Genomic DNA, 230,686 nt, shown 5'->3' on the forward strand with positions numbered 1-230,686 from the left:
GGTAGATTACAGGCGACTGGCTGCTTAAACTTGAAAGGTGTTTTGATCCCTGTCTCACAAACGGGGGTCAGTCCCATAAGTGGCTTAGGAGGCTTTTTTCAATAAAAAGGAATGAAGTTCATGGAAGGATGAAGCTAAATAATTTTAATTGTTGAGCACCGAACAAAACACTTTATCAGAAACGAGGCCGAGTATTTTGAATACATCTCATGTTGTGGTTAAAGTGAATCTCCGTTAACAGGGCGAACCTTCCTCTACAAATTTCAATATATCGCATGTTGTGGTTAAAGTCTCACGGACACTCTCAACCATCTCACGACTGTTAAATTTCAATACATCACATGTTGTGGTTAAAGGTGCACCTTCTGGCGGCTGATTACTGCCCGTCCATTATTTCAATACATCACATGTTGTGGTTAAAGCACAACACCCACATATAACAGTAATGCGCATAATATATTTCAATACATCACATGTTGTGGTTAAAGCTACTGCTACACAGGCGCTACGTATGCGCCGGTATCTATTTCAATACATCACATGTTGTGGTTAAAGATGTAGAACCGGACAAACCTTTAGTTCTTACATTTGAATTTCAATACATCACATGTTGTGGTTAAAGAGGTTGATAATCTCTCCACTGGCTACCATCTTACCTATTTCAATACATCACATGTTGTGGTTAAAGGCCCTCCGGCAGTCACTTCTTCCGCTGTCTGTGCCATTTCAATACATCACATGTTGTGGTTAAAGGATACAAATTCGAGGACCTAAGCACCAAATACCTGAATTTCAATACATCACATGTTGTGGTTAAAGTACCACGCGTTCAGTCGCCAGCCCTGTTGCATCTGATTTCAATACATCACATGTTGTGGTTAAAGGATTGTCCCAATAAATATCCTTATAGATCGCTAATTTCAATACATCACATGTTGTGGTTAAAGATTTGAAAGCTTCAATGGCGATAGTCGTTATTACTAATTTCAATACATCACATGTTGTGGTTAAAGATATTATGGGCCGCGCAGGGGGATGTGAATCTGTAATTTCAATACATCACATGTTGTGGTTAAAGTTGCGGCACCTGATTCACCGTTGCTGTTACATCCGACATTTCAATACATCACATGTTGTGGTTAAAGCAGCGCCCGAAAATCAAACCAGTTTTTCCATATTTAATTTCAATACATCACATGTTGTGGTTAAAGTTATTTTGGTCGGGTTTCACAACCGCCTGACCCTACATTTCAATACATCACATGTTGTGGTTAAAGTTGTAAACAGGGATCAGGAAGTACCGAAGCAGCTGTAATTTCAATACATCACATGTTGTGGTTAAAGAAACGGGCGGGCTGGGAGAAATGTCAACCCGCCGTAATTTCAATACATCACATGTTGTGGTTAAAGAAGCATGGTTAACAGCAATGAAAAAGGAAAGAGCGCATTTCAATACATCACATGTTGTGGTTAAAGGATAGCCCTCAAACTGTTCCGGCGTTAATTTGGCTTATTTCAATACATCACATGTTGTGGTTAAAGAACGGGGTCTGTGGGTAACGCAATACGTGATCCAGCAATTTCAATACATCACATGTTGTGGTTAAAGACGGAAGTGGTGGCTGCTACTGCTGAAAATCGCTAATTTCAATACATCACATGTTGTGGTTAAAGAGATTTCACCTCACTTAAATAGAATAAGAGCAATTAATTTCAATACATCACATGTTGTGGTTAAAGTATATCATAGCTTTTTTCTTGGTTTCTTCATCCCAAATTTCAATACATCACATGTTGTGGTTAAAGTAACCCATTCCAGACTGGATATGCACCATCCTACTCATTTCAATACATCACATGTTGTGGTTAAAGTGAGTACATAGACAATGACGCGGCTATGGATATTTTATTTCAATACATCACATGTTGTGGTTAAAGCGCGAAAGTAACGCTAAATAAATGCTAGATAACTGGATTTCAATACATCACATGTTGTGGTTAAAGCCAGGATTCTGGACACGTGCCCAGGAGGTATGAACAATTTCAATACATCACATGTTGTGGTTAAAGAAACCGACGTTCCGCAATCCTTGGCAACCTTCGTGAATTTCAATACATCACATGTTGTGGTTAAAGAGTTAATAGCCGCACCTACCACAGTCTCATAGTCCTATTTCAATACATCACATGTTGTGGTTAAAGGTGGGACAGACCACCTTACATTGTGCTTGCTGTAGAATTTCAATACATCACATGTTGTGGTTAAAGTAACATCAATCCATTCGCCGCCCAGGGTTTTACTGTGATTTCAATACATCACATGTTGTGGTTAAAGGACTGGAATTTTTTTTGGTCGATGTGGAAGAACTTCAATTTCAATACATCACATGTTGTGGTTAAAGGCTAGTAGAATCAAGCTTTTCAGTTTTAATAATGTGCTTATTTTACTACAGCCACAAGGGTTTCGCAATTTTTTCCCAACCGTAGACCCCTACCCTCTGATTGTAGAGAAAAACGTCTAAAACCCTTGCACCTCTAAGAAATTCCACGTCTCACTCTTTTAAGAGGTTGGGAAAAAATCACCTACAACGCTTAATGAAATACCTTAATTTATTAGGAACATCATTGGATGTACACCGTGGAATTCATTCTTGAAATAAAGTCAATGCATCGGGAAAAACACCCTTTTAACTTGCTATGAATATTCCCCACTCAACTTCAATGGATATTTTTTATGGAAATCCCCTCCACTGCTCTATATAATTCAGGTACAGTTCGTCACACGAGCTTAATCTAAAAATTAGGGGTGTACCACACCTATGTCACAACATATTTTACTAATTGAAGACGATCTATCCATTGCCGAAATGTTACTCAAAGCACTCAGCAAGGAAGGCTACAATTTAACTACCGCCTATGACGGGGAAGAAGGGCTTCTCGCCTTTGAACGTCATACCTATGATCTGGTACTGGTGGATTTGATGATGCCGAAGGTGGACGGTATGGAGGTGATCCGCCGGATCCGTACCCATAGCGCTGTCCCGATTCTGATTATGTCAGCCAAGGACAGCGACGTGGATAAAGCGCTTGGACTGGGCTTTGGGGCAGACGATTATGTTGCCAAACCTTTTTCAATGCTGGAAATGACAGCTCGTATTCAGTCCGCGATCCGCAGATCTACTACATATGCCCGTCAGCAACAACAGGAGGAACAGCCGCAAGCACAAGTTTTGACCTACGGCAGTCTGCGCATTGATTTTGATCATTTTACAGTCATACGCAATGAAAATGAAATTCAGCTAACAGCCAAAGAGTCCGATATTTTGAAGCTATTTGTAGCCAATCCGAACCGGGTATTTACAAAAGCACAATTATACGGATTTATTTGGAAAGACGATTATATGGGCGACGAGAACGTGATTAACGTCCATATTCGCCGTCTGCGTGAGAAAATCGAAGAAGATCCCTCTCATCCTGTCCACATTAAAACGCTATGGGGCATTGGCTACAAATGGGAGAATGGCTGATATGAACATCGAGAACATTTCTGAATGGATTGTCGGCCTCATCATGTCAGTCGTTATAGTATGGCTTTGGCGTGAGCGTATGGCCTATAAGCGCAAAATAAAGGATATCCGAACCCTACTAGAGCGGATTGTGACGGTGAATCATGCGGAAAAGCTGCTATATGTCACAGGTGACGTTGAACTGCAACGACTCATGACGGAAATTAATCGACTGCTGGACTTGAATCTCAGAGTGTCTGCAGATTACAACCGTAGCCAAATCGCCATGCGCAAAATGATTTCGAACATTTCCCACGATCTCAAGACCCCGCTTACGGTTGTGCTTGGATATGCCGAGATGCTGGATGGCGATCCGACTATTTTGCCAGAAGAACGAATAAAGCTGCTATCCAAAATTCATCAAAAGACAAGCGAAGCGATTGAGCTGATCGGGAGCTTTTTTAGCTTGGCGAAGCTGGAAGCTAACGATACAGACATTCCACTAACCCGACTGGAGGTGGGAGAACTGTGCAGACGCAGCATTTTGGAGTTTTATGATCTGCTGACCGCACAGGGGTTTACTGTGCACATCGAGATCCCGGAGCATCCTATTCATGCCTTGGGGAACGAAGGAGCGATTGGGCGGGTGCTGAACAATCTGATCTCGAATGCCATTCGCTATGGGGCAGATGGACGGACGCTGGGTCTGGCTCTATTGGAACAGCAGGATACAGTGTGTATAGAAGTATGGGATCGTGGCAAAGGCATACAGGAATCTGAGCAAGATAAAGTTTTTGAACGCATGTACACACTGGAGGACTCCCGCAATAAGGCGGTACAAGGCAGCGGACTGGGCCTTACGATTGCCAAACGTCTGGTTGAAACGATGAACGGAGAAATTCAATTGACTAGTAGACCTTATGAGCGGACAGTCTTCTCTTTTACATTGAAGAAAATCAACTATTAATCGAATTCAGCATTTTGCATAATTCGATTTGTGCTCAACTTAATAAATTTGTAAGAATCACGAAAGAAAAATGAACATTTCGCCCTTTATCCTTGAATTATCAGCAGTATACGAAGGGAGAACACCCATGACTTACGTAATACGTACACATCAGTTGACCAAGGCCCTGAAGGGCAATGAAATTGTATCGGGAGTCAGTATGAATGTGCGCAAGGGAGAAACCTATGGCTTTCTCGGCCCTAACGGGGCAGGCAAGACAACGATGATGAAAATGATTACGAATTTACTCAAGCCGACTTCGGGTGAAATTGAATTATTCGGTGAGAAATTAACGCCAAAATCGTATCATCTGCTCGGACGGATGGGTTCGATTATTGAATACCCGATTTTTTATGACAGGCTGACGGCACAGCAAAATCTCGAACTTCATTGTGAATACATGGGCTACTATAATAAGCAGGCTGTTCGGGATGCCCTAGAATTAGTGAATTTGCGAAATGCGGATGACAAGCCAGTAAAGGATTTTTCGCTGGGAATGAAGCAACGTCTTGGGATTGCCCGCGCTATTGCAACTAAGCCAGAGCTACTCATTTTGGATGAACCCATTAATGGTCTGGACCCCGTGGGTATCAAGGAAATCCGCCAACTATTCCACATGCTATGCAAGGAATATGGGATGACTCTGCTCGTGTCCAGTCATATTTTAGCGGAAATAGAGCAGATTGCGGATACGGTAGGCGTGATTAATCACGGACGACTGATTGAGGAAGTATCGATGGAGCAGGTGCGGGAAACCAATACGGAATATATCGAATTTACGACCAACGATTGTAAAAAAGCGACCTACGTCCTCTCCCATCATCTGAATCTGAATAATATAAGGGTACTAAATGAACAGAGTATACGTATTTACGATTCAAATGTACCGCAGAAACAAATTACGAAAACGCTCATTTTAAATGATATAGAGGTGGATTCCATTCATCAGAAAAGCAGCACGCTGGAAGACTACTTTTTGCGCCTGTTAAACGGAGGTGATCTCCATGCTTAAATTGATGCAGTTGGAGCTGAAAAAATTTCATCTCGCGGGTTATATCCGATCAGCACTGATTGCCAATGCATGCATTCTTGGGCTGCTCTGTATTATCGCGCTGGACAGTCAAAGTGAAGGAATACCCGAATTCACACAGTACACTCAACTCTTGGATCTAATAGACAATTTTGTGAGAGCAACATTTATTGTATTTTCCTCCGTTTTGCTATGCCGCTTTATCGTCGGAGAATTTAAATCCAAATCGATTACGATCTTGTTCATGTACCCGATTCACCGTCAAAAGCTGATGATCGCCAAGCTCTTGGTTGTGCTGCTGTTTACATTCTTGTCTATTATTATTTCGGAAATAATCATTACGGCTGCTATTCATCTGCTCAACCAGTTTGTCTTGATTGTACCGGATAACCTTACTCTTTCCATACTGGGACAACAATCAGCACGGACGCTGATCAATGCCGTTGCTACCAGCTTTATGGGATTGGTTCCGCTGTATATGGGGATGCGAAGATACTCTGTACCCACCACCATTGTGACCTCAATCCTGATTGTAGCATTGCTTTTCTCCAATAATAACGGTGCTCCACTTAGTTCCATAGCCCCCGTGCAAATTGGCTTCTCTCTACTAGGAATGCTTGTGGCTTATGCGGCGATTCGACGTATTGAGTATAAGGATATTACCTCGTAATATGTAATTTCGTAGAGCGCTTTCAAAAAAAAGATGAAAATCATTGTTAGATATACACACATTTTTCACTGGACTTCATTCTAAAACAGGTATATCCTATAGGAGAAATTAAAAACGGAATAAGGATCTTCGGGGTAGGGTGAGATTCCCAACCGGCGGTATGGCTCATGGAGCTAAGCCCGCGACTCTGTATCTGGCAACAGGATACGGACTGATTTGGTGAGATGCCAAAGCCGACGGTAAAGTCCGGATGGAAGAAGATCGAAATATCAACATGCCGCGAAGTGGATGAATACTGCGTTATTAGTTTTGCAGCAACTTCATTTAACTTGCATAAAGCGGCAAGTTTATTTGATCAACCCCCGTCTTGCATGGCCTTTCGCCATGGACGGGGGTTTTTGTGCCACCGGTCCTGTATTCGCAAGGAGCTAATTGAGTATGAGTCAATCTTCTACTGTACTAACATCCAAAGGTTTTGATCGTAGCTCCCACATGAAAAGCGGTTTTTGGCTGGTCGCAATTGGAGCAGCCTTGTGGGGCGCAGACCCGCTTTTTCGTATTATTTTGCTAAAGTCATTTACTTCAACACAAATTGTACTTATGGAGCATGTGCTGCTCTTCCTCGCTCTGACACCGATGCTGTGGAAGCATCGTGAGGAACTCAAAGCGGTACGGCTTCGTCAAGTTTTCGCTATTTTATTTGTCTCGTGGGGCGGCTCGGCTCTGGCCAGCGTGATTTTCACTATGGCACTCAGCAATGGCGATTTGAATGCTGTACTCTTACTCCAGAAGCTTCAACCCTTGGTCGCTATTGTTCTAGCCCGTATTATTTTAAAGGAAATGTTGCCGCGTCATTTTGGAGTATTAATTGTAGTCGCTCTGTTCGGGACGTATCTTCTGACCTTCGGTTGGTCACTCCCCTTCGGACATGTTCGTGATTTTGTTCAGTTTGGTAGTCTGCTTGCACTCGGTGCAGCAGTTCTGTGGGGCGGTTCGACAGTCATGGGAAGTTACTTGCTTCGTTCAATGAAATATGAAACAGTAACCTCCCTCCGCTTCATGGTGGCGCTCCCTCTGCTGATTGTCCTCACCTCTGTAGAGCATGCGCCATGGAATATGCCTGCCGGTACATGGGCGAGCGCAGCTGTGATTATCAATCTGCTATTGCAGGCATTGCTTCCGGGCCTTCTCAGCTTGCTGCTGTATTACAAAGGCTTAAGTACGACCAAAGCGTCTTATGCTACGATGGCAGAACTGAGCTTTCCCATGGTTGGTGTCGTGATTAACTGGATCGCATTTCAGCAAATTGTCACTGTAGCGCAATTGACTGGTTTTATGCTCATCTGGATTACGCTCTTTATGATTTCACGTCAGCAAAAAAATTAACAGTTTAACGTCCCTTTCATGACTCATCCAAGCCAAATCGTGAAGATGCTTTTGCATCTCCGATTTGGCTTTTTTATATATTCGTATTTATATAAAATACAGTTCTTTAGACCTATCTTTCAGAAAAAGTGTCTAAAACATGTAATTATTCTTCGTTTCTCAAAGATTACATCTATAAAATTAGTCGGTTTCTGTCGAATAAAAGAATGTAGTGATCATCAGACACAGAGGAGCAAGAGCTATGACTAAAACAAAACAAACAGTTCCGTGGTGGAACAAGTTTCTCAAACAGTTTTATTTAATGAGGACAAGATTAATAATATCTTTTTTGGCTGTGTTATTGATTCCGAGCGCACTTATCGGGTACTTTTCCTATCAGGGGGCTACAACACAACTCAGTCAGCAAATGGGCGGTTCCGTATACACGAATCTGTATTTGATCCGGAGCAATGTCAATCAGTATGTAGCACCTATTATGAAAGACCTGGACGTGCTTACCACTGAAATCAATTCTGATTCCATTGGTACCAACCAAGAGGCCCTTCAGAAGAAGTTGGATGTCATCGTCAAGGCTCATCCCGAGCTAGATGCCGCGCTTCTCGGTAATGCGAAAGGGCAATACATACGTTCGCCGAAAAAACAGGAGGCCGATTATGACCCCCGGGAGAGAAAATGGTACAAAAATGCGATGCTGGAAAAGGGCAAAGTATTCGTCGGTGTTCCAGTTGCCAGCGTCACGACAGGGAATTTAGTCGTTAATATATCGGGAACGCTGGAGGACGGTGAAGGAGCTGTTGCATTGGCTTTGAATCTGGACAAGATGGGTGAAAGTCTGCAGTCTGTTAAGATTGGTGAACGCGGAGGACTCATTATTGTTGATTCTGAATATAAAGTTGTATCTGGGACTGGAACAGCCTTTAACAAGACAGGCAAAAAACCGGCTGACGCCATAGAGGGACTTCCCGAAGTGGCGACAACCGTCGAAAACGATACTCCTTCCATGTCGCAAATTCAATTTATGAATCGAGATATGCTGGCCTTTACACTTAAGGACCCTCTCACCGGATGGAGCATTGTCGCACTGTCGGATCTGGAGGATTACAGTGATGCAGCCCAACCGATTCTGAAGCAAAGCCTGATTGTGATTGTCATTTCCATACTTGCCGCTGCGATCATCATTGTGCTTATGGTCCGCTCGTTCTTAATTCCGCTGCGCAAGCTGCAAGCAGGAACACGCATCGTCCGTGACGGAAATCTGACCGAACGTGTTAACCTATCCAGCAAGGATGAGTTCGGCGAACTGGCACAGAATTTTGACCAGATGACGCATTCCTTGCATACGATGGTTTCCGAGGTCAATCAAACGTCCTCCCGACTTGCTTCCTCTTCTCTGATGATCAAGGAAAGCACAGAGCAAACGACGGAGTCCGTACAACACGTAGCGGAAACGGTTATGGAATCCGCAGAAAATGCAGCCACCAGCGCCGAGGCATCCGAGCAAACCGCTAATGCCGTTGAAGAAATGGCCAAGGGTGTCAGCACCATTGCCGAATCAGCAAGCTCCATCGTGGATTCAGCAGGACAAACCGAGCATGATGTAGCTCAAGGCAGTCAAATGATCAGCCATGTGCGGACACAAATGGACCGTATTCTGGAAGCTGTAAGCCAAACGGCTAGCCTGATGGATGAGCTATCCCAGCTCTCAGACGATGCGAAGCAGATGAATACAGCTATTGCCGCCATTGCCAAGCAAACCAATTTGTTGTCTCTGAACGCGTCTATTGAAGCTTCCAGAGCTGGCGAAGCCGGGCGTGGATTTGCCGTAGTCGCTATAGAGGTACGCAAGCTGTCTGAGCAATCCAAGGAAAGCGCAGATTCCATCAGTCAGATCATTACTCAGATGCTCGATTTGATTCAACGCTCCACCGCTACCATGAACGGTAATGTTCGTAACCAGGTAGGTGAAGGATTACGTATTAGCCAAGATGCAGAAGGTGCATTTACGAATATTGAACGCTCTACATCTCATATTGTGGAACAAATCCAAAGTGTGTCCGCTGCGGCTGAACAAATCTCAGCCAGTACAGAGGAAGTTTCGGCTACTGTCACCCATTTGGCAAGTCTGTCTCGCAATTCGGCGGACAGTTCGCAGACAACCTCTGCTGCCGCTCAGGAGCAAATGGCGGCCATGGAGGAAATCGCATCTTCGTCTCAGGAGTTGTCCAACATGGCCCAGGATTTGCAACAGCTGGTTAAGCGATTTAAGATTTAAGTTACACATCGTATCGTTGCAATTTCATGCAAGTAAGAATGAGCGGCAGTACATCTAATGACTAACAAAAGCCTTCGTCCGTATGCTAGTTACGGGCGAAGGCTTTTTCCATGTGAGTACTTGGGGTGATTTCTCTTGTTTACTTATAGGGTCATCTGACCGGTTAACTGACGGCGTCTATCTCCTTCGGGGTCGTGCTCCATTTTAATATCCTGATGGAAAATAGCTGTAGTCCGCTCTTCCCTGTCGTACATCGGCCAAGCCTCCTCGGACAGCACAGGCTTCCCATCACGTGCAAAAGCAACCCATGCCTGCTGCATAGCTTGAGCGAGCTTCTGCATCGACGGTTGAATCTCTAATCCAAGCTTACCTAGCAGCTCCAGATTATCGAAAACAAACGCAATTTCGGCACCGTGAACCGCTTGTCCAAAGGTAGGATGTCCCGGCAATGTCCAATCAAAACGATACATCCATACAGGCGCATGCGCCGACTGCGCAACAGCAAGAGCCAATGCAGGACGCCAAAAAAATAGATCAGTCAACATTTGTGCCTGTCCCTCAATCGTAACAGGAAATGGTTCTATCAGGTCGCCGATGTCTGACATGCCCGTCATCATTTCCAATGCCTGACTCGCTGTTGACTTGTTCATTAGATGGGATTCTTTTCGGATGAAATAGGCCCCCTCATGCAAGTTCGTTCCAATCAAAACGGATACCTGCTTTGCTGAACCTTGCGCGATTGCAGACAGCGGTTCATCTGGCAAGGTCACACCGTCCACGACGGGTTGATAGATCATCGCCATCCCTGGTCCGATGACTTCATGCGTCTTCGCCATAGCTAGCATCAGCGCATCTGTCGGCAGCGTAAACAACCGTTCTGGATGCTGAGTGTCCACACCCAGCTGCTGCAGATACACAGCCGTCACTTGTTCGGCCTGTGAAGTTGGCAATACCTGCGACGCACCGCTCTGCAAAATCGCACGCTGGAACAGTCCCTCAGCGGATGGCATCGCCAATAAAGCGGCAATACTCATCGCGCCTGCCGATTCACCGAACACCGTTACTTCGTCCGGGTTACCGCCAAAGGCAGAGATGTGATCCCTAACCCATTCCAGCGCAGCGATCTGATCCAGCAGTCCCGCATTAGAGGTCAGGCCATCTCCCTTTGGAGTCAGATGCAAAAATCCTAACGGCCCCAATCGATAATTGATCGTAACAACCACAACATCGCCATTCTTCGCCATGCGTTCCCCGTCATATAAAGGTATAATCCCGGACCCCGTGACAAAGGCACCGCCATGAATCCACACCATCACCGGACGTCCCTTCTCAGGAGCCTTCGAAGCAGGTGTCCAAATGTTCAGGTATAAGCAATCCTCTGACTGCTCAGGCGGTTCCACCAGATTTCCAGTCATACTTTCAGCGGATGGCATAGGTTGCGGACAGATTGGCCCAAAACTCGTCGCAGCCCGTACACCCTCCCAAGACTCCAAAGGCTGGGGCGCATGAAAACGTAGTTTTCCAACAGGAGGCTGTGCATATGGGATACCTCTCCATACATGATATCCATTCCCCGTTTCCCCACGTAATTGACCTAAACGAGTATGTACCGTAATACTCTCCATCATGAAGCCTCCTTTATTTCGTATCTTCAACACAACGGTATAATATCAATCTTTACATATCTCTATTATACCCTTTGCACACGGCCAAACCAAAAAATACCGGAAGCACTTTTGCGCTCCGGCATTTTTATAAACAAGATAGGGAAATAGCGATTAATCCCGAACTTCTTCTTTGGGAATCAACTTGTAAATTTCTTCGCTTTCCATAGAGTCAATTAGTCGGTCTAGCCACTTGTAATAAGCGACGGCCTGCTTCATTTTCATACGATCTTGCTGAAGAATCGCCTTAAATTCCTCGTACTCTTCACCCTGATTCATCAATCTGTCCAGCTCATCAATGGCTTTGCGCAACACCAGTAAATTTGTTTCTACCGCTTTTCTCCATTTAATAGCGAAGAAATCAGTGAAGGTTTGATGCCAGTCATATTCGACTTCATACAAGTCTTTGCGTGAGCCCTTGCTCCAAACCTTATTTACCATTTTCAGATCCAGTAATGTTCGAACTCCTGTACTCATGCTCGTTTTGCTCATTTCCATTTCACGGCCCATCTCGTCCAGCGTCATCGGTTTATCCGCAAAGAAAAGCAAACCGTATAAATGCCCCGCAGACAAAGTGATCCCATACAGGTCCATGTTTTTACCTATAGCTTCTATAACACGTTTGCGAATTTTTTGCAGCGAAGCCTGCTGCTCATCACCTAACTGGTACAAGCTCATGCTTGCAACCTCCTAATTTTAGAGCATTTTGCACAACCTAGTATGAACGATTTACCCGTAAAAGATTAGCTTTGACGCAATGTATGAAATCTTTCAATAATAAATGAAATGTTTCAAAAACAAAGCTTCTGTCTATATTACAACAGCATGGATCGTTCAAAATCATAATTCGCAAAATTGCTAATGATAGTAAACTTTTAAAATTATGGATATACATAAATCTTTTTCTTATGGTTATATTTCATTGTCTATTTTAAAAAAAGCACTATCGGTTGTAAAGTTCCGAATGTTTGAGCATTCTATAGAACGAAGGAGCATATCAAAGGAAACTTTGTACAGTTTTTTCTGTACGTACTTTATGAACAGTTTTTTTGTTTGAAATGTAAGCAGTGCTTCTGTTACAATTAATTTTGTCATTAACCGTTCAGGATGTTCAGAATTATGATTTTTATACTCAATCCTTAATGCAACAAGGGGTTAATACCAAGCAAAGTATAGAAAGAAGAGGTGTATGTATGACGATTTTGGAAGTCAAAAATGTCAGCAAACTCTTTGGTCCTCACGCAGAGCAAGGTGTTCCGCTCCTGGAGCAAGGCTGGGGCAAGGAAAAGTTGGCCAAAGAAAAACAGATTACTGTTGGTGTCAATAAAGCCAACATGGAAATTAGGCAAGGTGAAATTTTCGTAATTATGGGGCTATCGGGCAGTGGCAAGTCCACTTTGGTGCGAATGCTAAATCGCTTGATTGAGCCTACCTCCGGTGAAATTCTGGTCCACGGCAAAGATCTCCGTAAGATGAACAAAGAACAACTTCGCGAAGTTCGTCGTAAAACCATAAGCATGGTTTTTCAAAAATTCGCCCTGTTCCCACATCGGACTGTATTAGAAAATGTAGAATATGGTCTTGAAATTCAAAAGGTAGAAAAAGCACAGCGTCAGGAAAAGGCGCAACAAGCGCTGGAACTGGTTGGTCTTAAAAACTGGGGCGATAAAATGCCCGATGAATTGAGTGGCGGTATGCAGCAGCGTGTCGGCCTGGCACGGGCGCTGGCTAATGACCCTGAAGTGCTCCTGATGGATGAAGCGTTCAGTGCATTGGACCCTCTCATTCGCCGTGACATGCAGGATGAGCTGTTGGAACTTCAAGATAAAATGAAGAAAACAATTGTGTTTATCACCCATGATCTGGATGAAGCGTTGCGGATTGGTGACCGGATTGCCTTGATGCGAGACGGTGCGGTCGTACAAATCGGTACACCGGAAGAAATTATGATCCAACCGGCTAACTCTTATGTAGCCCGCTTCGTCGAGGATGTGGATCTGTCCAAGGTATTGACGGCTGCTCATGTCATGCTTCGTCCAGAAACCATCACCATGGATCGTGGTCCGCGTGTGGCTCTGGAATTGATGCGGGAGCGTGGGATTTCCAATTTGTTCGTCATTGACCGTACTAAAAAGCTACTGGGTGTTATTAACGCCGAGGATGCTGTTCATGCACTGCGCAATAATTTGAAAATTGAAGATATTTTGATTACTGACGGACCGCAGGTTGCTGCCGAGACTGTCATTAATGATTTGTTTGAAATTACAAGCTCGTCCAAGGTGCCGCTGGCTGTGGTCGATGACAAGCAAAAGCTGCTGGGCGTTATCGTCCGTGGAGCATTGCTTGGCGCACTTGGTGGAGATGTTACCACTACAAAGGAGGTGAATGCCCATGATACCGAAACTGCCAATCGCTGAGTGGATTCAATCCATTGTCGACTGGATGGGTATTCATCTGGCTGGATTGTTTAATGTTATTTCTTCTATTATAGAAGCTGTAGTAGGCTTTTTCTCAGGCCTGTTCATGCTTCCGCACCCTCTGGTGTTCATCGTGATCATCGGGATTATCGCCTTTATGATCGGGCGGGTTCAGCTTACGCTGTTTACTGTCATCGGCTTCCTGCTGATTGATAATCTTGGCTATTGGAGTGAAACAATGAATACGCTCGGACTGGTCATCACGTCTGCGCTCGTATCCATTGTTATCGGGATTCCCATCGGGATCTGGTGTGCATACAGTAAATCCGCATCCCGCATTATCACGCCTTTACTTGATTTTATGCAGACGATGCCTGCGTTCGTGTACTTGCTCCCAGCGGTTACCTTTTTCAGCCTGGGTGTTGTACCTGGTGTTATCGCATCTGTTATCTTTGCTATCCCCCCAACCATTCGCATGACTAACTTGGGGATTATGCAAGTATCAGGTGAGCTGATCGAAGCCTCAGATGCTTTCGGTTCAACCTCTGCGCAAAAGCTGTTCAAAGTTCAGCTTCCACTGGCATTGCCTACCTTAATGGCTGGTATTAACCAGACGATTATGCTGTCACTATCCATGGTTGTTATTGCTTCCATGATCGGTGCAGAAGGCATCGGTGCTGTTGTATACCGTGCTGTGACACAGCTGCAAATCGGTAAAGGTTTTGAAGCCGGCTTAGCTGTTGTCGTTCTGGCTATTGTGCTTGACCGTTTTACGCAAAACCTGTTTAAACCTAGGCAAAAAGGCAAAAGCCGCGTATCCAGCAAGCAAAAAGTATGGATTACTTCTGCAGTTACAGCTGTCATTTTGATCGCTGGTGCTTCCCAATATTTTATTGGTACAGATCATTCCGCATCTGGCAAAGGTAACGCTGCTGCCAACCCGGTTGGCGAAGAAGTCGGTTACAAAATTATCGGTATTGATGCCGGGGCAGGCATTATGAAATCGACTGCCAAAGCAATTCAAGACTACAATTTGTCTGATTGGAAGCTGGTTGAAGGTTCCGGTGCAGCTATGACGGCCACACTGGACAAAGCCATTAAAGCGAAAAAACCGATCATTATTACAGGTTGGACTCCTCACTGGATGTTCAACAAGTATGATCTCAAATATTTGGAAGACCCTAAGAAGTCTTATGGTGAAGCCGAGGGGATTCATACGATTGCCCGTAAAGGCTTGCAACAGGATGCTCCTATCGCTTATGAGTTTCTAAAACGTTTCAAATGGACACCGGAAGATATGGGTGAAATGATGGTTGCCATTCAAGCCGGAACCAGTCCTGAACAAGCTGCCCAGGATTGGGCGGAGAAACATGCCGATAAGGTTCAGGAATGGACTAAAGGACTGCAACCTGTCAATGGCGACACGTTCAAGCTGAGTTATGTCGCTTGGGATTCCGAAATTGCCAGTACGAATTTGCTAAGTTATATTTTGGAGAACAAACTGGGTTACAAAGTAACCGCACTTCAAGTGGAAGCAGGTCCTATGTGGACGGGTGTCGCTAGTGGTGATGTAGATGCTTCACCGGCTGCATGGCTGCCGTTAACACATGCGGATTACTGGGCTAAATACAAGGATAAGCTCGACGATCTTGGGGCTAATATGAGCGGTGTTAAAACCGGATTGGTCGTTCCAGCTTACATGGATGTTAAATCGATTACTGATTTGCAGGATAACGGAGCCGAAGCGGCTCCGGCTTCCGCCACAACCGAGGACTTTGGCAAAGAGGTCGGTTACCGCATTGTCGGTACCGACCCTGGCGCCGGACTAATGAAGCTGACCGCTAAAGCTATTAATGACTATGGCTTATCCGACTGGAAGCTGCTTGAAAGCTCTGGAGCTGCTATGACCGCTACACTGGATAAAGCTATCAAAGCCAAGCAGCCTATCGTCGTAACAGGTTGGACTCCTCACTGGATGTTTAACAAATATGATTTGAAATACTTGAAAGATCCTAAAAAAGCGTACGGTGATAAGGAAGAAATTCATACAATCGCCCGCAAAGGTTTAAAGCAGGATGCTCCTGTGGCTTATGAATTTCTAAGCCGCTTTAAGTGGACTGCTGAAGATATGGGTGAAGTGATGATCGCGGTTCAGGACGGTATTGCCCCACAGCAGGCTGCCAAGAACTGGGCTGATAAACATCCTGACAAGGTACAGGCATGGATCAAGGGCCTACAGCCCGTCAACGGTGATCCTTTGAAGCTGAGCTACGCTGCTTGGGATTCTGAAATTGCCAGTACGAACGTATTGAAATATGTATTGGAACAAAAATTGGGCTATAAAGTAACAGCCCTGCAAGTGGAAATCGGCCCGATGTGGACTGGCGTGGCCAGCGGAAGTGTAGATGCTACTGCTGCCGCTTGGCTTCCATTGACGCATGCTGATTATTGGGCTCAATACAAGGATAAGGTGGATGACATCGGAACCAGCATGACTGGCGTTATGTCCGGGCTTGTCGTTCCATCCTATGTACCGATTGATTCTATCGAGGATCTTAAAGCGCAGCAATAATATTTTTTCCGCTTTTAAACCATACGAATAAGCAAAAGGCAGATCAGGGTTTACTCCTGATCTGCCTTTTTATGATATCCAGATTTAAAGTTGCTCTCAGCCTTTTAGCGTGAATCCTTCTTGAGCGGGCACATCGGCATGCTGCCCTGTCGTCTGGTGCTGTCTAAAGAATAACGGATAGATCACAAAGGACACCAGCAGACTCACACAACCAATGACGCCTAGAGCAATCATATCTTTGAAGATGTAGGTAATATCCAGTCCTTTGAGCGTGATGTTCCGTACAGCGTCCAGGTAATACGTCAGTGGCAATATTTCAGCAAGCCCCCGCAAGAAGCCGGGCATTGCCTCTAATGGCCACGTATAGCCTGACAGCATAAAGGAAGGAACAGCAATCAGCATCAGCGTTTGGGTCGCATCCACTCTGGTCTTGGAAAAGAGACTGAATAAGAAGCCTAATCCGCACAATGCAAAGTTAAAGACCAGCGATACCAAAACCAAAGGCAGTACCTGTCCCCTGAACGGAATATCAAAGCATAAAGCACTGATACTAAATACAGTCAGCACATTGAAAGCTCCCGCTGCATAATACGGTGCCAGTTTGGCAATAGCCAACCGCCAAGGGGTATTTCTCCATGCACCAAATCTTCCCCAAGTCCCTGCTTCCTTATCACGCGTGCAGGACAACGCGATACCAAGCAGCAAACACTGCTGGAGAGCCGCAGAGATAACCCCTAGTGGCATGAAAAGCTTATAATCATATACCGGGTTAAATAGCACTCTGGATCGGAACGGGATGGTAGTCAGCGTCGACGCAGCCTGATCGGCGTTCATTCCCTTTTGTTTCATGGAATTGACCGATACTCCAGCGCTCACGCTGCTAATGACCTGATTCGCAATCCGACTGGCACTATTGGAATACATCATATTACTGCCGTCAATCAGCGTGAGCACGGGTGGATTCTCCCCATGCTTAAGCCGAGTCGTAAAGTTGTCGGGAATGACGATTCCGACCTTAGCTTCCCCGGTCTCTACCTGACGGACAGCATCTTCCTGATTGGTCGCTTGCCGTGTAACGGCAAATGAGTCGGTCGAATCGAACGCCTGAATGATCTGGCGACTGAGCTGTGAATTATCTCCATCGTACACTGTGACAGGCATCTCGGTAATCCGCTGATGTGAATATAGGAAGCCGAATAGTATCGTATACACAATCGGCGTAATCAGCAGAATAGCCATAAAGCGGCGGTCCCGGAAGATGCTCAGCCATTCCTCGCGAAACACATCACGGATACGAAGTCTTTCCTGTGAATCCTGCATATTACTGCGCCCCTTTGCCTGTAAACAGGACCGTGGAGCCTGTTGGAACCGAAGCAGCAAGGTCCGGCAATGCTACTTTAACACCGAAGGAACGGACATCCTTGTCACCGGAGCTTTGGCTCGGTTTTTGAATGGCAAAGTCAGCAGCCGACTCTAACAGAATGACTTTACCCTTCAGCTCCTTACCGCCAGACAGCAATTTAATTTGGACGGTATCCCCTGCTTGAAGGCCATTCAGAGACGTTTCAGGTACATAGAATTTAGCCCAACGTTGTGTCGAAGTTTCAATGGTATAGACTGGGAATCCTGCGCTAGCCATTTCACCTAAGCTAAGCGACTTGGATTTTACGATTCCATCTTCGGCCGCATATAGCGTCGTGTAACTCAAATAGGTCTGAGCCTCTTGAAGCGCAGCTTCCGCTTGGGCTACCTGAGCATTGGCACCTGCAACCGCAGATTGAGCCTGCTCAACTGTGGATTGCGCCGCCTTCACAGCAGATTGCGCTTGTTCTACCGAAGCCTGAGCAGCTTTGACATCTTCCTGTTGCACAGCAACTTTGCCCGCTCCTGCCTGTGCTTCCTTCACCGCAGCCAAGGCTTGACGGTATTGAGCTTCAGCCGCCGTAATTTCCTCCTTGCGGCTTCCCTCCCGTGCCATATCCAATTTTTGCGACTCTGCATTATACTTGGCCACTGCCTGTTGATGTTCCAATGTCGCTTGATCCAAAGATGCCTGGGTTGCTGCTCCGGCTTCTTGAAGCTTTTTGGCACGCTCCAGATTTTTAACGGTCAGATCCAGCGTTTCCTTGGCTATCTTCACAGATACTTGCAATTGCTCAAGCTCCTGCGGTCTTGCCCCGCTCTTGAGCGCATCCAGTTTTGCCTTGGCGGCGTTCGCAGCCGCTTTGGCCTGTTCGATCTGGCTGGAGGATGCCTCAGCGGTCACACTGACCGATGTCGTACCTTGGCTCTTCTTGGCCTGAGCGGCGCTTACAGTAGCCTGTGCCTGGCCTACGCCTGCTTGAGCCTGCAACACACTGGCTTTTGCTTTGGATACATTACTCTTAGCTGCCAGCAACGCCGCCTGTGCCTGCTTCACCTTATCTTCCAACTCGCGACTTTCCAGATGGGCTAACACCTGCCCCTTTTTAACCTGATCGCCTTCTTTGACGAGCATCTGGTCAATCCGTCCTGCCATTTTAAAGCTGGCATTGAGGGTATCCGACTCCACATAAGCCGTAGGTATGGAAGAAGACTGATCCGCAGACAAGCTGCTTCCACCCCGTGGGAAAGCAGTCAAGGCATAAATTCCTACCGCGATTAAAATAATAAGTACGACGTAAATCGTATATTTTTTAGCTTTCATGTTTTCATCACTCCATCTGTCTATTAATGTTGCATGCCCAATGCATTACACACAAATACTTCAATACTTTCTCGAACCTCTTGCAGATTCATCGTTTCACCCCAAACCATGGAACGCATTGGAGCGAAAATGTAAATCCCAAATAAGCAATTGGCTGTTGTTTTGGCATCCAGCTTACTTGAAATTTTCCCATATAACTTACCGGAATCGATCTCCGCCTCCATAAAATCAAAATAGTCTGCCAGCACCTGCCTAATATTAAAATGCTGTTCCTGTGAGACCCATCCCTTGCTAACCAGTAAACGGCAGAAATCCGGCTCTCTCCCAATGAACTCAATATGTACTTGGATCAGCTTGTGAACCCTCAGTTCTACCTGATCCATAGGAACCTGAGCCATCGCTTCATGGATATCCTGCACAAATCGCTCCATCCCCATCTTCAAAATGTAAATGTACAATTCTTGCTTGTTTTTAAAATTGTAGTACAGGGTTCCTTTGGCTATGCCACAAACCTTAGCAATTTCTTCCATGTTTGTTTCGTTAAATCCTCGTTCGGAAAAAGCTTTAAGTGCGCCGTTAAAAATAATTTCCTTCGTTTGCTGTTTCATGCTTCCTCCTTTTTGAACTGACCGTCCAGTACAAAAATTATGTATTTATTATAAGCCCATCTTTAGTAACCCAGCAATAGGAAAAATGAAAATAATTCATTTTAGACATTTCGTCTAAACGCTTATTCTAAAAAATAAAAATGCAAAAACGGATCGAATAAGTGAGGGGGTCACTCATTCGATCCGCTATGTCATAAAATCGGATGATAAGGGGGCCATTCTACAGATTATCAACCGATTTTAAGGGAAGGCCGACTATTTTTTCACCGTTTGATTATATTGCGCAATTTTGCCTGTAATTTCTTGTGTAGCTTGATCCAATGCCTGTTTTGGCTGTTGCTGGCCACTCAGAACGGCCTCGATTGCACCCTCGACGATTTGGCGCGCTTCTGGGAATACGCCCATCACTGCGCCCTGTGTAGCGGTGGATTGTGCCGATGCGTGCAATTGGTCAACCGCCGTCTGGAATTGCGGATATTTTACCATATTGTCTTTGAGTACCTTCTCGTCATAGGCTGCTTTCGTGATCGGGAAGTACCCGGTATTTACACTCCATTGTGCCTGTACAGCTGGGGAAGCGACGAATTTAATGAACTCCCATGCTGCCTTCTGTTGGGCTTCAGGCTTGTTGTTCATAATGTACAAACTCGCGCCGCCTACAACCACGCCGCCTTCTTTAGCTTCATTGGCTCTTGGCAGGAATCCTGTGCCTACTTCAAATTTATCGCCAACCTGCTCCACAATATTACGCAGCGAAGCGGTGGAATCCAGCGTCATCGCAATTTGTCCTGCGGAAAAAGCCTTTGCCGTATCGTCTGAGTTACGTCCCAGATTGGATACAACCTTTTCATCGATCATTTTCTTCCACCACGTCAGCGTTTTTACACCGGCATCCGAATTCAGCATGGATTCCGTTGCCGCTTGGTCACGACCATTGCCATTATTCACATAATCCGCGTTCTGATTGGCAAACAGTTGCTCCATAAACCAGCCGTAGATGGCAATGGAAGCACCGGATTTACCATCCTTGCTCAAGGCTTTTGCAGCCTTTTCGAACTCATCATACGTTTTCGGAGGATTAGCTGGGTCAAGTCCTGCGGCTTTGAATGCATCCTTGTTATAGTATAGTATCGGGTTTGACGTATTGAACGGCATAGCGTTTAATTTACCATCAATCGTGTAGTAACGCGTAATATTTGGCTCTAACTGCGACAGATCGAACTTGTCTGCATCAATAAATTGTTGTACAGGTGTGATCATTTTGGAGTCGACCATGAATTTACTACCGATTTCGTATACTTGAATGATGTCCGGGCCGCTGTTGGAACCAAGTGATGCCTTCAGCTTGTTCAAGCTGTCATCATATTTGCCTTGATATACTGGCTCTACCTGAATGTCCTTATGACTGGCGTTAAAGTCAGCAGCGATCTGCTTGATTGCTTTTTCACCGTTACCGGACATCGAATGCCACCAAGTCAGCTTCACTGGAGAAGTCGCTGCTGCCCCATCACTACCATTACTCGGCTTCTCTGCAGCAGTATTATTGCTACAACCTGCTGCAACCACCATGGCAGTCAGAATAAGCAGGGTCAATGTACTTTTCAGACGAAAAAATCTCATAATCTCTCTTCTCTCCCTTTGATTAAATGATCTTGAATTGGCATTCTCTTGCGATATTCTTGTGTGTTGAAGCTCTGTATATGGGCTGCTTGCGCAGGTGTTGCTTTTCATTTGAAATATGTGATCAGCCTTTAAGCGCACCCGCTGCCATTCCACGTACCAACTGCTTTAGTCCAAAGATCAGCAAGAGCAGAGACGGTAAAATGACAAGTGCCGTACCCGCAAACACCAGATTCCATGAAGTCGATTCCTGAAATTCGAGCATGGATATTCCGATCTGTACCGTACGCATATTCTCACTATTGGTGATCAGTAAAGGCCAGAGATACGAATTGTACATATTCAGGAACGAATATACAGCCAGTGTTCCGAGCGCAGGGCGCGCTAACGGAAGCACATGGAACACAAAGTAACGGATATGTCCGCACCCATCCATACGAGCCGCCTCAAACAGTTCCTTGGGAAGCTGGAGAAAAAATTGTCTTAACAGGAATGTTCCGAATGCCGTCGCCAGAAAAGGAACCGTCAACCCTTGATACGTATCAAGCCAGTTCCAGCTTCGTACCGTCAGGTAGTTTGGAATAATGGTCACTTCCCAAGGGATCATCATCGTCGCTACAAACATGCTGAAGATGAAGTTTTTTCCCTTGAATTCCATTTTGGCAAAGGCGTAGGCCGCCAAGCTCGCTGTAATCAACTGCCCAATCATCGTCAGACCGGAAATGAGAAATGTATTTCCAATAAAGGCTGCAATCGGAACAATTTCAAACACTTCAGTGAAATTCGCCATATGAAAAGAATGTGGAAGAAAGCTTGGTGGATAAGCGCTTGCTTCCTCCGGCGACATGACTGCCATAAAAAACGTATATATAACCGGATACAAAATGAGAGCAGCTGCAATCGTAAGCAGCACATACAGCAATGTTGAATTCAGGTGTCGTTTCATTGGTAATGCACCTTTCTTTCCACCCATTTGAACTGAATCATCGTGAGCAGCAGAATGACGGCAAACAAGACAATGGCCTGCGCACTCCCCGTTCCAAACCGGAAATTAACGAAAGCTTCCTGATAGATGGAATACACGAATACATTCGTACTGTTCACCGGACCGCCTTTGGTCAAAATGTTAATTTGAGCAAAAGACTGGAAGGCTCCAATGATGGAGACTACTGTTACAAAAAAGATCGTCGGTGATAACAGTGGCAGGGAGATACGCCAGAACGTGACGAGCGGGCCAGCTCCGTCCATTTTGGCACTTTCATACATGTCATCTGGAATCCCTTGAAGTCCGCTCGATAAGATAATGTAATTGAAGCCAAGATTCATCCAGATGGTCATCATGGCTACTGAGAACAACGCCCAATCCGGGCTGGTCAGCCACGGAACCGGATTGATATGTAGCAGGGAAAGCACATAGTTGAACATCCCCAGTGTCGGATGAAAAAGAAATTTCCAAATGACCGCAGATGAACCGACCGACAACACCATCGGCAGCGAAAAGGCAAACTGGAAGATACGCATTCCCCGCAATTTACTGTGTGTAAGTGCAGCCAGTACCAGCGCCAATAAAATACCTACTGGTACTGTTAACAGTGCAAACAGGAGTGTGACCTTAATTCCTTGTAGAAACAGTCCCGAGCTGAAAAGTGTAGTAAAATTATCTAACCCCACATAAGCTGCAACGTTTCCTGCGGGATCTGTAGAATGCAAGCTGAGATATACGGACTTGATCATCGGGTAAAACATAAATACAGCAAACAAAATAAGCGATGGAGCCAAAAAGGTATACGCCAGCGCGTTTTCGCGCAATCTTTGAATTTTTAGCGAACCCGTGCGTATGCGGGCTTTAGACGAAATCTGTTGCTGACTCCTCGTCCCTAGTCCCATAGATTTGTTAAGCTCACCCAAAACGGAGCGCCCCTTTCTTTTCAAACCAACCTCAGTAAGTGTATCGTTTTGATGTAAAGGGAACGTCAAGTGGACTGGAGTAAAATGTTAATGTTTTTTCATTTTGTAAAAGCAACTCTCTATAGGTATAAGCACAAGGACATAGACTCCTACATATAATGCATCAATACAGGGTATGGAGGTTAGAGGCGAATGCCATACAACACCGTCAGTCCGCAAACGTTATATCAAGCTAGACCGGAATTACAGGCCGAACTCAAAAATATCCGCGATCATTTGCATTATCAATTAAGCCCCTACATGAATCACACGGTTAGGGTGCAAACGATGGATCATCAAGTATATGAAGGAACGATTGTACACATCGATGCGGATCATTTGTATCTGAGAGTCCCTCAGCAATATCACTCACCCTTCCCAGGCACCACCACGCCTGATCGCTCCTATGCCTACAACAATGTCATTCTGCCGTTGGTGTTATATAATTTATTGGTTATAACTCTGTTGAGCTGACGCTCGATCCACATCTCTCTAATTAAAAGACAAAAAAACCTCCAAATTCTGTAAGGGGCCTTCCTGGCACATTACGAAGTTGGAGGTTTTAGTTATTTGTTTTTCATAATCATTAGTTCTCACAAGAGATACCTGCTTCTTGCTCTAGCACAGCTATAAACCTTTCTATACAATCTCCACTCGGCAGGTGGGTGAACACCTCGTTCACACCCTGATTGATCAGCGTGATGTTCCCCCTAGAATCCGACAAACCCTTATCCAGCTTAGCCAGTGAAATATGGTGATAATTGATGAACTTGACCCAAGGAGTACCCATAGTGCAGGAATAAAAGATGATTCGTTGGGATGTCACTGCCAGCATTCCATGATGCGATATCTTCTGGGAGCTCTGTTGCAAATCATACGTACACCCCATACATGATCGGATGTGTTCGCCCGCTTCTAACGTCAGACTAATAGCTCTCAACTCTTTTTCATTTGTTTGCATCCCGTCTCATCTCCTGTTCGAAGTTCAGGAACGAGTCGCAGCTCCTTGACCTCAGACCAGCTTTTGCGGCTTGTCCCGCCGACCTCTTCATTTTTCGTCAGATTAAAACTCTCACGAACTGGACAATGACCTACCTCAACTGCACATTGAAACCAAGGATGGATATGTACAACTTAACATGGGTACAGGATGTTATCAACAAGCAAGCTATCACTCTTTTTCAGTATAACTCCGCAATCTGCGCATTGCTGAAGAAGCAATTATATCTAATTTTAAGTGATTGGAATGGATGAATTTCAGAAACGAGGAATGGTATACGCTTCTTCTTGGCAAGCTAATGTGAGAATACGTTAGAACGGAGAAGAAGCCTTATGAAATATAACCGTTTGCTGTGCGCTGGAATTGCTGTTTCTTTACTGTGTATCAGCTCTTGTCCCACTCCATCTACCAATGCACAAGCCCCATCATACGCCTCCCCCACTCCTACAAAGGGAAGGGCCTATTACGAAGAACGGGGCGATATTGTGTGGGAAGTTCCTACCCATCGTAAGCTTATCGCTCTCACATTCGATGACGGACCGGACGAAAGCAATACGCCTGCCATTTTGGATTTGCTTAAAGAGTACAATGCTAAAGCAACCTTTTTTGTCGTCGGCAGCCGTGTAGAAAAGCTTCCTGATATTGTGAAACGAGAACGAGCAGAAGGGCATGAAGTGGGCAATCATACCTTTTATCATTCATCTTTTCAGTATATTTCCCGTAACAAAGCTCTGTCAGAATTGGATCAAGGCCAAGCGAGCATCGTTCAAGCAACTGGTGCAGGAACCCATCTTTTTAGACCCCCCGGCGGCTCCTACACCGATTCGCTCGTCAAGCTTTCCAAGGAAAAGGGGTTGAAAATTATTTTATGGTCCTGGCATCAGGACACCCTGGATTGGCGAAAACCAGGTGTACACCGTATCGCTAATAGGGTGCTTCGCAACGCCCGTAATGGCGACATTGTCCTGATGCACGATTATGTACATCAAAGTACACAAACCGTCGAAGCCCTGAAAATCATTTTACCGGAGCTCAAGAAGAAAGGGTTTACCTTCGTCACGGTATCCGAATTGCTCTCTAATCGGGAAAAACCGGATGGGCTCATTGAAGTGAATAAGTAAAAGAGAGCAATAAAACTCCGTCAATTATTTGTTGACGGAGTTTTATACATGAGGATTTTGCGAAAACCCAATAAGGAACTGATAATTCTCCGAGCGATAATGTGTTGTTAACGAATGACACAGAGAATGTACGGTAAGGCTGGCTTGAACTTTAAAGAAGCCTATTACATCATATTGCTATTTTCATTTGCTAGCTGTACCTTTCAGTCCAACGTTTTGGAGGCTAGCCATTGCATCATCGTTATTTTCTTTCCGTTAATCACCTTCGATACTTCGTTGTTATAAACGTAAATCCAAGACCAGTGGCCATTGTATTCATACGGTGTTTGGTCGCTCTTTTTGTACAAACCAGAGGTATCTACTACGCTATCAAATAAAGACATATGAACATCCTTTGCTCCAGCATTCACTAAACGGTTATAGGTCGGAACCGTATAATCGTTCGGCGGAACCACGGTGTCGGTTTTGGCAGCCACAAACCAGATCGGCAGCTCCTTCATTTCGTTAATCTGTTCATCGGTTATAAGGCTGTCCTTCAAGGCTTCACAGGCCACCACAGCGGCTGCAAAATAGTCTTTATAATCACGGATCATCAGCATAGTCATGTAACCGCCGTTGGAGTCTCCGCCAATGTAAATTCGATTTGTATCAATGTCTTTGTTCTTGGCCACGTACTCCTTAATTAAGGACATCAATGCTTGCTCGTATTTGGAGGTGCCGTCTCCGAAGCCTGTAAAACCATCCATCCAGTAGGTTGGAGTCTGAGGTGCCAGCACATAAGCCCCTTCAAAATAGGATTGAATATCTTTAGATGCAAAATTCGCTGCATTATTTCCGGAAATCGGAATCGTCGGATCTGTACCTCCCTCACCCATACCATGCAGCCAGATCACCAAGGGGTTTTTCACTTTGTCTTTTGGCGGTGCATAGTCCGCATAGGTTAAAGTAATCCCGTCAAAAGTAGCTTTGCCGGTTGCAAATTGATCAACTAGCTTCCGTATCTGACCTGCGGAAGTATCAATTTTCAAGTCGGAAATCGTTCCGGATGTGGTTTTAATGGCTTTTTGCTGCGTGATTGTGTATTTGTTATCATTCCATGCGTTAAACCCGGAACCTGCCGCATCATAATGAATAGCTGAGCTTAGTGTTAAGGCTGGGCCGACTTCCATTTCTAATACAACGTAGCTCCCGGTTTTATTTACAGGGTTGCCACTTTTGTCCGATACATAGGCCTTGGTGACTTTCCGGTTGCCACTCTCAATAAAGGGATTTACCAGCCTATTGTCGCTTCTTCCCACATGCACCTTAAATGTATCCTTTGTTATCGCATCTTTAGGTACTGGCTTACCCAGGTTAACAATGATCTTCGTAATGGCTGCTCCCCAATCCTTAACCTCCGCAACCGTCCGGTACGAGGTGGACTGTACCTTTACATCCTTGGCCCATGCCCCGGAATTGAAAGCAAGGGTCGTACCGATAGCTAAAGTGAATAACATAGTTGTTTTAGCAGCCTTTTGAAACCGTTTAAACATGATGTCTTACCTCCCGGGTCCATTAATAAAACGCTTACATTATTTATTTTAATGATTTTTTTATTTGTATCCTGTCTTTTATTAGCCTATTTCAGGTCAATTACTGACTCCTTGCTCCAGAATACCTCTTGTTCTCTTTTCGATATTGATGCGGTGTTGCCTGATAAACCCTTTTAAATACCCTGGCAAAAGACTTCTCGTTCGGAAATCCATGCTCCAGCGCAATTTGTATGATGGAATGATCCGTATTCATGAGAACTCGAAAAGATCTCTCCAGACGGATGGCATTGATATATTGAAATAAGGTCATCCCTACATGCTTCACAAAAAAACGGGACAAATATTCGGGAGACAACCCAAAAACCTGAGCTATCGAATCCAAGGATAAACTTTGATCGTAATTCTTTTTGATATAATCGGTTATCAACGTCAGCCGCTCCAAATATTTATCGGAGTTAAAGCCGCGGATAGATTCATGATCCATTTTAAAATGCATTAATAACAGATACACCAGTTTATAAGATAGTGATGTTAAATGGATATGTGCTAAAGGGTCATTATGCTGGTTGAGATAAGCCGCAAATAAGGTGTTTAATAAGTCACGCAGCTCCGCAAAATGCTGTAATCTCTGCTCGTTAGTTTCAAAAATGGATATGCAGTCAAATGAAATCGGGTCACTGCCGTTAACATTTTCTCGAATAAATCCAGAAGGAATCAGGACGGTTATAGCCTCTCTTCCTTGTCCCTTAGCCACAGAAAAGGAATGAATAGCATTCGAATTAATGAGCACAATATCTCCTTCTTTGGAGCTATAACTCGCGCCATCAATATAGATATTATCGATTTTTCCTGAAAGCACATAGGATATTTCGATGCTGTCGTGCCAATGCCTAGGTATGTACGCTGGTTCATTGGAGGAATGAACTATAATTTTTAACGGAAAATGATTGTCTGCCTGGACCAGCTCATATTTGTATTCCAAGTTTGTCGCTCCTCTCAGATGTGAACTCATAAATAGAAGAAAATGGCTTCAGCAAAGTGCCGAAACCACTTGTATTTAACCTTCCTCTCTCTATAAACAAAAAAACCTAAGTATAACAAAATACATAAGATCCTTAGATCTTAACATTTTGTTCCTTAGGTTTTGCCTGCGTAACAGTAACAATCCTAGTGCTATTCATTTAATTAAGCTAAGTATATAGTGGGTTGAAAATCATGTCAACGCTTTCACTTAAGCGTAATGAAATGAAAAAACCTTATAGATCATGTACAAATCTATATATAACACTGCATTTTGGATCATTAAAAAAGGCTGATTATGAGAGTGTCCATAATCAGCCTTTTGTTTTACACTATGTGGTCAAACAGGGCGTCTAATCATAGAAGCCCTTGATGCATAAGGTTTTTTCAACCTATTACATCATGCCGCCCATCTTTGATTTACTCTCGCAGAGGAACGTCGTAAAACTTATCTTCTATTGTATAGCTTGTTTGGGCTTATCTTCAGAAAGTTTTATTCGTCTACATCCGCCCTCAGAACTGGCCTTGTGAATCTGGTGGAGTTAAAGGGAGTACTAGTTGTGTCTCATCTATTATTTTGAACAAGCATTGTATTGAAGAGCCAGCGAAAATTCCATCTGAAATACTGAGCTAGATGCCAATCTTCATAGCCATTTAATACACCTTCATTTAACCAGTAAGACTCTGGTTTTCCGCTCGTCACAGCTTCAGACACATAAGCGATCGTTTTTTCTAAAAAGCGAATGACATCTAGGATTTTATCTGGAGTGGACACATCTCCATGCCCGGGAATGACAGTATCTACCTTCAGATCTCTTTGAATGCGTCTAAGGATGCGTATCCAAGCGTAGGGATTACCGTATGGCATGACCGGAATCGTCTTGTTGGTTATTAAATCACCAGCAATCAAGGTTCGTTCTTCAGGCACGTAAATAACGGCATCGCTTAAAGAATGGCCGCCTCCGTAGGATAAAACTTCGACAGTGCGTTTTGCTCCTTTTATAACTAGTTTATCGTCAAAAGTTATCGTGGGTATCACCCTACGAAGGGAAGGGATAGCATCATACAAGGCTCTCTGCACGGAAAGATCATAGCCGATTTCGGTTAACATGTGCGGATTTTTTTCTTGTGAACGTACTTGATGTAGGCTATTTATTAACTTCTGAATGTTTTGTTGCATTAGATCAATATTCACTTTACCCATTTCAGATAGCAAATCTCTTGTCCAAACGGTAGATATAAAATCACTTTCCATGAATTCCTGATTGCCGTTGACATGATCTCCATGGAAATGAGTATTGATCACATATTTAATTGGTTTATTCGTTAATTGTTCTGCGGTTTGACGTAACAAAGCACCAGAATGCGGTAGGTTGGTTGTGTCCACAACAACGGTCAAATCCCCAATGTCAATAATTGCTGCATTCCCCAGCGAACCACTACCAGGTACCGAAATAGCACCCCAGATACCTTCCGCTGCTTGTTGAATCGTGAAATATTTGTTGTTCATTGTTTATGCCTCCATCAAATTTATGTTTCATGTATATCAATTAGCAACTTTAGCTTACAAGTTAGAGTCAACTAGAAATCAAGCACAAATTTTTGAAATGAAGTTAGAGGTGCAAATATCGACTTCGAGTTGACTTAAAGATGTATAATAGTTTTAAATTTTGGTTTAGAAAAAAGGAGTGACATAAAAAAACAATGCTTACTATAAGTCAAGTATCAGAAAGAACGGGGCTAACTCCTTATACGATTCGCTATTATGAAAAAATTGGAGTACTACAGGAACCAAATCGAAGAAATGGAAGGACACGCATTTATACCGAAAGTGAGGTTTCATATATACAATGTTTAATTAGATTAAAAAAATTGGGATTGTCGCTTGAGGAGATTACGGAATTTACTCATGACGGATGTATACTGGACAAAATTCAAAAAGGGCAAGAAGTTGCTAATTTTACTCCTGCCTTACACATACGGATAGAAATTCTGGAAAAACATCTGGTGGAACTGGAATCCAAGCGGCAGGAACTTGAGTGCATGATTTCCCTTGCTAACGAGAAGATAGCGCTGTACCAAAAACTTACGAAAGACGATATAGTAATGTAGAAGACCTGGTTCACCACCAGCATATACGATGGCAACAGAATTGATTGAACTAACGGGAAACGTTAGTTCAATGAAATAGCGATAGGCTAGGGCTTTATTTTCCCGTCCTAGGCTACCATTGTTTCTTTTGTTGTAGTTATCAACGAACATTAAAAAGTAGACTCATACCAGTTACCCAGTTGAGCCCTTTACATCTACTCTAAATTCAAACTGATTCCTCATGAAAAAGGTTCCGTTAATCTTAACCGACTCCGGTGTAATATTCTCCACTGCTCCACTGTAATCCACAATATCTATCAAACCCTCGTTCAACGGCTGAACCATATATACTCTTGCCTGGCTTAATGCAGCAGCAAATAGTTCTAAATCCGATTTTAACACTTTATATGTATGGTTCATGCTGATCACCTCAGAAATAGAAATTCGGGTAAATCGTGTGGTAATTCCTACACTGAAGAAAGCTCTGCCGACCATAAGGTTAGCAGAGCTTTTTAATGACGATTAAGAACCTCCAACCTGTACAAGAATCTGGATACCAGGTACGGTTATAAAAACCCAAAAGCTACTCACAACAATTAACAGTCCCATTTTTCTCAACATTACCTATCCACACCTTTTCAATTAGATTGGAGAACTCTGTTTTGATTTCAGGAGTCGCATAGACTTGGAAACGCATAAACAGGCCAATACAAATTATAAAGTAAGTTTAAAACCATCACTGTACCTTTCTCTGTTTAAATAATAGTAAGCCATTTCGTAACCAAACCATGCAATGTAGTCGGGTACTACTTGTTGGCTGTACATATCAGTAGATGTCGGGAGTTGAGTAACGGCATCAATGTCTTTTTTAAACCTTGAAAGTACATCATCAACATCCAAATTATATTGATTAGCAGCTATCATAACGTTTAACAGCTTCGAAAGTTTCTCACCTTCCATGGTATCTGCTGTTTCGGCTATGTATTCAACATATGAAAAAAGATGCTAATGAGAAAATAAGAATTCACTTTGCAGATATATTGAACTTCAATTTCACGAAAGATCATCTCCCTTTGCAAGAAATGTGATTTTTTCGTGATTTAATGAAGAAAGGCTCCCACTCGGGAGCCTTTTAAATAGCGGTATTACAGGGTTTTGATACCCTTTATTACATCATTCCACCCATGCCGCCCATTCCGCCCATGTCAGGCATTGCAGCCTTTTCTGGTTCTGGCTTGTCAGCGATAACCGCTTCGGTAGTCAGGAACATTGCTGCTACGGAAGCAGCGTTTTGCAATGCATAACGAGTTACTTTCGCAGGGTCCACGATACCAGCTTCGATCATGTTTACCCAGTCGCCAGTAGCTGCGTTAAAGCCTACGCCAACTTCTTCGCGTTTCAGACGCTCAACGATTACAGAGCCTTCTTCACCTGCGTTAGCAGCAATGGTGCGGATTGGAGCTTCCAGAGCGCGCAACACGATGTTCACGCCTGTTTGCTCGTCGCCTTGCAGTTCAACAGCTGCAACTGCTTTGTATACGTTCAGGAGCGCTACACCACCACCGGATACGATACCTTCTTCAACCGCAGCACGGGTTGCGTTCAAGGCATCTTCGATGCGCAGTTTGCGTTCTTTCAATTCTGTTTCAGTAGCCGCACCAACTTTGATGACTGCTACGCCGCCGGACAATTTAGCCAGACGCTCTTGCAGTTTCTCTTTGTCGAACTCGGAAGTAGTTTCTTCCAGTTGCGTGCGGATTTGGCTAACACGAGCGTCGATGTCGGCTTTGTTTCCAGCACCGTCAACCACAATCGTATTTTCTTTAGTGATACGCACTTGACGTGCTGTACCCAGTTGGTCTACGGAAGCGGTTTTCAAGTCCAGACCCAGTTCTTCTGTAATCACTTGACCGCCTGTAAGGGCAGCGATATCTTGCAGCATTGCTTTACGACGGTCACCAAAGCCTGGAGCTTTAACAGCTACAGCGTTGAATGTACCACGCAGTTTGTTAACAACGAGCATAGCCAGTGCTTCACCTTCGATGTCTTCAGCGATCAGAACGAGTGGCTTGCCTTGTTGTACAATTTTTTCAAGCAATGGCAGGATTTCTTGTGTGTTTGTGATTTTTTTGTCTGTGATCAGGATATACGGATTGTCCAGTACAGCTTCCATTTTGTCCGTATCTGTAATCATGTACGGGGAAATGTAGCCACGGTCAAATTGCATACCTTCAACCACTTCCAGCTCTGTTGCAAAACCGCGGGATTCTTCAACAGTGATTACACCGTCTTTGCCCACTTTTTCCATAGCTTCAGCGATCAGTTCGCCTACTTCGTCATCAGCAGCGGAAATACCAGCTACTTGAGCAATGGATTGTTTGCTTTCGATTGGTTTGGAGATGGCTTGCAGTTCAGCGACAGCCGCTTTAACCGCTTTGTCGATCCCTTTACGGATACCGATTGGGCTTGCGCCAGCAGTTACGTTTTTCAGGCCTTCTGTGATAAGGGCTTGAGCCAAAACAGTAGCAGTAGTCGTACCATCACCAGCTACATCGTTCGTTTTGGTTGCTACTTCTTTAACCAGTTGAGCGCCCATGTTTTCGAACGCGTCTTCCAGCTCGATTTCTTTTGCAATCGTTACACCGTCATTGGTGATGAGCGGGCTACCGAATTTTTTCTCCAGTACAACGTTACGGCCTTTCGGTCCGAGTGTTACTTTAACAGCATTAGCCAATGCGTCAACCCCGCGCAACATAGAGCGACGAGCGTCTTCACTGAATTTAATATCTTTAGCCATTTGTGATAAACCTCCCTATGGATTATGAATGATTTGTTTCAATTCCTATATTCAGGTCTTGTCCGGGTTCCGGTTAACCGATGATCGCGTGGATATCGCTTTCTTTCATAATCAAATATTCTTTACCTTCATATTTGATTTCCGTTCCAGCGTATTTAGAGAAAATGACACGGTCGCCTTCTTTTACTTCCAGAGGAATACGGGCACCGTCTTTCAATGCGCCTGCGCCAACCGCGATAATTTTGCCTTCTTGCGGCTTTTCCTTGGCAGAGTCAGGAAGTACGATCCCGAAGGAAGTCGTTGTCTCTTGCTCAATTGCTTCCACCAATACGCGTTCACCCAAAGGTTTGATCATGAAAAAATAGCCTCCTTATTAAGTGTTTTATCCTGTAATTTGGTTGTTATGTTGTATGTATTAGCACTCGACAGTCGTCAGTGCTAACAACCAACTTTATGATACTCAACTTGGGATTGAATTTCAAGTCCCTAATGTATTTTTTATGGGAATTTTTATGGACAGCCCTTCCCGATTATATCCATCTATCTGAAAAATAACCGTTAACTCAAGGCTAAAGGTTATTTTTAAGGCAGCTAAGCTGCTGCTGTTATGCTCTATAAATAGTCATGATATACAAAATGCCATTCATCATCTGCAAGACATGTAGCGCGGACCCGAATAAATTGTTTACTGAGCCATTCAGGTCCTGCCTTATTATTCTGAAGCTACACGCAATTGGGCCTCACGTTCCTCCTGTGCACGCAGCTGCCTGCGGTACACGACCGAAGACAAATACACGCTCACTTCATACAGCACCAGCAACGGAATCGCCACCAAAAAATCGGAAATAAAGTCCGGCGGGGTAATGACAACCGCAACGAACACAAGCAGAAAATAAGAAATCTTCCGCCACTTGCGAAGCCGCATTGGTGTTAAAACATGAATTCCCGTCAGAAACATGATAAGCAGGGGGAGCTCAAACAGCAGCGCTACAGGTAGTACAATATTAAACATAAAGGTGAAATATTGTGCGATCCCGTACGTTTCCTGTAATCCCATACTTTTGGTGACCGATGATGTAAACTGAATTGCCATCGGGAAAATAATGAAATAAGCAAAAGCTGTCCCAATGATGAACAAAAGCAGCACATAAGGCACATACCGCAAAGTCGCACTTCGTTCTTGTGGTCTTAAGCCCGGGCTGACAAACTTCCACAGTTGATAGCAAGCAAACGGTAGCGCCACCGCAATCCCGATGATCATGGCGATCTTCATGTAGATACCGATCCCGTCCCAAAAGGAAAACGCGTTTAACTGAAAAGCTTGCGCCGAACCGGAGCGAATAAGCCAGTCATAGACAGAACCCGCCGCGAACAGACCACCAACCAGTGCCAATACAAATACAATTAGCACATAGATAATTCTGCGGCGAAGCTCTCCCAGATGTTCCATTAGCGGCATTTCATGCTCTGATGGGGTCAAGTCCACTCCTCCTTTCTGAACGGAACGCAGCAGCGCCTCCTAAAAAATAAAGCCCTTCACTGAAGAAGAGGCTTTTGTTTATTGTACTAGATCAAGAATCGATCACTAAATCTATGACAAGCGTTTATCCTCAGGCTGAGGTTGAACTTCTGAAGACGTCGTTGGTGATGCTTTGACCACACTATCTTTGCTGTCTTTACGCTCAGTCCGTTCATCTTCTGATAAAATATCGCGTGCCCCGTTTTTAAACTCACGGAATGTACGCCCTACAGCTCGACCCAACTCAGGCAGCTTGTTCGGACCAAATAGCAGCAGCGCCAGAATAATTAACAAAATATAACCCGGTGCTCCAATATTGGGCATGTGTAGTAATCCTCCTTATGTTGACGGACAAAATAACAATCTTTGTCCGTATACGGCCTTATAAATTCTATAGGTATCATACCACACACGATGTGCTGCCTTCTATCGGAACTGGCCTGTCACCATAAGCAGCGCTTCTGGAAGTTGGTCCATTATCGCTGCCAAATTTTCATGCACACCTTTGGGCGTTCCTGGCAAATTGACGATCAGTGTACGTCCGCGTATTCCTACGATTCCACGGAATAGCATAGCCGCTGGATTTTTCTGCATCACGATCATTCTCATGGCTTCCGCCATGCCTGGCACTTCCCGTTCCACAACCCGCCTAGTCGCCTCCGGTGTCACATCACGGATCGCCAGCTCGGTTCCACCCGTAGTTAGTACCAGGTCCGCATGAAAATAATCGGTCATTTCGATTAAAGCTGCAATAATTTCATCCGGTTCATCGGGAACGATCCGGTATTCCACAATCTCTCCGCCCAGTTCTTCTTCGATGAGTTCCCGGATGACCTGTGCGCTTGTATCCTCACGCTCTCCCCTTGCCCCTTTATCACTGGCTGTTAGGATCGCCGTTTTCCACACCATAAGATCACCCTTCTCCTATCATGAAAGAATACTTTCTCTTCTGAAAATCAGAAACAGCCACGCTGCATCCTCCATCACATCACAGTACCCTCTCGGCGACAATGTTGTCTATGTCAAGGTTCCCGGTGGTCCTCCCTTTGAAAATCCCCATGCTTGCCACCTGTTTTAGATTGCAGCATGGTAGGGCCGATGATCATATCTTTTTGCAGCGCCTTGCACATATCATACACGGTTAACGCTGCGGCTGAAGCCGCTGTCAAAGCTTCCATTTCTACACCTGTCTTACCTTCGGTCTTCACTTCAACTTCAATATGAAGCACATCATGTCCATTATCGGAAAAAGTAATGTTCACGCCTGTCAGGGCCAGTGGATGACACATCGGTATCCAGTCTGACGTTTTTTTCGCGCCTTGAATCCCTGCGACCTGGGCCACAGCAAGAACATCACCCTTGCCGATTCTTCCTTCTTTTACAGCCGTCAATGTAGCCGGATTCATCGTAATCTGAGTCACGGCAACTGCTGTACGAATCGTAGACGTTTTACCCGAAATATCTACCATCCGAGCCCGTCCCTGTTCATTAAAATGAGTAAAGGAATCCACGACTCCCTCACAACTCCTTTCACATACCCAACTTTACTTCATTCATCATTTGTCAATAATCACAATCTAAGCGTCCATCCAGAGTAAACAGCACGTCCACTCGCAAATCCCTTGGCTCCATGGGCACCTGTGTCAGCAATTGTCCCGGCAACAGCAGCGAGACATAAAGCGGACCTGCATGGCTGTTGTTACGCTTCTCTGCCTCTACCTGTACGGTAAAGCGGTCATAATAGCCTCCGCCGTAGCCGATCCTGCCCCCACGACGATCAAAGGCCAAGCCGGGCACAACAACCCAGTCAATTCCCGTCCACATTTCAGGCGACCATTCCTTGCATGTCAAAGCAGGCTCAGGGATGTTCCAGATGCCGGGTACAATATCTCCGTACTGATCCATCTCCCTCAGCTCCATAGTCCGAGTTACCGGGTTCACTCTTGGGGCCAGGACACGATCTCCCTGTGACCAGCAATGCTCAATGAGGGGAGTCGTCGAAATCTCGCTGCCAAAAGAGAGATAACTAAATAAGGTTAGCTTATCTCCGTTTCTGTCTATTCTAAGCTGCTCCCATGCCTCGATTGCATGCCGACAGGCCACAGCCGATGCCTTCTGCCTTGTCAGCGGGTCCATGGAGTCACGCGCTTCCCGTTGCTGCAAACGCAGCGCGTTCTTCACATTACAGACATCCATCACATCCGCCCTCCCGCACAATCGTCGATAATCTTTAAAACGTTACTATTGTCCCATTTGTCAGTAAGTGCTGTACGTTGCAAGTTTTTTTCATTCTTTTTCACTTCTCGTTTAAGTTTATCATTGTTTATACAAATTGACTACACGCGGCTCAAGGGTTTACAGGGTGAAAGCAGTGCAATAGTGGGTAATTTCATGTAAACTGGAAGGAAGGTACCTGTGAAGAAAGCAGGTAGAACTGTGCAAAATGTAATGGAGGAACGATACGCTATGCTATTGCAAGTAACCGGAATTACTAAATCTTATGGAATTGAGCCCGTTCTGGACGGGATTAACCTTCAAATATTGGAACGTGAACGTATTGGACTCGTAGGTGTGAACGGTGCAGGCAAATCGACCCTGCTCAAAATTATTGCTGGTGAAATATCCTATGACAGTGGACAAATTTTCAAGGCGAAGGAGACCAGCATCGGTTATCTGGCGCAAAACAGCGGCTTGAATTCTGACCGTTCTATCTGGGGGGAAATGATGCTGGTGTTCACTCCCCTGATTGAAGCGGAACGGGAACTGCGGCAAATGGAACAGGACATCGCTGACCTGGCCAATGCTCAAAACGAAAAACGCTACGCAGATCTGCTGGAACGCTATGCACGACGCTCAGACTGGTTCAAGGATCACGGTGGTTATGAAATGGAGACCCGTATTCGCAGCGTGCTGCACGGTATGGGCTTTGGTTCATTTGCACCTGAGACGCCCGTAGCTACTCTGAGCGGAGGACAGAAAACTCGGCTTGCGCTAGCGCGCATCCTACTGCTCGCACCAGATGTCCTTATGCTCGATGAGCCTACCAACTATCTGGATATTCAAACACTGACCTGGTTGGAGGATTATTTGCGCGGCTACTCCGGTTCTCTGCTGGTGGTATCACATGACCGTTATTTCCTGGACCGACTGGTAACGACGATTATTGAAATTGAACGCCATCGTTCTACTCGATATACAGGCAACTACAGCCGCTACATGGAGCTGAAGGCTGCCGAGTACGAAACGAATCTGAAGCATTACGAAAAGCAGCAAGGAGAAATTGCCCGTTTAGAAGCATTCGTACAACGTAATATCGTGCGGGCTTCCACGACCAAACGCGCTCAAAGTCGGCGCAAGCAGCTAGATAAAATGGAGCGTATGGATCGGCCCATGGGAGATTTGAAAAAGGCTCATTTTTCCTTTGAAACAGCCCATATGTCAGGTAAGGAAGTACTGGAGGTACGTGACCTCTCTGTGGGGTATGAAGGTAAAAAGCCTTTATTCCAGCACGCATCGTTCGACTTAAAACGTGGAGATACCGTGGCACTGATTGGTCCGAACGGGATCGGAAAATCGACGTTGCTCAAATGTCTGACCGGATCACTTAAACCTGCTGCTGGCTCCATCCACTGGGGCACGAAAATCAAAATCGGCCTGTATGACCAGGAGCAGACGAACCTGAACCCAGCCAATACCGTACTGGAGGAGTTGTGGAGCGAGTACCCTCATATGGAAGAAGCACGTATTCGTACAGTGCTGGGTAATTTCCTGTTTAGCGGTGACGATGTATTAAAAAAGGTAGCTGCATTAAGCGGAGGGGAAAAAGCCCGTGTATCTCTGGCCAAGCTCATGCTGCGCGAAGCCAACGTGTTAATTCTAGATGAGCCTACCAACCATCTGGATCTGTTTAGCAAGGAAGTGCTGGAAGCGGCTTTGATGGACTATGACGGTACGCTGTTGTTCATTTCCCATGACCGTTATTTCCTGAACAAAATGGCGGAACGTGTCATCGAGCTTCATCCTGGGGGGATAGAACATTTCCTGGGGAATTATGATGACTATGTAGCCAAAAAGCAGGAGTTAGAGGAAATTGCGCAAGAAGCTCTGGAGGCAAATCAGGCCACACGCGGCAAAACATCGGCTACCTCTGCATCTGTGACAGACGAGACCACATCCAAATCACGCGCCGCCACCTATGCGGCAGACAAACAAGCCAAAAGCGAGGAACGTAGCCGTCAACGCAAGCTGGAGGCATTGGAAAACCAGATCAAAACGCTGGAAGAACAAATTTTAGGGCTGGAGGAACAAATGACCCTGCCTGAGATTTATCAGGATTACACAGCGCTTCAGAATATTCAGGCACAACTCGACACCCATAAACAGGAATTGACTGAAACCTATACCTCTTGGGAAGAGCTGTTAGAAGAATAAAAACTACTGCATAAAATCTTAGCCTTAAAAATTTCACATTTTCCTCTTCTATATTTTTGTACACAAGATTATCCACAGCTTATGTGTATGAATGAGATTGAAAAATGGCCTTTTGGGCCATTTTTTTATTGATAAAAAGCCATTTTCAAATGAAAACCAAATTTATCCACCCTTTTATCCACATTATCCACAGATTTCACAAGAACTAAAGGTGTTACATATCCCCCAACTTGTTATCTTCAAAAAGTCTTAGCCTGCTTGCTTTAGACTCGGTTATCCACATTCGAAGCGGTATATGTGGATAACTTTGTTCACAACTTGACAAATCACATCATTATTCGGGCAATATCAAAATTCCTGATTTTTTTGATGGATCATGAAAAATCGTGAACAATTGTGACGAATAATGCGAGTGAATGAGAGGCTGCCATTCATTTGCTCAAACTCCTGTATTTTATCCTCTTGAATTTATATTTTATGATAGTTATGGAGCGGAACAAAAAAGACACGACTCAACTGTGCCGTGTCTTGCTCATTCTTCTTCAATTAAGTTTGGACAGACCATTCTTCCAGAGACAGCCCTGGATCAGCCTTCATATCCAATGAGGTAAATTCCCCGCGCTTCCATTTGGCGTAGGCCGCAGCGCCGATCATCGCTGCATTATCTGTGCAATATTTCATCGATGGTACAAGCAGCTCGATTCCTTCGCGCTCACAGCGCTCCCGCAATGCTGTACGCAGTCCGCGATTAGCAGCCACACCGCCACAAAGCAGAAGCTGCTTCGCACCGTATTCACGCATGGCACGAATCGCCTTTTCCACCAGCACCTCGACGACCGACTCTTGAAAGCCTCTTGCGATCGCTCCCACATGAACGGTTTCTCCGCGCATTTTCGTCTGGTTAATTACATTCAGCACCGCAGATTTCAAACCGCTAAAGCTAAAATCATAAGAATCCGGCTCCAGCCATGCACGCGGCAAAGTAACCACTTCCTCCGATTCATGAGCCACACGATCCACATGCGGGCCACCGGGATACGGAAACCCAATCGCTCTCGCTACTTTGTCGTAGGCTTCCCCAACCGCATCATCTCTTGTACGACCAATGAGTTGAAAATGACCTTCGGACTCCATCAGCACCAGCTCTGTATGTCCTCCTGACACAACGAGAGCAATGCACGGATATACGATATCATGCTCCAGCTGATTGGCATAAATATGTCCCGCGATATGATGCGTCCCGATTAATGGCTTGCCGAACGCCAAGGCAGCACTCTTGGCAGCGACAATCCCAACCAACAATGCGCCAACCAGTCCTGGTCCTTGTGTCACGGCAACCGCCGAAATCTCACGAGGGGTAATTCCCGATGTTTGCATGGCCTCGTCCAGCATGTAGGTGATGCTCTCCACATGTTTGCGTGAAGCCACCTCTGGCACAACACCACCAAAGGCTTTGTGTGTTTCAATCTGACTGGAAATCAAATTTGAGAGCACCTCTGTACCATTTTTCACGACAGAAACAGCCGTCTCATCACAACTCGTTTCCACTGCCAGTATATAGCAAGGCTCGCCGGAGGCGGAGCCTGTACCTGCTTTTTCCTCTTGCGTCATTGCTTCTGCACGCTTCCTTCCTGTTCACCGGATGCCCCATGCGCGGGAAGATCCGCCCACATGATCACGGCATCCTCGTTATTATCCGAATAATAGCCTTTGCGCACACCTGCGGGCTTAAAGCCTTTTTTCTCATACAAGCCCTGAGCGATCCGGTTCGTTACCCGCACCTCCAGCGTCATACGTTCCATCCCTAAATAAGAGGCGGTCTGCATCAGCTCATCCAACAGCTTGTCCCCAAGCTTGCGTCCACGATAAGCCTCACGAATCGCAATATTCGTAATATGGGCCTCATCCATAATCGTCCACATGCCTGCGTAACCAATGGCTCGTCCGTCTAGTTCCATAATCATATATTTAGCGAAATGATTCATCGTCAGCTCATTGCGGAATGCTTCCTCCGTCCACGGCAGCGTGAACGCTTCATGCTCAATCTCCAGCACATCGGGAATATCATCCAGTTGCATCAAGCGAAACTCAAGTTTCTCTTCCCGCTGTATGTTCTTTGCCATGTTGTTCACCGCTCTCTTCAGCGCTGACGAAGCAGATTGGCTTCCGCCTCCGCCAGCTGGGTATAATTAGGAACCAGCGTATGTAGCTCGTCATGTTCTTGACGAAGCAGCTTATCCGCCCCAAGGCGGCCAACCCATCTTCCCTCCAGCTCATAAGGTATGATACGTAGCTCGCTCCAAGCACGCAGGCGCTCGGCTGTTTCGGCGTGAACCGCCGTTTCACCGACTAGCCAAATGACCGGAGGACGCTCTTCAGAGGGCAAAGCCTCCAGCCGTTGCGGACTCTCGACGTCGTCAACTGTATTCACGGCGAACAGCCCCGTGTAAACCTGACCACGGCGCGCATCCAGCACAGGCACAATCCAGTCTGCTGCCTGCGCTCCGGATGAACCGTTATTCACAGACTCATTTTTATCTTCTTGTCCCTTCATCTCGATACCACGATTCCAACCACCCCACGCCAAAGCGTGCAAAGTGGATATGGACGTCACCGGGATACCCCAGGCCCAAGCGAGTGTTTTGGCTGCGGTCACCGCAATCCGGATACCGGTATAAGACCCCGGTCCAACACCAACTGCAATACCATCTACATCATCTCGTGTCAGCCCTTCTTCATTCAGCAGTCGTTCCAGCTCGGTAATCACATGCACGGAGTGATTACGTTCGCCATAGACGTTGCTTTCTCCCAGCAATTCTCTTCCATTCATCAGAGCGGCCGCCATCACGGTCGTCGCTGTATCTAACGTCAAAAACCGCTCACGCGGCTTTACATTCACATCTGTATGCTCTCTTTGCATGGTTCAAACTCCATTCTCCCGCAAACTGCGGCACCATTGTTCATAAGGCTCGCCGTACCCGGTCAGGTGAATCAAGCGCTCCCCCACATCCGTTGTTTCTATATACAGGTGAAGCCGCTGCTCTGGCAATATATCCGGTATAATACTACCCCATTCCACCAGACATACTCCTGTCCCGTAAAAATATTCGTCCAGCCCGAGATCCTCCGCCTCGTCCTGGGAAATCCGGTACACATCCATATGATACAAAGGCAATCGGCCCTCGTACTCCTTAATGAGGGTAAAGGTTGGACTATTTACGATGCCCGGCACACCTAAATGGCCGGCAAAAGCCTTGGAAAAAGCAGTTTTGCCCGCTCCCAGATCTCCATCCAGCACAATCACCGTTCCGGGAACCGCTTTGGCTGCCAAAAAACCTGCCAATGACCCGGTCTGTGCCTCTGAGACAGAACGGAACGTAAACTGCTCCTGCGAAATTGTCATATATTTTAATCACCTTTCGTCCGAATCGGACCGTTCCAACTTGTTCTTTATTATATAGTTCACCTTATGTCGCCGCAAGGCATGAAGACATGCTATTGTAAGTTAGTGATACACACAGGGAGGGATTGAAACGATGGGGCAAACCGTTTTACTCATGATTGATGTTCAGCAGGCGATGTTCATGTATGATGAGAAGCTGTATCGTGAGCAGGAAGTTGTAGCGCATTTGCAGCAGCTTTTGGACAAAGCCAGAGCTGCAGGTACACCAGTGATTTTTGTACAGCATACCGATGAAGCGGATGAGGATTTCCGAGAAAACAGTGTAGGCTGGGCCATCGCCGACGTAGTGCGTCCTCTTCCTCATGAACGAATTGTCCGTAAATCATCCTGGGACAGCTTCTACCAAACCGAATTGGGCCATGTACTGAAGGAACTGGGGGCCGATCAACTCGTAATCGCGGGGATGCAGACCGAGTTTTGCCTCGACACGACTTGCCGAAGCGCCTATAGTCTGGGATATCAGAACAATGTGCTCGTGTTGGATGCGCATAGTACATTTGATAGCAAGGTGCTAAGCAGTGAACAAATTGTAGCTCATCATAATGGGATGCTTGGCAATCGTTTTGTGCGTTTACTTGCGACGGAAGATGTACATTTTTCGTAATTGTTGAAGTTTTATGTTCCAAGCCGATTGCTTTCAAGCAAGTCGGCTTCTTTTTTAGTTCATGCGAAAAACCGCCCTTTCAAGGACACCTTGAGAAGCAAGTTGGCACAATAGGACGAAGATCATGAATATTGAAAGGCAAAGCCGTCTTCAGAAAATTTTGGAGGCTTTTTTTTACCCAGCGATGAGTTAGAAGATATTGGTCGAAGAAAACTTTTTCACCTATGGATTGGAACTTTCTTTTTTAACAGAAAATTCAATTTATGATCATAATTTTCAGAAAAATTAAGAAATTAACAGAAAACGTTAGAATGGCCTATTTATTGTGGACTATATGGCCCTATAAACATCTGTACATAGATATGTGTAAATATTTGGACATTGAGCAAAATCTGCATTAGAACTATGATAAAAATGGTTTTAATTTCCAATGAGAGAAGGCGATCGAACCGTCACACTCACTGTCTCAGGCACCATGATATGCCCGCATGCAAATGTATCTTGCAGTCGCTACATCTCGTAGGTTAAGAGCGGAAATTACGAATTGAAGTGCAATCATGGATGTATTGTGTTTTGAACACAGCGAAAGGAATGTGAGTTTTTAATGAAAAAAGTAGCTTTAGTAAGCCCGTTGAGAACAGCGGTCGGCTCTTTTAACAAAACCCTTGCGCCTCTAAGCGCTTCCGAACTGGGGGCAACTGTGATGACAGCATGCCTTCAGCAAAGTAAATTAGAGCCTTCTTTGATTGATCAGATTTATTTGGGAAATGTTCTTCAGGCGGGCAATGGACAAAATCCTGCCAGACAGGCGGCATTAAAAGCCGGTATCCCTATTGATGTACCCGAAACAACGATAAACACGGTTTGCGGTTCAGGACTTCATGCCGTTGCTTTAGCTTACAATTCAATATTGGCTGAACAAGGCAACATCGTCTTGGCCGGAGGCATGGAGAGCATGTCGAACGCCCCTTACCTGCTAAGGAATGCAAGAAACGGCTACAAACTTGGCAACGGTGAGTTGGTAGACTCCCTAGTGGCCGACGGCCTTACGTGCCCGATCAACCATTACCATATGGGAATTACCGCAGAAAATGTTGCCGAGAAATATGGAATTTCAAGACTTGAACAGGACGAATTTGCTTATCAAAGCCAGCTAAAAGCCGTAGAAGCAAAAAACAAGAAGCTTTTTGAAGAGCAAATTGTTCCGGTCATGATCAAAACCAAAAAAGAAACTATTTCTTTCACAGAGGACGAACACATAAGAGGAAATACAACGCAAGAAAAACTTTCTCAATTAAAACCTGCGTTTAAGGAGAACGGGACGGTTACCGCCGGAAATGCTTCAGGAATCAATGATGGCGCGGCGGCCGTGCTTGTAGTTTCGGAAGACAAATGCAAGGAACATGCATTAAAGCCATTGGCATATATCAAGGGTTATTCACTTGTTGGCGTTGACCCTGCATATATGGGAATGGGGCCAGTGAAAGCCATTTCGACACTTCTTAAGCAGCAAGGTATATCCATCGATGCCATTGATCTTTTTGAAATTAATGAAGCGTTTGCCTCACAAGCATTAGCAGTAGTAAAAGAGCTAGGTGTCAGTCCGGAGAAGGTGAATGTCAATGGCGGCGCAATCGCGATCGGGCATCCTGTCGGTGCCAGCGGTGCTAGGATATTGACTACGTTGGTTCACGAAATGGTGCGAAGATCTTCACGCTACGGCATCGCCTCGTTATGCATCGGAACAGGAATGGGAATAGCGATGCTGGTTGAAAATGCGCTCATTTAAAGTGCGTGTTCAGGATGACTTTTAGAACTATCTCTTAAAAGGAAGGGAGATCGCTATGAATCAAAAAGATGTACTTTCACTCCAATCTATGCCTGCGGCTAGCGGTAGCTACGGGCGCCCACCATACCGCTTCATCAACCGGGAATTTTTTATCATTACCTATGAGACCGATCCTGCTGTGATTAGACAGGCGGTCCCAGAGCCTCTTGAGCCGGATGGAAGCAATACGGTCTCCTATGAATGGATCAAGATGCCCGATTCATCCGGTTTAGGATGCTATGAGGAAAGCGGTATTGTCATTCCGTGTACTTTTCAAGGAGAACCCTGCAATTTTGTCGCCCAAATGTATTTGGATAACGCGCCTGCTATTCTGGGGGGACGCGAAGTCTGGGGATTTCCGAAAAAATGGGCAAAGCCTCGCCTGAGCGTGGAGGAAACGGAGACGCTGACGGGTACATTGCATTATAATCACGTCCTGGTGGCCACGGGAACTATGCCTTTCAAATATAACATTCTTGATGAAAAAGAAACGGCTAAAGCCATCGCAAAAACGCAAGTTAATTTGAAATTAATTCCTGATGTTGACGGTACCCCCAAAATCGCTCAGTTAGTAGCGTATAATCTCGAGAACATTACTGTAAAAGGCGCCTGGTCAGGGCCTGCCAGATTAAGCTTGATCCCCCATGTCAACGCTCCTGTGGCAGATTTGCCGGTTAAAGCTTATATTGGCGGGAAACATTTTATTGCTGATTTAACTCTTCCATATGGAAGAGTCCTCTACGACTATCTCCAATAAAGTTTGCTTTCCTAAAAATATATATATATAAGGAGAAGGAACCATGAATAACAAAGTAATCTCCGCTGAAGAAGCCGTTCAGAAGGTCAAAAATGGAGACATGGTGATGGTCGGAGGTTTTCTGGCAGGAGGCTTTCCAGAGGACCTGGTTCGTGCGCTTGTCGACACCAATCCTGCCAGCAATCTTACGATTGTTTCCAATGACACAGGCACACCGGAATTATCTATCTATAAACTTGTAAAAAGCGGCAGAGTAAAGCGGATTTTTGCATCCTATATCGGCTCCAATCCGGAAACGGGAAGGCTCCTGATGACGAAAGAAGCGGAGGTCCAACTCTTCCCGCAAGGCACGCTCGCTGAAAAAATACGCGCAGGAGGAGCCGGTTTGGGCGGGGTTTTAACACCTGTAGGTGTAGGCACCGTTGTAGAGGAAGGAAAACAGAAAATCAAAATTGATGAAAAGGAATACTTGCTCGAACTGCCGCTCAAAGCCGATGTGGCATTAATTAGAGCCCATAAGGCTGATGAAGCGGGGAATCTTGTCATAAACGGCTCTTCACGTAACTTCAATATGGTTATGGCTACAGCGGCAGAGTATGTAGTTGCTCAGGTAGACGAATACGTAAAGACGGGTGAAATTGACCCCAATCATGTCAACGTTCCCGGAATATTTGTCGACGCAATTGTAAAGGTGGGTGAAAACGCATGAATAACAGAGAATTTATTGCTCGAAGAATAGCCCAGGAATTCAAAAATGGTGAAGTTGTCAACCTTGGTGTCGGATTGCCTACAATGGTAGTGGACTATATCCCCGAGGACATTCATATTATGCTGCAGGCGGAGAACGGAATTCTCGGTGTAGGCCCCAAAGCGGCTCAGGGAAAAGAAAGACTCGATTGTATCGATTCAGGCGGTAACTATGTAACAACTATGGAAGGAGCATGCTTTTTTGACAGTGCACTTTCATTTTCCATCATCCGCGGAGGGCATGTGGATATTACCGTGCTGGGCGCCCTGGAGGTCGATGAGAAAGGCAACCTTGCAAGCTGGATGATCCCAGGGAAAAAGGTGCCAGGCATGGGGGGAGCCATGGATTTGGTGGTCGGAGCCAAGAGAGTGATTGTAGCCATGGAGCATGTGAACAAAAATGGAGCTCCGAAAATACTGGAACAATGTAAACTGCCCCTGACCGCTGTAAATGTTGTAAAGACCATAGTAACCGAAAAGGCTGTCATCGATGTTATTCCGGGTCAAGGGCTGATGCTAAAAGAAATTGCTCCGGGTTTGTCGGTGGAAGATGTTCAATTAGCAACAGAGGCTAAACTGATGGTTTCACCACATTTGAGAGCCATAGCAGTATAAAGGTCATCATAGAAAGGAACCAGCTGCACCTTCAAATTAACTTGTCTGGCGTTTAACATGCTCTCTCGACTGCATTTATTATTACAAATAAGGTTCGCTAATTGCTCATTGAGCAATTGCGAGCCTTTTTTTGTTGGAGTGGGACCTTTCAAGCAGCATTCTGCGATGAAAGACTACAGCTGTCCAAGATCTTTCTACAGCTATACCCCATACTATGGAAAAAAATCTGTTTTGGTGCTCCTCTTCTATTGTTCTTCCAGACGATCCACACGGACGGTTTGGGTATTGGTGGGTCTGCTACCTATCTGTACAGTGGCCATACCGTTCGCTTCGTCTACATGCTCAATCCAGATCGGTTTACCATCCAATTGTACGGCAATGGTATCGGGCGAATCATAAATAGCTTTTGCTCGTTCCACATTCATGCTATTCTTCCCCTCCTGATTGTTGTTGTCTGCATTCATTCAGAAATATAGTTCACCTAGTCTTCATCTATAATCCGTTCAACATCTAATGAAGGGATGCTATGAGAAGGCGAAGTTGAAACTACAGCCTCCAAATCCACATGAGCCACAGCTATGGGAAAAGGCGGTTGGATTCCATGGGAAAGAGCAAACTCTGGCGGCAATGCATCCTGTTCGCCTCCGGCGGGTCCCCGAAAGGCGACATGATTTTGACCCACACGATGCCTGATTTGCCGAGGAAAGGATTTTCCGGACATAAATTGTGTACCTCCTTTTGAATCGGATATGCCTTACTATGCACCAAAATTGTTGTAACCATGCGCAAGCAGAAGTAATTCGCAGTCTTCATTTGCATCTCATACAATCACTTGTACGAAGCATACTAAGTGAAAAATCATATGCTCATATCCCGGGGTGACCGGAATCGAAGGTGCAAAATGCGGATTTAAGAAAAGGGGGACTGGCGGTATGCATACGGTCTGGAAAGGCGCAATCAGCTTCGGGCTGGTTCATGTGCCCGTTAAAATGTTTTCAGCGACTGAGGATAAGGACATTTCCATGCGTTATATTCACAAGGAGTGTGGAAGCCCACTTAGCTATGTACGAAAGTGTCCCGTTTGTGATAAAGAGGTTGAGTGGGAGGAAATTGGAAAAGGCTACGAATATGAAAAAGGAAAATTTGTCATGTTCGACAAGGAGGAACTGGAGCAAGTTAGCGGACAAGCGGATAAAAATATTGTCATTTTAGATTTTGTAGATTTGCAGGAAATTGATCCGATTTACTTTCAGAAAACCTATTATTTGTCCCCGGATCAAGCTGGCTCCAATGCGTATAAGCTGCTCATGAATGCGATGAAGGATACCGGGAAAATCGGGATTGCCCAAATCTCCATCCGCTCTAAAAGCAGCCTGGCGGCTATTCGGGTTTTGGATGAATGTTTGGCGGTGGAGACGATGTTTTACCCCGATGAAATTCGCCCCATTGCTCAAGTTCCTAACTTACCGGGGCAGGAGGAGGTTAAAGAGAAGGAGCTAACTATGGCAAAAATGCTGATCGAGCAGCTATCTACACCTTTTGATGCAGCGAAGTATACGGATCAGTACCGCGAGCGTCTGCTGGATCTCATTCAGCATAAAGTGGCTGGTGAAGAGGTGCGAATCGCCCCAACACAGCCTCAGACCAATGTAGTAGATTTAATGGCCGCCCTTCAGGCCAGCATCGAGGCAGTGCAACCTGTCGTTACCGATCCCGGCCCTGCTGCGAAAAAACGCCCTGCGCGTAAACCAGCAGCCCCAACAGCACAGCAGGCTGTTGCAGGCGAGAATATCTCTCCGACTCCAGTCAAAAAGAAAAGAAGCACTGCCAAACGTAAAGAAACTTAAGCTGAGTTCAGAAAAATCTAGCTAAGGGGTGGCGGTGAGACTGCTTTGATACGATAGTAGCTGACTGAACGCCCCCCGCTCATCTTGTTCCAGTTGGCGGTAGTTCCCCTGCTGTATGACCTCGCCTTGATCCAGTACAACAATTTGATCTGCATGTCTGATGGTTGACAGACGGTGAGCGATGACGATCAACGTCATTTGACCTTTCATCCGTTCCAGTGCTGCCTGAATTGCGGCTTCATGCTCACCATCCAGCGCACTTGTCGCTTCATCTAGTATAAGTACCGGAGGATGATGCAAGACAGCCCGTGCTAATACTAGCCGTTGACGTTCTCCTCCAGACAGACGAATCCCGCGATCTCCAATGACCGTGTCCAGCCCTTCGGGCAGTCTGGATACAAAGCTGTCTGCGGCTGCAAAATGTAACGCCTCCCATAGTTGCTGCTCACTAGCATCCTTATCTGCCAGCATCAAATTTTCGCGGACAGTCGCATGAAATAAAAATGGGTCTTGTGACACGTAACCAAACGACTGCCGCCACTGGGGCAACAATTCGTCGTCCAGAACAAGCCCGTCTATTGTAATCTGCCCCCCAGTTGGACGTAAAAAACCCATCAGGACATCGACCATTGTACTTTTACCTGCTCCCGATTTCCCTACAATGGCTGTCATTCCCCGGGCGGGTATGAACAAATTGATACGACGCAGCGCAGGCTCTGCTGCACCATCGTAGCGATAACCCAGATGACTGCATTCAATTCCATGACGAAGGGACAGGGGTTGCCGTACAGCTGCAGATGATAGATTGAATACCGATTGATCGGAGAAAGCTTTGCACTCCTGTTGCACCTTGGTGACACTTTCAAAGGCGGAGATCATAGACATGATGTATTCCAGACTCGCTTGAATAAGGGCAAATCGGGGCCATAAGCGGGAAAATATAAGAATCAACACAATCAGTTTTTCAGATGTAACATGCAACCACTGCAACGATATAAATATGACACAAGCGACAAAAACAGCTGCCGCTGTACGATGGAAAAACTGTGTGGACGCATTTTGCCGGACAAATTGGGTCGTATTATCCTCCATTCGTTGTGTCAGGGAGCGAAACCAATGGATATTCGCCGCTTCCAACAGATTGCTTTTAATATCTTTCATGCCGTTCATGTGATCCGTAATTCCAGCAAAATAAACCTGCGACAGCTCAGTCGTACGATCACCTAATTGTTTGGCATTTCGAATGGAGCGGCGGAACACGACAAACAGCCCCAATCCACTCAGAAATACCAGTCCGGTTAAAGAGGGGGATAACCAAAAAGCCAGCGCAATCTGGATCAGCGTAAACATGACGGCTGTAGTCAGTTGAAGAAGCAAATTCGTTCCCTGACTGACACGCGCCAGCTCAGTCGTCATCACATGGCTAAAATCAGATTTACGCTGACGCAAATAAAAAGCCCACTGCGCCTTCATAAAGGAAGTGTACACGTCTACTCGCAGAGAACGCATAAAACGCTGCTGAATCCGCGAATTCAGGATGGATTGGTAACGCTGAAGCAAAGCCTGCCCTGTAAGCAGCACTACAAAAACCATCAACATTCCCGGCAACAGCCAGCTTTTAGGAATGAACGGCAAAAAATGATCCAATCCATCAGACAGAAATGGCATCCCTGAATGACCGACAAATACGCCGATGGCCGCCAGCATAGGAACAAGCATATAAATGCCAAAACCCTCAAGCAGGCTAACAATAATCATACATCCAATATTGAGAAATAACGCACCGCCGTTCACGCTATACAGCTTTGTCATATATAATCGCAGGTGAACCATAATGCACACTCCTTATCGAGTCAGTGCTTTGAAAATCGCCGCTTCAGCCAAAGAAATGGACGTAAAGGGATATACAAAAAATGCAGCTGGCGAGGCAGTGGAAAAACGGCCGAATCCCCCGTAGAAGGAAATAAACGGCTGATGAGGTAACTTAGTCTGTGTCTTGGCTCTTTTAAGGAAAGCAAGTAAGTGCGGCTGACCGGCTGATGGGCAGCCGCCGTGTTTCTGGTCATGACTTGGCTGGAGGCGACAGCTGGAGTAATGGGGGCACAACTGGTAGCTGTGCTCATCGGGCTATAGTCGTCGTTACTGACACCTTCTGTGATGCTAGTAACGCCACTGGTGGCAAGCATGGCTGCTTCGCCACAGGTACTACACAATGAAGGACCGCCATCCGGAGGGGCGGCCTCCGCTTGCTCCGCCAAAGCTCTGCTGTGCAGCAGCTCTGATGGAGCAAGCCTATCTGTACCCGCCCCGTGGGCAATCGGGTATGGTGCGGGAACGCTGGCCTGCATGAAGGCCAGCGCGCTCAGCGCGAGCCTGTGCGCCTGCCGGGTAGCCGATACCGGACGCATCGGCTCCGGTATCGGCGTACCCAACAGCGCAGCGGCGAGCGCCCAGGCCTGCCCGCCAGCAGGCAGGCCCCCGTAGCGGCGCATCTTCGGCAGTAGCGCCTCCCAATCGACAGCACATACCGCAAGCCTGTCGATGTCAACCAGCCAGCGCAGCCTGAACCAGCCGTGACGCGCACCATGCGCACTCAAGTACAGAAATTGATGCTCGCTGCCAAGCGTATACATACAGGACGTCATGGCAGTCCTGTTGTCGGCAGGTGCCAACGGTACCATCCGACTGGCTCCTGTAGCTTTACCCATTTGCCGACAGCTCCACAGCTCGTCAAAAGAGGGTTCCCCACCCCCATCCGGGTGAAGACGCCAATGCAACTCTATCTCTACCCGTTTTTGCGGATGGAGGTAGGATGCATGATGGTCCTTCCATTTCCAACTGCCAAGGACACGCACTTCTCCGCTCTTGGATGCATATCCGGCTTCCTTCATCCAATGCTCAGCCTCATCCATATCGTCAGGGGCAATGAGTAAATCGATGTCCTTGGAGGTACGCAGAGAAACATCCCCGTACAATTGCTGTGCCAGAGCAGGACCCTTCAGCATAAGCACACGGATTCCATGAGTTATGAGCAGCCTGGTCAGACGCCCGGCTTCTGCTTGAAGATGAAGCATGCGAAGCGTGTTTCGATGATATTGCGCCTGAAGGTTTCGCAACAATTCTGCGGGAATGAACGGATGATTCAATGTTTTCAGTTGGAGATACACCGTAGGTACCACTCGATGGTGCTCGGTCAGACGTAAAAAGCGGACCCAATCCATCTCACGCAGCTGGGTAGCAGCAGTCTTATCCTGCCAATGAGAAACGTCTTTCCCCAATAGAGAGAGTAACAACGTTAATTCCTGATCCTCATTCCAATTCGCAAGTTCCAAAACAGACTTGGTGGGCATGCATTCTTCTCCTTCGATTCTTTGGACTTCTTTTGTCTCATCGCGTTAAAGTAAAGAACTACCTTTATCTGCCATATTTGTACTTGTATCCGTCACAGCACGTCTCCCGAATATCCCCACCACCGTAAATGCTTCCATCTCCCGTTTCCCCGTAACATAAATCGGTCCGCTACGTACCCATGCATGTGCGGCCAAGCGGCCAGCGGCATTTTTGGCTGTGCCCAGATACAGCGTGCAGTCCAGTTTTCTACGTCCCAGCAATGTCATTGCCGCAGCGGCTTGTACAAGACAACTACTGCGCCAAGGAGTATAACGGCTTGCCAGCTCCACAGCGTGCGAAATCTGCTTAATGGACTTCTCCTGCCTGACATCACACTGCCATGGAGTTTCTTCCATACTTATGCCCCAAATCCTTGAGTAATCCCCAAAAGAACGACGCTGGCGTAGCCTCGCCCATCCCAGCTCCAGCCAGGCTTCCGGCAACAATCTCCTGACCTCTGGGGACAGGAGAAGAAGCCGTTGTATCCGCATATTATACCGACTCCCGTAGAAGCTTTAGCAGTCCTTCCCGTTCCAACTCAGCCACAAAGGTGTGTACCTGCTGTCTGCACTGTTCCTCGTCCACCTCATATTCGTTCGTCAGGACAGTTACGATATCGCCAAGCGAAGGACCGGATTCTGCCAGTTCCCAGATTCGTCCTCCTGTGAAGCCTAAGTTGTAATATTTACCAGTGTTAATGCTCATCATCACTTTTTCCCCGTCCATATCACTGACGTAGACCTCTTCACCGTAAATGACGCGATAATGGTCTTTAGCTGGATTAGTGGCTACCATAACTCTTCTCCTCCTTACGAATGATATCAAGTACCCGTTGTACAACCTCGGACGCAGTAAAGACTGAACTATCCCTCAGCAGCCGCCAGCCCTCTACTTTACGAGCCATCCTAGCCGCTGTATCAAACGACCATTCACTCAAACCCATTCGCGGAATAATCACCCTACGATATGTATGTTGTAGTAATGTATGCAAGCACTCAAGAACGTTCAAGGGCTGTTCCGTAACTGCCACTAACTCCCCTTCGCGCATCGACGCACGGATTGGAGAATCTGCCACTAGCTCAAATACGCCCCCTAAGGGCAGCGGATCGTTAAAAAATTCATCTACGGCGGGTACGGCATATTTATTCAGCTCATCTGCAAGCATACGCAGATCTCTGTATTGTGGCATTACAGAATTGCCATCCGTTAGGGATCGTATGTGGTTTAATGTGCGTGCATGCTTGTTCTCCCGTAAAGCCTCCAGTTGGAGCAAGCTATCCAACCCCAGCTTTTGCTGCGGATAAGCTGGATACACGATGGCTGAGGAAGCCGTAGCTTCTACAGCAATCACGTCATCACTAACCATCCGATAACCTGCCTGCCTAAAAGTAGCAGCCAGTGTCGATTTCCCCGTACCCGATTCACCCACAAATGCGTAGGCCCTCCCCCCAATGACGACCGCACTTCCGTGAATAGGTAATATTCGTCTTTGCATCAGCAGAACACCCATGCATGTACCCAGCACAAATAGCCGCACGGTGTCAGGATCGGCCCCGGAGAATATGCTTACCTCGATTTCCTTGCCTTCCCTGACGGCATAAATGGCCGTGCCTGGTATTTGGAACATAAATCGTTCATCCAGCATCACAAAATTGGCCTGTTCCAGCTGACCACTCCATGCAGTCAAATCAGCCTGTCGAATGACTACATCCTCTACTGCTTCCGGTGCTGCCAGGAGCAGCTCAGGCAGATTCAGTTCACTGGCAATCCTGAGTCCAAAGGCTGTATATTTCGTCCAACTAACATTTGCACTCCTGTCATGCACGGTAGGACTCACTCCTCTGTCCTTAAAAATCCCGTCTTTATTTCTTGGGCAAACCTCTACCCGAAAGAAATAAAGACGGCTCTGTATTGAATACGAGTCCAATGGATTATGCTATTTTCGTTCATTCAATCGTTATCGGCCGAGCTGTTTGGCTTCCAGTCCAACATCGGCTACATGTATAACCATCTATTAGCTTGGATTATAAATATCGGCATCGTGGTCGGACACCCAATCAATCTGTCTCCAGCCTTTCCCCGCCATGGTCTGGCTAATATCCAGCACCTCTATCGTCGGTTCCTGCCATTCTTTTTTACTCATTTCATCACCTCCCCTCCAACGAATGACGAACTGTCCGTCCGGATCAATCTGAATCAGTTCAATCCACAGAGAAAACGGTACACGATCAGGCTATGCATTAGTAGTCGTATATTTGGATCAGACGCCTGTTCAGGGCGGGGGTGGCGAAGTTTCGCCATAGCCGTCTTTATTAACTCAATATTGAGATATTCAGCCGCTCGTAAATCATGACACATCAGTTGAAGCTCCCCCATAAACGTATCCCAGCAAGGAAGCATACGATGTAGCCAATCGGCAGGCTGCACGCCGCGTACCCGCTGGTTCAACCGAACGTCATCAGGTAGATGATCACGCATGGCTTTACGAATGAGGGCACGGTCCCGACCGTTTTGCACATACTGCTCAAAAGGCACCGATAAGCAAAAACGAATTACCCGGCTGTCCCCGGTCGGATCACGTTCCCATAGTCCATAACGTAGTGAAAGTTTGGTCGCGACCATACCATTTTTGTTGGCAATCGCCAAATTTGAGAACTTCTCTTTTCTCGTCTGATCGGCATTTTTTATCCAACCTGTTCCGCTCAATACAGGAATATCTTCTACATGCATCCGTTTGGCAAACTGCGGGTGAATCAGGGAAGGAATGGGACTTCGATTGCTACGCCGCAACCATGAATGAGATTCAAGTGAAGTCGCTTTTTTCAACATTACGGGGAGTAGATGTGACATACGCCTGCCCGTAAGCTTGCTGTACCGCCACAATCCCTGAAAGGATTGCAACCAGTGCAAACGACGAAACTGCCGGGCATAATAGTCTAGTGCAGGGCCCCACGATACGGTAAAGTTGCCTCGTGCCCCGGTCAACAGTACACCGACATTGTGCTCCTGTGCTTTTTCGTAAAAACCTCTGATCCAGAAGGAGTTTTCAAAATATTTGTAGGGTGCTTCCATGAGTTCCAGCCATATATCAATTTCTGAAAACGGACTTTTCCCCTCAAAATCCATATAATTCTCGTGAATGTTGCCCACATAGCGAGCCGTAGACTGAATATAGCCTCGTTCGTTCGCCAGCAATGTAGGCGGTGTCCAGTCTGTAAAATCTTGAACAGGCACATAGCTGTAGGCATGCAGCGGCTTTTGTTGCAAGTGCAGCGATGGCGCGGCAAAGCTGGCAACCGCTCCAGAATCCAGCCCTCCGCTTAAGGCAGCCCCTACAGCGCGATGCGTCCGTAGTCGGGCAGTGACCGCTTGTGTGAACACCTCGCGGAAAGCTTCTATGTACTCGCCCCCTGTTTTGAGCCGCAGTGGCTCTACCTCATCCAGACATGCATATTTATGAAGGGTTCGCTTTCCCTCCTCCATCGTGAACCAATGTGCAGGAGGAAGCTGGTTGATATGCTTGTATGCGGTCGTTCCGATATCGACAGATTCCTGCATGGCTCGGATGGACAAAAATTCGGCCAGCCATGGCTCATACAATTCTTTTCGCAGAGAGGGCAGGGCCAAAAGCGGAGCGACTACCGTGCTAAACGCGAATCCTCGGTCATGCTGGTAGATGTACAACGTACGATTGCCTGTCATATCTCGAGCACCATATAATCGATGTTCCTTGGCATCCCAAATAACAAAGGCAAAATCACCTATCAGATAACCGGCTGCATCCACTCCCCATTTGTCATATGCCAGCAAAATCAGCTCGCTGTCCGTGATATCTTGTCGCCGTTCCTGCTCAACTCCCAGCCGTTCAAACAGCTCGGAACGATTGTCAATAATTGCATCCGCTGTGATTGCCAAATCTCTTAGCTCATCATGGAAGGGAAGACGCTCATGAACAGATTCCGGGGTCACATGCTGGGCATGACAACCCAAAAAAATAGAGCCTTCACACCAAGCGCATACGCGGTCAGCGGGATATTTTCGCAGGGCTTGCATCATTTTCCCGCCTTCTTCGGTGCATACGGACTCATGCCCAAAGCTATAGATTCCGGCAATCGCACTCACGTTCTTCCCCCCTTTTCTTTTCCTATATTTGATAACACTACAGACGCCAAACGCCCGAGCTTACGGGCAAAGAGGCTGCGATATCGGAGACCTTGATTTGGGCGTTGATAGCTTTGGAGCTGAGCGATAAGACGGTTCCGCTCCTCATAGCTATGTGCCAACCTGTTTTCCAGGGATTGAATCCGCCGATCGTTCACGATCTGGTCCACATGCATCCTTGCCGGATCTTGAGGTGCAGCATGACGGGTTGCATTTATCATGAGTTCTCTGTTATCTGCATCCTGTTCTTCCAGCATCCGATAAGCTGCCTTCCATTCAAAGCCGCTTTGCTGGAGGAATTGTTGTGTACGTCGACTCAGCAACTCTATATCCGGCTCATCCTCAAAGCGGACTCCAGCCATCTGCTCAGCCTGCTCCAGCTCTTCCGCGTAACCAAGCTGCTTAAACATGCGGGACCCAATGCTTCTGCAATACAGCTCAATTTCCGTTTTACTCAACAAATGTTGCCAGCTATGTACCGAATCTTGATGCGCCTGCTCATGCTCTCCTACGAAGGGATCACCCGCTCCCATACTATAAAAAAGACTGGATTTGGGCGTATCCGCAAAGTCCCCGTACTTTTCCATCCCCAGCTCGTACTTGATTCCCAGAAAACCGCACAGCTTCTCGATCTCCATCGTTGGATTGGATACGAGCTGTTCATATCTAAGCGGGTATGCAAGTGGATGAGGTGTAGCAAAATAATGAGCATAACGGAATAAACCAACCGTAATATCCGTCATTTTCATATTAAAATGCGGGCTCCCCAGTTCTTTCAGCAGTTGAAAACGTCCATTCCGTAGCTGATTAACCTTTTTGAATGAGGCCACAATGGCCAAAGGATTCCGGATAAGCCATAGCCTACGGGCAGCAGGGAATAAACGGTCTATAAATTCTAGAACCGTATAGTAACGCGGGGATTTGTCGATAAGCATATCTGCTGTTGTTCCTTGAAGCAAACCATTATATATTTCAAGTGCATACGAACGGGAGGCCCGCTCCAATACATCGGGGGGGACCATACCTTCAAAAAATTGCCGAAGTATCCCTGTTCCTCCATATGGCCGTGCATGTGACTGAGGAAGATCATATAAACTGAGCAGAAACCACATTTCCTGCGTGGCAAACAGGCGGGAATGGTTTTGCAAAATGGCGGTAAGCAGCGAGCTTCCACTCCGAGGGACACTTAACAGGAATACCAGCCCTCCGCCTTGCTTTTCAATCAAGCAAACTCCTCCTCTACCTCTGCTCAAGACACTTTGATAGATACATATCGTATTTTTTATTATAAATTTATGATACATAGTGTATCTTGTCAATCCCTTTGATGGATAAATTCAGCACTTCACGTTCATGTTAAACCATATGTAGATCTATGAGCTCAACAATCAGCCTATAAATAAAGATTTTGCTGCATATTAACCAAAGGAGGTAGCACTATGGGACAAGCTGTTAAAGGCACAATTACCATTGAAGGTCAGGAAATTTCTATCACAAACCCAGATAAACCGCTGTGGCCTGAAGCAGGCGTGACTAAGGCGCTATATCTTCGCAAGCTCGCGGTATTGGCTCCCTTCCTGCTCAAATATTGCCATCATCGTCTGCTGACCGTCATCCGCTGGCCACATGGGATTCATGGTGATTTTTTTTATCAAAAAAATGCCCCACGTCCTCGGCCGGACTATATTGAAACCGCTCTGCATGACGGTATTGAATATATTGTGCTCGGCAAATTGCCACAACTTCTCTGGCTTGGTAATCAGGCTGCGTTAGAATTCCACCCCTCTCTACATGAAGCGGGAAGCAAGCTGCCCTGTGAATGGATGATAGACCTTGATCCATCCAGAGAGGTGGAGCCACGTATTATGGAGGCCGCCTCTATTGTCGGTGAAGTACTGGCTTCGCTTGGTTTGGATTCCGTCCCCAAAACATCCGGGGCTACAGGTGTACAAATTATCGTTCCGATCCGTACAGGCATAACCTTCGACGAACTTCGCAGCATCGGGCTATTAGTCGGGCAGTTTGTGACAGAAAAGCACCCGCATCTGTTCACACTCGAACGGTTAAAGAAGGACCGTGGAACAGCCATCTATTTTGATTATTTGCAGCATTATCAGGGGAAAACTCTGGCCGCTCCTTATACCCCGCGGGCACGCCCCGGCGCTACGGTCTCTACTCCGCTAACCTGGGAAGAGGTACGGCAAGATGTATCACCACTTGACTACCATTTGCTGAATATTGAGGAACGACTAAACCAGGTAGGCGACTTGATCGACAAGGTTCCTCCCCAGCCCGTAGAAGACGTTCTCAAGCATATGCGCACCAAGGCACACCGAACCTGATCCATGCTTGGAAGAACAAAAAAGGGGACGAACCCCGCAGCCATTAGGCTGAGAAATTGTCCCCTTGCGCTAGTGTATTCCTTTTTTCTTAAAGCGTCCGCCCTTCACATCGTGAATGTTACCGATCGCAACGAAAGCGTGCGGGTCCCAATCTTCAACGATGCTCTTCAGCTTCGCTTCCTCCAGTCGGGTAATGACGACGAAAATCACTTTCTTGCTTTCGCCCGTAAAGCCGCCTTCACCTTCCAGATAAGTGACGCCCCGTCCAAGACGGTCTGTCAGGGCATCCCCGATATCACGGTATTTTTCACTAATAATCCAGACCGATTTGGACTGATCCAGACCTTCAATCGTAATATCAATCATTTTCATGGCGATATAATAAGCAATCATGGAATAAAGGGCATTTGGCCAACCGAACACAAAACCTGCACTTCCCAGAATGAAGATATTAACGAACAGTACGATCTCACCGACCGAAAAAGGAGTTTTTTCACTGACGAGAATAGCTACGATCTCTGTCCCATCCAGCGAGCCGCCGGACCGAATCACAAGACCCACCCCAACACCGAGAATGACGCCCCCAAAAATAGCGCCGAGCAGCGGTTCGCCAGGAGTCAATGCACTTACATTGTGAAGTAACGCGGTTCCGATGGACATAACGACGATACCGAATAATGTGGATAAAGCGAAGGTTTTACCGATTTGTTTGTAGCCGATAAGTAAAAATGGAAGGTTCAACAGGGTCAGGAAAATACCGAGCGGATAGCCAGTAATCTTGGAGGCCATGATGGAAATACCTGTAACGCCTCCGTCAATAACGCCGTTAGGAACCAGAAATATTTCCAATCCCACTGCCATCAGAGCTGCACCAACCACAATCATGGCTGCACGCTGAAACAGGCGTTTTACTTTGTTCTTCGGATTAGCTGGAATTTTGCTGATCTTGGTCAACTCTCCGGTCACATCTGTGATCTCAGACAGATTTTGGACTTCCTTGCTCACTACACTCATATATAAATCCCCCCGTTACAGTATGGTATATTGGACCGAAAAAGGGGCTGCTATCCGCAGTCCCCTCTCCTTTACCGCGCTTGTGTTATATGAATAGTATACCATAAAACTGCGATTTTGCGCAAAAAAGTTAGCAAAGAGCACATAAATCACAATAAAGTGGGATTATAGCGATAAAAACGTCGAAAATCGCCTTTAAAGGAGTGGAGAGAGCATGCGAGTTAGAATTTCAGCTGTTTTCTGAGATCGAGGCCGTCTGCGGAACACGTTCAAATCAATGCGTGAGGAGTTGGAAATGTCCTCTACAAAATCTGCCGAAAGCCGTTCCAGCGCTGAATTAGCAAAAACTACAGCGGTCAACTCAAAATTATAGAAAAAGCTGCGCATGTCCATATTGGCGGTCCCGACCGAGCCGAGTAAATCATCGACAATCACTACTTTGGCGTGAATAAATCCTTTTCGATATTGGTAGAACTCCACCCCTGTCTCCAACAGTTCTTGCACATAGGATAAAGACGCCAGATGAACCAGCTTCGAGTCAGATTGGTAGGGAATAATAATTTTCACATCTACGCCACTGACTGCTGCCAGCTTGAGCGCCTCATGAATCCCCGGATCGGGAATAAAATACGGCGTCGTAATCCAAATCCGCTTTTTGGCAACCGTGAGCGCACCAAAACACATTTCCTGAATCGTATCCCATACCTGATCGGGACCGCTGCTCAAAATCTGTACTTCCTCATCCCCGGTGCAGGTATGTGGAGGAAAAAAATTCACATCCATCAATCTCTCCCCTGAGGCCAGCTTCCAGTCGCTAAGAAATGCATTTTGCAGAAAATAGACGCTATCTCCTTCAATCTGCAAATGCGTATCCCTCCAAAATCCCACTTTGGGGTATTTTCCGAGATAATCGTCGCCTATATTAATCCCACCCACAAATCCAATCATGCCGTCAACCACCACGATTTTCCTGTGATTGCGATAGTTAATCCGGCGATCCAAAGTGGCGAAAAACGGAGGTAGAAAATAATGAAATTCCACTCCCGCCTCACTACAGGTACGAATAAAGGAATAAGGCAAATTGTAACTTCCTACACCGTCCACAATGAATCGTACCTTTACTCCCTCACGTGCCTTGCGGATCATGACCTCTTGAAACTTTCTTCCAATTTCATCGGCCCGAAATATGTAAAACTCCACATGGATATGATGTTGCGCTTGTTCCATCGCTGTCAGCATAGCCTCGAAGGTTTCTTCACCGTTCGTCAGCACACGTGTGCGATTACATCCAGTCAACGGGTTTTCTGACATGCGAATTAACTGGTTAAACAGACGCTCCTGATGCTTGAAATGAGGATTATGCATTTGCTCCACCTGTTCAATCACTTTGGATTGCGCCCACAGACGCTCGCGAAATTCACGAAACAGCTGCGATCCCCCTTTTCGGACCATTTTGCGCTTCTGATAATCCTGTGCAACAAAGTAGTACACGACAAAGCCAATGAGCGGGAAGCAAAACAAAATAAAGAGCCAGGCTACCGCTTTGGACGGCTTGCGAAATTCAAAGAGCAGGATCGTCCCGGTCTGAAAAATAAAAACAATTAAAGCCAACAGCAACCACAGCATGTCTAAGCCTCCTTATATATCTTAGGATTTTGCAAAATCCTCATCTACGTTTTATACTAAGCTCCAATTTTTTTGACATGTTTGCCTCTTAAGCTGAATAGATAGTAACCAAGCACTATAGGAGCGATGTCCGGAAAGGAGCGATTATGAAAAAAGGAAGCCTAAATCGCCGGATGACCCTGCTTGTTATTCGGGATGCACAGCAACCGCCCAAGCAGCTACAATGCTCTACAGCCGCTGTCATTCTCGTCCCGACTCTTGTGATCGCGTCTATCTCTACACTCGTGATCGGGCTGCAAATCCGTTCTTCCCATATTATCTCCCAAATGGAAACGAATCTTGCTGTCCAGAGTTTGCAGATGGAGGTCACGGTAGCGGACAAGGATGCAGCCATTGGGCGACTACGGCAGGAAGTCATGGAGCTGACGAATCAAGCCACCAATATTCGTGAACGCCTTCAGCGCGTAACAGAGCTGGAACAACAAATGCAGCAATTCATTCGTAAACACGGAAACTCATCTGCCACAAGTAACCATAAAAAGACCATGACGCCGCTCTCCTGGGATGCTTCCGGCCATATTGGAGGTGAACTGATCGCAGTGCATGAAAATACTGCCCTCCTAACTCGCCAGGCAATGGATGATTTTCAGGAGATCGAATCTCTGTTGGACACGGTGGAACGTACGGTTCCCCGCTCTATTCAGCAAGCAAATGCCGTGCAGCAGAATCTGGAGCGCAAACAAGCCGCACAGCTACTCCAGACCCGTAGGCTGGCTCTTGCCGAACAAGGGAATCCCTCCGTTTGGCCTGTAGGTTCACGGCGAATGACCTCCAGCTTCGGCTATCGCAGCGACCCTTTTACAGGTAGGTCTGCCTTTCATTCAGGCGTGGACATTGCCGGACAAACCGGTGATCCTGTCTATGCAGCAGGAGCAGGCACCGTCTTGGAGGCTGCTTCTAGCGGAGCCCGCGGCAAGTGCATCATCATCCAGCATCCTGACGGACTCCAGAGCTGGTATATGCACCTGAGCGGCATGCAGGTGGCTCCGGGAGATCGTGTCCACAAAGGACAGACCATCGGTCTGTTAGGAAGTACCGGGAGAAGCACGGGACCTCATCTTCATTTTCAGATCGTCAAGCATAACCAACCTGTCGATCCATTACTGTATGTACAATGAGGACTTTTCAAAATCCTTACAATAAAAGATTGGGGGAAAACCATCATGTTCAAGGAATCCAAAAAAAAACTCTCCGCCCCAGCTATGGATACACTGCTCGCTAATGGCACCAGCTTTGAAGGTACAGTTGAGGCAGAGGCCAATATTCGGATTGACGGTCATTTTCAGGGCGATATCCGCAGCACTCGTACTGTCGTCATTGGAGAATCTGCTGTGGTACGTTCGGACATCATCGCACAAGACGTCATTCTTGCCGGTAAGGTGTTCGGCAGCATTACTACAGAAGGACGACTGACCATTACGCCGACAGGTGAACTGTACGGAAATACGGCGACCGCTGCATTGGTCATATCTGAAGGCGGTGTACTGGACGGCACAAGTCAAATGAACCGAACGAAGGATGTAGAGTTGTCAACTTCTACGGATGAGTCAAACGACGAAACCCAATCTAGTTTCAGCAAAAACAGGGAGGACAGCCAAGCCGATCTGCAATCCGAAGCAGGATAAAATCAATATACACTCACTCCATTAAACCCAGTGCATTCTCCATTCATTCCATAATATCCTCCACTCTGCGTTCCAAAAATAATTGGTACACCTTACGTATGACAATTTTTCCGCACATATACAATGGAATCACCAAAATGATGCCCAGAATCCCGAGCAGGTCGCCACCAACCAACAGTAAAATAACGACTGTCAACGGATGAATATCCAGCTGCTTGCCAAAAACTATAGGTGACAGCCAATTATCCTGAATTTGCTGTGCAGCAATCACCACGACCAGCGACCAGAGCGCCATCGAAGGTGATTCGAGAAATCCAATAATAACTACAGGTATAGAAGCAGCCACTGCCCCCACATAGGGAATAAAATTAAGAAAAATCGAAATAACGGCGAGCAGCAAGGCATAAGGCAAACCTATAATTAAAAATCCAAGGAACATCATCACACCCAACGCGACATTGATCAGCACCCGACTCACGATAAAGCTGCTGAGCGCGCTATCGATATCTTCCATGACCTCTAACGCGTCTTTGTGATATTTTTTAGGAAAGAAGTTTAGCATTTTAGGGCCAAATTTGCTCCCTTCCTTAAGCATGTAATAGAGCAATATGGGAAAAGTAGCCAATACGATAAAAAAGTAGGATACGAACGATACCAGCTTTACCGAGTAATCAGACAGTGTCGAAAAAGCTTCGTTCAACGTATCTGACAGTTGTGACAGCGGGTCTTCACCCGGAGGCAGCACTTGTCTCAAGGATTGATTATGCCGCCATTGGCTCAATTGATCAACCAGACTTTTAATGAGCTTCGGCGCATTTTCAAATAAATTGGTTACCTGATCACGCAGCGTAGGCCACACACCCCATGAGAAAACAAACAATAACACTCCAATGACCAAATAAATCAGCAAAATGGAGATAGATCGTTTGATTTTTCTACGTTCCATTACATCTACAATCGGCCTCAATAAATAATAGAGGAAAAAAGATAGCATCAACGGCACAACCAGCAAGCTGACCAAAGATACGAGAGGACTGAATATAAAGCTTACTTTGGTGCCCAAGTAAATGATGAGTAATAGCATGACAATACCAGTAGTCAGACGAAAAAAACGATTATTTTGCAGCATATCATGCGGCCCCCCTCTGTTCTGTTCTCTCTACCTCTTTAAACGCAAAATGACCCTATTGATTGATTGTTGCTGAAAATAGATTACAATATACCCCTACACGCAGAATGTGTAGCAAAAATGACATAGATACAGTATAAAATAGTGTTAAATTAGGATTTTGCAAATTCCTGAAATAATAAAAGGACGTCCAAATGCTAGGCATTTGAACGTCCTTTGTGTTACTCTACGACACTTCCATTTAGGTCGAAACATCCCGTTTTACGAAAACCACCCAGGCAATGGCGATAAAAATCACATAATAGGCGACCAGCACGGTGAGCGAAAAGGTTAGACTGGAACTTACTGTACCCGGCGGCATATCTAGATATTTTTTCAGATCCATATGTGTAAATAGTACGTATTTGGTCCATTCATAACGATCTGTGCTGAACAAGCCAATAGAGTTATAGACTGTTTTGGTGAACATCATGAACAACGACAGCCCAATCGCCAAGGCACTGGAACGGAAAACTGCGGATAGCATAAATGCAAAGGCCATCGTCACGAATAAGGCGATATAGCTATACAAAAAGTTCAGCGTTACATAAGATATCGGATCACTGAACAGCGGAACAGAACCCGCTGGTGCATCCTTGGATAACATCAGCCATGAGGACAGCGTAACCATCAAGATCAAAATGATCGTTCCGAGCAAACTGAACAAAATCACGGATATATACTTGGACAACAATATTTTGCTGCGAGTCCAAGGTCGGATGAGCAACAACTTAATCGTTCCCCAAGTAAATTCACCAGCCACCGAATCAGCGGCTACAATGACCGTAAACGTCGTATTGAGGAAAAATGTAAACAACGTCGTCAACGCAATCCCATCCCACACGCTGACCTGATCGGAAACCAGGGAAATCAGCATCGGAATCGCAGCCGTGATGACCGCCAGCAGACCCAGCATAATCCATGTGCGCACACGCAGGTAAATTTTCAGATTTTCGTTATGTACCAGCTTGAAGAAATCAGCCAATGAACCCGCCTCCCGTCACTTCCAAAAATTGATCTTCCAGCGTACGGGCAATCGGGCGAATCGCATATACTTTAATTCCGTTTGCAGCCAGCAGGCTGTTCATCTCTGCGATCTGTTCCCGCTCCAAGTGAAGCAGCAGTTGATTGCCTTCGACGCGCCCTGCTCCAGCAAGCGCATAAGCTTGCTCGGCATCATTTACCTCAAAAGCAATTTCTGCCGTCTGCACTTCCCCCCCTGTATTCTTCAGCTGCTTGATATCAACCAGCCGTCCGCTCTGAATAATGGCTACACGGTCGCACATCATCTCCATCTCGGACAACAAATGGCTTGATACGAACACGGTAATTCCTTCCGTACGGGTCAATTGACGCAAATAATCCCGCAGTTCTCGAATACCCTGCGGGTCCAAGCCGTTGGTCGGCTCGTCCAGCACGAGCAGCTTCGGTCGATGCAAAATCGCCTGAGCTACCCCAAGTCGCTGCCGCATCCCGAGCGAGTAGGTTTTTACTTTATCATGAATTCGGTTTCCGAGTCCCACCAAACGAATCGCTTCATCCACGCGCTCTGGGGTCACCCCAGGAGACATTCGCGCAAAATGCTGCAAATTTTGATAGCCTGTCAAAAACTTGTACATCTCCGGGTTCTCAACAATCGCGCCGACATGGGAAACGGCCTTCTCAAAATCGGTATTAATGCTGTCTCCACAAATATGAATATCGCCCTTGCTGATCGAAATCAGGCCAACCATCATACGGATGGTAGTCGTTTTTCCCGCACCATTGGGTCCGAGGAAACCAAATACCTGTCCCGCCGGAACCTCCAGCGTCAGATCATCCACGATCGCTTTTGAGGAAATGATTTTACTCACACCCTCCATACGTATGACGGGAACCTGTCCTGTCGCTTGCTGCATACTATGAAACTCCTTCCATCCGGAGTGAAGCTGTTATCCATTTTACTGTACATTTCCGGTTTTGGAAGTATTGTACCATATTTAACCTTTTAGAAACACCACGCAACCTCTATTCCTTGTCCTTGTATATCCAAAGCACCCGCCATTTCTCATCTTCCTGTGTCACATAACAAGGCTGTACGATATCAAAATTACCGAATCGGGTCTTGTAATGCTGAGTGACCGTAATACGGTAAACCTTCCCTAACTCTTCTCCATTCGGATCGGTACGAATATCATACTCAGCCTGCGGCTCCCCCAGTTCAAACGTGAACGTATCCGTCCCCATATCCTGCATAAAAACGTGCGCACGCTGCTGTACATACGTAGATTTCTCGAATTTCTTTTTCATTTGCGAATGAAAAAACTCCCATGAACCTCCGAAATTTCCCGATTGCTCCATAGTGTAGAACTCGTTCAGTGCTTCTACCGCTTGATCGCCCTCGCCTGTAGACATCACCCCGCGCAGACCCAACCACAGCAGCCATAACAATCCACAAATGATGGCAAAATATAATAGCTTACGGACGAACGCCGAAGCCGCTCTCCTTCTAAACAGCACACATTGCCCCTCCCTCTGTTGGACTATACCGAATTCTTTACAGATGTATGTGGGACAAGCCTTGTTTAGAAGTCTTTAGAAGAAAATAACGGGTGACCTCCCAAATAGGGCACCCGTCTACATAAGGCTTACCTAAGGCGATATGGCCGTGGTAAGCATGTGCTTCTCCAGCACTCCATGGAGACGCTGGCGTTCCTGCTCCTCCACAATGTAATAATATACACCGTTGATTTTACGCCCATGTCCCTTCAGTTCAACGGTATCCGTCTGCTTGAGGGACGGACCGATCCGGGTCAGGAAAGTGGTCATATCGTCAAAGGTAATGTCTGTGCGAATCTGCTCCCCCGCTGCTTCCAGTATCGGCTTTACCCTCAACAGCCCTTCCTTGCTGATGGACTGGGTCAGAATTTGCTTGAGTAGCTCCCGCTGGCGGGCATTTCTTCCGAGATCCCCACGTGGATCATCGAATCGCATACGGGCGTAGGCCAACGCCTCAGCCCCGTTCAAGTTCAAATTACCCTGCGCAAAATGATGGCCCTCATATTGAAAATCAAGTGGATTATAAACCTCGACTCCCCCCATAAGGTCCACCATTTTCGCAAACCCTTCCATGTTCATCTGTACATAGTAATCTATCGGATGGTTCAAAAAATGCTCTACCGTACGGATCGACATATCCACGCCCCCAAAAGCAAAAGCGTGATTGATTTTGTCCTCACGCCCCTTGCCGATCAACTCTGTTCGCGTATCACGCGGAATGTTGAACATCAACATAGAGCCTTCATCAGGGTTAACAGACAAAACGATCATCGTATCCGATCGTCCTGGATCGTGAGGCCGCCGATCTACGCCCAGCACCAGCACGGTGAACGGCTTGAACTGGGAGATGGCTGCCGGATTGGGTATACTTGATCCAATGTCTGTACCTACAGATCGCCCTGCTCCGCCCGTTGCAAGGGTAGAAACCGCCCCAGGCTGCACGATGCTGCGCGGATGATACATCGCATTCGCCGCTGTTTTAAAGGAATGATACACATAAGCGGTGTAGGCAGTAGCCCCTACGAGCAATAACGCCGCAGCCCCCAATGTCACCTTCAGCCATCGTTTCATACGCAGCCTCCCCTTTACGGATTCACTACAGACTGATGACGATCTACATCCAGATTGTTCATCTGTGGCCTGCCGACAGAATAGTATGCAAAGGCGGATTGTCTGATTTGCTCCTCGCTGTACACATTGCGTCCGTCAATCATAATTGGATACTTCATAAGCTCATTCAGCTCACCCAACCCGATATCACCAAATTCTTCCCATTCCGTCAATAGACACAGTGCGTCACATCCCTCTGCCGCTTCTCGTGCGCTATCTGCCCACGTTACTTCCGAGCTGTCCAGCAGTCTGCGGAAGTTAGCGGTAGCGATTGGGTCATATGCACGAATTTGCGCCCCTGCCTCCAGCAGCGACTGCATGATATCCAGCGCCGGGGCATCTCTTACGTCATCTGTATTCGGTTTAAAAGCCAGTCCCCATATACCAATCGTAGCTCCCTCCAGATCACCCAGCGCCTCTTTCAGCTTACGAATCACGTTAAAACGTTGCCCCTGATTCACTTCTACCACAGATTTCAGCAGCTTGAATTCATAGTCCACGTTACCTGCAATTTGGATCAGAGCTTGTGTATCCTTGGGAAAACAGGAACCCCCATAGCCGATACCAGCAGACAAAAAGGAGGAACCGATCCGCTGATCCAGTCCCATACCATGTGCCACGCGTGTAACGTCTGCGCCCACCTTTTCGCAAATATTTGCAATCTCATTAATAAACGAAATTTTGGTCGCCAAAAAAGCATTCGACGCGTACTTGATCATCTCCGCCGAACGGATATCCGTGGTTACGATATTTGTCGTCAGCGGCTCGTGCAGTGTAGTCAGCACAGCGGACACATGCGGATCGGAAGCTCCGATGATGATTCGATCTGGCTGTAGGGTGTCTATGACTGCTGAACCTTCACGTAAAAATTCGGGAACCGAAGCCACACCAAACGGATAATTTGTGCGGCTCGCAATCCAATTTTGAATACGTTCGTTCGTTCCGACAGGCACCGTGCTTTTGGTGACAATTACTTTGTAGCCATTCATGGCGTCTGCCACCTCGCAGGCGGCTTCTTCAATATAGGACAGGTTCGCTTCTCCGCCTGGCAGTGAAGGCGTGCCGACCGCCAAAATAACAATTTCGGCTGCCTCCACCGAAGCAGCCGTATCTGTTGTAAAGCTTAGTCGGCCTTGTTCTACATTATCTTTAATTAGAGCCTTTAATCCCGGTTCATAAATCGGCACCCCACCTGCACGCAGCTGATGAATTTTATCCTCATTCTGATCTACACAGACGACGGTATTCCCGAGTGCGGCAAAACAGACCCCCGACACCAGCCCGACATACCCTGCACCAATTACACATAACTTCAAAGCAACTCCCCCTTTTACATGCTGTCTCATTGCATCCTGCTTTTACCGACTTCACTTCTCTATATCTCTTCCTGCAAGCCGATTATGATAAAGCATAAGCCGTTTGTTTTGCCGATAAGATTTTAGAAAACGGTATACATACATCGGATTGTTATAGGCATACCTCTTCCATAATCGCTTCGGTTCACAGATCAGACGGTACAGCCACTCCAGCCCCAGCTTTTGTATCGCTAGTGGCGGTCTACGAACCTTTCCAGTGATATAGTCAAAGGCCGCCCCTACTCCAATCATCACGCCATGAATGCGGTCTTTGTTTCGATGCATCCATATTTCCTGCTTCGGGCAGCCTAAGCTGACGAATATGATATGCGCGCCAGACGCATTGATTTCATCAATGATCCGCTCCTCCTCATCTGGATGAAGCTCACGAAATGGTGGTGAAAAGCTGCCAGCGATGCGGATTCCAGGGTAATCCTGTTCTACTCTTTCTTTTAAGCTATCCAGCGTATCCGGCGTACTGCCGTAAAAATATATACTTACCTTCGTCTGTGGCGCACGTTCGCACAACTTGAGCATCAGACTGGGACCATCTACCCGATCCTGACGCTCAAATCCGTACAGCTTAAGCGCCCATACCAACGGCATACCATCGGGAGTACACAAATCGGCTTGAGTGATCGCTTCGTGGAACTCGGAATGATTCCCGGCTGTGACAATGGAATGCGTGTTGCAAATACAAACATAGCCGTCCTTTCGTTCGACTGCCCATTGTTCCAGCATGTGTACCGTCTCCTGAAACGTAAGTGCTGCAATATCTGCTTCCGCAATCCTTCCGACTCTATATTGGGGCAGCTGCTTCATAATCACGCTCCTCCATCGCCTCGCTATATATCGCCATCAGCTGCTTCACATTCACTTCTTCCGTATAGCATGCAGCGTAGTTTTCCGACACCTTCTGTCTCATAGCTGCATAGTTTTCATAGGCTACTGCACAGCGAATCACAGTCTTTATATTTTCCAAATCATCATGTTGAAAATGGAAACCCGTCACCCCGTCCTCCACGACTTCCTCCAGTGCACCTAGCCGGCTGCATAATACCGGAGTTCCAACAGAAAAAGACTCTACAATGGTCATGGGAAATCCTTCATACCAAATGGAAGGCACCATGACATACATGGCCCGGCTCATGCAATCCAGTACCGTGTCTCCATCCTGCTTACCGAGAAACCGAACATCTTCCTGCGGATAAGCAGCGGTCAATTCAGCCTTTTCCGGACCATCCCCAATGATGACCAGTCTCAATCCCCCCCGATCTTCCAACTGTGACCAAGCTTTCAGCAGATTGCGAACCCCTTTTTCAGCAGAAATCCGCCCCACGAACAATAAATAACGATCATTCGGGTCATATTGGGTTTTCACTGTTTTATGATGGACAAAATTTGGCTTTACCGCGATACGATCCAGTGGAATACCGCTTTCGGCAAATTTGTCCCGTGCAAATTCTGTCAGCGCAATATAGCGACTTACCTTGTGCTGCCATGTGCCGATCAGATCGTTGAACTTAATCATCGCCGCTACCGGAATCGTCTGAAGCTGTGAACCTCGATAGCATCCATGACGGATGGAATGCAGTAGCGTGCCGTGCAGACATTTTTCACAAACCTTATTCCCTCGCATAAAGGTTGCCGCCGGACAAATCAGCCTGTAATTATGAAGTGTCTGGACAACCGGAATCCCCAGCCGTTCACAAGCATGATAGACCGAAGGGGATATAACCGGGAAAAAATTATGCACATGTACCACATCTGGCTTCACCTGTAAAAGCAGCTTCTTGATTCTTTTGAATTCCGGCAGGGACCATGCCGCCTCTACCGCCAGCTTTGCCATGTTCGCTAGCCCTCTGCTTTGAATGCTGTCGTTGTGCACATAGTAATGCTCTGTCTCTATTCCTCTGGAACGCAGCATAGCTGATTCTTGCTCGACAACCTTGTCTTCTCCCCCGCTTTGCTGATAAAAGTTATGGATGATCAGCACCTTGCTCACAGGAGGGTTCATCTGTCTGCTGACCTGTTGGCTCACGTGGTTGCCCCTCTTTCCTGCGTTGATTGCATAGCGTGGTTCGAGCTCGTAGGTTTGATCCCTTGATGACTTACTATTTCATCCGCAATGCGATCCCACGACATACGGTCGACCGTAAGAAAGGCCTTCTCCGCCATACTTCGTCTCAGCTCAGCATTATCCAGCAAATCGCCTATTCGACCAGACCATTCCTCTTCTGAAAAGCTTCTCAGCATCACTCCGCTCACTCCGTCCTCAAGCAAGGTAACCGAGCCCCCGTTTACCGAAGAGATAATCGGGACGCGAAACAGCATGCTTTCCAGCAGCACCATACCAAAAATATCGTATTGGGTCGGAAACAGCATCACATCCGCCGCTCCGTAAACCTGCCACAGATGACGTTGCTCCACTCTTGAAAAATGTATAATACTGTCCGTTATTCCCAGTTCATGAGCATATGTCCAATAGCGGTCTGTGTCCGTCTTCCGTCCATCCCCGACCATTAACAAAAGGCAGCTAGGATGCTTTTGGAGTACCCTTTTGAACGTAGTCAGCATAAAACGTATATTTCTCCGTTCCTCCAATACACCAACATACAGTAGCACCGGACGATCACCGATTCTACGCAGCTCATTCGCGACCTCACGGTTTTCCTCACGTTCTCCGCTTATGTCTTCACTGTTGTTACTGGTTTCACTATCGAATGCTCTCTCTACTTTACTGCGATCCAGTCCGACCCCAATCGTAACCACGTTGTCAAAACCTTTATTCTCCAAATAGCGCTTAGCAAGATCGGATTTGACATAGGTACGGCGTAGAGATTTTGCTACCTTCGGAAGCAGCATAATATCGTATAGTTTGCGGATCAGCGCGTGCGTGTTATCTCGGTATGGGCCGTGATACAACGCCAGCTTATCAGGACATTTGCGGGAAAGCAGATAGGTCATGATCTGGTTGTATTCTGTAGTAATGACCAGATCATAGGCATCCAGAAAAGAATCTTTGAGAACATCTCTGTAGATGCTGTTGCTTAAGAACTTAAACCCGTGGAGCCAGATAATACGCAAGGTGCATCCTTCGTGACGGTAGACCTGTTCCAGATGGGTTTCTTTACGATCGTTGTAGTAAACAATATCGCAATCATAGCCTTTTCGAACGAGTGCTTTGCCCAAACCGACTTCCTGTAAATTGTATGAGTCCCCGTTCACTTTGCTGGCAAAATTGCGGAGATACAATATTTTTCGAATCATCATCAGGGCTCCTGCCATTTCATATTGGGTGAGTTATGGAGCACGGAGGGTTCAGAGAACGCTGCGCGTTCCATTTGATCTTCCGATCGCTGTTGCAGTGGGATTCCTGGATATAAAACATTCCGAGGTAAGAATCCCACTGCAAAGGCGAACGCTAGCGCTTCTTCAGATTCAAATGGACCGCTCCGCTACTGACCGCCGGGTCTATAAAGTCACCCCATTTTAAAAAAGGGAATGCTGAAGTGCCCCCCGCTGCGCGGATATACGCGAGCGAATGCACGCAGGCGTTGACTTCGCGCTACCTTGTATACCGATCACATTAGCGATAAATGATTGAACAGCATAGAGCTACTACCACTGGGCTGACACAAGACCTTAACGATGGCTAGATTGTCGCCTGCTAAAAGATTGCTATCCACCAAACGCTGTCACCCTGACAGAGAACGGTACAGAGCACTAATTACGCCGGGATGCATGCCCGGCGAGAAGTTCGCGGCGATAGGGCGAAGCTATCGCCAAACGCTCTTACCTTTCCCACCCTAGGGGCTGGGGGAAATTCTTTTTGACGGCGGTGGGTAGCGGAGGGTAAGGGTTTGAATCTGGAGAAGCGTCAGCGTTCGCCTTTGACGTGGGATTCCGACCTCTTACAGGGCCTATTCAATCCAGGGAATCCCTCGTCAACAGCGATCGGAAGATCAAATCCGTCCCGAAGCGGCCTTCCATCCACAATAGTTGCTCCAGGATCAAACCCGCCCCGAAGCAGTCTCTCCCCTCCAAACCGAATGCTCACGCTGCTTTTCCTCCGTCATCTGCATATTAAAATGATCTGCCCCTTTGAGCTGGGCTGCTGCCATATCTGCCACTAGAGTCACACTCGATTCCATCGGCACAAAGCGGTATTTGTAGGCTGTAAGCCGATGATCCGTTTCGTGAAATAAAATATCCTGAGCGTAATTCCCCCATCGGTCCTTGGGCATCAAATCAATGGTCATGCTGGCATGCGCAGACGGCAGTAGCATATTAGAGCCGTGGATACCGATTACTAATCGGCTGGCTGCGTATACCTCGCAGACCCGCAGCTCACTTTCCCGGTCGAAGCGTGTGACACGCTCATCAGAAATCCATGCCGGGAAGCTCCCGGTACGCCCAAGTCCAGCGACTGTAAAACGATGATCTGGGAAGCTTTCTTTTAGCCTGCGGAACAGCCGTATGATTTTACTGCGCTGATGATAAATTAGCGGTTTTAGCCCACGTTTGAGCTGCGGAAATTTCTGTACCGCTCTTGCGATATGATGGCTGCCGCTCCACAAGCGATCTTCCCTCCATACGAAAGTAATGCGCGGCTCCGACTCACGTCCCTCGTCATAGCGGGAAACACCTGTAAACTGCTCAATATCAAACTGATTGGGATGTGAATATGCCGGGCTGACATACACCTCATCAAAACGCATCAGTTCCTCAATCATCCGATGATGTAGTACAGGATAAAAGTTACGTGCCCTGCTGAATGGCACATCAACCGTCCAAATTTCAGACACATATGCTGGCACCATCCACTCCAGCGACTTTTGCACAATGACGATAATTCCCAGGTCCGGGGATTGCTCGTATTCGCGTTGCACATTGAGCAGCTTGAGCAATGCATGACCATACAAATAATCCATAGTGTTGACGATGATTACACGTGTAGAAGCTTTCATTTTATGCACGGTCATGCCGACTGCTAAGTCATAGGAAGGATTCATCAACGATTGCCGCAAAGGCTCTCCGAGCCATTTTCTCGACTTCGCATCACCGGTCAAAATATAGTCAGGCATTTCTACACGATAAGGTGAATACGTGGCATGACCGACCCTCATGTCCTCGAGATATTCGCGTCCGCACCCCTCACACGCAGTACTGACACATACATGGATTCCCTGCCACAGCACCTCTCCACCACGTACCTTACCTCCACAATGCGGGCACTGTTCCTCATGCCGAACAAACGGTTTAATGGGTATCATGATTGTTCTCTCCAACTTTCGGTACTGTAATTTGAACACGCCAGAAGGTCAGGATGGACTTTATCATCCAACCTAAATTAGATTTAACTTCCTTAAACAGCAAATCTAATAGAAATACAGATATCGTAAAGGACAAGATTGTCGCCACTAACGACCCTCGGACACCAAGCAAAGGGATTAGCGCGTAATTGAAAGCGATATTCGTAACCGCCCCTACCACCGAGGTCAGCAGCGTGTATCTAAACAAATTTTCATTGGTAATAAACAAGCTTTTAGCAACACTGAAGTTGGTGAAAAACAGACGAATCGCAAACAGAGACAACAGCGAACCTGCTTCGGTAAATTCTCTCCCATACAGCACAACCACTACCCATTGGGATAGAAAAAATAAAGGTACCGAGGTCACAAGAAAGCATATAAACATCAGCCGATACACCTTGGACAATGTCTGCCTGTATTCGTCGCTTCCTTTCTGCTTGGAACGCGTCACCACCGGAGCATAAGCCGTCGTCAGAACGACCGGAATGAAGCCCAGCACTTCGATGAGTCGGAGTGCAACGGAGTATTGCCCGACCGCAGCATTCCCCAGCAGTTCACCGATAATGACTTGATCGATCCGTGCCTGTACATATACAGCGGAGGATGACAATATAAGCGGCCAGCTGTGATTCATGATTCGGCGAGCTGTGGTTAAGCGGAACGTCCATCGGTTCACACGTCGTCCTTCCTTATGGAAGAAATACAGCAGTAGCAAGCTTCCCAACAGAAACTCTCCATGAGCACACAACGCTACCAACCATATCGGAACACCGGACAACAACAGAATGATTTTGATGGTGGAGCCGAGAACAAAAGCGGTATTCTTGGCAACGACCGTGTATTTGGACAGCATCTGCGCACGAAACCAGTAGTCGATGATATCAAACAATTGAAATATCGAGGCCGTAGCCAGGATCAGATTGATCAACCGCACTGAACTATCTTCCGGTCTGAGCAGTGAAATGAAGGAATAGGACAGTACAATGGCTATCAGAGTACCTACCAATTTCAGCAGAACCGCCGTCCCCAATAGCTCATGCTCATCCTTGGGGTCTTTGACAAGATCGCGTACTAATATAGAATCAAAGCCAAGGGTCGTGAAAATCAGAAACATCCCGAAAAAGGATTCCGCATAATTCCACTTTCCCAGTTCCTCAGGTCCCAACACTCTCGCCATGATGATGCTGACTGCCAGGCCAAACACCATGCGAATCATTTTGTCACCGAACAGCCAGGATGTATTCACCAGCAAACTTCTGCGCGGTTTGGCGCGTTTTTTGACTAATGTCATAGGTTTTACTCCATCTTAAAAAATGACCTTTCGCACAGCCTTATAACCTGCTGTTCTGTCAATGCAGCTGCAATCATGTACAGCGAAGAGACCCCCGCTCAGGCGGGTGGCCTCTCCATCTCTTACACGACGACAGAAGCTTCAACTGCAGCCTGCCTTTTTACCCGCTCCAAGTCTGTATCCACCATCATATGAATGAGCTGCTCGAAGCCTACTTCCAATCGCCAGCCCAGCTTTTCTTTCGCCTTGGCACAATCGCCGAGCAATAAATCTACCTCTGCCGGACGGACAAATTGAGGATCAATTACGACGTAATCCTCATAATTTAAACCTACATGGGAAAAGGCAATTTGCAGCAGTTCACGTACAGAATGCATTTCTCCTGTGGAAATGACGTAATCATCCGGTTGATCCTGCTGAAGCATCAGCCACATCGCCTTTACATAATCGCCTGCAAAACCCCAGTCTCGCAGTGAATCCAAATTTCCCATGCGCAGCTCCTGCTGCAACCCTAGCTTGATACGAGCTACCGCATCCGACACTTTACGCGTTACAAATTCCAGTCCTCGGCGTGGCGATTCGTGATTGAACAGAATGCCAGAGCAAGCAAACATATCAAAGCTTTCGCGATAGTTCACTGTAATCCAATGGCCGTACACTTTGGCGACACCGTAGGGACTACGTGGGTAAAACGGAGTCGTTTCTGTCTGGGGTGTCTCCAGCACCTTACCGAACATCTCGCTGCTTGACGCCTGATAAAAGCGCGCTTCCGGTTTGGCAATTCGAACCGCCTCCAGCATATTGGTGACAGATAGCGCTGTAATCTGCCCTGTAGCCAACGGCTGCGGCCACGAGGCCGCTACAAAGGATTGAGCAGCCAAGTTGTAGACCTCATCCGGGTCGGACTGACGGACGGCTTCGATCAATGAAGCCAGATCGGTCATATCGCCGGAAAGCCAATGAATGTCATTCTGGATATGCGCTACATTTTCAAAGTTCGGTGTGCTGGTTCGTCTGCGCACCCCGTATACCTCATAATCCTTCGACAGCAGCAACTCAGCCAGATAGGACCCGTCTTGTCCGGTAATCCCTGTGATCAGCGCTTTTTTCATTCCAATTCCCCCACCGTTTTTTATTGTTCAACCAGATCCAGGCCTTGAAATGCCTGATACACAGACTTTAATCCCTCTTCTAGTGAAATACGCGCCGACCAGCCCAGTCCGGAAATACGGGATACATCTACCAACTTACGCGGCGTTCCATCAGGGGCGGAGGTGTTATAGGTAATTTCTCCCTCATAGCCGACTACATTCTTCACTCGTTCAGCCAGCTCACGAATGGAGATATCCTCACCTACGCCGATATTTACAATTTCATTTCCCTCATAATTGTTCATCAGGAACAGACAGGCTTCAGCCAGATCATCAGAATGAAGAAATTCTCGGCGCGGCGTACCAGAGCCCCATACTTCTACAGTCGGAGATTGATTCAGCTTGGCTTCATGAAACTTGCGGATGAGCGCAGGTAGCACATGAGAGGTCTGGAGATCAAAATTGTCGCCCGGACCGTATAAATTCGTCGGCATCACAGAAATAAACCGAGTTCCATACTGACGGTTGTAAGACTGACACATTTTAATCCCGGCAATTTTAGCAATCGCATAGGCCTCATTAGTAGGCTCCAGTTCACCCGTAAGCAGATATTCTTCTCGCAACGGCTGCGGAGCAAATTTAGGATAGATACAGGTAGAGCCGAGGAATAACAGCTTGCCTACATTCGCCCGGTATGCCGCATCAATCACATTCGTTTGTATAAGCAGATTGTCACGGATAAAATCAGCCGGATATTCGTTATTCGCCAAAATCCCACCAACCTTGGCCGCTGCCAGAAATACATAATCCACAGGCTCTGTTTCAAAAAAATGATCTACGGCCTCTTTATTGCGTAGATCCAGTTCACGGCTTGTGCGAGTAATAATATGACGGTAACCCGCATTCTGAAGCGCTCGGACAATAGCGGAACCCACCAGTCCGTTATGCCCTGCTACATATATGTTGGAATGAAGATCCATACTTATCCCCTACCTTCTTTGTGAAAATGAAAGACTTTAATACGCATCCTTGGAGCCTAGCAGCACACGAAATGTTTTCAGCATAATGATCATATCTGTGCGGAAACTGCGTCTGGATATGTACTCCAAATCCAGTTCTACCATCTGGTTAAAGCTTAGATGATTACGACCGCTGATCTGCCATAGACCGGTGCAGCCTGGTGTAACCGTCAGACGCAGCTTATCCCTCACTGTGTAATTATGGACTTCTCTTGGCAACGGGGGTCTGGGTCCTACCAGACTCATCTGCCCACGCAGTACATTGAACAGTTGTGGCAGCTCGTCGATGCTCGTTCTGCGAAGAAAGCGACCCACACGGGTAATTCGGGGATCGTCCCGCATTTTGAACATCGCACCCTCAATTTCATTTTCCACCAGCAGTGCAGACAATCTGGCTTCGGCATCAGACACCATGGAACGAAATTTGATCATGCGAAACGGACGCTCATTTTTCCCAATACGTACTTGATAAAATAATGCACTGCCTTTTGGGTCCTCCAGCTTAATCAGCAGAATGACAAGCAGAAATACCGGGCATAGCACGATGATTCCAATGAAAGACAATATAATATCCATGCTTCGCTTCACGAACGGGTATACGTTCCATCCTTGCCGCCGTTCAAGCCCATGAGCGACCGAATATACATCCACTGACGCGCCCAGCACTTCGGCCTCGTTCGAGCGGGAAGAAGACACGTCTCATCACCTCGCTCCTTATTGATAATTATTATTTATACATTGTTAAAAGAATTTTATATACTCTCATTCTCCTCCTTTTTATTCATGTCAGATTGCGTTCCTCCATACCCCTCTCGGCGCGGGTATTCGAACGCTTCACATTATTAAGTACTACACCCAGAATGCGCGCCTTTACTCTTTCCAAATTCGCTTTTGCTTTTTTGACGACATCCTTTTTGACCCTCCCTGCCTGCACCACCAGAATGACTCCGTCACACATAGCGCTTATAATTAAGCCATCCGGAAAGGACAGCAACGGCGGCGTATCCATTAAGATCACGTCATAATGTTCTTTTAGCTCAACCAGCAGAGCATTCATTCTACGGGAACTGAGCATCTCGGACGGATTGGGCGGGTTCGGTCCGGCTGTAATTGCATGCAGATGGTCAATCCCGGTTTCCTGAACCACATCCTGCCATGCCTGTTGATTGGCAAGCACCCGTGTCAGCCCTGTATGATTACGCAAACCAAACATATGGTGCAAGGAGGAGCGGCGCAGATCCATATCCATAATCAGCACCTTTTTCCCCTCTTGCGCATAGGTTACAGCCAAATTGCTAATCGTGACCGTTCTCCCTTCACCCGCTTGAGCGGACGCCACCATCATAACCTCAATCGGCTCGTCTATAGAAGAAAACTGGATATTAGTGCGAAGCATGCGGTACTCCTCCGAAACGGAAGACTGAGCATGTAGGGATGTAACGAGCTGATTATTGATTAATCGCGGCATATTGCCCTTCACCTACCTGTTTAGGAGTTGTAGTGGAGCTGTCAGAGCGTTTATCTTCTTTTTTCATTTTCGTAATCAGGGATAGGGTAGGCAGACCGAGTTCTTTTTCAATATCCTCTTCATTCTTAAATGTATCATCCAGTACCTCCAGCAAAAATGCCAAACCTATTCCCAACAATAAAGAGGTGGCAAAAGCAATAAATATCTGTATAGCGGGATTACTATTCACGGGAACTGCTGGATCATTCAGACTGGCTTCGCTTAGGATGGTGACATTGTCCATTTTCATGATAGAGGGAATTTGCCGTTTGAATACTTTGGCTACCGCATTGACGGTTTTTACAGCCTTCGTATACGATAAATCGCGGATTGTTACATCCATGACCTGTGAATCACCTGCGGTGTTCACTCTTAATTTTTGCGCCAAAGCTGACGGAGTGACCTTAAGGTCGGGGAAGCTGGCGACCACCTGATCCATAATCGCCGAGGAGATCATAATTTGCTTATAGGAGTTCGTTAAGGCTATATTCGTTTGAACTACACTGTAATCAACGACACCTGCACGATCCGGTCGTGGCGTCTGGTTGATAATGAGCTTTGCGGTAGCTTCATAAATCTGCGGGGTAAAATATACATTTTTTATGCCCACTACAGTACATACCAGCAGTACGATGCTACCAATCAACCACATTCTTTTACGGATCAAACGGATGTACTCTTTCAACTGCACAAGACCAGTCCTCCCTGATTGACTTGTTTTCGATGCAATAACGCTTGTACTGATCCTCTGCATAACGGGGAAAAGAACGATGCATGACCCTCTAATCTATAGTAAAATGTTGTATAATAGCGCATAGAAGGTCCAGCCAGCGAATAAGCACAAAATGCTCAATCATCGGTGGCCTCTTAGGGTATATAAACGAAGACATAAGTGAAAACTATGAAATAAAGATACGTTATGTAACTTACATAACTAATTTATGATACAAAACGTATCTTGTCAAGCGTAAAATTGCTTTTTTACCTTTCTTAACCTTGCCTTCAGGAGGAAAAACAGATGAATTATGGCACCCGCATCGCTGAATTACGAGAACATAAGGGATTAAAACAAGAGGAACTAGCGCAATCCCTCGGAATTACGCGGGCAGCTCTTTCACACTATGAAAAAAATAGGCGCAAGCCAGATTTTGAGATCCTGACCAAGCTCGCTGATATTTTCGGGGTAACGATTGACTACTTGGTGGGACGTACGACCCATCCGGCGGCAATATTGGATTCAGATGTGAGGGAATTTGTGGACCAGCTTGAACTGTCCGACGAGGATATTCTGCAACGTTTCAACCTGACCATTGACGGACGTACCTTGTCTGAGGAAGAAGCCAAACGTTTTATTGCATTTGTCCGAATGGAACGAATGATGGAATAAAGAAAGCTTCCGATTGCTTCACGTCTCGCTCAAGTAAGACCAGCCGTTGGAATTTACTCGCGCTTGTCCTTCCGGTATGTGGTTCCATCAGTGTCGTTTTCTAGCCATTCTGGCATCGTGAACCCACATTGGAGCAAAATGTCCCGGATGTCCAAGTCGATAGCGGCTTTGTCTACTTTCCGTGCGTTGTTTTGAAAAAGAGGGTTGTTCACCCCTAATTCTGTCTCCTTGTTCATTCAGCACTAACCTCACTTTATTATTCTTGGTCACCGGAAAGAGATTTCCTACAAAACCATGTATGTATAGTCATGAACAAAACTATTATATATGAATACATACCTGCAATGTTGTCGTCTTATGACGAGAATATAAAAGGATTTTCTTATTTTTTTCTTCATTATACGTAAAGTATTGGCAAATCAGAACAATTTTCCAACAAAAAAGAACCTGTCAGGTCCTATTTTCTCCTGATAGGTTCTTTTTTGTTTTATTTCGAAATGATGTTAGGTATTCGTTAACTCAGGTCCTATATACATTCCGATCTGTTATTAAGCGACCTCGGCTGCCTGGGAAACCTGAGTGCCTCCGGTCGCCCGGACTTTGTAGACATAGTGGCCTCCAGCTTTTACTGTGCGGTCTGTATACGTGCTTCCCGCTACTTGCGAGGCAATCACCTGATAGGCCCCGTCGGTCCCGTCAGCACGCAGCACATCATAGGAAGATACGCCTTCTGCCTGAAGCCAATTAATCTTTACCGCCCCATCCTGAACAGAAGCAGCCTTCACCCCTGTTGGGGCTGAAGCTGCGGTCTGATCTGTACTTTTTAATTCCAAAATATATTGTACCGCTTCGCCAGGACCCAGCTTTTCTTCAAAATCAAGGGCAGGAGAAGCCTTGAGCCCTGATATGGAACGCTGTGCCTGACTGTAAGTAGAACCCGCTCCAAAACGTTCACCCGTGTACAAACCGGCTTTCGGCATCGTTACCCGTACACGAACGGTCTGCGGGGTAGCTTCGAAATTCACTAGATTCACCAGCAATTTGTCTGAAGTAGCGCCGCTACCTGCCAGCGGTTTAAGCTTGGACGTATCCACCGCACGAACATAGACCATCTTGTCCTTGGTATCCTCTGGATTCAGCACTGTATACGTCAGAGGTTTTCCATGGGTGGCATAGGCTAAGCTCAAGCGTCTCATGATCTTAACGCGGGTGTCCTGTCCTTGCCCGAACGGATAAATTTCTGTGTTGGCCGGGTTATGACTTTGCAGATCGAAGCCTGTTTTAAACAGCGTATAATCTTTATAAAAAGCAGCGTGCTGGATAAACATATCGGCAAACCCGATTTGCGAACGCATAATCCGATCGAATGCGGCTGCTTGTGGCTGACTAGCCCCGTAATCTGGATTGTCTCGATGCGTATCATTGGTGCCGAACTCTGTGTTCAGCATCTTTTTCGCCAATCCATTGCTCGAACCGCCGAAGGTTTTCAAATTTTGGACGAAGCTGCCCCCGCCCTCTTCATTATACGATTCACCATAGGCGTGTCCATTGGTCAGGTCGGTGACTTCCTCCAGCTGTTTACGTTGCGCCGGGTCCCGTTCCCATCCATCTGGGTCACCGCATTTTTGCGTACCACTGGTTTGATTTTTGCACGCTTTGGTAGAGTACGTTGGCCAGTAGGCCCAGCCCGGTGCTACGGTTTTGAGATGCGGTGCCAATTGCTTGCCTTCTGTATTCAACCACTTGGCCACAGCCAGATTTACCGCCTTGGAGCGATTAAATAAGCCAGGTTCGTTATCTACTTCATAATATTGAAGATAAGAACCGTATTTTTTTACATAATCGCGCAACTTTTGCTTGGCCGTCTCTGGCAGAGAACCATCTTTTTGCAGCTTAATATCACCTGTATATAAATACAAAGCAGACGATTGCATATTATACTGCTTTAACGTTTGATAGTAATCATCCACGTCTGTACATGCCTTGCCCACATTACTGGCACAGGTCACCCTCATGACGTTGCCACTATAAGCAATGCCCAGCCACTTGAGAACGTATGGTAAATGCTTAACTGCACCCTGATCATAATAAAATTCTTTATTGTTCACATTTGTTCCGGTCAGTATATATTTACCGTGTACCGGTTCGGCCGCAGGTGAAGCTAACGTCTCCAAGCTCAAGTCATCCCAAGTCCACCACACATTTTTATCTTCTGCAGAGGAGCAGTATAGGCAGCGCGCTGTCTTTAGCTTGAGTACGTTAACACCGCTTTGCAATTGCTCTTTGGGTATATATAACTCGTAGTTGTTTTTGAAATTAAAAGCACTCCCAGTACCGGATACCCCGGCAATCTGAATAATACCGGACAACTGATGATTTGAAAATACAGCCATTTGCGGGACTGCTTTGCCCGCATCCAAAATCCGAACACGGAATATCATACCATTGGGAGGAATCTGATTCAGCTTATACTGGAGTGTCAGTTCAGGGTTCGTGGACGCATTCAAACCGGGAGGAATATCTCCACTGCTGAGCAATACCGGAACTGTTGTACTCTCTTCTGCTACCGACAACGCTGACAATGCTCCTTTAGCAGACGATTCGGTAGAGGCAGCTGCTGTAGAAATGTCGATATTATCCCTACCGACCATACCTTTGAATTCCGCTGAAGAGTCATCCCTCTGACCCAGCTTCCATACTGGACTGGCAGCCGCTACTTTATCCGTCTGCAATTCTGCGCTTCTTGAAGGCGTGTATATAAACCAAGCGATCATCGCTATAGCTACGACCGCTAATAGTCCAGATAAAACGATTGTATACCTATGGGATAACCATTTTTTTATCATATGATCCACCCTCTCTCCTCATATTTTTAGACCGGGAAAGAGTATCAATCAAGGAAGAAACAAAGCGTTTCCGGGAATCACCGCTTTCGCTTCATGCTGACTTTCCCACATTAGACGTGCCATCGCGTCGCCTTTTTCATCATAGTATTCCACTTTTAAATCTACCATTTTGCCTGCTTCCAAAGTAATACTGCCTTTACGCTCCGTCCAGCTTTGTTTGAACCAGCTGTCAATCACCAACTTGCCGTCTACCCATACGCGAATACCATCATCGGATATCGTTGTGAACGTATAGGTCTCGCTATATTGTGGTTTGATTTTCCCCGTCCAGCGAACCGAGAACTGATCGGCATTCACCTTTGGATCAGCTGCAATGGCGCGCCAGTTGTAGTCCAGCTTGCTATCTGTACGGATCAAAGCAGGACTTCCATTCAAATTCATATTGTTAAAATATTCGCCCTGCAGCCCGTTCACATATACCACATCAGGGACGGAAGGAGGAGTCGGAGCCGGGATAGGCTCACTTTGTCCCTCGTCCGGTAAGGTCGGTACATCTGTCCCAGGTTGTTCGATTGCTGCCAGCCCATTTTTCACATCATCCCGTGTCAAACTCTTCGAATCATTCATATAATCCTGTATTTGGTTTGTTGTGTTATTCTCGGTCAGCATCTTGCCCCAAGTCATGGAGTATACCCATTTAGGCTGAGCCTGCAACACCTCAGAACTAGGCATCTCACCGTGCTCCCCAATAGCAATCGGCTTATTCCGTGCCAGCCCGAGCAGACCTTCGTAATGACTTTGCTTAAAATCATTGTTGTAAATGTCTACTGCCAAAATGTCCACTTTGTCATCCCCCGGGTATTTCGGGGTATACGGGACGGTATACGAATTGGGCGCATTCGGACTCCATACCCACAGCAGATTGTTCAATTGATGTGTGTTTGTAAAACGGTCGTACATGATATTCCATAGCTGATTAAAATTAGTTTTGTTTCCCCACCAGAACCAGTCACCATTCATTTCGTGGTAAGGTCTCCACAAAACCGGAACCCCTGCATCACGAAGCTGCTTTAATGATACAGCGACCTTATCCAGATCGGCAATGAGGAGGTTATACTGCGTAGTACCTGGGGTCACGTATTTGTTGAACTCTGCCTGACTTACTTTCGCCTGTACATTGGCCCAAGTCAGTGGCCTACCCGGTAGCGCTTCATGAAAAGTCATCGTCACAATACCACCGGATCTGCTCCAACGGATAGCACTATCGACGACATTTTTACGTTGTGCTGCTTCTGTAGTGTCGGATTGACCAGAGATGGCACCCATCTCATAGCCGTGCAGACCAACATATGCCTGACTGATTTTTTGGACCTTGTTACTTAATTCATCCGGACTTTCCAAATAATCATGCTGACCGGTGACTATTTTTTTCCCTGAGATGTTGAGTAAATAATTGTATAGTTCACGGGCCTGAGTAGAAGCGTCCGAATTAACAGGTTGTAATGAAGCGGCATTCGCCACAGACAGAGAATCACCAAAACCGACGGGCAACAATGAAAAAAACATAACAACGGGGAGTACATGACGTATCAGTCGATACAGAGGAATAAAATAGAATCTCACTTTCGCTCTTCCTTTCGGTAGCCAGGCTGCCATCCTTGTAGAAGGCCCTTTAGCTTTGCGTACCTGCCTTTCGACAGGGCTGCGTTTATCGTTGGAAGGAGTTTGGATTCCTTCTTACCCTAAGTATCGACTTTTTTTTACCAAAATTTAATAGGTCATGTTCATGAATTTACAGGTTTTCGCCCAATTTCGACAGTTCGGGCTATGAATTTTCATGAATTCGTCTTTTTTTCGTTTTTACGAAAACAATTATGAGATAAATTGGTGACGGGAAATTTCATTCCAATCCATACAAAAGCGTACAATATCCTCTTCAACCAATTCAGAACCAGTCTGCACCTCAATAAAATCCACATCGGTCACAGCCAAAATGCTATGCTTCGTTCCTTCAGGAATGCGAACTACATCACCAGCTTTTACTTTGTGCAGCTTCTCATTCAAAATAATTTCCGCCTCACCACTAATAATGGTCCAAATTTCACTCCGTTTGAAATGAAGCTGATAGCTGATATTTTTGCCTTTCCGTACGCGGATTCGTTTGGTCAATACCTCGTTACCCTCGTCATATTTGACATAATCCACAACCCGATACTGCCCCCAACGACGTTCTTCATACATTGGACGCTGATCATGAGCCTTGAGCACTTCCTTAATGCGAGGACTTTCAGCCTTATTGGTCACAAGAATACCATCCGGGCTAGCAGCTACAATCAGATCATTCGTTCCAATGATCGCCACAGGAATGTCTAACTCGTTAATAAGACTCGTATTGACGCAATCCTCCGTTACTACACCTCTGCCCACTTGTTGATTAGACATTTCTTCTGTGAGCGTATTCCAGGTGCCCAAATCCTTCCAAAAACCATCATACGGAAGAACTACGATATCCTTTTCCTTCTCGACTACTTCATAGTCAAAGCTGATTTTTTCCAGAGATGCGTATTGCTTTTGCATTTCTTCATAATTCAGCGGCAAACCCTTGGATGCCAAGATATCCAGCAAATAACTTAATTTGAATGCAAAAACCCCGCAGTTCCATAGAGCATTGCGTTCAATCAGACGCTCCGCCTGCTCCCGGTCGGGTTTCTCTTGAAAATGGCTCACTTCGCGGTAGCCAGTGCTACCTTGGGTGGCATCGTTTTTCGGAATAATGTAACCATATTTCTCTGAAGGATAGGAAGGGACAACCCCGATTAAAGCAAGCTTGCCTTCACTCTCCTGGAGTGTATGTTCCAGCTGGGCTACGGAAGCGAAGAAAGCATCCTCAACATAAGGATCTACAGGCAATATAGCTATAATTTCATCAGGGGAAACACCAGCAATGGAATATAGATAAGTCGCTGTCAGCGCAATCGCAGGAAAGGTGTCTCTGCGTTCCGGCTCAACAATGATGCGCGTATTCGGCCCGACCTGACTCTGGATCATTTCGACCTGTGCTCTCCCCGTCGCAATAAACGAGGATTCTGATAATCCGTTGTCTCCCAATTGTCTCCATACCCGCTGTACCATGGATTCCGAAATCCCCTCCGGGCTCTCCAGTACCTTCAAAAATTGTTTGGAACGGGAATCGTTGGACAAAGGCCATAATCTTTTACCGGAACCACCAGACAAAAGTACGAGCTTCATAACTCTCCACTTCCTCTCTATATTGGTTGGATGATCGGATGGGGCAAAGTTGAGTAGCCCGCTACGGGCTGGATTTGATCTTACGATCGCTGTTGCCGTGGGATTCTTTGGATTGTGTAAGACATTTATATGTAAGAATCCCAAGTCAAAGGCGAACGCTCCGCTTCTCCAGATTCAAATCCATCCCTGCGCTACTCAAAAATGCATCATACCCGATCATACCTTGTGGTGCAAAAGGCACGACCGGACATTATTAAGTCCGGTCAGCCTGTAAAATGTTCGAAAACTCAGAGTTTGCCCGCTGTGCTTGCAAGCTTCAAGTAATCGAGGTTTCGTAACGCCTTGCCCAGATTGCCTTCGGCAACCGCAATGGCGTACTTGATCGGAAGGAGCGGCTTCAACCGTGCCGCTCCCTCCGATACGCCCTTCCTACTCCCCCCATAAGGTGGGAGTTTAAAAACTGTGACTCCACGGCGAAAAGCAGCGGAGCGGGCAGAATTGTTCTGAAGAAGCGTCAGCGTTTGCCTTTATCCCCGGATTTTAACCTTTGAATGTTTTATATAATCCAGAAAATCCGGGGGTAACAGCAATCGGAAGAACAATCTGCACGCGCAGCGCCTTCAGCGCCTCCAACACCGCCACAGTCACTTTTTAATCGGTCACTTCGGTCACTTTTTAAACTTCCACTTTATCCCGATTCCACCCACTCATCCGCGGACGACCCACGGAGTAGTATTCCAGCCCGGAGCCTTGGATCTGTTCCTCAGCGAATACGTTACGACCGTCAATGAGAACCGGCTTGCGCAAAATGGAGGCCAGTTGTACGAGATCGACTTTTTTGAACTCTTCCCAATCGGTCAACAGGCACACAGCGTCGCTACCTTCAGCGGCTTGCTGTGGGGATGAGCACCACATAATATTCGGGTGATCCACGCGCTCCTTGAATTTATCCATCGCAATGGGATCATACAGTTTGACAATAGCGCCTGCCTGAATGAGCGTTTCTACGATTTCCAGTGCTGGAGCTTCGCGGATGTCATCTGTATTTGGCTTGAAGGCGAGGCCCCAAATGCCAATGGACACACCGTTCAGTTGACCCAGCGATTCGCGCAGCTTGGATACAATCATAAAGCGCTGGTCGGTATTCACCTCGACCACCGATTTCAACAACTTAAATTCATAGTCTACATTACCTGCAATTTGGATAAGCGCATTTGTGTCTTTTGGAAAGCAAGAGCCACCATACCCGATCCCTGCTTGTAGGAAAGAGGAGCCAATCCGTTTGTCCATACCCATACCGTCAGCCACACAGGTTACATCGGCGCCAACCTTTTCGCAAATATTAGCGATTTCGTTAATGAACGAAATTTTAGTTGCCAGAAACGCATTGGACGCGTATTTGATCATTTCAGCACTACGGATATCCGTCACATAGATTTTATCCGTGAACACCTGATGCAGAGTGACCATGGTTTCACGCAATCCTGTATTGTCCAAACCAATAATGATGCGATCCGGATAAAGCGTATCATTGATGGCTGAGCCTTCTCTCAGGAACTCCGGCGCGGAGACGATATCGAAAGACAAACTCGTGTGACGAGCCAACACGTCCTTAATCTTTTCGTTCGTTCCGACAGGTACAGTACTCTTGGTCATAATAATCTTATACCCGTTCATGGCTCTCCCAACATCAGCGGCCGCCTGTTCAATGTACGACAAATTCGCCTCACCGTTAGCCAGAGAAGGGGTACCTACCGCCAAAATTACGATATCCGAGCGGCGTACCGCATCGGCCAAATCCGAGGTAAACTCCAACCGGCCCGCTTCCAGATTCAACGCGATCAATTCTTCAATACCCGGTTCATAAATCGGAGATTCTGCCCGGTTCAACATGTCGATTTTGTGCTGCTCCAGATCGACACAAATCACCTCATTACCTTTTTGCGCAAAACATACACCCGAGACGAGCCCAACGTATCCAGTACCGATTACAGCCAGCTTCATTCCGTTCATCCTCCTTTTAGAAAGTTCACATAGGCTTGTTCTACATACTTTTTTAATTGATCCTTGAAGTTTTCTTCATCAAATTTGCGGGCATGGGTAATGATATCGTCCACATTCCACGCATGTTGCTCAACCTTTTCGACGGCCTCCAGCACATCCTCTACTTGATGCTTGCGGAAAAATACGCCGTTCACATGAGGAACAATCGTATCCAACGCTCCCCCACCCTGAAAAGCGATGACAGGCCGTCCGGCCGCATTCGCCTCCAAAGGCGTAATACCGAAGTCCTCTTCACCCGGAAAAACGAGTGCTCGGCATTCTGCCATCAGCTTGTTAACCTCTTCATCCTCAAGCCTGCCGAGGAACTCAATGTTCGGGGCAGCCATACCTTCGAGTCGTTTACGGTCCGGTCCTTCACCCACAATGCGCAGCTTGAGACCGTTACGTTTGAATGCTTCGATCGCGAGATCAATGCGCTTGTAGGACACCAATCGGGATACGATCAGGTAATAGTCACCGATGTTTGTAGCGCGTTTAAAACGGGATGTATTAATAGGTGGGAAAATCACATCCGAATCCCTTTGGTAATAGTGCAAAATTCTTCGTTTAACAACCGAAGAGTTGGCGACAAACTGGTCTACGTTGCGAGAAGTTTTGGCATCCCATGTTTTCAACCGGTTCATGTACAGCTTGAGCATGTTTTTGAGCAGGTTGGATTTGGACTGCCGGGCCATATATGTATCGTAATCCCAGGCAAACCGCATCGGCGTGTGACAATAACAAATGTGAAACGTATGTTTGGGTACCTGGATGCTTTTCATAAATGCACTGCTGGAGCTTAAAACAATGTCGAAATCCCTAAAATCAAAATCACGGATAGCAATGGGATACAGCGGCAGCACTCCTTTGAAGTTGTCCTTCACTCCTGGGACTTTTTGTAGCCAAGTGGCTCTAATATCCGCATCCTTCAAGTTACGCGACAGGCGGTCGTCGCTGAACACCGTTGTGAAGATAGGAGCCTCCGGATACATATCGTGGAATACCTCTACTACCCTTTCCGCTCCGCCCATTTGGATTAAGTAATCGTGTGCTATCGCTATTTTCATCAGAATCATCCTTTAACGCGAATGTCGGTCAGACTCCTGCCAACAAACCCTTATAGTAATGAACTATATCCTTAACTGTGTTCTCGATGACAAAATGCTTCTTGACCCGTTCCATCCCTCTCTCACCCATCTGCTGACGTTCTTGTGGATGCTCCAACATCCAGCGGATGGCTTCTTCCAGCTTAGCCGGATCACCCGGTTCAATAAGCAGCCCGGTTTCATGGGGTACCACCGTTTCCTTGGGTCCACCCTCATTGGAAGCAATCACGGGGAGACCCGCAGCCATGCCTTCAATAATGACCTGACCGAATGGTTCTGGTGTAATAGAGGTATGAATCAGCAAATCACAACGCTGCATCAGGCCTTGAATGTCATCGACGTGTCCCAGCAGATTGACGTTAGCCAACCCGTATTCGCGCATCGTGGACTCTAATCGTTGCTTGTATTCCTCTTCTCCGAACAACGCATCTCCAGCCAGCCAGAATTTCACGCGCTGATCCGGTAAAAAGGAGCGTGCTGCTTCCAGTAAAATATGCTGTCCCTTCCATTCCGCCAATCTGCCGACCAATACGACGTTAAACGAGTCATCACCACGTACATGGGCAGCCGTGTCACGTGCTGTAATTGCTTTGGCAAAAGCGGAATAAACGACAAGCGTCTTTTTGTCCGGGGGTAACTCCAACGCACTCAGCGTGGACTTGGAATTAGCAATCACTCCGTTGGGCAAAAAGCGGGACATCAGCCGAATCCCTTTGGCCACAATCGGCTTCAGATACGGCGGACCGATGTGGTCACGGATATGCCAGATCAAGGGCAGCTTCGCCGATTTGGCGGCTACTGTACCATACAGTGCAGACTTGAGCGAGTTCGTGTGAACGCACACGACCTTTTCCGCACGCAGCAAGGGCGCAAGTTTTCTACCGTAAGCCAGCAAACGAAAAGCTGCTGCAGGCGCACCTAGATTCACGGCATTCCGTCCCCGATTGCGAATCGAATCGTCCAATGGAACGATGCGCACATCAATATCACGCTGCCGAAGCCGATCTGCCAAATCGCCCTCCTCTGCCAAAATAACGAGCGGGTCGATATGTTCCCCGATATTCGTCAGTATGTTGTACAAAGCGACTTCGCCGCCGCTCCATCTTGCCGTATGGTCAATATAAGCTACTCTCATCATTTCGCCGCCGCCTTTCTATCAAGGACCTGTCGGAACACCTCTTCCACCTGCTCCGCTACATGTCCCCATGTATACCTGCTCAGGACATGGTCCCGGCATTCCCTTGCATTCGGTAGAAGTTCACGATGATCCAGCACACGCAGCAACCCTTCAGCAATGGCTTCACTATCCGTTCCCTTGAACAAAAGCTCGGGACGGAATCCTCTTAAAATCTCCTTGTTGCCACCCACAGGAGTCGCCAGCACCGGCAGTCCCGAGGCCATCGCCTCTACTGTGATCAGACCGAAACCTTCCAGTGCCTGTGTGGGTACAACGAACAAATTCGATGCTTGGTGGTACAGGGGAAGCTCCTCATCCGACACATAACCGAGCAGCCTTACATGGTTATGAAGATTGTATTCCGCCACCTTGGAAGCCAATTCCTCCATCAAGGGACCCTTCCCTCCAATCAGCAACACATGATCAGGATGACGCTCGGTTACTCGTCGCCATGCTTCCAGTAGCTGTAGTAGTCCCATTCGATTAACAAGACGACGAACGGTTAGCACAATCGTCGCATTTTGCGGCAAATTCAGGCGCTTCCGCACCGCTTCTTGATCATCTGCCGGGTGGAACCTTTCTACATTCGCCGCACCAGGAATAATATGAATTTTGCTGAGTGGAACCTTATAGTGCTCATGCAAAATATCCCGAAAAGTCTCGCTTAGCACTATAAATTTATCCGACAGACCGTAGGCCTTCATTTCAATGGATTTAGCCAACGTCGTTTTTAGAAAATGCTTGATGCCCTGTCCTTCAATCTTCATTTCCTCCGTCCACGGTCCGTGAAAGGTGGTAACTACCGGGATTCCTCTTTTTTTCGCCTCCAGCGCTGGCCCGACACTATAGGGGGCAAAATGGGAATACAATATATCCATCGGTTGCTTGTCGAACAACTCTGCTGCATATTTTTGCATTAGCTCCCGGCGCTTCCAGATGGATTGCTGCTTGCTGCCAATCGTATGAATCCGAATACGGTCGGGTGCTTGCGGCTGCTCGTCACTACAGATTAGAGCATCCAACGTATTGCGCTCTAGCGTAAGCTGCTCACAGATCGATTTGAAATATGTGTTGAGGCCTCCTGGCTGCAAAGACGGCCAGCTCAACCCCGTTGCCGCAATACGAAATCCGTTATTGTACGACATAGCTGGTTTCTCCTTTCTGCTCGGTATGTCCGTCATCCACGATTTCTATCTTTTTTCGCCGCTTGGTTAGCTCATAATGCTTGAAGCAGACGAGAAACTCATACATCACCCAGAAAACGGCTACGGCAAAACCCGCTAATCCCTTGCGGTATAAGCCTTGGACAAAATACTTCTGCACAAAGCGGGCAGGAGGCCGCCACAACAGTCTGGTAATCCGAAAGGATCTTCCTTTGTTAAATGCCGTCTCTGCTTCCAGATCTGTATATTTATTAAAACGGGTCATATGATCACTGATGCTGCGGAAGCCGTAGTGCCATAACACGCCCTCCAGATTGACAATCTGGGAAGAGGCTACATCCGGCATTTCATGAACAAGACTATTCGTAATGCCATAAATACGACGATTGTACAAACGAACCAGATATTCGCCTTTATTCATCCATTTGCCGAGAAAATCGCCAATCCGAAATACGGAATATGCTTTGGCCGGATCGTGGAGCGTTTCCTTTACTTTCAACAAGTCTCCAAGCAACTCTGCATCCACTACTTCGTCCGTATCAATCAGGAATATCCAATCAAATTCCGCTTTTTCAACACCAAACATGCGCTGCTTGGCATAACCCGGCCACGGGTTAGAAAACACCCGACAGCCCAAGGATTCAGCTACCTGAATCGTATTGTCCTTGCTCCCTCCGTCAATGACGACGATATCGTCCGCAAAGGGCTTGCAGGATTTAATGGCGGCTGTGATTCGAGTGCCATCATCCTGAGCGATAATAACTACGGATATCCGGTTGTCCGCGGGAACGCTAGACATGTGGTTCATTAGCGGGTGCCTCCTTCTTTATCTAACCGTTAACTGGCTTTTTCCGGATGTAGTGTGACATCGTTGATCGGAGCCATTGAAAATCTTGTTTGGAAATAAGCAGTCTTGGAATCTTCATTTTTAGAACGAATTTAACATTACATAAAATGAAAATGAACCGTAAAATCCCCGAAGACAGCATTGCTATCCCTGCACCCGTCAATCCATATCTCGGCACGAGTATGGACAGCAATGGAATGACGAGCGCCAATCCGACACCCTGTAGAATGGTAACCAGTTTGGGCTTACCCAACGCCATAAATTGTTGTGCCAGCACCATGGTCCCTCCACTGATAGCAACCTCAAGCACCAAGAACCGGAATACCGTGAGCGCTTGTTTAAACTCTTGACCATATAACAATGTAAATACAAACGGAGCAATCAGCATCAGCATCGCCGCAGCCAGAAAGGTTGCCGTTGATGTCACTCGAAATGCCCGAAATGTTATGGCCACCGCCTCTTCCTTATTCAGACCAGAGGCTTTGGGAAACAGCACGACAATGATCGAGGTAGAAAATACATTCACCATCCTGGCCAAGCTGACCGCTACTGCATATAAACCGAGATCAGCGGGTCTGAGCAGACCCGCAATCAAAATCTGATCAATATAAGTGGAAACCTGCCCCATGAGATCATTTCCGTATGAACCCATACCGTAGGTAAAGAGATTTTTAAATTGCGTCCAGCTGTTCTTTACCTTTGGTTTGTACAGCCGAATCATTCGTATCGTGACACCGATATAAATCGGCAAGCCTGGCAGTAAATAGGCCAATGCCGAGGTGTACGGATTCATATTTCCGGTTAAGATCAGAATCGCTAGACCCAGCAGTGTACTCAGCGGTACCAGATACCGGAATAAATTGTACTGCTTATATTCCGAGCGAACTTGAAGCAATGCATTATTGATCTGTGAAATCGCTATGAGCGGACACATCATCATGGAGCACTGCGCGAAAAGTATGACCGATGAAGAAAAAGAGCGCAGCCAATAAGGAATTAGAAAAACTCCGACGAGTGTCGCCAAGCCCCCGAACATGGTAGCCAGCAGCAAGGCCAGACCATACAGCTTGCCCGTTTCCTCCGGTTTCCTTTTCGCATTGTAAATCAATGCAGACGGGACACCGAAGCTCATGCAGAAGGCGAGAAATTGGGACCAGTTCACCATCGCTGTCTGTTCCCCGCGTCCAGTAGGACCCAGGAATCGTGCCGTTAGCACACCAGTCAGCATATTCACGACGAGAATCAGCATACTGAATATCATCGTTTTTACTGCTGCAGAGCTGTTATCCTTGCTTTTGGCAAACCGAATCACTGTGGACCATAGTGTCCGGACAGGTGCGGATAATGCTTGTAAGTTTTGCACAGCCTTTACCTTCTTTCCGCGATGACATCTTTTGCCCATAGTCCTATTCCGATCATCATCCAGATCAGATAGCCGCGCATACCGGGGAAACCATTATCTGATATGAGACTGGCTACAGCTCCGGCCCACGTAGCCAACGCCAGTCTGATATAAGGCTGACTGGCATCTCGTTCGGCAATACGGGCGAGAAGGCGCTTGATGATAACGAACAGACCACCGAAGAAAAAGAATGCCCCGAAAATACCGAAGGTGAGGAAAATGGCGATATATCCATTATCCATAATCCCAAGTTCGCCGAGATCGCCGCCGTTATCAAGCTTGGTTCCGATTCCTACACTCCCGATCCCCTGCCCGACCGGATTGCTAGCAATCGCCGGAAGCATCGTATGCAGTAAATCCAAACGTTCATTGTACGAATGATCCTGCTGAATATCCGTCAGCGTCTGCATGCGAGCCACCAAACCTTCTGCCCCTGGAAGTTTTGGAACAATGATGTAGAGAAGAAGGCCAACTAGAGCTAGTTGAAACAAGGTTTTCCACTTTCCCTTGGAAGATGAACTGAGAATGTAAGCCAGCAACATGACGAAGGCAATTAGCCAGGCTGAACGTACCAGCGTGATTAAGAGACAAACGACCGTCAGCAAGATTCCGATCCATCCCAAAGTGCCGCGCCAACGTTTTTCCATTAGCATGGGTACAAGTGCCATCGCCAGGAAAATAGCGCAGGGACCGGGCGAGTTCATGGAAGAAAATACTCTGATTTGAAGTGGTTCTGGAACACCAATGGAATTCATTTCTACATGATTCATCCAAAATGCATCCCACGGAGGCACCGTCAAGTACTGGATAATGCCGTAAATTGCCACAAGAACAGCAATGTTGGCATATGAATACAGCAGTCGGTCCAGCTCCTTCGCCTTCATGGGCTTAATCGCAAGATAAGGCAACAGGATCAAAGGAACCACATAATTGGCTAAATCATAAGCAAAAACAATACCATTTTTGAATAACCCGACCACACTTCCGTAGGCCAATTCTATGCCGAAAAATACAGCAATTCGGGTCAAGGGTTTTTCCGCCTGATGAATGCCTCGCAACACAGGAATAATCAACATACTGCTTACCAGCAGCGGTGCCACGCTCAACAAGGAAACCGAGTGATATGTTCCCTCCATCCAATCCGCAATGCGGCGGATTTCCGGGCCTACTGCCCACACTGCCAGTGTGTAAGGAATCAGTAGCCGCGATTGCAGGATCGCCAGCAGGAAGGCCGGAAAAACGAGCGCCAGCAATATGGCTCCCTGCTGGCTCATGGTGGGATTCATCTTGGCGCTGACAAATCCGATGGCGAGTGGCAGTATACAAGCCAGCAATCCCATGCCGATCATGCTGATTCCACGCCGATTTCCTAGCCAAACGGAAATCTGCTGATCTGCCAACCGACTCATGTTTCTCACCCCTGACCTCCCTTCATCCGCTTCCGCTTGAACATCTCCTTAAACAGCAGAACGAGAAATTGGGAATCCTCAATCAAATATCTTTTCCACAATCGTTTAGGCTCCTGAGACAACCTCCAGAACCATTCAAATCCCGTCTTCTGCATCAGCTCCGGTGCTCTTTTCACATTTCCCGACAGGAAATCAAAGGTCGCTCCCACCCCAATCGAAATCGGAGCACGGTAAGTCTCATAATATCTGTAGATCCATTTTTCCTGTTTAGGTGCGCCTACACCTACAAAAACGATGTCCGGGCGAGCCTCTTGAAGCAGTTGGATAATGTGCCTATTCTCCTCCTCGTTTTTCTCAAAGCCATAAGAAGGAGAGTAACAGCCCACCACATTCATGTTCGGATAAGATTCCTGGAGATTGAGCATAGCCTTCTCAGGAATACCGTCAGCTGCACCCAGAAAAAATAAACGATAGCCTCGATCCTCAAAAGCCTCTCCCAGCCGAGTGAACAAATCTGACCCGGACACCTTTTGTTTGAGGGGTTTTTTCAGTAACTTGGACGCCCATATGATAGGCATCCCATCGGCCACTACAGCTCCGGCATCCGAATACACCTTGCGGAATTCATCATCCTTGCGAAGCTTGATCACATGATCGACATTACAGGTCAAAATGTAGGAATGACGCTGATGTTCAATAGAAGTATCTATAAATTCGAGTAGATCATTAAAATCGTAATTATCAAAGTTGACATCGAACATGTTCACTCTGCTCATCGTATCACTTCTCTTTGCGAAAATCGGTTTGAGTAGATGTCTGGTATAACGCGTTCAAATACCAGCAAAATGGAATAATCATCTGAACCGTCGACAACGTATTATCTGAAAACGAGTAGATCAGAAAGCCTGCAATTAAGCTTGCAAAATAAGGTTTGATAGACTTGGCAAGCGACCGGTAAATGAGAGCGAACACGATCAGCAATGAAAGCATTAATAGCCCGCAACCGATATATCCCGTGTCAAAATAAAAGCGTATATACTCGTTATGCGGTACAACAAAGCCATTGAATAATGTCCCGTCGTTCGCGACCGTTACCGCGCCAAGACCTCTCCCTGACCAAGGGTAATCATGTACTCTGTTCAAAAAATATTCCCATGCCTCCGAGCGTCCCGACAGGTCAATGCCTGTATCGGTCTCCCGTTCGAAGGAGCGTTTTTTTAAATTGTTCCATTGCAGGGCCACCGCCCCCAGAGCAACCAAAAACGATCCGGCCAGCGGTAGCAAATAATTGACTTTCCCCTTGAGGTACTGACGGGCAATATCAAACAGATACACAGCAAACATTAATAACAATGCCAGAATCGGTCCACGTGTACCGGTGGCGATCAGAATCAGAAAGTTCAGTGCCAACACAGTGTAATAAAAAGCGGCTTGCTTGGGTTTACGCTTGACCTCAATTAGAGAGACAGCAATTCCGAGAAAGGAGAGCATTGCCAGATGCGGCGGTATATTCGCTCCTTGTACTCTGACTGCGCCCGTAAATTCTACATCCGTAAACGAATGCAGCCCTAGAACCTGCAAACCCAGTCCAATGACCACACTAATAATGGGCAACAAACTGATCAGTCGGATATGCTTTTCTGCCACATCCTTTTTCCACTGGATCAGTAAAAAAAAGAAAGGGAGTGATAAACCGACGAACGCCTTGACGGCAATCGAGGTCGTTAACAAAGGCAGCCATGCTGAAAATCCAAATGTGATCCCCAGCATGATCACCAATGCCCAGACCGGATAGCTGAACTTGAGACGTATGCCATACACGAGCATGCACGGCACCAGCAGAGCCAAAATGCCCAATTTGTACAATGACAAAATCTCAATACCGAACACGCCACCCTGATACAGAGAATCGACTGAGACTGCTGTACTTAGCAAAACAGCGTAGCTGATGCGCTCCGGATGATGTATGGAAACAGCCAGCAAGAGCAGTAAACATACCGCCGCAATACTGACCACCGGCTGATAGGTAGCCGCAATTCCTACAGCAAGAGCCCCCAGTAGAAAAATAAAAACATGCTGTATGGTGTTTATTCTAGTAGTCCAAGGATAGTTACTCATGTTCCATCTTTCACCCCGCAGCTGACTCGCTTTTCCGGTTGCGCAGTGTATCCAGCGTCCCACGGATACTTTCAAGCCTGCACCGGTTCAACAGCTTCCTGCCCTCACTACGCGCCAGCAGGGAATCCACAGTGATGTATAACACTTTGGCTGCCGTCTTCGCCATCAGCATCGCGTTACCGCGCAGACCTACGGCCTGAGCAGCGTTAGACATGCCCTGACAATAGTAGCGGTTCATGATCCATTCTTTCGTTAACCGTGAAGCCGGCACAAAATGTTCCACAGACATGTGTGGATGATACATAATCGTTCCACCATTTTTACGAATTTGCTCGAAAACCCACGATTCTTCACCAGATAGAAGGATATCTCCCTTTCTGCCTAGATGAAGCGGGAACATAACGGCGGCAAAAGCCGTTTTGCGCATCGCCATATTCGCTCCAAATGGATTCAGTCCCGACGGATATTCACGAACGGCTTTGCCCAGATCAATAATCGTGTAAGGCAGTTCAAGCGGGCCTGTCAGCCAACCCGGTCGTTCCGTCTCAAACATAGGGTCAATTTTCCCACCCATAGCCGTCAGCTCAGGATTGTTCCCGAATGCTGACATAATCGTTTGCAACCATGTAACACACGGAATTGCATCATCATCGAGAAAAGCAATGACTTCCGCTCTTGATAACGTAATGCCTGCATTACGAGCAGCAGACAGTCCTTGTTCGCGCTCATAATGATATCGGAGATGGATATTCTGACCATGGGCGACGGTGAACCTTTTGATCGTCGCTGCTGTATGATCAGTGGATCGGTTATCGACCACAATGATCTCAGCCAGTGCAAGGTCTTCCAGTTCCAGCAGGGACATTAACGTTTTCTCCAGCAGGTCCGCCCGGTTATAGGTGCAAATAACGACGGACACTGCGGGACATCGCTTGAATGCATCCATCAGTAAGCATCCTTGGAGAACAGCATTTTAACGCCTGTTTTCATGATGATTTTCAAATCGAGCCACGTATTGCGAACATGAATATACTTCAAATCCATTTGCACCATTTCTTCGAAGCCTACACTGTTACGTGCGCTCACCTGCCAGTAACCCGTACATCCCGGTGTTACAATCAGGCGTTGCTTATCATAATCGGAATATTGTTCGACCTCGCTGGGCAACGGCGGACGCGGACCGACTAAAGTCATGTCGCCGACCAACACGTTCCACAGCTGCGGAATCTCATCAATACTCGTCTTGCGCAGAAAACTGCCAATTTTCGTGATCCGAGGATCGTTTTTAATTTTGAACATGGCGCCGCTCACTTCATTCAGCTCCATCAAGTCCTTTTTCAGTTCCTCAGCATTGGACACCATTGAACGGAATTTATACATATCGAATAACTTCTCATTCTTGCCCACCCGAGTTTGCTTGAAAAACACGCTTCCCTTTGGGTCTTCGAGCTTAATCAAAACGCCTACCACTACAAAAAGCGGAAGCAAGACGATCAAGCCCACGAACGACAGCAGCATATCAAGGAGGCGTTTTGTGACCAGGTAGGACGTTTTATCCTGAATTTGTGTATTTCCGTATGGCATGTAAAACGCTTTACCTGACATGACAGCCTCGCCGTCCTCCGGTAAATTTTCCATGCTCATGCTGACGTACCCCCTCTCAACCTGCCGTGGTTGCTTTCTCGGTCTTTTTCAACCATTCATTCATGGCCTCCATAACCGGATACTTCAAATCATCGCTGGCAAGTGCAAATTCAAGTGTGGTTAGAATATATCCAAGACGTTCACCTACGTCATAACGTGTGCCTTCAAAATCATAGGCGTACACACGCTCACTCTGATTCAGCTTTTGGATCGCATCCGTTAACTGAATTTCGCCGCCAGCTCCTTTTTCTTGAAGATCAAGATATTTGAAAATTTTCGGCGAGAACACGTAGCGACCCATAATGGCCAAATCGGATGGCGCTGTGCCTGGAGCCGGTTTTTCAATAAAATTATTCACTCGGTACAAGCGTCCGTCCTGCTGATCCGGTTCAATGATGCCGTACCGGTTCGTAAATTCTTGCGGTACCCGCTGCACACCGATAACCGAATTTTGAGTTTCCTCATACTGATCCATCAGCTGACGAAGGCAAGGCTTCTGACCTGTTACGATATCATCGCCCAGCAGCACACCAAACGGCTCGTCCCCGATAAAGCGTCTTGCGCACCATACCGCATGTCCGAGACCTTTGGGTTCTTTTTGGCGAATGTAGTGAATTTCCACTCCCGAAGAACGCTGTACTTCCTCCAGAAGCTTCAGCTTACCGTCCTCAAGCAGTTTGGATTCCAGCTCAAATGCGTTGTCAAAGTGGTCCTCAATGGCACGTTTGCCTTTACCCGTAACGATAATAATGTCCTCAATACCAGAAGCAATCGCTTCTTCCACGATATATTGAATCGTAGGCTTGTTGATAATTGGAAGCATTTCCTTAGGCATCGCTTTTGTGGCAGGGAGGAAGCGCGTACCTAACCCTGCTGCTGGAATAATGGCCTTTTTCACTCTTTTCGTCATCGCACTCATTCTCCTTGCTTCATCGAATTTTGGTGTTGCTTACTTCACCTGATTCATCACAATTCCAACCAGCGTCGCACTGGCCTGCTCCATGAGTTGCTTTGTTTTACGTAGATCTTCCCGTTTGGTACGACCATGTCTGGCAACGAGAATCACACCATCCGTTAAGCCTGCAATCAGGCGAGCATCCGTATAATTCAGCGCCGGAGCCGAATCGAGTAAAATGATGTCATATTCACGTTTGAGTTCTTCCAGTAGCTCAGCCATACGTTCGCTACCGAGCAGATCTGCTGCGTTGTACAGGGTGTCTCCACCGGGAACAACCGATAGCTCCAGGCCACCATGCCTAACGATAGACTTGGAAGAAGTCCCACCGCGCAAATAAGCCGATAGACCTCCGGTATTCTCCATTCCGAATATCTCGTGCAGCGCTGGTTTATGCAGATTGCAATCCACCAGAGCCACCTTCTTGCCTTCTTGTGCAAAGGAAACTCCGATGTTGGCGAGCAGTGTTGTTTTACCCGCTCCGCTTTCCGGCGAGGTCAACAATAGAACCGTGCCACGGTCCTTTTGCCCAATCACCTGCTGCCGGATGTATGTACGGAGGGATCGAAATGATTCCGAGATATACGATGATGGATTACTTTCTGTAATCAACATGTCATTCAATCGCAGCATATTTACGCTCCCCTACCCGTTCTTTGGAATTTCCGGCTGCTCCATCGACGTCCTTCTTGCGAATGACTGGAATCGATGCAATTACCGGAATACCGATGTCCGCGTCCGCTTCTTTCTCCGAGCGCAGCGTACCGTTAATGCTTTCCAGGAACACAATCGTGCCCAATGCAATCATCAGCGATACGAGAAAACTAATCGCAATATTCATGAGTGGGTTCCCATTAATCGGGTCAGGATTGGCCTGAGGGTCCGCTTCATTTAAAATTTTCACATTATTCAATTCCATCAATCCCGGAACTGTCTGTACAAATTTCTGGGTTACCGCGTTTACAACCGCTGCGGCCTGTGGATAGCTCCCTGCCTCAAACGTCAAACCGATAACCTGACTTTTATCCGAGGATTTAATCTGCAGTTTCTCTGCCAACTTCTGCTGCGTCAAACCGAACTCAGGATGAGCCTCTACAACAGCGTCCATAATTTTAGGTGAAGTGAGAATTTGCTTGTAGCTTTCCACCAAATTAAGACTTGTGTTGACGTCGTTCAGATTGTTGCTCCCCTGCTTGGCGGAAATATGATTAACCAGCAGTTGGCTTGAAGCGGAATAGACTGGCTTCACGACATTGTCGCTCACAAAGTATGTTGTTACACATGAGAGAATGACAAAAATTGCGATCAGCCACAATCTTCTTTTGATCAGGACTAGATAATCCAAAATGGTTTTCTCCACAAAAATCCTCCCTCCTACACAATTTCTCTTCATATTTAAGTATGACTTTATTGTAACAATTGGCTCTGTGAACGACATGGAACCGAATGGCACTTTCTCCCTCACTATGGGGGGAGGGAAATGTATACTTTCGGATACGGCATGGTATACTTTTGTACCATGCTTTGTCGATTATGGAAAAATAAATCGAAAAAAGCCTCAAAATCACAAAACTTGGTGATTTTGAGGCTTTTCTTTCCACTCGCACATGAAAGTGCAGCGTAGCTTATAGAGTCAGCGCATCATTGTTGGCTCGTACTTCGCCAGACCGATGGCATTGGCATACAATGCTGCCTGCGTACGATCCGCCAGCCGCAGCTTGGCCAGTATCTGACTGACATGCTTTTTGACTGTGAACTCACTGATAAATAACCGGGATGCAATTTCACGATTGCAAGCTCCTTGTCCCAGCTCGACCAGCACTTCCTTTTCCTTTGGCGTCAGGTCGTCGGTCAGATTGCCCGCATCTTCACGCAGCTTGTTTTCGAGAATAGCCGGATCATAATATTTGCGTCCTTTGTTGACAAGATGAATCGCGTAAATTAGTTCCTCAGGCAATGCTTCCTTAAGCACATAACCGTCCACGGAAGCTTCCTCTGCTTTTAGAAAATCTTCACGTGTTGCGGAAGAAGTCAGCAAAATAAATTTGCTTCTGAAACCGCGTCCGCGCGCTATCTTGATAATATCCAGCCCCGATTCATCAGCTAGTTTCAAATCCAGCAGCACCAGATCCGGATCTGTTTCCTCAATCACCATAAGTGCTTCCTGTTGATTCTGGGCCTCTCCCGCAAACTGAACATTGGGCTGCATGGATATAACCGCAGCGAGTCCTTTCCGTACTAAAGGATGATCATCGACAATGACAATTTTCATGATTCGGCCTCCTGTCTACAGTTCAGGATTTGCATAATCCCTATGTATCCGATTGTTACCGCAGATTTTGTATTGCAGAATGTTCACACATTTTATTCGAGGATTTTGCAAAATCCTCATTCATAAGCATTTACCGGAATGGACAATCGGATCTGTGTTCCCTCTCCGATTCGACTTGAAATATCAAATTCGCCTCCCATCGATTGAGCTAAATATTCCATATTCATCATGCCCAGGCCCCCGCCTGCACTGACCGCCTCACCTCCTGCTACCATTCTCGCCGTCTCAAACCCTACTCCGTCGTCATGAATAGACAGTCTAATCACTTGGGGCGTCAATTTTAACTTCACATCAATCCGCTTGGCCAATCCATGACGGATTGCGTTCCCCGCCGCTTCGGAAATGATGCGGAATAAAGCCTTTTGGTACAAATACGGAAGTGAATAATGATCACCATGAATGTCAAAATCAATTTGTACATGGTTCAGCTTGGAGAGTGTATGAAGATGACTTTTCACCGTCCCTAACCAAGTTGAGCCTCCGCTTTTTTTCGAACTTAAACTATGAATCGCCCCTTTCAGCTCTCTAACCGCTTGGTTGGCTGATTGCTGAATTAGATCAATTTGCTCCTCCACCTGCTCCTTTGGCTGATGACACCAGGTTTGCCGGAGAGAATGCGTTGCGTACACAATACCAAAAAGACTTTGAGAAACATTGTCATGCATTTCATTTGCAATCCGGTTCTGCTCATTCGTCACAATCAGCTGATTTTCAATACGCTCCAGCTCATAGCGCTCCAAGAACACAGCGCTCAGCTCAGCCAAGAATATCAGTTGTTGCACGAGCCAGCGTCTTCCTGTCAGACTTTGATCCGGGCCCAGCTTGAGGCCAATCGTCGCTACAAAACGGGTCGTCATCGGTACGGTAATCATGAGGAAATCGCCCCATTCTGGCAGATGTCTAAAAAATGGTTCACGCTCTTCCCTGAATTCCTCCCGATAATTCCCCAGCTCCTCGAATAGCTGCTCCTCCTCCTCTACCGTCCAGCCTGTCTGGCTGCTTTCCGGTGCATCCTCCTCCTGACTATCCAGCCAGAAAAATGCACGGCTCTGCTTGGTTAGCTTGACCGTATAGTCCGAGATGACCTGACCGAGATTTAAAGCCTCATTGTGGCTGGTCGTCTCCATGATGTGGTAAATCGACTTGATATGATCCATCGTCTCATTGGCTTGTTCTTTTGCCACCTTCAGTTCGTCCTTCATGACGCCGATAACCTGCATTGCCATCGTAGTTGCGATCAGTACCAGAAACAAATTGATGTTCTGCAATATAAGATCCCACAAAAAATATTGACCTGGTGTAAAAAAGATATAACAAAATGTAAGCACCAAGCCGATATAAGAAAGGAGGAGTGTCCAACTGTATCTCATAGACAGATGAGCACAAGCCACCAGCATGGGGGTAATCACATACCATTTGAACGGGCTATCCATCCCTCCGGTTGGGAACAACAACAAAATGATCCCTGCTGTCTCTAGTGCAATGCTACATTTCAATACCATATCATGAAGTCTGTATTTACGGTAAATCCAAGTAAATGCTGTAACGGATAAAAATAGAAAACCAATCAGTAATAGCTTCTGCCACACGATTAATCTAGATGATTCGAACAGAAAAACAAGTGACGTTAAAGATAGTGATACATAACGGTATAAAAAAATCATTTGGTCTTCTGCTGACTTCCTCAACTTCATCCTGTCACCCTATTCTGTGTTTTGAAGGGACGATGGGCATATTAGGTTTGTTTGTGTTTGTGTACTCTAAAAAAATCATAACCAATCCAAAAATAAATAACAAGACATAAACTCTTACGTAAACGGTTACATTCCAAAAAAATTGGTACTTTTTATAACATATTTACCGTTTCAGGAAAACATTTTGGGGGTAATGTCAGAATTTATGACGTTTGTCAAGGAAATAAATCACATTTTAGTAACCTAAAAAAGACTTGCTGGTACCACCGTGATTATAACAGCGGTATTCAGCGAGTCCTTTTTTAGTAAGTTTGGTAGTCTACATTTTAGCCCCCGGCACGCGCCAATTCACGCATATTGGCTTCAAATGCTGCCAACAGAGCTTCATCTCCGCTCAAACCAGTTGCCTCTTCTTTTTGGATCTGTTCAACCATACGCTTGTAATCCTTTGGAATCACTCGTACAAACTGCTGAATCGCAGTCTGCCAATCATCCAAAATACGTTGTCCCGCTTCACTACCCGTGTAAGTGACATGGCGTTGAATCAAGCCGCGCAAATCCGCTGCTTCTGCAGGATCTTCCACACCTTCCAGCAACACCATTTCCAGATTACAACGGCTCAGGAACGTCCCCTCAGGGTCATAGACATAGGCAATACCTCCGGACATTCCGGCTCCAAAATTCCGTCCGGTTCCACCCAATACAGCTACACGTCCGCCCGTCATATATTCGCAACCATGATCACCAACGCCCTCAACTACAATACGTGCGCCGGAGTTCCGAACGGCAAAGCGCTCGCCTGCGATTCCGCTAATGTAAGCTTCACCGCTGGTTGCTCCATACAAGGCTGTATTTCCGATAATAATGTTTTCTTCTGCCTTAAAGGTCGCTTTGTGAGACTTTTTCACAATAACCTTACCGCCAGATAGCCCTTTACCAACATAGTCATTGCTATCGCCTTCCACGCTCAGCGTGATGCCTTTCGGAATAAATGCCCCGAAGCTCTGACCTGCCGATCCAATAAAGTTAAAGCGAATTGTATCCTCAGGCAGACCCGCCGCTCCATACTTACGGGTGACCTCGCTGCCCAGAATCGTTCCTACCGCCCGATTCACGTTTGTAATAGGTAAGGTACCCTCAACAGGCTTTCCGTTCTCCAGCGCTTCCGCAGCCATCGGTACGAGCTGTTGCATGTCGAGTGTTTCTTCCAGACCGTGATTTTGGCGTTGTACGCGGTAACGTACACTACCTTCTTCCAACTCAGGAACATGCAACAGCAAGCTCAGGTCTACGCCCTTCTTCTTCCAGTGCGAATCGGCGTTCACGGTATCCAGACAATCCGTACGTCCAATCATTTCCTGAATCGTACGGAAGCCCAATTCCGCCATAATTTCACGGACATCTTCTGCGATGAAACGCATAAAATTCACCACATGGGCAGGATCGCCCATATAATTTTTGCGTAGCTCCGGATTCTGCGTAGCCACACCAACCGGACATGTATCCATTTGGCATACCCGCATCATAATACAGCCCAACGCTACGAGCGGCGCTGTAGAGAAGCCGTATTCTTCCGCGCCCAACAGGGCAGCTACTACCAAATCGCGGCCAGACAGCATCTTACCGTCTGTCTCCAATACTACGCGGTCGCGCAGGTTGTTTAGCATTAGCGTCTGATGCGTCTCCGCCAGGCCCAGCTCCCAGGGCATACCCGCATGGCGGATGGAGCCTTGCGGGGAAGCGCCTGTACCACCGTCGTAACCGCTGACCAGAATAATGTCAGCACGGCCTTTTGCTACTCCTGTAGCAATCGTGCCTACGCCTACTTCTGACACCAGTTTCACGTTAATGTCAGCACGCGGATTGGCGTTTTTGAGATCATAGATGAGCTCTGCCAAATCCTCGATAGAATAAATATCGTGATGCGGCGGTGGTGAAATCAAACCTACTCCTGGCGTAGAACCACGTACCTCAGCGACCCAAGGGTATACCTTACGTCCTGGCAGTTGTCCACCTTCGCCCGGCTTCGCGCCTTGCGCCATTTTGATCTGAATTTCGTCGGCATTCACCAAGTAATTCGATGTTACACCGAATCGGCCCGACGCTACCTGCTTAATCGAACTGCGGCGAGAATCGCCATTGGCATCCGGTATGAAACGTGCTGGGTTCTCCCCACCTTCACCCGTATTGCTCTTGCCACCGATCCGATTCATCGCAATCGCCATATCTTCATGCGCTTCCTGACTGATCGAGCCAAAGGACATGGCTCCTGTCTTGAAACGACGCATAATGGATGCAGCGGATTCCACTTCTTCCAGCGGCACAGGCTCACCCGAAGGCTTTAACTGAAGCATGGAGCGGATCGTCAAATACTGTTCAGATTCACCCTGTACCAGCTTGGCGTACTTCTTGTAAAGCTCGTAGTCTCCCGAGCGTACCGACTGCTGGAGCAAATGCACCGTTTGCGGGTTAAACAAATGCTCTTCCCCATCGTTACGCCATTGATAGTCGCCGCCCGAATCCAGTACTTTGTCGTTGCCGTCCTTGTCAGTGAAAGCACGATTATGATGAACCAGCGCTTCCGTAGTCACTTCCTCCAGACCAATACCGCCAATGCGGGAAGGTGTCCAGGTGAAATAACGGTCAACAAAATCCTGTTTCAGACCTACAGCCTCAAAAATTTGTGCTCCACGGTACGACTGAATCGTGGAAATACCCATTTTGGACAATATTTTAACGACACCCTTCGTTGCCGCTTTAATATAATTTTTAACTGCCTTTTCGTGCGAGATGCCGCGCAACAAGCCCTGCTGAATCATGACATCCAGCGTTTCAAAAGCCAGATACGGATTAACCGCGCTCACACCGTAGCCAAGCAGCACCGCATAATGGTGAATATCCCTTGGCTCCCCGGACTCCAGCAAAATGCTCACACGTGTGCGTGTACCCTGCTTAATCAGATGGTGATGCAGGCTGGAAACAGCTAGCAACGCCGGAATGGCCGCATTTTCCGCATCCACTCCACGGTCGGACAAAATCAGGATGTTATGACCTTTGTCAATGACACGGTCAGCCGCCTCAAACAATCCTTCCAGCGCCTTGCGTAAGCCCTCAGCGCCTTCCTTCGCTTCAAAGAAGATCGGAATCGTCATCGATTTGAAGCCAGGACGGTGTACGTGGCGAATTTTGGCAAACTCCTCATTCGACAACACCGGCGAATCCAAACGAATCTGACGACAGCTTTCCGGTTCTGGATGCAGTAAATTGCGCTCTGGTCCAATCGTGGTTGCGGTTGACGTTACAATCTCTTCACGAATGGCGTCAATCGGCGGGTTCGTGACTTGGGCAAACATTTGTTTAAAGTAATTGTACAAACGTTGCGGACGGTCAGACAGCACCGCCAATGGGGCATCGTACCCCATTGAACCAATCGGTTCTGCACCTGTAAGTGCCATCGGTTCCAGAATTTTGCGCAGTTCTTCAAACGTATATCCAAACGCAAGCTGAAGCTGATTTACATTTTCATGTTTAGGCTCCGGCTGTTCCAGTGCTTCCGGCAGCTCATCCAGATCAACCAAGTGCTCATCCAGCCATTGCTGATAAGGTTCCTCGGAAGCAATACGTTCCTTTAACTCTTCGTCAGAAACGATACGGCCTTCTTGAGTATCAACCAGCAGCATACGACCCGGACGGAGACGATCCTTATAGAGCACATTTTCAGGAGCAATATCCAATACGCCCGCCTCTGAAGACAGTGCGATCAGATCGTCCTTGGTCACATAGTAACGTGCAGGACGCAGACCGTTGCGGTCGAGAATCGCCCCGATTTGGATACCATCTGTAAACGCCATCGCAGCAGGTCCGTCCCACGGCTCCATCATGGTGCTGTGATATTCATAAAATGCTCGTTTCTTCGGGTCCATGGTTTCATGCTTGTTCCAAGGTTCCGGCACCATCATCATGGCTACATGAGGAAGGGAACGTCCGCTTAGATACAGAAACTCTAGTGTATTATCAAACATGGCTGTATCTGAGCCATCTGGGTTAATGACTGGTTTTACCTTCTTGATATCTCCGCCAAACGCTTCGCTTTCAAACTGCGCCTGGCGAGCATGCATCCAGTTCACGTTGCCGCGCATAGTATTAATTTCGCCGTTGTGAATCATAAAACGATAAGGATGCGCACGATCCCAGCTCGGGAACGTATTCGTGCTAAAACGGGAATGGACCAGCGCGATCGCCGATGTCACCCGCTCATCCTGCAAATCCAAATAAAATTTGCCTACCTGCTCGGTTGTGAGCATTCCTTTGTATACAACCTTGCGACATGACAAACTTGGAATATAGAACGACTCACCGTTCTCATCCTCTTGGTTATAGCGAATAGCAAGCTCTGCACGTTTGCGAATGACATACAGTTTCCGTTCGAAGTCCAGCTCTTCCTTCAAATCGCTACTGCGACCGATGAATACCTGACGCACGCCTGGTTTAGCTGCTTTTGCCGATTTACCCAGCATTTCGTCATAAGTTGGAACATCGCGAAAACCCAAACAATTTTGACCTTCGTCCACGATGATATCTCTTAGCTTCTGCTCATGCACCTCACGAACTTTTGGATCATTGGATACAAAAAGCATACCCACGCCATAATGTCCGGCCTTTGGCAATTTAAAGCCCAATCGCTCCGCTTCCTCTTGAAAAAACAGATGAGGAACTTGAATCATGATCCCTGCTCCGTCACCGGAGTTTGGTTCACTTCCCTGACCGCCCCGATGCTCCATATTCACGAGCATGGTCAAAGCCTGACTTACAATATTGTGCGATGGTTTTCCCTTGATGTGGGCAACAAAGCCCATGCCGCAGGCGTCTTTTTCGAATTGGGGATCATATAGTCCCTGTTTGGGTGGTAAACCTGTCTGTCTCATGGAACGCAACCTTTCTGTTATAAAGTCATGCTGGCCTAAATACAGGCGGCCGAATAGAAGACAGTGGCGACAAGAGGTAACTCAAAGAACAACTACGAGGAATGGGGGACAAAACACGTGACGTATTCAAGGCGGTACGGTCCGCCGAATGCGTATGTTTTTCAATAATTATGCAATGGCTTGACTTGAAAAATACGTCGATTCCACTGATGAATCTAATTAGTTCTATCATTTTATCATTGACCTATCATGTTAGCAATTCAAAGTTTTTATGATTGTGATAATAAATCTTTTACATTACAGCTTCAACGTATCAATGCAAAAATATCTCATTTTTATGTATAAATATTCACTTTTAAAAAACAGCCTTTCCTATTCCTCTAAGGAACAGAAAAGGCTGACAAAGGAGATTTGATGAGTTTATAGACCATCAAGTGTATTCCCGTAAATTAGATATCCGTATTAAAATTCGAGACTTTCGCCGGGCTTCAATGCTTTCCCTTCAATACCTTCTTTGTGCAGACGATCGCAGAAGCCGTCTCCGTCCTGCTCAATACCCGGGAACGTATTGTAATGCACCGGTATTACGCGGCTTGCACGCAGCCATTTTGCTGCCAGCAGTGCATCCTCCGGTCCCATCGTATAACCATCTCCGATGGGCAATACCGCAGCATCGATGGAGTTAGTTTCGCCAATGAGACGCATATCGCCAAACAGGCCAGTATCCCCTGCATGGAAAAAGGTTTGGCCTCCCATGGTCAATAAGATCCCCGCCGGCTCTCCCATGTAAATGGTTTGCCCGTCCACCGTCAAAGATGAGCTGTGGAATGCAAGCGTGAATTTCACATGGAAACCGTCAAAGTGGTGACCTCCACCCAGATTCATACCGTGAGCTTTGGCTCCCAAGGATGAACAATATTCGGCCAGTTCCGCGACCGCGATTACTGGACAATCATTGCGCTTGGCAATTTCAACAGCATCTCCAAAATGATCGGCATGACCGTGTGTCAACAACACGGCATCCACCTGAATATCCTCGGCCTGTACGGTTGCTTTAGGATTTCCCGTCAAAAAAGGATCAATAATAATCCGTTTCCCCTCTGCCTCTACCAGTACAACTGAATGTCCATAATATGTGATTTTCATATCATCTACGCCTCCTTTGTCACTTTCATTATTTTGGTTACTTTCCTTTACCTATTATACCTCTTTTGCATACTGGCTTCACCTGTACCCTAAAATTCGTTCACAAAGCTGAACCCTATTGTTTAGAAAGGGCTGTTATTTGTAGAAGGTATGATGACCGATAGTTTTCACCTTCGTACGCGAATGATGAACCGTAAGATCCTGGGCCAACGTAAGCGACAGGAAAAAACAGGTGTTATCAGGCACGGCTTTATGGCCGTTCAAAGCAGCAGTAACCGCACGGATGCTGTCCTGGTTGGGCTGAACACGACGAAGACGCCCGTTCGCGACCGGACTAAATTGCGCTTTTTGATAAATCACTGCCTGAATCGTATCGGGAAATGGGGCTGACCGCAGCCGGTTTAAGACAACGTTGGCAACTGCCACTTTGCCTTCGTACGGTTCGCCTTCTGCTTCTGCCATCACTATTTTTTGCAGCAGGAGCAGTTCTTTAGCGGAGACAGGATAGCTCCAGGTAGACAACGCCTTGTCATCCTGGGTGAGCATTTTTGTCTTCGTAAAGTAGATGGTTGTAGGAGGGGTTAGGATTGCGGACTTGCTATGCTGGACCTCAGGCTTTTTCTTGCCTGTAGCAACGTTATTCCGGGCTTGTTCCGCCTGCTTCATCTGGGAAGCGGGTAACGGAGTCGGCATGATTTCTTTCCAGCTTGACTGCCCATGAGCAGCGACAAAGATGGGGCTTGTCCTGTTTGACCCGTTATGGGTCCCCATCCTGTCGCCATATGTAGGAGACGAAGAGTTCCCTGACCAGCTCAGAGATTGCATAGGTGTATTTTTATGATTTTTCTGTGTTTGCTGAACCTCAGCGTAGAGGCCTATCCCCAATATACAAACAAGCAGCACACTCAATAGAGGTGCAAACCAACGATGTTCTTTAACGATTTCCATAATGTTCCTCCCGTTAACTATAAGCACATTCCTCAGATATGTAACCTAAAATGCGCTTTTTGAATAACGCTGAAACACTATATCACTAAATTCGCTGATAGATCAAGGCATTCACCTCATTAATGGGAATGTTTGAATTATATGGTACATTGGTTTTTGACCCATTCGGGTTGCATATAAAACAAATTCTCCCACTTTCCATGGCTCGCTGCATCGGTCATTTGGCTGCCAAATAGACGGTGGAATAGCCTGCTTTCCTGTGTACGAACGTGCTAGGGTGATATGAGGTCGATAAGGTCGCTCCTCGGGTTTAAAACCCAGCGGTTCGGTAGCCTGGAGTATGGACTGGTACAGTTGATCCAGTGAATCACGCTGCCCGGTCACTCCCCTCCACAGTACACGCGGAAATTCTTCACGGCCAAAAAAACCTGCTTCTCCGATGCTGAGTGTGAACGGGTCATGCTCAGCTGCAGCTTGAACTAAAACCTGCTCAAGTTTCGGTATAACCGAGGTCTCCACATCACCCAAAAACTGAAGTGTCACGTGATAATCTCTGAAATCACTCCATTTGCGAAAAGTCAGGTTTTTTAAATCCTGCTCCACCCAATAATGTAACTTCTTCTTATGCTCATTCGGAAGAGCAATAGCTGTAAAAAGTCTTTGCGATTCATTTTTCATCAACCTATTACCTCCTTTCCTAATAGATAATTGTGGATATCTCAAAAAGTAGCTGTTTGGTTTGTCCCTGATCAGGGTAAAGCCATTTGTTGTTATATATTGTGACACTGCGAGCGCTTTTTTACCCTCCTTATGCAATTTTTTCGGCAATCTGTTATTCTTGAAAGGATGGTTCGCCAGAATATATTGGAAACTCCAAGGAATCAAAAATCGAGGAGGCTATGAACTATGGGAAACATTTTAAGCTTACATCAACTTACGGAAGAGCAAAAAAAACATGTTCGTGCAACGGCTCCGGGCTACGAGTTGATTATTGGCAAAGCTCCGGAATTGGAGTCTAAACAAATTCGGGAGGCCGAGGTTATTCTAGGCTGGTCCAAGCATATTGCCGAAGAGGCATTACATCCAGACAGCAAGCTGAAGTGGATACAAACCTGGTCGGCCGGGATTGATAAACTACCGCTTACCGAATTGGAGAAGCGTAACATTTTACTAACGAATACAAGTGGTGTGCATGCAATTCCAATTACAGAGCAGATCTTTGGCATGCTGCTATCGCATACACGTTATTTACAGCAAGCAGCTCTCTTGCAACGTCAGAAAACATGGCAGCCACCGAAAGGCCAACTGACGGAATTACGGGGCAAAACGCTGTTGATTACAGGCGTTGGCGAAATTGGCCGGGAAACAGCGCGGATTGCAGAAGCCTTTGGCATGCGGGTGATCGGAGTCCGCCGTTCTGGCAAAGAAGCTCCCCATGTAGAGCACATGTATACTAACGAACAACTACACGAAGCATTGAGAGCAGCGGATATCGTGGTAAATATATTGCCATTCACTGAGGAAACCCATCACTTCTTTGACGAAAAAGCATTTGCAGCTATGCGTAAGGGTGGCTTCTTCATTAATGTAGGTCGCGGTGGCACCGTTCATACGGATGCGCTTGTACGCTCTTTGGAACAAAAGCATATTGCCTTTGCCGGACTGGATGTATTCGAGGAAGAACCGCTACCTGCTTCACATCCGCTATGGAGTCTGGACCATGTCTTGATCACACCGCATATTGCAGGCGATACGGACAAATATGCCGAACGGGCGGTGGATATTTTTCTTACTAATTTGAATGCCTATGCCGCTGATCAGGAGTTACCGCTGAATTTGGTTAACTACAAAACTCAGTATTAATACGCTACTTACAGATCCAGATTTCCCGACTCATACCTGTCTTATGTATGCGGCATTGCTCCGTAAGGGTCCAGCCTGACTCAGATAACAATGTTTCCATCGGCTCCGTGCTCACGACCACTGCCCGCGCGGCCAAGCGTCTCAGACTGCGCAGCATCTTCTTTTGTTCATCCGCCGGGAGCACGGAGCACAGGTTATAGGGCATATCCAATATGGCCGCATCGTATGTGCCTTCGAGCATATTCATATCCCCGAGCTTCACTAGATCTTCTTCAAATCCAAAATGACGCAAATTCACTCGTGCCCCACGCACCGCCAACGGGTTGATATCACAACCGCGAATATCCTTCCCCATGCTCAATGCCTCAATCATTACATTGCCCATACCACAACACGGGTCTAGCAGTTTCAATGAGCCTGACTCTCCCTTTGCGGCTGTTAGATCAGTTCCTGCCAAATTCACAAGTGCCCTAGCTACCAGAACGGGTAGTCCAGTAGAATAATTTTGCGGCTTTTGACGACGCTCCTGCCACGATCTGTCGCTATACTGACACGTGCCCAGTAGCCACCGTTCTCCTATCCGAATAACACCAAGGGTGATATCCGGTGTCTTCATTTGCGCCTGGCCATGAATGCGTGCCCCAATTCGGCGTTCGATCCCGCGCCGCTCGTCATAGTCGGCCTCATGGTCACCTTCTTTAAGGCACAACACCTTGAAAGTCTTTCCTTCCTCAAGTTGTAACATAGAGGCTGCTTCGCATAGCTCTTCCAGTGTTCCCGCATCTGTCATTACATCCAGCCGAAGATGAATAAACGGGCTCGTCCCCGGTTCCAGCCGCCGATGGGACAACAGGATGGAATCCTGTACGGGCGGCTGACCGAACAAGCATTTCAATTCCAAAAGACACAACTCACGCTCTGTTTCATGACACGCATAGGTATATATGTAGCTTGGTTTCATTTCTTCGATATTCGTTTTCTGTTTATTCATGTCATATCTCTTTTCATTTGGAATCAAGGCTAAAATTTACAGCCTCCGCTATTAGACGGTAGGAGTGAAGCCGCTGCTCATAATCTGGAATCGGTGTGACCAACAGAAACTCATCATTATCATATTTAATCTGCAAGCCGCGTAACCGTTCGGCAATATCCGACGGCGTTCCCACTAGCCAGCTGGCTCGCATTGCCGGGTCGCCCAATGAAATCTGAGCAGCCCATTGCTGCGCCAGTTCATTCGTCAAGGCACATACTGCTCCTACAGCCACCATGGTACGTGGCTTGTCCATCCGATTGGATGGCTGAAAGCCGGAGCGGTAAATGCTTAGCATTTCTTCCGTTTGCTGTTCACTCATAAACTGACCGAATACATAGCCTGTTGAATACTGGGCGGCATATTCGGCACTTTTTCGGTTTGTACCTAGCATCCACACTGCTGGCGGCTGTTCAGGCATCGGCCGAGCAAACACAGGCACCTGTTCATATTCGTAAGTACCTTCCAGCAAAGCCAATAGAGCTTCCATCGTCTGTGGCAGCTCCGTCACATGTTGAAGAAAATTACCGCTCAGTGCCATCGAAGCATGAGGTCCCCCACCAGGTGCTCTCCCCAGGCCCAATTCGACTCTGCCAGGATATAGAGCGGCCAGTAGATGAAACCATTCCGCGACCTTGACTGGACTATAATGCGGGAGCAAAATAGCGCCCGCACCCAGTTTAATGGTCTTCGTCACTGCCCCGATATGCGACAGCAGCACTTCCGGGCTGGAGGAAGCCAGCCCCTCCATATCATGGTGCTCCGAGGTCCAGTAGCGTGTATATCCCCATGCTTCTGCCTGTCTCGCTAGTTCACCAGCTCGTTGAACCGCCTGCTCCGGACGGTTACCGGGCAGCAACGGCACCATATCGAGCACACCGAGATTCAACCTTTTTATAGATAAAGACCGAGATTGCATAGACACATTCCTCCCTCCTGCTATCCATTACAAACCAGTTCCTTCTACTATATAGGGGAAATTTAAAGGTCAATCCAGATCATAAATGGAACCCACCTTCAGACCGTATAACTCATTATAGATTTTTTCAGCAAAAGCATCGGTCATACCTGCAATATAGTCTATGACCATATGCTCCCATGTCCAGATCGGTTTCGCCTTGGCTTGGTCGCGCTCATAGCGCTGGAGCCAGTCGCTTGGGATAATCGATTTGGACGTTTCTGGGTCCAGAAACGCCAGCCACAGCCGTCTAAGCATCCACTCACTCCGTTTTTGCAGTCGCTGTACGCGCAGATCGCGGATCATCGTAACCCAAGCAAAGCTTTTCAACACACTCACAGTGCGCAGCATATCCAAATCTTCGCTTCCATCCCGCACGAAGGTTACCTTTTTCCAATTTCCATCATCAATTACACCCAAGCTGCTGACAAACAGGCTGACCCAGTATGCCTTCACTTCACGGCGAGTACGGGAATAGTCGTGTTCACACATCGGCATCTTGCCATTCCACACCTTCAAAAATTCGCTCAGCACAGCCGCTACCTTCTGCTCAATCTCAGCCAGTTGCCAGCCTTGCCAGAAGCTATCCTCTAACGTGGTGATTTTCTCCGTAATCAGACGAATTAAATACGGATCATATAAGAAATGCTCGTGCACCTCGATTTTCCCAGCCTTAATTCCATCCTCCAGATCATGCGCAGAATAAGCGATATCGTCGCACAGGTCCATAAGCTGGGCTTCTAGCGTCTTTTTGCCATCAGGGATACCCCAATCCTCGCGGATAGAACGTATGTATTCCCACTCATGCAGGTACAACCCTTTTTTGTTCAGAATCCCCGGGTATGGGTATTTGTTGATCCCCAGTAACACAGCGTCCGACAAATTCAAACCATCCACGTTCTCACGCTTCTCTAAAAACATAATCAGTCGGAAATTGTGCGCGTTCCCTTCAAAATGCTCATAAATTTGTCGCTCACGCGCATAGGCCTCCTGTCCACGCTTGGACTCCGGTGTGAAGCCTCCGGCAGAGGATATCTTTTCTACCTTTGTTTCAATCAGTTGATCCAAAATCCCGTCCAGCACCTCTTCTCCCTTGTGTCCGAACGGTGGATGCCCAAAGTCATGTGCAATGGAAGCACATTCTACCACCTCAGGGTCAATGATCAGTCCTGCGTTATCTGCCTGTTCCAGCTCTACTTCGGGATGGCGGCGCAGCAAGCTTCGGGATGCTTCACGCGCAATTTGCGCTACCTCCAAAGAATGCGTCAGTCGTGTGCGGTAATAATCGCCCGTGCCTGCGCCAAATACCTGTGATTTACCCTGCAACCGCCGGAAAGTCGGTGAATGGATCAAACGGGAGTAGTCCCGTTCATATGCGGCCCGTGAAGCGTCGCTTCGTGTCTGTTCCGCAAATTGCCGATGCTCTCTCTTGTCCTGCCATGTCATAAAGCCCACTCCCTACGTACTCAATTGGAGTGATTATACATTTTTTTCGCGCCTCAGGAAAGCTCACATGACTTTCAGCTGTAAAAGTTACTTTTAGCACCACTGCGCAGTCGGATGGTGCTTTCTACTCCAATACAAAAAATGTCATATAAAAAAGGTGGTCCCCAGCCATTTGCTTCAGGCCAGAGAACACCTCTTTACTCAACTTTTTATACCTCATCACTTTTGCTCTACCGCTTCGCCCTCGGGTCCAATACATCCCGCAACCCGTCCCCCATCAGGTTAAAGCCCAATACGGTCAGCATGATAGATATCCCCGGAAAGATAACTGTCCACGGCGCGTTCTGGATATATTGCCGCGAATCGGACAACATTTTACCCCACTCTGGCTCAGGAGGTTGTGCACCCAAGCCCAGAAATCCAAGCGCTGCCGCTTCAATGATGGCCGTTCCGATCCCCAACGTTCCCTGTACGATGATTGGTGTCAGGCTGTTAGGCAAAATATAGCGGAGGATGATTCGTGTATTATTGGCTCCAAGCGCTCTAGCAGAAGTGATATACTCCTCCGTTTTGACACTTAGCACCTTAGAGCGAACTAACCGTCCATACGTTGGCACATTGACAATGGCAATGGCGTACAACGCATTTTCCAATGAAGGCCCTAAAATGGCCACAATAGCAATGGCCAGCAAAATCCCCGGAAATGCCAGTAAAATGTCGAATAGCCGCGAAATGGCCATATCTGCCCATTTTCCGTAAAATCCTGCGATTAAACCTAAGGCTGTTCCTACAATCATTGAACCAATAACAGACAAGAAACCGACCCACAACGAGATTCTGGCTCCATACAGCGTGCGAGTCAGTAAATCTCGACCGAGATCATCCGTACCGAACCAATGCTCCGCAGAAGGAGGCTGCAAACGGCTCACCAAATTTTGCTCTTTATAGTCAAAAGGAGCAATCCACGGCGCGATCAAAGCAATGATGACAAAGAAGATAATAATGCTCAGGCCGACGAACGCCATTTTATTGTGACGGAAAGCCCTCCATGCGTCCCTCCAAGGGCCAGTCACGACAGGCAAATGCGCCAATGTGCTGCGTGTCGTCGGTATGTTGTTGGGTTCCATTGAAAATTGTGACATCGGACAAGCTCCCCCTTGAACAATTGACGACTTGATTACTGATAACGGATACGCCGGTCGAGCACCGCGTACAGCAAATCGACAATCAGATTAATGATGACGAACAGGAACGCTATGATCAGAATTCCGCTTTGAATAACCGGATAGTCACGCGAGCTGATCGCTTCAAAAATGTACCGTCCGATGCCGGGCCAGGCAAAAATGGTTTCTGTCAGTACCGCGCCTCCCAGTAGTGATCCAGTCTGAAGACCGATGACAGTAAGTACGGGGATCGCAGCATTTTTAAGCGCATGTTTGTACACGACTTGAAAAGATGCCAGCCCCTTCGCCCGAGCCGTACGGATATAGTCCGCATCCATAACCTCCAGCATGCTGGAACGAGTAATGCGCGCAATGACCGCCATTGGAATCGTTCCAAGTGCGATACTGGGCAGGATCAAATGCTTGATGACGGTCCATACCTGATCCATACGCCCACCTATAAACGCATCAATCACGGCTAAATGTGTCACAGCTTCCACCGGATCACGGGAATTCATGCGTCCGATAGAAGGAAGCCAATGCAGTTTATTCGCAAAGATCCACTGCTCCATCAAGCCCAGCCAAAAAATCGGCATCGATACTCCGACCAGTGCAATGACCATGCTCACATAGTCAAACCAGGAATTTCGCTTCCAGGCACTCACGATGCCGGCATTCATTCCGACTACAACGGCAAAAAACATGCTTGCTACTGTCAACTCCAGTGTAGCCGCCAGATAAGGGACCATTTCCCGGGCAATCGGCTGCTTGGTGCGAATGGAATCGCCCAAGTCCCCTTGTGCCAGCTCACCTAAATAGGTCCCATATTGCTGTAACCACGGCTTATTCAGCCCCAATTGCTCACGTAGCGCCTGCTTGGACTGTTCCGTAGCCTTATCTCCCAGTATGGTTTCCGCGGGATCTCCCGGAATGGCATGAATAATGGAAAAAACGATGAGCGTCATGCCCAGTAATACAGGAATCAATATGGCCAGTCTTTTTACAATATATGAGTTCATATCCTATTCACCGCCTGCTTGCGTTTGGGCTATTCAAAATAAATATTTCCGTACGCTTCAATACCTGCCGGAGAAGGTACAAAACCCTTGAGATTCGCTTTACCTGCCATCAGCGGTGTGCTGTGAACCAATGGAATCCACGGCGCATCCTGTTTAATAATCACTTGTGCTTCCTTATACATTTCCGCACGCTTGTCCTGATCGACCTCAACCTGCGCCTTCACCAATATTTTGTGGAGTTCCTCATTCACATAAAAACTACGGTTATTGCCTGGAATCGTATCCTTGTCCAGCAATGTATAAAGGAAATTATCCGGGTCACCATTATCCCCGTTCCATCCCAGCATATACAGATCATCCTTTTTCCCCGCCTTAAGATCATCCAGGTACGTAGCCCATTCCGGGGATTGGATGTTTACTTTGACGCCTATTTTTTCAAAATCGGCTTGAATGGCCTCTGCCACCTTTTTGCCGTCAGGCATATAAGGACGAGATACGGGCATTGCATAGAAGGTTAAAGGCTCGGGAAGCCCGTTAGGAAAGCCCGCTTCCGCCAGCAAAGATTTAGCCTTATCCAGATCATAGGCGTAATCCTGAATACTATCGTTGTACCCCCATAACGTAGGTGGCATCGGATTGACCGCAGGCTTAGCCTGCCCTGCAAACAATGCATCAATAATAGCCTGCTTGTTCACTGCGTGATTCAGTGCCTGCCGCACCTTGGGATTATTGAATGTTTTTTTCTTTAAATTAAAGCCAATGTACGCCACATTAAAGGAGGGACGTTCAATTTTCACCAAATCGCTATTGCCGTCTAACTGCTTTGCATCATCCGGGTTCAAATCCTCCATCAGGTCAATTTCCCCGTTTTGCAGAGCATTAAATCGTGCGGTATTGTCGGGTATGGAGCGAACAATGATCTTAGCCAGCTTCGGCTGCCCCTCTTTCCAATAGTTTGGATTCTTCTCCAGCGTGATGGTATCGTTCCGTTTCCATTCCTTAAATACAAAAGGCCCCGTGCCGACCGGATTACTCTTGAAATCAGCCTTTTTCTCCTGAATAGCCTTGGGACTTGAAATACTAAAGGATGGCATAGCGATATTTTGTAAAAACGGCGCCTGCGGCTTGTTTAGTGTAAACTGGACGCTGTTCGCATCTACCGCTTTAACCTCCTTAATCACCCTACTTCCTTCAGGACCGAACATAGAATCATAATAGTCAAACGAGTCACCTTCAAATTTGTATGGACTTTTCGGATCAGCCCAGCGGTCAAAGTTAAACACAACCGCTTCTGCGTTAAAGTCACTTCCGTCATGGAATTTCACACCCTGACGCAGCTTGAACGTATAGACCAGTCCATCCGGTGATACTTCCCAGCTCTCTGCAAGCCCCGGTTGGATCTCCGTTGTATTTTCCTTATATTCCAGCAGTGTGTCGAACACTTGCAATCCGATTTTTAGCGACTCGCTTTCAGTCACAATGGCAGGATCTAGCGCCACGGAATCTCCGCCGCGTCCATAAATGAGCGTGTCCTGCACGCCCTCTCCTGCTCCGCTTGGTGTTTTCCCTGCCTCTGGCTTTGCTCCTTCACCTGATCCCCCACAACCGGAAAGCGCCAAAACAGCTCCTAGCGCAAGCACCAGCAGAACGGTCCAGATTTTGTGTTTTGCATACTTTTTGCTCATGCAGCAAACCCCTTTCACACCTTATATATTGTTAATTCGTTGATACCGGATGAATGCCAATTCCTTTAGATTGACATGACAAGCTTGTCCTCAAGCTGTGGTCCCAAATTCCGAGTTCATCAAATAGGTGTAGTAGGACAGAAGTGTTCATAATCTAGTGGTGTAAGAGATGCTGTAGGGTAATGGATAGATGTGATGTAATAAATAGAAAGAGGAGTATGTCAGGTCGTGGTGAAAGTGTGATATATACTCACAAACAGTGAATATTATGCTCAAACAAAGTTGATTATTGGATACTTTACTATAAAATCTGGAAGCAGACAAGGGGGTTTTTCATACATTACCATATGTTTTTATACATCATGTCAATTAATATTACAAACCAATTTACATAATCATATCAAATAAATACTCCTGCTTGGGGTCTTCAACCTCCAAGCAGGAGTATGATCTTACCTCAAAAATGTATTCAGCACCAAACCTACAGGAGCCTTTACAGCTCGATCCGGCTGGTAGACATGCTGCATTTTCACCCAATGATTCACACTTTTAAAGCGTTGGAGTTCAGCTTATGTAGAAATCATGAAGAACATTACTTTACAATAAGTGCAGGCGGTTGCCTTTGAACCGCCTGTCAATTTACGTTTCAGGTGTATGGCTTGGTTCACATGAAAATAATCCCTTCCGGGCATAAGATTTGCAAAAGATCATTTATTTTTTTTAAACACACCCAGACGGTTAAGTACGATCAGTAAGCGATAAAAATCGTAACTGCTTGGCAGTTTCGCATCCACAATCGGGCTTGCCGGATTAAATGCAACAGCGGCAGCCATCGCTTCCTTCGCCCAGGTCGGTACAGGCATAGCCTGACGTCCCTCCAATTCAGCTACCCGCTGATCCAACTTTTTATTATTAGCGCTTTGTTCATTCAACGTCTGCTTGAGCACATCTTTGCTGTTTTCAAGAGCGGCGATCTGCTGCTGCAGGGCCTGAAATGCCGCTTTTTCCTCTGCTGTCATTGGCTCATCCCCCTCTACTCCTGCAAATGCTTGGCGTAGCTCGGCCTCTGTTCCGGCGTATACATTCAGGTCAACCGGCCCTTGAATTCCATCAACCCGTCCACTATCGCTGTATTGCCAAAAGTCCCAGTTCTTCCATGCTGTGGAGTCGCCGGGCACCCGTGTACTATAACGTGCAATCCACAGCTTATAACTACCCAATGGCGCTTTGAAATGGGCGGCAAAAGCATTCCCTGTATATACCATCGGCTTACGGCCGCTTACCCGTTCAAATTCTGTTACAAATGCCAACGCAACCTCATGAATCGCGGCCGAGCTAAGCCCTCCCGGATTATTTTCATAATCCATTACCGCTGGCAAGTCTAGCGCTTTCGCACCACCCACCTGATCCAGCACCTCGGCGAAATGCCTGGCTTCCTCTTTTGCTGCGTTTACACTGGTTGCATCTACAAAATGGTAAGCTCCCAGCAGAATCCCGGCTGCCTTGATCCCTTTTGCATTCGTGATAAATGTCGGATCGACGTAACGCTGTCCTTGACTCGCTTTAATAAATGCAAACGATTTACCATCGGCTCGTACACGCTTCCAATCAATTGTTCCCTGATATCGGGACACGTCAATGCCTTCGGCAGCGTTAGGGCTGCGATTCTGCATAAGGCGTTCCCTCCTTATCATTCATAATGTTGTAGCTCACTCTGTCTCGTTATCCATATGCTTGGACCATCCATACGGTCTGGGCTTTTCCACTTTTACACCGAAAAAAGGGCAAAAAGGTAGTCTACCTATTTTGTAGTGGCCACCGGTGGCACTTTATGAAGCTTTATTTTCTTTGTCGGAAGGGTCGGTTGGCTTTATTTTTTCTCCACTCGACTTGGACTCAAAAATAGCTACTGCATTCCGCAAAATATCCGGCATCGGCACTCCCATTCTGCCCACATTTTCAATAATGGACAACAGCTCGTTCGCTAAATAAAAGAAAACGACGGCATCCCGGAAGTAATGTGCATCCCCGAGAATACCGTCGATTAGATGAGCTACCGTAATGAGCAAAAACACGGTAACCTTGCGAAAAATACCGTAATACCCCTGGCGGCTTTTGAGCTCCCCATTAATCCAGGCCGCTGCCCATCCGGTGAAAAAGTCGATCACGACCATCCACCACAGCAACGTCAACATTGTGGTCCACCCCCCAAAAAAATAACCGATCAAGGTCCCCGTGGAAAGCCCCAGCCAAATCTGATCGATCTTTTCATACATGTTTGTTCCCCCTTTTGAACCTAGCTTTAAAGTGAATGCCCTTGGTTGTCCAAGGGCATAAAATAACACGATCTGTGTGGCATCATTTAGTTGTTACTTAGCTCTGTCCTTATTCGAAAGCATACCATTGATAAGCTTGTATTTTAACATTGTTAGATATATAAACGGTTGCACTGATATTAAGATTAAACCCACCCGGTACTCCTGAATAAGAAACAGAAGCATCTGCACCTCTATAAGTGCGAATACCTGCAAGATTGCTAATATAACCGTTATAATCACTAGTACTACTGGAAATTGATATGTTAACCAATACGATGCTAGGTGTAAACGACAATCCTGAGACTGCTAACGATAACAAGGGATTCGTAGATGTTGCGGATACCTGACCATTAAAATTCCCGCTTGCAGATTTTTTGGTAGATAATCCACTTATTGCTTCCGCTAACTGATCTCCGGTCATACCAGAGTTGGCGCTGCCGCCTTTGCCAGTGATAGCGTTAGCGACCTTTGATTTAAGATCACTGGCTTGCGTAAAAGCCTGGTCTGCCCGACTGTAAGCTTCATTCGCTCGATCATTAGCTGCCTTTACCGCACTCGGAGTAGCTGCCTGATCTATGGCTGTGCTTCCTGTAGATGTATTAAGCTGCACAATCCCCCTCGCCTGTGTTGATGCTGAAGGCAAATCCGATGCTATATGACTATGTTGCTTAGGAGCAGCGTACTGATCTGTATACTTCTTGGCATTCCCCTCTGCTGCACTCCATGCTGCTTGCTTGGCTACTGTAACATGGAGGTCTGTATTGCTGGCGTGATTGTCCAACGCTTCCTTGGAAGCAACACCGTTCCCAGCCGGGTCCTTTTTGATATTTTCAACCTGTGCGGCCAATTCCTGATCGTTAGCATAAAGCGTATCAATCGGTCCATTCAGGACGTCTGCATGTCCCTGGTCGGTAGTAACAAATCTGCGTGGCTGTTGTATGCTCATACTTCTTCATCCTCCTTAATAGATGTCTTCAATTTCAAAAACAAACTCCATATCACTATCTTTGATCTTGTTGCTCATTGTACGGATGGCCGTCAGCTTCTCCGCTGAATCTACCAAAGCCAGCTCATTAATCGTCTCACCCACCAATTCATTTTCTGCCAGTGAGCAAGTATAACGAATTGTTGCAGGAGCAATAAATTCAAAGCTCGTAATATCCTTTTGAACCAGTTCCTTTTTTAACACCTGTTCTGTTCCATCCAAAGGCAGTGGCTTCCCTGCTTGATCCACACCGCCGCTACCAAACGCCATTTTTACTACTTTTGTCAGCGTTCCTCCCTCAGCGCGGGCACGAGCCATTTGTTCCCTTGCATATGCAGTCGTAACTGTCAAAACTTGTTCTACCATACTTACCATCCTTTCTATCTTTAAATAAAAGTTATATTGGTTTAGACTGAAATAACTTTCTCAGTTGAGCTTAACATCTGACTACCGTCCAGCTTCATACTTCCATCTAACTTCCAATAATGGTCTCGAATTATCATTCTGCCTTCCTGATGATGATCCATTCGATGCTTGATGACCATTTTTGTACGGTTTAAATAGCGCATAGGTTCCTCTGTCCACCCGGACAAAGAAGCTATTCCGTTCAGTAACTCGACACCATCTAAATACCATGGCTTCCCACCAAAAAAGCGAACTCTTGAACGTAATCGAATACGAGAAACCATTTCATTCTCATGAAGAAATGCAAGCCTAGTTTTGTTATTCATATAAAAAGCAAGATGAGCAGGCTTAATATCCTCGATGATCTTTTTGAAATCAATCATATTTTCAGGGATTCTATTTTCAAAGCTCATACCAAACTTGTACTCAGCCGGATAAAAATCTACTTCCCCATCGACACCAAATGAGCTCATGATTTTCCGTATTAAATCCCCTGAAAATTTGCCGCTGCCACGAAGTTTTGACTCCACAACAGATCGCCGCTGTTCCAGCGGCTTTTCCAAATGGATCGGGATACCCAGTTCCATTTCCCAGCGTTCAAGCCCCCAAGTAGCGGTGCGAACAAAAAACTGGGCTAACGTATCATCTAGCGCAAGGTATAGAGCATCTAGTTCGCTACCCTTTGCATCCATATCGACGTGCATAACACGGGATGCTTCGTAATAGGCAGGAAGATAGGAAAATAGCTCCGGCCCCCGCGAACTGAACATTCGTTTACTAAAATCATCCGTTACATCTTGGATAACAGATTCTTTTTTTTCGTCAATATCCATCCATACTCACCATCCCCAGTTCTACCCCCTGATTCGAATTGAATCGTTATAAAAGGATTGCTTTGTCTGTTCATTTTCAGCTTGGAGAAACCCATTATAATCAGATCCCTTCTTTCATACATGCTCGCTCCTCCTTTGAGCCCAGACATTTTTGCTCTCTGCTCTATACCGTTTTTTTACGAAAAATAGAGCTATACCATTTAACCGGTTCTCGCTGTGCACTGGAAACCTCCATAGATGACGACTCCTCTACGTTATCCAATACCAGATCAGAACGATGGGATAAAATCATTTCCTTCACTTGTTTACGTTGTTTTTCATCTAAAGCGTAGCATCCAATGATAGCTGCTATATTACCTTCTCCCCGGTCATAGCGGGTAACACAAGCATAAGCACAAATACGCAATTGAGTCTCTGTTAAAGCAGTCATAGTTATGACCTCACCTCTTTTTAAATAAGAATTTTGCGGCTAAACAGGAGTCAGTACATGGTTATTTTCCTGTGTTACCAAGCATGAGCTGGGTCAGCGTTACTTCGAGATCTGCAATACGCTGCTTCAATTGATCTGTCTCACTTGGCTGTTGCTCTGCTTTTTGTGTCAGTTCCTTAATCGCTTCCTCACTCAATCCTTCACTCCAAAATGTCGTCGGGTCTCTTCGTTCTGGAGTCGCAAAAGCCGGAGCAGAATATATAGGTTCGTCTCCACGTTCGTTTTCCAGCTTGTTTTGCCATTCAACATGCAACTTCTGAAATGAAGCTTGCGATTCCTTACTAATTTTCTCGTACTTCTTTTGTGCCTCAATCAGAGTTTCGTTATATTCTGCTTCATAGGTCAACCAGCCTTGAATATCAAACAGAGGATGATATAAGCCCGGTGGAACTAGAATACCAACCGTATAGCCAGCAGGGCTGGTTTCTGTATTCTCTTCATCAATGGCACTCGATTTATCGGTAGTACGCACATAGATGTCTTGTTGCTGGTCTGTGTCAGATAGTATGAGTGAAGATGGAGCATAAAAAGGGACGACACCCGAAAAGGCATCGTCCACTAGCTTGTCCTCCAGATAGAGGCCATCTGTATTTACTTTAGGTACTGCTTTCATATATTATCCTCCTTAAACTTCTGCTATAAATTGAACGGCATCTAAACGTATCCAACCATAGCCCCCTCTGCCTACTACTTCAACACGTCCGTCAGAGGATATTGCAATTACGGCAGTTTTGTCAGCGGACACCGCATCAGATGCTGCGCAGGTTAATACCGTTAGGATTTTAGGCCTGTATCCTTCCGGCAACCTAAAACACGTGACGGTTGCATTAGAAGTCGGTACCTTTATTGACCCGTGCATCTTAATAAGATTATCTGACATTTTAAGGTACTGAGGCCACATATCCACTGAGGATGTTTCTGCTGTAACGCCATTAAGCAACGTGGGTGTAATCCAGGAAGGGCTATCCTTGTCCGCCTTTTTGTTCTCCACCACAGACAGGCGCAAATTTGCTTGTTGCACGCAGTCTATCAAATCCAACAGCAGTGTCTTTTCGTTGGCTGCGTAGATTCCTGTGAACGGCACAACGGGTGAGAGACCAACCATAAAGTACGTGACACTGTAGGCCGATGCTCTGTCGCTATCCGATGCATTCAAAAGTTGCGATAACGTACCCGCACTCGTGATCCATCCGACGCCCTTAGTCCATCTTGTGTCTAAGACCCCATCTTTGTATACCGTCAACGGTTGTATAGACCTGTTCCTGAGCAAGCGCGCGCTAAAGCTGGCGTTATTTATGTTCATCCTGTTGCCGAACATAGTTCCTGTCTCCATAAATACGTCGGCAGGCTCGCGCAACACAATTCCCGTACCTACTTCAACCTGATTGTCTCCCGCAACGAACGTTAGTTGTCCTTCGGATATGATAGGCTCTGCTGTAGGCGTTGCGAGTTTGTATACGAGTTGGTATGCCGACCAATTTCCATATCTTACGTACGACAAGGATGTTATCGCTGTTGTCGGCAAAGTAGTTACGTACAGCGTTGCTGCGGTCCCGTTCGAATCGTAGATAGAATCAAGCGGACACCACGCCTTCCCTACTGCCTCATTGTTAAACGGCTTACTAACGTCTCCTTGACCAGCCAAATACATCTTCCAGCCCATAAAATACGCCTTTATTTCGTCTGTTGTAGGTGTGTAGTTATCTCCCCATCCACTGTCTGCGCTAGAAATGGACAGACCCACAACACCAGATTCTGGGCTAAGGTGGGATTGATCCGGCCCGCTTAACGGGAAAACATGCTGAACCAACTTACCGTCAAACTTTGTTATCCTCTCACTGTCAACCATTCCATTAGTGGCAGGTATCCGTACAACTTTGTAGCCTGCGGCTGAATCGAAGTAACCCCAGGGTAGCGAGCCGTCAAGCGTCATACTGTGCCAACGTTTGCTTTTATAATATTGCCCATCACATTCAAACACTGTATCAGCATTAGCCCCTGTAACTGGATCGGCGTATAGGTCTGTTTGCAGTGCCAGCATGGAGTCTTCATGCTGCTTGAATGGTTTGGCAATACTGCCGATGTTGAACATAAAGTCTGAAATCGTTACTTCGGCAGTGGATGTGCCCAACAAGCGGATCACTACACCTTTAGTACCTGCCGGAACTGTGAATGTATAAGATATAATTCCGCTACCTGTTACACTACCGATAACCGCAGTCTCGTTTTGCATATTTACATGTATTCTACCCGTTGGTCCACTCGACTGAGCGGAAACCGTGTAAGCCTGACCCGGAACTAATGGGTAGATGGAAGATATCATTATATTTGAAGAAGAAACAACAACACTTCGATCATCTTTAATAAGAGGTGTTCCGACCGCAGTGTCCCAAGAATAAAAAGAGTGTGGGGCCAAATTCTCCCCATACCGGACCGCGTATGGATTACGTACAGGCATTACACTATCTACATAAGGATATTTGTTGTCAATTTGATCGTCGGTCATCGTTGCTAATGCTGCATATTCTGCTGCAGAAATCTCATAGATACGCGCAGCCTCAAAATAAGAATACTGTCCTACAGTACCCTGTGTTACCAAATCTATGTTAGTAATAATATCGCTGGTAGGTGCCAGCCTAAACCAAGCCGTAGCAAAGTTAGTCTTATCCGTAACTACAACTTTCGATTCTACCAGAGCATTCGGAGCCGAGATTCCTGCATCTATAGCGTTACCTACTTTAGCTCTTACAATTGCAACATAGTATTTCCCAGCTAAAAATTTAAAATTACTATAAAACCCCACTCCAACGGTATATCCAGGCTTGATCGTTACTTTTAACGAATTAGGCATTGTCCCTTTATTCAAAGTATCTAGCGCTATATCAGCTTGATACGGTGTTACCCCCCTTAAGCTACTCAAATTCCCCCATCTTCCCAACAAATTCACCAACGTACGCCCGCTCAGCCCCGTCAGCGAAAATGGGGCAGCCTTTTCCGCATGAACAATTTGCACCCCAGGTTCGAGAGTTACCGCCTTACGCTCTGTTGTATCCAGACGCTTCTTGATCTCATTTACACCATCATTCACATCACCTGCGAAATTGTCTACAGCGCGCCAGTTTTGGTCCAAATACTTCTCCAGATCAAAATACGTGGTTTTGGGCGATGTGCGGTCAATTTGATTTAAGCCAAGATTTGGTGTTTTTTCGCTTGCCATGTTATGCGCCACCTCCTAAATATCTATCCTGTGTTGTATGTTCATTTTCATAGAGGGTCATAGACTCAACTTCAGCAATGGTCAGGTAGCGTAATTTGTACTCCACCGCCATATGAGCGGGCTTGATCTCCTCAATGGCTGCTTTAAGATCCTCCACGTTGGGCGGAATCCCGATGGTATCCATAAATTTGACGGTAAATCCCCATTCGGCGGGATGAAAGATAACATCTACCGTGCCTCCGTCGTACGCTTCAGCTACATTTTTGACAAGCCGGCCGGAAAAGGTTCCTGCCCCTCGCAGCTTCGATTCCACCACAGCACGCCGTTGGTCCAATGGCTTCGCCAGGTCGGTTTCGATCCCCAGCTCCATTTCCCAGCGTTCCAGCCCCCACGTGGCGGTACGTACGAAAAACTGTCCCACCGTTGCATCCATCGCAAGATACAAGGCGTCCAATTCGCTTCCTTTAGCATCCATATCGGAACGCATCACACGTGAGGTTTCATAATAGGCAGGCAAATAGGAAAGCAGCTCGCGTCCCCGCTCGCTGCTCATTTGGCCCACTGTATCTCCCGCTATAGTTACTCGATTAACAAAAGTGTCACTACGGTTTGCACGTTTTCCCTGGTCTGGGTTATTCAATAAATCTTCAAAGCTGTTCGTTCCATTGTTACTCACTGACGCTCACCGTCCCCAGCACTGCCACCTGACCTGATCCAATCTCAATATTCTGATTGCTCTGTCCATTGATTTTCAGTTCAGAGAAATCAATAATAATTGGAATGTCGAGCAAAACAGCAGAAATCCGGGTATACCGTACCAACGGGTCTTCCTTGTAAAAAGCAAGCTGCTTCAAATACGTCCGCACACCGCTTTCGATCAGCTTTTTGATTTCATCCAATGTGGACGGCTTCTCTTTGGTACGCTGTACCTTGACTGAGATGTTAATTTCCACTTCTGTCGCTGGCATGATCGTCACCACAGGACCCGCTGGTGCCAGCCCTTCTCCTTGCCCATCCTGCGTCGGATCAATATACTTTTGCACCGCAGCCACGATATCCGGGCTGGCTGCTCGTTTGTCCGTATCCAGTACATATAACCCCACTGTTCCTGGCCCTTTCCAGAGCGGAACAACTTCTACGCCACCCACTCCAGCAATTTCATTCGCCCACTGGGTATACTGCGCCTTGTTGCCGCTGGTGCCTTGGTTCCGCACCTTGGCATAAAAACGTTCCAGCAACAGTTGGTCGCTCTCAACGTCTGTACCGCTTTTGGTTTCCTCCGTATTAATCACAGAAGCAACCCCGCTAATCGGGGTTGCCATCACTTGGATGACACCCGCAGGCACATTACCGTTACGCCCGGGATTGACCGCCCGAATAGCCGCTTCCCCGGCACCTTGTTCATCCAGCGTGACCGAAGCCGTGGTCGCATACTCAATGGAAGCTTCCCCGGATACATCATCTGCCGGAGTCGCCACCAACGTTCCCGCCGGGATGGTCGTTCCCGCTGTGCCCGTGAACGTGACCATACCTGAGGCCGCAACCGCTTCTCGCCGTGTTACCCCATGCTCTGCTGTACGCAAATCCAGCTCCGGCGAGCGAAAATCCGGGTTGTCGCTGGCTGCCGTGCTGGCAAAGCCACGTCGCAGTAGCTCCTGCGCCCAGATTGCCGCTTCGGATAGCATAAACGCTACCGGGGCCTGTGCATCCCAAATAAAAGAGCCCTCGGACTTATCCATGTCCGAAGGCACTTTTTCCAGCATCCGATTTAAAATTTCCTCTTCCGTCTGGTCTACCAAATATTCCGGCAAGTCTGCCATTAGATCACCACACTTTCCACAATTTCCGTTTCATCTCGCACGTTCGTAATCTGGCAGCTAAAATGGCACGCCTCACCTTCCCAGCGAAACGTGAATTGATCCACACTAGCCGTACGTGCATCTGCTAATAACGCCTCTGTGACCATACGTTTAATTTCACTTTCCTGCACACCGTGCCCATAGCTGCTGCCAATCAGCTCCTCCAGCTCGCTACCATAGTCAGGCGAATAGATCACATGCCGGTAGCGAGGAGTGCGAATCGCTTTTTCACACCACTGTACCCACCCTTCCTTCTCCCCTGTAGTCACGATTTTACGACTAGGGCTCATAACAAACTCACCGGCTTCAAAATCAAACCGCCAGCTTCGCCCAAATACTGCGCGATTATCCTCCAGTACATCCGGGTCGGTCATATCCGTTTCTGTCCAGATCATATCATCTGTTTCGGGAAATAAATTAGCCACGTCCACTCACCACCTTGCACACGACCACCACATCATTCCCGCTATTCACCCGAACCGTAAGCACACGATCTCCAGGCTTAAGGCCTTCGTTCAAGCTAAGATTCACATCCTCCAGCTCATCCTCCCCGATATAAAAGGAAGTTTTCAGCTCTTTGCCTTCCCAATTCTCCGATTCCACTGCGGTTGAGGTACCTTTGTACATGTGACGTGGTACAGATAGCAGTCCCGGCAGCTCCGCGACCAGATAATCCTGAAGCTCATGTTTAAAATCGTCCAACTTGAGTCCCGTGGAGGTGATCGTGCCTAGTACGGCGCCCACTCCACTCAGCGCTTGCCGGGTGTGTCCCGCCATAGACGACTGCATTACACTTACAAATGCACCATAGGGATCTTTACTCAAGAAAATACCTCCTTTTAACCATATCGAAGGAAGCGAGCTCTAAAGTCATATTCCCCGGGCTCCCCAAATCCCGACTGACTGAAGTAACAATCAGTTTTAATCCTTGTAACATCACAGCTTCACCGGCGCGTATGGTATTAATATCTGGTAAATTTACTGTAAAAGTTTCCTGAATTCCAGTTAGATGACTTTTAGCTAGCTTATTGGCTCCGCCAGCTGCTTTCACTTGATCATCTTCCACCAGTTTTTGCAAAGTACCTAGCGCTTTAGTATCCCCTTCTGCTACAGCCAGCACCTTAGACGGCACTTCTTGTCCACTTCCTACGTTTTCATTAGCTGTCATTACTTTGACTTTAGTTACGGCTCCCTCAAGTGTTCGTAACTGTGTAAGATCAATAAATCGGTCTAACACGTAAGGGGAAGGATTGCTACCGATTTTAAACAACTCCAGCCCAGAACTTGTCATGCGTAACTGGTACAAATCTCCGCCCAATTTTGCTGTCTCTTTCAAATCAGCAAGCATCATGGAATATAGAGTCTGGGCGCGGTAAATACCTTTTCCTAATCGCACTTTCGTATCAGGTATTGAGGGGATCTGAAACTCCCAATCCTTCGCGTATTTACGCAACCGTTGCGTGGCTGTCTGCCCTTTAGGAAATAAATATTCATCCTCGGATTTATCCAGATAAATCGTCCGATCATATACCACCAGAGAGAAACGTTTTGTACCGCTGTTAGAGCTCTCTACTTCCCATACAACAGCAGGGTGGAGAAGTGGTACCTTTACATTTTTTCCAAATGGAATTCCACTGACACGAATAGACATTCCCGGAGTAATCGTGGGCATAACATTTGAAGCAGCTACACGGATGCTGGCCTGATATGCAATTTGATTAAGAGCATCTTTTAAAGTTATTTTCTCAACTAGGGAGGTAAGATCATATCGATCTTGAAGTATTACTTGGTAACTCATGGCATCACCAGCTTTTGACCCGCTTTAATCCTATTCGGATTGTTGCCTATGATCTTTGAATTCACTTGATATATACTTTTCCATTTGGAACTGTCCCCCAACTCCAACTTTGCAATTTTAGAAAGCGAATCCCCAGTTTTGACAGTGTACGTCTTAGATTTAGTTTTAAGATTCGTGCGTGGAAGGTTACTAGAGTTTACTTTTTGAGGAGAATTCCCTTTTCGCAACACTATTTTAGGTTCCCTCCATGTACGCAAAGTAATTTCAAAATATATATCTCCTGCCTCGCCTCCCCGAAAGGTCGTATTATGAGCAATGATAAAAACAGGAACATTAATTAGTGTATTCGTAATAATAAATTGGTACGGCTTCTCTGCTTTTAACATTGCATTTAACCTGTTCATCGCTTCGTTAGGATCTGGGATATTTTTATAACGACAATAGGATGCATCGTACACCTTGGGAAAAAAAGAAGAAAAGGTGATTTCTTTCACCTTTTCTCCTTGTGGAAAATCAAATTCCCCATGTGTAAGCATCGTAACTGTTTCATACCCTTTTTGCCGTGAAATATTCACCTCTTCGGGATTAACTGGGAATTGAAACACGCTTTGACCATTAATCAGAAAAAAGTCTATACCCATAGCCTCCCTCCTTTCTGCTGTGATAGATTTACGTTAGACTAGTACAGCTTTATCCTTTTTAAGGGAACTATTGTCCCCTCCACCTCTATTAATAATTGCCTGTCGTACCTCATTTACAATCCGGTGTCCTACTTGAAGTGCCATCGTGTCGAAATCAATAGAATCTTCTTGAACCGTTACCTGTACTGCTCCAGGAGGCAACGTTACACTGATTTGGTTGTTCGTTTCTGTCTTGAAATCCTTGAGAAAGCCTGAAAGGCTACTCATTTGTTCATCCGTTATTTGCACGAGCTGTGGAGCTGGTTTTCCTCCTTTCGCCGTAGGAATTTGTGAACCACCTGGCCCCATACCCTGAATCACCTTGGAACGGTTTTGGGCATCCTGAATAAAAGATGGTAATGGAAGCCCCGGATCAACCGAAGGGAATCTTGACAGAGCTAATGACGCTCCCGGTGCAGTTGAAGCGGGATTATAAGATTGCGAAGCCTTATTTACAGAAACAGCAGGTTGTGATTTTTCAGGTTCATTTGAATAACCAAACAAATTAGAGAAGTCACTTTTCAAACTTTCTGTTTGACTAGAAAACCAATTACTGACATCAGATGCTTTATTACTCATCCAATCTGTAGCTTGGGAAGCTTTTTCACCAACCCAATCCTTCGCAACACTTGCTTTCTCGCCAATCCAATTCTTTGCACCAATAGCTTTTTCTCCAACCCAGTCCATTGCAGAAGTAGCTTTTTCTCCGGCCCAATCACTCATTTCAGAGAACTTTTGAGCTAACCATTCACCTGCTAAACTATCTACTACAGCGCCTACAATTGCACCAATAAGACCACCAATTACAGTACCTATACCTGGAGCAATCGCTGTACCAATAGCTGCCCCAGCAGTAATAAAGCCACTTCCTAAAAGCGCTGATGTAATAGCAGCCGGACGTTCTTCCGGCGACGCTGTAGCAATGTCTACAATATCTAATACTATGCTAATTGGGCCAAGCAGCTTCTTGCCCCCCTTCATTGCTCCCTTACCTATCTTTTTAAGCATATTTCCTGGATTTTCACCAAGTATTTTTTTACCGAAATCAAAGATTTTTCCAAGTGTCCCCTTATTTCCATTCGGTCCTCCTGGAACTCCTGGCTTATGAGGCTTAGAGCCAGGCTTTGGGGTAAAAATACGTTTTATCGTTTCCCACAGCTTAGGAAGTCCTTGTTTCTTTCCAGGATTTTTTTTGTTGTTCTTATTTTTGTTTTTGCTTTTACCATCAGGTCCATCTTGTTCAGCAATACTTTTCTTATTGTTTCCTTTTTTCCCACAGCAACAATCACAGATCACCTTAATTTTTGGAGAAACTCGAATAGGACCTGTTTTTACATTGATCTTAGGCGCATATTTTGGAGCTGCAACTCTAATATTCAATCTTGGTGGTTTTACCTTAATATCATAATTAAAGTTAAAGTCAAATTTAGGATCTTTTATTTCTATATTTGCAGTAACACTGATAGACTTGTTCACAATATTGGAAACATTTAAATTATTTCCCCTGTTGCCGTCCTTAGCTCTCTTCTTATTTGTACCGTCTTGATCAATGCCCGTTTTAGCACGTGCAACAATATAGGCATCCTTAAGACTTTTTAGCTTTCTGATAAGCGCTTCGAGCACTGGAGTCGCCTTATCAATCAGAAAGACTTTTGGCCTAATTCGTAGCCGACTAAGACGAATAGCTAGGCTGTAAATATTACCTAGATGCCTATGCATATACTTGAGTTCCGTATTTAGCTTAATCAAACTCTGATAACGGGTACGACCTAAGCGATCAGAAAGCCTTTGTATCTGCTCAATATAGCGACTTGTCGCTTTAAGTTCCCGGTTTGTAATGATTAAATCCTCTACATCTGTAACAATATTAACTCTATAGTTACTTGAACCTGCCATCTACTCACCTCCTTGCGTATCTATTATTGCTGTATTTGTTTTGACAATGCGTCCAGTTCCTCTTCTGCAAAAGCGATTAACATGGATTTTTCCCCTCTGTTTAAGGACCAAAACTCTCCGGGACGGAGATGATGCCGTATCCACAGATGATACAGCACAGTCGTCATTCCGCCGGAGCGAATCAGTTTTTTAGATCATCAATTTCCACACCGAAGCCGGACAGTTCCAGAACTTTGTCACCTACCGCATCCAGTTCCCCTGCCAGAAGCATACGGCGAACAGCCTGTTCACCACCGGACAATTTAAGCCGGCTAGTAATTCGCGGATCACCCCATCCATTAATTTGCAGACCTTTTACCTCTAGACCAGCCGTAGCTTCAGAGATAAGCAATGCATTAAATGTTTCTGTATCTACTTTTTCATCTACACGGCCTTTAATGGTTTTACGAATTGTGCACCGTTCACGGATACTATCTACTTTGTTGGACGTCAAACCACGAAGTGTGAGAAGCATATCCAGGCGTTGAATTCGAACAGTTTCCTCAGGTAATTTGTCTGCAGCTTCAAAAAGACTATCTAAAATTTGTTCTTCTGACATATTTTCAGGCAAGCTCATAAGTCATTCTCCCTTATTGTTAATTTGTATTTGGGGAATGGAATGCCTGACAGCATCCCATCCCCCGTTTTTCAATTTAGTTTGCTACAATCGGATCAAGAAGCTCATAACCTTCGAAAGTGAAGGTCGTTTCTTCTGGCACTTCTTCTCCTGCAGTCCAATTAGCCAACTGAATCTTATCTGGCATGCAGCGAATCAAACGAACACGTTCATGTCCAAAAGATTCGGGATCGTCCAGCTTGGAAATAATATCGAATTTTTCAAAACCGCGACGGATCATATCAGAAGTTACTTTGTAACCACTCATCGTTCCAGTACCTTTTTTGGCTCCATTTTTATGCACTTTCCAGGTATTACCTACTAGATTCAGTTCTCTTTTATCAATTTCCACGCTGGCTTCCAGCTTGTTAATATGTGTCTGCCATACCCCATCAATATATGCCTGACCATACGTACCTAAAATGACTCTTGAAGCATCCAACATTTCTTTTTCCTCCTCAAAATAATCCATAATATAGTTCGGGATTCCATAAAATCCTCGTTGTTAACAAGCTACTTCATTTCTGCCGATAGCCTGCGAAATACTTATACACGTAAAATGCTTATTTATTGCACGTAAAATGTGCCGAACAACTGCTCCATCACGTCGGTGAGCTTCACGTTCCATTGCAGGAACACTTGATCCGGCTCCGGTTTGATGACTGGTGCATCGCCGTAGTAAGCCGGGTCGAGAATGACATCGTAGCCGTCTGCTTCGATGACGTTGCTCAGCGACAGCTGTGCCAGGTATTCTTTGATTGCACCGATAAGCGCCAGACGACCTTCCACCGTGTTGTTGATTTTGCCAATGTATGTCTCTTCGGCTGCACGCTGCAAGTCAGCGTTAATAGCGTCCATGACACGGATGGAACGGATTTTCTTCCATGCGTTATTTTGTCCGGCAGACGGGTTTACCAAGCTGTTAATCCCACGCAGCGCTTTGACCTGACGTCCGTCGAAGAACAGCAGGAAGACACCATTACGGACAGCCTGCTCCTGCTCGGAACGTGTCCAGCGGCGGGTTACATCCTCAAAAGGCGTAACCGCATATGTTGCCGATTGATTCAGACGTTGACCTGCGATCAGTCCGGCTACATAAGCAGCCGTTTGGGCAGAACTGTAGTCCGTACCTGCCAGACGTACGCCTGTACCGACGTTCACGATGCCTTCATGGTTCAGTGCCAGGGAACGTGCAGAGGCCAAGCTGACGGCTGTTTTGGACACATCATCTGCCGTAGAACCACCGAATACAGCGATTACGCCTTTACCTTCGTTGCGGACACGCTTGATCCAGGCAGCAAAGCTTTGCAGCAATGCCAGATCAGCTGCATAATCCAGGGCCAAGACATTAAATTCCTGTCCTTCAAGTGCCTCCTGCATCGCGATGTAATCGGCATTAACCAGCTTGCTATTGCCGCTGTTGCCGCCAGTGAGGTGTACGCCGCTGACATCCACCGGAATGCCGCCGTCGCCGACAACCTCAGCCTTCACCCATACGTTTTCGCTGTTCTCGTTCATGGCCTTGGCAATGGAGGCAGCCGTACCGTCACTGCCTTTGTACGTGCCGAGCAGCTTGGTTCCTTCATAAAGGCGCACCTCACGTGCTTGCTCATCACCCAAAGTTGGCTGTACAGTTACAGCAAAACCATTACCGCGGCTACCTGTATACAAAGCCTTCAGGCGCAGCACATCCGCTGGGGTCTCACCGCCGCTTTTCAGCGTCACAGATGCTTCAGCAGCTGTATCATCTGCCAAACGGTAGGCTAACAGCTTTTTCGGACCGCCCAGCAAAGCCAGATACAGCGTCGAATATGCGGTCGCCCCGTCCAGACTGTCACCCGAAAAGATTTGGCTGATTGCCGTTTCACTGCCGATCTCTACAAACTCACGTACAGGGCCCCAATTCGCCTTAACGGGTACAACGACTGTACCACGCGACCCACCTTGAATCGCTGAAGCTGCTGCTGCCTGAAAATTCATATACAAACCCGGCAATACCGGTTTATTCGTGTTTTCCCATGTTCCGCCTGCCATAATTAGTCCACCTTCGCTTTCATAAATTGTTCGATTTTAGTTTGTGCTTCTGCTACTGTAAACAGCTTGTCCTGTGTGCCAAAAAAGGCGCCTGCCAGCACTTCTTCTTTCACGGAAAACAATTGTTCTGCGTGCTCCTTTAGCTCCTCCAGCGTATAGCGGGGGCCACTTACTTCCTGCCCGGAATGTACCGGGGCCTTCTCATGGTTTTCCAAGGTCACTCGGACCACCTCATTTCAAAATAGGATGAATTTCCACTCTGCGAATCAACGCCGCTTCCTCAGCTGGGCGCATACGCCGCTGTACCAGCATCAGCCGAAGCTGACCATCTAAAATGGCATCCGCCTGCAAATCGGCTGAAGCTTCAGCTGTAGACATATAACGGCCCTTGTCCTGATCCAGAGGAAGCTGGATTTGAGCGGCAAAGCCCTCGATCAGTGCGGAAGCTGCACGGTTTTCCTCGGTGGTGTCCGGGGCGGTAATATGCCCGATGAACCGTTTGCGCAGCTCATACATGGAGGCTCCCGCCATCCTAGTTTCGCAGCCGCTCATCCGCCATAGTACGGCGTGCCGTCCCGGCTGTGCGGGCCAAGCGTCGGCGTATACCGACCACGTTTCGCCCAGTTGCTTCTGCGTCCAGCGGACCAGCGCGGCCAGCCACTCTTCCGGCTGTGCAGCACCGCTTGCTGTAGTGGCCGAACCACTTTCCGTTTCAGGCACATACACGCCAAAACGCAGCGTTCTATAGGCCTTCCCCGTAACAGTGTCCAGCTTTTCTGCATCCCGCACGCCCAAATAGTGCGCGGTAAAAGCCGACGTGTCCTCACCTTCGCCTGTCACTGGTTCCCGGTGCAGCCCGGCAATCAGGGCGTTCGCCCATACATCAGCCTGCGCCAGCCCGGCTTGTCCTGCGTACAGCTTGATGCGAACAACCTGCCGATAGCCGGCCCAGGAAGACTTCCAGATTTCCTCGCCCAGCACCATAACAGCATACGGCTCCTCTGCCGTCTGCGACGGTGGCTGAACATCGTATACACGCCCTTGCAGCGCTGGAATAATTTCAATGAGCTTTTGCTTAAAGGCTTGTCTCATCCTGCGGCATGCCACCTTTGCGTACCCTGCGTTCGCATGTTGTGGCTGTTCAGCCAGGCTTTTTTCCACTTCCGTGTTCTCAGCCGGCGTAACCTCGTACTCATGCATTGCAGCATCCCTTGCTTAGGCAACACGACTCCTCCTTTCTATTCAACGAATTCCCGGGAACCGACAGAGACGATCACCGCATGAAAAAACCGGCCCTAATGGCCGGCTAACGTTTGACTGTGTGTGTCTTCGGTATGTCCTCTTGTCTTGATTCCCGATGATATAATCTTACACCCTAATAACGAATGCGTTGCCGGGGAAATGGACGATAAAAGCAGAGACTAGGGATGATGTTGGGAGGTTTTTAGAGAACGGGTGTTCCTACTATAAAAAAGGCCTTGATCCCTGTTATTACAGGAAATCAAAGCCTTTAGGAAATGATATTAAATTATAAACGAGAACATATGGATAATTATTACATTAACCAAATTTTCGATCCGCGCCCTTCTGCAAGCCTGCCAAATTTAAAACGCCTTGGTCCGCCAGCGCTAGCGCCATTTTGTAAAAAGCACGCGTGCGAAGCTTCGTATACGTATCCTTGCTGACTGGCGGGTCTAACACATAATTGTAAACCTTGTAATCAAACACATCGTCATCCTTTAAATAACGTTCACGGATGAGCAGCTGTTCGCGTTCATTCAAGCGACTCACTACGGCATCCACCATTTCGCAGTAGGCCAAGCGGGCGGCAGGAGCATCTACATTATATACGGCTGTCCGGGCCGTTGGATCGCTTGTCACATTTGTTGGGCCGTTCGGTCGATCCGTATAGCCAGCAGTAATAAAGCTCTCCCGATCCATAAAAGTAATCGTTTTATAAATTCGGTATTTCTCAAACACACCCTCCAATGCATTCTGCGTTTTGCGACGGTCCAATTCGGGTAAGTTATTTCTCATGTAAAGCAACACTCCTTATCTTATGCCTTTTGACAATGATGTATTTTTAAATGAGGATTTTGCACTTCGAAGCGACTGGAATCGAATTTTGCAAAATCCTGAAATAGAAAAACGCTCGTGTTTACAATTTGTTCCCCTTTTGTTCGTATCTTGAGTATAACATAACATTATTTAGGATAGGTATCCATCGTCAAAAAAAGCAGTATAGCTCCAAAAGCAGGATATTCGCTTCATTTTCCTATGCCTTTTGGCATATTACGTGCTTTTACTATTTACCTAATGGTATAATAAAACTAATATCTATGATTCTCTTGCAGAAAGGAGCCCCCATTGTGGAACAGCCAGCATTCGGAACTTACTTAAAGCAGCAGCGTGAGCACAAACAATGGAGCATCAACCAGTTGGCAGATGCTGCAGGTATTAGCAATTCACAAATTTCCCGCATTGAAAATGGACTGCGCGGAATCCCCAAACCCTCCACTCTCCGCAAAATAGCGGACGCGCTTAGCGTATCCTATACCGAAATGATGAAGGCCGCCGGATATTGGGGAGACGATGATTCAATGGAGCAAAGTCCACATGAACTTTATCGTTCTACTGTGCCGGAATGGGCAACCTCTAAAGACCGCCGGGATTTTAAAAAAATGCTGGAGGAAGACGACGAATTAATGTTCGATGGCATTCCGCTGGATGAAAAAGATCGTCAACGGATCAAAGACGTGCTGACAGGTCTGTTCTGGGAAGCCAAGCAGATGAACAAATATAAAAAGCCCAAAGAGCCCCGAACGGGCAAAGATCAGGGATAGCAGGTGAGCGTATGAACGAACTCATTCACAAACTTGTCCGAAAATACCGTACCAACTGCCCCTTCGATATTGCGAAAGCCCTGGGTATCCATATCCGATACTGCGATCTAGGCCCCACAACCAAAGGGCTGTATTACCACAAGCTGCGTAGAAGATTTATCGTTATCCACAATGGCCTCACACCCGAATGGGAACGGTTCGTCTGTGCGCATGAATTGGGACATGACCGACTGCATAAAGGCATCAGCCGCTTTTTTATGGAGGAGCATTCCTACTTTTCCCCAGGAAAATTTGAACAGCAGGCCAATCGGTTTGCCGTGCTTTTGCTAAGTGAAGGAAAACCGCCACTAGCTGACGAAACGTTGGATCACTATTTACCCCGGATCGGGCTGCCCAAAGAGACTGCCCTTTTTTTTAACCATAAACTAGAACATTAGTTCTCATTCTGTGAGCTACTGTTTATTACTTCCTCTATAATATAGGTAACTAGACGATGGATTTAACAACCGATATATCAAAAAATTTTAATGCTTTGATATAAAATAGAAGTTATTTTTACAATCATCTGATAAAATGTGGTCGTAAGCGGTTTCTCTAATTCATTCATTTTATGGGAGGTTGAAGGAACAACATGAACTCATGGAAAAAACTCTCGACGATCCTGACGACTGCCGTGCTTTTACTTGGGTGTCTCGGTACAGCAGCAGCAGACCCAGCAACCAATGTGGGAACAGCGGGAACGGCAACGACTCCAGTCAGCGGTAAACACATCACTATCCTACATACGAACGATACCCATGCCCACGTGGTCGCGAACGACAAGGAAATGGGATTCGCCAAGCTGGCGGGTATCATTGATCAGTACCGGGCTTCCAATCCCAATACACTGCTGCTGGATGACGGGGATACCGTTCACGGAACGACCTTCGCTACTTTGGTTAAAGGTGAAAGTATTGTGAAAGTGATTAACAAGCTGCGCTATGATGCTATGGTTCCGGGTAACCACGAGTTTAATTATGGTTGGAAGCATCTTGTTGAGCTAAGTAAGGAGATTCAGTTCCCTGTGCTTAGCGCCAATATTAAACAAACCGACGGAACACGCTTGTTCGAACCCTATGTTATTAAAGAAGTGGACGGCGTTAAAATTGGTATTATCGGTCTGACTACGCCAGAAACGGCATATAAGACGAATCCCAAAAATGTTGAGGGTATTCAATTCACCGATCCTGCGGCTGAGACCAAAGCGGCTGTTAATGAAATCCGTAGCAAAGTAGATGTCGTTGTTGTTCTTGGTCATCTGGGGCAGGATGCGTCTAGTAAGGACACCAGCCTCAAGGTTGTTAAGGAAGTGCCTGGCATTGATATTTTCATCGATGGACACAGCCATACTGTACTGGAAAAAGGCTTGGTTAGTGACAATGGTACATTGATCGCTAGCGCAGGTGAATACACCAAGTATTTGGGTGTTGTGGACTTATGGGTCGACGGCGGTAAGGTTACGCAAAAGCAAGCCAAGCTGATTGATTCGACTCAAGCATCCGATGTTCAGCCCAACGCTGAGATTGCTGCATTGATCGCCTCCATTCAAAAGGACCAGGAACCTATTCTTAAAGAGGTTGTAACGCAAACGAGTGTGGATTTGGAAGGAGCACGCGAAAAGGTACGTGCAAGTGAAACCAATCTCGGTGACTTGCTCACCGATGCTATGCGTGACGTTTCGGGAGCAGACGTGGCTTTAACGAATGGTGGCGGCATCCGGGCTTCCATCAAGACGGGGACGGTAACCAAGGGAGACATCATCACTGTACTGCCCTTCGGCAACCAGATCGTTACCCTGAAAGTGAAGGGCTCTGACATTCAGGCCGCACTGGAAAATGGTACAGCCTCCTATCCAGAACCAAGCGGAGGTTTCCCACAGGTATCAGGTATCACCTTCAAAATAGACACATCAGCAGCCAAAGGCAGCCGTGTTCATTCCATCCTGATCGGCGGAAAAACACTTGATCCTGAGGCAACATACACACTGGCCACCAATGATTTTACTGCCGTAGGTGGTGACCAATATACGATGTTCGCTAAATATCCACAAGCAGGTATGTTCGGCTCGCTTGATGAGGCGTTAATCCGCTATATGCAAAAGGTCGGCTCCGCTAGCCTGCAAGTACAAGCGGACGGTCGCATTCAAGAAGCCAAGGCTGACGGTAAAGCTTCTGTCCCTGCCACACAAGCTGTGCCATCTGCTTCAACCGCAACACCTGCACCTGTGCAGGAAAAGCCGCAACCCGTTCCTACACCGGCTGCAAAACCAGCACCCGCAAAACCGGCGCCGGCAAAGTCTCAAACAGCCAAGCCACAGCAGACATCAAATTCTGCACAAGTTACAAATAACCATGTATATGTTGTGAAATCCGGGGATACGCTGTATGACATTTCCCGCAAACATGGTACCACCTGGCAACAGCTTCAGCAGTTGAATAAGTTGAAGAATCCTCACCGCATTTATCCGGGACAAAAGTTAGACCTCCCGGCCTAATTCAATAGCTAGCAAAAGCAGCGTCCGGAATCCTAGTGGTTTCGGATGCTGCTGTATGTCAGGCGTTTTTAGATATGCGATAGTCCAAGCTTATTTGGACATCGCATATTTTTTTTAAAAGCAAACCTTTTAACCGCTGACAAGTTGTGAACCGAGAGGTATGATGGAGAAGAGTCATTCGGGCAGAGAACATTCGTCCCGATACCCATCGGGATCAGTTATATGTGTGAAAGGAGTCCAGAAATGCAATACATTATTTACGATCTTGAATTTACCGTTAGTCGTAACGCCAGATATTCCTCCGAAATCATTGATATCGGTGCCGTCAAAGTTGTTCAGGGAGACGATGGCCTATACGTTGCGGATACGTTTCACAGTTTTGTAAGACCCTCGAATCGGCCTGTACTCTCTACAGATACCGTTCAGTTCACGGGTATTACTCAACGAGATATTGATGCCGCTCCACTATTTCCTGAAGCTGTGAAGGAATTCATAGCCTGGCTCGGTACGGATTCCCCTTATTATTTATGCGCATGGGGCCCGGATGACCGTCAGAAGCTGGTATCCCATTGTCGTACCCATCATGTAGATCTTGGATGGATTCATAATACAAATGATATACAGAAGCAGATTTCCCGTCTGTTTGGTTCCAATGGAAAGTACCGTCAGTTGAGCTTGTCTCAGGCGCTGGAATTGTGCAACATTGACTTTGACGGTCAACAACACCGGGCACTGGATGATGCCGTGAACACCGCTCAGGTTTTCATGTACCATTTTGATCGTATTACATTAGTTCATAATGCTGCTGACGATGAGGAAAGCCGTGGATCGAAGCTCGTCTACTCCTCACCAGAAGAAGAACAGGAGCAGTACAGTCCTTTTGGCAATCTCGCCAACCTGTTTAAGGACCGTTAAGCGGATAGCTCCCCGGCCCGTTCCGGGGGATCTCCCCCTGTTATTCTTGATTTCCTGCCTTTTTATCGAAATAGAATGTCCCCCAGGTCCGCAGCATTTCTTGCATTCGTTTGCGGTACCGTAAAGGCTCCAGGATCTCGGCCTCAGCTCCATAGGAAGTGAGCCAATCCAAAAATTCACGGTCATGATTGACCGTCACCTCAAACAACAAACTTCCATCCGGCAAATCCCTAAGAAAAGGCTTGATGAACAGCTCTTCTTCTTTGACCCGATATACAGACTCGGCAGAAAAACGTACCACAAACCGGATATTCTGATTTCCTTTGGTCACCGACCAGGTCCCTTTAAAAAACATTTCCATTTCAGTTGTATTTTTTTGAAACGTATACGGCAAAATTCTCATGTTCCGAAATCGACTGATCCGAAAGGTTCTCATCGCGGATTGCTTGTGACAAAAACCAAGCATATAGAATCGCCGATCCTGCGGAACCAAACAATAAGGATCCACCTGAACGAGGGATACATCTTCATTTTGAGGTGAGCTGTATTCCGCTTCAATCGTCTGCTGCGTAAGACTCGCTAAAACAATCAGCCTGAGCAGATAGGGCTGGTTTTCCCGATCAAGTGTCGAGCCGAGCCGGACAATATTTTTCATTTCCTGCGCGAAGCTCGTCTGGTCCATCTTTTTTTTCTGACTAGAGGCCATCACTTTCTCATAAGCACTTTCAAAAGCTGGCGGTAAAAGAGGCTTTATCGTTTCCATAATCTCTCCCAGCTTAGTAAAAGCCTCTGCCTCTTCTTCCGTCCAATTCAAAGGATACAAAGCAAAATTGCTAATAAAAATGTACCCCTTGCCATGCCCCATATTCGTAATCGGTATATGCATAGCGCTTAGCGCCTCCATATCTCGGTATATGGTACGTTCTGATGTTTCACAACGTTCGGCAAGCTCTCTTGCCAATATCCCTGGATTTGCCTGAACAATAGTAATAATCCGCATTAAACGTATCAACCGATCAGTCAAGGAAGTCTCTCCTTTACAAAAAGATAGTAAATTAGACTCACTATATTACACAAATAAACTAGCATAATTGCCTATCTCAAAGTATCATTTTCAGTAAAACGAACATCTTCTAGCGATATCGCCTTATTAAAAAAGACTTTAGAACTATACGCTGTAAATGATACAAAAGCACTACTCCATTTATTACGTATAGCCAGAAGCAACTCGGCTTCCTGCAGGTAGTCCATATCATCGCTTCTTGCTGCACGTATTAGTAATTCATCTGCTTGTCTGGTAAGGATGAACGCCCCTTGCTCATATTCCCCTTTCTCGTACATACGCAATGCCTTTTTTACAATAGGGGACGTCTCATTCAGCTTTATGTATTTTTCCACCTTCGGGTTGGATGGAATGCTCAGCAGACCAAGATGATGCGTAAAATGGATGTAGACCTGGTCTGTCCGGATCAGCGTTCGCTTTTCCTGCGATAGCTTGCGCCATCTCCACTCCATCATTCCAATCGTATGTCTTCCGGACGAGTGGGCCGGTATAGAAAACGTCAAAATAGCCTGTCTATATTTTCCCCGCCTTACATCACCACAGTGAACAAACATGCTATCTCCGTTTTCCGAGCGTTTAAAACCGAGCCTTACCCCTTCAGCTTTTAATAGACTTACTCCGTTTTCTGGAATGAACTGGAGTTGAAGGTCACATCCCGCTGCTTTCGGTATTAGATTCCCTTTTCTTTTGCGTATAGCTCCATAGCCCCATTCTATCAGTAGATTTACTTGTTTGGACCCATTCGCAGATATAGACTCTTTGTCCCATGTGTACGTTACATTGAGCATTGACTTCACCACTGGTAAATTCCCCCTAAAAGAACATGTAACTCTAAATTAACAGTGTTATCTGACACTATATTGTCAGGGAACGTATGTTTGATTGTGAAAATTATACATGGGAATCTTTATGAAGGGGGACCTAGTTTGGTAAATAACATTTTAAACCATTTGAATTACATGAATGCGCAAAAATAGCCCGGCGTATGCCGGGCCATATTATAGTCTACTTTTATATTTAAACTTATGAGATTGTAGTTTCTGTTAAAGAAACATTCGTTTTTGTGCAAATATCAGATATAGGAGCAAAAGTAGTGCTATCTACGACGAGATCCTTTGATAACGGCTTTCCATTTACAGTGATTTTTAAAGTTTTATAGTTTTGTTCTCTCTCATTCATCTTGCAAAATCTCCTTTTATATCAATTTTTAATATATTTCAGTTCATTTATTCAACTTAAGCCCCTGATCAGGTGCGGATCGTTCTTTACTCGTATGCTGGGAAAAATGCCGGAATGTTGCCGCTTCCTTGATATACCCGTTTTAAGGTACACTTAAACTAATATATCGACTTTTTTTGAAAACATTTTCCCCATATTTGTCGTCTGTTTATTCTAAAATCTGCATCCGAATCGTTATATTATACGTAACCATGTCATATGGGTAATGATCTGTATCATCTAACATCTTGGTTTATCAAAAGGGGGAACATCTCTTGGCACGACCAACTTGTCGTTTTGCTTTGTACCGCCGCATTGTCTGCGCTGCTATAGCACTTTTGTTTATTTTTGGGATAACTCGTGTACCCGAAGTACATGCTGCTTATTGGGATGATGTGTACCAAGGCTTCGAGCAATTTTCGCGGTTACCCGGTGATGTGTATCAGCTCAAGGAAAGCTACCGACAAACACAGGAGGATCTGGAGAAGGCCCGTAACAGCTTAGAAGCCTATCAAGAGCAAAACGCCCAATTACTGGAGCAAAACCGCAAGCTGACTGACACTGTCACAGAATTAAAAAATCTTCAAACCCAGCGCGATCAGGCTTCACACCGAAATAAAATGCTCATCATCACAGCTATAATTCTGCTGGCCGGTTATTTTATCGGTATCCGACTGTTGCGTTACGGGATGCGTCGACGTTCGGGAAGATACTAACTGCCTGAAAGGATGAAAGGTCTGAATGGACATACAAGCAGGACAACACCATGATGAAAGCGTCGGTTCGGTCGTAACGCTCGATCTGGCGGAAGGAGAAAAGCTGCACGTTCTGCATCCGCAGCAAATCATCGCATACCGCGGACCCAGCTCAGGCCGTAGTGATAAACTAATGAACATTAAGGGCATGTATCGCAAACACAAACTGATTCAGGCCGATTTCACCGGAGCTTGTCGCCTAATTGCCGCACTTCCACCTGGCTTTAGTCTAAAAATGATTAAGCTTGAAGGAAGCGATGATCTGTTATACGATTTTCGCAACCTGTTCTGGTACAGCTCCGGTATTCAAATGCGTACCAAGCTGCTAAGCATGAAAAACATGTTGTTTAGCCGCGATGTTATAAAAATGAAATTTGACGGTGTGGGTCAAATCGGTCTTTTGACACAGGGATTGGTATGTCAAGAACAGCTTCATCCGACAGAGCCGATTTATGTGGATGCAAGCAGCGTCATTGCCTATCCCGAAAACGCCAAACTGGAGTTGACCGTGTACGGCAACCATCTGGCCAGCCAGCATATGAACTATCATTTTAAAATGACCGGACAGGGTACCGTACTATTCCATGCCGGGGAACATCATCGACGGCTCCAACAGGATATGAACGACGATGGCGTGATCAAGCGCTTTTTACGGGAAGTCATTCCATTTGGTGGAGTGTTTATCAAATAGCCCTGCCATGCTATAATGACAATGCTAAAGCCGTCTGTCCTCGTGGCAGATACTAATGAAGAAAATCCATGCGTTATGCATGGGAGAGGTTCGCGAACTCCCTCTATAAAAAACTAACGATGCTTTGTCCTCCGCAAGAAAAATGATTTCTCGGGGCAAGGCCTGTTTTTTGTTGAAGTCGGTTCAAGAACTCTCCTTCTTCCAAGTGACAAGACTCCGTGTCTTGCACCATTCCAAGAAGATCGAGAGGTTTTTTTATGTTTGCAAACGAAAAAGCGGTCGTCGTATTCAGCGGCGGCCAAGACAGCACAACCTGTTTATTTTGGGCAAAAAAACATTTTGCTGAAGTAGAAACCGTGACGTTCGATTATGGTCAACGCCACAAGCAGGAAATCGAAGTAGCCGCTGGAATCGCCCGTGAACTGGGTGTTCCACAAACGGTACTGGATATGAGCCTGCTTAATCAACTAGCCCCTAATGCCCTCACACGCACCGACATTGACATTACACAACAGGAAGGCGAACTGCCTAGCACCTTTGTAGATGGTCGTAACCTACTGTTCCTGAGCTTCGCGGGAGTTCTCGCCAAGCAAAAAGGAGCGCGTCACTTGATTACAGGCGTTTGTGAGACGGATTTCAGCGGCTATCCCGATTGCCGGGATTCTTTTATCAAATCGCTGAACGTCACACTGAACCTTTCGATGGACTATCCCTTTGTGATTCATACCCCGCTCATGTGGCTGAACAAGGCCGAAACCTGGCAGATGGCCGATGAGCTGAAAGCTTTTGAATTTGTAAAAACACGTACACTAACGTGCTATAACGGCGTCATTGGCGACGGCTGTGGCGAATGCCCTGCTTGCAAACTTCGCCGTGCTGGACTCGAGCAATATCTCGTGATGCGCGGAGCTTCCTCCCAAGGAGTTGAAGGTCATGCGTGAGCCAGGTACCTTCCGCATTGTCGACAAGCTCCAGCAGTTCGGGACAGACATTGAGCACTCTCAGCTGCGTTATCACCGCAAACGTGTACTAGTCAGCAAACAATTTACATTCGATGCAGCACATCATTTGCACTGCTACGAAGGCAAATGCAAAAATCTGCACGGTCATACCTACATCGTCGTTTTTGGCATAAGCGGTATACCCGGCGAAACGGGTCTAACGCTGGATTTTGGTGACATCAAAACGATCTGGAAAGAGCGGATTGAACCTTTTCTGGACCATCGTTACTTGAATGAGACGCTTCCTCCAATGAATACAACGGCGGAAAATATGGTCGTCTGGATCTTTGAACAAATGGAGTCCGCCTTGACCTCGGATGCATACTGCAACCGTGTCGAAGGTGGACGTACCGAGTTTGTACGGTTGTTCGAGACACCTACCAGCTACGCCGAGTTCCGACGGGAGTGGATGCTCGATGAGTAATACCGTGACTACTCACCAACCCATGATAGCCTCCCACGGGACCCAAATAGCCCCTATTCCCGTACTGGAGGTGTTTGGACCCACCGTTCAGGGCGAAGGGATGGTCATTGGTCGTAAGACGATGTTTGTTCGTACCGCAGGCTGCGATTACCATTGCTCGTGGTGTGACTCCGCCTTTACCTGGGACGGCAGCGCCAAGGATCAGATCCGTCGTCTGAGTGCCACAGACATTTGGCAGGAGCTGAAGGCCATCGGTGGCGAACGGTTTTCGCATGTGACCCTTTCTGGAGGCAATCCTGCCCTGCTGCCGCAGCTTGGGGAGCTCATCACCCTGCTACGCAGCCAAGGCATTGCCACCGCTGTCGAAACACAAGGCTCCCGCTGGCAGGAATGGCTGTACGATATCGATGAGGTAACCCTATCCCCGAAGCCACCTAGCTCGGGTATGACGACCAACTGGGATGTGCTGGATGATATCGTCGCCCGTCTGTCGAACCGGAAGATGGCTGGTGAGCCCCGAGCTACGTCCAACGTCCCAACCGCAACAGGCTTGAAGGAACCCGCTAATGAATCTGCGCGGCTCTATACTGGAGCTTGCAGCTTGAAGGTCGTCATCTTCGATGACACCGATCTTGCCTACGCCCGCACCGTTCACGAGCGCTATCCACACGTACCGCTGTTCCTCCAGACGGGTAATCCAGATGTAAACACGGAGAACACCGGACAGATTGCGGAGTCCCTACTCCATCGTTATGAATGGCTTATCGACCGTGTCATGGACGATTCCCGACTAAACGACGTAAGAGTACTCCCACAGCTCCACACCCTCGTATGGGGCAACAAACGCGGCGTATAACACTTATATGTAATATATTCCGTATGAGCTGTATGTGATACACAAGATAGTCGAAGTACACCCTCGACATCCAAGTTACAAAACAAGAGAAACCCTCGTCCGAGGACGGGGTTTCTCACAACGCTCCTTTTATATAGGAGCGAGTATTATTCACTTCTGCCCCAACCAATATGTAAACGGGTAGGGACTTTATGGTGTTGACGGCGGTCGGCAGCGAAGCGGAGGAATTGAAGCTGGAGAAGCGATAGCGTTCGCCTTTGAAATGGGATTCTACCCTATATCTTTCATTTTATCAGAAAGAATCCCATTTCAACAGCGATCGGAAGCTCAAATCCTTCGCGGAGCGACCTCCCCATCACCATAACTCCCTCTCTCTTTTACCAAACTAAACTTAAGGAGCCTCATCCATATGACCGGAAGAACACCCGAAGAAATGACCGACGTTACCCTACTTGGCAATCAAGGCACACAATACACGTTTGCCTATGATCCCGCCATTCTCGAAAGCTTTGATAATAAACATCCGTATCGGGATTATTTTGTAAAGTTCAATTGCCCGGAGTTCACCAGCCTGTGCCCGATTACAGGACAGCCTGATTTTGCAACCATCTACATCAGCTACATTCCCGATATTAAAATGGTAGAAAGCAAATCCCTTAAGCTGTACCTGTTCAGCTTCCGTAACCACGGCGATTTCCATGAAGACTGCGTCAATATCATCATGAATGACTTGATTAAGCTGATGGACCCTCGCTACATTGAAGTATGGGGCAAATTCACGCCACGCGGCGGCATCTCTATCGATCCGTATACCAACTACGGCAAACCAGGAACGAAGTATGAACAGATAGCGGAGCACCGTATGATGAACCATGATATGTACCCGGAAAAGGTTGATAACCGATAAGCTAATAACTCTTCTGACATAGCGTAAATATCAAGGGGTTGTCCTAAAGTCATCAAATGACTCAGGGCAGCCCCTTGGTTTTACTGAAAGGAGACTGTGCACGCTTGTGGCGTTACACATCCAGATCAAATCTTGATTTTTTATATTCATAAGGTGTTTTACCCATAACTTCTCTAAAAGCTTTTCTGAAAGACTTCTCGTTTGGAAACCCAACCTCGTACGAAATTTCTGTAAGTGACTTATTGGTTGAATCCAATAAATCAATCGCCTTCTCCAAACAAAGAATTTGCTTGTATTCGGTAAACGTCTGGCCTGTATATTCATGAAACATTCGCGACAAATAAGCCTCCGAATAACCGCAGATACGGGCCGTTTTGGCCAGGCTAATATTTTCAGTATAATGCTCTTTAATAAAGTCCATGATTGTCTTTATCTTTCGTTGCTTTTCACTGAATACTTCCGGTGGAATGTCTGTCGCCTGACTAAAATGATTGACAAGCAAATATTTCAGTTCAATAATTCGGCTTTGCTCTAAAATGTAGTCGTATTTGCTTTTAGAAATATGTAGATCATATATATCCATAAACAATCCTCTTAATTTAGAGATTATAGTATCTTCAACTTGTTTCTCTTGCGTGTTTAAATGGATGATTACTTGTTCATTGGCAAAGAAAGTGTCTGGAAATTGCAGCACAATGACCTGGTTCTCCGTAATGCTCTGCGTGGAATGCGGAACATTGCTGTTAATGAATAGCGCATCCTTTTCCATCAAAATAGTTATTTTTCCTTCATGCCACACCTTTAGACTTCCACTTGTACAGTAGATTAACTCCATATTGCTGTGAAAATGCATAGGAATGACTCTTTCTGTATCTCTGGATTGGAACATAAAAAGGTTAATCATTTTTTTTCTGTCTATTTCGATATGTTCATATATTTTTTTCATCACCACACCTCATCAGCCAGCCATGAGTGATCCATCTGTATTCTATATTAAGCGATAAACTCTTGTACTAATACTCATACTATACCGATAGTAAAATGTCCGGACAAGCAGAATCTATTCAACGGACAAAATAAAAAAGAAGGCAGTTCTTCCCGCAAACGGGATAATGAACAGCCTTCCATAGCCTGCTTGCAACTCTGCAAGCAAAAAATGTTACCCTACGCATTCCTGCAACTGATACATTTTAACTTCTCCTGCATTGTCTCCTGCCTCAAGCAATACGTTGCGTTGCTCTGCATCTTCTATAAAATAACGCAAGGAAAACACTTCTTCACCCTCGTTCACAAAGATCTCCAGGCTTGAACTTTCTATGAATATTTGCATTTCTGCAAGCTTATTACTTAACGTTGCTTTTCTGTACTCTCTCTCGCCAGTCAACCAGTTTGTTCTCCAAACTGTCAGACTGTTTTGTTCCTGATCATAGTCAATTTGCACAGCATCCCTTATGATCATTTTAAAGTTTTCTGTAAGTAAGGAAAAATGAACAATTAGCTCCGCTTGTGTAGAAGGCAGCACCCACTCACTACTATTTTGAATTTCCTCTTTGTAATGCATGCCTTCCAGCCTTAACAATTGTAATTCCGGTAATGGTTTCTGGTACAACACACCGTTCATCAACACCATTTCTCTAGGAAGAGTCAACGCATGAACCCAGCCCTCCTGAATGGTCGGGACAGCCCTCTCCGCTTCTTCATTCATGGCGCTCATCCATCCGAACATAATGGTTCTGTCATTAACTTTGAATGATTGTGGTGCGTAAAAATCAAATCCTCGATCAAGCTCTTTAAAATCGGAAAGGTCCCCGTTGAATTTGCCTCTATTCGATAATTTGCCAACAATATATCCCGATTGATTAGGATTTTTATAATATTCGCCTCTCTCGGGTAAACCCTGAGGAGAGAAAACAAAAACATCGCTTTCCGCAAAATGAAGTACGTCCGGGCATTCCCACATATATCCAAATTGATGATCATGATCAACAAATGATCCTTGGCATTCCCATTCGGACAAATTTTTAGATTTGTAGATAAGTGTATCTCCAGTCAAATCTTCTCTCTGAGCACCAACAATCAACCACCAGTTCCCATGTTGGTCTCTCCATACTTTCGGATCTCGAACATGCCTAGTATAACCTTGGGGATGCTCAAACAAAGGGCCGATTTTTTGAAAATCCTCTCCATCCTCCGAAATCGCGACGCATTGATAGCTTTCTTTTACTCCATCATCTCGGATTACATTTCCTGTATAAAACAGATACAGCTTTTCATTATGAACAATGCCCCCGCCCGAATAGATGCCATCTTTGTCATACCATTCCGATGGCTCCAGCGCGACACTTTTCCTTTGCCAATGCACCAGATCGCTGGAAACAACATGGCCCCAACATTTATTTTTATGGTCCGTTCCTTTTGGATTCCACTGATAGAACACATGATATTGATGATTGAAATAGGCAAGTCCATTAGGGTCATTGAGCAAACCGTAAGGAGGGGTAATATGATACTTCAGGTTATACGCGTCGCTTTTATTCATGCTCATCCTCCGGTAACAAAACAAAACTAAAACTCAGCAAAATTTCCTGCGAGCTTGACCCGATATAAACATCAAATTCGCCGGGTTCACTTTTGTATTGCATTTCACGATCATAAAATTTAAGCATCTCTTCATGAATTGAAAATTCAACATTTTGGGTCTCGCCACTTTGCAAAAAAACTTTTTTAAAGTCTTTTAATTCTTTCACTGGTCTTGCAACACTTGCAAATTTATCGCGAATATATAATTCGATCGTTTCCTTTCCATCATAAATTCCAGTGTTGGTAACAGAGATACGGATATCAACTGACTCATTTTTTTTCATTTCTTTTTGGCTAATTGTTAATAGGCTGTATTCAAATGAGGTATAGGATTTACCATAGCCAAACGGATACAAGGGTTCATTCACTTCATCAATATATCGGGATGCAAACCGATAAGAACCATTTTCCTTTAAATTTGGTCTTCCTGTATTCAATTCATTGTAGGATATCGGAATTTGTCCAACACTTCGTGGAAAGGTCATGGCTAATTTCCCCGATGGATTGACTTCCCCATACAGTATATTGGCCAATGCTTCTCCGCCCATCGTTCCTGGATACCAGGCTTGAACAATGGCGTCAACTTTTCCGGCAACTTCAGTAAGAATCAAAGGTCTTCCGCTATAAACGATCAGAACCATCTTTTTGCCCAGTAAACTTAATTCATGGAGCAGTTTCATTTGCGGCTTAGGAAGCGTCGGGTTCGTTCGCGATCCCCCTTCTCCGCTCTGATAAATACTTTCTCCCAAGGCGAGGACAATGACATCCGCTTCGTTAGCATTTCGGATTGCTTCGCGCAGCAGGGCCTCCTCATCGACTGTTTCAGCAGCCAGCTTGTCCGCATATTTGCCAAGGGATTCTCTCGCATTGGCGGGGAGCATGTGCGCCCCTTTGCAAACCGAGAGATTGTCGGGATCAACATGCTTTAATAATCCCATTTTCAAATTAACAGTATCCGCCTCGTCCCCCTTAATCGCCCACATGCCCAGAGTGGAATTTTCATCTGCGTAAGGACCGATTAAAGCTACTTTGGTATGTTTAGACAATGGCAGCAGTTGATTTTCATTTTTCAGCAAGACTATGGATTCTTCAGCCAAGGACAGCGCGGCTTTTTTATGTTCATCTGACAGAATGCTGTTTCTCGACCGCTGAATGGTTTCCTGTAATCCGCGGAACGGGTCCTCAAACAGCCCCAAATCATTTTTCAGCTTTAAAATACGGTATACCGCTTCATTCAACAGCCCCAGCATATGCTCGTTATCAGATACTACTTTCTCTAATTGATTGGCGTATACTGCTGTCTTCATATCCACATCAACACCAGCCAACAATGCCAGCCTTGCAGCGGAAGCCTCATCTTCGGCATAACCGTGCATGATCAGTTCTTCTATAGCGGCGTAATCCGAGATCAACACACCATTAAAATTCATTTCTCGTCTTAGCACGTCGCGGTTAAGCCACTCGTTTCCTGTCGCAGGGACGCCATTCAGGGTATTAAAGGCCGTCATAACAAGCTTTGCCCCCGCTTCGATTGCAGCTTGATACCCTGGCAAATAATATTCTCGCAGCGCATGTTCCGACATGTCCACGGCATTATACTCACGTCCAGCCACAGGTGCCCCATAAGCGGCAAAATGCTTGACGCAAGCGGCAATTTTATTGGCTGGTATGACACCCTCCAAGTTTCTTCCCTGTATTCCCTGAACCATGCTTTCAGCATATTTCTTCGCTAGCAAAGTATCCTCTCCCGGCGATTCCATCACCCGCCCCCAGCGAGGATCTCTAACAATATCTACCATAGGGGAAAAGGTCACGTGCACACCTTCGTCGTAACATTCCTGGGCAGCAATTGAACCTGCATGTTCTATACCCTCATAATTCCAAGTACATGCTTGTGCAATTGGAATCGGGAAGATGGTTCGATACCCATAGATAATATCTGCCATGAACAGTAGCGGGATTTTATGAATCGATTTTTCCAAATAATCCGTTTGCAACTGGATAATTTTTTTCGGGTTAGTGATGTTCAATATGGAGCCTGTGTTATATATATTGTAGCCGGCGTTTAACCCTAATTTTTTTAAAGGTCCTGTCACAACAGTGTCTATATCCCCTTCAAAAAAATCACCGGTCAGTTGGATGAGCTGGCCTATTTTCTCTTCTATTGAAAGGCTGTCCAATTTCTTAAGCAGTGTGTTGTTGTCCATGATTCTCCCCACATCATTTTATTTGTTATCTATTTTTTCTTTAAACCCAAAAATCCACGTTAGTGCAAATGCCACAGCAAAGCCGATTACACAAACTAAGATATATATGAATATCTGATTGTTCAGGTACAATAACATTCCCGGTAGGGCTGTGATTGACATGCCTGTTGCTTGAACATTAAATATACGTGCGAAGAAACCGCCAACCGCTCCGCCAATCAAGCCCATCAAGAACGGTTTGCCATATCGAATGTTCACCCCAAAGATAGCGGGTTCTGTAATACCCAATAACGCAGACAAGGTAGAAGGATACGCAATGGATTTGGTTTTCAAATTTTTGGATTTTAGACCAACAGCCAACGCAGCACCTGCTTGTGCGCAAATTGATGCAGAACTGATCGGGTTTACCATATTCCAACCGCCGCCCACTAGCATCTGTATTTCAATCAGGTTTAAGGCATGGTGCAGTCCGGTAACTACAATAATCTGATTGATGCCACCGTAAATAAATCCACCGATGCCGTATGGTAATTTTAAAATGGCGGTAACAGCCATTAATATTAAAGCTTCCACCTCGTGAAAAATAGGACCGATCACGAACAATCCCAGTACCAGTGTGATTAATAATGTCAAAAACGGTGTTAAAATTAAGTCCAATGCATCGGGGACTGACTTCCTGATCTTCTTCTCCAGCATCGCCCCCACGACACCTATTATGAAAGCAGGCAAAACCGAGCCCTGATAGCCTGCAATTTTAATGAATCCGAAAAACACTAGTGGTTCCTGAACTTTTTGGGCGACATCCCAGGATGTAGGCAACGAAGGACTTACTAACATTAATCCAATCAATATCCCCAATAGTGGAGACCCACCAAACACCCGGAATGCCGACCAACATACCAACACGGGTAAAAATGCAAAAGCGGTATCGGTCAATATTTGCGTAAACAATATGAAATTCGCAGAAATATGATCAGGTGTAAGTCCAAATAACTGGAGCAGTGCAGGCTGAGTTACTAAGCCTCTAACTCCCATAAATAATCCTGTAGCTACCAATGCGGGCATAATTGGAACAAATACATCCCCGAAAATTCGGATCATTCTTTTGAACCGATTATCATCTTGGGTGGAGGCCATTTCTTTCAAATCAGCCTTTGATGTAGCAGATATGCTTTGACCAACCATGGCATCGTATACTTTATTTACAGTACCGGTTCCAAAAATAATTTGATATTGCCCAGAGGTAAAGAAAACGCCCTTGGCCTTATCAATATTCTCAATAAATTCATCATCAATAATTTCTCTATCTTTTACAATCAGCCTCAACCGTGTGGCACAATGTGCCATGGAAATAATATTGTCTTCTCCGCCAAGCCCTTTAATGACATCTTGGGCAATTTTAACGTATTCTTTTTCAAGACTCATCAGTCTCTTCCTTTCCTCTGTTCCTCTTAGTTAGTCTGAATCCTTTAAAACTTTGATCAAATAGGCTTCTTAAGAATATCATGACTGCGCTTTCAAACAGCGGGATTATTTTACTTCATTAAGGTCAAATTTTGACCTTTTTATATCCTTGATTATAAATGCATATAGCAACTGGTGCCTGTCTATATTCGCTTTTGGAGATCAACTCGCATTTGAATTATGATGAAACAATAAAGTGCACCCCTAGAATACATCCCCATGTATTTTAAAGGTGCACTTCAATTGTTATATAGCGAACTAATTATGTTTTACTTAGTGACTTTCAAATGAACACTGTTAGCTGTATAGATAACCTTCACTTTATAATTGGTTGGTAAACCTACCGTTTCAATGGAAGAAAATGCGCCATTTCGTTTAGCATAAGTTAAGATCGTAGCACCATTAGCCGGTACATATTTGTTAGAAAAATTCAGACGTAATTTTCCGTTGAGTATAGCTGTTCCTTTTATTTTGAGCACATCATTTTTACTGCGCAGGTTAAGCTCAAGTGTTCCCTTGGCAGATTGTCTGTAATTTCCGCCAATAATCAGCTTTCCAGAGGCATTTTTAAGAAAAGTTCCCCCGTTATTCGTAATTCCACCACTTCCGAAAGCCGTTTCCGAAGTTCCCTCCAAAGTACCTTGGTCGATCTGTGTACCCCCGGAATACGTATTGTTGCCCATTAGCTTCAACGTACCTGTTCCCTTTTTAGTCAGCTTTCCAACACCAGAGATATTATTGCGCCAGCGATCCAATGCATTGAAACCGCCTTTGGAAGCATCCATATTCACCGTCACATTATTGGCGAAAGCGCCGTAGCCATCCGCAGCTGAAAACAGGTTCAATCGTCCCCATCCCTCAGCATCATCAAGTACAGGATACCCGGAAGGAATCCCTGTAGTAGCCAAAACCCAACGACGTTGTGTGCTATCCAGGTAAGGCAAGCGTGTCTCCAACAATACCTCAGCTCCCTTAGGCACTGTCATTGGTGTCGTAGTTGGATTAACCTGACTGAATCCGTATGTTAATCGTTGATTATAATTTTTTTTGTTTGTGACATAATTGCTGAACCGATCTGGAGCTGAACCTTTTTGGGACAGCAGTTGTTTGCGAGCATCCTGATAAGCCGCTTTCTTCAAACTGCTATTGGCTGGATCAGACAGGATAGCAGCAGCCATCGCTGTTGCCATGACACGTCCTCCCATAACATCAAGCGGGGAATGCATACCAGCAACAACACGGTTATTGCCCAGCTCCGAAGCTCGCGTCAGCAGTTCCTGATAACGCTCCGGCACGGCATAGGCCATAGCAATAGAACTGAGATACGCAGCATTGGTATGACCGCTAGGAAAGCCGCCATCGCTAGTAGCATCAGCTTTGAGAGCGGGAATAAGGCTCGGAACAACCACTGAGTTATCGCTCCAGCGAAACGGGCGAGGATAGCTAAAATAAGACTTAGCCGGGTTCGTCGTAGAGTATTCCCCGCGCAAGGTATTTACCAGATTTACGATATTGCCGAGATTGGAGCTTGTACTCCCAGCATTCGTTCCCTCATCTTCGTATTTCTTAGTCAGAGCATCTGCCGGAATATCGTTGATCGTTGTCGTGGCACCTGCATTCTTTCGATATACATCAGTGAGCGAACCCAGCCCGTCGATCACACTGTAGCTCTGGTTTCTGCGATCATCCAAATAAGCTGCATCAGCCTCACTGGAAGTGCGACGGGCAGCTATATCAATTACCTTTTGAATATTGGCGTCCAGCACGCTGCTGTTTAGCTTGGTACCTGTATCCCAAGTAGCACCGGGAGTCCAAAGCTTATTAAATTCGGAGAGCAATCCGAGAGTCGGATTAGAGCTTTCCGTCTTATTTGCAGAACTATTATTTTTATAATGATCTACGAAATATCCCCATGACGGTTCTGTTGGAGTTACCGTTGTTGGTAGGGTTGCCGCACTTGCATAACTTCCACCCAGGGAACCTAGAAGTAATGGTAAAGATAGTAGTGCAACTGATAATGGTTTCCTTAGCGATTTCATTCTCAAATCAGATCCTCTCTTCTCTTGTGCTCTTCATACTTTCTCTACGGAGCTATTATCTAAATAACAAGATGTATGACATAAAGAATCATATCTTAAGTTTGTTAAATCAAGAGCTTAGTTTTGTTAAATGAAAAAAAGGCATCCCAAGAGCCGTATACACGACTCTGGAGACACCTCGTTCAAACCGTTATAGAAAAACCAGCTACCCTACAGCCATACTTCTATGACTTTGCCATTCACGAAAGCTACCGCCTTGAAATAAAGACTACGGTTGCCGTATACCCAGGCTTCGACTTGAGTTCCGTTTGAAGCAGCCCCCTTTTCTCTGACTGTTGGGTATCCCCATGCGAACTGCACCTGCGTCGTATTCATGCCCAAGCTTACCTCATTATTTTTAATCTTGTTCCAGATGGCTTGCGACCATTGGTATTTCTTGTACGGGTCGTAAGTCAGAAATTGATCGGAATCAGACAGCATTTGTGGAATGCGTGAAGCTCCGATGATGGAAAACGTGTTATAAGTTTCGCCATTGGCCCCCTGGAAAATAACTTCGTAAGATTTAACACCGTTCGGGTCCGTACTGACTTCGATATCTTTAACTGTTACCTTGCCAAATCGCTCTCCAGCGCTATAGAAGTTATTGACCCAATAGGTTTTGCCAATTAATTTGGACAGACTTCCCAGATCAATGGCTCTGATAATTTTTGCCGTTTCCGGCGTCTCAATGACCAGCTTGGTAGCGCCCACAGATAATTCTCCTTGCTGGCGGTCACGATTCCATTTGAATCCGCCCAACTTCAGATCGGTCAGTAATGTTCCCGGGAATACAACCTGTCCGTTAACCGTTTGAACCTTGCCCTTCAGTGCAACAGGTTTACCATTCACCATTGCGGTGGAACTCCCTTTTTGGAGTACGATATTGTTTTTACCCAGCTTGATCGTAAAGGTCTGGTTCGCCACGGTAACAGATCCACCCAGCGTCTTGAACACAGACTGCACAGGCAAATACACATTGCCGTTCAGTATAGCCGCCCCGGTCAAGGTTTGATCGGACGAAACCTTTAGTGTAAAAGAAGAGGGTATTCCTTCGGTCCGCAGAGCTACGGATGTGCTTCCAATGCCCCTTACTTTGAGTGTACCGGAACCATTCTGCTGTAGCTCGGCAACCTGCGGTTTCTCCACTTCAATCTCACTAGCTTCGGGATGACGTGTTAGTCGATAACCGTTCGAATACGTCTCTTGTACATTTAATTGAATCGTATCGCCGATGGCAGCCTCTTTAGAGGTCGTCAACAAGGACATACCCGTTAATGTAGGCAAGCTCAGCGCAGTCGTGATTCCGTCCTTATAGCCGACCCAAGAGCCATCCTTTAATTGTGCAAAAAGCTCGTCAGGCGAATCAACCAACCGTGCAACATTAGACAACCCGCTAAGCTGCACAGCTGGATATTTCTTCATTCGGTCATAGCCCCATACAGTCCCATCATGATGTACAGTAATCAAGACATGTGTACCTTTTTTCCATAAAATCGAAGCAATATCACTTCCCACTTCGCGCGGTGGTTCATTGGTCAGCATATCCAGCATCGTGACATGGCCATCTTCCTTAAGTACTGCAGCATACGCCGTACTCATTTTGATATCAAGCGCACCATCTACATGACCTATCTTGCGGGGCTTAGATTCTGCGTACCCTGTGGAATACCATACATCACCGGATCGAGTAAGAACCGTAAAGTAGGTACTTACCTTGTCACCGTCTATAGCATCCGATATTCCCTCAACCTGTTCTCTTCCCCAGGAGATCGTCCCATCGGTTTTAATAGCCAAACCCTCACCTGTAATTTCTTTAACTCCTGAGGATTGAGCCGTCACTTTTGGGTCGGAGTTATCATCCCAGATGGCTACCTTCCCGTCCTCAGTCCAGCCATAATAACCTTGGCTCTTGTCTTTACTGCCTGTAATGCCTTTCAAATTCAATTTCTCAATAACCGGGCCATCTATACTCTTTCTCCATAAAAAACCATCATCCAGTATGTAGTTATTCCGGTCGATCACGTCTATAATTTTAGCGTTTTTCCAAGTGTTGTTCGTCGTTACATTTGCCGCTACTGCTGTTTCTCCATTGTTTAACGCAGTTCCCACCACCGCTCCACATACCATAGATACTGCCAGCAAAATCTTCGTTGCTTTTCTCATCGTGGTCCCCTTTTCTATTTATATTTCCATATCAATATTTTGCATAATTCCATTCCCAACGCTCAAAAATACATTATATAGACGAACTAGATCACTTCGATCTCTATATTGCTGATTTGAAAAGCGGCTCTTGGGACTTATGCAAAATACTCACATATATATCGGTTTTGGGGATGGTAAATGTTTGAATTTGGATATGTCATTTTAGAAATTCTAACTAAATGGAGCAATGAAGAGTATCCAGCAGAATGGGCAAGCAGTAATGAGTAAAGGTGGCCTTTATCCCACTTTCAGCCATTTGCTGCAAACGGATCGCTTCCTATATCTTAAAATATACATACATATTCGGAGGTTGCCATGACTAGTAAATCTGCTACAAAAACTGAAACGGGCCGATCGCTCCCCCTCCCGGGTCCACAAGCGAAAGGCACCGTTTTTGCGATACTGATTGCGATCAGTTTCGTCCATCTGTTCAATGACTCGATTCAATCGGTCATTCCAGCGATCTTTCCGATCTTGAAGGAATCTATGAGCCTGAACTACACGCAAATCGGCTGGATTTCATTCGCGATCAATTTTACAGCTTCAATCATGCAGCCTGTGATTGGCTTGTTTTCGGACAAACGGCCTACGCCCGCTATCCTTCCCATCGGCATGGGCTTTACGCTGACTGGCATGCTGTTGCTCGCCTATGCTGCCGATTATAAAGCGGTGCTGATCGCAGTCATTTTTGTGGGTCTGGGCTCGGCTGCCTTTCACCCTGAAGGCTCGCGCGTATCCCATATGGCGGCCGGGCCGCGTCGGGGATTGGCACAATCCATTTTTCAAGTTGGTGGCAATGCGGGCCAATCGCTGGCGCCGATGCTCACGAGCTGGATTTTTATCCCGTTAGGACAATTCGGTGCGATCTGGTTCACAGGTATTGCGGCAGCGGGAATTGTGGTGCAATCGTTCATCGCCCGCTGGTACGGTAACGTCCTGCGTACAGAAGGCGTTGCACGCAAAAAAGCGGTGGCACGCCGCATGAAGCCCGAAGTGCGTAACCGCGTTATGTTTGCCATGATTGTCCTCATTCTACTGGTATTCGTCCGTTCGTGGTACTCGACCTCGGTCGGAAGCTACTATTCGTTTTACCTGATGGAAGTATTTAAAATGCCATTGGCTGATGCACAGCTTTACATTTTCCTGTTCCTCGGGGCTGGAGCGCTGGGCACCTTTTTTGGCGGTCCGCTCGCGGACCGTTTTGGTAAACGCAACATGATTTTTCTGTCCATGGTATTAGCTGCACCACTCGCGCTGGCACTACCTTATGCCAACCAATTCTGGACGGCGATCCTGCTGGCAATTATCGGATTTATTATGCTGTCTAGCTTTTCGGTCACAGTCGTATATGCGCAGATGCTCGTGCCCGGCAAAATCGGGACCGTGTCCGGTCTAATTACGGGCCTCGCTTTTGGCCTTGGTGGTGTGGGCGCACTCGTGCTCGGCAACTGGATCGACAAGGTAGGCATCACTCACATCATGTTCCTGTGCGGCTTTTTACCACTGCTCGGCATCTTAACCTTCCTGCTTCCTACAGATAAAACCCTGAACCGCTGGGCGGAAGAAAATGGAGCAGAAGTGTAACAGGCAAACGTGTGGCGGCCATTTTGGCCGCTGCACCCCTTTATACCCACCTAACGTAACTCCTCACTCTCTACTTCTGCCAAACGCATTAAAATCCGACGCTTCCGATACAGCATTTTCCCTGCTTCAGCTACGTCACTAATAGCGCTTCGGTTCGCAATGGAGCCAAACAAAATACCCGCAATCGGGACCATTTGAAGCAGCTTTTTCCATCCAAACTGGTCACGATAAGTGTTAATGACCTCTCTCCATCCCTGCATCTGGGAAAAAACCTGTGCCTGACGTGAAGGATCATCGAACAAAGCCAGCTCCTCTAATACGGCCTTCTTACCCACAATATCAGATGAAGCAAATTGCATACATTTAATAATAAAAATGCGTTCCTGCTTATCATGGGGATTAAAGCCATAACACAAGGCTATTTCCTGAAGCACTTTGAGTGACAAGCCGAGCAAAAGAGGAATATCCGCCGCAATCGTAAACACACCGCCAATTCCCGTTGTTGCTCCCTGAGCGGTAGCAAAGGTAATACGAGCCGACGTCATATCGTCAGCAGTCCGATCCATGATTGTTAGCGGGAGCTCAGCCGCCTGCTTCAACTCCCACCTAGGTTCGGCACTATGTTCCGAATCAGCGTTTTCCCCGGCACGAGGCAGGTCCTGCGTATCCGACACGGAATCTGAGCCATTTTGCTGAATTACATGTTCATGGGCCGTCTTTTTCAGCCTGTTCAGAACCGTTTCTTCCTTCACCAAATATTTGCCGCCGTTCTGAATGAAACTACCCATTTCATTAAGCAGTTGCTCCAGCTTGTCTTTAATGACTTTGGGCGTCAGCCGATCCAGCAACATAAAAGGCCATCTGCCGATTTTTTCCCAGAAAAAAATGTCCTTCTGTTCCTTTTCCCATTTTTCAATATTCTTCAGCTCATGACGCAATACATCATGGCTTTCCCGATATTCTGTAAGCTGCTTCATAACCGTAGACGTCTCCTTTTGACTATGCTAGTTTATGTATGGGTAATACGTAAGTAAGGCGAGTTCAGGTTTCTTTTTTTAGCAAACTAGATGATAAAGAAAGTTAAAAATCCATACAGATCGGAGTGTAATGATGAATAATCCCACATTCGCCTCACAGTCTTCTTCAACTGCTAATGTAGAGCTTGTCCCTTACCATTGTGAACATGATGCCATTTTACATACTTTCTACTTGCCTGAGGAGCAGAAGCAGTTTACTGGAATGCCGGATGAAATGCTGACACTGGCCAAGGAAGATCCGCACCGCCATCCTGTCGTGATTACGGCTACTAGAAGACCCGTTGGATTTTTCATTTTATACGATGGGGATGAATTAGCGGACTATACGAATATTTCTGAGGCACTGTTGCTGCGCGCGTTCTCTATTCATTACGCAGATCAGGGACAAGGATTCGCTAAAAAAGGGCTGCTTCTACTACCACAATTCATCGCCAGACACTTCCCACATATTCGCGAGATTGTACTGGGCGTCAATGCCCGTAATCTGCCTGCCCAAAGTCTGTATCGCAAATGCGGCTTTATCGATGAAGGCAACACTAAAATGGGACAACACGGATTGCAGCATATTTTAAAAATAAGCCTATAACGTTGACCTCATAGCCCTCGCCCAAATAAAAAAGCTTTCGGCACAAACGCCGAAAGCTTTTATCGTTAAATCTCACCAATGGAAAAACTCAATTTGTAATTACCAAACTTCGTAAGCTCATCCAGCATGGTATTTAACTCTGCCTGTGATGACATGCGCAAGCGCATCCAATAACAGCCTTCCCCACTCACTCGATGGATTTCGACAATATAGGGATGCTCCCGTGCAAAAGCCTGGAAAGCACTGTGAGTTGTTCCTGAATTCAAAAAAACCGTAATAAAGGCATGAATCGTCTGTCCAATTTTCTCAGGGTTCCAGCGCAGCGTATAGCCCTCGATAATGCCCGCATCCTGCATTTTTCGAACACGCGCTCCTACTGCTTGGCCTGTCAAATGAACAAGCTGACCGATCTCCTTGTGCGATAAAGAGCTGTCTTCAATTAAATGATGAAGAATGCGCAGATCGGTGTCATCAGGTACGAATAGTTCCATAGTTATTTTTCCTTTCATGATGAAACGATAATGCTGGTTTTCCTTTCAGCAGGCCGTAGCCTGTAGCTCCTTGCGTCAGATATGATTGTAACAGAAACAAAGAACCACCGAAAATACACTCTGTCCAAAAACATTCACTACCAAAGGAGCTTCCATAGATGAAAATCACACTAATCCGCAACGCAACCTTATGGATCGAATACGCTGGAGTAAAATTTCTGGTTGATCCGATGTTGAGTGATGCTGGCGCAAATCCGCCGGTTCCCAATACGGAAAATGCCCGCCGTAATCCGCTGGTTCCCTTGCCGCCGCAATGGCAGGCACTCGGACAGCCTGATGTTGTGATCGTTACACATTTGCATCCCGATCATTGGGACCCGGCAGCAGTACGCTGGTTGGACAAACAACTTCCCGTCTTCTGCCAGCCCGGAAATGAAGAACAAATTACTGCTGACGGTTTTACACAGGTTACTCCGATTTCGGTGGCTGGCTCCGTGGGAGAAATTGAGCTCATCCGTACTACCGGGCATCACGGCACCGGAGAAATCGGGGAACAGATGGGACCCGTATCCGGCTTTGTGTTTCAGGCACCAGGTGAACCTGTCGTCTATTTGGCCGGGGATACGATCTGGTGCAGTGAAGTCGCGGAAGCACTGGATAAATACCGTCCGGAGTGGACAATTGTGAACGCTGGAGGGGCTCGGTTTACGATTGGTGATCCCATCATTATGACTGCCCAAGATGTAACGGCTGTTGCGCAGCATGCCTCTTGCACACAAATCGTGGCTGTCCACATGGAAGCAATCAACCATTGTTTACTAACTCGCTCCGAGCTTACGGAATACATCAACCGTGAAGGTTTGGAGGGACGTGTCCATATTCCAGCAGATGGAGCGACGATTTCGGGATAAGGCGATAATCCCGAGTCACCGCTTGCGCCTATTTTGAATATATTGGATTTCAAAACGGCTAAAGAAGGGATTATCAATGAATTGGCAATATCCTTATTATGGTACAGAAACCCAATGTAAAGAAGTTCCGATTACCTTTCCTCCCCAGCATCAATATAGACAACCGGGGTTGGAATACCTGATGGTTCCACGCCCTATTTATGATAATCCAAAGTATATCGGCACCGGAAAGCTTCAGGATCGGGTGGCTATTATTAGCGGTGGGGACAGTGGTATTGGTCGCGCGGTTGCAGTGGCATTTGCCAAGGAAGGGGCTGATGTGGTCATTGCCTATCTCGATGAGCATCGAGATGCTATGGAAACCCGTGATGTCATTCACAGGCTTGGCCGACGTTGTTTGTTAATTCCAGGTGATCTAAGGCTAAAAAGCAACTGCTGTCTGGTTGTTCAACAAACGATGGAAACCTTTGGTCGGATTGACATCCTGATTAACAACCTAGGTATTCAGTTTGTGCGCGAATCGTATCTGGATATCAGTGAGCAGCAGCTTCGTGATACATTTGATACGAATATTATTTCCTTCTTCCATATGACTACAGAAGCATTGCCGTATATGCGGGCTGGGGCTAGCATCGTCAATACGGCATCGGTGACAGCCTATGTTGGTCAAAAGAATATGATCGACTATTCAGCCACCAAAGGAGCTATCGTCAGCTTCACCCGCGCTTTGGCTAATAATCTGGTCGATCAGGGTATTCGCGTGAATGCCATTGCTCCCGGTCCGATCTGGACTCCGCTAAATCCGGCCACACAGTCGCCTGAAGTCATTCGCACCTTCGGCAGCAATACACCAATGAAGCGTGCCGGGCAGCCTTATGAATTGGCTCCTGCCTATGTGCTGCTGGCTTCGGATGACGGTTCCTACATTACAGGCCAAACGCTGCATATAAACGGCGGCCAAATGGTCACCACTTAGTTTCGTTGGCTGATAGCCACAAGACCCAACAAGCAAGAAAACCTCCAGCATCCACATTTCTAGTGGAACTGGAGGTTTTCTTATTTTACGATACCGAATCTGAGCTTAAGCTGATCTTTTGTTTTTGTTGTAAATATCGAAGGCAACCGCCAGCAACAGTACCAAGCCCTTGATTCCTTGCTGCCAGTCAATACCCAGACCGATCAGAGACATACCGTTATTCAGTACACCCATGACCAAACCACCGATAATGGCTCCAAAAACGGTTCCGATCCCGCCGGACGCCGAAGCTCCACCGATAAAGCAGGCTGCGATGGCATCCAGCTCAAAGTTCGTACCCGCTCTCGGCGTAGCCGCGTTCAGACGTGCAGCAAAGATCAGACCGGAAATGGCGGCCAGCACACCCATATTGACGAATACCCAAAATGTTACCTTTTTCGTTTTGACACCGGACAGACCCGCTGCCTTTTCATTTCCACCCAACGCATACACATGACGGCCCATAATCGTGCGGTTCATGATGAAGGAGTACACAACGATCAGTATGAACAGCAGCACGAGAATGTTAGGTATCCCCGCGTAGCTCGCGAGCATGAAGGTGAACAAATTGATGACCGCAGCTACCACAATCAACTTGAGTACAAATAAAGTTTGTGACGGAACCTCGAATCCATATTTAAGCTGAGAACGACGTTCGCGAAGTTCATTCACGATAAACCATACCGTGAGTGCAATACCGACAATGATGGATACCAGGTTATAACCGGTAGATGAAAAATCCGGTAGGAAGCCTGAACTGATTTTCTGGAAGCCCCCCGGAAATGGAGAGATCGATTGACCTTCCAGCACGATCATGGTCAATCCACGGAAGAGCAGCATCCCCGCCAATGTAACGATAAATGCCGGAATCCGTACATAAGCGACCCAGAACCCTTGCCATGCGCCGATTAACGCCCCGACCAGCAAAGATGCAATCACAGCGATCCATGCTGGAAGCTGCCAATCGACCATCATTATGGCGGCAACCGCACCGACAAAAGCGGCTATGGAGCCGACGGACAAATCAATATGTCCAGTGATGATAACCAGCACCATCCCGATGGCCAGCACGAGAATATAGCTGTTTTGCAGAATCAGATTGGTAATATTAATCGGCTTCAACAGCAGGCCGCCCGTCAGCACCTCGAACAAAATCATAATGACGACCAGCGCAATCATCATGCCATATTGGCGGATGTTATTTTTAAATAGTTTAGTTATGGTTTCCATGCTTCACGCCTCCTGACTTGGTCATATATCTCATCAACGTTTCCTGCGACGCGTCCTCACGGCTAACCTCTCCAGTGATCCGCCCAGCATTCATGACATAAATCCGGTCACACAAACCTAGTACCTCTGGCAGCTCGGACGAAATGACCAGCACTCCCTTGCCTTCAGCGGCAAGTCGATGAATAATCGTGTAAATTTCATATTTGGCGCCCACATCAATGCCACGTGTCGGTTCATCCAGAATCAGAATATCCGGCCCGGCAAAAATCCATTTGCTCAGCACCACCTTCTGCTGATTGCCGCCACTCAGATTACCCGTTTTCTGTAAAATGCTCGGCGCTTTGATGTTCATGCTTTTTTTCATTTCCTCTGCAACAACGACTTCCTCCTGCTCATTGACGACAGCGCCCTTCGTCAGCTTGTTCAGGCCAGTCAGCGAAATATTACGCTTGATATCATCCATTAGAATGAGGCCATACTCCTTGCGATCCTCCGTTACATAGGCAAAGCCGTTGTTGATCGCGTCCGTAACCGTGTTGTTCTGGATCGGCTTGCCGTCTTTAATCAGCTGACCGGAAATGTTGCGTCCGTACGACTTGCCAAAAATGCTCATTGCCAGCTCGGTCCGTCCCGCCCCCATCAGCCCGGCAATACCGACAATTTCACCGCGACGAATGTTCAAATTCACCTGATCCAGCACCTTGCGGTCTGCATGATGCTCGTGATACACCGTCCAATCCTTCACTTCCAAAACGACTTTGCCAATCTCCGCATGACGCTCTGGATAACGGCTGGTCAGATCACGTCCAACCATCCCGCTAATGATCCGATCCTCCGTGACCTCATCCTTTTTCATATCCAGTGTCTCAATCGTCTTCCCATCCCGCAAAATCGTAATTGAATCCGACACCTTTGCGACTTCATTCAGCTTGTGGGAGATGAGAATGCAGGAAATGCCCTGTCTTTTAAATTCCAGCATCAAATTAAGCAGATTTTCACTATCATCCTCATTCAACGCCGCTGTCGGTTCATCGAGAATAAGCAGCTTCACCTTTTTAGAGAGCGCTTTCGCAATTTCGACCAGTTGTTGCTTCCCGACCCCGATGTTCGTAACTAATGTATTGGGATTCTCACTCAAACCGACCTTGGACAGCAGATCGCGTGTACCCACAAAAGTCTCTTTCCAATCAATCACACCGCCACTGGCACGTTCGTTACCCAGATAAATATTTTCCGCAATCGAGAGATACGGAATCAGCGCCAGCTCCTGATGGATAATGACAATGCCCAATTCCTCGCTCTGCTTGATATCCTTGAACTCACACGTTTTGCCCTGGAAAACAATATCCCCTTCATAGGTTCCATGCGGATATACACCGCTTAGTACCTTCATCAGCGTCGATTTGCCCGCACCGTTCTCACCGCACAGGGAATGGATTTCGCCTTCCTTGACCTTGAGATTTACATTTTCCAATGCCTTCACGCCGGGAAAGGTTTTGGTAATTCCCTTCATTTCCAAAATGATTCCAGTCATGGAATACGCTCCTTTCGGTTGGATTCTTACTCTTATTTCAGTCCGATTTGCTCTTTGGTGTAATAGTGACTGCCGACAATGTCCTTTTCCACATTCGTCCGATCCACCGAGATTGGATCAAGTAAGTAGGCAGGAATGATCTTTTTACCGTTGTTATAGGATTCGGTGTCATTCACTTCCGCTTGCTTGCCCTGTAAAATGCTGTTGGCCATCACGACCGTTTGCTCAGCCAGCTTGCGAGTATCCTTAAATACAGTTTGCGTCTGCTCCCCAGCCACAATGGACTTGATGGAAGCCAGCTCTGCATCCTGCCCTGTAATGATCGGTAGCGGCTTGTTCGCTGATCCATATCCGACCCCTTTCAGGGATGAAATGATACCGATGCTAATGCCGTCATACGGGGATAGTACCGCGTCCAGATTGGCCCCTGAATAGTAGGCACTCAGCAGATTATCCATCCGCGACTGCGCTAATGCTCCATCCCATCGCAGTGTAGCGATCTGCGCCATCGTCATCTGCTTGCTGCGTACGACCAGCTTACCGGAATCAATGTACGGTTTAAGAACGGACATCGCACCATTAAAGAAGAAATAAGCGTTATTGTCATCCGGTGAACCACCGAACAGCTCGATATTGAAAGGGCCTTTGCCTTCCTTGAGTCCCAGCTTTTTCTCAATATATGCTGCCTGTAGTACCCCCACCTTGAAGTTATCGAAGGTCGCATAATACGTCAGATACGGTGTGTTGCGAATCAGACGATCGTAAGAAATGACCTGAATGCCTCGGTCGTGTGCCTTCTGAATCACATCCGTCAGCGTGTTTCCGTCGACCGAAGCGATCACCATAACATTGACGCCCTTGGTGATCATATTTTCGATTTGAGAGATTTGGTTTTCCACCACGTCCTCGGCGTACTGTAAATCCGTTTTATAGCCTTGCTCCTGAAACAACCGGACCATATTCTCCCCGTCTCCTACCCAACGCTCGGACGATTTGGTCGGCATGGAAATGCCCACATAGCCTTTTTCCTTGCTGCCCGTTCCACTCTCCGCCAGATTGCAGGCCGAAAGCATCAGGGCCAAAACCAGAAGCCAAACGACAACAGCTCCTTTTTTCATATGAAGTTCCCCTTTCCTCATGTGATGCGGGTCAATTTGAAGGTAAGTGCTGATTAGAGTTGAATTAGATAGCGCTTACATAAGTGAGGCAATGAGCGCCTCTCCTTTTTTTATGTGCAAACACATGGTATCATTCCAGGCCGGGAAAGGTCTTTGCTGGTTTTGAACTTTTTTTATAAAATTTTAACCTTTGTGATGGAGGGAAGTTGGAGGAGATAAAATGAAACTCATTGACTAAGTAATATGGCTTGTAAATAAATTAAAACAACTTCCACTTTATAATTTTTCGCTATACGGGACGCTTAAAAACAGAAAAAAAAGGGTAGCTCCAGTTTACCAAGCTGCCCTTTTGAATGTGCATATCATTGAAATATTTTCACAGTTAACTCTTACCTTCATCTACATCAATTAAAAACACCCGCTCCTGGAATCCGCCCCGTGCGTCGGCTTTGTCTGCCCGTAGCCTGTCCAGCTCTGCTGCATTCGCTCCATGTTCTTCTGCCAGCGCTCGGATGACTTCCAGCATATCCGCCAGCTCTTCCAGCGCATCCTGATCTTTGTCCGCTACAAAATATTCCTCGACTTCTTCACGAAGCTTGGTTCGCAGTTCCTGCTTGTATTCCTCTGGGTCCAAAATGCGTGTCCGACATTCCTCGCCCTGAGACATAATGATATGCGGAATCCGATCTCGTACCAGTTTGTTGTATGTAGGCATATGAAATACACCCTTTCTGTTATAGAACTTTAAGTCGTAATCCAACATCTTCCTTTTCGTCATTATATCATTGGCTCAAAAAGAATCGGGTATTATTGATAAAAGATCTAACGACTCATTAAATGGATTTTCTTTATAAATAGATGGATATCGCTTAGATGGATCAGCTACGATCCGATGTGACAGAGACTCTAGAATAGAGTCCGTTTTATAAAGCAACTTGTCTACTTCCCCCAGCTTCATCGGCTCTTTAGTTACATCATCTTCTCCCGAAACCAGATAATGTACCGTGCCGATAAACAGCACCATATCTAAATTGGGCTCAGCCTCTGTGTGAATTAAAGGGAACAGGTCAGTGACGGATAAACGAATATACGATGGAATGATTTGGTTTCGATGAACATAAATGGCCTTAGCCATAGAAAACAGCGCACGATCACAAAGAATGAGGCAGTTTTGAAACTGATGATGGTCGCGCATCATTTGTGCAAGCTTGATTTGGTATTCGGCAAGTTTTTGAAAATCCATCATGCAAATAAATATGTAGGTGTCGCTGTACTTAGGCAGTTTGAAATCGGAAACACTATGTAGTTGGGGACCTAAGGAGTAATGTTTCAAGGGGAATCAACTCCTGAATTAAAATTTCATAAATGAAGGTTTTGCAAAATCCTTAAACAAATGTGAGCAACGTAGCACAATTATGTAACCATCAAGATGTATAATTTTCTAGCTATCGGACAAGCTTCCTAATAAATATTACTATATAGTAGTTTTTAATTCAATTTACTTACTAACACTTATTAATTAGATGTAACTCTTTCTCTACACTTCTAACTAGAGGATTTTGCAAAATCCAATAAGCGACTTCCAATAAATAATATATAGATCGAGATGATCTCGTTCGTCTATATATTACATTTCGGAGCGATTGGAATCGAATTTTGTGAAATTCTTACTATAGAGAGGTGTAATCATGTCAGAACTTTTAGAATTAGTCGGTACGCGTATTCGAGATATTCGAAAGTCTAAAGGACTTTCCCAAGAAGCATTAGCCGAAAAAGCAGGATTCAATTCGAGTTATATTGGTTTCATTGAGCGTGCGGAGAGAAATATATCTTTGAAAAATCTGGAGAAAATAGCGAAGGCATTGAACGTGGGCGTCTATCAGTTGCTTACATATGTAAAGGACAATGATGAGCTTACCGAAGAAGATTCGAGTATAAAAACCATTTTGACTCTCCTAAGAACTCGTGAATCCAAAGATACTGAGCTGGCATTAAAGATTCTTACAGACATCTTTATAAGAATCGATGAACGATGAAATAAAAAAGGAACTGCGCTTTGCAGTTCCCCACCAATCCCTTACGACAATGCCAACATCGCTTTCATATCTTCCTCTGCTGTTGTAATCAGCTTCAAGCCAAACATCTCCACCAGCACATCCAGTACGCCAGAAGAAATAAACTCAGGCGGCTTCGGTCCAATGCGAATATCCTGGATGCCAAGGCTGAACAAGCCTAGCAGGATGGCGACCGCTTTTTGCTCAAACCAGGACAGTACAATGCTGACAGGCAGCTCGTTCACCGTACAACCGAAAGCATCCGCTAATGCCAGAGCGATTTTCACAGTAGAACCCGAATTGTTGCATTGCCCCAAATCAATATAACGTGGAATGCCGGTATCTCCAACGGTGCCATAATCCACGTCATTAAAGCGGAATTTACCACAGGACGTGGTCAGAATGACCGTATCGTTCGGCAAGGATGTAGCCAGCTCGCGATAATAGTTGCCGCCTTTGCCTGGTGCGTCGCAGCCTGCAATGACAAAGAAACGACGGATATGCCCGTCTTTAACCGCCTGAATAATCTCAGGAGCCAGCCCGATAACCGTCTCGTGATGATATCCAGTTGTAAGCACCTGCTCTGAATCTACATCTGCGGCTGGCAGAGCCAACGCGCGCTCGATCAATGGAGAGAAATCGTCGTCCATGATCTTGGCTACTCCCTCCAGCCCGGCTACTTCATAAGAGAAGAAGCGGTCTGCATACGTGCCTTTAATCGGCATTACACAGTTCGTCGTAGCCAGAATTGCGCCCGGGAACTCTTCGAACAGTCTGCGTTGATCGTACCAGGCCTTACCGATATTCCCTTTGAGATGTGCATATTTCTTCAATGCTGGATAACCGTGAGCAGGCAGCATTTCTGAGTGGGTATAGATGTTGATGCCCTTACCCTCCGTCTGGCGCAGTAATTCCTCCAGCGCATACAGATTATGCCCGGTCACGACGATGCATTGGCCTTCGATTTTATTCTGGCTGACTGTAATCGGCTGCGGAATGCCAAAACGATCCGTATGCGCACGATCCAGCACATCCATGATCCGTACAGCCGCATTTCCGACCTTCATCGCCATCTCCAAATGTTCTTGTACATTAAAGTTAGAATTGGTTAAGGTCATATATAACGCTTCATGCGTGATGCGATCTACCTCAGGATCGGTATAGCCCAACTGGCGAGCATGTGTCGCATAGGCAGCAATCCCTTTTAATGCAAAAATCATCGTATCCTGCAAGCTCGCTATCGTCTCATCCTTCCCGCACACCCCAACTACTTTACACCCGCCACTCGGCGTCTGTTCACACTGATAACAAAACATATCGTTTTCCTCCAAATATTTATAGATATTTGTTCGTTATCCCCAGCGTAACAAACCCCTGAATGCGTAGGTGTGATTACACACACATTTTTTCTTACAGTTTATTATTAGACAGTGTGGGACTCATCCCCCATTTCAATCCTTCCTACTCCACCGTGTTTTCTTGAATTCCCCCGCCTTTACGGTACTGCACAGGGGACACGCCCATAGTCTTTTTAAAAGCGGTGCTGAAATAGTGCTGACTGTCGTAACCCGTACGTTCTGCTATATCATAGATAGACAACGTCGTGGAATCCAACAGCTGCACTGCTTTACGGATACGGGCACGCGTGACGAGGGTCACGAAGCTGTCGTTGAGCTCCTTTTTGAGCACGCGGCTGAGATATACGGCGGATACTTGTAGCCGCGAAGCAAGGGCTTCCAACGTCAGTTCCCGATCGGCGTAATCTTCCTGAATGAGCTGCCGGGCCCGACGTACAATGGGAGACAGCTGCGATTCGCCATACACTCGATCCCGACTCACCCGGTACGCGTCAATTGCACCTTCTAGTCCACCCGCGTTGGACTCCACATGCGTATGAACCGCTATATTCAAGTAGCGTCCAATCGCCTGTTCCATGGAAGCGCCTATCGTCTCGGGTGCCTCCTGCCACAGACATATGCCGATCAGCCCGTTCGCATCGCGGAACAACACATGCGGTCGGTCCTCCAGCAGTTCGCCAATAATATTTTCAGCGGCAAAAAGAAACAACTGACGGTCATTCTCACGCATAATCGTCTGCCGTGCCTCTGCCGCAGGCCACCGTACCACACCGATCTGAGCAGGCGGTCGCGATGGAAGCCGTAAAAACGCCAACTGTTCCATGATGTCTTTTCCCGTGTGTTGCCCTTCCATCCATTCCAGGCAAAAACGCTGGCGCAGCAGCGGAATATTCCGTTCAATCTGTCCGGCGGCTTGTTCTACATAGGCGGCACGCTTATGCTCTTCGTCCATTCGCTGACGAAGCCGCAACAGTGCAGCATGAAGCTGATCCGCATTTACCGGCTTCAAAATATAATCCTCTACGCCAAGTCGGACAGCCTCCTGCGCATAAGCAAATTCATCATGCCCGGAAATGATCAGACAGCGGCATTCTGGACGCTCTTCCCGCAGCCGCCGAATCAGTTCAATCCCGTCCATGAACGGCATATTCATATCGACCAGCACGATGTCGATATGAAGCTGACCCACCAGCTCCAGCGCTTCTTCTCCGTCCTCCGCCTCTGCTGCCACCTCCATGCCCAGTGCCGTCCAATCTATGCAATCTCGTATCCCCTCACGAATGATCGGCTCATCATCTGCGATCAATACTTGGTAACGTTTTGCTGTGCCTATGGTCACTTCTGTTATGGCCTGGTCAATCAGACTCGCCGTTGTCGAGTTGTGTGTGGCCTTTGATTTCGTCATCCTGACCCTCTCCTTTTTCATAAGGCTTCTTCAGTTGCGCCATATCCAGCAGCAACGGATGAGTGATCGTCACGCAGGTACCTGTCCCTTCTTTGCTCTCCAGTACAATTCCATATTCCTCGCCAAAAGACAACCGGATACGCGCTTGTACATTCAGCATGCCATAGCTCCTGCCATGGGTACTAACTCCCTTTTGCTTCTGCTTTACTTCCATCGCCTCCAGGGGGATTTCCAGCCATTCACGCAATTCACGCAGACGGTCCGCCGTCATCCCTGCGCCATCGTCACGTACCGTCAGCAGCAGCTTGTCGCCCTCAGCTTTAGCTTCTATCCAAATCGTGCCTGGACCACGTCTGGCCTTGATGCCGTGATAAATCGCGTTTTCCACTACAGGCTGAAGCATTAACTTCAACACGAACAGATCCTTTAGCTCGTCAGGTAGATTCAATTCCCAGCGAAGTCGGTCACGATAGCGGGTTTGCTGGATTTGCATATAGCTAGATATATGCTCAATCTCGGAGCGCAGTGGAATAAAGTCATCCCCCTTACTCAGCCCGAGACGGAACAATCTCGATAGCGATCCCACCATATCGGACACGTCGTCTGCTCCATTTTTTCGGGCCATCCAATGAATCGTATCTAGCGTATTGTATAGAAAATGGGGCTTAATATGCTCCTGAAGGCTGCGCAGCTCGGCATCCCGTTTTTGCCGTTCCCTCAGTTCGCTAAGTGACATGAGACGGCGAATTTGCTCCAGCATTCGGTTAAAGCTCCGCCCCAGCATTCCAACTTCATCCCCACGGTCACTCCATTGGCGAACTGTAAGATCCCCTGTCTCTGCCGTCCGCATATAGGACATCAGCCGGAAAATTGGCTGCGCAATGGAACTCGACAATCGCAAGGATGCCGTTAAGCCAAATAGACATACAATGAAAACAAAACAGATGACATAGAACTGAATTTGCCGCACTTCCAGTGTAGATTCGCGTGCCGGGAATACCCCCACTGTTCTCCAGCCCGTGAATTCGGAAGCCCTGAACATGAACAGCAATTCCCTGCCCCCAGCTTCACGGGTAAACATCCCGCTGTCACCTGCCCCGAACCATTGCGGCGGGATACGCTCAATCAAAGGCATATCCGGCCTGTACACGCTGCGCCCCTCAGCATCTGTCACCATTAAATACCCGCTTTTGCCCAGGGTTACATCTCTGGCAGCCTGCGATACAGCCCGCAGCTTGAGGTCAATCATAATCGCGCCTAGCACGCGTCCGGTTTCCGGATCTGTAACCGAGCGAACGACGGAGACAATTTCACTGTCCTTGTACCGGACATGAGTGGTCACATTACGGTGGCTCGGCTGTCCTAGCACAGTGAATATGCCTGCATGCTGCGCCGCCTGTTGGTACCAGCCTTCTTCCGTCAGGCTACGCGTGCTTCGAGCGTACATTTCGTTGCTGATATAGTCGCCTTTTTCGTTCACGATCAGAATCCCTGCAATTTCAGGATATAACGTGGTATAGCCCTGCAAAAATTGCTTCATTTTATACAGCGTATCCTGCTCCTGTACAGAACTTAATGCCTGCTTGGAAGTGAGAGTCTGGTTTTCCGGCGTTACGATACTCACATGACCCGCGTGTCCGTCAGCCAGCGTCTTCCCTTTCCAGAACTCCCCGATATCGGGGTTAAAAGCAATCAGATACGTCATGTTTTGCAAATTTTCCATTTTGGTGTCCAGCGCTTCGTTCACCTTGCCAATCAATTGCATCGTATGGTCTTCCACCTGCCGCTCAATAATCCGTTCCACCGTCCAATTGACCAGCAGACCTAATCCCAGCGAAGGCACAATGCCGAACAACAGGAACAGCAGCATGAGCTGATAACGTAAAGGCATATTGCGCAAGCGTAACCGCGGTATCGTTTGGCGCACCCCTAATTGGATACGCTCCCAAAATTTATTTCGCATAATAATCATCTACATTCGCCCGGGTGACCACGGAAATCCCAGTATCTACCCGCACGGGCAACGGAGTGTTGTCTCCAGTGGAAGAAGGTGCAGGAATCGTCAAATGATGATGCAGATGGAACAAATATTGAAGCGACCAATAACCCATATTCCATGTTCCCTGGGCAATCGTTGCCGAGATTGTCCCACCACGAATCATATCCAATGTCGCTTTATTCGTATCAAAAGAAATGATTTTCAGCGGATGGCTGTTTTTTTGACTCAGTACCGCTTCACCCACACCTGCCCCTCCCGTTGCATCGGTCACAAAAATGCCCGCCAGTTTCGGATAAGCTTTCATCAGTCTCTGCGACTCATCCCGGGAGACCATCGCGTCTGCGCGGCCATCTGCGACTTCCACCACCTTCATCGCAGGATACTGCCGTTGAATGGTATCGCGAAAGCCACGCGAGCGTTCCTCATGATTTTGCTGTCCAGGCAGCGTCAGAACAGCGACCTGACCTTCTCGTCCCAACAGCTCTGCCATTTTATCCGCAGCGGTCACGCCCGCCTTATAATTATCCGTGCCCAAAAAGGAATACGCCCGGCTCCCCGGCGCTTCGGCATCAAACAGTACCACAGGAATGCCCGCATCCAGCGCCTTATTAATCACCGGAATCAGGGAATGAGGATCAATCGCAGAAATCGCAATCCCTGCGGGTTTACGAGCAATCGCTTGCTCAATAACGGTCGTCTGCTCCTGCGCATCATAACGGGTAGCTCCCCGATACTCCACAGTCACCCCCAAAGCATCACCCGCATCCTCGAAGCCCTTGAGCCCGCTTTTCCAATACTCCAAACCGGACTGGAACGTAATCATTATATAGGTCTCTCCGATACTGCCTCGCAGCCCTTTATCCTCCCAAGTGCCATTTAACGGGCCAGATTGTTCATACCTGAACACATAGAGAGCAAAGGCCGCAATCAATAGCATATATACCAGCAGCGTTTTTTTCATCCTTCCTCTCCTCTTCCTGTGTGTATCCTTAAGTTATAAATTCACTTTAATTTATTCTGGTTTTACTTGATTGTAAACGCAATCATATTAAATTGGAACTACTTCACTCTTCTTACTTTCAGGTGGCGTTAATCCTGCACTAATGTTTCTACGTTACAATACCTACAATTGTGCTAGGGAAAACATGTGCATATCTTGCGGAAAAGGAGTGATATGGATGAGCAAGCCGCGTATCGCGGAGTGGACAGAACTACGGGGCCTTGCCTACCTCGCTGTCGTGCTTCAGCATTGCATTGGCGAATATATTTATCGCAGCGACATCCAACAGCCAGATTCTGTTATGCTCGCAATGCTGTATCATTTGACACGTTTCGGCACACCGACGTTCGTTTTCCTGTCTGCGGCGCTGCTTTTTTATAATGGCAACAAACCGATTGGCTATCCTCGCTATATTGGCAGGCGGTTTCGAGATATTTATGTTCCTTTCCTTTGCTGGAGTGTTATTTATTGGGTATGTACTCAAAACTGGTCAACGGCGCAGTGGGGAAATATTTACTTTTATAAAGGTATGTTCGAGGAAATGATCATCCCCGTCAGCGGATATCATCTATGGTTTGTAGTGATGATCTTTCAGTTTTATATTTTGTTTCCTTTATTTGCAAAAGCAGCCGGGAAGGTTCAAGCGTTTCTACGTCGTTACAGCACGAAAAGACGCAAACAGCTTGTTTTGGCTATTATGCTGATTGCCGCTACGGTTTATGCTTTGCTGTTACAATGGTCCTACTATGACATGTCTGCATGGAGCACTGGGTTGCCGTCCTTTTGGCAGACTCTGCTGGATTATCGCACCTATAACTTTGTCATGTACTTTTTCTATTTTATGCTGGGCGCAGTATGTGCTTACATGACAGACACCTGGCGTGGACTGGCCAAACAGACGTTGCCGTGGAATGTATTTGTGTTCATTGGTTTGTTCATGCTCATGGGTCACACGATGCTGATCCAGTCGGGTGTTACGATCAATCTCAATATTTCCACCTATTTGAAGCCAAGCACCTTTGTGCTCATTGTGTCGCAGCTGCTTTTATTGTACGGACTGCTGCTCCATTTGCAAAAAGATACACGATCCGAGCCGTTTCGCCGTATGCTGAACTGGATCGGGCGTTATTCTTTTGGAGGATATCTGGCCCATGCGCTCGTGCTGGCCTTCATATCCTACTACACCCGCCCGCTTGCACTGGGCGATCATCATTTTACAGCTACGCTCATTACGTTTATCGTCGTGGCAAGTGTTTCTCTGGGCATCAGTTGGCTTTTTGCCCATCTGCCCGGCGGCAACTGGATTGTTGGCTCCAAAGGAAGACAGCGGTTGAACTGGCATTCGTTTCGTTTCCAGTTCCTTTCCTCCAAACGTGCTTCCAAAAGCACGCAGGAGCTTGGCTAATCTTATGCGTCTGTTTTTCAGCATGGGGTTATGATTCCAATGAACTTTGGCAGGGCTCACTTATTGAGCTCTGCTTTTCTGTGCCTTAGTATGCCGTCCCCTCAAAAAGATGATTAACATTTTATGACATGAATATGTATTTTATTTTAAAATAAGTCATTATATAGAATAATAAACGTTACGCGGGAGAAGTCATAGTTTTGCATACCAAAGAAGGGAGAGGATGGACTAAACATAGTGAGGTAGCTTCTTGGTCTGAAACATACGGTTGTACTGATTAATCAGTTCATCCAAAAGCATAGACTGCTCAAGTACACAAGCATGTCCGAAGCCATACTCTTCGTAAAGATCATGCAAATGTTGTCTGGCGTGTTCCATCTGTTGAATTAACGTTACCGTTTCATACCTGTTCATCCTGCATACCTCCTAATGAATCTCATTTTAAGGAGGGATGTACAAATACGTCATGATCTTTTTTGAGTCGAAAAATTACAAAATAATACAAAAAAAGACCAGCAATAAACTGGTCCATGGTAATGAATGAGTGCTTAGTCAAGATCCACCGACGTGTCCTTGTGTTTGGATCGTGCCATGGCTTAGATTTCCAGCTTGGACTGGTACTGTGAATACCAGTAAAAAGCTAGTTACCGCCAAGAAGAAAGCCATCCTTTTGATCATTTTTCTCCCACACCTCCTCATAAATAGATTGGAACTGTGTCTGTGTTTCGGGAGCCGCATGTGTTTTGAAGTGAAAAAATAATCCAAAACAATTGGCAATAAGTAGTACATGATTAATTGTAACAGCTTTTTCAAACGCGTTTATTAAACATTTGAAACCATATAGGTATCTGCCTTTATTTAGGCTGTACTTAGCCATTTTGTACCAGAAGCGTACGTACTCTTCCGGTAAAACCTGCTGTGTATACATGTCTGAAGATGACGGTTCTTGATAAGCCTCAATTTGGGATTCAAAACGCTGAAGGATATGGTCTACATCTACATTGTACCGATTAGCAACTTCAAGAACGTTTAGTAGCTCGGCAAAAATCTCATTTTCGGCAGCCATATGTTCTACGTAATCGGGGAGAACACTAATATCCCCGGACATAAGCCTATTGACGTAAGTATTAATTTTCGCCCATTGCTGATATTGTTTCTTCCAATAAAGTGAATCAGGGTCCTTCTCCTTTACCCAACTTAGATCGGTATAACCTCGGATATGTTCTAATGCCTGTTCATGATCTCCTTTTGCATCGCAAGCATTAGCACACAGCAATTCGGAGTAAACTATGTATACAAACAGTGGCCTGCTTAGCTTTTTTCGTGGCTCTGTTCCTTTTCGCTTAGAGTTATGAACCAAATTATATTGGATCTTTCCCATTTGACCCATTCGATGTGCAAATTCATACACCTTGTCCCACATACTTAATGATCTGTACACGTTCGCCAAATCTTTTAATGCATCTAATTGCTCTATCTCGTCTAAACGATCCACAAAAGGGGCAAATTCAATGGCAGCTTGAAGATTTATAGCTCTATCTTGTCCAATATTGATTTGGAACAAACGATACTGGCAGATCGCCAATCGCTCTGAATGCTGCTGCTTCTCACTTTCAGCCACTTTTTTGTAAAGGTAAGCCGCTGCTTCATTGTAACCGTCTTTGTATACATTTTCGGCAACTTCAAAGAGCGATGGCGGATAATTAGGGTTATCCAATAACAGAATTACAACTCGCTGCAAGCAGTCCAGTCGTCCTAGCTCAATACATCGGTATAAGAAAGGGCTAATTTTTTTCCAGTTGAGCGGAGATTCTTCAATACATTCTTCAATATAACGTTCGTAAAAATAATCCGGTGGTAAATTCATTCCCGCAGTAATGCTATCCAGTTGGTGAACAGAAATAGATCGGTTACCGGTCACAATGCTACTAACTGTACCTACATTCAAATCAATCGTGTGACCAAACTTGGTCATCGTTAAGCCTTTTCGTTTCAAATAGGTTTGAATTTCTGCCTGTATCGTAGGTGTGATTTCCATATATAAACCACCCTTTCAGCATTTTCATAAAATTTCAATTTCAATAAACAATATAGTTTGGAAACTAATAGTATAATTATTGATTTTCCTTCACGATAATACCATCTTTTGGAACAAACATAAATGCTTTTACTTTATTGATTTTTATATTTTTATTAGGAGATCATTGGATGTTGGACAATGGAAGGAGAAGATCACTTGAAAAATACAGGTATGACACGTCCATTGGATACGTTAGGTCGAATTGTTATTCCTAAAGAGATGCGAACCTCTATGGGCATTCAAGCTGGTGAGTCCTTAGAATTTTATTTAGATTGTGAAACAGGTTTATTGAGTATGCGGAAGTATATTGGAGTCTGCTGTCACTTATGCTATTCGATTCAGGATTTAAGCTATTTCAGGGATTCATTTTTATGTAAAAAATGCATAAACGATCTGAAGGGAAATATAGGCGTGAGTCCATTACCTGTTCCTGTCGTAAAGAAACCTGCGTACAAGGAAAAAAGTAACCATCGGTCGTCTTCATAACAATTAGTTGAAAATCTAAGAAAACTCATGCGCGAGCATCCAACAGCCAAGCAAGGCGAATATGCTGAATGGCTCGGCGTATCCCAAGGCCGTATTTCCCAGCTTAAAAGCTGTTATAGGTATCGCTCGGCTCACATTCTAGCAAAGCTAAATAACCAGTCGCTGGTTGATTTCGTGCGACTGGTTATTTCAACTTTTCATTAGTAGGAAGGACTACAGGGGATAAATCATGATAGACCGACAGAACTGACTGCTGTGACAAATATCGCTTACAAAGCCTACCACTTTTGAGATGGTGTAGATACACGAAACAGTACACGAATGGAGAACTTATGAAAACGACAGGAAAGAATAAGAAATCTTCGCAGAAGCGATCAGCCTCAGTCTGTACCTGCATCAATCTGCGCCGTTCCTCGATGGCTGTTACGGGACTGTATGACCGGTATCTGGCCCCGAGCGGACTCAATATTAGCCAATTCTCGCTGCTCAAGCACTTAACTGCACTGGGCCCCGCAAGTGTAAGTGAATTGGCGCTGGAGATGCGGCTCGACCGGACCACGATTGTTCGCAATTTGAAAGCGCTGGAGCATAACGGGTATGTGGAGGATACATCTGCTGAGGGCAGTCGCAACCGCTGCCTTACTCTGACGGAGAGGGGAAGAACGGTATACAATGACGCAGCAGGGCTTTGGGAGGAGGCGCAACGTTTTTTGCAGGAGTCATTGGGAATCGGACAGTTGCAGATACTCAACACACTCTTATCCAAGATTGAAAATTTGGATGGATATTAGACGGCTCCTCATCCAGGTGGAGTTGTGTTCAATTCGTGTATATACACGAAAAAGATCGAAATGTTTATTGCGGTATCAAGGGAAGCTTTACTGTGAACAATAACCACGGAGAGGGATGTGGATAGGATGGTTGAATCCGTACCGGATATGAGAGAAAACATTGCAGCCGAGATGAAAACCTATGTGAGCGAAGACAAAGGCAATGTTTGTGAAGAACTGCGGAGTCCTTATTACGAGGAGCCGATTATCCAATTTGCTGCGGCTAATGATCCTTTGTTTGAGGAGTACAAAAGAGTGGTGGGGCCCGATCACGCCACGCCGCAGGAAGCATTTGAACGTTCCTTTGGAACGGGGAGTTTTGATGGAGGCACCGTTATCAGCGTTGTGCTACCGATTAGCGAGACGATCCGTAAGGCTAATCGTGCGCAAAAAGAAAGAGCCTCAAGGGAATGGGCGCTGCTGCGGACCTTTGGCGATGAATATTTTGTACAGTCTGCAAGGCGGCATTTGGCGGGATACTTAACAGGCCTTGGTTACCGTGCGGTTGCACCGCTGGATACGGATTGGTACAGCATCCATGGCGCCGAGGGGGGGGCCGATCTCCAACTGGTCGGAGCGCCACATTGCATATGCTGCGGGTCTCGGCACCTTCAGTATCAATGACGGCTTCATCACCGAAAAAGGAATTGCCATCCGCCTGCTGTCCGTGGTGACCGATCTCAAGGTGCCGCCTGATGCCAGAATATCAGCCACAGGACATACTGGTAACTGCCTGCTATGCAGCAAGGGCATCTGCGGTGTATGCATTACCCGCTGCCCTGTGCAGGCCATCAGCAAGGACGGCGGACATGACAAAATCGCCTGCATGAATTTTGTGTACGGACAGGCATCACGGGACTTTGCGGTTCTAAACGGCGGCGAGGCCAAATCGGGTGCTGGCTGCGGACTGTGCCAGACCAAGGTACCCTGCGAGAGCAGGAATCCAATGCGTACTGCCCGGTGAATATGGAAACCTTGAGGACCGCCATTCTCAAGGTTTTTTAGTGTAAAAAGATACTCATTTAGTTTTCGTTAGCCGAGGTTGAGGGCGTCCCTGCCTCATGTTTTAATTGAGCTTCATTCGAAGCCCCGGACTTACGATCGAATGTAATCGGGCCTTTACGGTTCACAAGCCGTTTCAGATCCACGGTCATTTCATTCTTCAATTTATCAATGAGCTGGTCTTCTTTGATGCCTTTGCTTTTAGCAACCTCGGCCAACGACTTCCCTTGTCCCAGCTCTTTCTCTAACTGGACAGGAGTGATGCCCAGCAACCTAGCTACTTTCTCGTTGAGATGGTGATTCAAGCCGCCAGGCCTTTTACCGTGCCTATGTCTGTGAACATGCCCATGTCTGTGGTCGTCCTGTGGTTCAACATTCCATTGGAGGGCTGCCCCTTGGATAGAGTCGTTGGGAGTGAGAGTTTTCAACGAATTACCCAGTTCGGTCCCGGAAGCTCCTGCTGCACCCGCAGTACCATACATCATCACTCCTCCATATAGGATAGCAGCGGTCAATTTCAATTGTTTTTTCATGTTGCAGACCCTTCTTTCATCCTTTTTCATCTATATTTTCTCTTTCTGCTTTTTTTATTCATTCCCTATGTTTTTTCACAACATTCTCAATGTAAAAATAACAAAATATTGAAATTTGCAATCTGTTGTATAATGGCGGGTAACAACTAGAAATCGCTATAAAAATATTCATAAGAGATGCAGGTGATGGCGATGGAATGGTATTTTGCATACAAAGACGAATTGGAAAAAGTATTTCGTCAAGCAGAGGAACGGACGTCCACGTTTCCAGCTCCCTTTCAGCAGGAGGGTTTGGACTTTCTGGCGCGTTTTAATCCGTTGCGGGAAGACAGCACGCGTAATTACATATGCTATTTGCTTCCATTTTGGCTGCAAGAACTCACCGGACTCTCCCCCGAAACATGCCGCAAGCTGTCACTTGGCAACGTGTTCGTCATGGCTCACTATTTAATTCAAGATGATGTGATGGACACAGCAGCAGACAACCGTAAAACGCAACTCGCCTTAAGCCAGCTCTTCTATACCGAGTGTATAAGCGTATATCGGGACCTTTTTCCGGCAACCTCTCCTTTTTGGTCATATGCCCGAACGTATGTTGATGAATGGGCCGTTAGTGTGATATCCGAAGGAACAGAGGACTATTTTCAAGGAGAAAGAAATAAGGTCGCGCTGAAAGCAAGTCCATTAAAAATGGCCGGAACGGGTGCTTTACTGCTCGCAGGCCGTGCCGATCTGATCCAGATCATTACAAATATGACAGACTTGGCGCTACTCGTACTTCAAATGTCGGATGATTGGGCGGATTGGGCAGAAGATTTGGTCGAACATAGCTATAACTGTCTTTTGTCCCATATCAGTGCTGAGCAAAAGACAGCTTACTGTGAAGGATTGGGACCCAAACAGATTCAGGAAGCAATTTATGTACGCGGTGCGCTCGCCAGCTATGTGAACATTGCCGATCAAGCAGTCCAACAGTTAGAGACCCTGGAGCCTTCTATCCATGGCCTACGTAGCTTTGCACATTCTATCGCAGCAGAACTGGGCGAAGTGGCGGCGGAAATTGAAGGCGGACGCTCGCATTTGAGAAGAGGCGGACTTGACTACTGGCTCTCCAAAAATATGAAATAATGCTAGATTTTTCTGAGCCTTTCGTGGTATACTGACTAGGTAAATATAACCAATTGAATGAGAGGGTGATTTTTGATGGCTACTGAAGTTCTTCAAACACAAGTCATTCAAAAAGCTTGGGAGGATGCCAGTTTCAGAGAGAAACTGATGACAGATCCCAAATCTGCAATTCGTGATGTGTTAGGAGTCGTGATCCCCGATCATATCCAAATCAAAACGTTAGAGGAAACGCCTGATCAGTTTTTTCTGGTAATTCCTCCAGACCCCTCCGGCGTGCTTGCTGCATCCCAGAAACCTCGCTCGATGTGGTAAATTAGTTGTTCATGCTTATTTAATCTATATTCCTTACTCTCATGTGGGTGGGCTCAGCAAGTTTCCCTCCGTTTTCTCCGAATGCAAAAAAGCCGGATATTATCCGGCTACGGGGAAGCGGATGGTCGCTTCTGTTCCCACCCCTTTTGAACTTGTAAAGGTTATTTTGCCATTCATCGTTTCAATAATCCGAAAAGTCACCATCATCCCCAAACCCGTGCCTTTTGTCTTATTCGAGAAATAAGGCTCACCTAGTCTGGATAAAGTCTGAGCATCCATCCCTTCACCATTATCCCGAATATGAATGACAGCTTCTCCGTTGTCCACATAAGCCCATATATGAATATGACCCTGATCTCGCAGCGCTTCAATGCTGTTTTTGATGATATTGATGAACGCTTGCTTGAACTTGGAGGAATTCCCGCGCACTTTGATTTCCTGGGGAATATCCAGTGAAATTTTTCCACCTTGCAAATTAGCCATTGGACTGATGATTCCTTCAATATGTTTGAATTCATTCAATATGGTCAACGTTTTGGTTTGGTCAAATTCTGGCTTGGCAAAAGTCAGAAAATCAGTAATAATCGCGGAGGCTCGATCCAGTTCCTCCAGAGCGATATGTAGATAGTCTTTATTTTTACCATCCTCCTGCTTGCTCATCAACTGAAGAAATCCACGTGTAACCTGAAGGGGATTACGTACCTCATGAGCTACAGATGCAGCCAAATCGCTAATAATCTCCATTTTCTCCGAACGTTGAAGCTCATTATTGAACATCTCCAGTTCCCTGGAATACCGAACCACCTGCTTGTGCTTTTCTGCCAGCCTTCTGCCCAAAATCGCGATCAACGCCAGTACAAAACCGAACACGCCCCATTTCCACAAAAACATATTGTAGTGTCCGTCCAGAATGAAGAACCAGCTCAGTTCCCCGATAGAGATGACTGCAAAAAATGCAAAGCCTGTCGATAAAATGATCGCTTCGTGATCACCTTTAAGTGCCATGCGAACCGAAGCAAATACCAGCAGTATCATTAAGGCGACGAGTAATATACCCAAGATGACTACACTAAAAAAATAATATATATCGTTCAACCGCTCCTGTGCTCCTAAATTCACAATCATCAGGGTAAAGCATAACAAAGAGTATGCGGTTAACAACTTTCTGAATTTGCGAATCAGTATAATCGAATTGATATTTTGTTCAAAAAAGAAGGCTAATGAAGGCAGCAGAATAAATAGTGCCACATCAAAAAGTTGTAAGTACAGCTTGCCATAGCCGCGATAGAATGTATACAAGAATGGTGAATACGTTACGATCATCAGACCAATAGACAATACTATCGCACTTAGGGACAGCCACATAGCCATACTCGGACGGAACATGAAAAATGAGCAGATCAGTAGTACTAGTGCCATAAAGATAAACGTACTGCCCAGTACAATATCTAAAACATCCATTCTGACCAAGGTCCCTAACAAATCACGATAATCACCGGTCATCACATTGCCGATAATGCCCAGTCTATTCTTACTGCTTTCCGTCCATATGTATAATGTTTTACCGCTGTCTTCCGGCTTCAGCGGAATCAGAATACGATTATTCTCATAATTGTACCCACGGTAGGATTCGTAAAAATTGGTCCCATCTTTATACAGCGTAATATGCCTGCCATAAATATTTTCAAAAAGTACCGCTGGCGTTTCATCATTTAGCGAAGGTAACTTAATACGAATCCAGGCAGAGCCTATATTACCGGGCTGCCTAAGCAGTTGTGTATCATTTTCAATATGCATCCAGACCTTACTGGAATCCTTTACCTCATCTAAAGAGCCATCCTCGTTTACCGCTCCCCATCTCATATCCCAGGAGGGTATCTTATAATCCCTTTCCGGGGTCATTTTGGCCGCATAGGCGGAGTAGCCCAGCGACAACAACACAATGACCGCTAGCAGGGTGGCGACAGCTTTGGGCACATGCCTCATATTAAGCACCTCAAAGTTACATAGTAGGATTTACAAGTTTGTATACGTTTTAACATTTTTTACGTCCTGAAATTATATTATTCTATACGATGATGTGCATACCTTCTTCATTAGTAGGGTATCATGTTCTTTTTACTCATTTTTTGTAAAATCTTCATATTGATTAATGATCATTTCCTGTTCGCGCCGCTCCTTCTGCTCTCTAAGCCCCAACCATGGTTCACAATCTTCATCCTCATAGATCGTCCAAATATCGGAAAATAAATAATCGCGTATTTCTACTATTTTTCCAGCCTGTCCGCCATCTGTCCAGTATAAGCCTTCCGGGCGCCGAATGAGGGTACGGGAAAATCCCGGGGTAGATGCCTTTTGACCTACTCGGATACGACTAATCATCGGACCAAACATGTACCATTCCAATTCATATCCCTCCCTATCCTCTTTATCATATCACAGCAGTTACCAAAAAAACGCTAATTGAGAATGGGCATATCCCTATTCGCATGATTTTAACTTCCTACAGACACACTAACTCAAGGTTTAGCCGTTCTACTGTTTGGGTAAGGTCGGAATAAGCAACAAAAAGTAAAGGAGCTGAGCAACATGGCCAATCGTGATGATCGAGTTAATGAGCTACATGACAATGATTTTGAGCCTTCTCTGCAAAATGCAGAAACCAACTGGGAGAATCTAACCGAGGGCCCAGATACTCCTCTCGAAGACGTCCCAGATGCCGATGAACTGACACCGAACAGTCCTGTTGACCCTTCTGCTCCTGCCGAATTCCTGCATGGTACCGATTTATTGAATGGTACCGATGGGGACGAAGAAGAGCAACTGGACAGCGACGATATGCTGGATTAAACACTTCATTTTATCGGGTGAAAGACAACGGTTACCTATTCTGCTATGCGGGTAATGAAGTGTATAACCGAAAGGAGTTGACTGATCTCCTATGTATAAAGATCCGATGTCTCAAGCCGATATGGAGTATAAGCGCTACAAAACGTTGAATCCCGTGGAAGAGGATGACCGCAGGTCTGCGGACAAGACAATTACAGATGATATCTCGGCCGAAGATAACCCACGAGGAGTCGCATCTGCGAAGCCCGAACCCAGGGATCAAGGAAAATGAAAGAACAGATAGAGAATGCAAAAAGGGTGCTCCTCAAGCCACACAAATGATACACATGGCTTGAGGAGCACCCTTTTGAACTTCACATGTTGCAAAGGAGCGATTAAAGGGCAAAAACATGAACCTGATAATCAGGGCTTGCCTTCTGCACCTACTTTGTTTAAAATAAGGTCAAATCTTTTGAATACCATAAACAAAGACATCGACGGAGACAAGTAGACGTTTAACGGATTCCCACAGAAAGGTACGAATTGCTGAGAGCGTACCGCAATCCCGCGTTGAAATTCACTCCCGAGTCGAGCCTTGAACCGACAGAAGGATTCATTCCTTTGTCCGCAGTAGAGGTTTCCGGAAGCCCCCGTTACGGGCATCAAGCTCAGAAGTTACTGCCGTCGACTGAACGACGTTGACGATTCGTATGTATACTTCTGTAATTAGGGTGGTACCACGGCATTCGTCCCTTGCGGCGAATGCCTTTTTGTGTTATTTTCTGCAAAAAAAGTCCATGGGCTAACAGAAAAAACAAATTTAAATTCGGGAAGGGTGTACTGTATGTCTACAAATGAAAATTCTTTGGAGCTGCTGCGTGAACAGCTCGATGCTACAAATTTGCAATTGCTGGAGTTGCTGTCCCAACGCGCTGAACTGGCGGGACAACTTGGAAAATTGAAGGAAGCTCAAGGGGTACCTGACTTTGATCCGGTACGCGAGCAACAAATGCTGGACAAGCTGATCGCGGCTAACCGTGGACCATTTGACGATGCTACGATTCGCCAGCTGTTCAAAAATATTTTCAAGGCTTCTTTGAACTATCAAAAAGAAGAACACAAAAAACATCTGATCGTCAGCCGCAAAAATCAACCGGATAGCACAGTTATCAAGGTTAAAGATACGTTGGTGGGCGGCAAAGCCTCCATTATGGTTGCAGGTCCCTGCTCGGTGGAAAGCTACCAGCAAACTCGCGAAGTAGGTGCGGCTCTCAAGGAAGCCGGTGTGCCAATTCTACGTGGTGGTGCGTTCAAACCACGTACGTCCCCGTATGATTTCCAAGGACTGGGCGTGGAAGGACTGCAAATTCTTAAACGTGTAGGCGACGAGTTCGGGCTGGCTACAATCAGTGAAATCGTCGATCCAAGACATTTGGAGGAAGCGATCCAATACATCGACATTATTCAAATTGGTGCGCGCAACATGCACAACTTTGAATTGCTTAAAGCTGCTGGTGAAACCAGAACTCCGGTTCTGCTCAAGCGCGGACTGGCTGCCACAATGGAAGAGTTCCTTCATGCTGCTGAATACATCGTTTCCCGTGGTAACACGCAAGTCATGCTGATTGAACGCGGTATTCGTACGTACGAAAAATGGACGCGTAACACGCTGGATATTTCCGCTGTTCCGATTTTGAAAAAGGAAAGCCATCTGCCTGTATTGGTGGACGTGACTCACTCTACAGGACGTAAGGACATCCTGGCCCCTTGCGCCAAAGCTGCCCTAGCTGCTGGAGCTGACGGTATCATGGTGGAAGTTCACCCGAACCCGGCAGTCGCTTTGTCCGATGCTCAGCAACAGCTGAACATTCCTGAGTTCCACAACTTCCTGTCTGAAGTCAAAGAATCCGGTTTATTCAAAGCGTAAAACTAATTTTATGCCGGCATTCATAAACCGCTTTCATTTCCTCAGATAATGATGTAAAATTGGATCAGGATTGTGACTGATCATGCAGGCAAAACCTAAATGTATATATGCTCGACTTTTGTTGAGACATATATATGTTTAGGTTTTTTTTATGCCTAATTCTTGAATAAAAAGAATACCTACATGGTTATAATCCACAAAAAACATCATAGGAACGTTCAGGGAGGGGAACAGAAATGAGAGAAAGAAAAGGGTTAAGCATTTTTCTATTAGCCATGATATGTATTCTGATCATCAGTGGTTGCAGTGGTAAGGCGCCCGCCATTGTGAAAGATGAAAGCGCTGCTCCAACAGAAAAACAAACGGAAAATAAAATTACCAAGGCCAGAACGGTGATCACTACCGATGGAGAAGTAGATGATATGAACTCTGTCATTCGCTTTCTTCTTTACTCCAATGAAATGGATTTGTCGGGGATTGTACTGACTAGCTCTGTATATCATTATGCAGGTGATGAAAAAGCTGGCATCAAACCATTTAGATGGACCGGAACCCAATGGGTAACGGACATGATTGATGCCTACGGAGAGATTTATCCCAACTTAATTAAACATGCCGAGGGATATCCAAAGCCTGAATATATCAAGAGCGTTACCAAAATAGGTAACATTTCAAATAAAGGTGAAATGGACAAAGAAACGGAAGGCTCCAATTTCCTTAAAACGCTTTTCCTGGACGATGACAAAAGAGATTTATACGTACAGACTTGGGGTGGAACCAATACCACGGCCAGGGCTTTAAAGTCCATTGAAGACGAATATAAAAATACAGATCAATGGGAAACGATTCGTAAAAAAGTAAGTGATAAACTCGTACTGTACATCATTCTGGACCAGGACGATAGCTACAATAATTACATCGCTAAAAATTGGCCTGACATCAGAATTATTAATGATCAATCTAACTTCTGGCATTTCGCTTATGCTTGGAAAATGCACACAGAAGAAGTAAACAGCAAGTTGCACGGGGAATGGAATTTCAAAAATATTAAAGAGGGTCATGGCAAGTTGCTCAATATGTATGCCTTGATGGGCGATGGCAATATCATCAAAGGTGAGTTGGATGAAGAACAAAGAGGCAGTGAAGCCTACTTAAAGAAAAATCCACAATACGACAAGTATGACTTTATTTCTGAAGGTGATTCTCCATCCTTCTTCTATTTAATTGATAACGGATTGCGGAGTATGGAAAACCCAACCTATGGTGGCTGGGGAGGTCGTTTCGGTGTCGTTAACGATAAATTGTTTAGAAATACTGTGTTAGATTATGATGTGCATACGAAAAAATTCGAAGCAGAATATTCTTTGATGCGTTGGTTTGATGATATTCAAAATGACTTTGCTGCTCGTGCAGATTGGGCTATTGCGTCCGACTACAAAGATGCCAACCATAATCCAACATTGACCATTAAAGAAGGATTAGACCTAACCGCTAGCCCAGGGGAGAAAATAACCCTGCATGCAGAAGGTGCAGATCCAGACGGTGATCAATTGACTTACAAATGGTGGAGATATTTTGAAGCCGACACGTATGAAGATTCTAAAGTAAAACCCGCACAAGTTAAACCTGAATTGCTGGGAGAAATGCAGCTTGGGCTTCACCGAGAAGTAGCTAAAGGCGAGAAAGTAAACACAATTGACTTGCAAGGAAGTGACACAAATACAGCAAGTTTCACAGTTCCAGCAGATGCTAAGTCTGGAAATACGATTCATATCATTGCAGAGGTACAGGACAATGGTAAACATCCTTTAAAGCATTATCAACGTGTGATTATAATCGTAAAATAATAGAACACAACATCAATAAAATTAGGCTCATGGAATAACACTCCATGGGCCTGTTTATTTTTGCACATCGAACCTCGGACAATCTCTATACACGTTTAATGCTTTTTTCAGTCAAAGGAACATAATATCCTTTGCCATTCGGACCCATAGCAAATTTATTGCGAAGATGAATTAGATTAGGGCCGAATTTCTCCTCTAATTGTTCACGGAACTCATATAGGATTTCCATGATATAAATATCATGAATAATCACTTCAGTAATCGGCATCACTAGCCCCGGATGCAACGTCCATGCAGCGCGGCTGTCATCACCAAGTGAAAGTATGCCAGCTACGACCTCCCGGTCGTCTATGCTAAGTACAATCCACCGACCACCAATTTCAGACGTAATCTCCTCACTCATATCATGGCGGTAAACAGTAGCGAAATCAAAGTTAAGCTCCCCATACGCTACAATGATCACTTCAATTCCTTGTTGAGCGACTTGCTCTAAGGCATCTCGGAACACCTCGGCATCCTCTTTCCAAATTTCCAATAAAATTCGGTGTTTTGCTCCCTTTACCCCTTCATTTATGCGATTGATAATGGCTTCATACCCCGAAATATTCCAAATATTCTCTCTATTTTGAAATGATGCTGTGTACTGCTCCAAACTCTCTTGCGCCACATTGAAAATCTGCTCTGCTTTGCGTTTTCTCTGAGCAATCAATTCATGTGGCGGAAGCGGCACATATAGAGGCGTATTTTCTTGACTGACCATGATATCCCCACGGTTAACCATTCCAGACAAAACCTCGTAAATTTTGGATCTCGGTACCCCGGAATTCAATGAAACGGCGTATCCCGAAAGTGGAGAGCTTTCCAATAAGGTCACATAAGCCTTGGCTTCATATTCACTAAAATTCAAATCTCGTAGAATTTCTAATATATTTGGTTTTGGTTTCATGACGTCTTCTCCTCAATTCGTGTTCATCCTTACTATATCACTTCCCCTTGACAAAAACTGATATACACACTATCTTTTTAGTAACGTTTTTATAGTAGTCACTATAGTAGCAACTATTATACTTCACAGGGAATTGCTTCAGGGAGGATTTAACTTGAACAAAGTCATAGCTCATCACAGCGAAAGCAACCGCATTTACTACGGTTCTACGATTCTAGCCCTATTGATCTGGAGTACATCGTTTATTGCCACCAAAGCAGCCTACACGACGTTTCCCCCTCTTACCTTGGGTCTATCCAGATTTATTATAGCTTCCGTTGTGCTAGGTATCGTTTTGCTGATTAAAAAAGAACATGTCAAAGTAAAGCCAAAAGATTTGGCTACGATTTCGTTTAGTGGTGTTTTGGGGATCACTCTCTACTTTTCAATGGAGAATATAGGGGTTAGCCTGACTACCGCTTCCAACGCAGCATTAATTGTTGCATCATATCCCGCAATTACGTCGCTGCTTGAACTTATTTTGTATAAAGTGAAAATATCCAAATATAAAATTTGCGGCATAGCACTGGCCATGATCGGGGTATATTTCTTGACTTCGGTTGGCGAAAGTTCGGATAGTAAGAATCAACTAATCGGAAATTTAATATTAATCGGGACGGGTTTTGCGTGGGCGTTTTACACTTTCATGACGCGCAAGGTTGTGGACAAATATCCGCCTGTGACGTTATCTTTTTATCAAACCGTTGCAGGGAGTATCTTTTTCATACCGTTGGCTCTATTAGAAAAGGATCGTTGGCAGGTTCCGACAACCGGATCGTTTATGTTGTTAGTATATCTAGGTGTATTCTGCTCCGTTATCGCATTTTTGCTCTACAATTACGGATTAATCAAGCTGTCACCGAGTAGTTCCGTTTCTCTGATGAATTTGGTTCCGATATTTGGAGTCTTATTTTCTGTGTTGCTTTTGCAAGAAACGATTACATGGCGCCAAATCATTGGTGGTTTGGTCGTTATTATCGGTGTTTTACTGAGTGCACATCAAACAAACCGTACCTAAAATGAAAGGTTGCACACTAGTTATAAAAGTTAAGACAAGCATCGTTGTGATAAGTATCAGCGCTCCAATATAAGGGCGAGTGACCTCACCAAAAGTTTCTCGCCCATCGGTTCCATTTATGCAGTTGGCTTTTTTTCTTTTATATAAAAAAGGTGGTTATATTGATTGATGAGGTTATCCATAATTACAGACTGTCTGAGCACACTGGCATGATTAAAACCATGTTTTGCTTGCAAAATATACAGCTTTTGACGAGCTTTCTCAAGCTGTTGACACAAAATGTCGTCTCTTATCATAATATATCCCTCCTTGTCATATTATCAGTGTAGAGGGTTATGAATAAGTATACTAAAAGTAAAGGTTTGGGATAATTATCTAATAACACAAAAAAAGACCTGTTCTAAGGGCTCTAAGGTTGTCCTCTTCGACAATCCTGTGTGATTCGCTTATCCGGCAGAATGAATATCCTGATCCGTGACGTTCTTCTTGGCTGAAACCGGGAACACGTTTTTCTCCTTCACCCCTAGCAACAACGCTGCAAGCAGCAGTATGCCACCGTTTAACACAAAGATCCAGCGGATCGGCATCCAGCTGCCAAGCATGCCGCCAATCAACGGCCCTGCCATTGTCGCGAGTTGAGTGGCTGATTGGTTCAAGCTAAAGGCTCGTCCGCGAAACTCCGGCTTGGTGACCTCCACAGTCATCGCATTGATAGCAGGCATGACGGACGCATAAAACAATCCATATCCAAACCGAAGCGCACCAAAACCAACAAAGTTGGTTATAAAAAATTGTAAGATATTCCCGATTCCCGAACCGATCAGCCCAATCAGCAGCACGTGTGCAAATCCGGTCCGTCCTCCAATCCGTCCCCATCGGGGGGCCATCAGCACCGCCGCGATGCCTACGGCTGAGAATACAATCCCGGAACTTAAAGACGCCTGGCTACGGTCAACTCCCATTTCAAGCACATACACCGTAATTAACGGTTCCAATATCATGACGGAAAAGGTACTTAACCCCGCCAGAATAAGCAAAAAGCACAAAGGCCGATTAGCAATAGCCTCCTTGATATCATCACGAACATGCGAGCGGGTACTGGTTCCCTTGAAGCTGTCCTCTCTAGCGCCAAAGGTCGCGATTAACGCAGATACCAGTACAAGAGCCGCAGAGAAAAAAAAGGCATTCCGATTGCCATAATAATGGCTCACCACACCGCCAATTAACGGACCTATAATGCTGCCTGTCGCCCCAGCGGTCGCCATAATACCGAGTGCATAGCCGGTTTTCTCCTCAGGCGAACCTGTTCCGACCAACGCAATCGCAGCAGGAATAAACCCGGATAGTAGACCTTGAAACAACCGTACTCCTACGAACACATATGGATCTGTCACCAAAGCACATATCAGGTACAACACCGCCAGGCTAAAGCCTGAACGAATCAGCATCGGCTTACGTCCATACTTATCTGCAAGCGAACCCCAAAATGGGGCAATCAGCGCGCTGGCTAGAAAAGTGACTCCAAAGGCAATCCCCGACCACAGTTCCAGATGATCATTTACACCCATTTCCGTATTCAGAAATATAGGTAAAAACGGAATAGACACGGAATAGGCCATGCTGCAAAACAATACTCCAATCCACAAAATGACCAGATTTCGCTTCCAATATAGATGCATGATGCCACACGTCCCTTCTGCTCATTCCATTATTACCCTCTAAATTAGAAAAGTCTACCGCCCCCTCATCCTTCAATCGTGGAACAACCGTGAAGAAGCTGATATAATCGAATGGAATGGAGTTGATGACATGGCTAAGAAGAGAAATTCGTCTTCCCCTGCTCCTGCGGCTCAGGACAAACCTGCTACGTTAAAGGATCTGTTGAGTCAGGATGTGCTGAATAAACTTAAGGCTCAAGCCAATGAAGCCCAAGCAGAACAGGACAAGCGTAAAGAAGACGAACGGCAGCGTGCCGTCGAAGCAAAAAAAGCTGAACAGAAGAAGCTAGATAACAACTTTGAGCATCTGCTGAATAACAGCAATTTGGACTGGCACAAATACAAATAAGCCAAAACCATAACGGTTTTGGCCTATCTTTACGCTTTATGTTATAGCCAGTCACGAATATGTTGTACTGAGTACAGCACCCCTACCCAAACCGGCAGACTGAACGCCATACCCCATATGAGACCTTTTGCCAGCTTTTTGTCTACCTCCATCATGATCCTGCCCCTTTCCTTGGGAATAGCAGCAGTATGGGTCAAGAATACGGCTTTCAAACCCGTATTTCCTTATCCCCAGCAAAAAAGGTATGATAGAAAAAGGAAAAGTGTTCTGCGCTGCCCCCAAACTTTAAATTAGGATGTTACACCATCCAACCTTTCAGGAGGAATATCAATGAACCGAAAAACGATACGCCCATGGTACACGCTGTTTCTACTGGCCATCATGCTCGTGCTGGTTGCTGGATGCGGTACAAAAGCGGCCGATGTGGAAGCTGCCAGCCGGACAAGCACTACAACTCCTGCTGCGACTAAAGACAAGAACAAGGCTGTTTCCCATCCGATTGTCACAATTGTCATGAATGATGGCAAGAAAATTAAGCTTGAGCTGTATCCGGAAGTAGCACCGAACACGGTTAACAATTTCATTTCTTTAGTGCAAAAGGGAGCCTATAACGGTACCATTTTCCACCGTGTTATCCCAGGCTTTATGATTCAGGGTGGTGATCCGCAAGGTAACGGTACAGGTGGCCCCGGCTACAGTATCAAAGGCGAATTCAAGAGCAATGGTGTTAACAATACACTCAAACATACACGCGGCGTATTATCCATGGCCCGCTCAGCGGATCTGGATTGGGCCGGATCGCAATTTTTCATCATGGTTGCCGATGCGGACTACCTGGACGGTCAATATGCCGCTTTCGGTAAAGTAACGTCCGGGTTGGATGTGGTCGATGCTATCGTCAATTCCAAACGGGATAGCAATGACAAACCGATCCAACCGGCTACGATGAAAAAAGTCACTGTGGATACGCTGGGTAAAAAATATCCAGCTCCAGTCAAAGTAAAGTAAGACATTCAAATCAGTCTTTCAAATCGGGATAACAGCAACGACCTTGTGCATACGCATGAGGTCGTTTTTGCTTATCCCTTGATGCTCTCTAAGCTGCTACCTCTATGATGTAGTAAGAGTATATACACAAAAGGAAGCGTTTTCAATCATTATTTCTAAAGTTTTTTTCGTTATAAAAGCCGTCAGCGTTCGACAAAAAAGCTACTGTATGAGCAGTAAATTCGTCTAATTGGACTTGGTCTCGACTGAACGAATACCTTCCATCTCTTGAAGCAGTGACAGCAGTTCCTCCACTCCCTCTGACCGGGACAGCTTTAAGAGCATATGAATAACCAACTGCTCACTGTTATTGATGCGCTCGACGTGAAAGCTGTGAATCGTCAGCTTCTTGTGCTTCAGCAGTTCTTTGATCCGATTCAGTACGCCCGGCTCATTGTCGACCTGAACAACTACTTGTTGCGTGGACGGGGTAGCCATCTGATAAAAACGACTATGGAGCAAGGACTGAGCCGCTAAAATAAACAACGTTACACCTGCACCAATCCCATACATCCCTGCACCTACGGCAATACCGATTCCGGCGGTAGTCCAGATGCCTGCGGCAGTGGTCAGTCCTTTAATTCTATTTTTTTGTGTAAAAATCATCCCTGCGCCGATAAAGCCTACTCCACTTATAACCTGTGCTGCTATTCTGGAAGGGTCCAGCGACAGGTTAGACCAGACGGCTTGATCCTGAAAACCATATTTGGATACCACCATCATGAGCGCTGCGCCAATACCGACAATGAAATGCGTGCGAATGCCCGCTTCCTTCATCCGACTTTTGCGCTCATAGCCGATTAACGCGCCGCATAATCCTGCAAACATAACCCGAATCAGATAATCCCAATCCCACATACTTTTTTCACTCCACTATAGTTTATGTTTTGAAAGATGTTGCCTCAAAGTATACAATTCAAAAATGCTACGGCAAATGAGCCATTTATACAGCTGTTATTTTGTTATTACCCAAATTTTAAGGAACCCTCACTTCATCCTCTGGCAGATTGCGATGTGCCTTCCTTCCCTTGAGCAGCCATAGCTGCGGTGTATCCTGCACACCATCAAGGCGCAAGCTGAACGCCCCCGCTGGTAAATTGCGTACACGCAGCAATAGACGGTTTCCGTCTGCTACGGCATCCACAAGCTCCAGCAGCGTTAGTGAATCGTTCCTTAGGTGGCGGCTCAGGTCGCATGTTGTACCTGCTCTGTCCTCCCGGCTCCAAATACGCAGCTCATCTACAGACGGCGTGGCAATTCGCTTGTTGAAAGAAATAACCACCTCATCTTCGGCTGAACGTTCCGCCCTTAGCGGTTTGGGCGGCTCATCGTACATGTAACCACCCAAATGGTATTCATAGGCGGTCCAGGCGTCGTAGTCGCCCTCCAGGGCGGTAGCCCCGAACCGCCGCGTCCATTCGCGGTCTCGAACCATCCGCGCGAGCGAACCGATATCCGCCTGCACCCCGAGGGGCAGGCCCGGATAAGCGGCGCGAATCGACTGCGCGATGCGGGCGTAGCCGCGAATATACTGTGGCGGCAGACGGCGGCGCATCCAGTCCGGCCAATGGGTCTGGATTACGTGCATATCCGGGGCGACGCACCCGATCATGGCTACCGCGTCCAGACCCTGCCATTCCCGCAGCTGGCCGGGAACATCGCCGCGCCCGCTCACAGCAAGCGACCATGTCGCCACGCAGATGTCCGGCCGGACATCGCGCACACCGCCTGCGCCGTTCACCAGCTCGCTGATCAGGCCGTTCACGGCGTCCACGCGCAGGTCGACCCACTGCGCGTACAGGTTCGGAACCTTCCGGTAGTAATTTCGCGCATGCTTGTTGCGGAAATCCGGAATGTTCTCACCACTGCGCTCGCGAAAGGCACGCTGTGCATGCGGCCCAATATCCCCGTACACTCCACTGCGCAGCCCGTTCCATTCGGGGAAATAAGGCTCTGCCACCTCGAACCCGTCGAACGGAATGTCGGTGACGAGCCGGGCAGCGGCTTTCTTTTTCCATTCCACATACTCCTGGGCAAAATGCGAAAGCCGCTGAAATCCGTCGTTCGGTTCGCGCAGCAGCTCCATACGCCATTCTTTCCACTCCGGCGGTAGCTGGGACACGCCAAAAGAGCCGTTGCCTAGCACCATTGCCCACACCGCTATGCCTCTGCGTTGAAAAGCAGCAACAAGCGCTCCATCCACTTCATTTTCACGTACGACAAAATAATGAACGGTCTGGTAGCCCGCAAGGGCGATCTCATCTGCTATACTGTCCCGCGAACGGTTGGCGTAATAGGGAAACAACGGATCGATTTGAATACTGGGGCCGCTTAGTGCCCACGGTTTCATTTTTCCGGTCAGTGCTATAGCGTCTGTCGATTCGGGTCGGTCATTTGCGTTATAGCTCAATTCGATCCACCTCCGTCACTCGGTCTTCTCCATACTTGTTCCTGCTATATATTTTTGCTACAAGTTCCTGCTGGTTCGCCTATGTTACCATATTTCGCAAATGGGATAAAATCCAGCTGTGACTGTTTCACCATCAACGTCCAGAGGTATGGAATAACGAGTCAGGTTTAGTTTATGAACGGAATGGGAGGAATAGTCAATGGCAGAGCAGAGATTGCAAGGAAAGATAGCAGTGGTCAGTGGTGGAGGTTCAGGAATTGGCAAGGCGACCGCGATCCGTTTTGCAGAACAAGGCGCCAAGGTGGTCATGCTGGATCGGACACCCAAGCATGCAGAGGAGACCAAAGCAATCATCGAGCAAACTGGCGGCGAGGCGCTTGTACTGGAATGTGATATATCCAAGCCGGATATGATTCAGCAGGGGTTCGCTAAAGTCGTGGAAACGTACGGAAAGCTGGATATCGTGTTCGCCAATGCAGGCATTAACGGCACCATGGCCCCTATCGAGACACTGGAACTGGAGGAATGGGACCGCACGATGAACATTAACCTTCGCGGCACCTTTGCTACCGTTAAATATGCCGTCCCTTACCTGAAAGAACGCGGTGGCAGCATTATCATTACCAGCTCCATCAACGGTAATCGAACCTTTTCGGGCATTGGATTCTCAGCCTACGCCTCCACCAAGGCAGCTCAGGTTGCTTTTATGAAAATGGCAGCGCTGGAGCTGGCACGTTACAAAATTCGGGTCAACGCGATATGCCCGGGAGCTATCGACACGCAAATTGACGATAACACGTACCCTTCGGAAGACTTGAAGAAGGTACAAATTCCAGTCGAATTTCCGAAAGGCGGAGAGCATCCGCTAGAGGATGCCCCTGGTGAGCCAGAGCAGGTTGCCAATCTGGTCCTTTTTCTCGCCTCAGACGAGTCATCTCATGTATCGGGTACAGAAATTTATGTAGACGGAGCAGAATCACTACTGCGTTAAGTATTAGAATGGGGAACGTTATACCCATACTACTGTTTAGGCATTCTTAGCAGCCTTATCCCTAGTCATATACTTGTGGAATAGGCTGCTTTTGTATGGCTTTACAACGACTTTATGTCGACCTGTCAGCACTATGCACAGCTCCTTTACGCGAGCGGACATACAGCCTGCCTCCCGGAAGCACCTCGAACAACAGCATCAGAAGAGAAAAGAATAGGAGCGCAATGGCCTCTTCTGCCACAATATACAGAGGATATGGCCCTAAAAAATCTAATATCGACGGTGTTGACGGCTTTCCGGCCAGAAACATGTAGTTAGCTCCGAGAGCATCGTCTACGATCCACACTATCAGCGCCAGGCCATTCAGAAAAAGCATCACTCCTCCCACACTTTTCCACGTCGGTCGGAGTCCTTCTATCCAGGTCATATACAAGGCTGCCAGAATAATAGCACTATGAGCTATGAAAAAATGGATAAAACGATAATGCGGAAATGCGTATGCCAAATTAGGCGTGAGTACGGCTTGAAGCGCCCCTCCAATTCCGGCAAAAAGGATGATTGGATATAACGATCGGCTTCGAAAAATGAGCATTAGGATAGACAGCAGCAGTGTCACACTGCACAGTTCTAATGGCAGTGAGGTCTGGACATCCCAAATATGCTGCATCACATACCAAATATTCAGAGTCACCTCTGACAGAATGAGGACTGTAATTAACAACCAGCGAATTCCCTCGCTTATAGGCTTGTTCGACCGAATCCATCCCCGAGTCAGCCACAGCATCAAAGCGCATACAATGAGTCCCAATATAGCCAACCCATGTGACGGAGTAAAAGCCTCGAACCCTTCTGGCGCGTTGGCGTCGAACCAAGGCCCTGACCACGACCTATCCATAGCTAGCCCCCTTTGATCTCTTTCTCTCTTCGTTGCATTCTATTTTATACCCAATAGCCGATTATGTTCTAGCCGTGTTTCTTGCTTGTTCCATACCTTACCTTTATGATAAAAGATATTATATTCAAAGGAGAACCCTCATGGCCATTAATCGCCGATTAATTACAGATCAGGATTTCAGCGAGGCACTGGAACGTCATCTGCGTGTCCGGGTATTTCAGGATGACCAATTGATTGGCTCTGGCGGAATCATAATCCGTTTTGACGATCAAACCATTGTCGTGCAATCCAGCGTCAGTGATCTGGCTTACCACCCCAGAAAACAATGTGAGTTTTTTGAAATTAAAAAATAGCCACTACACACCGGGGAACCATTTTGCTGCGTTTTCCGGTGTATAGCGGCTATATTTTGTTTGTATATATCATGCCTCACATGATGGTTTCTGTTATAGTTGCATTCCACGTGTTTTCATCATGAGTTTATTCGTAAGCACTTTCAAATCCTCGGAAGAAGACGAAATTTCCTGCATAATTGCTGTCTCCTCATGAGCAGCCTTATAAATTTTATGAGCTCCTTCAGAGAAGGCCCCTGACATTTGCTGAATACGATGGATCTGCTCAAAGGTTTGATCTACCCGATTCGTCTGCTCCGTCACGGCTTCTTCCATTAATCGGATGCTCTCGACAAATTCACGTACAATAGCGTTCAAACGGTTCAGCGTCTGATCCACAGAGCTTGTCCGTTCCGCCTCAGCACTGACCAATGACGTTTGCTGATGCATCAACTGCACTGTCTCTACGATTTGTGACTGGACACGGCTAACGATGGCATTTATTTGCTGCACAGACTCCGTACTTTGGGCGGCAAGTGCGCGAATTTGGTGAGCCACTACCGCAAACCCGTTCCCTTCTTCTCCCGCACGCGCCGCTTCTATGGAAGCATTCAACGCCAGCAGATGGGTCTGTTCAGCAATATCCTTCACGGTGCTTGTAATCGCTTCAATTTGGGAAGCTTCTTTTTCCAGTCGTGCAATTACCTGCTGCGAACGACCATGTGATGCTGTCAGTTCTCCCATTCCATCCATCAGGGATGAAAATACAGTCTGCGTCGAATCTACTGAATGCTCCATATGGCCTGACAGTTCCAGCATATGCCCCGATTTGCTACGCATCATTTTAAAATCGCCCAGCATTCGGTCTGCTGTTTTAATAGATTGGGCAGATGCTTGCTTTTGCTGCTCCACGCCATTCAAAATATCTTCTACCACCGAAGACATGGACTCAATTTGCGTGGTAGCCTGCACAATAGCCAAGCTCAGATTTTCCGCACTTTGCGATGTTGTTCTGGTGCTGTACGAGATCTCATTGAACATATCTTTAATGTTCAGCATCATATGCCGAAATGCATCATACAGAACTTTGATTTCATCCTCCGAACGACGTTCAGGAATTACAACAGACAGATTCCCCGCCGAAGCTTCCTCTGCCGCCTTTGCCAACCTAACAATTGGCCGTGTGAGTAATTTTGAGATCAACCAGCCCAAAATGCCACTCCACAGGACACCCAATAACAGAATGATCGAAGTGTACACCCATTCTTGTGTACCTTGAGCAAGCCAGTCCTTGAGTACAAAAATAAAAAAAGCGCTTGTTCCATAGGTTATTGCAGAAATTGAGACAAATGCAGTAACCATTTTCGTACCTAGTGACATCTTCATGTACTGTAGCCCACCCCAAAAAACTCAAATTTGATTCCATTTTACCATAAAATTGCTACATTTCTAGTAGAATTTTTCACAGACAGATATATTTATGAGCATAAAGATACAGAGTCTTAAGTCCCCTATCCTAATTACAAAAAAACAATATGTTACCAGGTAGCAGCTTGCATCTTAAAACGGACGAATCGCGCTGTCACAAGCTTTACAGGCCATTCGTCACATCTTAAGCGAGCTGTTACCGACAAAGTCAATTTCCATTATTAAAAATCATTGTCATTTTTCTGGTCAACGACTGCTTTCTTAATCGCTTCAATTGTGTCTATTTGGTGACTGTTTTTTTCCAGTACAGTAAATTCCCATACACCAATGGTCAGCTTTTCTCCTTGCTGGATATCAAAACGCTCTGAAAGCATCCATCCGCCAATCGTATATACGTCTCCGGCCTCAATATCCGTCTCCAAGCGCCGATTGACCTCATGAATGAGCGCCTGTGACTTGAGTATGTAACGATGATCATCTGTTTTTGTAATGAGTGGAGTTAACGCTGCGGGGGTTTCGGTGTCGGTATAGGAAGGAATGTCTCCAACAATTTCCTCCATAATGTCCTCCAGTGTGACAAGTCCAGATGTTCCACCATATTCGTCCACCAGCACCGCTACTGGAATGCGTCGTTTTTGCATCTGAATCAGCAGATCCCGAGCCTGAACCGTCTCGATAACCTGAAGCACCGGGTGAATATAAGAAGCCATCGTCGTATTCCCTGTGCTGTGCCCACGTGCCAAATCATGCAGGGCTTCCTTGACGCGAATCATTCCGATAATACGATCCCGGTCGCCATGTTCAGCTACAGGTAGAAAATTATAAACTTTATCCTCGATCAGCTCCATAAACTCGGCCACTGTTGCCTGGTGGGAGATGGAACGGATATGGATGCGCGGTACCATAATTTCCTGCGCCGCACGGTCGTCAAAATCAAATACATTGTTCAGATATCGATATTCTGTCGGTGTAATTTCACCACTACGAAAGCCTTCAGATAACGCCAAACGAAGCTCAGCTTCACTGAGTGCTGCATCTTCTTCAGATACCTTTTTGAGCCCGAATAGACCCGTAATGACACGCGATGAACGACTGAGCACCCAATTCAGGGGATAGGTCATTTTATAAAATATCGTGATCGGACGGGCAAAAAACAATGCCATGGGTTCAGCAATCTGTATGGCGAATGTTTTCGGTACCAGCTCCCCAATGACCACCTCGAAATAGGTCAAGATCAAAAAAGCCAGCAAAAAGGAGAGCACTCCCGTCAGGCCTGCTGGAATATGAGCCAATACAAACAGGGGGTGTAGCAGATGTTCAACAGTTGATTCCCCTAGCCAGCCTAGCGCCATTGAGGTTAATGTGGTTCCGAGCTGACAAGCAGATAAATACTCGTCCAGTCGAGACAGAATGTTTTTAACGGCTTTCGCATTTTTGTTGCCTTCAGAGGCCAATTGATTGATGCGAGATACCCGCACACGAATAATGGAATACTCCGAGGCCACAAAAAACGCAGTTAATGCGATAAGTAAAATAACCAGAATGATATTTATCGTTTCCATAGCCCTCTCTTGCTCCGTTCATGACGAAGCAAGAAGCACCCCCTTTGACATTCATTTTTGGATGGAACCATAACATAAGTAATGATGTCCATAATCGTGTATTACCCAAAAATGACAAGGAGTAGACTATGTATGACCCTGTTAGCGAATCGCCAGCGGACTCTTTTGCACGATATCTATCCATTGATCAGCTATCAACTGATGCCCAACCGCTGTCGGATGAACCCCATCATGCAGCCAATAGGAGGCGTCCGTCTGGGTAGCTGCTTCGTTCAACATGCTCTGGAGCGGCACAAATACGGCCCCAAATTCGTCCGCAAGCTGACGTACAATACGCTGGTACCCCGTTATTTTTTCTTGCCAAATGTCCCATCGCGCCTCGGTAGCTCCCGTTTTCAAAATAAACGGTTCACACAACACCAGCCCGATATCGGGCATCACTTCACGCGTTTCTTCCAGAAGGTGGCGATAGGCTCGTTCAAATCGGTCCGTCACCCCGGACGGCTCCTGCTCGACGATCCGCCAGGCATCGTTCACTCCGATTAGAATACTGAGCAGGTCTGGCTTCAGGCTAAACATGTCCTCATTCCAGCGTGCATACAAATCCGAAACTCGATCCCCCGAAATTCCCCGGTTCACAAATTCTGGCTGCGTAGTAGTCAAACGGCTCCCCAATGCACCTGCGATCAGATACACATAGCTCTGACCCAGCCAATGGTTCGCGTCCTCATTTCGTCCCCTTCCTCCGTCTGTTATAGAATCTCCCTGAAAAAGAATACGTGCATGTTCTGTACTCGTCATCTTCCTAACTTCCCCCTTCACATTTTCCAGTAATACCCTTATCATACCTCGCATCTTCTAAATTATAAAGCGGTTTCAAAATATAGAAGAATTATAGATTTGCCATATAGCCGGATTCACTAGCTTAATTAGGGTAGGAATCCGGGGGCAAAGGCAATCAAGTCATTTCACACCGCTCGGTACTTACACACCTCACGAAAATTACAGCCTCCGCACGCTCTGCGTGAAGGCATCGGAGTGAAGAAAGACTCGGGCTTGGGGCGATTATAATAATCATCATCGAGACAGGATTTCATTTCATCGATGTATCGTCCGACATTACCAACCACTTTGTCGATATCCTCTTGCGCGGGACGATATACCTCATGCTCTCCTGTCATCAAATACTCCACACGTACCTCAATCTTCTCCAAAGGAAGCTGATAGTGCTCCTGCACATAGGAAGCATACAAAAAAAGTTGGTCGGAAAAATCGCCTTCCTTGCCTGTTTTCCAATCCACGATGACCATGTCTCCATTGTCTCTACGATAGAGCAAATCCATTTTGACATACACTTTCGTCTCATGAAGGAGCATCGTATCCCACTTCTCCACTTCTACAATTCGGGCCTTTCCCTGTTGCAGTTCACGCCAAACCGCAGTACGGTACAAATTGTGTATCACCGCGTGCTGTCGCTCCTTAATAAGGGCGATCCGTTCCGGAAGCACCTCGTCGTCGTAATAAACCTCCGCCAGCATGACGCGATTTTTCGGATCTTGTAGCCATAGCTCACGGTGTAGCGATTCCTTGTAACTGTTATTCAACATGTTCTTCATAGCTGTCTCGAGGTATGCTGTGCGCGGGATAGCCCCTTTTTCCATCCATCCACGTATGACTGATTCACACATTTGATGCGTAATATTCCCGAATAAAATATATAAGTTGCTCAGTTGCTTGAGCCGATACAACGTAACTTGCTCTTCAGTGCCCTGTGCCGAATTCCAGCCATTATGCGAGCCGTAATAATGATAATAGTATTTGCGTAAGCATTCATCGAACGTTTGAGCCCTCGATTGCGAATAGGACCAGGACGGGTATATAGCCATGACAGGCCCTCCTTCATTAAAACTATCATCTCTTTATTATAACGCAAACCCAAGCTGTATCGGCGATAAAAAGGACGAAGACTTTAACCCATGGGTTAAAGTCTTCTACTGACTGACTAGTTTGTAGACTCGCAATGAGTCCGTTCAACATGTATCAAATCACTAACATTAACAGCACCGTCCTCACGGACGTTGACAACAAGTACCGGAGTTTCTAGCATGCCGCTGATCCACTCCTTATAATCATCCACATGATCATTCGGAAGAATCGTCAAGATGACACCAGCAAAGCCACCACCATGTACTCTGCATGCGCTGTTATCAATTGACTTTAAATACATTTCGGTTAAAGCCAGTGCAACCGATACGTCTTGTTCCCGCGCAATCCCACTTCTATATACGTTTTGGAGCCATTTCCATGAGGAATTACCAGATTCGGTAACGAGCCTCATGAAATCAGTAAAGCGCCCCTCCTCCAGTGATTTCACCTGTTCATCCACACGTCTATTTTCTTCAAAAAAATGCAACGCCCGCAGTACTGCACGGTCTCCTGCTTTTTCCCTGACCATTTTAAGGTTGGCATATAGATCCTCCGGCAATAAGTCACGGCAAACCGAAGCGTCTAAAGACTGAGCCACTGCAAACATTTCGTTGGGCACCGCCGCATAATCGTCCGTTAAATCAGCATGATTTCCACCTGTATTTACAATAACGAGGGAATATCCGTTTTGTTCAAAATTCCAATGAACAGGATTTATGATCGGTTCCTTGGGATTTTCAAAGTCAATGGAAATCAAGCCGCCATACGCGCAAGCCATCTGATCGAGCAGCCCCGACGGCTTGTTCCAATAGCCATTTTCCGCATACTGACCAATTTTGGATTTAGCAACAGCATCTAACGCTCCCTCGTTATAAAAATGATTTAATATCGTACATATCAACATTTCAAAAGAAGCGGAAGAGCTTAAACCTGAAGCAGAGAACACATTGCTTGATATATAAGCTTGGAATCCCCCGATACGGTATCCGAATTCAAGTAGACCAGCGGCAATGCCACGGATCAGCAGCATCGTACTGTCATCCTCCGGTTTTGGCGACAAGTCAGTTAAATCGATGACGTACTTCGTCTTGTAGCCTTCAGAAAAGAATGTAATTACAGACTCCTCCACTTTAGAAGCTGCAGCGATGGTATCGAGTGTAATACTGCCTGCCAGCACCTTCCCGTGATTGTGGTCTGTATGATTTCCACCAATTTCGCAGCGCCCCGGAGCACTAAACAGTTCAATATCCCCTACACCAAAATGCTCCCGATACGCCTGTATAAGGGATTCATATCGAGTCGTTTGCTCAGAGATTTGCTGTTGACCGTACATTCGGGCAAGCACCATTTGTCCCTCTCTGGAATTCAATAGTTCCATATCTTTCATCGTATATCCCCCTAATTGTATGTGTTTTCCTATGCTGGAATGATACTATCATTATCTCAATTTTCCCTGTATGAAAGTATGGCACTTTTAAAATTTGTAAGCGCTTATTTTAATCGCTTTACTGAGCATTTTACCAATATAACAAAAAAAGAACCAGCCCCTAATTGGGCCGGTTCCTTGAATTTCTTTTTAGTCGCGTTTCAGTACATATTCCCCATCATTATTACGAGTTACTGTGGCGCCAAGCGCCTCGGCAACTGGTTTGAAAGGAACATACAATGTACCATATTCATCCGTATATGGAGCTTGTGGCAGCGTCAATGTGCTTCCTTCCAATACAGCCTGTTTGGAGCCACTTTTCAGCTTAATCGTCTTACCTGTAATATCATCAATTACAGTAGTCTGTTTGGCAGCTGCATCCCATTTTAACTCGGAGCTCAGTTCGCTCGTCAGTTCACGCAATGGAATAAAGGCAGTACCACCACGATTCTCCAAGACGTAGTAATCGTCTTTAGGATCGAAAGTTGTTTCTACTTTTGTAATTTCCAAATCATTTTTTAAAATGTTGTAGATCGGAGAATTCGCTTCAAAATTGCGCAGCGTCGCTCCCGGAGTTAATTCAGCTTGTTTATTCAAGTCAATAACACCGTTAGAAATATCCACTTTATCAGCCGTCACACTACCATTGACGTTCCATGATTGAGTTTCGGTCAGAATTGTGAAGGACTTCACCGGAAGACCGTCCACATCTGGCAAAGCAACCGTCAGGTCTGTCGCCGCTTTGCGAACATTTCCTTTTTCATCAAAATACATGTCGCTTTTCAGAACCGTGTTAGCACTCAGAACCGTTTTGATTTCAGGGGACTGTGCATACATGGTGCTAACGCCTACATCATACTGATCAACGGCCAGATCCAAATACTTTTTAACTTCGGTATAAGCCTCATTGACCATTTTTTCTTTGTTAGCACTCAGTTCCGCTGTTACTTTATCACTACCTTCAATATTCATACCGGAAGCAATCGTTTTAGTCATATCAATGGCTTGCCCGATCAGCTCTTTCAAGCCTGCTTCGTCCTTGGCCAGATTCGCCAGGAACGGTTTTACCAATGTTACCAGCTCATCACCACGAAGTTCAGCATGCAGATGGGTCAGTTTCACTTTGTCTTTCTCACCGTATACTTCCTCGGTTACAGACGTTGCAGAAATGGTAGAAGGGTTAGGCGCATGCTTGAGCATAAGTGCAGCGGCTGTTTTCGTCAGTTCTCTCACGTCTTTGGAATATACATATGGATCAAATCCAGCAGGCAGACCGCTCAAACTCTCTTGCGAGTTCAAAGATATGTAATAAGGTTTTTTGGCACCTTCCAGTTGAATAGCCAAACCTTGGCGGTCTAAAGCAAGTTCAAACGGCAAATTATACTTATCGATGTGCAATGTACCTTTGGCAGAAGCAAGTTCCTCCGATTGTACTTTGGCTTCATCCACAGTGACGGAAATCGAATTAATCAAATCTACGATTTCCTTATCTCCTTGCGTGATTCCTTCTTTTGGAGTCAATTTAAGAGAGATTTTCTCCGTTGTCTGCTGGGATTTCACATCAAGTGTTCCCAATAAACTTTTACTTACATCAAATCCACCTACTGCCTGGCAACCTGTCAAAGCTACCATTAACAGAATAAGAGGGACGGCGATCCATTTTTTTATATTCATATTAATCCCCTTTCAAGATATTTCCGTAATCTCTTCTATTATCTCAGTGTTAACACGCATTGTAAATGAGTAGAATGGAAAATAGAACTAGTTATTTAGAATCAATTTTCAGCCTGAAGCATCCGGTAAGCCAGTAGTGCCATTTCCAGGCAACGACGTTTGTCAGGGTCTGCCAGATTTCCCTCTATGATTTCATTAATTTTATCCAGCCGATTATAAAGGGTCTGTCTGTGAATGTACAAAATTCCGGCGGTATCACGCTTGGAGCCATGGGATTGAAAATAGGCATCCAGTGTATCCAAAAGCTGCATATGGTGCTCACGATCATGCGCAATCAGCTCGCCCAAATGGTCCTCTACGAACTCTTGTAGAAAAGGAATGCGGGGCACCGCCTTCAACAATTGATAGATTCCGATGCTGTCGTAAAATAACCGATCCTTCATGACTGGGACGCTTCGTGTCACTTCAATGACCTCATATGCCTCTTCAAAACTGCGATCCGTCCCCGTCATGCGATGCCTTACCTTACCAAAGCCTGCATGAATGCGCACCTTATCAAGCTGTCCTGCGGCATAGTTCTGAATATATTGAACAGTATGGGCAAGCACTTTTTTCATTTGCGCTGCGGAACGCAGTGTTAATTCCTCCTTGGCACAAAGGATGTAGCATTGACTTCCCTTCATCATCAGCAGGTTGTGCAACGTTTCTTTTTTCAACAATGAACGAAGCAGCACTAGCACATCCTGATTGATGGATTCCTTGCGTACCTGACTGGCATCCTTGTCCTGGTGTTCTACCTCAATGACCCCTGCCCAAAATAAATACTGCCCCTTCGATAACAATCGCAGGCCCATCCGGGTCTGAGCCTGTTCTTCACTGGGAAGCTGTCCGCTCAGCACATCCTGAATCAATTCATTTTGATTACGCAGCAATCGGTCTTCAAGAAACTGTGTTCTCAGCACCAATGTAGCGGCTGCCTTGGCAGTGTAATCGAGTAGCAGCGACATTTCTTCCGTCGGCATTTCACTATGCAGTACCAAACCTACTGCGGAAAACACCTGACCGAAGCATACAACGGGCTGGAACAAGACGGCAGTGGATTCATTTAGGTGAAACAGCAGATGCCCCTCCCGATCGGCGGTCATACTAGATTCCACTTCATTGGCATAAAAATCTGCAATACGGTCCGCTAGATCCGGCTGGACGGAAGGTACGAATCGATTGGTTTCAATGGAAGACATGTAGATGACCTGCCGGGCTGCATAGTCATGAAGCACACGCAAGAGGGCGTTCATATCAGTGCTGCGCAGGGTTTCCTGCTGAAGCTGACGTGAAAATCGCTCCAGATCTTTTAGAAGTTCATGATGTCGGTTAATAAGTAGGGAATGAATATCTTGTGTAATTTCAACAAAACGTACTGGCTGCTCAAATACGATGACCGGGAAGTGATGTCGTTCCGCCAACTCCAGAATTTCAGAGGGGATTTCATGAATGCTCGTGCCCAGCTCCACACACAATCCTGCGGCTTCCGAGCGGATCAGTTGCTCCATATACTCGGCACGCTCTTCCCCCTTCCGGGTGAGCCACAGGCCGGTCGTCAAAATCAAGTCATGACGGCTCACAAACGGAGAAACATTTGTGATTTCTAGCACATGGACCCAACCCACAAGGCGATGTACGCCCTGTTCCCCCGCCGCCAGCTTCGCCCGCCGGAAAACAGGACGTTCCAGCACATCCGCAATGGTAAATGTTTTTTTACCGTTCATCGGCATTCTCCTTATGTATATGTCTTTATGTCATTTTATATGACATATATTCATCAAAAAGTCGAGCCTTTAAGTCAGATAATCCGACAAAATGTATGATGTCAAGGAGCTTCACCCCTTGTAAACTGTACCTAATCTAACATGAATTGCATTTATCGGCTTGAGTCCATGTAACTAATCGGCAGGGCTGCGCAAAAATGATAGTGTAATTTTCTTAACAATTATTTTTAGGAGAGGTGAATGAAATGAAAATTGGGGTTCCGAAAGAGATTAAAAACAATGAAAATCGTGTCGCTCTAACGCCAGCAGGTGCAGCTCAATTGATTCAACACGGACATCACGTATTTGTGGAAAGCCATGCAGGTGTTGAAAGCGGCTTTACGGATGGAGAATATGCCACTGCGGGTGCGACTCTTGTGCAGCAAGCTGCGGACGTGTGGTCCCAGGCGGATCTGATTATCAAGGTAAAAGAGCCGCTCTCCTCTGAATACGGATATTTTCGACCAGGATTGATTTTATTCACCTATCTACATTTGGCTGCCGAGCCAGCGCTGGCCCGCGCTTTAACAGATAACGGCGTAACCGCCATTTCCTATGAGACGCTAGATGTTGAAGGCAGCCTCCCGCTGCTTACTCCGATGAGTGAGGTTGCCGGTCGAATGGCTGTACAAATTGGAGCACAACTGCTGGAAAAACCAAAGGGTGGCAAAGGCATTCTGCTGGCAGGTGTGCCGGGGGTAAAACGCGGTAAAGTGACCATTATTGGCGGAGGGGTGGTCGGTACCAATGCTGCCAAGGTCGCCATCGGTCTTGGGGCAGATGTGACACTGATCGACCTGAGCCTGCAAAGACTGCGCCAACTGGACGATATTTTTGGCAATCAGCTCCATACGCTGGTGTCCACCCCGTCCAACATTGCTGAAGCCGTGGCGCAAAGTGATTTGCTGATCGGTGCTGTCCTGATCACTGGTGCCAAAGCTCCGCGGCTCGTAACGGAAGCCATGGTACAGACGATGCAGCCCGGCTCTGTGATTGTGGATGTGGCCATCGATCAGGGCGGCATAGTCGAGACGATTGACCACATCACCACACACGATCAGCCTACCTATGTGAAGCATGGCGTCATTCACTATGCGGTAGCAAACATGCCGGGCGCAGTACCGCAAACCTCGACGCTCGCTCTGACGAACGCGACGCTCCCCTTTGCTCTCCAGCTCGCAGATTTGGGTGTGCAGGAGGCGCTTCGCAGAAGCAAGCCACTGCTTAGCGGCACCAATGTCCTGAACGGACATATTACCTATGAAGCGGTCGCACGTGATCTGGGATATCCTTATGTTCCCGTAGAACAGGCATGGCAGGCAAAAGCCTTACAATAGAATAGAAACAGCTCAAAGAACCACACGCTCTTCCCAGCAGGGACTGAAGCGTGTGGTTCTTTTTGTGCTAGCTGTATCCACCGTACTTACTGCATTTCAGGCGATTTCTGACGAAAGGAACGTTTGAAGATGGCGATAAATATCTGTGATTTCTTCCAGCGACATGCGCACCAGTCCGCTAGACGAAGGTGCCACAAATTCATGCATCTCGGGAATGAGCGGTTCAGGCTGAAATCCCCAATTTACTTTGGATTTTTTACTGTATTCGGTGTACACGCCTTTGCCGACAAAGCAAGCAACCTTCGGGCGGTATTCCTTTAGCTTCTCGTATAGCTTCAGACGTCCTTCGGCGTATTCCTCGCGTGAAATATCCTCTACTCCCCTCGTGGGACGGGAAACAATGTTCGTAAAGCCGAAGCCCAGCTTCAGCAGCTCCCGATCTTCCGATGGATCGTACAAGCGAGGTGTCAAGCCTGCCCCCTCCAGTATGCGCCAAAATCGGTTGCGCGGATTCGCATAATGATGTCCTACCTCGCCTGATTTCAAGCTGGGATTAAAGCCGATGAATACAACGGATAATCCATAATCCAGATGATCATCTACCTCATGCAGTTCTGTCTCTCGCTCTGTCATGGGCTCCTCCTTCCTCAAACCATATCCAGCGGCTGCTTCCGCGTTGGCGGAGGAAAAACTTCGTCTATTTGTTGAAGTTGTTCAGGAGTGAGCCGAATACTTGCTGCCGCTGCATTTTCTCGTACATGCGATTCCTGCACCGCCTTCGGAATTGCCCAGACATCACCGTCCCGTATGACCCACGCGAGCGCAATTTGGGATGGAGTTACCCCGTGGCTGGCAGCAATGTCTACCATAACAGGATGCTCCAACAGCCCCCGTCGCAGGCGGCCACCTTGGGCAATCGGGCAATAGGCCATCACAGGCACTCCATGCGTACGGCTCCAAGGTAGCAGATCATATTCGATGCCCCGCGAAGCTGCGTGATACAGCACTTGGTTGACAGCGCAGGCTTCGCCTCCACTTAGGCTCCATAGCTCCTCCATGTCGGACTTGTCCAGATTGGACACTCCCCAGCTGCGGATTTTGCCCTGCTCACGCAGTTTTTCCATACCTTGTATCGTCTCTTCCAGCGGAATATTCCCACGCCAATGCAACAAATACATGTCCACGTACTCCGTTCCCATTCGGGTTAGGCTCGCTTCGCACGCTTGAGCCAGTCCTTGACGGTCCGCATGATGAGGATACGCCTTGCTAACAAGATAGACATCATCCCGGCGACCCCGAATGGCCTCTCCGACGATCTCTTCTGCGCAGCCCTCCGCATACATTTCAGCCGTGTCCACCAGCGTCATGCCCAGCTCCAAGCCAAGTTGAAGCGCGCGCACTTCTTCCTGCCGGAGTGACGCTTTTTCACCCATATGCCACGTGCCCTGCCCGATTAGCGGCACATCACGACCGTCAGTCCAGGTAATCACACTTTTCTTATGTTGGCTCATATGCATTCCCTCCTTAGGAGCCTGATGCCACAGGCTTGTCAAATACATGGCTCTGCGTCCAATGCTGTCCACCATCCGAGGTGGTATACATGACTGGGGCCTGCTCTGAATCCGAGAAAATAGCCCAGCCTTCCTTGGCATTTGCCATCCCGATTTGCTGACCACCATAACCGTCAAAGCCTTGCTTGCCATTGTTCCACGTCTTGCCGCCGTCAGTCGTCCAGCCGATGGTATTGGGCTTGTCGCACGGTGCGCAGTAACCGCCCATCCATGCGGTATTGCTATTAACCGCATAGAGCATACCTGGTGCAGCCCCTTCATTTTTGGGAACCTGGTTGTCTTGCTGGCTAATACCTGGTGCCGGACCGCCGCCAGCAGTGGTATTCGCCAGCACAGCACGCCAGCTTTGTCCACTATCGGCAGTATGCCAAAGCGAATACGACGTCTGATTCATCCCCGTATCGCCAACCAGCTCGATCCATGCGTCGCCACGTTCTACCGAACGAATAATAGCTCCATTTAGAGGCGCCTCCACTGTCCGTGACATGACAGTAGTCCACTTTTGGCCCCCGTCAACCGTGTGTAAAATCTGAAACGAACGGTCTGTGTCCTGCGTAACTGCCCAGCCGTTTTGCTGATCATGGTAATATGGCTGTCCTACCAAGTGGCCAGGCACGGGGAGCGAAGACCAGCTTTGCCCACCATCCTTCGTATATTGGTTGCCACTGAACCCTTCCTTGGATGATACAAAGTGTAAAAAGCCCGCTTGCCCTTGCTCAGGTACAGTCCCAACAACCTCCCAGCGTTTACCGCCATCGCGAGTGGCCAGCAGCGATCCGCTGTCTGCCATAACAGCCCAAGCCTGCTGCCCGTTCAAGGCAAAAATCTGCTGAACCGTACCTTGGCCCTGATATTGCACATTCCACGTCGATCCGACTGAATCGGATGCAACCGCGTCCGTACGGGCAATCCAGCCATTTCCGCCGATCCAGCCGGATTGGCCGTCGATCAAACGCAGCGCGGTAATATTGTCCATGCGGACCTTCGCTATCGTAGTGTCTGTGGTTGCTTGTCCTCCTGTTTTCGGTGTATCTACAGTCGCTCCCGAGCCATTCGCTTGTGCCGAGGCGGCACCCTTTTGCTCATTTTGAGCCGTTTGTCCTGTTTGCGAACTTGTTTGTGAGCCTGTTTCACACCCCGCTGTCACTATGGCTACGGCGAGTAAAAGCACCCAGACCGATGTTTTTTTCTTCATTTTCGTTCATCCCCTTATGTTGGTGATATACATGGCTGTGCGGGTATTGTATTCACAGCCATGTATATTCTATGTATTACCCTGCTGTCTTCGTTTCACTCTTAAGGTGAATATACGGAATGGACTGAATGCAAACCAGTGTTACAGGATTACGAGTTTACAGGAACAAAGCCGCCTTTTTCGATGGCCCGAGTTCCTTCTTCACTTTGCAGCCATTCGAGTAATCGTTGCATCGAAGGGCTTGGTTTCTCGCCTTCCCGTGTGACCACGAACAGTTGAGCTGTGAATGGATATTGTTTCGAGCGAATGTGCTCTTTGTTCGGCTCCACTCCATCAATAGACAAAAATTTGACCTCTTGACGATTATGCATCACATTTGCGAAATAATAAAATGAATAACCGAGCGCATTGTGATCCTTGTTAAAATCAGCAACTGCATTAATCATTTCACCCATTATACCAATTCGGAGTTCCCGAGGAGGTTCAGCCATGTCATGACCTTTCATCACTTTCTTTTGCATATATGTTTGACTTCCTGAATTCTCCTCCCGCTGATAAGCAACGATCGGCTGATGCTTTCCCCCTACTTCACTCCAGTTACGAATAGATCCTTCATATATGCTGCGTAACTGCTCCGAAGAAAGTCCGTTAACTGGATTGCCTTTATGAACGAGAAAAATAAAAGCATCCCACCCAATGGGTGTAAGCTTCATTTGAATTCCCCGACTTTTTGCCAGGCGTAATTCCTCATCGGATGGACCCGCCACCAGGATCAGATCCGCCTTCTTTTCAATCAGATTGACATAAGCCTGATGTGTTGTGTTGAATCTCAGTTCGTGAGCCGCACGAACCTTGTTCATTCCGGTCAATTCATGCAGCATATCCTGCGCGAATGGAATGGCCGCTGTAGCTCCATCTACTACCGGGAAATCCCTTTCCGCAATGTACGGACGTTGAGGAAGCATGATCGTAATCACCAGCACAATAATGAGCGCAGCAGATATTGCAGCTACAACCCATTGCCATCTATGGTCCAACTTTCCGTGCTTGTCGGTCACCGCAGGATAACGATCTACCCCAACCCCGACTACCATGCCAGCTATGGGTAGCAGTGCGGTCAGCAAAAACCAGATTCCGCTACGCTGTGTATATAACCCCAATACCTCTAGTACAGGTTCTGCCCAAGCGTGATAAAGTGAAAACAGCTCCCATGCTCCTCCAGACACTTCGGCAAGTTGTCCACCTGATCCTTGTATTCCGACAATCCACAACCACAGCCCACATAATAATGATAATAGCCCGGTCAGCATCAGCGAAAGCTTGCCCATGCTGGACATACGCGCACTCAAGGCACCATAAGCTGCAAAAATGAGACCGATAATCCATGCATATAGAAGCAGTATTACAAACACAGTTGTATCCGTCACACCTTCATGCCTCAGCAGAAGCTGCACTTGGGGTGCCACAACCATACTCCAAACTACATTAAACATGACTGAAAACAATCCAAACATAAACGTACCGCCCAGCCATGGCCAAAACCATGCTATCCGCACAGACTCATCCTTTTCCGGCTTGGTTATAACTCTCTTTGGATCAGACATGTACATCCCCCTATATCTAATGAATGAATTGAGACTGTAAACCATTGCTTCTTCATTGTACAATTATGGTAAAGATTAGTATACGAGAGGAGGAGAAAAATGTCCTTATCCGATCATCCGAATCATACATCTGATGTAACCTTGCTCCGAAAAGCACATGATGATCTATGGCATTCCTTACAGCACATTCCAAGCGATGAAGCACTCAAGCTACTTCACAGCTTTGCAACCCAGGTAGCGTTCTATCACGAGAAAAAGGACAAGGAGGCGGACTGTAAAAACTACTTCCGAACTCCCTTGCCCTATATAGCCATAGCCGTTGGTATTTCACTGCCAACCGCCATATGGCTTCTGATATTGTTCTTACCCTAATGCTTATGGCAAAAAAGGCCTCCCCCACGGGAAGGACCTTTTTGGTATCGGATCTTCTTTATATCGCTCTGGCCTGGATCAAAAAACGGTGCTGCTTCACGTCCCAGTACCCATCACGTTGGATATCCAAATACAGACCATACAGCTGTTCTATATATTTCTCTGGCTGAAAGTCTGCAATCTGCCATTCAATGGCTTTTAAATAGTAAACAAGTGCTCCAATATCGTAAAAACGCTGTATTGGAAACTGCTCCTGCTGCTCTACAATTTCGAAGCCATTGCTTTTCAAACCTGCAAGTGCTTGAGAAAGTGTCCAGTCCGCATATTCGTATTCAGGTGCTCCCAAACGGTCGTTGATACCCGTACAATCCAGGCCCCCTACCTGTTGAGTCAAAAACGTCCCACCTGGGCGCAAAATACGTCGTACCTCCGTTGGCGAAAATGACTCATGCTTATTCAGCACAAGATCGAACCCGGCATCGCCAAACGGAAGGGAATTGTCATCCTGTATAGCCATCACGCGCACACCCAGCGGCTCCAATCTTGCCTTGGCGATAGGAACGTTCGGTGCATATGCCTCTGTCGCACAAACGATCTCTGGAAAAGGACGTAACCGCGACAATAGCTCTCCCCCGCCTGTTCCCATATCCAGCATCGCTTTGGAGGAATGGATCAATGCCAAAGCCTTGCTGGCATAAGACCAGTCCAAAGGTTCGCTCGCCACTCGTCCTGTATCCAAAATGAATGAAAAATCCCATCCGGAAAATGGCTGCCTATGATGCTCCAACAACTGTAGAAATTCACGATCTTCTGTATATTTCATATTATTTTGCTCCTCCACTATTGGACTGGACATAATTGAACTCTTCTCTCTGTATGTTCTACGTTGTATCTCTCTGTGCCTTTATTATGTCAGCTCTAATGTTGAGGAGCTCTTGCCCGTCGGTGAGGTTGTTATATGTCGTGTCGGAACCATCCCATGTTCATCTACCTCCGTCCATATGCCATCCAAACCAGATGCTGTCCCACTTAAGGAGCTGTCGGTAATGCCTTCGCAAGCTCCGGTGTCATATCGTTCGGAGTAAAATAGCAATAGCGTGTATGGGGGGCTGAACTAAATAAAGGTTTGATCTTGACCTGAACCAGGTAAGTGCCTTTCGCCATATTTGGAGTATAGCTATAGGGTCTGCGCTTTTCCAGTACAGTGCTCCAGAGCTTCGGATCTTCAATCGTTATTGCTTTATGCTTCTGTTGGATGCTTTTAAATAGCTTATAGTCTTCAATATACTGATTGGATTGATAAGGTTCAAGCTCTTCAGCAATAATAGGAACAGCCCGTATCGAAAAAATATCCTTGGAATCAATGATCACCTTATCCGCATATCCCTTTTGCTCTAGCCAACCTGTAAGCTTGTGATAGGAAGCCGGCCATTCAAATGAAAATTCACGATGCCAGCTCGGTTCGTTATTGGTAAAGGATGACTCTTTGTTTGTAATAGAAACACTCCCTAGGGGATATCGATGTGATTGCATTTCGCTATAACTCATATTTAATACTTCTTCTCTGAGTATATCTTCAAATTCACGAGTTTCTTTTGGATTGGTTAAAACCACTCGTCTTTCATTATCATCTACGGATTGGATATTAATCGTCTCTGCTTTTCCTTGCAGCTTATCCAGCTCGTATCTTACCGTTTTATAAGGCTCTGCTTCCATCACTTTAGTCAGTTCTGTCCGGAAAGGCTTCTCCGGGAATGTATAGCGGCGAGTCATGGTGGAACCATCATCCAAGCGGTAGATTATGACTGCCCTTTCGACGGCCAGGTTTTTGGACAATGTTTTCTCGCCAGCTGCATGTGCACGTACGAGTTCACGATGTAAATTCAGCACAGAGGCGATATAGGCCCTGTCTTGGGAGTAATAAGCTTCTTTTTCTGTATTTCCCCCTAGAGGCTCCTCTTGCCCGACATAAACTTTTTCTACGGAGTGTGCTGTTGGAATCCGCCCCTCATAACCCAACCAACCTGATATCGGGATATATAGTACCAGCCCCATGATCACACCGTACACGACCATTTCCACCAAAGCTCGAACACGCACAATTTGCCACGTCTTGCGGACGACCATCTCTACAACGATATAGCCTAGAACAGCTCCAAGTGCATACCCAAAAATCGACCAATTAGCTCCTCTTGTACCTGCATTATAAAAATAATCGCCTATTACAAGCATGGCGCATAGTATAACCCCTGCCTTGAACAAAGGTTGAAAGAAAGAAAACGCCATGGCCTGAGTCGCCTTCTCGACCAAGCGTTTACGATACAAACCATAACTCAAGGCAACAAACAACAGAGAGATACCTAAATAGGCAAGTAGCTCCATGTAGGAAAAGGCGCGCTGCGGCAAATTGTCCATAATGCGTACAAACGGCGATAAGTTATCCCAGACATTATTACTGCTGCGAAACTCCGAGCCGTTAATATATTGAACAATGGTTTCTCGCACTTGCACATAACCGTATAAATTACGTTCCAGAAAACGCCCTATCATCATGGATAGAAACTGAGGCAATAGCAGCAAAACATACACTACTACGATCTGTAGCAACGATTGTCCCACACAAATCCCTACAAACACAGTAAAAGTAAACAGGAAAATCGTAAGGACAGATACGACCAGTGCCCACGATCCAATATCATTGATATGAAAAATATAAGGCAGTTCGACTGACGTGTTAACCCAAGCAGTTACTCCCGCAGTCAGCCATACAGGTACAAGTAAAAGAATAAGACCGCTAATTAAATGTGATGTTAATAAATGCTCTCTACGCAAAGGTAGGCTGTGATACAAATCGGATGACCCCTGTCGCTGAACAAAACGAAGCAGCATCACACCTGCCAGCACGGGTACGGTCGTTAAGATTAATTTTTGCAATTCATTACCTGAGCTTGTGTTATCAAACAAGCTTTTTAAAACCACTCGTGGTTGTTCATCACCAATGCTCATAAACAATGGCAGCAGTACTGTAAACAGCAATCCTACCAAGTACAATAGACCGATCCAGCCATGCTGTCTCAGGCATTGGCGAATTACGCCGCCGCTACAGAAGAATCGGTTGGATGTCATAACCTGCGTCCTCCATTTCATAAATGAAAATTTCTTCAAGCGTCAACGGCAGCAAATCAAACACATGCGGCTCATACGCCTCAATCGTCTCTGCAATCCGCTCTCGTTCCCCCCGGATAATGAGCAGCAGAACACTGCCCCTCCGCTCCTTATGTACAACCGAAAGTTGTCCACATACGGTTTCCTCATGCGTGCTTTCACGAAAGGCAACCTGCACCTTATGCGTATCAGACTTGAGGTCGTCGACCTCTTTTTCCAACAGCATCCGCCCCTGGTGCATAATGCCGACGTGATCACACATGTCTTCTATTTCACGCAAATTATGAGATGAGATCACGACGGTCATCTCGCGTGCAGCGGTTTCCTGGAACAGTAAATTTTTGATCATTCTACGCATCACCGGGTCCAGTCCATCAATCGGTTCATCCAAAATGAGCAGCTCAGGCATACAGCTCAAGGCAAGCAAAAAAGCAGCCTGACGCTTCATCCCCTTGGAAAAACGGTGGAGCTTTCGTTTAGGATCTAGCTTAAAAATCTCCGTAAGCTGTATGTAGCGTTCCTCGCTCCAGCTCGGATAAATGGAGCGGTAAAACCGGGCCATCTGACGAATTGTCGCTTGCGGAAAAAAATAGGGGGTGTCTGGCATAAACAGAATGTGCTGCTTGACTTCTGGCTGCTCATATACGGACTGTCCGCCAATCAGTACCTTTCCTGCATCCGGTCGGTAAATCCCGGCGATGATTTTGAGCAGTGTTGTTTTCCCTGCCCCGTTTGAGCCCAGCAGTCCAAAAATGGAGCCCTTCTTCACTCTAAGGGCGAGCTGGTCGACAGCCTTTTCTTCTGTAAATGTCTTTGTGACTTCCCTTAATTCAATCAAGGGACATCCCCCTTTCCTTTGTTTGTATAGCTTCCACGTACATGTCGTCCACTTCCTGCTGTGTAAAACCGAAATGGACGGCTACAATCATCTGTTTTAACAACGCCGCTCGAATCTCATCTCGCTTGATTTGTTGTGGCTGATGTTGGGCAGGTGTGACAAAGCTGCCTTTGCCCTGAACGGAATAAATGTATCCTTCTCGTTCCAACTCGCGATACGCCTTCTGAATCGTATTCGGATTCACCGTTAGCTGAGCAGACAATGTCCGCACAGAAGGCAATTGCTCATCCGGCTGAAGTGATCCGTACACGATCATTTCCTTTACCCTGTCCATAAGCTGTTCGTAGATCGGCTTACGGCTGCGGATATCCAGCTCGAACATGGACTTCCTCCTTTCAAAAACTTACTCTGATTCATTTGTATATGCTCAACTGTTCTAACTGTACTATAATTAATAGTACAGTTAGAACAGTTTGTCAATCTTTTCTTTGGGGATTTCTTACAAAAAAAATAGCCGTGATGCATCACGCATCACGGCTATCTCTTTTAGCCTTCCTTTGACTCATAAGGCTCATCACGACTTATATTCGTAAGCGTTGACCCTTCGGGTAGCTTAAGATCCAGCTGGAACCGGAACGTCGCTCCTCTGGCCTCATCGCTATCCACACCAATGGACCCCCCCATCAGCTTGACCAAGTTTTTACAGATGGACAAGCCGAGTCCTGTCCCTCCATATTTTCGGTTCAGTGCCGGGTGAAGCTGGGAGAAGGGCTGAAACAATAGATGCTGGCGGTCTGCTGGGATACCGATTCCAGTATCCGTTACACTGAACTCAATCAGGCATTTATTTTTACGACGACTGTAAGCCTTTCTCTCCACAAAGATATTTACACGCCCTCGCTCCGTAAATTTGATCGCATTGCTCACCAAATTCACCAGCACCTGTCGAATACGCACATGATCACCGACCAGCATCCCCGGCATTTCCTGATCCACATGCCATTCCAGCTCGATGTCTTTTTCCATAGCCTGTGTCATGAATAGGTCAGCCACACTGCCGACCACATCATCTAGCACAAAGGACTCGTGCAGCAAAGACATTTTGCCAGCTTCGATTTTGCTCAAATCCAGTATCTCGTTCAATATCTGCATTAAAGCACCGCTGCTGCTGGTAATAATGTCTATATAGCTACGCTGCTCCTCATCCAATTCAGTATCTGCCAGTAACCCTGCCATGCCTATAATGCCGTTCATCGGTGTTCGGAGCTCATGACTCATCACAGAGAGAAACTCTGACTTGGCCCGATCGGCGCGTTCGGCAGACTCCTTGGCCCGAATGATCTCCTTTTCATTCGTCCTGTCTACAAAAACCATCACAGCCCCTTTTCGCTCGCCATTATCCATCAAAGGGCTGATTCGGTAGGAGGCCAGAAAGCTGGACCCGTCTTTTTTCCAAAATACAGCTTCCTCTGCCTGATAAGAAGCTCCGCTTCGAATCGCTTGAAGAATAGAGGACTGTTCGTCCGGAAAATGGCTACCAATCTCGTCTGCATGGCGAATGATATCTATGCATGGGCCGTTCAGCGGATTAGCCGATCCAATGCCGAACATCTCGACAGCTGCCGGGTTCATAAAGCGGACATGTCCTTCGTTACTTAAACCCACAATCCCTTCGGATACGGCATTCAAAATAAGCGAATGCTCATTACTAAGTTTTTCAATTTGAGCAATGTAGCTTTTGAGAGGGGTAACGTTTTCTATAATCCCGTAGCAGCCTACAATTTCCTCTTGCACGAAAATCGGGATATTCGTCATCTTAATGAATAGACGCTCCCCCTCCTTATGTATGAATTCCGATTCATAGGTTTGCGTCTCACCCTGCTTGGCCAGTTCCATATGACGCTTGATTTTGTCCTGTTCCTCAGAGGAAGCCATTACAAGTATTTCAGCTCCTAGCAGCTCATCTTTCGTATAGCCCGTAAGCTCCACCAAGCTCGGATTCACACTCAAGATATGACCTTCCATATTCACGGCGCATATCCCAAGTGGATTATGCTGAAACAGTGACCTATAACGGTTTTCACTTTCGCGCAGACGCTGCTCCATTTCCCGGTGCTCTGTAACATCCTGGATCATACCAACCACTTGAACGGGCTTGCCTGCATGCTCGTCCATTTCAGCTTCCCAGATTGAACGCAGTACCTTTTGTTCCCCATTGGGCAATACAATCCGGTAAAAGGTTTCTTCGTGAACTCCCTTTAATATAACGTTGGTGATAATCTGTTTCATGCGCTCTGTATCTTCTGGATGAACAGCCGCCATGAACGCGTCAATACTTGTTTCAACCGGCTTGACACGATAGCCAAATATGCTGCGAAATTCCTTGGAAAAATGCATAACATCGTTGACCAGATCCCAGTCCCATGAGCCGAACATCGCCAACTGTTGAGCTTTTGCCAGGTTCTCCTCGCTCTTCTGACGCTCTGTGATATTTCGTCCGATGGATAGAACTCGCTTGATCTTGCCCTGTTCATCCCGAATAATACGGTACGATACTTCCAGCCACAAATAATGCCCGTCCTTATGACGTACACGCCGCTTCATGATGCCTGTTTCCTTGAACATTCCATGTACACGCATGTAATCGGCATCTTCGATATGGTAAAATTGGAGCCGCTTTTTGCCGAGCATTTCCTGCTTTGTATAGCCTAGGAGTTTTTCCACCGAAGGAGAAATATATTGGAGTATGCCGTCCGCCGTGCTATATGAGATAACATCCGGCGTATTTTCCGTAATCAGCATGTACAAATCCTCATTATCCGAGAGCACCTGCTCCATATCTTTTTTCTCCGTAATATCCATTGCATACGCAATCAAATAAGATTGTTCGGTAGCCTCATCATCAAATATGGTTAATTCCAGCGATAGCCAGACGGATGTTCCCCGTTTATGTTTCAAACGCAGCTCTGTCTTATAGACTTGATCTGTAGCCTTTAGCCAACCTGCGTAAGCCTCCCTCAACCCTTGCTGATCCTGAGCCTCTTTATACAAGAGATGGTAATACCGGATATCCAGTAATTCCTCCTGCTCATATCCGACCATTTTGCAAAAGGCGGGATTGACGTACAGGCACTTCCCTTCCCTCGACAAAATCACGATTCCTGTCGGGGCATGATTATACATATGTTCCAGCAAAGGCAGTCGTCGAGCAGCAGAAAACACAATGAATCTCCTCCTTTGTGGTCCGGCAGTTTTTCTAACTATACCTATTCTAACATGATATGGGATTTTTATAGCGGTGAGTCCGCATCTAAATGAAAGCCCTTAAAACATGTATGCACAAAAGATTGCCGATGCAGGTTCATCGGCAATCTTCGAATTATTTTTTTATACCACCCGGCTAAGAAAATGACGCAAAAATCGCTCCGCATCGACTTTAAGTGCCACCTCAACCGTAGTCAGTGCTTGAGTTTCGTTCTCATTCTGCACCTCACGGGTGCGACCAACCTCAGCGGAATTGCCCACCTCAACGGCAATGTGCATTGGACGCGTCTCCACAAAGCTGGAATCTATCGCTAATCCTACAGCCAGTGGATCATGCAAAGCACATCCTGCTATACCAGGTCTGAAGTTGCGATAAGCTTCCATATAAAAGTCTGTCATATCTGCCATAAACGCACCCAGCTCGGTCCCTTGCTCACGCCATTTGTCCACATCCTGCTGTGGAAGCAGTGTTTGCATCGTGACGTCCAGCCCAACGAGCGTAAGCGGAAAGCCCGCTCCCAGCACATAGGCTGCGGCTTCTGGATCGGCGTAAATATTCGCTTCAGCCGTCGGAGTTACATTCCCTTTCACTGTGACCGCGCCGCCCATGATGATCAGGCGGTCAAGCAATTGGGGCAATTCGGGACAGCGATCCCATGCAATCGCAAGATTGGTCAGCGGTCCCACAGCTACCAGGGTAAGTTTGCCTTCATAGCGACGAGCCTGTCCGATTATAAAATCAGCGGCATCCCCAGACGCAGCCTGACGGGAAGGTGCTCCTTTCAACTGATTGCCAATACCGTCTTCGCCGTGAATATGCCGGGAATAAGGTTTAAACAGCTCCCGAGTATACGGCTTGTGAGCGCCAGACACGACCGGAGCCTCTACCCCCAGTTTTTCCAGCAGAATCAGTGAGTTACGTGTTGCCTCCTCCACCGAGATATTACCAAAGGTGGTTGTAATACCGAGTAGCTCCAATTCCGGCGAATGGACCGCGTACGCAATAGCAAGCGCGTCGTCAATGCCAGTATCTACATCTAAGATTAACTTTTTGCTCATGATGACCCTCCACAGTAGAACAGCATTCTTTTGTTCATTATACACAATTTCAATGCTTATTCCCTTGGTCATCAAATTCTTTATTCGAAGACGTAAAAAAGGCTACGACAGTTATGCCGTAACCTTCTTTTAATACTTTTCAATCATTCAAGGGCACATGTTCTGACCAAATCCTAAGGCTCGATTCCCCACACCAGCTTATCATTGTGGAACAACGTTGCTTTGTTCCATTCTGCATAAGAGGTTTTGGTTGGATCGAAGGAGTAATCATTGGATTCGTCCAGGTTGGACCAGTCGCTATTGTTCATGCGGATCTGAATATCACCTGTTTGCGCTCCGGCAGCAAGCGTACCGGCAGCAGCACTGAAACCAATTTCAATATAGTTGTCAGTAAAGGTACGCAGCACGTTATCATTACCTACTTGTGCATAGTCTACTGCAGATTGCAGCTCCTGGCTGCCATCTTTCGTGAAATAGTAACGAATTTTCAGCTCACTCAGCTTCACAGGTGTTGTTCCTTTATTTTTCAAGTTAAAGAAAGGCTTGACTGCGTTATTCGCTGGATCAGTGTCCCCGGCCCGGTACATTACAACCAGATCTCCCGCTGGTTCTGTAGGATCTGTAGGGTCCGTCGGATCTGTCGGTGTACCTTTAGGTTCAGCACTTACCGCTGCGGAATCCTTACTTGTTCCGTTCGCATTCGTAGCACTTACAACATAGAAGTAAGTTGTTCCGTTCGTCAGTCCCTTATCTGTGTACTCTCTTTCCGTTACAAGAGGCGCAACGGCTGTAAAAGGACCTGCTTCGCTAGTGGCGCGTTTGACCGTGTAGCTATCGGCACCAGTAGACGCATTCCAAGTCAGCGTTACTTGAGCATTACCCACAACAGCCTTTAAGCCTGACGGTACAGCTGGAGCTGTAGGCGCTGGGTCCACACCACCAGTGGAAGGCACGATAGCAGGGTACGCATTTTGTACCAGCATTACAAACTGATCATGGAACCATGATCCTGAAATAGGTGCATTCGGTAAAGCATCTGTTAATGTGCCATCCTTGGTTGTATAGGTAGGATCACACATACGGTCAAAGCCTTTACCCTCATCGTTCGGGATGAGTGAGCTCGAACCATCGGAATCACCCGGAGGTTTCGCCCATACATAGGCATCAATATGGCCAGCTGGAGCCGTTTGTGGCGGCGTTCCCATACCTGCTCCGCTGTTATTACACCAGTTACCACGGTGCGAGCGTTTGTCAACACGGCCTGAGTTTACATAGGAGTTAATATCATTGCCGACTGCGGAAGTCGGACGGTTAGGTCCTCCCCATCCATTACGGCCTGTATCAATTAACATACCGAGTGAGCTCGGCCAGCCTGCGCTGACAAAATCTCTATGCAATGCCTCTGCGAAATCCGATTCATCGAAATTAGGATTCCATTCATAGTACTTGGACGATTTGATCGGCTGTCCACCGATATTTAGATTTGGATCAGGTAAATTAGGTTCTGTCAGCGGTGAAGTGTTGGCTGTATTCGTGATAAAGCCATCTACACTGGCCAGACCTTTGCTAGTATCTTTGAAAATGGTTGTAAACAGGGATACCGTTGCTGAACGGTTGTTATCCCAACCTAACCAACCAGAGTGACCGATATCTACGTATTTGTACACATTCGGAATCTCGTTCAGCTTATTCATTGTGTACTTCACGCCAGCTTCATAGATTCCTGTAGACTTGGCTTGTGCACATTTCGGATCATCCAGATTAGTTACCAGATTTGGCAAACTGTCTGGTTCAATGATCGCTACGATACGAATATCCTTATATTTGGGATTTGCAAAAATAGCAGCTATTTTGTCAATATAATCCTTTTTATAGGTTTCCAAACCTGCCTGGGTCAGCGGCAATTCACCATTGGAAGCCAAGGCGTGACAATCCCGTCCGGGCAGATCATACACAATAAATTCCGCCGTAATCGGTGTGCTGCCTTTCTTTTGCGCCAATACTTGGTCCAAATGCGCTTCCAGGCCAAGCTTGCCTCCACCGCCGTTAATAGCAGCGATACGATCAAGCCATACGGCTGTCGGGAATGTTTTGACCGTTTGCATTTTTGCTTTCAGATTGGCATCCGTAATTTTGGCAATCGATGTGTCGACACTAGCCGCATAATCAGGGCTAATGTATTTTGTCGCCCCTTGGTAAGGATTGTCCACATGGGATTCTGCATGTATTTTATCCGTAAATCCTGCACCTGGTAGAAAGCTGCTTGCGACGAGTGATAGCGCAAAAGCATACTTCATGCTTTTACGAAGCACTTGCTTTGTTTTCAATTGCTTCACCTATCTTTCCGTGGATTTTGTTGAATCTTCCTATGTCGGCACCTGATTGTTACATGATTAAATGTGAGTTACGCCTACTCTCTCCAAAAAAAAGCGGCGTTCATAGTTGCAAAAGGTAAGCGCTTTCTATTTGTTCATGCGCTCACATTTTCCCCTTTTTGTCACCTCCTATGTTAGATTATAGTGAGCTGGAAATCTGCTGTAAATTGAATAAATTAAGGACTACATTATTAATTAGGCATATGAATTGCCACCCTAGTGGTTCATCGCGGCCCCTCTTTTTCTGAAGTCGGTTTCTTCATTTGTTGAACATCCCTGCTATAACAAGCTTTCGGGAGATTTAGGATCGACGGCAAAAGAGCAAATTCATAAAAAGTAAGACCGTATTCTTTAATTTCCGTCAGCCTAAATCGACAATGATAAACTTCAGCACGCCAACTATGCCAAATCGTCATATCTATCGACAGCAAAAAGGTGTTTTCAGGCCCTCATGACCATGAAAACACCCTTTAATTGTAGTGAAGTCAATCTCTGCTCTTATTGTTCTACACTTTTTCGCGATCCTTGCCTTTGTCGGATTGCCCTGCATTTTTATTGGCGGCATCCCGATCCAGCTGCATTTCTTCAACCGTCTTCACCTTAAGACGTGCTGCTCCCTCATAGGGTCGGGTTGGAATCAGATCGCCTGCAGCCAGACGTTGACGCGCCTCGGCAATCGCTGCTCCATATTGCGGCAGCCATGCTTCCTGCGCCACCAGCATCTCATCGACCATCTGCCAAATTTCTTTCGGATTACACACCGCGCCCACTAGCGGATCCATCATAAACGCTTGCCGCAGCAGCTT

208 protein-coding genes, 2 pseudogenes, 1 CRISPR repeat array, 3 riboswitches and 1 other annotated feature (1 of these 215 cut by a window edge) are annotated in these 230,686 nt (G+C 46.5%); of the genes and pseudogenes, 56 read left to right on the forward strand and 154 right to left on the reverse strand.

Going from position 1 to position 230,686, the window contains the following annotated elements:
• The first annotated feature begins 194 nt into the window (after positions 1 to 194).
• Positions 195 to 2,402: a CRISPR direct-repeat array (repeat unit 30 nt; unit sequence ATTTCAATACATCACATGTTGTGGTTAAAG).
• A gap of 417 nt (positions 2,403 to 2,819) precedes the next feature.
• The 6 genes from NLX74_RS16010 (at position 2,820) to NLX74_RS16035 (ending at position 9,870) form a co-directional block, all read left to right on the forward strand.
• Positions 2,820 to 3,527 (forward strand): response regulator transcription factor, encoded by a 708-nt coding sequence (locus NLX74_RS16010; RefSeq protein ID WP_069291369.1) that lies wholly within the window; start codon positions 2,820 to 2,822, stop codon positions 3,525 to 3,527.
• Position 3,528: 1 nt separating this feature from the next.
• A complete protein-coding gene (locus tag NLX74_RS16015) occupies positions 3,529 to 4,473 on the forward strand; it encodes a sensor histidine kinase (protein WP_254329286.1) in 945 nt (314 codons plus the stop codon).
• A 127-nt stretch (positions 4,474 to 4,600) separates the two neighbouring features.
• Positions 4,601 to 5,524 (forward strand): ABC transporter ATP-binding protein, encoded by a 924-nt coding sequence (locus NLX74_RS16020; protein WP_254329287.1) that lies wholly within the window; start codon positions 4,601 to 4,603, stop codon positions 5,522 to 5,524.
• A complete protein-coding gene (locus tag NLX74_RS16025; protein ID WP_254329288.1) occupies positions 5,517 to 6,212 on the forward strand; it encodes an ABC transporter permease in 696 nt (231 codons plus the stop codon). The genes NLX74_RS16020 and NLX74_RS16025 overlap by 8 nt, the downstream gene beginning before the upstream one ends.
• Positions 6,213 to 6,333: 121 nt before the next feature.
• Positions 6,334 to 6,478: riboswitch (FMN riboswitch) on the forward strand.
• A gap of 172 nt (positions 6,479 to 6,650) precedes the next feature.
• Positions 6,651 to 7,598 (forward strand): DMT family transporter, encoded by a 948-nt coding sequence (locus NLX74_RS16030; protein ID WP_254329289.1) that lies wholly within the window; start codon positions 6,651 to 6,653, stop codon positions 7,596 to 7,598.
• A 241-nt stretch (positions 7,599 to 7,839) separates the two neighbouring features.
• On the forward strand, positions 7,840 to 9,870 hold the full coding sequence (locus tag NLX74_RS16035) for a methyl-accepting chemotaxis protein (protein ID WP_254329290.1): 2,031 nt from the start codon (positions 7,840 to 7,842) through the stop codon (positions 9,868 to 9,870).
• A gap of 143 nt (positions 9,871 to 10,013) precedes the next feature.
• Here the strand turns inward: NLX74_RS16035 and NLX74_RS16040 are convergent, their stop codons facing one another.
• Entirely contained in the window at positions 10,014 to 11,495 is a 1,482-nt protein-coding gene (locus tag NLX74_RS16040) for a carboxylesterase/lipase family protein (protein ID WP_254329291.1), read from the reverse strand.
• 153 nt (positions 11,496 to 11,648) lie between these two features.
• A complete protein-coding gene (locus NLX74_RS16045) occupies positions 11,649 to 12,212 on the reverse strand; it encodes a GbsR/MarR family transcriptional regulator (protein ID WP_028543060.1) in 564 nt (187 codons plus the stop codon).
• A gap of 515 nt (positions 12,213 to 12,727) precedes the next feature.
• Between NLX74_RS16045 and NLX74_RS16050 the strand changes: the two genes are divergently transcribed.
• Together NLX74_RS16050 and NLX74_RS16055 are read left to right on the forward strand one after the other, a co-directional pair.
• Positions 12,728 to 13,951, forward strand: coding sequence for a quaternary amine ABC transporter ATP-binding protein (locus NLX74_RS16050; RefSeq protein ID WP_254329292.1), 1,224 nt, complete (start codon positions 12,728 to 12,730; stop codon positions 13,949 to 13,951).
• Entirely contained in the window at positions 13,926 to 16,523 is a 2,598-nt protein-coding gene (locus NLX74_RS16055) for a glycine betaine ABC transporter substrate-binding protein (RefSeq protein ID WP_254329293.1), read from the forward strand. Before NLX74_RS16050 ends, NLX74_RS16055 begins: the two co-directional genes overlap by 26 nt.
• 96 nt (positions 16,524 to 16,619) lie before the next feature.
• Here NLX74_RS16055 and NLX74_RS16060 read toward each other — a convergent pair whose 3' ends face one another.
• The 6 genes from NLX74_RS16060 to NLX74_RS16085 all read right to left on the reverse strand — a co-directional run bounded on the left by NLX74_RS16060 (position 16,620) and on the right by NLX74_RS16085 (position 23,345).
• Positions 16,620 to 17,843, reverse strand: coding sequence for an ABC transporter permease (locus tag NLX74_RS16060; RefSeq protein ID WP_254329294.1), 1,224 nt, complete (start codon positions 17,841 to 17,843; stop codon positions 16,620 to 16,622).
• A gap of 1 nt (position 17,844) precedes the next feature.
• A complete protein-coding gene (locus NLX74_RS16065; protein WP_235307717.1) occupies positions 17,845 to 19,209 on the reverse strand; it encodes an HlyD family secretion protein in 1,365 nt (454 codons plus the stop codon).
• Positions 19,210 to 19,232: 23 nt separating this feature from the next.
• On the reverse strand, positions 19,233 to 19,817 hold the full coding sequence (locus NLX74_RS16070) for a TetR/AcrR family transcriptional regulator (protein ID WP_250267730.1): 585 nt from the start codon (positions 19,815 to 19,817) through the stop codon (positions 19,233 to 19,235).
• Between the two features lie 255 nt (positions 19,818 to 20,072).
• On the reverse strand, positions 20,073 to 21,437 hold the full coding sequence (locus NLX74_RS16075) for an ABC transporter substrate-binding protein (RefSeq protein WP_254329295.1): 1,365 nt from the start codon (positions 21,435 to 21,437) through the stop codon (positions 20,073 to 20,075).
• A 124-nt stretch (positions 21,438 to 21,561) separates the two neighbouring features.
• A complete protein-coding gene (locus tag NLX74_RS16080; RefSeq protein ID WP_254329296.1) occupies positions 21,562 to 22,383 on the reverse strand; it encodes a carbohydrate ABC transporter permease in 822 nt (273 codons plus the stop codon).
• Positions 22,380 to 23,345 carry a carbohydrate ABC transporter permease gene (locus NLX74_RS16085; protein ID WP_069291360.1) on the reverse strand — a complete coding sequence of 322 codons (966 nt, stop codon included), beginning with the start codon at positions 23,343 to 23,345 and terminating at the stop codon, positions 22,380 to 22,382. The genes NLX74_RS16080 and NLX74_RS16085 overlap by 4 nt, the downstream gene beginning before the upstream one ends.
• A 192-nt stretch (positions 23,346 to 23,537) precedes the next feature.
• Here NLX74_RS16085 and NLX74_RS16090 point away from each other — a divergent pair, with 192 nt between their 5' ends.
• On the forward strand, positions 23,538 to 23,858 hold the full coding sequence (locus NLX74_RS16090) for a hypothetical protein (protein ID WP_254329297.1): 321 nt from the start codon (positions 23,538 to 23,540) through the stop codon (positions 23,856 to 23,858).
• Positions 23,859 to 23,970: 112 nt separating this feature from the next.
• Here NLX74_RS16090 and NLX74_RS16095 read toward each other — a convergent pair whose 3' ends face one another.
• Positions 23,971 to 24,345 carry a PH domain-containing protein gene (locus tag NLX74_RS16095; protein ID WP_165176370.1) on the reverse strand — a complete coding sequence of 125 codons (375 nt, stop codon included), beginning with the start codon at positions 24,343 to 24,345 and terminating at the stop codon, positions 23,971 to 23,973.
• A 371-nt stretch (positions 24,346 to 24,716) separates the two neighbouring features.
• On the opposite strand from NLX74_RS16095, the gene NLX74_RS16100 reads away from it, so the two are divergent.
• Positions 24,717 to 25,505 (forward strand): polysaccharide deacetylase family protein, encoded by a 789-nt coding sequence (locus NLX74_RS16100; RefSeq protein ID WP_165176372.1) that lies wholly within the window; start codon positions 24,717 to 24,719, stop codon positions 25,503 to 25,505.
• A 203-nt stretch (positions 25,506 to 25,708) separates the two neighbouring features.
• Here NLX74_RS16100 and NLX74_RS16105 read toward each other — a convergent pair whose 3' ends face one another.
• The 3 genes from NLX74_RS16105 to NLX74_RS16115 form a co-directional block, all read right to left on the reverse strand.
• Positions 25,709 to 27,037, reverse strand: coding sequence for a prolyl oligopeptidase family serine peptidase (locus NLX74_RS16105; protein ID WP_254329298.1), 1,329 nt, complete (start codon positions 27,035 to 27,037; stop codon positions 25,709 to 25,711).
• 100 nt (positions 27,038 to 27,137) lie between these two features.
• The gene (locus NLX74_RS16110; protein WP_254329299.1) at positions 27,138 to 28,019 is read right to left on the reverse strand and encodes an AraC family transcriptional regulator; all 882 of its coding nucleotides are present in this window, start codon (positions 28,017 to 28,019) and stop codon (positions 27,138 to 27,140) included.
• Between the two features lie 603 nt (positions 28,020 to 28,622).
• Positions 28,623 to 29,567: an MBL fold metallo-hydrolase gene (locus NLX74_RS16115; protein WP_254329300.1), complete on the reverse strand. Its 945-nt coding sequence runs from the start codon at positions 29,565 to 29,567 to the stop codon at positions 28,623 to 28,625.
• Positions 29,568 to 29,761: 194 nt separating this feature from the next.
• Between NLX74_RS16115 and NLX74_RS16120 the strand changes: the two genes are divergently transcribed.
• Complete coding sequence (locus tag NLX74_RS16120; protein ID WP_254329301.1) at positions 29,762 to 30,169, forward strand: MerR family transcriptional regulator; 408 nt, start codon at positions 29,762 to 29,764, stop codon at positions 30,167 to 30,169.
• Positions 30,170 to 30,340: 171 nt separating this feature from the next.
• Here NLX74_RS16120 and NLX74_RS16125 read toward each other — a convergent pair whose 3' ends face one another.
• The 9 genes and pseudogenes from NLX74_RS16125 to NLX74_RS16165 form a co-directional block, all read right to left on the reverse strand.
• Positions 30,341 to 30,568 (reverse strand): hypothetical protein, encoded by a 228-nt coding sequence (locus NLX74_RS16125; protein WP_254329302.1) that lies wholly within the window; start codon positions 30,566 to 30,568, stop codon positions 30,341 to 30,343.
• Positions 30,569 to 30,731: 163 nt separating this feature from the next.
• Positions 30,732 to 31,150, reverse strand: a pseudogene (locus NLX74_RS16130) (transcriptional regulator); the annotation flags it as partial.
• A 166-nt stretch (positions 31,151 to 31,316) separates the two neighbouring features.
• Positions 31,317 to 32,945 carry a chaperonin GroEL gene (groL, locus tag NLX74_RS16135; RefSeq protein ID WP_013369880.1) on the reverse strand — a complete coding sequence of 543 codons (1,629 nt, stop codon included), beginning with the start codon at positions 32,943 to 32,945 and terminating at the stop codon, positions 31,317 to 31,319.
• Positions 32,946 to 33,018: 73 nt separating this feature from the next.
• On the reverse strand, positions 33,019 to 33,300 hold the full coding sequence (gene groES / locus NLX74_RS16140) for a co-chaperone GroES (protein WP_007429271.1): 282 nt from the start codon (positions 33,298 to 33,300) through the stop codon (positions 33,019 to 33,021).
• A 357-nt stretch (positions 33,301 to 33,657) separates the two neighbouring features.
• A complete protein-coding gene (gene tatC, locus NLX74_RS16145) occupies positions 33,658 to 34,425 on the reverse strand; it encodes a twin-arginine translocase subunit TatC (protein ID WP_254329303.1) in 768 nt (255 codons plus the stop codon).
• A 111-nt stretch (positions 34,426 to 34,536) separates the two neighbouring features.
• Positions 34,537 to 34,788, reverse strand: a complete 252-nt coding sequence (locus NLX74_RS16150; protein WP_235307623.1) for a twin-arginine translocase TatA/TatE family subunit — start codon at positions 34,786 to 34,788, stop codon at positions 34,537 to 34,539.
• 102 nt (positions 34,789 to 34,890) lie between these two features.
• Positions 34,891 to 35,373: a MogA/MoaB family molybdenum cofactor biosynthesis protein gene (locus NLX74_RS16155; RefSeq protein ID WP_013309212.1), complete on the reverse strand. Its 483-nt coding sequence runs from the start codon at positions 35,371 to 35,373 to the stop codon at positions 34,891 to 34,893.
• Positions 35,374 to 35,486: 113 nt separating this feature from the next.
• Positions 35,487 to 35,975, reverse strand: coding sequence for a cyclic pyranopterin monophosphate synthase MoaC (gene moaC / locus NLX74_RS16160; RefSeq protein WP_013309211.1), 489 nt, complete (start codon positions 35,973 to 35,975; stop codon positions 35,487 to 35,489).
• A 52-nt stretch (positions 35,976 to 36,027) separates the two neighbouring features.
• Positions 36,028 to 36,660, reverse strand: coding sequence for a 5-formyltetrahydrofolate cyclo-ligase (locus NLX74_RS16165; protein ID WP_254329437.1), 633 nt, complete (start codon positions 36,658 to 36,660; stop codon positions 36,028 to 36,030).
• Between the two features lie 270 nt (positions 36,661 to 36,930).
• On the opposite strand from NLX74_RS16165, the gene NLX74_RS16170 reads away from it, so the two are divergent.
• Positions 36,931 to 38,895, forward strand: coding sequence for an ABC-F family ATP-binding cassette domain-containing protein (locus NLX74_RS16170; protein ID WP_039270134.1), 1,965 nt, complete (start codon positions 36,931 to 36,933; stop codon positions 38,893 to 38,895).
• A gap of 546 nt (positions 38,896 to 39,441) precedes the next feature.
• On the opposite strand, the gene tsaD is transcribed toward NLX74_RS16170, so the two are convergent.
• From tsaD to tsaE, 4 genes are read right to left on the reverse strand one after another with little or no spacing between them, the layout of a single operon-like run.
• On the reverse strand, positions 39,442 to 40,506 hold the full coding sequence (gene tsaD / locus NLX74_RS16175) for a tRNA (adenosine(37)-N6)-threonylcarbamoyltransferase complex transferase subunit TsaD (protein ID WP_023987471.1): 1,065 nt from the start codon (positions 40,504 to 40,506) through the stop codon (positions 39,442 to 39,444).
• The gene (gene rimI / locus NLX74_RS16180) at positions 40,503 to 41,018 is read right to left on the reverse strand and encodes a ribosomal protein S18-alanine N-acetyltransferase (protein WP_039269584.1); all 516 of its coding nucleotides are present in this window, start codon (positions 41,016 to 41,018) and stop codon (positions 40,503 to 40,505) included. The genes tsaD and rimI overlap by 4 nt, the downstream gene beginning before the upstream one ends.
• 17 nt (positions 41,019 to 41,035) lie before the next feature.
• Entirely contained in the window at positions 41,036 to 41,815 is a 780-nt protein-coding gene (gene tsaB / locus NLX74_RS16185; protein WP_254329304.1) for a tRNA (adenosine(37)-N6)-threonylcarbamoyltransferase complex dimerization subunit type 1 TsaB, read from the reverse strand.
• A gap of 3 nt (positions 41,816 to 41,818) precedes the next feature.
• Complete coding sequence (gene tsaE, locus NLX74_RS16190) at positions 41,819 to 42,298, reverse strand: tRNA (adenosine(37)-N6)-threonylcarbamoyltransferase complex ATPase subunit type 1 TsaE (RefSeq protein ID WP_254329305.1); 480 nt, start codon at positions 42,296 to 42,298, stop codon at positions 41,819 to 41,821.
• A gap of 133 nt (positions 42,299 to 42,431) precedes the next feature.
• Between tsaE and NLX74_RS16195 the strand changes: the two genes are divergently transcribed.
• The 5 genes from NLX74_RS16195 (at position 42,432) to NLX74_RS16215 (ending at position 46,909) form a co-directional block, all read left to right on the forward strand.
• A complete protein-coding gene (locus tag NLX74_RS16195) occupies positions 42,432 to 42,962 on the forward strand; it encodes a cysteine hydrolase family protein (RefSeq protein WP_254329306.1) in 531 nt (176 codons plus the stop codon).
• Positions 42,963 to 43,566: 604 nt separating this feature from the next.
• A complete protein-coding gene (locus NLX74_RS16200; RefSeq protein ID WP_134902140.1) occupies positions 43,567 to 44,751 on the forward strand; it encodes an acetyl-CoA C-acetyltransferase in 1,185 nt (394 codons plus the stop codon).
• 55 nt (positions 44,752 to 44,806) lie between these two features.
• On the forward strand, positions 44,807 to 45,547 hold the full coding sequence (locus NLX74_RS16205) for an acetoacetate decarboxylase (RefSeq protein WP_254329307.1): 741 nt from the start codon (positions 44,807 to 44,809) through the stop codon (positions 45,545 to 45,547).
• Positions 45,548 to 45,590: 43 nt separating this feature from the next.
• Positions 45,591 to 46,256 carry a CoA transferase subunit A gene (locus NLX74_RS16210; protein ID WP_254329308.1) on the forward strand — a complete coding sequence of 222 codons (666 nt, stop codon included), beginning with the start codon at positions 45,591 to 45,593 and terminating at the stop codon, positions 46,254 to 46,256.
• Positions 46,253 to 46,909 carry a 3-oxoacid CoA-transferase subunit B gene (locus tag NLX74_RS16215; protein ID WP_165176411.1) on the forward strand — a complete coding sequence of 219 codons (657 nt, stop codon included), beginning with the start codon at positions 46,253 to 46,255 and terminating at the stop codon, positions 46,907 to 46,909. Before NLX74_RS16210 ends, NLX74_RS16215 begins: the two co-directional genes overlap by 4 nt.
• A 245-nt stretch (positions 46,910 to 47,154) precedes the next feature.
• Here the strand turns inward: NLX74_RS16215 and NLX74_RS16220 are convergent, their stop codons facing one another.
• Both NLX74_RS16220 and NLX74_RS16225 read right to left on the reverse strand, forming a co-directional pair.
• Complete coding sequence (locus NLX74_RS16220; protein WP_013309199.1) at positions 47,155 to 47,334, reverse strand: H-type small acid-soluble spore protein; 180 nt, start codon at positions 47,332 to 47,334, stop codon at positions 47,155 to 47,157.
• A gap of 56 nt (positions 47,335 to 47,390) precedes the next feature.
• Complete coding sequence (locus NLX74_RS16225; protein WP_061829618.1) at positions 47,391 to 47,630, reverse strand: hypothetical protein; 240 nt, start codon at positions 47,628 to 47,630, stop codon at positions 47,391 to 47,393.
• Positions 47,631 to 47,841: 211 nt separating this feature from the next.
• Here NLX74_RS16225 and ku point away from each other — a divergent pair, with 211 nt between their 5' ends.
• Positions 47,842 to 48,756: a non-homologous end joining protein Ku gene (gene ku, locus NLX74_RS16230; protein ID WP_013309197.1), complete on the forward strand. Its 915-nt coding sequence runs from the start codon at positions 47,842 to 47,844 to the stop codon at positions 48,754 to 48,756.
• Between the two features lie 21 nt (positions 48,757 to 48,777).
• Here ku and NLX74_RS16235 read toward each other — a convergent pair whose 3' ends face one another.
• From NLX74_RS16235 to NLX74_RS16270, 8 genes are all read right to left on the reverse strand, one after another.
• Entirely contained in the window at positions 48,778 to 50,589 is a 1,812-nt protein-coding gene (locus NLX74_RS16235; RefSeq protein ID WP_254329309.1) for an ABC transporter ATP-binding protein, read from the reverse strand.
• 20 nt (positions 50,590 to 50,609) lie between these two features.
• Complete coding sequence (locus NLX74_RS16240; protein WP_254329310.1) at positions 50,610 to 52,106, reverse strand: nucleotidyltransferase domain-containing protein; 1,497 nt, start codon at positions 52,104 to 52,106, stop codon at positions 50,610 to 50,612.
• Between the two features lie 45 nt (positions 52,107 to 52,151).
• Positions 52,152 to 52,637 (reverse strand): lasso peptide biosynthesis B2 protein, encoded by a 486-nt coding sequence (locus NLX74_RS16245; RefSeq protein ID WP_254329311.1) that lies wholly within the window; start codon positions 52,635 to 52,637, stop codon positions 52,152 to 52,154.
• A gap of 1 nt (position 52,638) precedes the next feature.
• Positions 52,639 to 52,941, reverse strand: coding sequence for a lasso peptide biosynthesis PqqD family chaperone (locus tag NLX74_RS16250; RefSeq protein WP_254329312.1), 303 nt, complete (start codon positions 52,939 to 52,941; stop codon positions 52,639 to 52,641).
• Positions 52,928 to 53,971, reverse strand: coding sequence for a dephospho-CoA kinase (locus NLX74_RS16255; protein WP_254329313.1), 1,044 nt, complete (start codon positions 53,969 to 53,971; stop codon positions 52,928 to 52,930). The genes NLX74_RS16250 and NLX74_RS16255 overlap by 14 nt, the downstream gene beginning before the upstream one ends.
• 189 nt (positions 53,972 to 54,160) lie before the next feature.
• Entirely contained in the window at positions 54,161 to 54,289 is a 129-nt protein-coding gene (locus tag NLX74_RS16260; RefSeq protein ID WP_134902123.1) for a paeninodin family lasso peptide, read from the reverse strand.
• A gap of 53 nt (positions 54,290 to 54,342) precedes the next feature.
• Positions 54,343 to 56,268, reverse strand: coding sequence for an asparagine synthase-related protein (locus tag NLX74_RS16265; RefSeq protein ID WP_254329314.1), 1,926 nt, complete (start codon positions 56,266 to 56,268; stop codon positions 54,343 to 54,345).
• The gene (locus NLX74_RS16270; RefSeq protein ID WP_254329315.1) at positions 56,265 to 57,533 is read right to left on the reverse strand and encodes a sulfotransferase family protein; all 1,269 of its coding nucleotides are present in this window, start codon (positions 57,531 to 57,533) and stop codon (positions 56,265 to 56,267) included. Before NLX74_RS16270 ends, NLX74_RS16265 begins: the two co-directional genes overlap by 4 nt.
• A 213-nt stretch (positions 57,534 to 57,746) precedes the next feature.
• Here NLX74_RS16270 and ligD point away from each other — a divergent pair, with 213 nt between their 5' ends.
• The gene (gene ligD, locus NLX74_RS16275) at positions 57,747 to 58,649 is read left to right on the forward strand and encodes a non-homologous end-joining DNA ligase (RefSeq protein WP_254329316.1); all 903 of its coding nucleotides are present in this window, start codon (positions 57,747 to 57,749) and stop codon (positions 58,647 to 58,649) included.
• Positions 58,650 to 58,718: 69 nt separating this feature from the next.
• Here ligD and NLX74_RS16280 read toward each other — a convergent pair whose 3' ends face one another.
• On the reverse strand, positions 58,719 to 59,663 hold the full coding sequence (locus NLX74_RS16280) for a YitT family protein (protein ID WP_081276708.1): 945 nt from the start codon (positions 59,661 to 59,663) through the stop codon (positions 58,719 to 58,721).
• 195 nt (positions 59,664 to 59,858) lie between these two features.
• Positions 59,859 to 61,289 carry a cardiolipin synthase gene (cls, locus tag NLX74_RS16285; RefSeq protein ID WP_254329317.1) on the reverse strand — a complete coding sequence of 477 codons (1,431 nt, stop codon included), beginning with the start codon at positions 61,287 to 61,289 and terminating at the stop codon, positions 59,859 to 59,861.
• 146 nt (positions 61,290 to 61,435) lie between these two features.
• Between cls and NLX74_RS16290 the strand changes: the two genes are divergently transcribed.
• On the forward strand, positions 61,436 to 62,467 hold the full coding sequence (locus tag NLX74_RS16290; RefSeq protein WP_023987449.1) for a M23 family metallopeptidase: 1,032 nt from the start codon (positions 61,436 to 61,438) through the stop codon (positions 62,465 to 62,467).
• A 45-nt stretch (positions 62,468 to 62,512) separates the two neighbouring features.
• Positions 62,513 to 62,974, forward strand: coding sequence for a bactofilin family protein (locus tag NLX74_RS16295; RefSeq protein WP_061830256.1), 462 nt, complete (start codon positions 62,513 to 62,515; stop codon positions 62,972 to 62,974).
• 43 nt (positions 62,975 to 63,017) lie between these two features.
• On the opposite strand, the gene NLX74_RS16300 is transcribed toward NLX74_RS16295, so the two are convergent.
• The 16 genes from NLX74_RS16300 to NLX74_RS16375 form a co-directional block, all read right to left on the reverse strand.
• The gene (locus NLX74_RS16300) at positions 63,018 to 64,103 is read right to left on the reverse strand and encodes an AI-2E family transporter (RefSeq protein ID WP_061830257.1); all 1,086 of its coding nucleotides are present in this window, start codon (positions 64,101 to 64,103) and stop codon (positions 63,018 to 63,020) included.
• A gap of 241 nt (positions 64,104 to 64,344) precedes the next feature.
• Complete coding sequence (locus NLX74_RS16305) at positions 64,345 to 65,127, reverse strand: ABC transporter permease (protein WP_254329318.1); 783 nt, start codon at positions 65,125 to 65,127, stop codon at positions 64,345 to 64,347.
• Complete coding sequence (locus tag NLX74_RS16310; protein ID WP_254329319.1) at positions 65,120 to 66,040, reverse strand: ABC transporter ATP-binding protein; 921 nt, start codon at positions 66,038 to 66,040, stop codon at positions 65,120 to 65,122. Before NLX74_RS16310 ends, NLX74_RS16305 begins: the two co-directional genes overlap by 8 nt.
• A 109-nt stretch (positions 66,041 to 66,149) precedes the next feature.
• Positions 66,150 to 66,641 (reverse strand): hypothetical protein, encoded by a 492-nt coding sequence (locus NLX74_RS16315; RefSeq protein ID WP_061830260.1) that lies wholly within the window; start codon positions 66,639 to 66,641, stop codon positions 66,150 to 66,152.
• A 132-nt stretch (positions 66,642 to 66,773) separates the two neighbouring features.
• The gene (locus NLX74_RS16320) at positions 66,774 to 67,751 is read right to left on the reverse strand and encodes an LCP family glycopolymer transferase (RefSeq protein WP_254329320.1); all 978 of its coding nucleotides are present in this window, start codon (positions 67,749 to 67,751) and stop codon (positions 66,774 to 66,776) included.
• A 14-nt stretch (positions 67,752 to 67,765) separates the two neighbouring features.
• Entirely contained in the window at positions 67,766 to 69,106 is a 1,341-nt protein-coding gene (locus NLX74_RS16325; RefSeq protein ID WP_103048912.1) for a UDP-glucose dehydrogenase family protein, read from the reverse strand.
• A 51-nt stretch (positions 69,107 to 69,157) separates the two neighbouring features.
• Positions 69,158 to 69,967, reverse strand: a complete 810-nt coding sequence (locus tag NLX74_RS16330) for a WecB/TagA/CpsF family glycosyltransferase (protein ID WP_254329321.1) — start codon at positions 69,965 to 69,967, stop codon at positions 69,158 to 69,160.
• A complete protein-coding gene (locus tag NLX74_RS16335) occupies positions 69,945 to 71,186 on the reverse strand; it encodes a glycosyltransferase family 4 protein (protein WP_254329322.1) in 1,242 nt (413 codons plus the stop codon). Before NLX74_RS16335 ends, NLX74_RS16330 begins: the two co-directional genes overlap by 23 nt.
• The gene (locus tag NLX74_RS16340) at positions 71,183 to 72,415 is read right to left on the reverse strand and encodes a glycosyltransferase family 4 protein (RefSeq protein WP_254329323.1); all 1,233 of its coding nucleotides are present in this window, start codon (positions 72,413 to 72,415) and stop codon (positions 71,183 to 71,185) included. The genes NLX74_RS16335 and NLX74_RS16340 overlap by 4 nt, the downstream gene beginning before the upstream one ends.
• Positions 72,416 to 73,158: 743 nt before the next feature.
• On the reverse strand, positions 73,159 to 74,421 hold the full coding sequence (locus NLX74_RS16345) for a hypothetical protein (RefSeq protein WP_254329324.1): 1,263 nt from the start codon (positions 74,419 to 74,421) through the stop codon (positions 73,159 to 73,161).
• The gene (locus tag NLX74_RS16350) at positions 74,408 to 75,751 is read right to left on the reverse strand and encodes a flippase (protein WP_069291333.1); all 1,344 of its coding nucleotides are present in this window, start codon (positions 75,749 to 75,751) and stop codon (positions 74,408 to 74,410) included. Before NLX74_RS16350 ends, NLX74_RS16345 begins: the two co-directional genes overlap by 14 nt.
• A 122-nt stretch (positions 75,752 to 75,873) precedes the next feature.
• Positions 75,874 to 76,863 (reverse strand): GDP-mannose 4,6-dehydratase, encoded by a 990-nt coding sequence (gmd, locus tag NLX74_RS16355; RefSeq protein WP_013309172.1) that lies wholly within the window; start codon positions 76,861 to 76,863, stop codon positions 75,874 to 75,876.
• A gap of 20 nt (positions 76,864 to 76,883) precedes the next feature.
• Positions 76,884 to 77,822, reverse strand: a complete 939-nt coding sequence (gene fcl, locus NLX74_RS16360) for a GDP-L-fucose synthase (protein WP_039269546.1) — start codon at positions 77,820 to 77,822, stop codon at positions 76,884 to 76,886.
• A gap of 36 nt (positions 77,823 to 77,858) precedes the next feature.
• Complete coding sequence (locus NLX74_RS16365) at positions 77,859 to 78,557, reverse strand: sugar transferase (protein ID WP_039269544.1); 699 nt, start codon at positions 78,555 to 78,557, stop codon at positions 77,859 to 77,861.
• Positions 78,558 to 78,642: 85 nt separating this feature from the next.
• On the reverse strand, positions 78,643 to 79,329 hold the full coding sequence (locus tag NLX74_RS16370; protein WP_254329325.1) for a CpsD/CapB family tyrosine-protein kinase: 687 nt from the start codon (positions 79,327 to 79,329) through the stop codon (positions 78,643 to 78,645).
• Entirely contained in the window at positions 79,310 to 80,059 is a 750-nt protein-coding gene (locus NLX74_RS16375) for a YveK family protein (protein WP_069291330.1), read from the reverse strand. The genes NLX74_RS16370 and NLX74_RS16375 overlap by 20 nt, the downstream gene beginning before the upstream one ends.
• 327 nt (positions 80,060 to 80,386) lie before the next feature.
• Here NLX74_RS16375 and NLX74_RS16380 point away from each other — a divergent pair, with 327 nt between their 5' ends.
• Entirely contained in the window at positions 80,387 to 80,755 is a 369-nt protein-coding gene (locus tag NLX74_RS16380) for a helix-turn-helix domain-containing protein (RefSeq protein WP_039269539.1), read from the forward strand.
• A gap of 53 nt (positions 80,756 to 80,808) precedes the next feature.
• On the opposite strand, the gene NLX74_RS16385 is transcribed toward NLX74_RS16380, so the two are convergent.
• The 24 genes from NLX74_RS16385 to thpR all read right to left on the reverse strand — a co-directional run bounded on the left by NLX74_RS16385 (position 80,809) and on the right by thpR (position 112,437).
• Positions 80,809 to 80,991, reverse strand: coding sequence for a hypothetical protein (locus NLX74_RS16385; protein WP_039269538.1), 183 nt, complete (start codon positions 80,989 to 80,991; stop codon positions 80,809 to 80,811).
• Positions 80,992 to 81,303: 312 nt separating this feature from the next.
• Positions 81,304 to 83,601, reverse strand: coding sequence for a PD-(D/E)XK nuclease family protein (locus tag NLX74_RS16390; protein WP_039269536.1), 2,298 nt, complete (start codon positions 83,599 to 83,601; stop codon positions 81,304 to 81,306).
• A gap of 48 nt (positions 83,602 to 83,649) precedes the next feature.
• Positions 83,650 to 85,224: a glycosyl hydrolase gene (locus NLX74_RS16395; RefSeq protein WP_254329326.1), complete on the reverse strand. Its 1,575-nt coding sequence runs from the start codon at positions 85,222 to 85,224 to the stop codon at positions 83,650 to 83,652.
• A 13-nt stretch (positions 85,225 to 85,237) separates the two neighbouring features.
• Positions 85,238 to 85,318: riboswitch (cyclic di-GMP riboswitch) on the reverse strand.
• Between the two features lie 155 nt (positions 85,319 to 85,473).
• Positions 85,474 to 86,850, reverse strand: a complete 1,377-nt coding sequence (locus NLX74_RS16400; RefSeq protein WP_013309163.1) for a sugar phosphate nucleotidyltransferase — start codon at positions 86,848 to 86,850, stop codon at positions 85,474 to 85,476.
• Between the two features lie 675 nt (positions 86,851 to 87,525).
• The gene (locus NLX74_RS16405) at positions 87,526 to 88,854 is read right to left on the reverse strand and encodes a UDP-glucose dehydrogenase family protein (RefSeq protein WP_254329327.1); all 1,329 of its coding nucleotides are present in this window, start codon (positions 88,852 to 88,854) and stop codon (positions 87,526 to 87,528) included.
• Positions 88,855 to 88,859: 5 nt separating this feature from the next.
• Positions 88,860 to 89,960 (reverse strand): glycosyltransferase, encoded by a 1,101-nt coding sequence (locus tag NLX74_RS16410; protein WP_023987424.1) that lies wholly within the window; start codon positions 89,958 to 89,960, stop codon positions 88,860 to 88,862.
• A 28-nt stretch (positions 89,961 to 89,988) separates the two neighbouring features.
• Positions 89,989 to 91,137, reverse strand: a complete 1,149-nt coding sequence (locus NLX74_RS16415) for a glycosyltransferase family 4 protein (protein ID WP_254329328.1) — start codon at positions 91,135 to 91,137, stop codon at positions 89,989 to 89,991.
• The gene (locus tag NLX74_RS16420) at positions 91,134 to 92,321 is read right to left on the reverse strand and encodes a glycosyltransferase family 4 protein (protein WP_254329329.1); all 1,188 of its coding nucleotides are present in this window, start codon (positions 92,319 to 92,321) and stop codon (positions 91,134 to 91,136) included. Before NLX74_RS16420 ends, NLX74_RS16415 begins: the two co-directional genes overlap by 4 nt.
• Complete coding sequence (locus tag NLX74_RS16425; protein ID WP_023987421.1) at positions 92,308 to 93,147, reverse strand: glycosyltransferase family 2 protein; 840 nt, start codon at positions 93,145 to 93,147, stop codon at positions 92,308 to 92,310. The genes NLX74_RS16420 and NLX74_RS16425 overlap by 14 nt, the downstream gene beginning before the upstream one ends.
• A gap of 22 nt (positions 93,148 to 93,169) precedes the next feature.
• The gene (locus NLX74_RS16430; protein ID WP_061830278.1) at positions 93,170 to 94,549 is read right to left on the reverse strand and encodes a lipopolysaccharide biosynthesis protein; all 1,380 of its coding nucleotides are present in this window, start codon (positions 94,547 to 94,549) and stop codon (positions 93,170 to 93,172) included.
• A gap of 5 nt (positions 94,550 to 94,554) precedes the next feature.
• Positions 94,555 to 95,997, reverse strand: coding sequence for an O-antigen ligase family protein (locus NLX74_RS16435; RefSeq protein ID WP_254329330.1), 1,443 nt, complete (start codon positions 95,995 to 95,997; stop codon positions 94,555 to 94,557).
• Positions 95,998 to 96,002: 5 nt separating this feature from the next.
• Positions 96,003 to 96,773 (reverse strand): WecB/TagA/CpsF family glycosyltransferase, encoded by a 771-nt coding sequence (locus NLX74_RS16440; RefSeq protein ID WP_028543109.1) that lies wholly within the window; start codon positions 96,771 to 96,773, stop codon positions 96,003 to 96,005.
• A gap of 4 nt (positions 96,774 to 96,777) precedes the next feature.
• On the reverse strand, positions 96,778 to 98,115 hold the full coding sequence (locus NLX74_RS16445) for an O-antigen ligase family protein (protein ID WP_071639860.1): 1,338 nt from the start codon (positions 98,113 to 98,115) through the stop codon (positions 96,778 to 96,780).
• Positions 98,116 to 98,125: 10 nt separating this feature from the next.
• Positions 98,126 to 99,061 (reverse strand): glycosyltransferase, encoded by a 936-nt coding sequence (locus NLX74_RS16450; protein ID WP_061830280.1) that lies wholly within the window; start codon positions 99,059 to 99,061, stop codon positions 98,126 to 98,128.
• On the reverse strand, positions 99,061 to 99,759 hold the full coding sequence (locus NLX74_RS16455) for a sugar transferase (RefSeq protein WP_013309152.1): 699 nt from the start codon (positions 99,757 to 99,759) through the stop codon (positions 99,061 to 99,063). The genes NLX74_RS16450 and NLX74_RS16455 overlap by 1 nt, the downstream gene beginning before the upstream one ends.
• A gap of 16 nt (positions 99,760 to 99,775) precedes the next feature.
• On the reverse strand, positions 99,776 to 100,669 hold the full coding sequence (galU, locus tag NLX74_RS16460) for a UTP--glucose-1-phosphate uridylyltransferase GalU (protein WP_013309151.1): 894 nt from the start codon (positions 100,667 to 100,669) through the stop codon (positions 99,776 to 99,778).
• 39 nt (positions 100,670 to 100,708) lie between these two features.
• A complete protein-coding gene (locus NLX74_RS16465) occupies positions 100,709 to 101,347 on the reverse strand; it encodes a CpsD/CapB family tyrosine-protein kinase (RefSeq protein WP_235307594.1) in 639 nt (212 codons plus the stop codon).
• Complete coding sequence (locus NLX74_RS16470; protein WP_235307593.1) at positions 101,331 to 102,074, reverse strand: YveK family protein; 744 nt, start codon at positions 102,072 to 102,074, stop codon at positions 101,331 to 101,333. The genes NLX74_RS16465 and NLX74_RS16470 overlap by 17 nt, the downstream gene beginning before the upstream one ends.
• Before the next feature lie 273 nt (positions 102,075 to 102,347).
• On the reverse strand, positions 102,348 to 102,986 hold the full coding sequence (locus NLX74_RS16475) for a response regulator (RefSeq protein WP_235307592.1): 639 nt from the start codon (positions 102,984 to 102,986) through the stop codon (positions 102,348 to 102,350).
• A 116-nt stretch (positions 102,987 to 103,102) separates the two neighbouring features.
• Complete coding sequence (locus NLX74_RS16480; protein ID WP_061830283.1) at positions 103,103 to 104,740, reverse strand: sensor histidine kinase; 1,638 nt, start codon at positions 104,738 to 104,740, stop codon at positions 103,103 to 103,105.
• Positions 104,741 to 105,066: 326 nt separating this feature from the next.
• Positions 105,067 to 109,665, reverse strand: a complete 4,599-nt coding sequence (gene gltB, locus NLX74_RS16485) for a glutamate synthase large subunit (protein WP_254329331.1) — start codon at positions 109,663 to 109,665, stop codon at positions 105,067 to 105,069.
• Between the two features lie 462 nt (positions 109,666 to 110,127).
• Entirely contained in the window at positions 110,128 to 110,811 is a 684-nt protein-coding gene (locus NLX74_RS16490) for a metal-dependent hydrolase (protein ID WP_029516186.1), read from the reverse strand.
• Positions 110,812 to 110,946: 135 nt separating this feature from the next.
• Positions 110,947 to 111,759 carry a cell wall hydrolase gene (locus tag NLX74_RS16495; RefSeq protein WP_025720522.1) on the reverse strand — a complete coding sequence of 271 codons (813 nt, stop codon included), beginning with the start codon at positions 111,757 to 111,759 and terminating at the stop codon, positions 110,947 to 110,949.
• 111 nt (positions 111,760 to 111,870) lie between these two features.
• Complete coding sequence (gene thpR / locus NLX74_RS16500; RefSeq protein WP_254329332.1) at positions 111,871 to 112,437, reverse strand: RNA 2',3'-cyclic phosphodiesterase; 567 nt, start codon at positions 112,435 to 112,437, stop codon at positions 111,871 to 111,873.
• A gap of 228 nt (positions 112,438 to 112,665) precedes the next feature.
• On the opposite strand from thpR, the gene NLX74_RS16505 reads away from it, so the two are divergent.
• Positions 112,666 to 113,622 (forward strand): D-2-hydroxyacid dehydrogenase, encoded by a 957-nt coding sequence (locus NLX74_RS16505; RefSeq protein ID WP_254329333.1) that lies wholly within the window; start codon positions 112,666 to 112,668, stop codon positions 113,620 to 113,622.
• 4 nt (positions 113,623 to 113,626) lie between these two features.
• Here the strand turns inward: NLX74_RS16505 and NLX74_RS16510 are convergent, their stop codons facing one another.
• The 27 genes from NLX74_RS16510 to NLX74_RS16640 all read right to left on the reverse strand — a co-directional run bounded on the left by NLX74_RS16510 (position 113,627) and on the right by NLX74_RS16640 (position 140,130).
• Positions 113,627 to 114,613: a TRM11 family SAM-dependent methyltransferase gene (locus tag NLX74_RS16510; RefSeq protein WP_254329334.1), complete on the reverse strand. Its 987-nt coding sequence runs from the start codon at positions 114,611 to 114,613 to the stop codon at positions 113,627 to 113,629.
• Positions 114,614 to 114,626: 13 nt separating this feature from the next.
• Positions 114,627 to 115,571, reverse strand: a complete 945-nt coding sequence (locus tag NLX74_RS16515; protein ID WP_254329438.1) for an MsnO8 family LLM class oxidoreductase — start codon at positions 115,569 to 115,571, stop codon at positions 114,627 to 114,629.
• A gap of 69 nt (positions 115,572 to 115,640) precedes the next feature.
• Complete coding sequence (locus NLX74_RS16520; protein ID WP_254329335.1) at positions 115,641 to 117,056, reverse strand: deoxyguanosinetriphosphate triphosphohydrolase family protein; 1,416 nt, start codon at positions 117,054 to 117,056, stop codon at positions 115,641 to 115,643.
• A 230-nt stretch (positions 117,057 to 117,286) separates the two neighbouring features.
• On the reverse strand, positions 117,287 to 118,198 hold the full coding sequence (gene nikC / locus NLX74_RS16525; RefSeq protein WP_103048940.1) for a nickel transporter permease: 912 nt from the start codon (positions 118,196 to 118,198) through the stop codon (positions 117,287 to 117,289).
• A 35-nt stretch (positions 118,199 to 118,233) separates the two neighbouring features.
• Positions 118,234 to 119,238 (reverse strand): ABC transporter permease, encoded by a 1,005-nt coding sequence (locus NLX74_RS16530; protein WP_069291317.1) that lies wholly within the window; start codon positions 119,236 to 119,238, stop codon positions 118,234 to 118,236.
• Between the two features lie 29 nt (positions 119,239 to 119,267).
• A complete protein-coding gene (locus NLX74_RS16535) occupies positions 119,268 to 120,923 on the reverse strand; it encodes an ABC transporter substrate-binding protein (protein WP_254329336.1) in 1,656 nt (551 codons plus the stop codon).
• A gap of 707 nt (positions 120,924 to 121,630) precedes the next feature.
• On the reverse strand, positions 121,631 to 122,596 hold the full coding sequence (locus tag NLX74_RS16540; protein WP_254329337.1) for a glycoside hydrolase family 25 protein: 966 nt from the start codon (positions 122,594 to 122,596) through the stop codon (positions 121,631 to 121,633).
• A 156-nt stretch (positions 122,597 to 122,752) separates the two neighbouring features.
• A complete protein-coding gene (locus NLX74_RS16545; protein WP_254329338.1) occupies positions 122,753 to 123,199 on the reverse strand; it encodes a phage holin family protein in 447 nt (148 codons plus the stop codon).
• 109 nt (positions 123,200 to 123,308) lie between these two features.
• Positions 123,309 to 124,187, reverse strand: a complete 879-nt coding sequence (locus NLX74_RS16550) for a tail fiber protein (RefSeq protein ID WP_254329339.1) — start codon at positions 124,185 to 124,187, stop codon at positions 123,309 to 123,311.
• Between the two features lie 15 nt (positions 124,188 to 124,202).
• Positions 124,203 to 124,592, reverse strand: a complete 390-nt coding sequence (locus tag NLX74_RS16555; RefSeq protein ID WP_235307581.1) for a phage tail-collar fiber domain-containing protein — start codon at positions 124,590 to 124,592, stop codon at positions 124,203 to 124,205.
• Between the two features lie 41 nt (positions 124,593 to 124,633).
• On the reverse strand, positions 124,634 to 125,401 hold the full coding sequence (locus tag NLX74_RS16560) for a putative phage tail protein (RefSeq protein ID WP_483311657.1): 768 nt from the start codon (positions 125,399 to 125,401) through the stop codon (positions 124,634 to 124,636).
• A 226-nt stretch (positions 125,402 to 125,627) separates the two neighbouring features.
• On the reverse strand, positions 125,628 to 125,894 hold the full coding sequence (locus NLX74_RS16565) for a hypothetical protein (RefSeq protein ID WP_235307579.1): 267 nt from the start codon (positions 125,892 to 125,894) through the stop codon (positions 125,628 to 125,630).
• A 61-nt stretch (positions 125,895 to 125,955) separates the two neighbouring features.
• Positions 125,956 to 126,567, reverse strand: a complete 612-nt coding sequence (locus NLX74_RS16570; protein WP_235307578.1) for a hypothetical protein — start codon at positions 126,565 to 126,567, stop codon at positions 125,956 to 125,958.
• A gap of 12 nt (positions 126,568 to 126,579) precedes the next feature.
• A complete protein-coding gene (locus tag NLX74_RS16575; RefSeq protein ID WP_254329341.1) occupies positions 126,580 to 129,171 on the reverse strand; it encodes a hypothetical protein in 2,592 nt (863 codons plus the stop codon).
• Position 129,172: 1 nt separating this feature from the next.
• Positions 129,173 to 129,847 carry a YmfQ family protein gene (locus tag NLX74_RS16580; RefSeq protein WP_254329342.1) on the reverse strand — a complete coding sequence of 225 codons (675 nt, stop codon included), beginning with the start codon at positions 129,845 to 129,847 and terminating at the stop codon, positions 129,173 to 129,175.
• On the reverse strand, positions 129,840 to 130,991 hold the full coding sequence (locus NLX74_RS16585) for a baseplate J/gp47 family protein (protein ID WP_254329343.1): 1,152 nt from the start codon (positions 130,989 to 130,991) through the stop codon (positions 129,840 to 129,842). The genes NLX74_RS16580 and NLX74_RS16585 overlap by 8 nt, the downstream gene beginning before the upstream one ends.
• Positions 130,991 to 131,455, reverse strand: coding sequence for a DUF2634 domain-containing protein (locus NLX74_RS16590; RefSeq protein WP_254329344.1), 465 nt, complete (start codon positions 131,453 to 131,455; stop codon positions 130,991 to 130,993). Before NLX74_RS16590 ends, NLX74_RS16585 begins: the two co-directional genes overlap by 1 nt.
• A complete protein-coding gene (locus NLX74_RS16595; protein ID WP_254329345.1) occupies positions 131,448 to 131,855 on the reverse strand; it encodes a hypothetical protein in 408 nt (135 codons plus the stop codon). The genes NLX74_RS16590 and NLX74_RS16595 overlap by 8 nt, the downstream gene beginning before the upstream one ends.
• Positions 131,848 to 132,828, reverse strand: a complete 981-nt coding sequence (locus NLX74_RS16600) for an XkdQ/YqbQ family protein (protein WP_254329346.1) — start codon at positions 132,826 to 132,828, stop codon at positions 131,848 to 131,850. The genes NLX74_RS16595 and NLX74_RS16600 overlap by 8 nt, the downstream gene beginning before the upstream one ends.
• The gene (locus NLX74_RS16605; RefSeq protein ID WP_254329439.1) at positions 132,825 to 133,463 is read right to left on the reverse strand and encodes a LysM peptidoglycan-binding domain-containing protein; all 639 of its coding nucleotides are present in this window, start codon (positions 133,461 to 133,463) and stop codon (positions 132,825 to 132,827) included. Before NLX74_RS16605 ends, NLX74_RS16600 begins: the two co-directional genes overlap by 4 nt.
• A 39-nt stretch (positions 133,464 to 133,502) precedes the next feature.
• Entirely contained in the window at positions 133,503 to 135,404 is a 1,902-nt protein-coding gene (locus tag NLX74_RS16610; RefSeq protein WP_254329347.1) for a hypothetical protein, read from the reverse strand.
• A gap of 181 nt (positions 135,405 to 135,585) precedes the next feature.
• A complete protein-coding gene (locus NLX74_RS16615; RefSeq protein WP_025678604.1) occupies positions 135,586 to 136,020 on the reverse strand; it encodes a phage tail assembly chaperone in 435 nt (144 codons plus the stop codon).
• 76 nt (positions 136,021 to 136,096) lie between these two features.
• Complete coding sequence (locus NLX74_RS16620; protein ID WP_025720555.1) at positions 136,097 to 136,504, reverse strand: phage tail tube protein; 408 nt, start codon at positions 136,502 to 136,504, stop codon at positions 136,097 to 136,099.
• Between the two features lie 122 nt (positions 136,505 to 136,626).
• The gene (locus tag NLX74_RS16625) at positions 136,627 to 138,093 is read right to left on the reverse strand and encodes a phage tail sheath family protein (RefSeq protein ID WP_254329348.1); all 1,467 of its coding nucleotides are present in this window, start codon (positions 138,091 to 138,093) and stop codon (positions 136,627 to 136,629) included.
• A gap of 2 nt (positions 138,094 to 138,095) precedes the next feature.
• Positions 138,096 to 138,314 carry a YqzN/YkzM domain-containing protein gene (locus NLX74_RS16630; protein ID WP_254329349.1) on the reverse strand — a complete coding sequence of 73 codons (219 nt, stop codon included), beginning with the start codon at positions 138,312 to 138,314 and terminating at the stop codon, positions 138,096 to 138,098.
• Between the two features lie 10 nt (positions 138,315 to 138,324).
• Complete coding sequence (locus tag NLX74_RS16635; RefSeq protein ID WP_254329350.1) at positions 138,325 to 139,293, reverse strand: hypothetical protein; 969 nt, start codon at positions 139,291 to 139,293, stop codon at positions 138,325 to 138,327.
• 360 nt (positions 139,294 to 139,653) lie between these two features.
• Positions 139,654 to 140,130: an ArpU family phage packaging/lysis transcriptional regulator gene (locus NLX74_RS16640; protein ID WP_254329351.1), complete on the reverse strand. Its 477-nt coding sequence runs from the start codon at positions 140,128 to 140,130 to the stop codon at positions 139,654 to 139,656.
• A 332-nt stretch (positions 140,131 to 140,462) separates the two neighbouring features.
• On the opposite strand from NLX74_RS16640, the gene NLX74_RS16645 reads away from it, so the two are divergent.
• From NLX74_RS16645 to NLX74_RS16660, 4 genes are all read left to right on the forward strand, one after another.
• Entirely contained in the window at positions 140,463 to 140,936 is a 474-nt protein-coding gene (locus NLX74_RS16645; RefSeq protein ID WP_254329352.1) for a helix-turn-helix domain-containing protein, read from the forward strand.
• Between the two features lie 11 nt (positions 140,937 to 140,947).
• Positions 140,948 to 141,373 carry an ImmA/IrrE family metallo-endopeptidase gene (locus tag NLX74_RS16650; RefSeq protein WP_165176508.1) on the forward strand — a complete coding sequence of 142 codons (426 nt, stop codon included), beginning with the start codon at positions 140,948 to 140,950 and terminating at the stop codon, positions 141,371 to 141,373.
• 194 nt (positions 141,374 to 141,567) lie between these two features.
• Positions 141,568 to 143,469: a 5'-nucleotidase C-terminal domain-containing protein gene (locus tag NLX74_RS16655; RefSeq protein ID WP_254329353.1), complete on the forward strand. Its 1,902-nt coding sequence runs from the start codon at positions 141,568 to 141,570 to the stop codon at positions 143,467 to 143,469.
• Positions 143,470 to 143,712: 243 nt separating this feature from the next.
• On the forward strand, positions 143,713 to 144,384 hold the full coding sequence (locus NLX74_RS16660; protein ID WP_061831175.1) for a 3'-5' exonuclease: 672 nt from the start codon (positions 143,713 to 143,715) through the stop codon (positions 144,382 to 144,384).
• A 40-nt stretch (positions 144,385 to 144,424) separates the two neighbouring features.
• Here the strand turns inward: NLX74_RS16660 and NLX74_RS16665 are convergent, their stop codons facing one another.
• The 3 genes from NLX74_RS16665 to NLX74_RS16675 form a co-directional block, all read right to left on the reverse strand.
• Entirely contained in the window at positions 144,425 to 145,408 is a 984-nt protein-coding gene (locus NLX74_RS16665) for a helix-turn-helix transcriptional regulator (protein WP_254329354.1), read from the reverse strand.
• Between the two features lie 71 nt (positions 145,409 to 145,479).
• Positions 145,480 to 146,247 (reverse strand): hypothetical protein, encoded by a 768-nt coding sequence (locus tag NLX74_RS16670; RefSeq protein WP_254329355.1) that lies wholly within the window; start codon positions 146,245 to 146,247, stop codon positions 145,480 to 145,482.
• Between the two features lie 223 nt (positions 146,248 to 146,470).
• Complete coding sequence (locus NLX74_RS16675) at positions 146,471 to 146,626, reverse strand: hypothetical protein (RefSeq protein ID WP_165176511.1); 156 nt, start codon at positions 146,624 to 146,626, stop codon at positions 146,471 to 146,473.
• A 314-nt stretch (positions 146,627 to 146,940) separates the two neighbouring features.
• On the opposite strand from NLX74_RS16675, the gene NLX74_RS16680 reads away from it, so the two are divergent.
• From NLX74_RS16680 to queF, 6 genes are all read left to right on the forward strand, one after another.
• Entirely contained in the window at positions 146,941 to 147,381 is a 441-nt protein-coding gene (locus NLX74_RS16680; RefSeq protein ID WP_023987365.1) for an SH3 domain-containing protein, read from the forward strand.
• A 25-nt stretch (positions 147,382 to 147,406) separates the two neighbouring features.
• The gene (locus NLX74_RS16685; RefSeq protein ID WP_013309110.1) at positions 147,407 to 148,111 is read left to right on the forward strand and encodes an AIM24 family protein; all 705 of its coding nucleotides are present in this window, start codon (positions 147,407 to 147,409) and stop codon (positions 148,109 to 148,111) included.
• 79 nt (positions 148,112 to 148,190) lie between these two features.
• Positions 148,191 to 148,234, forward strand: a riboswitch (PreQ1 riboswitch).
• Positions 148,235 to 148,368: 134 nt separating this feature from the next.
• Positions 148,369 to 149,052: a 7-cyano-7-deazaguanine synthase QueC gene (gene queC, locus NLX74_RS16690; protein WP_254329356.1), complete on the forward strand. Its 684-nt coding sequence runs from the start codon at positions 148,369 to 148,371 to the stop codon at positions 149,050 to 149,052.
• Positions 149,045 to 149,536, forward strand: coding sequence for a 6-carboxytetrahydropterin synthase QueD (gene queD / locus NLX74_RS16695; protein WP_025720580.1), 492 nt, complete (start codon positions 149,045 to 149,047; stop codon positions 149,534 to 149,536). Before queC ends, queD begins: the two co-directional genes overlap by 8 nt.
• Positions 149,529 to 150,392: a 7-carboxy-7-deazaguanine synthase QueE gene (queE, locus tag NLX74_RS16700; protein WP_254329357.1), complete on the forward strand. Its 864-nt coding sequence runs from the start codon at positions 149,529 to 149,531 to the stop codon at positions 150,390 to 150,392. The genes queD and queE overlap by 8 nt, the downstream gene beginning before the upstream one ends.
• Positions 150,393 to 150,801: 409 nt before the next feature.
• Complete coding sequence (gene queF / locus NLX74_RS16705; RefSeq protein WP_029516147.1) at positions 150,802 to 151,299, forward strand: preQ(1) synthase; 498 nt, start codon at positions 150,802 to 150,804, stop codon at positions 151,297 to 151,299.
• Between the two features lie 112 nt (positions 151,300 to 151,411).
• On the opposite strand, the gene NLX74_RS16710 is transcribed toward queF, so the two are convergent.
• The 6 genes from NLX74_RS16710 to NLX74_RS16735 all read right to left on the reverse strand — a co-directional run bounded on the left by NLX74_RS16710 (position 151,412) and on the right by NLX74_RS16735 (position 161,791).
• Positions 151,412 to 152,245, reverse strand: a complete 834-nt coding sequence (locus tag NLX74_RS16710) for a helix-turn-helix domain-containing protein (RefSeq protein ID WP_254329358.1) — start codon at positions 152,243 to 152,245, stop codon at positions 151,412 to 151,414.
• Between the two features lie 213 nt (positions 152,246 to 152,458).
• Complete coding sequence (locus tag NLX74_RS16715; protein ID WP_254329359.1) at positions 152,459 to 153,838, reverse strand: glycoside hydrolase family 32 protein; 1,380 nt, start codon at positions 153,836 to 153,838, stop codon at positions 152,459 to 152,461.
• Entirely contained in the window at positions 153,831 to 156,086 is a 2,256-nt protein-coding gene (gene bglX, locus NLX74_RS16720; protein WP_254329360.1) for a beta-glucosidase BglX, read from the reverse strand. The genes NLX74_RS16715 and bglX overlap by 8 nt, the downstream gene beginning before the upstream one ends.
• An 18-nt stretch (positions 156,087 to 156,104) precedes the next feature.
• Complete coding sequence (locus tag NLX74_RS16725) at positions 156,105 to 157,511, reverse strand: sucrose-specific PTS transporter subunit IIBC (protein ID WP_235307555.1); 1,407 nt, start codon at positions 157,509 to 157,511, stop codon at positions 156,105 to 156,107.
• Between the two features lie 308 nt (positions 157,512 to 157,819).
• Positions 157,820 to 159,589: an acid phosphatase gene (locus tag NLX74_RS16730; RefSeq protein WP_254329440.1), complete on the reverse strand. Its 1,770-nt coding sequence runs from the start codon at positions 159,587 to 159,589 to the stop codon at positions 157,820 to 157,822.
• Positions 159,590 to 159,799: 210 nt separating this feature from the next.
• On the reverse strand, positions 159,800 to 161,791 hold the full coding sequence (locus tag NLX74_RS16735) for a stalk domain-containing protein (protein ID WP_254329361.1): 1,992 nt from the start codon (positions 161,789 to 161,791) through the stop codon (positions 159,800 to 159,802).
• Positions 161,792 to 162,148: 357 nt separating this feature from the next.
• On the opposite strand from NLX74_RS16735, the gene NLX74_RS16740 reads away from it, so the two are divergent.
• On the forward strand, positions 162,149 to 163,417 hold the full coding sequence (locus NLX74_RS16740; protein WP_250267629.1) for an MFS transporter: 1,269 nt from the start codon (positions 162,149 to 162,151) through the stop codon (positions 163,415 to 163,417).
• A 50-nt stretch (positions 163,418 to 163,467) separates the two neighbouring features.
• Here the strand turns inward: NLX74_RS16740 and NLX74_RS16745 are convergent, their stop codons facing one another.
• Entirely contained in the window at positions 163,468 to 164,394 is a 927-nt protein-coding gene (locus tag NLX74_RS16745) for an EcsC family protein (RefSeq protein ID WP_254329362.1), read from the reverse strand.
• 133 nt (positions 164,395 to 164,527) lie between these two features.
• Between NLX74_RS16745 and NLX74_RS16750 the strand changes: the two genes are divergently transcribed.
• Positions 164,528 to 165,040: a GNAT family N-acetyltransferase gene (locus NLX74_RS16750; RefSeq protein ID WP_254329363.1), complete on the forward strand. Its 513-nt coding sequence runs from the start codon at positions 164,528 to 164,530 to the stop codon at positions 165,038 to 165,040.
• 65 nt (positions 165,041 to 165,105) lie between these two features.
• Here NLX74_RS16750 and NLX74_RS16755 read toward each other — a convergent pair whose 3' ends face one another.
• Positions 165,106 to 165,531, reverse strand: a complete 426-nt coding sequence (locus NLX74_RS16755; RefSeq protein WP_025720601.1) for an Lrp/AsnC family transcriptional regulator — start codon at positions 165,529 to 165,531, stop codon at positions 165,106 to 165,108.
• Positions 165,532 to 165,689: 158 nt separating this feature from the next.
• On the opposite strand from NLX74_RS16755, the gene NLX74_RS16760 reads away from it, so the two are divergent.
• The gene (locus NLX74_RS16760) at positions 165,690 to 166,442 is read left to right on the forward strand and encodes an MBL fold metallo-hydrolase (RefSeq protein WP_254329364.1); all 753 of its coding nucleotides are present in this window, start codon (positions 165,690 to 165,692) and stop codon (positions 166,440 to 166,442) included.
• Positions 166,443 to 166,518: 76 nt separating this feature from the next.
• The gene (locus tag NLX74_RS16765) at positions 166,519 to 167,418 is read left to right on the forward strand and encodes an SDR family oxidoreductase (RefSeq protein WP_029516135.1); all 900 of its coding nucleotides are present in this window, start codon (positions 166,519 to 166,521) and stop codon (positions 167,416 to 167,418) included.
• A 105-nt stretch (positions 167,419 to 167,523) separates the two neighbouring features.
• Here NLX74_RS16765 and mmsB read toward each other — a convergent pair whose 3' ends face one another.
• From mmsB to NLX74_RS16790, 5 genes are all read right to left on the reverse strand, one after another.
• Positions 167,524 to 168,687, reverse strand: a complete 1,164-nt coding sequence (gene mmsB, locus NLX74_RS16770) for a multiple monosaccharide ABC transporter permease (RefSeq protein ID WP_254329365.1) — start codon at positions 168,685 to 168,687, stop codon at positions 167,524 to 167,526.
• Positions 168,671 to 170,221, reverse strand: a complete 1,551-nt coding sequence (mmsA, locus tag NLX74_RS16775) for a multiple monosaccharide ABC transporter ATP-binding protein (protein WP_250259152.1) — start codon at positions 170,219 to 170,221, stop codon at positions 168,671 to 168,673. The genes mmsB and mmsA overlap by 17 nt, the downstream gene beginning before the upstream one ends.
• Positions 170,222 to 170,253: 32 nt before the next feature.
• On the reverse strand, positions 170,254 to 171,339 hold the full coding sequence (gene chvE / locus NLX74_RS16780; protein WP_061831190.1) for a multiple monosaccharide ABC transporter substrate-binding protein: 1,086 nt from the start codon (positions 171,337 to 171,339) through the stop codon (positions 170,254 to 170,256).
• A 382-nt stretch (positions 171,340 to 171,721) separates the two neighbouring features.
• Positions 171,722 to 172,054 carry a nucleoside triphosphate pyrophosphohydrolase gene (locus NLX74_RS16785; protein WP_254329366.1) on the reverse strand — a complete coding sequence of 111 codons (333 nt, stop codon included), beginning with the start codon at positions 172,052 to 172,054 and terminating at the stop codon, positions 171,722 to 171,724.
• Positions 172,055 to 172,129: 75 nt separating this feature from the next.
• Positions 172,130 to 172,672, reverse strand: a complete 543-nt coding sequence (locus NLX74_RS16790) for a hypothetical protein (protein WP_254329367.1) — start codon at positions 172,670 to 172,672, stop codon at positions 172,130 to 172,132.
• Between the two features lie 355 nt (positions 172,673 to 173,027).
• Here NLX74_RS16790 and NLX74_RS16795 point away from each other — a divergent pair, with 355 nt between their 5' ends.
• The gene (locus NLX74_RS16795) at positions 173,028 to 173,375 is read left to right on the forward strand and encodes a helix-turn-helix domain-containing protein (RefSeq protein WP_023987345.1); all 348 of its coding nucleotides are present in this window, start codon (positions 173,028 to 173,030) and stop codon (positions 173,373 to 173,375) included.
• Between the two features lie 41 nt (positions 173,376 to 173,416).
• On the opposite strand, the gene hcp is transcribed toward NLX74_RS16795, so the two are convergent.
• The 4 genes from hcp to NLX74_RS16815 form a co-directional block, all read right to left on the reverse strand.
• Positions 173,417 to 174,709 (reverse strand): hydroxylamine reductase, encoded by a 1,293-nt coding sequence (hcp, locus tag NLX74_RS16800; RefSeq protein ID WP_028543172.1) that lies wholly within the window; start codon positions 174,707 to 174,709, stop codon positions 173,417 to 173,419.
• Between the two features lie 145 nt (positions 174,710 to 174,854).
• Positions 174,855 to 176,156 carry a response regulator gene (locus NLX74_RS16805; RefSeq protein ID WP_069291279.1) on the reverse strand — a complete coding sequence of 434 codons (1,302 nt, stop codon included), beginning with the start codon at positions 176,154 to 176,156 and terminating at the stop codon, positions 174,855 to 174,857.
• Positions 176,107 to 178,128 (reverse strand): cache domain-containing sensor histidine kinase, encoded by a 2,022-nt coding sequence (locus NLX74_RS16810; protein WP_254329368.1) that lies wholly within the window; start codon positions 178,126 to 178,128, stop codon positions 176,107 to 176,109. Before NLX74_RS16810 ends, NLX74_RS16805 begins: the two co-directional genes overlap by 50 nt.
• A complete protein-coding gene (locus NLX74_RS16815; protein WP_250259163.1) occupies positions 178,109 to 179,116 on the reverse strand; it encodes a substrate-binding domain-containing protein in 1,008 nt (335 codons plus the stop codon). The genes NLX74_RS16810 and NLX74_RS16815 overlap by 20 nt, the downstream gene beginning before the upstream one ends.
• Positions 179,117 to 179,333: 217 nt before the next feature.
• Between NLX74_RS16815 and NLX74_RS16820 the strand changes: the two genes are divergently transcribed.
• Positions 179,334 to 180,560, forward strand: a complete 1,227-nt coding sequence (locus NLX74_RS16820; protein ID WP_254329369.1) for an acyltransferase — start codon at positions 179,334 to 179,336, stop codon at positions 180,558 to 180,560.
• A gap of 228 nt (positions 180,561 to 180,788) precedes the next feature.
• On the opposite strand, the gene NLX74_RS16825 is transcribed toward NLX74_RS16820, so the two are convergent.
• Together NLX74_RS16825 and NLX74_RS16830 are read right to left on the reverse strand one after the other, a co-directional pair.
• The gene (locus NLX74_RS16825) at positions 180,789 to 180,974 is read right to left on the reverse strand and encodes an aspartyl-phosphate phosphatase Spo0E family protein (RefSeq protein WP_025723187.1); all 186 of its coding nucleotides are present in this window, start codon (positions 180,972 to 180,974) and stop codon (positions 180,789 to 180,791) included.
• A gap of 226 nt (positions 180,975 to 181,200) precedes the next feature.
• Complete coding sequence (locus tag NLX74_RS16830) at positions 181,201 to 182,598, reverse strand: helix-turn-helix domain-containing protein (protein ID WP_254329370.1); 1,398 nt, start codon at positions 182,596 to 182,598, stop codon at positions 181,201 to 181,203.
• A 198-nt stretch (positions 182,599 to 182,796) separates the two neighbouring features.
• Between NLX74_RS16830 and NLX74_RS16835 the strand changes: the two are divergent.
• The 4 genes and pseudogenes from NLX74_RS16835 (at position 182,797) to NLX74_RS16850 (ending at position 184,920) form a co-directional block, all read left to right on the forward strand.
• Positions 182,797 to 183,330 (forward strand): annotated as a pseudogene (locus tag NLX74_RS16835) (AbrB/MazE/SpoVT family DNA-binding domain-containing protein).
• A 128-nt stretch (positions 183,331 to 183,458) separates the two neighbouring features.
• Positions 183,459 to 183,917, forward strand: coding sequence for a MarR family winged helix-turn-helix transcriptional regulator (locus NLX74_RS16840; RefSeq protein ID WP_235307528.1), 459 nt, complete (start codon positions 183,459 to 183,461; stop codon positions 183,915 to 183,917).
• 126 nt (positions 183,918 to 184,043) lie between these two features.
• Complete coding sequence (locus NLX74_RS16845; RefSeq protein ID WP_254329371.1) at positions 184,044 to 184,580, forward strand: hypothetical protein; 537 nt, start codon at positions 184,044 to 184,046, stop codon at positions 184,578 to 184,580.
• 61 nt (positions 184,581 to 184,641) lie between these two features.
• Positions 184,642 to 184,920, forward strand: a complete 279-nt coding sequence (locus NLX74_RS16850) for a hypothetical protein (protein WP_254329372.1) — start codon at positions 184,642 to 184,644, stop codon at positions 184,918 to 184,920.
• Between the two features lie 58 nt (positions 184,921 to 184,978).
• On the opposite strand, the gene NLX74_RS16855 is transcribed toward NLX74_RS16850, so the two are convergent.
• On the reverse strand, positions 184,979 to 185,491 hold the full coding sequence (locus NLX74_RS16855; RefSeq protein ID WP_254329373.1) for a hypothetical protein: 513 nt from the start codon (positions 185,489 to 185,491) through the stop codon (positions 184,979 to 184,981).
• Positions 185,492 to 185,683: 192 nt separating this feature from the next.
• Here NLX74_RS16855 and NLX74_RS16860 point away from each other — a divergent pair, with 192 nt between their 5' ends.
• Both NLX74_RS16860 and NLX74_RS16865 read left to right on the forward strand, forming a co-directional pair.
• Positions 185,684 to 186,619 (forward strand): hypothetical protein, encoded by a 936-nt coding sequence (locus NLX74_RS16860; protein WP_336077466.1) that lies wholly within the window; start codon positions 185,684 to 185,686, stop codon positions 186,617 to 186,619.
• 75 nt (positions 186,620 to 186,694) lie between these two features.
• A complete protein-coding gene (locus tag NLX74_RS16865; protein WP_013309068.1) occupies positions 186,695 to 186,931 on the forward strand; it encodes an NHLP leader peptide family RiPP precursor in 237 nt (78 codons plus the stop codon).
• Between the two features lie 99 nt (positions 186,932 to 187,030).
• On the opposite strand, the gene NLX74_RS16870 is transcribed toward NLX74_RS16865, so the two are convergent.
• Positions 187,031 to 188,917 carry an ATP-binding protein gene (locus tag NLX74_RS16870; protein ID WP_254329375.1) on the reverse strand — a complete coding sequence of 629 codons (1,887 nt, stop codon included), beginning with the start codon at positions 188,915 to 188,917 and terminating at the stop codon, positions 187,031 to 187,033.
• Positions 188,918 to 189,049: 132 nt separating this feature from the next.
• Complete coding sequence (locus NLX74_RS16875; protein ID WP_023987328.1) at positions 189,050 to 189,337, reverse strand: hypothetical protein; 288 nt, start codon at positions 189,335 to 189,337, stop codon at positions 189,050 to 189,052.
• A gap of 183 nt (positions 189,338 to 189,520) precedes the next feature.
• On the opposite strand from NLX74_RS16875, the gene NLX74_RS16880 reads away from it, so the two are divergent.
• The 4 genes from NLX74_RS16880 (at position 189,521) to NLX74_RS16895 (ending at position 193,534) form a co-directional block, all read left to right on the forward strand.
• On the forward strand, positions 189,521 to 189,781 hold the full coding sequence (locus NLX74_RS16880) for a hypothetical protein (RefSeq protein WP_061831212.1): 261 nt from the start codon (positions 189,521 to 189,523) through the stop codon (positions 189,779 to 189,781).
• Between the two features lie 91 nt (positions 189,782 to 189,872).
• Positions 189,873 to 190,052: a hypothetical protein gene (locus NLX74_RS16885; RefSeq protein WP_254329376.1), complete on the forward strand. Its 180-nt coding sequence runs from the start codon at positions 189,873 to 189,875 to the stop codon at positions 190,050 to 190,052.
• Between the two features lie 193 nt (positions 190,053 to 190,245).
• Positions 190,246 to 190,517 (forward strand) — a binding site (T-box leader).
• 87 nt (positions 190,518 to 190,604) lie between these two features.
• Positions 190,605 to 191,687 carry a bifunctional 3-deoxy-7-phosphoheptulonate synthase/chorismate mutase gene (locus tag NLX74_RS16890; RefSeq protein ID WP_013309063.1) on the forward strand — a complete coding sequence of 361 codons (1,083 nt, stop codon included), beginning with the start codon at positions 190,605 to 190,607 and terminating at the stop codon, positions 191,685 to 191,687.
• Between the two features lie 236 nt (positions 191,688 to 191,923).
• A complete protein-coding gene (locus tag NLX74_RS16895) occupies positions 191,924 to 193,534 on the forward strand; it encodes a DUF1593 domain-containing protein (protein WP_254329377.1) in 1,611 nt (536 codons plus the stop codon).
• A gap of 85 nt (positions 193,535 to 193,619) precedes the next feature.
• On the opposite strand, the gene NLX74_RS16900 is transcribed toward NLX74_RS16895, so the two are convergent.
• Positions 193,620 to 194,480, reverse strand: coding sequence for a TrmB family transcriptional regulator (locus NLX74_RS16900; RefSeq protein WP_069291267.1), 861 nt, complete (start codon positions 194,478 to 194,480; stop codon positions 193,620 to 193,622).
• A 154-nt stretch (positions 194,481 to 194,634) separates the two neighbouring features.
• On the opposite strand from NLX74_RS16900, the gene NLX74_RS16905 reads away from it, so the two are divergent.
• Positions 194,635 to 195,537, forward strand: coding sequence for a DMT family transporter (locus NLX74_RS16905; RefSeq protein ID WP_029516111.1), 903 nt, complete (start codon positions 194,635 to 194,637; stop codon positions 195,535 to 195,537).
• Between the two features lie 116 nt (positions 195,538 to 195,653).
• Here NLX74_RS16905 and NLX74_RS16910 read toward each other — a convergent pair whose 3' ends face one another.
• Positions 195,654 to 195,833, reverse strand: a complete 180-nt coding sequence (locus NLX74_RS16910) for an aspartyl-phosphate phosphatase Spo0E family protein (protein WP_061831220.1) — start codon at positions 195,831 to 195,833, stop codon at positions 195,654 to 195,656.
• Between the two features lie 150 nt (positions 195,834 to 195,983).
• Positions 195,984 to 197,216 (reverse strand): MFS transporter, encoded by a 1,233-nt coding sequence (locus NLX74_RS16915; protein ID WP_254329378.1) that lies wholly within the window; start codon positions 197,214 to 197,216, stop codon positions 195,984 to 195,986.
• 130 nt (positions 197,217 to 197,346) lie between these two features.
• Here NLX74_RS16915 and NLX74_RS16920 point away from each other — a divergent pair, with 130 nt between their 5' ends.
• Together NLX74_RS16920 and NLX74_RS16925 are read left to right on the forward strand one after the other, a co-directional pair.
• Positions 197,347 to 197,604, forward strand: a complete 258-nt coding sequence (locus tag NLX74_RS16920) for a YqkE family protein (protein ID WP_023987317.1) — start codon at positions 197,347 to 197,349, stop codon at positions 197,602 to 197,604.
• Positions 197,605 to 197,934: 330 nt separating this feature from the next.
• Positions 197,935 to 198,612 carry a peptidylprolyl isomerase gene (locus tag NLX74_RS16925; RefSeq protein WP_254329379.1) on the forward strand — a complete coding sequence of 226 codons (678 nt, stop codon included), beginning with the start codon at positions 197,935 to 197,937 and terminating at the stop codon, positions 198,610 to 198,612.
• A gap of 225 nt (positions 198,613 to 198,837) precedes the next feature.
• Here the strand turns inward: NLX74_RS16925 and NLX74_RS16930 are convergent, their stop codons facing one another.
• Positions 198,838 to 199,509: an MgtC/SapB family protein gene (locus NLX74_RS16930; RefSeq protein WP_235307513.1), complete on the reverse strand. Its 672-nt coding sequence runs from the start codon at positions 199,507 to 199,509 to the stop codon at positions 198,838 to 198,840.
• 118 nt (positions 199,510 to 199,627) lie between these two features.
• A complete protein-coding gene (locus NLX74_RS16935; protein WP_254329441.1) occupies positions 199,628 to 201,001 on the reverse strand; it encodes an N-acyl-D-glucosamine 2-epimerase in 1,374 nt (457 codons plus the stop codon).
• A gap of 259 nt (positions 201,002 to 201,260) precedes the next feature.
• Between NLX74_RS16935 and NLX74_RS16940 the strand changes: the two genes are divergently transcribed.
• Complete coding sequence (locus tag NLX74_RS16940; RefSeq protein ID WP_254329380.1) at positions 201,261 to 202,052, forward strand: SDR family oxidoreductase; 792 nt, start codon at positions 201,261 to 201,263, stop codon at positions 202,050 to 202,052.
• A 112-nt stretch (positions 202,053 to 202,164) separates the two neighbouring features.
• Here the strand turns inward: NLX74_RS16940 and NLX74_RS16945 are convergent, their stop codons facing one another.
• On the reverse strand, positions 202,165 to 202,947 hold the full coding sequence (locus NLX74_RS16945) for a YwaF family protein (RefSeq protein WP_254329381.1): 783 nt from the start codon (positions 202,945 to 202,947) through the stop codon (positions 202,165 to 202,167).
• A 140-nt stretch (positions 202,948 to 203,087) separates the two neighbouring features.
• On the opposite strand from NLX74_RS16945, the gene NLX74_RS16950 reads away from it, so the two are divergent.
• Entirely contained in the window at positions 203,088 to 203,300 is a 213-nt protein-coding gene (locus tag NLX74_RS16950; RefSeq protein ID WP_025723740.1) for a hypothetical protein, read from the forward strand.
• Positions 203,301 to 203,393: 93 nt separating this feature from the next.
• Here NLX74_RS16950 and NLX74_RS16955 read toward each other — a convergent pair whose 3' ends face one another.
• The 7 genes from NLX74_RS16955 to NLX74_RS16985 all read right to left on the reverse strand — a co-directional run bounded on the left by NLX74_RS16955 (position 203,394) and on the right by NLX74_RS16985 (position 213,061).
• On the reverse strand, positions 203,394 to 204,665 hold the full coding sequence (locus NLX74_RS16955) for a methyl-accepting chemotaxis protein (RefSeq protein ID WP_061831071.1): 1,272 nt from the start codon (positions 204,663 to 204,665) through the stop codon (positions 203,394 to 203,396).
• A 263-nt stretch (positions 204,666 to 204,928) separates the two neighbouring features.
• Positions 204,929 to 206,269 carry a hemolysin family protein gene (locus tag NLX74_RS16960; protein WP_165176570.1) on the reverse strand — a complete coding sequence of 447 codons (1,341 nt, stop codon included), beginning with the start codon at positions 206,267 to 206,269 and terminating at the stop codon, positions 204,929 to 204,931.
• 141 nt (positions 206,270 to 206,410) lie between these two features.
• Positions 206,411 to 207,070, reverse strand: coding sequence for an SGNH/GDSL hydrolase family protein (locus NLX74_RS16965; protein WP_254329382.1), 660 nt, complete (start codon positions 207,068 to 207,070; stop codon positions 206,411 to 206,413).
• A 167-nt stretch (positions 207,071 to 207,237) separates the two neighbouring features.
• The gene (locus NLX74_RS16970; RefSeq protein ID WP_209950039.1) at positions 207,238 to 208,155 is read right to left on the reverse strand and encodes a PD-(D/E)XK nuclease family protein; all 918 of its coding nucleotides are present in this window, start codon (positions 208,153 to 208,155) and stop codon (positions 207,238 to 207,240) included.
• Between the two features lie 116 nt (positions 208,156 to 208,271).
• Complete coding sequence (locus NLX74_RS16975) at positions 208,272 to 209,582, reverse strand: galactokinase (protein WP_254329383.1); 1,311 nt, start codon at positions 209,580 to 209,582, stop codon at positions 208,272 to 208,274.
• A gap of 189 nt (positions 209,583 to 209,771) precedes the next feature.
• Positions 209,772 to 211,295, reverse strand: a complete 1,524-nt coding sequence (locus NLX74_RS16980; RefSeq protein ID WP_254329384.1) for a copper amine oxidase N-terminal domain-containing protein — start codon at positions 211,293 to 211,295, stop codon at positions 209,772 to 209,774.
• Between the two features lie 101 nt (positions 211,296 to 211,396).
• Positions 211,397 to 213,061 (reverse strand): PucR family transcriptional regulator, encoded by a 1,665-nt coding sequence (locus tag NLX74_RS16985; RefSeq protein WP_254329385.1) that lies wholly within the window; start codon positions 213,059 to 213,061, stop codon positions 211,397 to 211,399.
• Between the two features lie 245 nt (positions 213,062 to 213,306).
• Between NLX74_RS16985 and ald the strand changes: the two genes are divergently transcribed.
• Entirely contained in the window at positions 213,307 to 214,437 is a 1,131-nt protein-coding gene (gene ald / locus NLX74_RS16990) for an alanine dehydrogenase (protein WP_250267598.1), read from the forward strand.
• A 96-nt stretch (positions 214,438 to 214,533) separates the two neighbouring features.
• Here ald and NLX74_RS16995 read toward each other — a convergent pair whose 3' ends face one another.
• The 4 genes from NLX74_RS16995 to NLX74_RS17010 form a co-directional block, all read right to left on the reverse strand.
• A complete protein-coding gene (locus NLX74_RS16995; protein WP_254329386.1) occupies positions 214,534 to 215,070 on the reverse strand; it encodes a mismatch-specific DNA-glycosylase in 537 nt (178 codons plus the stop codon).
• Positions 215,071 to 215,084: 14 nt separating this feature from the next.
• Positions 215,085 to 215,948 (reverse strand): aldo/keto reductase, encoded by an 864-nt coding sequence (locus tag NLX74_RS17000; RefSeq protein WP_254329387.1) that lies wholly within the window; start codon positions 215,946 to 215,948, stop codon positions 215,085 to 215,087.
• A gap of 13 nt (positions 215,949 to 215,961) precedes the next feature.
• On the reverse strand, positions 215,962 to 217,203 hold the full coding sequence (locus tag NLX74_RS17005) for a WD40/YVTN/BNR-like repeat-containing protein (protein ID WP_254329388.1): 1,242 nt from the start codon (positions 217,201 to 217,203) through the stop codon (positions 215,962 to 215,964).
• Positions 217,204 to 217,352: 149 nt separating this feature from the next.
• Positions 217,353 to 218,807 (reverse strand): PstS family phosphate ABC transporter substrate-binding protein, encoded by a 1,455-nt coding sequence (locus NLX74_RS17010; protein ID WP_254329389.1) that lies wholly within the window; start codon positions 218,805 to 218,807, stop codon positions 217,353 to 217,355.
• A gap of 99 nt (positions 218,808 to 218,906) precedes the next feature.
• Here NLX74_RS17010 and NLX74_RS17015 point away from each other — a divergent pair, with 99 nt between their 5' ends.
• Complete coding sequence (locus NLX74_RS17015) at positions 218,907 to 219,179, forward strand: hypothetical protein (protein ID WP_254329390.1); 273 nt, start codon at positions 218,907 to 218,909, stop codon at positions 219,177 to 219,179.
• A gap of 58 nt (positions 219,180 to 219,237) precedes the next feature.
• On the opposite strand, the gene NLX74_RS17020 is transcribed toward NLX74_RS17015, so the two are convergent.
• The 8 genes from NLX74_RS17020 to melA form a co-directional block, all read right to left on the reverse strand.
• Positions 219,238 to 220,002, reverse strand: coding sequence for a class I SAM-dependent methyltransferase (locus tag NLX74_RS17020; protein ID WP_254329391.1), 765 nt, complete (start codon positions 220,000 to 220,002; stop codon positions 219,238 to 219,240).
• Positions 220,003 to 220,208: 206 nt separating this feature from the next.
• On the reverse strand, positions 220,209 to 222,305 hold the full coding sequence (locus tag NLX74_RS17025) for a DUF6449 domain-containing protein (protein WP_254329392.1): 2,097 nt from the start codon (positions 222,303 to 222,305) through the stop codon (positions 220,209 to 220,211).
• A complete protein-coding gene (locus NLX74_RS17030; protein ID WP_025723753.1) occupies positions 222,280 to 223,182 on the reverse strand; it encodes an ABC transporter ATP-binding protein in 903 nt (300 codons plus the stop codon). Before NLX74_RS17030 ends, NLX74_RS17025 begins: the two co-directional genes overlap by 26 nt.
• Positions 223,175 to 223,564, reverse strand: a complete 390-nt coding sequence (locus NLX74_RS17035; protein ID WP_025723754.1) for a GntR family transcriptional regulator — start codon at positions 223,562 to 223,564, stop codon at positions 223,175 to 223,177. Before NLX74_RS17035 ends, NLX74_RS17030 begins: the two co-directional genes overlap by 8 nt.
• 164 nt (positions 223,565 to 223,728) lie before the next feature.
• The gene (locus tag NLX74_RS17040; RefSeq protein ID WP_254329393.1) at positions 223,729 to 226,404 is read right to left on the reverse strand and encodes a PAS domain S-box protein; all 2,676 of its coding nucleotides are present in this window, start codon (positions 226,402 to 226,404) and stop codon (positions 223,729 to 223,731) included.
• Positions 226,405 to 226,569: 165 nt separating this feature from the next.
• On the reverse strand, positions 226,570 to 227,505 hold the full coding sequence (locus NLX74_RS17045; RefSeq protein ID WP_254329394.1) for a nucleoside hydrolase: 936 nt from the start codon (positions 227,503 to 227,505) through the stop codon (positions 226,570 to 226,572).
• A gap of 173 nt (positions 227,506 to 227,678) precedes the next feature.
• Positions 227,679 to 229,841 carry a glycoside hydrolase family 6 protein gene (locus NLX74_RS17050; RefSeq protein WP_254329395.1) on the reverse strand — a complete coding sequence of 721 codons (2,163 nt, stop codon included), beginning with the start codon at positions 229,839 to 229,841 and terminating at the stop codon, positions 227,679 to 227,681.
• A 545-nt stretch (positions 229,842 to 230,386) separates the two neighbouring features.
• On the reverse strand, positions 230,387 to 230,686 hold the end of the coding sequence (melA, locus tag NLX74_RS17055; RefSeq protein WP_254329442.1) for an alpha-glucosidase/alpha-galactosidase. Its footprint extends 1,200 nt past the window's final position; only the last 300 of its 1,500 coding nucleotides appear in the window; the start codon falls outside the window, past its right edge; it ends in the stop codon at positions 230,387 to 230,389.

Source organism: Paenibacillus sp. MZ03-122A (assembly GCF_024213325.1).
In the GTDB taxonomy this organism is placed as follows: Bacteria; Bacillota; Bacilli; order Paenibacillales; family Paenibacillaceae; genus Paenibacillus; species Paenibacillus polymyxa_B.

Excerpts from the sequence above, each read along its gene's own strand:
- NLX74_RS16965 (WP_254329382.1), bottom strand. The coding sequence starts at position 207,070 with ATGACGAGTACAGAACATGCACGTATTCTTTTTCAGGGAGATTCTATA.
- NLX74_RS16890 (WP_013309063.1), top strand. The coding sequence starts at position 190,605 with ATGTCTACAAATGAAAATTCTTTGGAGCTGCTGCGTGAACAGCTCGAT.
- NLX74_RS16020 (WP_254329287.1), top strand. The coding sequence starts at position 4,601 with ATGACTTACGTAATACGTACACATCAGTTGACCAAGGCCCTGAAGGGC.
- NLX74_RS16960 (WP_165176570.1), bottom strand. The coding sequence starts at position 206,269 with ATGGAAACGATAAATATCATTCTGGTTATTTTACTTATCGCATTAACT.
- NLX74_RS16600 (WP_254329346.1), bottom strand. The coding sequence starts at position 132,828 with ATGAGTTACCAAGTAATACTTCAAGATCGATATGATCTTACCTCCCTA.
- NLX74_RS16950 (WP_025723740.1), top strand. The coding sequence starts at position 203,088 with ATGGCCATTAATCGCCGATTAATTACAGATCAGGATTTCAGCGAGGCA.
- NLX74_RS16725 (WP_235307555.1), bottom strand. The coding sequence starts at position 157,511 with ATGAGTCTTGAAAAAGAATACGTTAAAATTGCCCAAGATGTCATTAAA.
- NLX74_RS17010 (WP_254329389.1), bottom strand. The coding sequence starts at position 218,807 with ATGTCTGATCCAAAGAGAGTTATAACCAAGCCGGAAAAGGATGAGTCT.
- NLX74_RS16785 (WP_254329366.1), bottom strand. The coding sequence starts at position 172,054 with ATGCCTACATACAACAAACTGGTACGAGATCGGATTCCGCATATCATT.
- queE (WP_254329357.1), top strand. The coding sequence starts at position 149,529 with ATGAGTAATACCGTGACTACTCACCAACCCATGATAGCCTCCCACGGG.
- NLX74_RS16755 (WP_025720601.1), bottom strand. The coding sequence starts at position 165,531 with ATGGAACTATTCGTACCTGATGACACCGATCTGCGCATTCTTCATCAT.
- NLX74_RS16100 (WP_165176372.1), top strand. The coding sequence starts at position 24,717 with ATGAAATATAACCGTTTGCTGTGCGCTGGAATTGCTGTTTCTTTACTG.
- NLX74_RS16895 (WP_254329377.1), top strand. The coding sequence starts at position 191,924 with ATGAGAGAAAGAAAAGGGTTAAGCATTTTTCTATTAGCCATGATATGT.
- NLX74_RS16635 (WP_254329350.1), bottom strand. The coding sequence starts at position 139,293 with ATGCATGAGTACGAGGTTACGCCGGCTGAGAACACGGAAGTGGAAAAA.
- gmd (WP_013309172.1), bottom strand. The coding sequence starts at position 76,863 with ATGAAAAAAGCGCTGATCACAGGGATTACCGGACAAGACGGGTCCTAT.
- NLX74_RS16080 (WP_254329296.1), bottom strand. The coding sequence starts at position 22,383 with ATGAAACGACACCTGAATTCAACATTGCTGTATGTGCTGCTTACGATT.
- NLX74_RS16975 (WP_254329383.1), bottom strand. The coding sequence starts at position 209,582 with ATGAAAGATATGGAACTATTGAATTCCAGAGAGGGACAAATGGTGCTT.
- NLX74_RS16530 (WP_069291317.1), bottom strand. The coding sequence starts at position 119,238 with ATGAACTCATATATTGTAAAAAGACTGGCCATATTGATTCCTGTATTA.
- NLX74_RS16910 (WP_061831220.1), bottom strand. The coding sequence starts at position 195,833 with ATGATAAGAGACGACATTTTGTGTCAACAGCTTGAGAAAGCTCGTCAA.
- NLX74_RS16615 (WP_025678604.1), bottom strand. The coding sequence starts at position 136,020 with ATGAGCTTGCCTGAAAATATGTCAGAAGAACAAATTTTAGATAGTCTT.
- NLX74_RS16400 (WP_013309163.1), bottom strand. The coding sequence starts at position 86,850 with ATGAAGCTCGTACTTTTGTCTGGTGGTTCCGGTAAAAGATTATGGCCT.
- NLX74_RS16980 (WP_254329384.1), bottom strand. The coding sequence starts at position 211,295 with ATGAATATAAAAAAATGGATCGCCGTCCCTCTTATTCTGTTAATGGTA.
- NLX74_RS16455 (WP_013309152.1), bottom strand. The coding sequence starts at position 99,759 with ATGAGCATGGAAAATTTACCGGAGGACGGCGAGGCTGTCATGTCAGGT.
- NLX74_RS16340 (WP_254329323.1), bottom strand. The coding sequence starts at position 72,415 with ATGATTCGAAAAATATTGTATCTCCGCAATTTTGCCAGCAAAGTGAAC.
- NLX74_RS16195 (WP_254329306.1), top strand. The coding sequence starts at position 42,432 with ATGGGGCAAACCGTTTTACTCATGATTGATGTTCAGCAGGCGATGTTC.
- NLX74_RS16495 (WP_025720522.1), bottom strand. The coding sequence starts at position 111,759 with ATGGAAATCGTTAAAGAACATCGTTGGTTTGCACCTCTATTGAGTGTG.
- NLX74_RS16280 (WP_081276708.1), bottom strand. The coding sequence starts at position 59,663 with ATGAGTGTAGTGAGCAAGGAAGTCCAAAATCTGTCTGAGATCACAGAT.
- NLX74_RS16855 (WP_254329373.1), bottom strand. The coding sequence starts at position 185,491 with ATGAAAAAACAATTGAAATTGACCGCTGCTATCCTATATGGAGGAGTG.
- NLX74_RS16540 (WP_254329337.1), bottom strand. The coding sequence starts at position 122,596 with ATGCAGAATCGCAGCCCTAACGCTGCCGAAGGCATTGACGTGTCCCGA.
- NLX74_RS16445 (WP_071639860.1), bottom strand. The coding sequence starts at position 98,115 with ATGAGTAACTATCCTTGGACTACTAGAATAAACACCATACAGCATGTT.
- NLX74_RS16880 (WP_061831212.1), top strand. The coding sequence starts at position 189,521 with ATGGCCAATCGTGATGATCGAGTTAATGAGCTACATGACAATGATTTT.
- NLX74_RS16520 (WP_254329335.1), bottom strand. The coding sequence starts at position 117,056 with ATGACATGGCAGGACAAGAGAGAGCATCGGCAATTTGCGGAACAGACA.
- NLX74_RS16220 (WP_013309199.1), bottom strand. The coding sequence starts at position 47,334 with ATGAATGTGGAACGAGCAAAAGCTATTTATGATTCGCCCGATACCATT.
- NLX74_RS16330 (WP_254329321.1), bottom strand. The coding sequence starts at position 69,967 with ATGAAGCAGCTGCCCCAATATAGAGTCGGAAGGATTGCGGAAGCAGAT.
- NLX74_RS16915 (WP_254329378.1), bottom strand. The coding sequence starts at position 197,216 with ATGCATCTATATTGGAAGCGAAATCTGGTCATTTTGTGGATTGGAGTA.
- hcp (WP_028543172.1), bottom strand. The coding sequence starts at position 174,709 with ATGTTTTGTTATCAGTGTGAACAGACGCCGAGTGGCGGGTGTAAAGTA.
- NLX74_RS16945 (WP_254329381.1), bottom strand. The coding sequence starts at position 202,947 with ATGGATAGGTCGTGGTCAGGGCCTTGGTTCGACGCCAACGCGCCAGAA.
- NLX74_RS16165 (WP_254329437.1), bottom strand. The coding sequence starts at position 36,660 with ATGGATGTCTGTAATGTGAAGAACGCGCTGCGTTTGCAGCAACGGGAA.
- NLX74_RS16170 (WP_039270134.1), top strand. The coding sequence starts at position 36,931 with ATGCTATTGCAAGTAACCGGAATTACTAAATCTTATGGAATTGAGCCC.
- NLX74_RS16350 (WP_069291333.1), bottom strand. The coding sequence starts at position 75,751 with ATGACATTAGTCAAAAAACGCGCCAAACCGCGCAGAAGTTTGCTGGTG.
- NLX74_RS16025 (WP_254329288.1), top strand. The coding sequence starts at position 5,517 with ATGCTTAAATTGATGCAGTTGGAGCTGAAAAAATTTCATCTCGCGGGT.
- NLX74_RS16310 (WP_254329319.1), bottom strand. The coding sequence starts at position 66,040 with ATGCAGCAAGCGACAGGACAGGTTCCCGTCATACGTATGGAGGGTGTG.
- NLX74_RS16150 (WP_235307623.1), bottom strand. The coding sequence starts at position 34,788 with ATGCCCAATATTGGAGCACCGGGTTATATTTTGTTAATTATTCTGGCG.
- groES (WP_007429271.1), bottom strand. The coding sequence starts at position 33,300 with ATGATCAAACCTTTGGGTGAACGCGTATTGGTGGAAGCAATTGAGCAA.
- NLX74_RS16065 (WP_235307717.1), bottom strand. The coding sequence starts at position 19,209 with ATGAAAGCTAAAAAATATACGATTTACGTCGTACTTATTATTTTAATC.
- NLX74_RS16920 (WP_023987317.1), top strand. The coding sequence starts at position 197,347 with ATGGCTAAGAAGAGAAATTCGTCTTCCCCTGCTCCTGCGGCTCAGGAC.
- NLX74_RS16345 (WP_254329324.1), bottom strand. The coding sequence starts at position 74,421 with ATGATACCCATTAAACCGTTTGTTCGGCATGAGGAACAGTGCCCGCAT.
- thpR (WP_254329332.1), bottom strand. The coding sequence starts at position 112,437 with ATGAAAAATGAATCGCAAAGACTTTTTACAGCTATTGCTCTTCCGAAT.
- NLX74_RS16095 (WP_165176370.1), bottom strand. The coding sequence starts at position 24,345 with ATGCAAACAAATGAAAAAGAGTTGAGAGCTATTAGTCTGACGTTAGAA.
- NLX74_RS16735 (WP_254329361.1), bottom strand. The coding sequence starts at position 161,791 with ATGAGAAAAGCAACGAAGATTTTGCTGGCAGTATCTATGGTATGTGGA.
- fcl (WP_039269546.1), bottom strand. The coding sequence starts at position 77,822 with ATGGATCTTCATTCCAACATATATGTAGCAGGGCATAACGGACTGGTG.
- mmsA (WP_250259152.1), bottom strand. The coding sequence starts at position 170,221 with ATGACTGGAATCATTTTGGAAATGAAGGGAATTACCAAAACCTTTCCC.
- NLX74_RS16995 (WP_254329386.1), bottom strand. The coding sequence starts at position 215,070 with ATGACAGAGCGAGAGACAGAACTGCATGAGGTAGATGATCATCTGGAT.
- NLX74_RS16125 (WP_254329302.1), bottom strand. The coding sequence starts at position 30,568 with ATGAACCATACATATAAAGTGTTAAAATCGGATTTAGAACTATTTGCT.
- galU (WP_013309151.1), bottom strand. The coding sequence starts at position 100,669 with ATGACGAAAAGAGTGAAAAAGGCCATTATTCCAGCAGCAGGGTTAGGT.
- NLX74_RS16535 (WP_254329336.1), bottom strand. The coding sequence starts at position 120,923 with ATGAGCAAAAAGTATGCAAAACACAAAATCTGGACCGTTCTGCTGGTG.
- NLX74_RS16235 (WP_254329309.1), bottom strand. The coding sequence starts at position 50,589 with ATGGTTCACCTGCGATTATATATGACAAAGCTGTATAGCGTGAACGGC.
- NLX74_RS16090 (WP_254329297.1), top strand. The coding sequence starts at position 23,538 with ATGCCATACAACACCGTCAGTCCGCAAACGTTATATCAAGCTAGACCG.
- NLX74_RS16985 (WP_254329385.1), bottom strand. The coding sequence starts at position 213,061 with ATGAACGGTAAAAAAACATTTACCATTGCGGATGTGCTGGAACGTCCT.
- NLX74_RS16390 (WP_039269536.1), bottom strand. The coding sequence starts at position 83,601 with ATGATAAAAAAATGGTTATCCCATAGGTATACAATCGTTTTATCTGGA.
- NLX74_RS17005 (WP_254329388.1), bottom strand. The coding sequence starts at position 217,203 with ATGAAGAAAAAAACATCGGTCTGGGTGCTTTTACTCGCCGTAGCCATA.
- NLX74_RS16550 (WP_254329339.1), bottom strand. The coding sequence starts at position 124,187 with ATGAGCATACAACAGCCACGCAGATTTGTTACTACCGACCAGGGACAT.
- NLX74_RS16805 (WP_069291279.1), bottom strand. The coding sequence starts at position 176,156 with ATGACGAAATCAAAGGCCACACACAACTCGACAACGGCGAGTCTGATT.
- NLX74_RS16935 (WP_254329441.1), bottom strand. The coding sequence starts at position 201,001 with ATGAAACCGTGGGCACTAAGCGGCCCCAGTATTCAAATCGATCCGTTG.
- mmsB (WP_254329365.1), bottom strand. The coding sequence starts at position 168,687 with ATGGAAACCATAACTAAACTATTTAAAAATAACATCCGCCAATATGGC.
- NLX74_RS16825 (WP_025723187.1), bottom strand. The coding sequence starts at position 180,974 with ATGAACAGGTATGAAACGGTAACGTTAATTCAACAGATGGAACACGCC.
- NLX74_RS16210 (WP_254329308.1), top strand. The coding sequence starts at position 45,591 with ATGAATAACAAAGTAATCTCCGCTGAAGAAGCCGTTCAGAAGGTCAAA.
- NLX74_RS17025 (WP_254329392.1), bottom strand. The coding sequence starts at position 222,305 with ATGACATCCAACCGATTCTTCTGTAGCGGCGGCGTAATTCGCCAATGC.
- NLX74_RS16215 (WP_165176411.1), top strand. The coding sequence starts at position 46,253 with ATGAATAACAGAGAATTTATTGCTCGAAGAATAGCCCAGGAATTCAAA.
- NLX74_RS16940 (WP_254329380.1), top strand. The coding sequence starts at position 201,261 with ATGGCAGAGCAGAGATTGCAAGGAAAGATAGCAGTGGTCAGTGGTGGA.
- NLX74_RS16370 (WP_254329325.1), bottom strand. The coding sequence starts at position 79,329 with ATGCCGCGATTAATCAATAATCAGCTCGTTACATCCCTACATGCTCAG.
- NLX74_RS16120 (WP_254329301.1), top strand. The coding sequence starts at position 29,762 with ATGCTTACTATAAGTCAAGTATCAGAAAGAACGGGGCTAACTCCTTAT.
- NLX74_RS16565 (WP_235307579.1), bottom strand. The coding sequence starts at position 125,894 with ATGACTGCTTTAACAGAGACTCAATTGCGTATTTGTGCTTATGCTTGT.
- NLX74_RS16925 (WP_254329379.1), top strand. The coding sequence starts at position 197,935 with ATGAACCGAAAAACGATACGCCCATGGTACACGCTGTTTCTACTGGCC.
- NLX74_RS16425 (WP_023987421.1), bottom strand. The coding sequence starts at position 93,147 with ATGAACCACATGTCTAGCGTTCCCGCGGACAACCGGATATCCGTAGTT.
- NLX74_RS16475 (WP_235307592.1), bottom strand. The coding sequence starts at position 102,986 with ATGAAAATTGTCATTGTCGATGATCATCCTTTAGTACGGAAAGGACTC.
- NLX74_RS16840 (WP_235307528.1), top strand. The coding sequence starts at position 183,459 with ATGAAAACGACAGGAAAGAATAAGAAATCTTCGCAGAAGCGATCAGCC.
- NLX74_RS16675 (WP_165176511.1), bottom strand. The coding sequence starts at position 146,626 with ATGAATGAGAGAGAACAAAACTATAAAACTTTAAAAATCACTGTAAAT.
- NLX74_RS16060 (WP_254329294.1), bottom strand. The coding sequence starts at position 17,843 with ATGCAGGATTCACAGGAAAGACTTCGTATCCGTGATGTGTTTCGCGAG.
- NLX74_RS16045 (WP_028543060.1), bottom strand. The coding sequence starts at position 12,212 with ATGAGCTTGTACCAGTTAGGTGATGAGCAGCAGGCTTCGCTGCAAAAA.
- NLX74_RS16405 (WP_254329327.1), bottom strand. The coding sequence starts at position 88,854 with ATGAAGCTGGCTGTAATCGGTACTGGATACGTTGGGCTCGTCTCGGGT.
- NLX74_RS16795 (WP_023987345.1), top strand. The coding sequence starts at position 173,028 with ATGTCAGAACTTTTAGAATTAGTCGGTACGCGTATTCGAGATATTCGA.
- NLX74_RS16560 (WP_483311657.1), bottom strand. The coding sequence starts at position 125,401 with ATGTTCAGTTCGCGGGGGCCGGAGCTATTTTCCTATCTTCCTGCCTAT.
- NLX74_RS16420 (WP_254329329.1), bottom strand. The coding sequence starts at position 92,321 with ATGTCGTACAATAACGGATTTCGTATTGCGGCAACGGGGTTGAGCTGG.
- groL (WP_013369880.1), bottom strand. The coding sequence starts at position 32,945 with ATGGCTAAAGATATTAAATTCAGTGAAGACGCTCGTCGCTCTATGTTG.
- NLX74_RS16240 (WP_254329310.1), bottom strand. The coding sequence starts at position 52,106 with ATGCCCACCAAGTCTGTTTTGGAACTTGCGAATTGGAATGAGGATCAG.
- ligD (WP_254329316.1), top strand. The coding sequence starts at position 57,747 with ATGGGACAAGCTGTTAAAGGCACAATTACCATTGAAGGTCAGGAAATT.
- NLX74_RS16715 (WP_254329359.1), bottom strand. The coding sequence starts at position 153,838 with ATGAATAAAAGCGACGCGTATAACCTGAAGTATCATATTACCCCTCCT.
- NLX74_RS16865 (WP_013309068.1), top strand. The coding sequence starts at position 186,695 with ATGGCTACTGAAGTTCTTCAAACACAAGTCATTCAAAAAGCTTGGGAG.
- NLX74_RS16760 (WP_254329364.1), top strand. The coding sequence starts at position 165,690 with ATGAAAATCACACTAATCCGCAACGCAACCTTATGGATCGAATACGCT.
- NLX74_RS16750 (WP_254329363.1), top strand. The coding sequence starts at position 164,528 with ATGAATAATCCCACATTCGCCTCACAGTCTTCTTCAACTGCTAATGTA.
- NLX74_RS16810 (WP_254329368.1), bottom strand. The coding sequence starts at position 178,128 with ATGATTATTATGCGAAATAAATTTTGGGAGCGTATCCAATTAGGGGTG.
- NLX74_RS16410 (WP_023987424.1), bottom strand. The coding sequence starts at position 89,960 with ATGAAAATAGCGATAGCACACGATTACTTAATCCAAATGGGCGGAGCG.
- NLX74_RS16655 (WP_254329353.1), top strand. The coding sequence starts at position 141,568 with ATGAACTCATGGAAAAAACTCTCGACGATCCTGACGACTGCCGTGCTT.
- queD (WP_025720580.1), top strand. The coding sequence starts at position 149,045 with ATGCGTGAGCCAGGTACCTTCCGCATTGTCGACAAGCTCCAGCAGTTC.
- NLX74_RS16450 (WP_061830280.1), bottom strand. The coding sequence starts at position 99,061 with ATGGATGCATTCAAGCGATGTCCCGCAGTGTCCGTCGTTATTTGCACC.
- NLX74_RS16035 (WP_254329290.1), top strand. The coding sequence starts at position 7,840 with ATGACTAAAACAAAACAAACAGTTCCGTGGTGGAACAAGTTTCTCAAA.
- NLX74_RS16625 (WP_254329348.1), bottom strand. The coding sequence starts at position 138,093 with ATGGCAGGCGGAACATGGGAAAACACGAATAAACCGGTATTGCCGGGT.
- NLX74_RS16290 (WP_023987449.1), top strand. The coding sequence starts at position 61,436 with ATGAAAAAAGGAAGCCTAAATCGCCGGATGACCCTGCTTGTTATTCGG.
- NLX74_RS16640 (WP_254329351.1), bottom strand. The coding sequence starts at position 140,130 with ATGAGAAATAACTTACCCGAATTGGACCGTCGCAAAACGCAGAATGCA.
- NLX74_RS16115 (WP_254329300.1), bottom strand. The coding sequence starts at position 29,567 with ATGAACAACAAATATTTCACGATTCAACAAGCAGCGGAAGGTATCTGG.
- NLX74_RS16070 (WP_250267730.1), bottom strand. The coding sequence starts at position 19,817 with ATGAAACAGCAAACGAAGGAAATTATTTTTAACGGCGCACTTAAAGCT.
- NLX74_RS16465 (WP_235307594.1), bottom strand. The coding sequence starts at position 101,347 with ATGCTGCGATTGAATGACATGTTGATTACAGAAAGTAATCCATCATCG.
- NLX74_RS16515 (WP_254329438.1), bottom strand. The coding sequence starts at position 115,571 with ATGCAATCTCGGTCTTTATCTATAAAAAGGTTGAATCTCGGTGTGCTC.
- NLX74_RS16710 (WP_254329358.1), bottom strand. The coding sequence starts at position 152,245 with ATGAAAAAAATATATGAACATATCGAAATAGACAGAAAAAAAATGATT.
- NLX74_RS16650 (WP_165176508.1), top strand. The coding sequence starts at position 140,948 with ATGAACGAACTCATTCACAAACTTGTCCGAAAATACCGTACCAACTGC.
- NLX74_RS16260 (WP_134902123.1), bottom strand. The coding sequence starts at position 54,289 with ATGAGTAAAAAAGAATGGCAGGAACCGACGATAGAGGTGCTGGATATT.
- NLX74_RS16870 (WP_254329375.1), bottom strand. The coding sequence starts at position 188,917 with ATGAGGCATGTGCCCAAAGCTGTCGCCACCCTGCTAGCGGTCATTGTG.
- NLX74_RS16320 (WP_254329320.1), bottom strand. The coding sequence starts at position 67,751 with ATGAAACGATGGCTGAAGGTGACATTGGGGGCTGCGGCGTTATTGCTC.
- NLX74_RS16415 (WP_254329328.1), bottom strand. The coding sequence starts at position 91,137 with ATGATGAGAGTAGCTTATATTGACCATACGGCAAGATGGAGCGGCGGC.
- NLX74_RS16155 (WP_013309212.1), bottom strand. The coding sequence starts at position 35,373 with ATGGTGTGGAAAACGGCGATCCTAACAGCCAGTGATAAAGGGGCAAGG.
- NLX74_RS16545 (WP_254329338.1), bottom strand. The coding sequence starts at position 123,199 with ATGTATGAAAAGATCGATCAGATTTGGCTGGGGCTTTCCACGGGGACC.
- NLX74_RS16200 (WP_134902140.1), top strand. The coding sequence starts at position 43,567 with ATGAAAAAAGTAGCTTTAGTAAGCCCGTTGAGAACAGCGGTCGGCTCT.
- queF (WP_029516147.1), top strand. The coding sequence starts at position 150,802 with ATGACCGGAAGAACACCCGAAGAAATGACCGACGTTACCCTACTTGGC.
- NLX74_RS16575 (WP_254329341.1), bottom strand. The coding sequence starts at position 129,171 with ATGGCAAGCGAAAAAACACCAAATCTTGGCTTAAATCAAATTGACCGC.
- cls (WP_254329317.1), bottom strand. The coding sequence starts at position 61,289 with ATGCTGTGGTTGCTGTTGGCTTTAATTGTTTTTATTTTTCAGACCGGG.
- tsaB (WP_254329304.1), bottom strand. The coding sequence starts at position 41,815 with ATGCAAAGAGAGCATACAGATGTGAATGTAAAGCCGCGTGAGCGGTTT.
- NLX74_RS16010 (WP_069291369.1), top strand. The coding sequence starts at position 2,820 with ATGTCACAACATATTTTACTAATTGAAGACGATCTATCCATTGCCGAA.
- NLX74_RS17020 (WP_254329391.1), bottom strand. The coding sequence starts at position 220,002 with ATGAAATATACAGAAGATCGTGAATTTCTACAGTTGTTGGAGCATCAT.
- NLX74_RS16900 (WP_069291267.1), bottom strand. The coding sequence starts at position 194,480 with ATGAAACCAAAACCAAATATATTAGAAATTCTACGAGATTTGAATTTT.
- NLX74_RS16105 (WP_254329298.1), bottom strand. The coding sequence starts at position 27,037 with ATGTTTAAACGGTTTCAAAAGGCTGCTAAAACAACTATGTTATTCACT.
- NLX74_RS16820 (WP_254329369.1), top strand. The coding sequence starts at position 179,334 with ATGAGCAAGCCGCGTATCGCGGAGTGGACAGAACTACGGGGCCTTGCC.
- NLX74_RS16765 (WP_029516135.1), top strand. The coding sequence starts at position 166,519 with ATGAATTGGCAATATCCTTATTATGGTACAGAAACCCAATGTAAAGAA.
- NLX74_RS16015 (WP_254329286.1), top strand. The coding sequence starts at position 3,529 with ATGAACATCGAGAACATTTCTGAATGGATTGTCGGCCTCATCATGTCA.
- chvE (WP_061831190.1), bottom strand. The coding sequence starts at position 171,339 with ATGAAAAAAGGAGCTGTTGTCGTTTGGCTTCTGGTTTTGGCCCTGATG.
- NLX74_RS16885 (WP_254329376.1), top strand. The coding sequence starts at position 189,873 with ATGTATAAAGATCCGATGTCTCAAGCCGATATGGAGTATAAGCGCTAC.
- NLX74_RS16970 (WP_209950039.1), bottom strand. The coding sequence starts at position 208,155 with ATGGCTATATACCCGTCCTGGTCCTATTCGCAATCGAGGGCTCAAACG.
- NLX74_RS16480 (WP_061830283.1), bottom strand. The coding sequence starts at position 104,740 with ATGAAGTTGAGGAAGTCAGCAGAAGACCAAATGATTTTTTTATACCGT.
- NLX74_RS16050 (WP_254329292.1), top strand. The coding sequence starts at position 12,728 with ATGACGATTTTGGAAGTCAAAAATGTCAGCAAACTCTTTGGTCCTCAC.
- rimI (WP_039269584.1), bottom strand. The coding sequence starts at position 41,018 with ATGGCAAAGAACATACAGCGGGAAGAGAAACTTGAGTTTCGCTTGATG.
- NLX74_RS16380 (WP_039269539.1), top strand. The coding sequence starts at position 80,387 with ATGAATTATGGCACCCGCATCGCTGAATTACGAGAACATAAGGGATTA.
- NLX74_RS16930 (WP_235307513.1), bottom strand. The coding sequence starts at position 199,509 with ATGTGGGATTGGGATTATCTGATTCGGGTTATGTTTGCAGGATTATGC.
- NLX74_RS16955 (WP_061831071.1), bottom strand. The coding sequence starts at position 204,665 with ATGAAGATGTCACTAGGTACGAAAATGGTTACTGCATTTGTCTCAATT.
- NLX74_RS16490 (WP_029516186.1), bottom strand. The coding sequence starts at position 110,811 with ATGAAAATCACATATTATGGACATTCAGTTGTACTGGTAGAGGCAGAG.
- NLX74_RS16205 (WP_254329307.1), top strand. The coding sequence starts at position 44,807 with ATGAATCAAAAAGATGTACTTTCACTCCAATCTATGCCTGCGGCTAGC.
- bglX (WP_254329360.1), bottom strand. The coding sequence starts at position 156,086 with ATGGACAACAACACACTGCTTAAGAAATTGGACAGCCTTTCAATAGAA.
- NLX74_RS16040 (WP_254329291.1), bottom strand. The coding sequence starts at position 11,495 with ATGGAGAGTATTACGGTACATACTCGTTTAGGTCAATTACGTGGGGAA.
- NLX74_RS16510 (WP_254329334.1), bottom strand. The coding sequence starts at position 114,613 with ATGAATAAACAGAAAACGAATATCGAAGAAATGAAACCAAGCTACATA.
- NLX74_RS16585 (WP_254329343.1), bottom strand. The coding sequence starts at position 130,991 with ATGGCAGACTTGCCGGAATATTTGGTAGACCAGACGGAAGAGGAAATT.
- nikC (WP_103048940.1), bottom strand. The coding sequence starts at position 118,198 with ATGTCACAATTTTCAATGGAACCCAACAACATACCGACGACACGCAGC.
- gltB (WP_254329331.1), bottom strand. The coding sequence starts at position 109,665 with ATGAGACAGACAGGTTTACCACCCAAACAGGGACTATATGATCCCCAA.
- NLX74_RS17000 (WP_254329387.1), bottom strand. The coding sequence starts at position 215,948 with ATGAGCCAACATAAGAAAAGTGTGATTACCTGGACTGACGGTCGTGAT.
- NLX74_RS16440 (WP_028543109.1), bottom strand. The coding sequence starts at position 96,773 with ATGAGCAGAGTGAACATGTTCGATGTCAACTTTGATAATTACGATTTT.
- NLX74_RS17045 (WP_254329394.1), bottom strand. The coding sequence starts at position 227,505 with ATGAGCAAAAAGTTAATCTTAGATGTAGATACTGGCATTGACGACGCG.
- NLX74_RS16030 (WP_254329289.1), top strand. The coding sequence starts at position 6,651 with ATGAGTCAATCTTCTACTGTACTAACATCCAAAGGTTTTGATCGTAGC.
- NLX74_RS16300 (WP_061830257.1), bottom strand. The coding sequence starts at position 64,103 with ATGCTGCAAAATAATCGTTTTTTTCGTCTGACTACTGGTATTGTCATG.
- NLX74_RS16225 (WP_061829618.1), bottom strand. The coding sequence starts at position 47,630 with ATGTCCGGAAAATCCTTTCCTCGGCAAATCAGGCATCGTGTGGGTCAA.
- NLX74_RS16660 (WP_061831175.1), top strand. The coding sequence starts at position 143,713 with ATGCAATACATTATTTACGATCTTGAATTTACCGTTAGTCGTAACGCC.
- NLX74_RS17035 (WP_025723754.1), bottom strand. The coding sequence starts at position 223,564 with ATGTTCGAGCTGGATATCCGCAGCCGTAAGCCGATCTACGAACAGCTT.
- NLX74_RS17015 (WP_254329390.1), top strand. The coding sequence starts at position 218,907 with ATGTCCTTATCCGATCATCCGAATCATACATCTGATGTAACCTTGCTC.
- NLX74_RS16610 (WP_254329347.1), bottom strand. The coding sequence starts at position 135,404 with ATGGCAGGTTCAAGTAACTATAGAGTTAATATTGTTACAGATGTAGAG.
- NLX74_RS16570 (WP_235307578.1), bottom strand. The coding sequence starts at position 126,567 with ATGAAAGCAGTACCTAAAGTAAATACAGATGGCCTCTATCTGGAGGAC.
- tsaD (WP_023987471.1), bottom strand. The coding sequence starts at position 40,506 with ATGACGCAAGAGGAAAAAGCAGGTACAGGCTCCGCCTCCGGCGAGCCT.
- NLX74_RS16385 (WP_039269538.1), bottom strand. The coding sequence starts at position 80,991 with ATGAACAAGGAGACAGAATTAGGGGTGAACAACCCTCTTTTTCAAAAC.
- NLX74_RS16745 (WP_254329362.1), bottom strand. The coding sequence starts at position 164,394 with ATGAAGCAGCTTACAGAATATCGGGAAAGCCATGATGTATTGCGTCAT.
- NLX74_RS16685 (WP_013309110.1), top strand. The coding sequence starts at position 147,407 with ATGGACATACAAGCAGGACAACACCATGATGAAAGCGTCGGTTCGGTC.
- queC (WP_254329356.1), top strand. The coding sequence starts at position 148,369 with ATGTTTGCAAACGAAAAAGCGGTCGTCGTATTCAGCGGCGGCCAAGAC.
- NLX74_RS16295 (WP_061830256.1), top strand. The coding sequence starts at position 62,513 with ATGTTCAAGGAATCCAAAAAAAAACTCTCCGCCCCAGCTATGGATACA.
- NLX74_RS16620 (WP_025720555.1), bottom strand. The coding sequence starts at position 136,504 with ATGTTGGATGCTTCAAGAGTCATTTTAGGTACGTATGGTCAGGCATAT.
- tsaE (WP_254329305.1), bottom strand. The coding sequence starts at position 42,298 with ATGACAATTTCGCAGGAGCAGTTTACGTTCCGTTCTGTCTCAGAGGCA.
- NLX74_RS16055 (WP_254329293.1), top strand. The coding sequence starts at position 13,926 with ATGATACCGAAACTGCCAATCGCTGAGTGGATTCAATCCATTGTCGAC.
- NLX74_RS16245 (WP_254329311.1), bottom strand. The coding sequence starts at position 52,637 with ATGCGGATACAACGGCTTCTTCTCCTGTCCCCAGAGGTCAGGAGATTG.
- NLX74_RS16505 (WP_254329333.1), top strand. The coding sequence starts at position 112,666 with ATGGGAAACATTTTAAGCTTACATCAACTTACGGAAGAGCAAAAAAAA.
- ku (WP_013309197.1), top strand. The coding sequence starts at position 47,842 with ATGCATACGGTCTGGAAAGGCGCAATCAGCTTCGGGCTGGTTCATGTG.
- NLX74_RS16730 (WP_254329440.1), bottom strand. The coding sequence starts at position 159,589 with ATGAAATCGCTAAGGAAACCATTATCAGTTGCACTACTATCTTTACCA.
- NLX74_RS16075 (WP_254329295.1), bottom strand. The coding sequence starts at position 21,437 with ATGAGATTTTTTCGTCTGAAAAGTACATTGACCCTGCTTATTCTGACT.
- NLX74_RS16250 (WP_254329312.1), bottom strand. The coding sequence starts at position 52,941 with ATGGTAGCCACTAATCCAGCTAAAGACCATTATCGCGTCATTTACGGT.
- NLX74_RS16740 (WP_250267629.1), top strand. The coding sequence starts at position 162,149 with ATGACTAGTAAATCTGCTACAAAAACTGAAACGGGCCGATCGCTCCCC.
- NLX74_RS16845 (WP_254329371.1), top strand. The coding sequence starts at position 184,044 with ATGGTTGAATCCGTACCGGATATGAGAGAAAACATTGCAGCCGAGATG.
- NLX74_RS16860 (WP_336077466.1), top strand. The coding sequence starts at position 185,684 with ATGGAATGGTATTTTGCATACAAAGACGAATTGGAAAAAGTATTTCGT.
- NLX74_RS16555 (WP_235307581.1), bottom strand. The coding sequence starts at position 124,592 with ATGGTAGAACAAGTTTTGACAGTTACGACTGCATATGCAAGGGAACAA.
- NLX74_RS16830 (WP_254329370.1), bottom strand. The coding sequence starts at position 182,598 with ATGGAAATCACACCTACGATACAGGCAGAAATTCAAACCTATTTGAAA.
- ald (WP_250267598.1), top strand. The coding sequence starts at position 213,307 with ATGAAAATTGGGGTTCCGAAAGAGATTAAAAACAATGAAAATCGTGTC.
- NLX74_RS16435 (WP_254329330.1), bottom strand. The coding sequence starts at position 95,997 with ATGAGTCGGTTGGCAGATCAGCAGATTTCCGTTTGGCTAGGAAATCGG.
- NLX74_RS16815 (WP_250259163.1), bottom strand. The coding sequence starts at position 179,116 with ATGAAAAAAACGCTGCTGGTATATATGCTATTGATTGCGGCCTTTGCT.